At 72.1% G+C, this 227,189-nt stretch carries 205 protein-coding genes, 7 tRNA genes, 2 pseudogenes and 1 riboswitch; of the genes and pseudogenes, 153 read left to right on the forward strand and 61 right to left on the reverse strand.

Going from position 1 to position 227,189, the window contains the following annotated elements:
• Positions 1–133: 133 nt before the first annotated feature.
• The 5 genes from ACZ7LT_RS27885 to ACZ7LT_RS27905 form a co-directional block, all read right to left on the reverse strand.
• Positions 134–1,282: an LLM class flavin-dependent oxidoreductase gene (locus ACZ7LT_RS27885; protein ID WP_471238873.1), complete on the reverse strand. Its 1,149-nt coding sequence runs from the start codon at positions 1,280–1,282 to the stop codon at positions 134–136.
• 245 nt (positions 1,283–1,527) lie between these two features.
• Entirely contained in the window at positions 1,528–1,671 is a 144-nt protein-coding gene (locus ACZ7LT_RS27890; protein ID WP_471238874.1) for a hypothetical protein, read from the reverse strand.
• An 89-nt stretch (positions 1,672–1,760) separates the two neighbouring features.
• Positions 1,761–2,720, reverse strand: coding sequence for an ADP-ribosylglycohydrolase family protein (locus tag ACZ7LT_RS27895; RefSeq protein ID WP_471238875.1), 960 nt, complete (start codon positions 2,718–2,720; stop codon positions 1,761–1,763).
• A 4-nt stretch (positions 2,721–2,724) separates the two neighbouring features.
• The gene (locus tag ACZ7LT_RS27900) at positions 2,725–3,177 is read right to left on the reverse strand and encodes an ABA4-like family protein (RefSeq protein WP_471238876.1); all 453 of its coding nucleotides are present in this window, start codon (positions 3,175–3,177) and stop codon (positions 2,725–2,727) included.
• On the reverse strand, positions 3,174–4,094 hold the full coding sequence (locus ACZ7LT_RS27905; RefSeq protein ID WP_471239072.1) for a hypothetical protein: 921 nt from the start codon (positions 4,092–4,094) through the stop codon (positions 3,174–3,176). Before ACZ7LT_RS27905 ends, ACZ7LT_RS27900 begins: the two co-directional genes overlap by 4 nt.
• Before the next feature lie 165 nt (positions 4,095–4,259).
• Between ACZ7LT_RS27905 and ACZ7LT_RS27910 the strand changes: the two genes are divergently transcribed.
• On the forward strand, positions 4,260–4,964 hold the full coding sequence (locus ACZ7LT_RS27910) for a MerR family transcriptional regulator (RefSeq protein ID WP_471238877.1): 705 nt from the start codon (positions 4,260–4,262) through the stop codon (positions 4,962–4,964).
• Between the two features lie 251 nt (positions 4,965–5,215).
• On the opposite strand, the gene ACZ7LT_RS27915 is transcribed toward ACZ7LT_RS27910, so the two are convergent.
• Both ACZ7LT_RS27915 and ACZ7LT_RS27920 read right to left on the reverse strand, forming a co-directional pair.
• Positions 5,216–6,061, reverse strand: coding sequence for a siderophore-interacting protein (locus tag ACZ7LT_RS27915; protein WP_471238878.1), 846 nt, complete (start codon positions 6,059–6,061; stop codon positions 5,216–5,218).
• A 144-nt stretch (positions 6,062–6,205) separates the two neighbouring features.
• A complete protein-coding gene (locus ACZ7LT_RS27920; protein ID WP_471239073.1) occupies positions 6,206–7,111 on the reverse strand; it encodes a 5'-3' exonuclease in 906 nt (301 codons plus the stop codon).
• A 270-nt stretch (positions 7,112–7,381) separates the two neighbouring features.
• On the opposite strand from ACZ7LT_RS27920, the gene ACZ7LT_RS27925 reads away from it, so the two are divergent.
• From ACZ7LT_RS27925 to ACZ7LT_RS27940, 4 genes are all read left to right on the forward strand, one after another.
• A complete protein-coding gene (locus tag ACZ7LT_RS27925; protein WP_471238879.1) occupies positions 7,382–8,464 on the forward strand; it encodes a quaternary amine ABC transporter ATP-binding protein in 1,083 nt (360 codons plus the stop codon).
• Positions 8,457–10,253 (forward strand): ABC transporter permease/substrate binding protein, encoded by a 1,797-nt coding sequence (locus tag ACZ7LT_RS27930; RefSeq protein ID WP_471238880.1) that lies wholly within the window; start codon positions 8,457–8,459, stop codon positions 10,251–10,253. Before ACZ7LT_RS27925 ends, ACZ7LT_RS27930 begins: the two co-directional genes overlap by 8 nt.
• Before the next feature lie 212 nt (positions 10,254–10,465).
• Positions 10,466–11,023 carry a helix-turn-helix domain-containing protein gene (locus ACZ7LT_RS27935; RefSeq protein WP_471238881.1) on the forward strand — a complete coding sequence of 186 codons (558 nt, stop codon included), beginning with the start codon at positions 10,466–10,468 and terminating at the stop codon, positions 11,021–11,023.
• A complete protein-coding gene (locus ACZ7LT_RS27940) occupies positions 11,020–11,724 on the forward strand; it encodes a helical backbone metal receptor (RefSeq protein ID WP_471238882.1) in 705 nt (234 codons plus the stop codon). Before ACZ7LT_RS27935 ends, ACZ7LT_RS27940 begins: the two co-directional genes overlap by 4 nt.
• Here ACZ7LT_RS27940 and ACZ7LT_RS27945 read toward each other — a convergent pair.
• Entirely contained in the window at positions 11,663–12,808 is a 1,146-nt protein-coding gene (locus ACZ7LT_RS27945; RefSeq protein WP_471238883.1) for a TDT family transporter, read from the reverse strand. The genes ACZ7LT_RS27940 and ACZ7LT_RS27945 overlap by 62 nt on opposite strands.
• A 70-nt stretch (positions 12,809–12,878) precedes the next feature.
• Here ACZ7LT_RS27945 and ACZ7LT_RS27950 point away from each other — a divergent pair, with 70 nt between their 5' ends.
• Positions 12,879–13,790 (forward strand): LysR family transcriptional regulator, encoded by a 912-nt coding sequence (locus ACZ7LT_RS27950; protein ID WP_471238884.1) that lies wholly within the window; start codon positions 12,879–12,881, stop codon positions 13,788–13,790.
• Positions 13,791–13,869: 79 nt separating this feature from the next.
• Here ACZ7LT_RS27950 and ACZ7LT_RS27955 read toward each other — a convergent pair whose 3' ends face one another.
• From ACZ7LT_RS27955 to ACZ7LT_RS27965, 3 genes are all read right to left on the reverse strand, one after another.
• Positions 13,870–14,556: a gamma-glutamyl-gamma-aminobutyrate hydrolase family protein gene (locus tag ACZ7LT_RS27955; protein WP_471238885.1), complete on the reverse strand. Its 687-nt coding sequence runs from the start codon at positions 14,554–14,556 to the stop codon at positions 13,870–13,872.
• 36 nt (positions 14,557–14,592) lie between these two features.
• The gene (gene eat / locus ACZ7LT_RS27960) at positions 14,593–16,035 is read right to left on the reverse strand and encodes an ethanolamine permease (protein ID WP_471238886.1); all 1,443 of its coding nucleotides are present in this window, start codon (positions 16,033–16,035) and stop codon (positions 14,593–14,595) included.
• A 226-nt stretch (positions 16,036–16,261) separates the two neighbouring features.
• A complete protein-coding gene (locus ACZ7LT_RS27965) occupies positions 16,262–16,960 on the reverse strand; it encodes a FadR/GntR family transcriptional regulator (RefSeq protein ID WP_471239074.1) in 699 nt (232 codons plus the stop codon).
• Positions 16,961–17,113: 153 nt separating this feature from the next.
• Between ACZ7LT_RS27965 and ACZ7LT_RS27970 the strand changes: the two genes are divergently transcribed.
• The 4 genes from ACZ7LT_RS27970 to ACZ7LT_RS27985 all read left to right on the forward strand — a co-directional run bounded on the left by ACZ7LT_RS27970 (position 17,114) and on the right by ACZ7LT_RS27985 (position 21,711).
• Positions 17,114–18,478, forward strand: a complete 1,365-nt coding sequence (locus ACZ7LT_RS27970; protein WP_471238887.1) for a glutamine synthetase family protein — start codon at positions 17,114–17,116, stop codon at positions 18,476–18,478.
• 8 nt (positions 18,479–18,486) lie between these two features.
• Positions 18,487–19,866, forward strand: a complete 1,380-nt coding sequence (locus tag ACZ7LT_RS27975) for an aldehyde dehydrogenase family protein (protein ID WP_471238888.1) — start codon at positions 18,487–18,489, stop codon at positions 19,864–19,866.
• A 5-nt stretch (positions 19,867–19,871) separates the two neighbouring features.
• On the forward strand, positions 19,872–20,663 hold the full coding sequence (locus ACZ7LT_RS27980; protein WP_471238889.1) for a 3-oxoacyl-ACP reductase: 792 nt from the start codon (positions 19,872–19,874) through the stop codon (positions 20,661–20,663).
• Between the two features lie 142 nt (positions 20,664–20,805).
• A complete protein-coding gene (locus ACZ7LT_RS27985; RefSeq protein WP_471238890.1) occupies positions 20,806–21,711 on the forward strand; it encodes a DUF2510 domain-containing protein in 906 nt (301 codons plus the stop codon).
• A gap of 14 nt (positions 21,712–21,725) precedes the next feature.
• Here the strand turns inward: ACZ7LT_RS27985 and ACZ7LT_RS27990 are convergent, their stop codons facing one another.
• The gene (locus tag ACZ7LT_RS27990; RefSeq protein ID WP_471238891.1) at positions 21,726–22,928 is read right to left on the reverse strand and encodes an amino acid deaminase/aldolase; all 1,203 of its coding nucleotides are present in this window, start codon (positions 22,926–22,928) and stop codon (positions 21,726–21,728) included.
• 535 nt (positions 22,929–23,463) lie between these two features.
• Here ACZ7LT_RS27990 and ACZ7LT_RS27995 point away from each other — a divergent pair.
• Genes ACZ7LT_RS27995 through ACZ7LT_RS28005 form a run of 3 tightly spaced genes read left to right on the forward strand, consistent with a single transcriptional unit; the run spans position 23,464 to position 26,323 of the window.
• The gene (locus ACZ7LT_RS27995; protein WP_471238892.1) at positions 23,464–24,390 is read left to right on the forward strand and encodes a hypothetical protein; all 927 of its coding nucleotides are present in this window, start codon (positions 23,464–23,466) and stop codon (positions 24,388–24,390) included.
• Positions 24,387–25,547: a type VII secretion-associated serine protease mycosin gene (gene mycP, locus ACZ7LT_RS28000; RefSeq protein WP_471238893.1), complete on the forward strand. Its 1,161-nt coding sequence runs from the start codon at positions 24,387–24,389 to the stop codon at positions 25,545–25,547. The genes ACZ7LT_RS27995 and mycP overlap by 4 nt, the downstream gene beginning before the upstream one ends.
• A gap of 29 nt (positions 25,548–25,576) precedes the next feature.
• The gene (locus ACZ7LT_RS28005) at positions 25,577–26,323 is read left to right on the forward strand and encodes an SseB family protein (RefSeq protein WP_471238894.1); all 747 of its coding nucleotides are present in this window, start codon (positions 25,577–25,579) and stop codon (positions 26,321–26,323) included.
• A 4-nt stretch (positions 26,324–26,327) separates the two neighbouring features.
• Here the strand turns inward: ACZ7LT_RS28005 and ACZ7LT_RS28010 are convergent, their stop codons facing one another.
• Positions 26,328–26,696, reverse strand: coding sequence for a DUF1844 domain-containing protein (locus ACZ7LT_RS28010; RefSeq protein ID WP_471238895.1), 369 nt, complete (start codon positions 26,694–26,696; stop codon positions 26,328–26,330).
• A 332-nt stretch (positions 26,697–27,028) separates the two neighbouring features.
• On the opposite strand from ACZ7LT_RS28010, the gene infC reads away from it, so the two are divergent.
• From infC to ACZ7LT_RS28060, 10 genes are all read left to right on the forward strand, one after another.
• On the forward strand, positions 27,029–27,730 hold the full coding sequence (gene infC / locus ACZ7LT_RS28015; RefSeq protein ID WP_471238896.1) for a translation initiation factor IF-3: 702 nt from the start codon (positions 27,029–27,031) through the stop codon (positions 27,728–27,730).
• A gap of 124 nt (positions 27,731–27,854) precedes the next feature.
• Positions 27,855–28,049, forward strand: coding sequence for a 50S ribosomal protein L35 (gene rpmI / locus ACZ7LT_RS28020; RefSeq protein WP_019884943.1), 195 nt, complete (start codon positions 27,855–27,857; stop codon positions 28,047–28,049).
• A 105-nt stretch (positions 28,050–28,154) separates the two neighbouring features.
• A complete protein-coding gene (rplT, locus tag ACZ7LT_RS28025) occupies positions 28,155–28,541 on the forward strand; it encodes a 50S ribosomal protein L20 (protein ID WP_019884941.1) in 387 nt (128 codons plus the stop codon).
• Between the two features lie 133 nt (positions 28,542–28,674).
• Positions 28,675–29,532, forward strand: a complete 858-nt coding sequence (locus ACZ7LT_RS28030; protein ID WP_471238897.1) for a TrmH family RNA methyltransferase — start codon at positions 28,675–28,677, stop codon at positions 29,530–29,532.
• A gap of 54 nt (positions 29,533–29,586) precedes the next feature.
• Positions 29,587–30,738, forward strand: a complete 1,152-nt coding sequence (locus ACZ7LT_RS28035; RefSeq protein ID WP_471238898.1) for a sensor histidine kinase — start codon at positions 29,587–29,589, stop codon at positions 30,736–30,738.
• A gap of 127 nt (positions 30,739–30,865) precedes the next feature.
• The gene (gene pheS / locus ACZ7LT_RS28040; protein ID WP_471238899.1) at positions 30,866–32,005 is read left to right on the forward strand and encodes a phenylalanine--tRNA ligase subunit alpha; all 1,140 of its coding nucleotides are present in this window, start codon (positions 30,866–30,868) and stop codon (positions 32,003–32,005) included.
• Positions 32,005–34,518 (forward strand): phenylalanine--tRNA ligase subunit beta, encoded by a 2,514-nt coding sequence (pheT, locus tag ACZ7LT_RS28045; RefSeq protein WP_471238900.1) that lies wholly within the window; start codon positions 32,005–32,007, stop codon positions 34,516–34,518. The genes pheS and pheT overlap by 1 nt, the downstream gene beginning before the upstream one ends.
• Before the next feature lie 253 nt (positions 34,519–34,771).
• Positions 34,772–35,824 carry a PP2C family protein-serine/threonine phosphatase gene (locus tag ACZ7LT_RS28050; protein ID WP_471238901.1) on the forward strand — a complete coding sequence of 351 codons (1,053 nt, stop codon included), beginning with the start codon at positions 34,772–34,774 and terminating at the stop codon, positions 35,822–35,824.
• 311 nt (positions 35,825–36,135) lie between these two features.
• Positions 36,136–37,476, forward strand: coding sequence for a transcriptional regulator (locus ACZ7LT_RS28055; RefSeq protein ID WP_471238902.1), 1,341 nt, complete (start codon positions 36,136–36,138; stop codon positions 37,474–37,476).
• 66 nt (positions 37,477–37,542) lie between these two features.
• Positions 37,543–38,094 (forward strand): NUDIX hydrolase, encoded by a 552-nt coding sequence (locus tag ACZ7LT_RS28060; protein WP_471238903.1) that lies wholly within the window; start codon positions 37,543–37,545, stop codon positions 38,092–38,094.
• 6 nt (positions 38,095–38,100) lie between these two features.
• Here the strand turns inward: ACZ7LT_RS28060 and ACZ7LT_RS28065 are convergent, their stop codons facing one another.
• On the reverse strand, positions 38,101–38,961 hold the full coding sequence (locus tag ACZ7LT_RS28065; RefSeq protein ID WP_106959780.1) for a 3-hydroxybutyryl-CoA dehydrogenase: 861 nt from the start codon (positions 38,959–38,961) through the stop codon (positions 38,101–38,103).
• Positions 38,962–39,129: 168 nt separating this feature from the next.
• Here ACZ7LT_RS28065 and ACZ7LT_RS28070 point away from each other — a divergent pair, with 168 nt between their 5' ends.
• On the forward strand, positions 39,130–40,419 hold the full coding sequence (locus ACZ7LT_RS28070) for a glycoside hydrolase family 10-like protein (RefSeq protein ID WP_471238904.1): 1,290 nt from the start codon (positions 39,130–39,132) through the stop codon (positions 40,417–40,419).
• Between the two features lie 30 nt (positions 40,420–40,449).
• Here ACZ7LT_RS28070 and ACZ7LT_RS28075 read toward each other — a convergent pair whose 3' ends face one another.
• On the reverse strand, positions 40,450–40,653 hold the full coding sequence (locus ACZ7LT_RS28075; protein ID WP_471238905.1) for a DUF1918 domain-containing protein: 204 nt from the start codon (positions 40,651–40,653) through the stop codon (positions 40,450–40,452).
• Between the two features lie 84 nt (positions 40,654–40,737).
• A complete protein-coding gene (locus ACZ7LT_RS28080; RefSeq protein ID WP_471238906.1) occupies positions 40,738–41,634 on the reverse strand; it encodes a DMT family transporter in 897 nt (298 codons plus the stop codon).
• Here ACZ7LT_RS28080 and ACZ7LT_RS28085 point away from each other — a divergent pair.
• The 3 genes from ACZ7LT_RS28085 (at position 41,633) to ACZ7LT_RS28095 (ending at position 45,009) form a co-directional block, all read left to right on the forward strand.
• On the forward strand, positions 41,633–43,072 hold the full coding sequence (locus tag ACZ7LT_RS28085; protein ID WP_471238907.1) for an aminotransferase-like domain-containing protein: 1,440 nt from the start codon (positions 41,633–41,635) through the stop codon (positions 43,070–43,072). The two genes, ACZ7LT_RS28080 and ACZ7LT_RS28085, sit on opposite strands and share 2 nt — an antisense overlap.
• Positions 43,073–43,223: 151 nt before the next feature.
• Positions 43,224–43,808, forward strand: coding sequence for a histidine phosphatase family protein (locus ACZ7LT_RS28090; protein WP_471238908.1), 585 nt, complete (start codon positions 43,224–43,226; stop codon positions 43,806–43,808).
• A gap of 67 nt (positions 43,809–43,875) precedes the next feature.
• Positions 43,876–45,009, forward strand: coding sequence for a methyltransferase (locus ACZ7LT_RS28095; protein WP_471238909.1), 1,134 nt, complete (start codon positions 43,876–43,878; stop codon positions 45,007–45,009).
• A gap of 45 nt (positions 45,010–45,054) precedes the next feature.
• On the opposite strand, the gene ACZ7LT_RS28100 is transcribed toward ACZ7LT_RS28095, so the two are convergent.
• The gene (locus ACZ7LT_RS28100; protein WP_471238910.1) at positions 45,055–45,888 is read right to left on the reverse strand and encodes an arylamine N-acetyltransferase family protein; all 834 of its coding nucleotides are present in this window, start codon (positions 45,886–45,888) and stop codon (positions 45,055–45,057) included.
• A 158-nt stretch (positions 45,889–46,046) separates the two neighbouring features.
• Here ACZ7LT_RS28100 and ACZ7LT_RS28105 point away from each other — a divergent pair, with 158 nt between their 5' ends.
• The 10 genes from ACZ7LT_RS28105 to ACZ7LT_RS28150 all read left to right on the forward strand — a co-directional run bounded on the left by ACZ7LT_RS28105 (position 46,047) and on the right by ACZ7LT_RS28150 (position 58,379).
• Positions 46,047–48,269, forward strand: a complete 2,223-nt coding sequence (locus ACZ7LT_RS28105) for an NADP-dependent isocitrate dehydrogenase (RefSeq protein ID WP_471238911.1) — start codon at positions 46,047–46,049, stop codon at positions 48,267–48,269.
• Positions 48,270–48,408: 139 nt separating this feature from the next.
• Positions 48,409–49,437: an N-acetyl-gamma-glutamyl-phosphate reductase gene (argC, locus tag ACZ7LT_RS28110; RefSeq protein ID WP_471238912.1), complete on the forward strand. Its 1,029-nt coding sequence runs from the start codon at positions 48,409–48,411 to the stop codon at positions 49,435–49,437.
• Complete coding sequence (gene argJ, locus ACZ7LT_RS28115; protein WP_471238913.1) at positions 49,434–50,600, forward strand: bifunctional glutamate N-acetyltransferase/amino-acid acetyltransferase ArgJ; 1,167 nt, start codon at positions 49,434–49,436, stop codon at positions 50,598–50,600. Before argC ends, argJ begins: the two co-directional genes overlap by 4 nt.
• Positions 50,597–51,508: an acetylglutamate kinase gene (argB, locus tag ACZ7LT_RS28120; RefSeq protein ID WP_471238914.1), complete on the forward strand. Its 912-nt coding sequence runs from the start codon at positions 50,597–50,599 to the stop codon at positions 51,506–51,508. The genes argJ and argB overlap by 4 nt, the downstream gene beginning before the upstream one ends.
• A complete protein-coding gene (locus ACZ7LT_RS28125) occupies positions 51,505–52,704 on the forward strand; it encodes an acetylornithine transaminase (protein WP_471238915.1) in 1,200 nt (399 codons plus the stop codon). Before argB ends, ACZ7LT_RS28125 begins: the two co-directional genes overlap by 4 nt.
• A 7-nt stretch (positions 52,705–52,711) precedes the next feature.
• The gene (locus ACZ7LT_RS28130; protein WP_471238916.1) at positions 52,712–53,257 is read left to right on the forward strand and encodes an arginine repressor; all 546 of its coding nucleotides are present in this window, start codon (positions 52,712–52,714) and stop codon (positions 53,255–53,257) included.
• A gap of 146 nt (positions 53,258–53,403) precedes the next feature.
• The gene (locus tag ACZ7LT_RS28135) at positions 53,404–54,597 is read left to right on the forward strand and encodes an argininosuccinate synthase (protein WP_471238917.1); all 1,194 of its coding nucleotides are present in this window, start codon (positions 53,404–53,406) and stop codon (positions 54,595–54,597) included.
• A gap of 92 nt (positions 54,598–54,689) precedes the next feature.
• Positions 54,690–56,117, forward strand: coding sequence for an argininosuccinate lyase (gene argH / locus ACZ7LT_RS28140; RefSeq protein ID WP_471238918.1), 1,428 nt, complete (start codon positions 54,690–54,692; stop codon positions 56,115–56,117).
• A 169-nt stretch (positions 56,118–56,286) separates the two neighbouring features.
• Positions 56,287–56,838: a TetR/AcrR family transcriptional regulator gene (locus ACZ7LT_RS28145; RefSeq protein WP_471238919.1), complete on the forward strand. Its 552-nt coding sequence runs from the start codon at positions 56,287–56,289 to the stop codon at positions 56,836–56,838.
• Positions 56,835–58,379 carry an MFS transporter gene (locus ACZ7LT_RS28150; RefSeq protein ID WP_471238920.1) on the forward strand — a complete coding sequence of 515 codons (1,545 nt, stop codon included), beginning with the start codon at positions 56,835–56,837 and terminating at the stop codon, positions 58,377–58,379. Before ACZ7LT_RS28145 ends, ACZ7LT_RS28150 begins: the two co-directional genes overlap by 4 nt.
• Before the next feature lie 73 nt (positions 58,380–58,452).
• Here the strand turns inward: ACZ7LT_RS28150 and ACZ7LT_RS28155 are convergent, their stop codons facing one another.
• Entirely contained in the window at positions 58,453–59,127 is a 675-nt protein-coding gene (locus tag ACZ7LT_RS28155; RefSeq protein ID WP_019884912.1) for a lysophospholipid acyltransferase family protein, read from the reverse strand.
• Positions 59,128–59,356: 229 nt separating this feature from the next.
• Between ACZ7LT_RS28155 and ACZ7LT_RS28160 the strand changes: the two genes are divergently transcribed.
• From ACZ7LT_RS28160 to ACZ7LT_RS28170, 3 genes are all read left to right on the forward strand, one after another.
• Positions 59,357–60,514: a glycerophosphodiester phosphodiesterase gene (locus tag ACZ7LT_RS28160; protein WP_471238921.1), complete on the forward strand. Its 1,158-nt coding sequence runs from the start codon at positions 59,357–59,359 to the stop codon at positions 60,512–60,514.
• Positions 60,515–60,628: 114 nt separating this feature from the next.
• Positions 60,629–61,180, forward strand: coding sequence for a sigma-70 RNA polymerase sigma factor region 4 domain-containing protein (locus ACZ7LT_RS28165; RefSeq protein ID WP_471238922.1), 552 nt, complete (start codon positions 60,629–60,631; stop codon positions 61,178–61,180).
• A gap of 38 nt (positions 61,181–61,218) precedes the next feature.
• Complete coding sequence (locus ACZ7LT_RS28170) at positions 61,219–61,701, forward strand: GNAT family N-acetyltransferase (RefSeq protein ID WP_471238923.1); 483 nt, start codon at positions 61,219–61,221, stop codon at positions 61,699–61,701.
• Between the two features lie 7 nt (positions 61,702–61,708).
• Here ACZ7LT_RS28170 and ACZ7LT_RS28175 read toward each other — a convergent pair whose 3' ends face one another.
• Positions 61,709–62,131, reverse strand: a complete 423-nt coding sequence (locus ACZ7LT_RS28175) for a hypothetical protein (protein WP_471238924.1) — start codon at positions 62,129–62,131, stop codon at positions 61,709–61,711.
• On the reverse strand, positions 62,124–62,492 hold the full coding sequence (locus ACZ7LT_RS28180; protein ID WP_471238925.1) for a hypothetical protein: 369 nt from the start codon (positions 62,490–62,492) through the stop codon (positions 62,124–62,126). Before ACZ7LT_RS28180 ends, ACZ7LT_RS28175 begins: the two co-directional genes overlap by 8 nt.
• A gap of 589 nt (positions 62,493–63,081) precedes the next feature.
• Between ACZ7LT_RS28180 and ACZ7LT_RS28185 the strand changes: the two genes are divergently transcribed.
• The 8 genes from ACZ7LT_RS28185 to ACZ7LT_RS28220 all read left to right on the forward strand — a co-directional run bounded on the left by ACZ7LT_RS28185 (position 63,082) and on the right by ACZ7LT_RS28220 (position 74,019).
• Positions 63,082–64,146: a methionine ABC transporter ATP-binding protein gene (locus ACZ7LT_RS28185; protein WP_471238926.1), complete on the forward strand. Its 1,065-nt coding sequence runs from the start codon at positions 63,082–63,084 to the stop codon at positions 64,144–64,146.
• Positions 64,143–64,811, forward strand: coding sequence for a methionine ABC transporter permease (locus tag ACZ7LT_RS28190; protein WP_471238927.1), 669 nt, complete (start codon positions 64,143–64,145; stop codon positions 64,809–64,811). The genes ACZ7LT_RS28185 and ACZ7LT_RS28190 overlap by 4 nt, the downstream gene beginning before the upstream one ends.
• A gap of 69 nt (positions 64,812–64,880) precedes the next feature.
• Positions 64,881–65,738 (forward strand): MetQ/NlpA family ABC transporter substrate-binding protein, encoded by an 858-nt coding sequence (locus ACZ7LT_RS28195; protein WP_471238928.1) that lies wholly within the window; start codon positions 64,881–64,883, stop codon positions 65,736–65,738.
• Between the two features lie 175 nt (positions 65,739–65,913).
• Complete coding sequence (locus ACZ7LT_RS28200) at positions 65,914–66,579, forward strand: GNAT family N-acetyltransferase (protein ID WP_471238929.1); 666 nt, start codon at positions 65,914–65,916, stop codon at positions 66,577–66,579.
• 57 nt (positions 66,580–66,636) lie between these two features.
• The gene (gene cbiE / locus ACZ7LT_RS28205) at positions 66,637–67,863 is read left to right on the forward strand and encodes a precorrin-6y C5,15-methyltransferase (decarboxylating) subunit CbiE (RefSeq protein WP_471238930.1); all 1,227 of its coding nucleotides are present in this window, start codon (positions 66,637–66,639) and stop codon (positions 67,861–67,863) included.
• 335 nt (positions 67,864–68,198) lie between these two features.
• The gene (gene cobT, locus ACZ7LT_RS28210; protein WP_471238931.1) at positions 68,199–71,480 is read left to right on the forward strand and encodes a nicotinate-nucleotide--dimethylbenzimidazole phosphoribosyltransferase; all 3,282 of its coding nucleotides are present in this window, start codon (positions 68,199–68,201) and stop codon (positions 71,478–71,480) included.
• 403 nt (positions 71,481–71,883) lie between these two features.
• Positions 71,884–73,140 (forward strand): uroporphyrinogen-III C-methyltransferase, encoded by a 1,257-nt coding sequence (gene cobA / locus ACZ7LT_RS28215; protein ID WP_471238932.1) that lies wholly within the window; start codon positions 71,884–71,886, stop codon positions 73,138–73,140.
• A 60-nt stretch (positions 73,141–73,200) separates the two neighbouring features.
• The gene (locus ACZ7LT_RS28220; protein ID WP_471238933.1) at positions 73,201–74,019 is read left to right on the forward strand and encodes a TrmH family RNA methyltransferase; all 819 of its coding nucleotides are present in this window, start codon (positions 73,201–73,203) and stop codon (positions 74,017–74,019) included.
• Between the two features lie 19 nt (positions 74,020–74,038).
• Here the strand turns inward: ACZ7LT_RS28220 and ACZ7LT_RS28225 are convergent, their stop codons facing one another.
• Entirely contained in the window at positions 74,039–75,235 is a 1,197-nt protein-coding gene (locus ACZ7LT_RS28225) for a serine/threonine-protein kinase (protein ID WP_471238934.1), read from the reverse strand.
• 260 nt (positions 75,236–75,495) lie between these two features.
• On the opposite strand from ACZ7LT_RS28225, the gene ACZ7LT_RS28230 reads away from it, so the two are divergent.
• From ACZ7LT_RS28230 to ACZ7LT_RS28245, 4 genes are all read left to right on the forward strand, one after another.
• Complete coding sequence (locus ACZ7LT_RS28230) at positions 75,496–75,738, forward strand: hypothetical protein (RefSeq protein WP_471238935.1); 243 nt, start codon at positions 75,496–75,498, stop codon at positions 75,736–75,738.
• A gap of 215 nt (positions 75,739–75,953) precedes the next feature.
• A complete protein-coding gene (locus tag ACZ7LT_RS28235) occupies positions 75,954–76,121 on the forward strand; it encodes a hypothetical protein (protein ID WP_471238936.1) in 168 nt (55 codons plus the stop codon).
• 411 nt (positions 76,122–76,532) lie between these two features.
• Positions 76,533–77,519: a phosphotransferase family protein gene (locus ACZ7LT_RS28240; RefSeq protein ID WP_471238937.1), complete on the forward strand. Its 987-nt coding sequence runs from the start codon at positions 76,533–76,535 to the stop codon at positions 77,517–77,519.
• A 39-nt stretch (positions 77,520–77,558) separates the two neighbouring features.
• Complete coding sequence (locus ACZ7LT_RS28245) at positions 77,559–77,849, forward strand: TFIIB-type zinc ribbon-containing protein (protein ID WP_398682727.1); 291 nt, start codon at positions 77,559–77,561, stop codon at positions 77,847–77,849.
• Between the two features lie 127 nt (positions 77,850–77,976).
• Here ACZ7LT_RS28245 and ACZ7LT_RS28250 read toward each other — a convergent pair.
• From ACZ7LT_RS28250 to ACZ7LT_RS28270, 5 genes are all read right to left on the reverse strand, one after another.
• Positions 77,977–78,048 (reverse strand) — tRNA-Val (locus ACZ7LT_RS28250).
• A gap of 41 nt (positions 78,049–78,089) precedes the next feature.
• Positions 78,090–78,161: transfer RNA gene (locus ACZ7LT_RS28255), tRNA-Val, on the reverse strand.
• Between the two features lie 34 nt (positions 78,162–78,195).
• Positions 78,196–78,267, reverse strand: a tRNA-Val gene (locus ACZ7LT_RS28260).
• Between the two features lies 1 nt (position 78,268).
• Positions 78,269–78,342: transfer RNA gene (locus ACZ7LT_RS28265), tRNA-Cys, on the reverse strand.
• Between the two features lie 39 nt (positions 78,343–78,381).
• Positions 78,382–78,454, reverse strand: a tRNA-Gly gene (locus ACZ7LT_RS28270).
• 188 nt (positions 78,455–78,642) lie between these two features.
• Between ACZ7LT_RS28270 and ACZ7LT_RS28275 the strand changes: the two genes are divergently transcribed.
• Genes ACZ7LT_RS28275 through ACZ7LT_RS28285 form a run of 3 tightly spaced genes read left to right on the forward strand, consistent with a single transcriptional unit; the run spans position 78,643 to position 81,416 of the window.
• A complete protein-coding gene (locus tag ACZ7LT_RS28275) occupies positions 78,643–79,710 on the forward strand; it encodes a chorismate-binding protein (RefSeq protein WP_471238938.1) in 1,068 nt (355 codons plus the stop codon).
• Positions 79,707–80,537 (forward strand): aminotransferase class IV, encoded by an 831-nt coding sequence (locus ACZ7LT_RS28280; protein ID WP_471238939.1) that lies wholly within the window; start codon positions 79,707–79,709, stop codon positions 80,535–80,537. The genes ACZ7LT_RS28275 and ACZ7LT_RS28280 overlap by 4 nt, the downstream gene beginning before the upstream one ends.
• Positions 80,538–80,579: 42 nt before the next feature.
• Positions 80,580–81,416, forward strand: a complete 837-nt coding sequence (locus tag ACZ7LT_RS28285) for a GNAT family N-acetyltransferase (RefSeq protein ID WP_471238940.1) — start codon at positions 80,580–80,582, stop codon at positions 81,414–81,416.
• A gap of 116 nt (positions 81,417–81,532) precedes the next feature.
• On the opposite strand, the gene ACZ7LT_RS28290 is transcribed toward ACZ7LT_RS28285, so the two are convergent.
• A complete protein-coding gene (locus ACZ7LT_RS28290) occupies positions 81,533–82,054 on the reverse strand; it encodes a DsbA family protein (RefSeq protein ID WP_471238941.1) in 522 nt (173 codons plus the stop codon).
• Between the two features lie 157 nt (positions 82,055–82,211).
• On the opposite strand from ACZ7LT_RS28290, the gene ACZ7LT_RS28295 reads away from it, so the two are divergent.
• Both ACZ7LT_RS28295 and ACZ7LT_RS28300 read left to right on the forward strand, forming a co-directional pair.
• Complete coding sequence (locus ACZ7LT_RS28295) at positions 82,212–82,649, forward strand: hypothetical protein (RefSeq protein WP_471238942.1); 438 nt, start codon at positions 82,212–82,214, stop codon at positions 82,647–82,649.
• Between the two features lie 124 nt (positions 82,650–82,773).
• Positions 82,774–82,926: a hypothetical protein gene (locus tag ACZ7LT_RS28300; protein WP_019884882.1), complete on the forward strand. Its 153-nt coding sequence runs from the start codon at positions 82,774–82,776 to the stop codon at positions 82,924–82,926.
• A 19-nt stretch (positions 82,927–82,945) separates the two neighbouring features.
• Here ACZ7LT_RS28300 and ACZ7LT_RS28305 read toward each other — a convergent pair whose 3' ends face one another.
• Together ACZ7LT_RS28305 and ACZ7LT_RS28310 are read right to left on the reverse strand one after the other, a co-directional pair.
• Entirely contained in the window at positions 82,946–83,503 is a 558-nt protein-coding gene (locus tag ACZ7LT_RS28305; protein ID WP_471238943.1) for a CGNR zinc finger domain-containing protein, read from the reverse strand.
• Between the two features lie 306 nt (positions 83,504–83,809).
• Complete coding sequence (locus ACZ7LT_RS28310) at positions 83,810–84,223, reverse strand: SsgA family sporulation/cell division regulator (RefSeq protein WP_003959770.1); 414 nt, start codon at positions 84,221–84,223, stop codon at positions 83,810–83,812.
• A gap of 189 nt (positions 84,224–84,412) precedes the next feature.
• On the opposite strand from ACZ7LT_RS28310, the gene ACZ7LT_RS28315 reads away from it, so the two are divergent.
• Both ACZ7LT_RS28315 and ACZ7LT_RS28320 read left to right on the forward strand, forming a co-directional pair.
• Positions 84,413–84,868, forward strand: a complete 456-nt coding sequence (locus ACZ7LT_RS28315; RefSeq protein ID WP_471238944.1) for a TIGR02611 family protein — start codon at positions 84,413–84,415, stop codon at positions 84,866–84,868.
• Positions 84,869–84,922: 54 nt separating this feature from the next.
• A tRNA-Val gene (locus ACZ7LT_RS28320) sits at positions 84,923–84,994 on the forward strand.
• A 99-nt stretch (positions 84,995–85,093) separates the two neighbouring features.
• Here the strand turns inward: ACZ7LT_RS28320 and ACZ7LT_RS28325 are convergent.
• Entirely contained in the window at positions 85,094–87,496 is a 2,403-nt protein-coding gene (locus tag ACZ7LT_RS28325; RefSeq protein ID WP_471238945.1) for an SCO7613 C-terminal domain-containing membrane protein, read from the reverse strand.
• A 130-nt stretch (positions 87,497–87,626) separates the two neighbouring features.
• Between ACZ7LT_RS28325 and ACZ7LT_RS28330 the strand changes: the two genes are divergently transcribed.
• Positions 87,627–87,698, forward strand: a tRNA-Val gene (locus tag ACZ7LT_RS28330).
• Positions 87,699–87,771: 73 nt separating this feature from the next.
• Here ACZ7LT_RS28330 and ACZ7LT_RS28335 read toward each other — a convergent pair.
• On the reverse strand, positions 87,772–88,500 hold the full coding sequence (locus ACZ7LT_RS28335; protein WP_471238946.1) for an exonuclease domain-containing protein: 729 nt from the start codon (positions 88,498–88,500) through the stop codon (positions 87,772–87,774).
• Between the two features lie 173 nt (positions 88,501–88,673).
• Here ACZ7LT_RS28335 and ACZ7LT_RS28340 point away from each other — a divergent pair, with 173 nt between their 5' ends.
• From ACZ7LT_RS28340 to thrS, 3 genes are all read left to right on the forward strand, one after another.
• Positions 88,674–89,243: a DUF4365 domain-containing protein gene (locus ACZ7LT_RS28340; RefSeq protein WP_471238947.1), complete on the forward strand. Its 570-nt coding sequence runs from the start codon at positions 88,674–88,676 to the stop codon at positions 89,241–89,243.
• The gene (locus ACZ7LT_RS28345; protein WP_471238948.1) at positions 89,243–90,487 is read left to right on the forward strand and encodes a hypothetical protein; all 1,245 of its coding nucleotides are present in this window, start codon (positions 89,243–89,245) and stop codon (positions 90,485–90,487) included. Before ACZ7LT_RS28340 ends, ACZ7LT_RS28345 begins: the two co-directional genes overlap by 1 nt.
• A gap of 124 nt (positions 90,488–90,611) precedes the next feature.
• A complete protein-coding gene (thrS, locus tag ACZ7LT_RS28350) occupies positions 90,612–92,588 on the forward strand; it encodes a threonine--tRNA ligase (protein WP_471238949.1) in 1,977 nt (658 codons plus the stop codon).
• Positions 92,589–92,688: 100 nt separating this feature from the next.
• Here the strand turns inward: thrS and ACZ7LT_RS28355 are convergent, their stop codons facing one another.
• Complete coding sequence (locus tag ACZ7LT_RS28355) at positions 92,689–93,339, reverse strand: potassium channel family protein (protein WP_471238950.1); 651 nt, start codon at positions 93,337–93,339, stop codon at positions 92,689–92,691.
• A 77-nt stretch (positions 93,340–93,416) separates the two neighbouring features.
• On the opposite strand from ACZ7LT_RS28355, the gene ACZ7LT_RS28360 reads away from it, so the two are divergent.
• The gene (locus tag ACZ7LT_RS28360) at positions 93,417–93,977 is read left to right on the forward strand and encodes an HIT family protein (protein ID WP_471238951.1); all 561 of its coding nucleotides are present in this window, start codon (positions 93,417–93,419) and stop codon (positions 93,975–93,977) included.
• 57 nt (positions 93,978–94,034) lie between these two features.
• On the opposite strand, the gene ACZ7LT_RS28365 is transcribed toward ACZ7LT_RS28360, so the two are convergent.
• On the reverse strand, positions 94,035–95,693 hold the full coding sequence (locus ACZ7LT_RS28365; RefSeq protein ID WP_471238952.1) for a hypothetical protein: 1,659 nt from the start codon (positions 95,691–95,693) through the stop codon (positions 94,035–94,037).
• A 186-nt stretch (positions 95,694–95,879) separates the two neighbouring features.
• Positions 95,880–98,087 (reverse strand): elongation factor G-like protein EF-G2, encoded by a 2,208-nt coding sequence (locus ACZ7LT_RS28370; protein WP_471238953.1) that lies wholly within the window; start codon positions 98,085–98,087, stop codon positions 95,880–95,882.
• A gap of 342 nt (positions 98,088–98,429) precedes the next feature.
• On the opposite strand from ACZ7LT_RS28370, the gene pgsA reads away from it, so the two are divergent.
• The 16 genes from pgsA to ACZ7LT_RS28450 all read left to right on the forward strand — a co-directional run bounded on the left by pgsA (position 98,430) and on the right by ACZ7LT_RS28450 (position 114,185).
• Positions 98,430–99,092 (forward strand): phosphatidylinositol phosphate synthase, encoded by a 663-nt coding sequence (gene pgsA, locus ACZ7LT_RS28375; protein WP_471238954.1) that lies wholly within the window; start codon positions 98,430–98,432, stop codon positions 99,090–99,092.
• Positions 99,089–100,015 carry a phosphatidylinositol mannoside acyltransferase gene (locus ACZ7LT_RS28380; RefSeq protein ID WP_471238955.1) on the forward strand — a complete coding sequence of 309 codons (927 nt, stop codon included), beginning with the start codon at positions 99,089–99,091 and terminating at the stop codon, positions 100,013–100,015. The genes pgsA and ACZ7LT_RS28380 overlap by 4 nt, the downstream gene beginning before the upstream one ends.
• Positions 100,012–101,172, forward strand: coding sequence for a glycosyltransferase family 4 protein (locus ACZ7LT_RS28385; RefSeq protein ID WP_471238956.1), 1,161 nt, complete (start codon positions 100,012–100,014; stop codon positions 101,170–101,172). The genes ACZ7LT_RS28380 and ACZ7LT_RS28385 overlap by 4 nt, the downstream gene beginning before the upstream one ends.
• Positions 101,173–101,380: 208 nt before the next feature.
• Positions 101,381–101,920, forward strand: a complete 540-nt coding sequence (locus ACZ7LT_RS28390; protein ID WP_471238957.1) for a hypothetical protein — start codon at positions 101,381–101,383, stop codon at positions 101,918–101,920.
• A 165-nt stretch (positions 101,921–102,085) separates the two neighbouring features.
• A complete protein-coding gene (pdxS, locus tag ACZ7LT_RS28395) occupies positions 102,086–103,009 on the forward strand; it encodes a pyridoxal 5'-phosphate synthase lyase subunit PdxS (RefSeq protein WP_019884864.1) in 924 nt (307 codons plus the stop codon).
• A gap of 5 nt (positions 103,010–103,014) precedes the next feature.
• Complete coding sequence (pdxT, locus tag ACZ7LT_RS28400) at positions 103,015–103,605, forward strand: pyridoxal 5'-phosphate synthase glutaminase subunit PdxT (RefSeq protein ID WP_471238958.1); 591 nt, start codon at positions 103,015–103,017, stop codon at positions 103,603–103,605.
• A gap of 61 nt (positions 103,606–103,666) precedes the next feature.
• A complete protein-coding gene (locus ACZ7LT_RS28405; protein ID WP_471238959.1) occupies positions 103,667–104,419 on the forward strand; it encodes a YebC/PmpR family DNA-binding transcriptional regulator in 753 nt (250 codons plus the stop codon).
• A 117-nt stretch (positions 104,420–104,536) separates the two neighbouring features.
• Positions 104,537–105,103 (forward strand): crossover junction endodeoxyribonuclease RuvC, encoded by a 567-nt coding sequence (ruvC, locus tag ACZ7LT_RS28410; RefSeq protein WP_471238960.1) that lies wholly within the window; start codon positions 104,537–104,539, stop codon positions 105,101–105,103.
• Entirely contained in the window at positions 105,100–105,729 is a 630-nt protein-coding gene (ruvA, locus tag ACZ7LT_RS28415; RefSeq protein ID WP_471238961.1) for a Holliday junction branch migration protein RuvA, read from the forward strand. The genes ruvC and ruvA overlap by 4 nt, the downstream gene beginning before the upstream one ends.
• A 100-nt stretch (positions 105,730–105,829) precedes the next feature.
• A complete protein-coding gene (ruvB, locus tag ACZ7LT_RS28420) occupies positions 105,830–106,909 on the forward strand; it encodes a Holliday junction branch migration DNA helicase RuvB (RefSeq protein ID WP_471239075.1) in 1,080 nt (359 codons plus the stop codon).
• A gap of 165 nt (positions 106,910–107,074) precedes the next feature.
• Positions 107,075–107,512: a preprotein translocase subunit YajC gene (gene yajC / locus ACZ7LT_RS28425; protein ID WP_471238962.1), complete on the forward strand. Its 438-nt coding sequence runs from the start codon at positions 107,075–107,077 to the stop codon at positions 107,510–107,512.
• Positions 107,513–107,653: 141 nt separating this feature from the next.
• On the forward strand, positions 107,654–109,405 hold the full coding sequence (gene secD, locus ACZ7LT_RS28430) for a protein translocase subunit SecD (RefSeq protein ID WP_471238963.1): 1,752 nt from the start codon (positions 107,654–107,656) through the stop codon (positions 109,403–109,405).
• Position 109,406: 1 nt separating this feature from the next.
• Positions 109,407–110,507, forward strand: coding sequence for a protein translocase subunit SecF (secF, locus tag ACZ7LT_RS28435; RefSeq protein WP_471238964.1), 1,101 nt, complete (start codon positions 109,407–109,409; stop codon positions 110,505–110,507).
• Positions 110,504–111,046, forward strand: a complete 543-nt coding sequence (locus ACZ7LT_RS28440) for an adenine phosphoribosyltransferase (RefSeq protein ID WP_471238965.1) — start codon at positions 110,504–110,506, stop codon at positions 111,044–111,046. Before secF ends, ACZ7LT_RS28440 begins: the two co-directional genes overlap by 4 nt.
• 160 nt (positions 111,047–111,206) lie before the next feature.
• Complete coding sequence (locus tag ACZ7LT_RS28445; RefSeq protein ID WP_471238966.1) at positions 111,207–111,593, forward strand: hypothetical protein; 387 nt, start codon at positions 111,207–111,209, stop codon at positions 111,591–111,593.
• Between the two features lie 99 nt (positions 111,594–111,692).
• Positions 111,693–114,185 (forward strand): RelA/SpoT family protein, encoded by a 2,493-nt coding sequence (locus ACZ7LT_RS28450; RefSeq protein ID WP_471238967.1) that lies wholly within the window; start codon positions 111,693–111,695, stop codon positions 114,183–114,185.
• A gap of 64 nt (positions 114,186–114,249) precedes the next feature.
• Here ACZ7LT_RS28450 and ACZ7LT_RS28455 read toward each other — a convergent pair whose 3' ends face one another.
• The gene (locus ACZ7LT_RS28455; protein ID WP_471238968.1) at positions 114,250–115,479 is read right to left on the reverse strand and encodes a DUF349 domain-containing protein; all 1,230 of its coding nucleotides are present in this window, start codon (positions 115,477–115,479) and stop codon (positions 114,250–114,252) included.
• A 178-nt stretch (positions 115,480–115,657) separates the two neighbouring features.
• A complete protein-coding gene (locus ACZ7LT_RS28460; RefSeq protein WP_471238969.1) occupies positions 115,658–116,437 on the reverse strand; it encodes a peptidylprolyl isomerase in 780 nt (259 codons plus the stop codon).
• Positions 116,438–116,573: 136 nt separating this feature from the next.
• Between ACZ7LT_RS28460 and ACZ7LT_RS28465 the strand changes: the two genes are divergently transcribed.
• The 4 genes from ACZ7LT_RS28465 to ACZ7LT_RS28480 all read left to right on the forward strand — a co-directional run bounded on the left by ACZ7LT_RS28465 (position 116,574) and on the right by ACZ7LT_RS28480 (position 120,743).
• Complete coding sequence (locus ACZ7LT_RS28465; protein WP_471238970.1) at positions 116,574–117,281, forward strand: MBL fold metallo-hydrolase; 708 nt, start codon at positions 116,574–116,576, stop codon at positions 117,279–117,281.
• Positions 117,282–117,292: 11 nt separating this feature from the next.
• Entirely contained in the window at positions 117,293–118,555 is a 1,263-nt protein-coding gene (gene hisS / locus ACZ7LT_RS28470) for a histidine--tRNA ligase (RefSeq protein WP_471238971.1), read from the forward strand.
• Between the two features lie 160 nt (positions 118,556–118,715).
• Complete coding sequence (locus tag ACZ7LT_RS28475; RefSeq protein ID WP_471238972.1) at positions 118,716–119,336, forward strand: vitamin K epoxide reductase family protein; 621 nt, start codon at positions 118,716–118,718, stop codon at positions 119,334–119,336.
• A 51-nt stretch (positions 119,337–119,387) separates the two neighbouring features.
• Positions 119,388–120,743 carry a replication-associated recombination protein A gene (locus ACZ7LT_RS28480; protein ID WP_471238973.1) on the forward strand — a complete coding sequence of 452 codons (1,356 nt, stop codon included), beginning with the start codon at positions 119,388–119,390 and terminating at the stop codon, positions 120,741–120,743.
• Positions 120,744–120,775: 32 nt separating this feature from the next.
• Here ACZ7LT_RS28480 and ACZ7LT_RS28485 read toward each other — a convergent pair whose 3' ends face one another.
• The gene (locus ACZ7LT_RS28485) at positions 120,776–121,471 is read right to left on the reverse strand and encodes a DUF2470 domain-containing protein (RefSeq protein ID WP_471238974.1); all 696 of its coding nucleotides are present in this window, start codon (positions 121,469–121,471) and stop codon (positions 120,776–120,778) included.
• A gap of 254 nt (positions 121,472–121,725) precedes the next feature.
• On the opposite strand from ACZ7LT_RS28485, the gene rpsD reads away from it, so the two are divergent.
• A complete protein-coding gene (gene rpsD, locus ACZ7LT_RS28490) occupies positions 121,726–122,340 on the forward strand; it encodes a 30S ribosomal protein S4 (protein WP_019884843.1) in 615 nt (204 codons plus the stop codon).
• A 147-nt stretch (positions 122,341–122,487) separates the two neighbouring features.
• Here the strand turns inward: rpsD and ACZ7LT_RS28495 are convergent.
• Positions 122,488–122,996: pseudogene (locus tag ACZ7LT_RS28495) on the reverse strand (AAA family ATPase); the annotation flags it as partial.
• 158 nt (positions 122,997–123,154) lie between these two features.
• Between ACZ7LT_RS28495 and ACZ7LT_RS28500 the strand changes: the two are divergent.
• The 14 genes from ACZ7LT_RS28500 to nusB all read left to right on the forward strand — a co-directional run bounded on the left by ACZ7LT_RS28500 (position 123,155) and on the right by nusB (position 136,345).
• Positions 123,155–123,586: a DUF948 domain-containing protein gene (locus ACZ7LT_RS28500; RefSeq protein WP_471238975.1), complete on the forward strand. Its 432-nt coding sequence runs from the start codon at positions 123,155–123,157 to the stop codon at positions 123,584–123,586.
• 5 nt (positions 123,587–123,591) lie between these two features.
• A complete protein-coding gene (locus ACZ7LT_RS28505) occupies positions 123,592–123,939 on the forward strand; it encodes a DUF6167 family protein (RefSeq protein ID WP_471238976.1) in 348 nt (115 codons plus the stop codon).
• On the forward strand, positions 123,939–126,608 hold the full coding sequence (gene alaS / locus ACZ7LT_RS28510; protein WP_471238977.1) for an alanine--tRNA ligase: 2,670 nt from the start codon (positions 123,939–123,941) through the stop codon (positions 126,606–126,608). The genes ACZ7LT_RS28505 and alaS overlap by 1 nt, the downstream gene beginning before the upstream one ends.
• Before the next feature lie 2 nt (positions 126,609–126,610).
• The gene (ruvX, locus tag ACZ7LT_RS28515) at positions 126,611–127,078 is read left to right on the forward strand and encodes a Holliday junction resolvase RuvX (protein ID WP_471239076.1); all 468 of its coding nucleotides are present in this window, start codon (positions 126,611–126,613) and stop codon (positions 127,076–127,078) included.
• Between the two features lie 101 nt (positions 127,079–127,179).
• Positions 127,180–128,877, forward strand: a complete 1,698-nt coding sequence (gene mltG, locus ACZ7LT_RS28520) for an endolytic transglycosylase MltG (RefSeq protein WP_471238978.1) — start codon at positions 127,180–127,182, stop codon at positions 128,875–128,877.
• Positions 128,874–129,731 (forward strand): shikimate dehydrogenase, encoded by an 858-nt coding sequence (locus tag ACZ7LT_RS28525; protein ID WP_471238979.1) that lies wholly within the window; start codon positions 128,874–128,876, stop codon positions 129,729–129,731. Before mltG ends, ACZ7LT_RS28525 begins: the two co-directional genes overlap by 4 nt.
• Before the next feature lie 167 nt (positions 129,732–129,898).
• Positions 129,899–131,083 (forward strand): chorismate synthase, encoded by a 1,185-nt coding sequence (gene aroC / locus ACZ7LT_RS28530; protein WP_471238980.1) that lies wholly within the window; start codon positions 129,899–129,901, stop codon positions 131,081–131,083.
• Positions 131,080–131,598, forward strand: coding sequence for a shikimate kinase (locus ACZ7LT_RS28535; protein ID WP_471238981.1), 519 nt, complete (start codon positions 131,080–131,082; stop codon positions 131,596–131,598). Before aroC ends, ACZ7LT_RS28535 begins: the two co-directional genes overlap by 4 nt.
• Complete coding sequence (gene aroB, locus ACZ7LT_RS28540; protein WP_471238982.1) at positions 131,595–132,689, forward strand: 3-dehydroquinate synthase; 1,095 nt, start codon at positions 131,595–131,597, stop codon at positions 132,687–132,689. Before ACZ7LT_RS28535 ends, aroB begins: the two co-directional genes overlap by 4 nt.
• A complete protein-coding gene (gene aroQ, locus ACZ7LT_RS28545; protein WP_471238983.1) occupies positions 132,686–133,138 on the forward strand; it encodes a type II 3-dehydroquinate dehydratase in 453 nt (150 codons plus the stop codon). The genes aroB and aroQ overlap by 4 nt, the downstream gene beginning before the upstream one ends.
• Before the next feature lie 129 nt (positions 133,139–133,267).
• Positions 133,268–134,107 carry a Pro-rich N-terminal domain-containing protein gene (locus ACZ7LT_RS28550; RefSeq protein WP_471238984.1) on the forward strand — a complete coding sequence of 280 codons (840 nt, stop codon included), beginning with the start codon at positions 133,268–133,270 and terminating at the stop codon, positions 134,105–134,107.
• Between the two features lie 78 nt (positions 134,108–134,185).
• On the forward strand, positions 134,186–135,292 hold the full coding sequence (locus ACZ7LT_RS28555; protein ID WP_471238985.1) for an aminopeptidase P family protein: 1,107 nt from the start codon (positions 134,186–134,188) through the stop codon (positions 135,290–135,292).
• Between the two features lie 49 nt (positions 135,293–135,341).
• A complete protein-coding gene (efp, locus tag ACZ7LT_RS28560) occupies positions 135,342–135,908 on the forward strand; it encodes an elongation factor P (RefSeq protein WP_471238986.1) in 567 nt (188 codons plus the stop codon).
• 2 nt (positions 135,909–135,910) lie between these two features.
• Positions 135,911–136,345 (forward strand): transcription antitermination factor NusB, encoded by a 435-nt coding sequence (gene nusB / locus ACZ7LT_RS28565; RefSeq protein WP_471238987.1) that lies wholly within the window; start codon positions 135,911–135,913, stop codon positions 136,343–136,345.
• 174 nt (positions 136,346–136,519) lie between these two features.
• Here the strand turns inward: nusB and bldD are convergent, their stop codons facing one another.
• Positions 136,520–137,020: a transcriptional regulator BldD gene (gene bldD / locus ACZ7LT_RS28570; protein WP_005319862.1), complete on the reverse strand. Its 501-nt coding sequence runs from the start codon at positions 137,018–137,020 to the stop codon at positions 136,520–136,522.
• A 222-nt stretch (positions 137,021–137,242) separates the two neighbouring features.
• Between bldD and pyrR the strand changes: the two genes are divergently transcribed.
• The 14 genes from pyrR to ACZ7LT_RS28640 all read left to right on the forward strand — a co-directional run bounded on the left by pyrR (position 137,243) and on the right by ACZ7LT_RS28640 (position 153,828).
• Positions 137,243–137,809, forward strand: a complete 567-nt coding sequence (pyrR, locus tag ACZ7LT_RS28575; protein ID WP_471238988.1) for a bifunctional pyr operon transcriptional regulator/uracil phosphoribosyltransferase PyrR — start codon at positions 137,243–137,245, stop codon at positions 137,807–137,809.
• 109 nt (positions 137,810–137,918) lie between these two features.
• The gene (locus ACZ7LT_RS28580; protein ID WP_471238989.1) at positions 137,919–138,890 is read left to right on the forward strand and encodes an aspartate carbamoyltransferase catalytic subunit; all 972 of its coding nucleotides are present in this window, start codon (positions 137,919–137,921) and stop codon (positions 138,888–138,890) included.
• Positions 138,891–138,895: 5 nt separating this feature from the next.
• Positions 138,896–140,182, forward strand: coding sequence for a dihydroorotase (locus ACZ7LT_RS28585; RefSeq protein ID WP_471238990.1), 1,287 nt, complete (start codon positions 138,896–138,898; stop codon positions 140,180–140,182).
• Entirely contained in the window at positions 140,179–140,745 is a 567-nt protein-coding gene (locus ACZ7LT_RS28590; protein ID WP_471238991.1) for a PH-like domain-containing protein, read from the forward strand. Before ACZ7LT_RS28585 ends, ACZ7LT_RS28590 begins: the two co-directional genes overlap by 4 nt.
• Complete coding sequence (gene carA, locus ACZ7LT_RS28595; RefSeq protein ID WP_471238992.1) at positions 140,742–141,884, forward strand: glutamine-hydrolyzing carbamoyl-phosphate synthase small subunit; 1,143 nt, start codon at positions 140,742–140,744, stop codon at positions 141,882–141,884. The genes ACZ7LT_RS28590 and carA overlap by 4 nt, the downstream gene beginning before the upstream one ends.
• A complete protein-coding gene (gene carB, locus ACZ7LT_RS28600) occupies positions 141,877–145,185 on the forward strand; it encodes a carbamoyl-phosphate synthase large subunit (protein WP_471238993.1) in 3,309 nt (1,102 codons plus the stop codon). The genes carA and carB overlap by 8 nt, the downstream gene beginning before the upstream one ends.
• A gap of 76 nt (positions 145,186–145,261) precedes the next feature.
• Positions 145,262–146,371, forward strand: a complete 1,110-nt coding sequence (locus ACZ7LT_RS28605; protein WP_471238994.1) for a quinone-dependent dihydroorotate dehydrogenase — start codon at positions 145,262–145,264, stop codon at positions 146,369–146,371.
• Entirely contained in the window at positions 146,368–147,219 is an 852-nt protein-coding gene (gene pyrF, locus ACZ7LT_RS28610; protein WP_471238995.1) for an orotidine-5'-phosphate decarboxylase, read from the forward strand. Before ACZ7LT_RS28605 ends, pyrF begins: the two co-directional genes overlap by 4 nt.
• A 253-nt stretch (positions 147,220–147,472) precedes the next feature.
• Positions 147,473–147,796, forward strand: coding sequence for an integration host factor (locus tag ACZ7LT_RS28615; RefSeq protein WP_026246651.1), 324 nt, complete (start codon positions 147,473–147,475; stop codon positions 147,794–147,796).
• Between the two features lie 37 nt (positions 147,797–147,833).
• Positions 147,834–148,397, forward strand: a complete 564-nt coding sequence (gene gmk, locus ACZ7LT_RS28620) for a guanylate kinase (protein ID WP_471238996.1) — start codon at positions 147,834–147,836, stop codon at positions 148,395–148,397.
• 86 nt (positions 148,398–148,483) lie between these two features.
• The gene (gene rpoZ, locus ACZ7LT_RS28625) at positions 148,484–148,756 is read left to right on the forward strand and encodes a DNA-directed RNA polymerase subunit omega (RefSeq protein ID WP_005319902.1); all 273 of its coding nucleotides are present in this window, start codon (positions 148,484–148,486) and stop codon (positions 148,754–148,756) included.
• Between the two features lie 93 nt (positions 148,757–148,849).
• Positions 148,850–150,064: a bifunctional phosphopantothenoylcysteine decarboxylase/phosphopantothenate--cysteine ligase CoaBC gene (gene coaBC, locus ACZ7LT_RS28630; RefSeq protein ID WP_471238997.1), complete on the forward strand. Its 1,215-nt coding sequence runs from the start codon at positions 148,850–148,852 to the stop codon at positions 150,062–150,064.
• Positions 150,065–150,378: 314 nt separating this feature from the next.
• Positions 150,379–151,587, forward strand: a complete 1,209-nt coding sequence (gene metK, locus ACZ7LT_RS28635) for a methionine adenosyltransferase (RefSeq protein ID WP_471238998.1) — start codon at positions 150,379–150,381, stop codon at positions 151,585–151,587.
• A 96-nt stretch (positions 151,588–151,683) separates the two neighbouring features.
• Positions 151,684–153,828 carry a primosomal protein N' gene (locus ACZ7LT_RS28640; RefSeq protein ID WP_471238999.1) on the forward strand — a complete coding sequence of 715 codons (2,145 nt, stop codon included), beginning with the start codon at positions 151,684–151,686 and terminating at the stop codon, positions 153,826–153,828.
• 111 nt (positions 153,829–153,939) lie between these two features.
• Here ACZ7LT_RS28640 and ACZ7LT_RS28645 read toward each other — a convergent pair whose 3' ends face one another.
• A complete protein-coding gene (locus tag ACZ7LT_RS28645) occupies positions 153,940–154,476 on the reverse strand; it encodes a hypothetical protein (protein ID WP_471239000.1) in 537 nt (178 codons plus the stop codon).
• 253 nt (positions 154,477–154,729) lie between these two features.
• On the opposite strand from ACZ7LT_RS28645, the gene fmt reads away from it, so the two are divergent.
• The 5 genes from fmt (at position 154,730) to ACZ7LT_RS28670 (ending at position 160,696) form a co-directional block, all read left to right on the forward strand.
• Positions 154,730–155,674, forward strand: a complete 945-nt coding sequence (fmt, locus tag ACZ7LT_RS28650; protein WP_471239001.1) for a methionyl-tRNA formyltransferase — start codon at positions 154,730–154,732, stop codon at positions 155,672–155,674.
• A gap of 57 nt (positions 155,675–155,731) precedes the next feature.
• Positions 155,732–157,153 (forward strand): RsmB/NOP family class I SAM-dependent RNA methyltransferase, encoded by a 1,422-nt coding sequence (locus ACZ7LT_RS28655; protein WP_471239002.1) that lies wholly within the window; start codon positions 155,732–155,734, stop codon positions 157,151–157,153.
• Between the two features lie 121 nt (positions 157,154–157,274).
• Positions 157,275–157,958, forward strand: coding sequence for a ribulose-phosphate 3-epimerase (gene rpe, locus ACZ7LT_RS28660; RefSeq protein WP_471239003.1), 684 nt, complete (start codon positions 157,275–157,277; stop codon positions 157,956–157,958).
• A 123-nt stretch (positions 157,959–158,081) separates the two neighbouring features.
• Positions 158,082–159,095, forward strand: a complete 1,014-nt coding sequence (locus tag ACZ7LT_RS28665; RefSeq protein ID WP_040875371.1) for a sugar-binding domain-containing protein — start codon at positions 158,082–158,084, stop codon at positions 159,093–159,095.
• Positions 159,096–159,253: 158 nt separating this feature from the next.
• The gene (locus ACZ7LT_RS28670) at positions 159,254–160,696 is read left to right on the forward strand and encodes a GuaB1 family IMP dehydrogenase-related protein (RefSeq protein ID WP_471239004.1); all 1,443 of its coding nucleotides are present in this window, start codon (positions 159,254–159,256) and stop codon (positions 160,694–160,696) included.
• Between the two features lie 64 nt (positions 160,697–160,760).
• On the opposite strand, the gene ACZ7LT_RS28675 is transcribed toward ACZ7LT_RS28670, so the two are convergent.
• Positions 160,761–161,762 carry a GDSL-type esterase/lipase family protein gene (locus ACZ7LT_RS28675; RefSeq protein WP_471239005.1) on the reverse strand — a complete coding sequence of 334 codons (1,002 nt, stop codon included), beginning with the start codon at positions 161,760–161,762 and terminating at the stop codon, positions 160,761–160,763.
• 354 nt (positions 161,763–162,116) lie between these two features.
• On the opposite strand from ACZ7LT_RS28675, the gene ACZ7LT_RS28680 reads away from it, so the two are divergent.
• Positions 162,117–163,604, forward strand: coding sequence for an amino acid permease (locus ACZ7LT_RS28680; RefSeq protein ID WP_471239006.1), 1,488 nt, complete (start codon positions 162,117–162,119; stop codon positions 163,602–163,604).
• A gap of 10 nt (positions 163,605–163,614) precedes the next feature.
• Positions 163,615–164,070 carry an Lrp/AsnC family transcriptional regulator gene (locus tag ACZ7LT_RS28685; protein WP_471239007.1) on the forward strand — a complete coding sequence of 152 codons (456 nt, stop codon included), beginning with the start codon at positions 163,615–163,617 and terminating at the stop codon, positions 164,068–164,070.
• A 102-nt stretch (positions 164,071–164,172) separates the two neighbouring features.
• Here ACZ7LT_RS28685 and ACZ7LT_RS28690 read toward each other — a convergent pair whose 3' ends face one another.
• Complete coding sequence (locus ACZ7LT_RS28690) at positions 164,173–164,721, reverse strand: hypothetical protein (RefSeq protein WP_471239008.1); 549 nt, start codon at positions 164,719–164,721, stop codon at positions 164,173–164,175.
• A 275-nt stretch (positions 164,722–164,996) separates the two neighbouring features.
• On the opposite strand from ACZ7LT_RS28690, the gene ACZ7LT_RS28695 reads away from it, so the two are divergent.
• Both ACZ7LT_RS28695 and ACZ7LT_RS28700 read left to right on the forward strand, forming a co-directional pair.
• A complete protein-coding gene (locus tag ACZ7LT_RS28695) occupies positions 164,997–165,803 on the forward strand; it encodes a carbon-nitrogen hydrolase family protein (protein WP_471239009.1) in 807 nt (268 codons plus the stop codon).
• Between the two features lie 56 nt (positions 165,804–165,859).
• A complete protein-coding gene (locus ACZ7LT_RS28700) occupies positions 165,860–167,554 on the forward strand; it encodes a flavin monoamine oxidase family protein (protein ID WP_471239010.1) in 1,695 nt (564 codons plus the stop codon).
• 79 nt (positions 167,555–167,633) lie between these two features.
• Here the strand turns inward: ACZ7LT_RS28700 and ACZ7LT_RS28705 are convergent, their stop codons facing one another.
• From ACZ7LT_RS28705 to ACZ7LT_RS28725, 5 genes are all read right to left on the reverse strand, one after another.
• Complete coding sequence (locus tag ACZ7LT_RS28705) at positions 167,634–168,323, reverse strand: DUF5995 family protein (RefSeq protein ID WP_471239011.1); 690 nt, start codon at positions 168,321–168,323, stop codon at positions 167,634–167,636.
• A gap of 64 nt (positions 168,324–168,387) precedes the next feature.
• Positions 168,388–169,782, reverse strand: a complete 1,395-nt coding sequence (locus ACZ7LT_RS28710) for a uracil-xanthine permease family protein (protein WP_471239012.1) — start codon at positions 169,780–169,782, stop codon at positions 168,388–168,390.
• A 104-nt stretch (positions 169,783–169,886) separates the two neighbouring features.
• Complete coding sequence (locus tag ACZ7LT_RS28715) at positions 169,887–171,092, reverse strand: MFS transporter (protein ID WP_471239013.1); 1,206 nt, start codon at positions 171,090–171,092, stop codon at positions 169,887–169,889.
• A gap of 127 nt (positions 171,093–171,219) precedes the next feature.
• Complete coding sequence (locus ACZ7LT_RS28720) at positions 171,220–171,960, reverse strand: SDR family oxidoreductase (RefSeq protein ID WP_471239014.1); 741 nt, start codon at positions 171,958–171,960, stop codon at positions 171,220–171,222.
• 77 nt (positions 171,961–172,037) lie between these two features.
• Positions 172,038–174,383: a chitinase C-terminal domain-containing protein gene (locus ACZ7LT_RS28725; RefSeq protein WP_471239015.1), complete on the reverse strand. Its 2,346-nt coding sequence runs from the start codon at positions 174,381–174,383 to the stop codon at positions 172,038–172,040.
• Between the two features lie 249 nt (positions 174,384–174,632).
• Positions 174,633–174,762, forward strand: a riboswitch (FMN riboswitch).
• A gap of 157 nt (positions 174,763–174,919) precedes the next feature.
• Between ACZ7LT_RS28725 and ribD the strand changes: the two genes are divergently transcribed.
• The 10 genes from ribD (at position 174,920) to ACZ7LT_RS28775 (ending at position 183,356) form a co-directional block, all read left to right on the forward strand.
• Positions 174,920–176,008, forward strand: a complete 1,089-nt coding sequence (gene ribD / locus ACZ7LT_RS28730; RefSeq protein WP_471239016.1) for a bifunctional diaminohydroxyphosphoribosylaminopyrimidine deaminase/5-amino-6-(5-phosphoribosylamino)uracil reductase RibD — start codon at positions 174,920–174,922, stop codon at positions 176,006–176,008.
• Between the two features lie 2 nt (positions 176,009–176,010).
• Positions 176,011–176,619, forward strand: a complete 609-nt coding sequence (locus ACZ7LT_RS28735) for a riboflavin synthase (protein WP_471239017.1) — start codon at positions 176,011–176,013, stop codon at positions 176,617–176,619.
• A gap of 56 nt (positions 176,620–176,675) precedes the next feature.
• The gene (locus ACZ7LT_RS28740; protein WP_471239077.1) at positions 176,676–177,254 is read left to right on the forward strand and encodes a nicotinamide mononucleotide transporter family protein; all 579 of its coding nucleotides are present in this window, start codon (positions 176,676–176,678) and stop codon (positions 177,252–177,254) included.
• Positions 177,251–178,525, forward strand: a complete 1,275-nt coding sequence (locus ACZ7LT_RS28745) for a bifunctional 3,4-dihydroxy-2-butanone-4-phosphate synthase/GTP cyclohydrolase II (protein ID WP_471239018.1) — start codon at positions 177,251–177,253, stop codon at positions 178,523–178,525. The genes ACZ7LT_RS28740 and ACZ7LT_RS28745 overlap by 4 nt, the downstream gene beginning before the upstream one ends.
• A gap of 28 nt (positions 178,526–178,553) precedes the next feature.
• Positions 178,554–179,039: a 6,7-dimethyl-8-ribityllumazine synthase gene (gene ribH / locus ACZ7LT_RS28750; protein ID WP_471239019.1), complete on the forward strand. Its 486-nt coding sequence runs from the start codon at positions 178,554–178,556 to the stop codon at positions 179,037–179,039.
• 33 nt (positions 179,040–179,072) lie between these two features.
• Complete coding sequence (locus ACZ7LT_RS28755; protein WP_019884780.1) at positions 179,073–179,345, forward strand: phosphoribosyl-ATP diphosphatase; 273 nt, start codon at positions 179,073–179,075, stop codon at positions 179,343–179,345.
• 48 nt (positions 179,346–179,393) lie between these two features.
• Positions 179,394–180,242, forward strand: a complete 849-nt coding sequence (gene hisG / locus ACZ7LT_RS28760) for an ATP phosphoribosyltransferase (RefSeq protein WP_471239020.1) — start codon at positions 179,394–179,396, stop codon at positions 180,240–180,242.
• Positions 180,243–180,266: 24 nt separating this feature from the next.
• Positions 180,267–180,722 (forward strand): PH domain-containing protein, encoded by a 456-nt coding sequence (locus ACZ7LT_RS28765; RefSeq protein WP_471239021.1) that lies wholly within the window; start codon positions 180,267–180,269, stop codon positions 180,720–180,722.
• A gap of 205 nt (positions 180,723–180,927) precedes the next feature.
• Complete coding sequence (locus ACZ7LT_RS28770) at positions 180,928–182,268, forward strand: hemolysin family protein (protein ID WP_471239022.1); 1,341 nt, start codon at positions 180,928–180,930, stop codon at positions 182,266–182,268.
• Positions 182,265–183,356, forward strand: a complete 1,092-nt coding sequence (locus ACZ7LT_RS28775; RefSeq protein ID WP_471239023.1) for a hemolysin family protein — start codon at positions 182,265–182,267, stop codon at positions 183,354–183,356. The genes ACZ7LT_RS28770 and ACZ7LT_RS28775 overlap by 4 nt, the downstream gene beginning before the upstream one ends.
• Positions 183,357–183,375: 19 nt before the next feature.
• Here the strand turns inward: ACZ7LT_RS28775 and ACZ7LT_RS28780 are convergent, their stop codons facing one another.
• Both ACZ7LT_RS28780 and ACZ7LT_RS28785 read right to left on the reverse strand, forming a co-directional pair.
• Positions 183,376–185,277, reverse strand: coding sequence for an AAA family ATPase (locus ACZ7LT_RS28780; RefSeq protein ID WP_471239024.1), 1,902 nt, complete (start codon positions 185,275–185,277; stop codon positions 183,376–183,378).
• A gap of 361 nt (positions 185,278–185,638) precedes the next feature.
• The gene (locus ACZ7LT_RS28785) at positions 185,639–186,268 is read right to left on the reverse strand and encodes a uridine kinase family protein (RefSeq protein WP_471239025.1); all 630 of its coding nucleotides are present in this window, start codon (positions 186,266–186,268) and stop codon (positions 185,639–185,641) included.
• A 185-nt stretch (positions 186,269–186,453) separates the two neighbouring features.
• On the opposite strand from ACZ7LT_RS28785, the gene ACZ7LT_RS28790 reads away from it, so the two are divergent.
• The 5 genes and pseudogenes from ACZ7LT_RS28790 (at position 186,454) to ACZ7LT_RS28810 (ending at position 192,723) form a co-directional block, all read left to right on the forward strand.
• Complete coding sequence (locus tag ACZ7LT_RS28790; RefSeq protein ID WP_471239026.1) at positions 186,454–187,815, forward strand: peptidase C39 family protein; 1,362 nt, start codon at positions 186,454–186,456, stop codon at positions 187,813–187,815.
• A 137-nt stretch (positions 187,816–187,952) separates the two neighbouring features.
• A pseudogene (locus ACZ7LT_RS28795) lies at positions 187,953–188,573 on the forward strand (TetR/AcrR family transcriptional regulator); the annotation flags it as partial.
• A 363-nt stretch (positions 188,574–188,936) separates the two neighbouring features.
• Positions 188,937–190,109, forward strand: coding sequence for an acyl-CoA dehydrogenase family protein (locus tag ACZ7LT_RS28800; RefSeq protein ID WP_471239027.1), 1,173 nt, complete (start codon positions 188,937–188,939; stop codon positions 190,107–190,109).
• 403 nt (positions 190,110–190,512) lie between these two features.
• Entirely contained in the window at positions 190,513–191,631 is a 1,119-nt protein-coding gene (locus ACZ7LT_RS28805) for an Rv3169 family protein (protein WP_471239078.1), read from the forward strand.
• A gap of 21 nt (positions 191,632–191,652) precedes the next feature.
• The gene (locus tag ACZ7LT_RS28810; protein WP_471239028.1) at positions 191,653–192,723 is read left to right on the forward strand and encodes a phosphotransferase family protein; all 1,071 of its coding nucleotides are present in this window, start codon (positions 191,653–191,655) and stop codon (positions 192,721–192,723) included.
• A 3-nt stretch (positions 192,724–192,726) separates the two neighbouring features.
• On the opposite strand, the gene ACZ7LT_RS28815 is transcribed toward ACZ7LT_RS28810, so the two are convergent.
• Complete coding sequence (locus ACZ7LT_RS28815) at positions 192,727–193,140, reverse strand: hypothetical protein (RefSeq protein WP_471239029.1); 414 nt, start codon at positions 193,138–193,140, stop codon at positions 192,727–192,729.
• 199 nt (positions 193,141–193,339) lie between these two features.
• On the opposite strand from ACZ7LT_RS28815, the gene ACZ7LT_RS28820 reads away from it, so the two are divergent.
• From ACZ7LT_RS28820 to fxsA, 4 genes are all read left to right on the forward strand, one after another.
• Complete coding sequence (locus ACZ7LT_RS28820) at positions 193,340–193,780, forward strand: Lrp/AsnC family transcriptional regulator (RefSeq protein ID WP_019884764.1); 441 nt, start codon at positions 193,340–193,342, stop codon at positions 193,778–193,780.
• Positions 193,781–193,790: 10 nt separating this feature from the next.
• Complete coding sequence (locus ACZ7LT_RS28825; protein WP_471239030.1) at positions 193,791–195,419, forward strand: amidohydrolase; 1,629 nt, start codon at positions 193,791–193,793, stop codon at positions 195,417–195,419.
• A 412-nt stretch (positions 195,420–195,831) separates the two neighbouring features.
• Positions 195,832–196,608: a polyprenol monophosphomannose synthase gene (locus ACZ7LT_RS28830; RefSeq protein ID WP_471239031.1), complete on the forward strand. Its 777-nt coding sequence runs from the start codon at positions 195,832–195,834 to the stop codon at positions 196,606–196,608.
• Positions 196,609–196,666: 58 nt separating this feature from the next.
• On the forward strand, positions 196,667–197,257 hold the full coding sequence (gene fxsA / locus ACZ7LT_RS28835) for an FxsA family membrane protein (protein ID WP_471239032.1): 591 nt from the start codon (positions 196,667–196,669) through the stop codon (positions 197,255–197,257).
• A 109-nt stretch (positions 197,258–197,366) separates the two neighbouring features.
• On the opposite strand, the gene ACZ7LT_RS28840 is transcribed toward fxsA, so the two are convergent.
• The 4 genes from ACZ7LT_RS28840 to yczE all read right to left on the reverse strand — a co-directional run bounded on the left by ACZ7LT_RS28840 (position 197,367) and on the right by yczE (position 200,927).
• A complete protein-coding gene (locus tag ACZ7LT_RS28840) occupies positions 197,367–197,741 on the reverse strand; it encodes an RNA polymerase-binding protein RbpA (protein WP_026278069.1) in 375 nt (124 codons plus the stop codon).
• A 343-nt stretch (positions 197,742–198,084) separates the two neighbouring features.
• Positions 198,085–199,449 carry an MFS transporter gene (locus ACZ7LT_RS28845; protein ID WP_471239033.1) on the reverse strand — a complete coding sequence of 455 codons (1,365 nt, stop codon included), beginning with the start codon at positions 199,447–199,449 and terminating at the stop codon, positions 198,085–198,087.
• 48 nt (positions 199,450–199,497) lie between these two features.
• Positions 199,498–200,262: a glycerophosphodiester phosphodiesterase gene (locus tag ACZ7LT_RS28850; RefSeq protein WP_471239034.1), complete on the reverse strand. Its 765-nt coding sequence runs from the start codon at positions 200,260–200,262 to the stop codon at positions 199,498–199,500.
• The gene (yczE, locus tag ACZ7LT_RS28855) at positions 200,259–200,927 is read right to left on the reverse strand and encodes a membrane protein YczE (protein WP_471239035.1); all 669 of its coding nucleotides are present in this window, start codon (positions 200,925–200,927) and stop codon (positions 200,259–200,261) included. The genes ACZ7LT_RS28850 and yczE overlap by 4 nt, the downstream gene beginning before the upstream one ends.
• A gap of 100 nt (positions 200,928–201,027) precedes the next feature.
• On the opposite strand from yczE, the gene ACZ7LT_RS28860 reads away from it, so the two are divergent.
• Positions 201,028–202,545, forward strand: coding sequence for an SCO1417 family PLP biosynthesis transcription factor (locus ACZ7LT_RS28860; RefSeq protein WP_471239036.1), 1,518 nt, complete (start codon positions 201,028–201,030; stop codon positions 202,543–202,545).
• A gap of 617 nt (positions 202,546–203,162) precedes the next feature.
• Here the strand turns inward: ACZ7LT_RS28860 and ACZ7LT_RS28865 are convergent.
• Positions 203,163–204,749: a P-loop NTPase family protein gene (locus ACZ7LT_RS28865; RefSeq protein ID WP_471239037.1), complete on the reverse strand. Its 1,587-nt coding sequence runs from the start codon at positions 204,747–204,749 to the stop codon at positions 203,163–203,165.
• Between the two features lie 37 nt (positions 204,750–204,786).
• On the reverse strand, positions 204,787–204,981 hold the full coding sequence (locus tag ACZ7LT_RS28870) for a hypothetical protein (protein ID WP_128976945.1): 195 nt from the start codon (positions 204,979–204,981) through the stop codon (positions 204,787–204,789).
• 328 nt (positions 204,982–205,309) lie between these two features.
• Here ACZ7LT_RS28870 and ACZ7LT_RS28875 point away from each other — a divergent pair, with 328 nt between their 5' ends.
• The 6 genes from ACZ7LT_RS28875 to ACZ7LT_RS28900 all read left to right on the forward strand — a co-directional run bounded on the left by ACZ7LT_RS28875 (position 205,310) and on the right by ACZ7LT_RS28900 (position 214,330).
• The gene (locus ACZ7LT_RS28875) at positions 205,310–205,702 is read left to right on the forward strand and encodes an ankyrin repeat domain-containing protein (protein WP_471239038.1); all 393 of its coding nucleotides are present in this window, start codon (positions 205,310–205,312) and stop codon (positions 205,700–205,702) included.
• Between the two features lie 231 nt (positions 205,703–205,933).
• Positions 205,934–207,361 carry a HEAT repeat domain-containing protein gene (locus ACZ7LT_RS28880; RefSeq protein WP_471239039.1) on the forward strand — a complete coding sequence of 476 codons (1,428 nt, stop codon included), beginning with the start codon at positions 205,934–205,936 and terminating at the stop codon, positions 207,359–207,361.
• Positions 207,362–207,547: 186 nt separating this feature from the next.
• On the forward strand, positions 207,548–208,666 hold the full coding sequence (locus tag ACZ7LT_RS28885; RefSeq protein ID WP_471239040.1) for a glycosyltransferase family 4 protein: 1,119 nt from the start codon (positions 207,548–207,550) through the stop codon (positions 208,664–208,666).
• Positions 208,663–209,823 carry a glycosyltransferase gene (locus ACZ7LT_RS28890; RefSeq protein WP_471239041.1) on the forward strand — a complete coding sequence of 387 codons (1,161 nt, stop codon included), beginning with the start codon at positions 208,663–208,665 and terminating at the stop codon, positions 209,821–209,823. The genes ACZ7LT_RS28885 and ACZ7LT_RS28890 overlap by 4 nt, the downstream gene beginning before the upstream one ends.
• On the forward strand, positions 209,820–210,731 hold the full coding sequence (locus ACZ7LT_RS28895; RefSeq protein ID WP_471239042.1) for an SGNH/GDSL hydrolase family protein: 912 nt from the start codon (positions 209,820–209,822) through the stop codon (positions 210,729–210,731). The genes ACZ7LT_RS28890 and ACZ7LT_RS28895 overlap by 4 nt, the downstream gene beginning before the upstream one ends.
• On the forward strand, positions 210,728–214,330 hold the full coding sequence (locus ACZ7LT_RS28900) for a hydantoinase B/oxoprolinase family protein (protein ID WP_471239043.1): 3,603 nt from the start codon (positions 210,728–210,730) through the stop codon (positions 214,328–214,330). Before ACZ7LT_RS28895 ends, ACZ7LT_RS28900 begins: the two co-directional genes overlap by 4 nt.
• A gap of 81 nt (positions 214,331–214,411) precedes the next feature.
• On the opposite strand, the gene ACZ7LT_RS28905 is transcribed toward ACZ7LT_RS28900, so the two are convergent.
• The 5 genes from ACZ7LT_RS28905 to ACZ7LT_RS28925 are packed head-to-tail and all read right to left on the reverse strand — an operon-like array spanning position 214,412 to position 218,784.
• Positions 214,412–215,302 (reverse strand): 5-oxoprolinase subunit C family protein, encoded by an 891-nt coding sequence (locus ACZ7LT_RS28905; RefSeq protein WP_471239044.1) that lies wholly within the window; start codon positions 215,300–215,302, stop codon positions 214,412–214,414.
• Positions 215,299–215,925, reverse strand: a complete 627-nt coding sequence (locus tag ACZ7LT_RS28910) for a 5-oxoprolinase subunit B family protein (protein WP_471239045.1) — start codon at positions 215,923–215,925, stop codon at positions 215,299–215,301. Before ACZ7LT_RS28910 ends, ACZ7LT_RS28905 begins: the two co-directional genes overlap by 4 nt.
• Positions 215,922–216,686 carry a LamB/YcsF family protein gene (locus ACZ7LT_RS28915; RefSeq protein ID WP_471239046.1) on the reverse strand — a complete coding sequence of 255 codons (765 nt, stop codon included), beginning with the start codon at positions 216,684–216,686 and terminating at the stop codon, positions 215,922–215,924. The genes ACZ7LT_RS28910 and ACZ7LT_RS28915 overlap by 4 nt, the downstream gene beginning before the upstream one ends.
• A gap of 20 nt (positions 216,687–216,706) precedes the next feature.
• A complete protein-coding gene (locus ACZ7LT_RS28920; RefSeq protein ID WP_471239047.1) occupies positions 216,707–217,507 on the reverse strand; it encodes a putative hydro-lyase in 801 nt (266 codons plus the stop codon).
• Positions 217,504–218,784, reverse strand: a complete 1,281-nt coding sequence (locus ACZ7LT_RS28925; protein WP_471239048.1) for an MFS transporter — start codon at positions 218,782–218,784, stop codon at positions 217,504–217,506. Before ACZ7LT_RS28925 ends, ACZ7LT_RS28920 begins: the two co-directional genes overlap by 4 nt.
• Before the next feature lie 162 nt (positions 218,785–218,946).
• Between ACZ7LT_RS28925 and ACZ7LT_RS28930 the strand changes: the two genes are divergently transcribed.
• The 5 genes from ACZ7LT_RS28930 (at position 218,947) to ACZ7LT_RS28950 (ending at position 227,183) form a co-directional block, all read left to right on the forward strand.
• Positions 218,947–219,669, forward strand: a complete 723-nt coding sequence (locus ACZ7LT_RS28930) for a GntR family transcriptional regulator (protein ID WP_471239049.1) — start codon at positions 218,947–218,949, stop codon at positions 219,667–219,669.
• A gap of 81 nt (positions 219,670–219,750) precedes the next feature.
• The gene (locus ACZ7LT_RS28935) at positions 219,751–221,277 is read left to right on the forward strand and encodes a hypothetical protein (protein WP_471239050.1); all 1,527 of its coding nucleotides are present in this window, start codon (positions 219,751–219,753) and stop codon (positions 221,275–221,277) included.
• Positions 221,274–221,519 (forward strand): hypothetical protein, encoded by a 246-nt coding sequence (locus ACZ7LT_RS28940; protein ID WP_471239051.1) that lies wholly within the window; start codon positions 221,274–221,276, stop codon positions 221,517–221,519. The genes ACZ7LT_RS28935 and ACZ7LT_RS28940 overlap by 4 nt, the downstream gene beginning before the upstream one ends.
• Positions 221,516–222,415 (forward strand): hypothetical protein, encoded by a 900-nt coding sequence (locus ACZ7LT_RS28945; RefSeq protein ID WP_471239052.1) that lies wholly within the window; start codon positions 221,516–221,518, stop codon positions 222,413–222,415. Before ACZ7LT_RS28940 ends, ACZ7LT_RS28945 begins: the two co-directional genes overlap by 4 nt.
• A gap of 31 nt (positions 222,416–222,446) precedes the next feature.
• The gene (locus tag ACZ7LT_RS28950; RefSeq protein WP_471239053.1) at positions 222,447–227,183 is read left to right on the forward strand and encodes a hypothetical protein; all 4,737 of its coding nucleotides are present in this window, start codon (positions 222,447–222,449) and stop codon (positions 227,181–227,183) included.
• Positions 227,184–227,189: the final 6 nt, after the last annotated feature.

Consider the following 227,189-nt stretch of genomic DNA (forward strand, 5'->3'; position numbering starts at 1 on the left):
AACGCTCGGCTGGGAAACCCCAGCCGAGCGCCTGCATAAACTGCTCGCGGCCTGATCAACACGACCACGTGTTGCAACGACCCCTAGAAACCGCCCGTTCCGTGGGGCCCTTCCCCTTGCGCCGGCGGGCGGTTCAGGCCGAGACGCGCTCCCGGGCGGCGCCGGACACGGCCGCCCGCGCCCGCTCCTTCGCCTTGGCCGTGTCCCGCTTCGCGACCTCCTCCCGCACCAGCGGAATCACCTGGCGGCCGAAGTCGATCGCATCGTCCAGCAGGTCGTAGCCGCGGGCGGAGAGCACCTCCACCCCCAGGTCGTAGTAGTCGAGCAGCGCCTGCGCCACCGTCTCCGGCGTCCCGACCAGCGCGGTCGAGTTCCCCGCCCCGCCCGTCTCCGCCGCCGTCGGCGTCCACAGCGCCCGGTCATGGCGTTCGCCCTGGCGGGCCACGGCGAGCAGCCGCTGCGAGCCGGTGTTCTCCGGGTCCTTCACCGGGTGACGGCGGCTCGCCGCGCCACCGGACCTCCGCGCCCGGATCCGCGCCAGGGTGTCGTGCGCCTTCTCCCAGGCCAGCTCCTCCGTCGGCGCGATGATCGGGCGGAACGCCACCTGGATCCTCGGCACGTCGGAGCGCCCGGCCGCGGCCGCCGCCGCCCGTACCGAGGCGATCTGCTCCGCCGTCTGCGCGAGCGGCTCGCCCCACAGGCAGTAGATGTCCGCCTCGGCGCCCCCGGCCGCGTACGCGGCGGGCGACGAACCACCGAACGACACCAGCGGATACGGCTCCTGCACCGGGAAGGTGTCACTGACGAAATCATGGAAGCGGTAGTACGCGCCCTCGTGATCGAAGGGCTCCCGGCTCGTCCAGGCGCGCTTCACGAGACGGATGTACTCCAGGGTGCGCGCGTACCGTTCGTCCTTCGTCAGGAAGTCGCCCTCCCGCCGCTGTTCGTGATCGTTGCCGCCGGTGATGAAGTGCACCGCCAGCCGGCCGTCGCTGATCGCGTCAAGGGTGGCGAACGTCTTCGCGGCGAACGTCGGATACGACACGTTGGGGCGGTGCGCGACCAGGATCCCCAGCGTCTCCGTGCGGGACGCGACGTACGCCGCCGCGGGCGAGGGGTCCGGGGACCCGGAGCCGTACGCGAACAGCACCCGGTCCCAGCCGTACTCCTGGTGCGCCCGCGCCAGCTTGAGCGTGTACTCCTTGTCGAAGGACGCGCCCGAACGGGCGGTCACCTCGGAACCGTCGTTCGTCGCGGCGATACCGAGAAACTCCACAGGCATGATGCGGCCTCATCTCACAAGTGAGGAAGGGAAGATGGAGTCTTGGGACGGCACCGGGCCGTCGTCACCGACCGCAACACGACGCCGACCACACTCGACCGAAGTCGATGTGATCGCGCGTGACCAACCGCAGCTCAGGACGCATCACGCCAGTGGAACAAGGAGTTTGGCGGTACGTCAACGGGCGACGGTCCCCGACCGGCACTGTTCATACGGTGTTATCGACGGGCCGTCCGCCGTGGTGCCTACGACCCGCGAGCCTCGGGCTCCGGCGGCTCGTCGTCCGCCTGCTCCCCGGCCCTCTCCTCCTGCGCCTCCGCCACCCGCTTCTCGTCCTGCAGCTTCCGACGCTCTTCCTCGGCCCGCTCCTTGGCGCTCTTCTTCGCCATGACGGCTCCTCACCTTCGCCGGTCACGGGCGCGGCAGGGTGCGTACGCCCGCTCCCCAGGAATCCACAGCTCCGGCCGGAGCGAGAGGTTCAGGTGCTCCGCGCGGGTGAGCGGCGGTCGGTTCCACCCGGACGGCCCGCCGTGGCCAGGGCTCGTGCCAGCGCGCGCAGGTCGTCGGCGCGCAGGACGCGGCCGTATCCGGGGAGCGGTACGTGGAGGGCCGACAGCCAGGCGCCCGGGATCGCCTCCTCGCCGTACACCGCGCCCGCCAGCATCCCCGTCACCGCCGCCACCGTGTCCGTGTCGCCGCCGAGGTCCACCGCGGCCGCGAGGGCGTCCTCGAACGTGTCCGTCGTCCGCAGGGCCCACAGTGTGGAGCCCAGGCACGGCCAGACCGCGCCGTTGAACTCGGTGGCCTCGGACGGGTGCCAGGTGGGGGAGAGGACCACGGCCCAGCGGGCCCGGTGCGGCACGGCCACCTCCGCCAGCGCCGACGGCACCGCCGCGAGCGGGTCCCCGCCCGCGAGGGCGACCCGGACTAGATAGTGGAGGACGGCCGTGCCCTCCCACGCGGCGGCGTCCCCGTGGGTGAGCGCGGCGATCCGGCGGGCGGCCGCCGTCGTGGCCTCCTGACCCGCGGCGGCGAAGTACACCGCGGAGGTGGCGGCCCGCATCAGCGAACCGTTGCCCGCGGCCCGGCCGTTGTGCTGGAAATGCAAGTCCGCGGCCGCATCCCAAGGGGCGCCGCTGGTGAGGACCGCCTCCGTCTGGAGGCCGATGTCCTTCGGGTCCGCCGCGGCCCACCGCCGGAAGCGGTCGAACAGGTCGGGCAGGTCGAGCCCGCCCCGTTCGAGGAGCGACTCCCCGACGAGGACGGCCATCTGCGTGTCGTCCGTGGCCTCGCCCGGGTCCCAGCCGCCGCCCCCGCACATCCGCCCGGCGCCGTCCGGGAAGCGGGCGCGGAAGACGCCGGGCAGGCCGAACTCGAAGGGCGCGCCAAGGGCGTCGCCGACGGCGGACCCGAGGACGCAGCCGGATGCGCGATGCATCCGGTCAGCTTAGGCCGCTCGCCCTCGCGGAGCCCGGGCTTTTGCGCGACGCCGTGGACCGTATGGCGAGGAAGAGCAGCAGGCCGATGGGGGAGAGGAGGATGGTGAGGACCAGCAGGGGGCCCATCAGGAGCGGGGAGAGGCCGAGCCGCCGCGACTGGAGGAACATCCACTGGCCCAGCAGCAGGTCCCAGGCGATGACCTGCGCCCAGATCGCGCCCGCGCCGTCCGCGTACGCGGTCAGGGCGCGGAATCCGTCGAGGGACGGGCGGCTCACGGTCGCCCACAGCTCCGGGAACACCGGGACCGCCAGGCCGAGGTAGACGGCGAGGATCGGCAGGACGGTCAGCGGTGAGGCGGCGATGCGCAGGGTCCAGGACCAGCGCGGGGCGAAGATCATCAGCAGCCAGAGCGGCGCGGCGAGCCAGAAGGCGAGATCGAAGAGGAAGCTCGTCATGCCGACGCCCCCGCCTTGGTCCCGGCGGTGGCCGTCGCGGCGTGCGGCCGGCCCCGTACGGCCACCGCCGCCCAGCTCGCCGCCGCCGCAGCGGCCACGATCAGCGCGAGCGTCGTGAGGGTCACCGCGTCCGGGTGGATCAGGGACTGGCCGCGCAGCGCCTGCCAGGTGGCCAGCGCGAAGAGCGCCGCGTACGTCCCCGCCGCCACCAGCGTCAGCCGGGTGCGCACGCGGTCGTCGCGCAGCCGGGCGAAGCGGGGCGCCAGGACGGCCAGGAGGAGCAGGACCAGCGGCAGGGCCTGCAGGGCGTGCATGCCGAAGAAGTGGCCGATCCGCAGGTCGCCGCCGGTCGTCGACCAGCCGGTGAGGGGCATGGACGGCCCGCCGTCGGCCACGCCGACGCTGTGCGCGCCGACGAAGTCGGAGCCGTCGCGGCCGCCCGCCGCGCGCTGCCCCGGCGTCGGCTGCGTCATCAGGAACCCGACGCCCGCGCCCGCGAGGGCGATGACCGCGCCGAGGCGTACGGCCCAGGCCGAGGCCCGGTCCGCGATCCGGGCCCGGAAGAGAAGGATCGCGATGACCAGCGCGCCGCCCCACAGCACGACGACGGTGGCGCCCATGGCGTCGAAGATCGCGGCGTCGAGTGGGGTGGCGACGTTGAAGTGGCTGCGCTTGCCCCGGAAGACCTGCGTGGTGATCAGGACCATCTCGACGGCGCTCGCGACGGCCACGACCGTGCCCGCCCACCAGCCGGCGCGGCGGGCGCGGATGAGCAGCGACAGCATCCACGCGAGCGAGAGCGAGTAGGCGATGAAGGAGACCGAGAACTTGAAGGGCTTGAACCAGATCGGTGCGCCGGTCAGTACGCGGTCGTCGACGATCAGCCCGCCGATCGACACGAAGGTCATGACGACCATCGAGCCCGCGAACCAGACGAGCGGCCGGTGCCAGGACGACAGAGGTCCGGCAGTGGACATGGAACACCCCCGAATATGAATGGATAGCGGCGCTTACCGCTATCTGATAGTGAGACTATCTATGATGGGGGGCGGGTTTGCAAGGACGGGAAAGGTGAACGCAGCGTGCGTATCGGCGAGTTGAGCCGCAGGACCGGGGTCTCGGTCCCGACGATCAAGTACTACGTACGGGAAGGGCTGCTGCCGGCCGGGCAGCTGACGAGCCCGAACCAGGCCTCGTACGACGCGACGCACGAACGCCGCCTGAAGTTGATCCGGGCCCTGATCGACATCGGGGGGTTGCCGGTGGCGGGCATCCGTGAGGTGCTGGCCGCGATCGACGACCGGGAGCGTCCCGTGCACAAGATGCTGGGCGCGGCCGCCGACCGGGTCGTGCCGCGCTACACCGACGAGCCGGGGCCGGGTATCGCCGCCTCGCGCGCGGCGGTCGCGCGGCTGGTCGAGCGGCGCGGGTGGCGTGCGCCGGCGGACTGTCCGGCGGGGGAGGCGCTGGCGGTGGCGCTGGCGGCGCTCGCGGACGTCGGGCACGGGGGGTTCGCGACGGTCCTGGACACGTACGCGGACGCGGCCGAACGGGTCGCCGACGCGGACCTCGCGTACGTCGCCCACAGCGTGGCCCGGGAGGACCTCGTGGAGAGCACGGTCATCGGCACGGTCCTCGGCGACGCGGTCTTCGGCGCCCTACGCAGACTGGCCCACATCGACGCCTCAGCCCGCCACTACGGCACCCTCACGGATGCGACCCCCGCCGAGGGCGCCGGGCCGCGGACGACCCCGCACGCCGGCCGCGACGCCGACGCGATGGGCTGACGCTGGCTTCCCCCGCCCCCGCCACGGCTGACGGGCGGAGCTGAGTCATGCCCGGCTCCGACCCCGACGCGGACACGACCGGCTGAGGCGGACGGCGGGCGGGGGCCGGCGCGCGCTGACACGGCCCTGCCGGGCGCCGTCCGGGCCCCGCGGCGCTTCCCCCGCCACCGCTGAAAGCCCGCCGCCCCCGCCCGGCAGGCAGCCTTCGTCCCACGGCTCCTCGCCGAGGGGTGGGGGGCCCGGAGGGCCTCTCAGGCCCCCGCCGTCTCCTGCTCCCGTTCCACCTGGTCGTTCCATTCGCGCTTCACCGCGCGCCACGCCTCGTCCGTCTGGCCCAGTCGCCAGTAGCCCGAGATCGACAGGCGCTCGCGCGGCACCTCGCGCTCCAGGCGGAGGTGGCGGCGGAGGTCCTTCACGACGCCCGCCTCGCCGTGGACGAAGGCGTGGACGTCGCCCGACGGGAAGTCCAGGCCGCGGACCGCGGCGAGGAGGGCCTCGCCCGGTGGGCGGGCGCCGCGGTGGAGCCAGGTCGGGGTGATGCCTGAGGCCGTCGTCAGTTTCTGCTCCTCCTCTGGGCCCGCCACCTCCACGAAGGCGTGGACCAGCGAGCCCTCCGGTAGGCGCTCCAGAGCCACCGCGATCGCGGGCAGCGCGCTCTCGTCGCCCGCCAGGAGGTGCCAGTCGGCGTGCGGGTCCGGGGCGTAGCCGCCGCCGGGGCCGAGGAAGCGGATCACGTCGCCCGGCTGGGCGCTCGCGGCCCAGGGGCCGGCCAGGCCCTCGTCGCCGTGGACGACGAAGTCGATGGTCAGCTCGCAGTGCAGGGCGTCCCACGCCCGCACGGTGTACGTACGGGTGGTGGGCCACTGGTCGCGGGGGAACTCCGCGCGGATCCGCTCCATGTCGAACGGCTCCGGGTACCTCACCCCGTCCGCCGCGAAGAGCAGCTTGACGTAGTGGTCGGTGAACTCGCCGGCGCCGAAGCTCGCCAGCCCCTCCCCACCGAGGACCACCCGCACCATGTGCGGGGTGATCCGCTCCGTGCGCACCACGTGCGCCTCGCGGGCCTGCGGTGCCTTACGGGCCGGCTGATCTGCCACGGCGCTCTCCCCTGACTGTGGTCACTTAGGCTTGCCTAAGCTAACACTTCAGGCGGGGAGTTTCACGGTCGACCGCATTCGTCCGGATTCACCCGGGGGGGGCGCCCAACAGGACGCGCCCCCTTCCGCACCGCTCGCGCCCCCTCACCGCTCCAGCGTCGTCAGCAGCCGCTGCACCGCCCCGCCAAGACCCCACCGCTGCACCAGCTTCTCCAGCGCCGCCGGATCGCGCGGCGCCGTCGGCAGTGCCGGGTCGAAGTCCGGCAGCGGCACGTCCCCGGCCACCCGCACCACCTTCGGCGCCACCGCCACGTACGGCCGCGCCTCGTCGAGCCGCTTGCGCTGGGACGGTGTCAGCTTCGCCTTCGGGTCGTCCACGGCGGCCATGATCCCGGCCAGGTCGCCGAAGGTCTCAAGCAGCTTCGCGGCCGTCTTCTCGCCGATCCCGGGCACCCCCGGCAGGCCGTCGCTCGGGTCGCCGCGCAGCAGCGCCAGGTCCGCGTACCCGGGGCCGTCGACCCCGTACTTGTCCCGCAGCCACACCTCGTCCGTCGCCTGGAGCATGCCGACGCCCTTGAGCGGATACAGCACCCGCACCCCGCGCGCGTCGTCCACCAGCTGGTACAGATCCCGGTCGCCCGTGACGATGTCCACCGGGCCCGCCGCCCGCCCCGCGAGCGTGCCGATGATGTCGTCCGCCTCGTACCCCGCGACCCCCACCCGGGCGATGCCCAGCGCGTCGAGGACCTCCTCGATCACCGGCACCTGCGGCGAGAGCGTGTCCGGGATCTCCTCCACGTCGGGGCCCGTCTCGGTCTCCACCGCCACCCGGTGCGCCTTGTACGAGGGGATCAGCTCGACCCGCCAGTGCGGCCGCCAGTCGGCGTCCATGCAGGCCACCAGGTCGTCCGGGTGGTGGTCCTGAACGAGCCGGGCGATGAAGTCCAGCAGCCCGCGCACGGCGTTGACCGGCGTGCCGTCCGGTGCGCGGACCGAGTCCGGGACCCCGAAATAGGCCCGGAAGTAGAGGGAAGCGGTGTCGAGGAGCATCAGGCGTCGCGTCACACCCCAGATGATGCCGCACCCCACTGACAGTCACCGTCGGTGAGCCGGGTCACCTTTGCGTTTGTCGTGCGAACCCCCGGGCAGGCGCGGGCCCGGAGTGGACCCGGCACCGGATTTCCCGTGGGGAAGGCGGTGTGCCGGGCTGTCACGGGCAGAACCCGTCCCGCTCCACGGCCCGGCCGCGGGGGTGGAGGTAGGTCCCCCAGGACGAAGTCCTAGGGGGAGGGCCGTTTTCGTTCTACGCGTGAGGTATATGTGTCCAGGCTCCAGGCCGACCACCTGTTCAAGGTGTTCGGCAGACGACCCGACGAAGCCGTCGGCAAACTCAACGGCGGCGCAGACCGCGACGAGCTGCGCGCCGAGGGGACCACAGCCGCGGTGATCGACGCCTCGTTCACCGTCGAACCGGGCCAGATCTTCGTCGTCATGGGTCTGTCGGGGTCCGGCAAGTCCACCCTGCTGCGCATGCTCAACGGCCTGCTCGAACCGACCGCCGGACGCGTCCTCTTCGACGGTCAGGACCTCACCGCGCTCAGCCCCTGCGAGCTGCGTGCCGTCCGCGCCAACAAGATCAGCATGGTCTTCCAGCACTTCGCGCTCTTCCCCCACCGCAGCGTGCTCGAGAACGCCGCCTACGGCCTGGAGGTCCAGGGCGTGTCCCGGTCCGAGCGGGAGCGCCGCGCCGCCGAGGCGCTGGAGCTGTGCGGCCTGGCCGGCTGGGAGAAGTCCTGGCCCGACGAGCTCTCCGGCGGCATGCAGCAGCGCGTGGGCCTGGCCCGCGCGCTCGCCACCGACGCCGATCTGCTCCTGATGGACGAGTCGTTCAGCGCCCTCGACCCGCTGATCCGCCGCGACATGCAGGACCAGCTCCTGGAGCTCCAGAAGCGGCTGAAGAAGACGATCGTCTTCATCACCCACGACCTGAACGAGGCCATGCGCCTCGGCGACTCCATCGCCGTCATGCGCGACGGCCGGATCGTCCAGCTCGGCACCGCCGAGGACATCCTGATCCGCCCCGCCAACGACTACGTCGCCTCCTTCATCCAGGACGTCGACCGCACCCGTGTGCTCACCGCCGAGGCCGTCATGACCGCACCGAACCGGCCCGACGCCGGGGACTGCGGCTGCGAGAGCGTCGCCCCCGGCACCCCCGTGGCCGAGGTGTGCGCGGTCAGCGCGCGCGTGCCGCACCCCGTCGCCGTCAGGGACGACCACGGCACGCTCGTCGGAGTCGTACCGCAGTCCCGTCTGATCGGTTTCATCGGCGACGAGCAGCGACCGCCCACGGCCTGCGACCGGCCCGGTCCGCAGCCGGAGAAGGAGGTGGCCCATGCCTAGGCTCACCCTCGGCGACTGGGTCGACCACGGCGTCGACTGGCTCCAGTCCCACCTCTCCTGGCTCTTCGACGCCATCAGCGCCGTCGTCACCGGTCTGTACGACGCCATCGACGCCGCCCTCTCCGCGCCCGAGCCGCTGCTCTTCGCCGGCATCCTTGCCGTCGTCGCCTGGTGGCTGCGCGGACTGGCCGGGGGCCTGCTCGCCTTCGCCGGTTTCGCGCTCATCGACTCCGTCGAGCTGTGGGACGAGGCCATGTCGACGCTGTCGCTCGTCCTCGTCGCGACGCTCGTCACCCTCGTCATCGCGGTCCCGCTAGGCGTCTGGGCCTCCCGCTCCAAGACCGTCAGCGCCGTGGTCCGGCCGGTCCTGGACTTCATGCAGACCATGCCCGCCATGGTCTATCTGATCCCCGGCATCATCTTCTTCGGCGTCGGCGTGGTCCCCGGCATCATCGCCACCATCGTCTTCGCGCTGCCGCCCGGCGTCCGCATGACCGAACTGGGCATCCGCCAGGTCGACGGCGAACTCGTCGAGGCGGCCGAGGCCTTCGGCACCACCCCCCGCAACACCCTGCTGCGGGTGCAGCTGCCGCTCGCGCTGCCGACGATCATGGCCGGCATCAATCAGGTGATCATGCTCGGTCTCTCCATGGTGGTCATCGCCGGCATGGTCGGCGGCGGCGGCCTCGGCGGCGCCGTCTACCGCGCCATCGGCAACGTCGACATCGGCCTCGGCTTCGAGGCCGGCGTCTCCATCGTCGTCCTCGCCATGTACCTGGACCGGATCACCGGCGCGCTCGGCCGCGAGGTCTCCCCGCTGGGCCGCCGCGCCCTCGCCAAGGCACGCTCCCTGACCCGCCGGCCGCAGCTGTGGAACCATCGCCCGCAGCCCGTCGTCGCCGTCGTCGGCGTGGTCGTCCTCGCGCTCGTCGCGGGCGGCATGGGCGTCTTCGGCGGCGCGCCGGCCGCCGGGGCCAAGGGCGCCGGCGACGTCGGCCACGGCAAGAAGATCTCCCTCGGCTACATCCCCTGGGACGAGGGCATCGCCTCCACCTTCCTCTGGAAGGAGGTGCTGGAGCGGCGCGGCTACCGCGTCGACGCCCAGCAGTACGAGGCCGGAGCGCTCTACACCGGTATGGCGGGCGGCCAGATCGACGTCCAGACCGACTCCTGGCTGCCGGTCACCCACGCCACGTACTGGCAGAAGTACCAGAACAAGCTGGAGGACCTCGGCTCCTGGTACGGCCCCACCTCGCTGGAGCTGAGCGTCCCCTCGTACATGAAGGACGTCGACTCGCTCGACGACCTCAAGGGCAAGGGCGGACAGTTCAAGGGCCGCGTCGTCGGCATCGAGCCCAGCGCCGGAATGATGGGCATCCTCAAGGACAAGGTCCTCAAGGAGTACGGCCTCGAAGGCGAGTACAAGGTCGTCGACGGCTCCACCCCCGGCATGCTCGCCGAGCTGAAGCGGGCGTACGCCAAGAAGGAGCCCGTCGTCGTCACCCTCTGGTCCCCGCACTGGGCGTACTCCACGTACGACCTGAAGAAGCTCAAGGACCCCAAGGGCACCTGGGGCAAGGGCGACGGTGTGCACACCCTGGCCCGCAAGGGCTTCTCCGCCGAGCATCCGAAGGTCGGCGCCTGGCTCAAGGACTTCACCCTGAGCGAGGAACAGCTCACCGGCCTGGAGGCGAAGATCCAGACGACCGGCAAGGGCAAGGAGCAGCAGGCCGTCCGCGCCTGGCTCGAGGAGAACCCCGGCCTCGTGGACAAGATGGCCCCGCTGTAGACCCGCGGCGGGACCCTCTGCGGAAGGGGCGGGCGGCACTCGGTGCCGCCCGCCCCTTCCGCCGTTCTCGAATACCCGGGCCCGAAGCTGCGTAGGGTGAGGTGACCGACGAGTACGCGGCCGCGCACGAACACGAGAACGAAAGCGGACGGGCGCGTGGACGAGTGAGCGAGACGACGACGGGCACCACGCAGAGGGAGGGAGCCGGAGAGATGGACGACAAGGAGACGCTTCGGGTGGGCGCCGCCGTCCGGAGGAGACGCAGAGCGCTCCATATGACGCTGGCCGCGGTCGCCGCGCGCAGCGGTCTCTCCGTGCCCTTCCTCAGCCAGATCGAGAACGAGCGGGCCCGCCCCAGCATGCGCTCGCTCCGGCGGGTCGCCGACGCCCTGGACACCACCGCCGCCGAGCTGCTTGCCGCCGCGGACAGCGCCCGTACGGTCGACGTCGTACGGTCGGGCGACGACATGGGTCTCTCGCCGGGCGCCGGCGTGCGCCCCCTGGTCCGCGGCCACCACCAGCTCCAGGCCCTGGAATTCCTCGGCGAACAGGACACCGGACGGGAGTACCAGCACCGCAACGACGAGCTGATGTACGTCGCCGAGGGCTCCGTGGAGATCGAGGCCGAGGGCCGCGCCTACCGTCTTGAGCGCGGCGACACGCTTTACCTCTCGGGCGGCGTACGCCACCGCTGGCGGGCCACCGACCCTGCCACCCGCATCCTCATGGTGGCCGTCGCCGAACACATCGAGACCACCGGCAACCGATGAGGGTCGTCTCGCTCGTCCCCTCCCTGACCGAGGCGATCGCCGTCAGCGCGCCCGGCGTCCTCGTCGGCGCCACCGACTGGTGCACCCACCCCGCCTCCCTCGACGTCGTACGCGTCAAAGGCACCAAGAACCCCGACCTCGCCGCGATCACCGCCCTGCGCCCGGACCTCGTCGTGGCCAACGAGGAGGAGAACCGTGCCCCCGACCTCGCCGCCCTGCGCGCCGCCGGCATCGAGGTCCTCGTCACCGAGATCCGCACCCTCGACCAGGCCTTCCAAGAGCTCGACCGGGTCCTGCGCGCCTGCGCCGTCCCCGCCCGGCCCCGCTGGCTCGACGACGCCGAGGCCGCCTGGGCGGACCTTCCCCCGCTGCCGCCGCGGACGGCCGTCGTGCCGGTCTGGCGCCGCCCGTGGATGGTGCTCGGCCGCGACACCTTCGCCGGCGACGTGCTCGGCCGTCTCGGTGTGCGCCACCTCTACGCCGACCACACCGAGCGCTACCCGCGCATCCCCCTCGACGAACTGCGCGCGAGCGGCGCCGACCTGGTCGTCCTGCCCGACGAGCCGTACCGCTTCACGGCCGACGACGGGCCGGAGGCCTTCGCCCCCCTGCCCGCCGCGCTCGTCAGCGGCCGCCACCTCACGTGGTACGGACCGTCGCTGGCCGAGGCGTCCCGGGTGCTGCGAGCAGCTCTCCGCTGACCAGCCCACGCAGGGTGTGCGCCCCGGCCACCGCCCAGGCCGCCACCAGCGCCACGTACAGCCCGACCGCGAGCCAGCGCAGCGCGTCGAGGCCGGTGTGCAGGGCGAGCCCCTCGGCGCCGGTCGCACAGGTCCCGACCGGGAAGGTGAACGCCCACCACGTCATCGCGAACCCCATGCCCTGGCGGCGGGCCCGCAGCACCATCGCACCGGCCAGCGCCAGCCACAGCAGGGCGAACCCCATCACGGGTATCCCGTAGATCACCGCGAAGGCGGTGAACCCGTCGGCGTACGACGCGGGCAGCACACCGGGCGCCACGTCCGCGAACTTGTTCACGGCGGTCGTCGACTGCCCCAGCGGCCCGAGGACCAGGAAGAGCGTGGGGGTGAGCGCGAGCGGCAGCGGACCGGCCGTCACCAGCCGCCCGAACACCAGCGGCAGCATCACCAGCGTGGCGAGCAGGCTCAGCCCGAACATCGCGTAGCAGCCGAGCAGCATCGCCTGCTGCCACTGCCCGGCGGGCAGGTGCGGCACCAGCAGCGGGCCGAGCGCGGCGGACACCATCGGCGCGACCACGGGCAGCAGCCAGATGGGGGAGGCGCTCTCAACGCGGTGGTGGACGACCATCAGGTACGGGATCGCCACCGCGGCGGCGAGACCTATCACCGTCCCCGCGGTGAACAGCACCGCGTCCACGGCGAGGGCGGCCTGCGGCCCGATCCAGTCCTTCCCCACGATCATCGTGCCGCCGCCGACCGCGAGCAGCGCCATCGCCAGGCAGCCGTAGAAGGGGGCCACGGCCGGGTCGAGCAGATGCTCACGGGCCCGGTCGCGGTGGTGGGTCCAGTGCAGCACGCGCGCGGTGAGCAGGGTCAGGAGCATCACGAAGGAGAGCGCCCACACGACGGTGCAGGCGGTCCGCAGACCCGGCACGTCGACCGGGAGGGTCGCTCCCGCGTTGGCGATGATCGCGGTGCCCATCACCGAGGCGTACCAGTTGGGTCCGAGATGCCGTACGGCCGCCGCCTTGGCCTTGTGGGGTGCGGCGGCGCGGTACGTACGGGGTTGAGCGACGGTTGCCATGCGGCCACCGTCTCCCGGGGGCCGGGCCCCGACCAGGGACCACCGCTCTATGCCGTCATAAGCTGGGTTTATGAGCAGCGACGTACCCCTGTCCCACCGGGTCCCCGACCTCGGCGCCCTCGAACTGCTCCTCGCCGTCGCCCGGCACGGCAGCCTCGGCCGGGCGGCCAAGGAGACCGGGATCACCCAGCCCGCCGCGAGCAGCCGGATCCGCTCCATGGAACGGCAGCTGGGCGTCGCCCTCGTGGACCGCTCACCCCGCGGCTCCCGGCTGACCGACGCGGGCGCCCTGGTCACCGACTGGGCCCGGCGGATCGTCGAGGCGGCGGAGGCCTTCGACGCGGGCGCCCAGGCGCTGCGCGACCGCCGGGACTCGCGGCTGCGGGTCGCGGCCTCCATGACGATCGCCGAATACCTGCTCCCGGGGTGGCTCATCGCCCTGCGCCAGGCCCGCCCCGGCACGGCCGTCTCGCTGCTGGCCGGCAATTCCTCGGCGGTCGCGGCCCGGCTCCTCGGCGGCGAGGCGGACCTCGGGTTCGTGGAGGGCCTGGCCGTGCCGGACGGCCTCGACGGCGTCGTCGTCGCCCACGACCGGCTGACCGTCGTCACGGCCCCCGGCCACCGCTGGGCCCGCCGCCGGGGCTCGGTCGCCCCCGCCGAGGTGGCGGCCACCCCGCTGATCCTGCGCGAACGCGGCTCCGGCACCCGCCAAGTCCTCGACTCGGCGCTCGCCGCCCACGGCGGCCTCGCCGAGCCCCTGCTCGAACTGGCCTCCACGACCGCGGTCAAGGCGGCGGCGGTCAGCGGCGCGGGGCCGGCGGTCCTCAGCGAACTGGCCGTCGCCGAGGAGCTGGCCTCCCGCCGCCTGGTCGAGATCCCGGTCGAAGGCGTCCGGCTCACCCGCGACCTGCGCGCGGTCTGGCCGACGGGCCCCCGCCCGACGGGCCCGGCGCGGGACCTCCTCGCGCTGACCCGCACCTAGGGGCCCCGGGTGGCGGTGGGGCGTCAGCCGGGCCCGGTCCGCGCGCCACCGACTGGGGTCCGTCCCCCTCAGCCGCCCCTCAGCGCCCGCCCGCCGCCGCGACCAGGCCCCGCATCACCCGCTGGTCCTCGCCCATCTCCGGATGCCACTGGACGCCCAGGACCCACTGTTCACCGGGGAGTTCGACCGCCTCGACCGTGCCGTCCTCCGCGTAGGCGCCGACCGTCAGGCCCTTACCGAGGAGGTCGACCGCCTGATGGTGGTACGTGGGGACGGAGGTGGGTTCCGGGACCAGCGAGGCGTAACGGGTCTCCGGCACCGGCGTCACGGAGTGGCTGCTGAAGACGCCCACCTCGACCGCGTGGCCCTCGATGTGCTGGACGAGCGTGCCGCCGAGCGCCACGTTCAACAGCTGCATGCCGCGGCAGATCCCCAGCAGCGGGGTGCCGGCGGCGAGCGCGGCGTCGATCAGGGCCAGTTCCCAGGAGTCCCGCGCCCGGGCGGGCGGTCCCGTACGCGGCCCGGGCTCGGCTCCGTACCGTACGGGCTCCACGTCCGCGCCGCCCGCCACCACCAGACCGTCCAGCCGGGCCACGGCCTCGGCCGCGCGGGCCGGGTCGTCCGGCGGGAGCATCGCCGCGAGACCTCCAGAGGCCTGCACGAGCCGCGGGTACCCGGCCGGCAGCAGCGCCGCCGGCAGGTCCCACACGTTCCAGCGGGCGGAGTCCTCCAGGTAGGTCGTCACACCGATGAGCGGCAGGGTCACGGTCGTGCCTCCAGAACAGTCCGTACGAAGAGGGGGTCAGTCACGCATCAGTTCGGCCTCGGCCGCGGCCAGCGCCGCGAACTCCTCCTCGGGGGCGCCGGCCACCAGGCGGTGCCGACTGTAGAACGCGAAGTAGGCGAGGGCGATCGCGTAGACACCGAGCGCCATGAACGCCGCCTCCCGGTCCACCAGGAACGTCGCCACCAGCGCCGACAGGGCAAGGACGAACGCCACCGACGACGTCACCACTCCGCCGGGGGTGCGGTACGGCCGCTCCAGGTGCGGTTCGCGCCGCCGCAGCACGATGTGCGAGAGCGCCATCAGGGCGTAGCTGATCGTCGCGCCGAACACCGCGATGTTCAGCATCCGCGCCCCGTTCCCCGTCCCCGCCGCGAGCGCGAAACCGATCGCGCCCGGGATCAGCAGGCCGAGGTACGGCGACTTGCGACGGCTCGTCAGGGAGAGGAAGCGGGGCAGATAACCGGCCCGGGACAGCGCGAAGAGCTGCCGCGAACCGGCGTAGATGAGGGAGAAGAACGACGCCACGAGCCCGGCCAGGCCCGCGTAGTTGACGAAGCGGCTGAGCGCCGTCGGGTCGCCGTCCCCCTGGAGCGCCACCACCAGCGGGTTCCCCGCCTCCTGGATGGCGGCCGAGCCGCGGGCCCCGGTGGCCGCGAAGAAGGTCACCACCGCGAGCAGGACCAGGATCGACATGGACAGGGCGAGCGCCTTCGGCATGGAGCGGACCGGGTCCTTGGCCTCCTCCGCGGCGAGCGGCACCCCCTCGACCCCGAGGAAGAACCACATGCCGAACGGAAACGCCGCCCAGATCCCGAGGAGCCCGTACGGCAGCCAGGAGTTGGCGCCGAAGGCGCTCTCGTCGACCGGGATGTCGTCGAGGCCGCCGGCTTGGAAGTCGCCGAGCGCGCCGAGCGCGAAGATCAGCAGCGCGGCCACCGCGATCGCCGTCACGATCAGGCTGAAGCGCAGGGCCTCGCCGACACCCCACAGATGGATCCCGATGAAGACCGCGAAGCAGGCGAGGTAGACGGGCCAGCCGGACTCCAGACCGAACAGGCCCAGCGATTCGACGTAGTCGCCGATGAAGATGGAGATCGCGGCGGGGGCGAGGATGTACTCGATGAGGATCGCGGTGCCGGTGAGGAAGCCGCCCCAGGTGCCGAGCGCCCGGCGCGCGAAGCCGTAACCGCCGCCCGCGGTGGGCAGGATCGCCGACAGCTCGGCGAGCGCGAAGACCAGACAGGCGTACATCGCGCCCATCAGGAGGGTGGCGAGGGCGAGTCCGCCGAAGCCGCCCTTGGAGAGTCCGATGTTCCAGCCGGAGAAGTCGCCGGAGACGACGTAGGCGACGCCGAGCCCGGTGAGCAGCAGCCAGCCGGCGCTGCCGCGCCGAAGGGCCCGCCGCTTGAGGTAGTCGTCGGGTGGTGTGGCGCTCCCGGTGGTGTCTTCCAGCGTCATGGCAGAGCTCCCGCGTCGGGCCCAATGGAATGGGACCATACCTTTGCGCCGAGGTGGCCGGAACGCAAGACCCGTGCGTTACTTTCGGGTTACGTGACGGCGAGAGCCCGCGCGCCCCTCGGGTGAGGAAGACCCCGCACGCCTAGGCGCCTCTCGGGTGAGGAAGACCCGCACCCTCATGGCCGTCCCTCGGGTGAGGAAGACCGTGCATCGCGGAGGCCGCCCCTCAGGCGAGGAAGCCCCGCAGCAGCGCCGCCGTGCCCCCGCAGTGCTCCCGCATCACCTCGCGCGCCCCGTCCGCGTCGCCGTCGAGGATCGCCTCGACCAGCGCCGTGTGCTGGTGCTGGGAGTGCTCCAGGTTCCGTACGAGCAGCGGGATGCCGTCCAGGAGGTCGTTCACCGTCGCCCGCACCGCCGCGTACTGCGCCGTCAGGGTCGCCGAGCCGGACAGCTCCGCGATCGTCAGATGCAGCAGCGTGTCCTGCCGGCGGTAGTCGCCCAGCTCCGCGTCGTGGGTGGCCGCCAGCGCCGTACGCAGCCGCTCGGCACCCTCCTCGGGCAGGCCGTGCGCTGCGCACAGCCCGGCCGCGCCCACCTCCAGGACCTCCCGGAAACGCAGTGTGTCCTCGATGTCCACCGCCGCGATCCGGCGGCGCAGCTCCTCCTCGCCGGCCGTCCGCGGGCGCTGTCGTACGAACGTTCCGCCGTACCGGCCGCGGCGGCTCTCCACGAGACCCTGCTCCTGGAGCACCTTGAGCACCTCGCGCAGCGTCACCCGGCTGATCCCCATCCGCTCCGCCAGCTCCCGCTCGGCCGGCAGCCGCTCCCCGCCGGGCACCAGTCCGAGCCGTACGACCTGCAGGATCTGCTCCAGCGCCTCCTCGAAACCGTTGCCCGCCCGCACCGGCCGCAGGACCGGTGTCAGCCGGTCCGGTCCCTCGGCGGGGCGGTCGGCCGCACCGTCCGCCGCCGCGCCCGCCGTGTCATTCGTCCTCGCCACGTTGTCGATTCCCCTTCCCAAGCAATGGTCTTCGGCAATACCTTATGGCTCCCGGCTGACCCAAGGAGGCACCATCCCGTGGCAGACCGCAAACCCCCGCTCGCCGTCGAGGAGCTCCGTGCCCTTGTCGCGACCGGTGAGATCGACACAGTCGTCCTGGCCTTCCCCGACATGCAAGGGCGGCTCCAGGGCAAGCGGTTCGCCGCACCGTTCTTCCTCGACGAGGTCCTGGAGCACGGCACCGAGGGGTGCAACTACCTCCTCGCCGTGGACGTGGACCTGAACACCGTCGACGGCTACGCCATGTCCTCCTGGGAGCGCGGCTACGGCGACTTCGCCATGCGCCCCGACCTGACCACCCTGCGCCGCGTCCCCTGGAACGAAGGCACGGCGATGCTCGTCGCCGACCTTGCCTGGAATGACGGCTCACCCGTCGTCGCCGCCCCCCGCCAGATCCTCCGCCGCCAGCTGGAGCGCCTCGCCGCCCACGGCTGGACCGCCCACGTCGGCACGGAGCTCGAGTTCATCGTCTTCAAGGACACCTACGAGCAGGCCTGGGACGCGAACTACCGGAACCTGACCCCGGTCAACCAGTACAACGTCGACTACTCGGTCCTCGGCACCGGCCGCGTCGAGCCCCTGCTGCGCCGGATCCGCAACGAGATGGCCGCCGCCGGCCTGACCGTCGAATCCGCCAAGGGCGAGTGCAACCCCGGCCAGCACGAGATCGCCTTCAAGTACGACGAGGCCCTCGTCACCTGCGACCAGCACGCCGTCTACAAGACCGGGGCCAAGGAGATCGCCGCGCAGGAGGGCGTCTCACTCACCTTCATGGCCAAGTACAACGAACGCGAAGGCAACTCCTGCCACATCCACCTCTCGCTCCAGGACAGCACGGGGCGCAATGTGATGGCAGGCGACGGACCCGGTGGCATGTCACCGGTCATGCGTCACTTCCTCGCCGGACAGCTCGCCGCACTGCGCGACTTCTCCCTCCTCTACGCCCCCAACATCAACTCCTACAAGCGCTTCCAGCCCGGCTCCTTCGCGCCCACCGCCGTCGCCTGGGGCTACGACAACCGCACCTGCTCCCTGCGCATCGTCGGCCACGGCCGCTCGATGCGCTTCGAGAACCGCCTCCCCGGCGGCGACGTCAACCCCCACCTCGCCGTCGCCGGCCTCATTGCCGCCGGGCTCCACGGCATCGAGCAGCAGCTCGAACTCCCCGACGCCTGCGAGGGCAACGCCTACACCGGCGACTACGCGCACGTCCCCACCACCCTGCGCGAGGCCGCCGAACTCTGGGAGACCAGCCCCATCGCCAAGGCCGCCTTCGGCGACGAGGTGGTCGCCCACTACCGCAACATGGCCCGCGTGGAACTCGACGCCTTCGACGCCGCGGTGACCGACTGGGAGCTTCGCCGCTCCTTCGAACGCATGTGAGGAACGACGTGTCGTACGAGCACCCCCCTTCCCTCCTCCAGGTCCTCAACCCGGCCACCGAGGAGACCGTCGCCACCGTCCCGGGCGCCTCCGCCGCCGACGTGGACGTCGCCGTCGTACGGGCCACCGCGGCCCAGCGCGGCTGGGCCGCCGCCGCACCGGCCGACCGCGCCCGGCTGCTGCGCCGCTTCGCCGCGGTCGTCGACGACCACATCGAGGAACTCGCCCTCCTCGAGGTCCGCGAAGCCGGCCACACCCTCGGCAACGCCCGCTGGGAAGCCGGCAACGTCCGCGATCTGCTCGACTTCGCCGCCGGGGGAGTGGAACGCCTCAGCGGCCGCCAGATCCCGGTCGCCGGCGGCATCGACATCACCCTCCTCGAACCCCTCGGCGTCGTCGGCGTCATTGCGCCCTGGAACTTCCCCATGCCGATCGCCGCCTGGGGCACCGCCCCCGCCCTCGCGGCCGGCAACGCGGTCATCCTCAAACCCGCCGAGACCACCCCGCTCACCGCCCTGCGCCTGGCCGAACTCGCCCTGGAAGCCGGCCTGCCCGAGCACCTCTTCCAGGTCCTGCCCGGCGAGGGCGCCGTCGCGGGCAACGCCCTCGTCGAACACCCCGGCGTCGCCAAGATCGTCTTCACCGGCTCCACCCGCGTCGGCAAGCAGATCATGGCCCGGAGCGCCGACCTCGTGAAGCGCGTCACCCTGGAACTCGGCGGCAAGAGCCCCAACATCGTCTTCGCCGACGCCGACCTCGAAACCGCCGCGGCCGCCGCCCCCATGGCCTTCCTGGACAACGCCGGCCAGGACTGCTGCGCCCGCACCCGCATCCTCGTCCAGCGCAGTGTGTACGACCGCTTCCTCGACCTGCTCGCCCCCGCGATCGAAGAGATCGTCGTCGGCGACCCGGCCGACGAGAAGACCCAGATGGGCCCGCTCATCTCCCGCGTGCAACTGGACCGCGTACGGTCATATGTCACCGACGACCTCCCGGGCATCCGCGGCACCGCACCCGAAGGACCCGGCTTCTGGTTCCCGCCCACCGTCCTCACCGGCCTGCCCGAGGACGCCCCCTGCGCCACCGAGGAGATCTTCGGCCCCGTCGCTGTCGTCCTGCCCTTCGAGGACGAGGAGGACGCCGTACGGCTCGCCAACGCCACCGACTACGGACTCTCCGGCTCCCTGTGGACCCGGGACATCGGCCGCGCCCTGCGCGTCTCCCGAGCCGTCCAGGCCGGAAACCTCTCCGTCAACTCCCACTCCAGCGTCCGCTACTGGACCCCCTTCGGCGGCTACAAGCAGTCCGGCCTCGGCCGCGAGCTCGGCCCCGACGCCCTCACCGCTTTCACCGAAACCAAGAACGTCTTCATCAGCACGGAGGCCTGAACCACATGACCGCCCGCACCGAAGAGACCGTCTGCCGCCGCCTGGTCGGCCGTACCGCCGTCATCACCGGCGCCGGCAGCGGCATCGGCCTCGCCACCGCCCGCCGCCTCGCCGCCGAGGGCGCCCACGTCGTCTGCGGTGACATCGACGAGACCGCCGGCAAGGCCGCCGCCGAGGAGGTCGGCGGGACGTTCGTCCGCGTCGACGTCACCGACCCCGAGCAGGTCGAGGCGCTCTTCAAGACCGCGTACGACACCTACGGCAGCGTCGACATCGCCTTCAACAACGCCGGCATCTCGCCCCCCGACGACGACTCCATCCTGGAGACCGGTCTCGAAGCCTGGAAGCGCGTCCAGGACGTCAACCTCACCTCCGTCTACCTCTGCTGCAAGGCCGCCATCCCCTACATGCGCCGCCAGGGCAAGGGCTCCATCATCAACACCGCCTCCTTCGTCGCCATCATGGGCGCGGCCACCTCCCAGATCTCCTACACCGCCTCCAAGGGCGGCGTGCTCGCCATGTCCCGCGAACTCGGCGTGCAGTTCGCCCGCGAGGGCATCCGCGTCAACGCCCTGTGCCCCGGCCCGGTCAACACCCCGCTCCTCCAGGAGCTGTTCGCCAAGGACCCCGAGCGGGCCGCGCGTCGCCTGGTGCACATCCCCGTCGGCCGGTTCGCCGAGGCCGACGAGATCGCCGCCGCCGTCGCCTTCCTCGCCAGCGACGACTCCTCGTTCGTCAACGCCACCGACTTCCTCGTCGACGGCGGGATCTCCGGCGCGTACGTGACCCCGCTCTAACCCAGGCCCCCCACCCCCAGACCGCCGCCGCCCCTCCCCGCCCCCCACACCCCCCACCGGCGGCCGGGCGTCCTCGGACGCCCGGCCGCCGTGCTCCCCGGGTCGGTGTACGAGCCCAGAAGTCGCCCTCTAGGGTGACCGGATGAGCATGACGACTCCACCAGGCTGGTACCCGGACCAGGGCGCCCCCGGCACCGAACGCTGGTGGGACGGCGCCGCCTGGACCGCCCACACCCGCCCCCTCCCGGTGACCGTGGCCATGCCGGTGCAGCCGCAGCCGGTGGTGCCGGCGCCCAAAGCCCGGTCCGGGCGCGGCACGATCGCCGTGATCGGGGCCCTCCTCCTCGTCCCCGCCGTCTTCGGCGGCGTCCTGCTCCTGAACGACGAGCGCGACGACGCCCCGCCGCCCGTCGCCACCTCCAGCGCCCCGGCGCCCACGGTGACCTCGGCCGCCCCGACGCCGTCACCCTCGCCGACCGAGGACCCCACCCACGTCACCGACCAGCTCAACGGCATCACCCTGCCCATCCTCAAGGGCTGGAAGAAGCCGGACAACACGCTCGACGACGTCGCGACCGTCACCACCGACGAGAGCTACAAGTGCCCCGGCGACACGAGCCAGTACTGCGACCGCGGCACGGTCTCCTCCCGTACGGTCTCCGGCACCGACGCCGCCACCCCCGAGGCCCTCGCCAAGGAGGACATCGCCACGGCCGCCAAGGCCGCCTACCACGAGGACGCCCTCGGCAACCGCATCCACGGCGGCATCCGCTCCCACACCGTCCTCGCCGCCCGCCCCGCCGTGGTCGCCGGCCGCACCGGCTACCTTGTGCGCTGGCGGGTGATCACCGGCAAGGGCCCCGGCGGCTACGTCCAGTCCCTCGTCTTCCCCTCGTCCCTCGGCAGCGAGTCACCGGTCGTCGTCCGCTTCGCCTTCGACGCCGGACCGGACGGCCCGCCGCTGTCGGCGATGGACGAGATCATGCGGGGCATCAAGCCCATCGGCAGCTCGACCGGCGGCGGAGTGGGCAGCAGCATCGGCCCCTGACCGCCGAGGTACGACTACAGGAACGTACGGCCCTCGCCGCGGTACGTCGGCACGGTGCCCGTGACCCGGTCACCCTCGATCAGATGCAGCCGGTCGAACCGCTCGCACAGCTCGCCCGCCTTGGCGTGCCGGAACCACACCTTGTCCCCGATCAGCAGATCGTCGGCGGCGGCCCCGAGCAGCGGCGTCTGCACCTCACCCGGCCCCTCCTGAGGGTCGTAGCGCAGCCCTTCGGGGAGGTACGGCACCGGCAGCCGGTCCGCGCCCGCCGCCCCGGACGCCGGATAGCCGCCCCCGAGCACGGTCACCACGCCGACCCCGGGCCGGCGCACCACCGGCTGCGCGAACAGCGCGGCCGGACGGGCCGAGAAGGACGTGTAGTTGTCGAAGAGCCTCGGCGCGAACAGCCCCGAACCGGCGGCGATCTCGGTCACCGCGTCCTCCGCCGCGGTGTGCTGCACACTCCCCGTGCCGCCCCCGTTCACGAACTCCAGATCCGGCGCCAGCGCCCGCACCGCCCGGACCACCGCCGCCCGGCGGGCCGCCAGCTCCCGGCGCGCGGCCGCCTGCATCAGCCGGATCGCCCGCGACCGCACCGGCCGCCCCGCCAGCGCGTCCCCGACCCCGGCGACATGCCCTTCGTACGCCATCAGCCCCACCAGCCGGAACCCCGGCCTGCGCGCCACCGACCGGGCCAGCTCCGCCAGCTGCGCGGGCTCCCGCAGCGGCGAGCGCCGCGCCCCGACCCGTATCCGCCCGCCCAGCAGCCGCAGCGACGTGTCCAGCTCCAGACAGACCCGGATCTCCTCGGCCCCGCCGCCGCGCGCCCGGTCGATCAGCTCCAGCTGCGCCGGATCGTCCACCATCACGGTCACCGCCGCGGCGAGCTTGGCATCGGCGGCCAGCTCCGCGAACCCGCCCCGGTCCACGGACGGATACGCCAGCAGTACGTCCTCGAAGCCGGCCCGGGCCAGCCACAACGACTCGTCCAGCGTGAACGACATGATCCCGGCGAACCCGTCCCGGGCCAGCACCCGTTCCAGCAGCGCCCGGCAGCGCACCGACTTGCTCGCCACCCGCACCGGCTTCCCGCCGGCCCGCCGCACGAGATCGTCCGCGTTCGCGTCGAACGCCTCCAGGTCCACCACGGCCAGCGGCGTGTCGAGATGGGCGGTGGCCCGGTCGTAGCGGGCCCGGTCGGCGGCACGGGGAGTCATGGCCCGAGCTTGCCAGACCCCATTACCCGAGGGTAGGGGGACGTACCGGTCAGATGGCCCCGCCCCCGCGCTCGCGTTGCCGCCGGGCACCCCGCAACCCGTAGAGTGACGGGGCCGCATCGCCGAACCGGCCTGCCCCGGAAGGCGATCGGCGGGTGGGACGGAAAGGCACGACGGCGACCAGGGGGGCGTGATGAGCACCGAGGCACGACGCCCCGCCTCGCGCATCACCGAGGCCCTGCTCCCGGCCGACCCCCCACCCGGCGCTTCGGCCCCCGCGGGCCCTACGCCGCCGTCCCCCCGGCCCTCCGCCCCGGCGGTTCCCACTCCTCCGCACCCGCCCCACCCGGCTGTCCAGACCGCTCCCGTGCCGAGCGCCCCTGTACGGCCCTCCACCCCGGCCGCCCCCATGCCGAGTGCCCCGCCTCGCCCGGCGTCCCAGGCCGCCCCCGTGCCTCCGCACCCGCCCCACCCGGCGTCCCAGGCCGCTCCCGTGCCGAGCGCCCCTGTACGGCCTCCCGCCCAGGCCGCACCCATGCCGAGCGCCCCGCCCCGCGCCGCGCACCCCGGCCCGCTGCCTCCCGAGGTACCCGCCCAGGCCCCGGTCGAGACCACGACCCGGCTGCGGCCCGTACCCGCGTACGCGCCCCCGCCGCCGTCCCCGTACGACGCGGCCCCCTGGCCTCCGTCCGCGCCCGGCCGCAAGCGGCACCCAGGGCGGACCGCCGCTGCCGTGGCCTGTGTCGTTCTCGGGCTCGGGCTCCTCGGCGGGGCCGCCACCGGCAGCTGGCTCACCGGCGACTCCGCCGCCGGACCCGCCCGCCCCGCGGGCTACGGCGAAGCCCGCACCCTGTGGCACAGCGTCCCCGTCGACCAGCTCTTCCCGCCCACCCTCAAGGGCGACGGCGCAGGGCCGGGCGGCGCCGACCGGGTCTGGACCCGGATCGCCGTCGCCCCCGACGGCCCGTGCGCCGGCGCCCTCGACCCCCTGCTGGTCAAGACGCTCCAGCCGGTCGGCTGCCTGCGCGTCCTGCGCGCCACCTACACCGACGCCACCTCCAGCCACGTCACCACCGTCGGCATGGTCTTCACCGAGGCCGAGCCCGACGCCATGCGCGCCCTGCACAGCCGGTTCACCGACAGCGGCCTCCAGGAACGCGCCGACCTGATGCCCCGTACGCTCCCCGCGCCCGGCACCGTCGCCGCCGGGTTCGGAGATCGCCAGCGGGCCAGCTGGTGGGTGCGCGTCCTCACCGACGTGCCGGTCGTCGTCTACTCCGTCTCCGGCTTCGCCGACGCCCGCCCCGTCACGGATCCGCAGCCCGCCGACGAAGCCATGGCCGCCGGCCAGACCACCGCCCCCGCCCAGTCCGGACTCGGCCACGACGCCAAGGGCATCACCGACCGGATCGAACGCGGCCTGCGCAAGACCGTCGCCACGGCCACGAAGGAGCCCCAGTGAGACGCCTTCGCGCCGCCGCCGTCCTCACCGCCGCCGTCCTCGCCGTGCTGCCCGCCGCCACCCCCGCCCACGCCGACGGCATCCGCACCCAGCAGTGGGGCCTGGAGGCCCTGCACACCCAGGAGGCCTGGCGCACCACCAAGGGCCGCGGGGTCACTGTCGCCGTCCTCGACACCGGCGTCGACGCCGGCCACCCCGACCTCACCGGCAACGTCCTGCCCGGCCACGACCTCATCGGCTTCGGCGCGGGCCGCGGCGACCGCGCCTGGGCCCGCCACGGCACCGCCATGGCCGGCATCATCGCGGGCCACGGACACGGCCCCGGCCGCCAGGACGGCGTCCTCGGCATCGCCCCCGAGGCGAAGATCCTGCCGGTCCGCGTGATCCTCGAAGGCAGCGACCCGGCCCGCAAGAAGGCCCGCGCCACCCGCGGCAGCGCCCTCGCCGAAGGCATCCGCTGGGCCGTCGACCACGGCGCCGACGTCATCAACCTCTCCCTCGGCGACGACAGCGAATCCGCCCACCCCGAAGCCGGCGAGGACGCCGCCGTGCAGTACGCCCTCGCCAAGGGCGCCGTCGTCGTCGCGTCCGCCGGCAACGGCGGCGAGAAGGGCGACCACGTCTCCTACCCGGCCGCCTATCCCGGCGTCATCGCGGTCACCGCCGTCGACCGCTTCGGCACCCACGCCGCCTTCTCCACCCGCCGCTGGTACGCCACCGTCTCCGCCCCCGGCGTCGACATCGTCATCCCCGACCCGGACCGCAAGTACTACTCCGGCTGGGGCACCAGCGCCGCCGCCGCCTTCGTCTCCGGCGCCGTCGCCCTGGTCCGCTCCGCCCACCCCGGCCTCACCCCCGCCCAGGTCAAGAAGCTGCTGCGGGACACCGCCCGGGGCCGCCCCGAAGGCGGCCGCAGCGACGCCAAGGGATACGGCACCGTCGACCCGGCCGCCGCCCTCAAGGCCGCCGGATCCCTGCGCCCCGGCGACCCCAAGGCCGCCACCGCCGGCTACCGCAAGCGGTACTTCGGCCCCGGCCCGACCCCCGCCGCCCCCGACGACTCCGCCCCCGGCCTGCTCGCCCCCGCGACGGCCGCCGCCGGCACCGTGCTCCTGATCACCGCCGTGCTGCTGTGGCGCCGAGGCCGCCGCGTCTGACGCCGGGGGCCACCCGTTAGGCTCGACGGGTGGCGCTCAAGAACATCCCGGACCCCGGTTTCTCCGACGACGACGGCACCGCCGACCCGCGGCTCACCGCGGCCCTCGCGGCCTGGGCCGAGGACCGCACGGCCCACGGCCCCGTGCTGGAAGCCCTGCGCGACGCCCGGCTCCTCGTCCCCGTCGTCGCCGTGCTCGGCGAGGTGGAGACGGACGAGAACGGCCTGCGCCGCGAGAAGACCAGCGACATGGCCGTCCCCACCCTCACCGCGGGGGACCGGCGCGCCCTGCCCGCCTTCACCTCCACCGCGTCCCTGGCCCGCTGGGACCCGGCCGCCCGCCCCGTCGCCGTACCCCTGCACCAGGCTCTCCAGGCCGCCGCGCACGAGAAGGCCGACACGCTCGTCCTCGACCTCGCCGGCCCCGTGCCGTACCAGCTGACCGGCCCCGCCCTGCTCGCCCTCGCCGAGGGCCGCACGAACGCCGACCCGATCGCCGACCCGGCCGTCGTCGCCGCCGTACGGACCGCCGTCGCCGCCGAGCCCGCGGTCCTGCGCGCCCACCTCGGCCCGGGCAGCGCGGACGGCACCCTCGCCCTCGTCCTCGCCCCCGACGCGGCCCCGGCCGAGGCGGCCCAGCGGGTCGCCCGCGCCCTGGCCGCCGACGAAACACTCAGGGCCCGCCTGGTGCGCGGCCTCGACCTGGCACTGCTGCCGGCCTCGGCCACGCCTCCCGGCGAGCCCCTGTACGTACGGAAGAACGAGTCGGACGACTAGACGACTAGCCGTAGACCGGCCCGGTGTACTTCTCGCCCGGGCCCTTGCCCGGCTCGTCCGGGACGATGGACGCCTCGCGGAACGCGAGCTGGAGCGACTTCAGACCGTCCCGCAGCGGCGCCGCGTGGAACGAGCTGATCTCGGTCGTGCTCGCGTCGAGCAGACCGGCGAGCGCGTGCACCAGCTTGCGCGCCTCGTCCAGGTCCTTGTGCTCCTCGCCCTCCTCCGTCAGCCCGAGCTTCACCGCGGCGGCGCTCATCAGATTGACGGCGACCGTCACGATCACCTCGACGGCCGGGACCTCCGCGATGTCGCGGGTCATGGCGTCGAAGTCGGGGGATTCACCGGAAGGGGTGGAGGGCGTCTCACTCATGCCCCACACGATATGCCCCGCCTCGCCGGTCGCCGTCCCGCCCTTCGGTTAGCCCCAGCGGGCCGGAGATGCTAACCTTGTGTAACGACCGGCCGGACACCAGCGTGCCCGGCCCACAAGTGGAGGCTCCGATCTCCCACCTGGCCGCCCTCCGGGGCGGCGGGTCACCGGTCAGGTGGCGACCATCGTTCCGTACGGACGATGGAGCCGCCCGATGTGCGCCCCACGGTACGCCGTGGCGGTGCTCCGGTATTTCCTTGGAGCCCCGCCTGTGTCCCGTCGGGGCATTTTTTCGTGTACCGGCGCGGTTGGTCTCAAAGAACAGACGTTACGTGTCCGTCCGCCAGGCGGTCGCGTGGTGCTACCGAGGAGGATCCATCAGCGCCGAGCCCCGCATCAACGACCGGATTCGCGTTCCAGAGGTGCGACTTGTCGGTCCCAGTGGCGAGCAGGTCGGAATTGTTCCGCTTGCCAAGGCCCTGGAGCTTGCACAGGAGTACGACCTCGACCTGGTCGAGGTCGCGGCGAACGCCCGTCCGCCCGTGTGCAAGCTCATGGACTACGGGAAGTTCAAGTACGAGTCGGCCATGAAGGCCCGTGAGGCGCGCAAGAACCAGGCGCACACGGTCATCAAGGAGATGAAGCTCCGGCCGAAGATCGACCCGCACGACTATGACACCAAGAAGGGTCATGTCGTCCGGTTCCTCAAGCAGGGCGACAAGGTCAAGATCACGATCATGTTCCGTGGTCGTGAGCAGTCCCGCCCTGAACTGGGCTTCCGGCTGCTCCAGCGCCTCGCTTCGGACGTCGAGGAGCTTGGCTTCATCGAGTCCAACCCGAAGCAGGACGGCCGGAACATGATCATGGTTCTTGGCCCGCACAAGAAGAAGACCGAGGCCATGGCCGAGGCGCGTGAGGCCCAGGCCGCACGCAAGGCCGAGCGCCAGGGCGTCTCGTCCGAGGCGACCGAGGCTCCGGCCGAGGCCCAGGCGGAGGCTCCGGCCGACGCCGAGGCCGAGAACCCCGAGGCGTGATCGGAGGGGCGGCCATCCAGGCGCCCCCCGGCCCCGTCCGGACACACCACACCAAGATCTGACGCTCCCGGTTACCGGTGCCCCGCACCGGTGGGAGCGCCACTGACGAGGAGAGAACGGCGCGATGCCGAAGAACAAGACGCACAGCGGTGCCAAGAAGCGCTTCAAGATCACCGGCTCCGGCAAGGTGCTGCGTGAGCGCGCCGGCAAGCGCCACCTGCTCGAGCACAAGTCGTCCAAGCTGACGCGTCGCCTCACCGGCAACGCCGAGATGGCCCCGGGTGACGCCGCCAAGATCAAGAAGATGCTGGGCATCTGATTGAGCTTCCGCCCTCGTCGTCCGAGGGCCTCCGGCCAAGTCCGGGACCAATTCGTTTCCGGGTCGTGTGAGTCCAACCACGGCCCCGCTACAAGGAGTTAACAAGTGGCACGCGTCAAGCGGGCAGTCAACGCCCACAAGAAGCGCCGGGCGATCCTCGAGCAGGCCAGCGGCTACCGCGGCCAGCGTTCGCGCCTGTACCGCAAGGCCAAGGAGCAGGTCACCCACTCGCTGGTCTACAACTACAACGACCGCAAGAAGCGCAAGGGCGACTTCCGTCAGCTGTGGATCCAGCGCATCAACGCCGCTGCCCGCCTGAACGGCATGACGTACAACCGCCTCATCCAGGGTCTGAAGGCCGCCAACATCGAGGTGGACCGCAAGATCCTCGCCGAGCTGGCCGTCAACGACGCCAACGCGTTCGCCGCCCTCGTCGAGGTCGCGCAGAAGGCCCTCCCGGCCGACGTCAACGCTCCGAAGGCCGCCGCCTGATCTCCCAGGCCGCAGTACTTCTGCCCGGACCCGCAGGCCCAGCGCCTGCGGGTCCGGCGCGTTCCACCTCTCGTACGACTGTGCTTTCCCGGGGGAGACCCCGGACCCCGGCAGGAAGAGTGAGCCGCACACCATGGGCACCCCCGAGCTGATCTCCCCGCGTTCCCCGCGCGTCGTCGCCGCCCGGCGGCTGGCCAAGCGCAACTTCCGGGGCAAGGACCGCCGGTTCATCGCCGAGGGCCCGCAGGCCGTCCGGGAGGCCGTCGAGCACCGCGGCAGCGACGGCGAGCCCACCCTCGTCGAGCTCTTCACCACCGTCGAGGCCGCCGAGCGGTACGCCGACATCATCGACGCCGCCCGCGCCACCGGCGCCCGCGTCCACCACGCCTCCGACGCCGTCCTCGCCGAGGTCTCCCAGACCGTCACCCCCCAGGGCCTGCTCGGCGTCTGCCGCTTCCTCGACTCACCGTTCGACGAGATCCTCGCCGCCCGGCCCAAGCTCGTCGCCGTCCTCGCCCACGTACGCGACCCCGGAAACGCCGGCACCGTCCTGCGCTGCGCGGATGCCGCGGGCGCCGACGCCGTCGTGCTCACCGACGCCTCCGTCGACCTCTACAACCCCAAGTCCGTCCGCGCCTCCGTCGGCTCGCTCTTCCACCTGCCCGTCGCCGTCGGCGTCCCCGTCGAACAGGCCGTCGCCGGCCTCAAGAGCGCGGGCGTGCGCATCCTCGCCGCCGACGGAGCGGGCGACGACGACCTCGACGCCGAACTCGACGCGGGCACCATGGGCACCCCCACCGCCTGGGTCTTCGGCAACGAGGCCTGGGGGCTCCCGGAGGAGACCCGCGCACTCGCCGACGCCGTCGTGCGCGTCCCCATCCACGGCAAGGCCGAAAGCCTCAACCTCGCCACCGCCGCCGCCGTCTGCCTCTACGCCTCGGCACGCGCCCAGCGAGCCCCCGGAGGGTGCCGCTCCGTCGCGTCCAGCTAGTAGGGTGACGGGCTCGGGGGCCCACTGCGCTTCACGGAGAGGTGGGGTACGGGGATGACAGTCGGCACGGACCGGCCCACGCACACCACGCACACCCCGCGGAACCCGGCCGCGGACGACGACCCCCTCGACGTCCGCCCGGCCGGCATCGACCCCGACGACCTGCCCGACGGCCTCGTCGTCGCCGACGCCACCGGGCACGTCGTCTGCTTCAACGCCGCCGCGGCCCGGATCACCGCGCTCCGCGCCGACCAGGCCCTCGGCCGCCCCCTCGACCAGGCCCTGCCGCTGGAAGACCTCAAGGGCCGCCGCTGGTGGACCCTCACCGACCCGTACGGCGGACTGACCACCCGTACCGGCCAGCCCGAGCGGAACCTGCTCCTGCCCGGTGGCCGCGAGGTCCTCGTCTCCGCCCGCTACGTCCGCGAGCACCCCACCGGACCGGTCCGCCGGGTCGTGGTCTCCCTGCGCGGCACCGAGGCCCGCCGCCGTAACGAACGCAGCCACGCCGAGCTCATCGCCACCGTCGCCCACGAGCTGCGCTCCCCGCTCACCTCCGTCAAGGGCTTCACCGCCACCCTCCTCGCCAAGTGGGAGCGGTTCACGGACGACCAGAAGCGGCTCATGCTGGAGACCGTCGACGCCGACGCCAACCGCGTCACCCGGCTGATCGCCGAGCTCCTCGACATCTCCCGGATCGACTCCGGACGGCTGGAGGTCCGCCGCCAGCCCGTTGACATCGCCGCCGCCGTCGGCCGCCACATCCAGGCGCACACCACCGGCGGCCAGTCGCCCGACCGGTTCTTCGTCCGCGTCCGGCCCGGCCTCCCAGATCTGTGGGCCGACCCCGACAAGATCGACCAGATCCTCGGCAACCTGCTCGAAAATGCGGTGCGCCACGGCGAGGGAACCGTCACCATCGACATGGGACCGGCGCAGGTCAGCAGCGCCGGACGGACAGAGAAGGGAACGGCCGTCACCGTGAGCGACGAAGGCCCCGGCATCCCCGAGGAGTCGATGGGCCGTGTCTTCACCCGCTTCTGGCGGGGCAGCAAGCGTGGCGGGACCGGTCTCGGCCTCTATATCGTCAAGGGCATCGTCGAGGCGCACGGCGGCACGATCACCGTCGGCCGCGGACCCGGCGGTGGCGCCGAGTTCCGATTTATCCTGCCCGTCGGCGCCCCGGCCTATCTCCAGCAACCCTGAGAGAGCGTCCGAGCAGCCCACGGGCTCATTCGCATCCTCGCACCCCGTTAGACTCGACCTTTGGCACGTTTGCGCCCCAGTCGTCGAGCGGGGCCGCCCAGCCAGCCAAACGGAAGCACGGGAAGAGATGTCCGCACCCAATAAGTCGTACGACCCGGTTGAGGTCGAGGCACTGAAACCGGAAGAGATCGAGCGCATGCGGGACGAGGCGCTCGCCGCCTTCGCCGCCGCGGGCGACCTCGACGAGCTCGCGCACGCGAAGGTCGCGCACACCGGTGGCACCTCGCCGCTCGCCCTCGCCAACCGGGAGATCGGCGCGCTGCCGCCGCAGGCCAAGGCCGAGGCCGGCAAGCGCGTCGGCCAGGCCCGCGGCCAGGTCAGCAAGGCGCTCGCGGCCCGTCAGACCGAGCTGGAGGCGGAGCGTGACGCCCGCGTGCTGGTCGAGGAGGCGGTGGACGTCACCCTGCCCTACGACCGCACCCCGGCCGGCGCCCGCCACCCGCTGACCACCCTCATGGAGCGCGTCTCCGACGTCTTCGTCTCCATGGGCTACGAGGTCGCCGAGGGCCCCGAGGTCGAGGCGGAGTGGTTCAACTTCGACGCCCTCAACTTCGTCCCCGACCACCCCGCCCGGCAGACCCAGGACACCTTCTTCGTCCAGGGCACCACCGCCGACGGCAAGGTCACCACCGGCGACGAGTCCGGCATCGTGCTGCGGACACACACCTCCCCGGTCCAGGCCCGCACCCTCATCGACCGGGAACCCCCCGTCTACGTGGTGTGCCCCGGCCGCGTCTACCGCACCGACGAGCTCGACGCCACGCACACCCCGGTCTTCCACCAGATCGAGCTGCTCGCCGTCGACGAGGGCCTCACCATGGCCGACCTGAAGGGCACCCTCGACCACATGGTCCAGGCGCTCTTCGGCCCCGACATGAAGACCCGGCTGCGCCCCAACTTCTTCCCCTTCACCGAGCCGTCCGCCGAGATGGACATGCTCTGCTACGTCTGCCGCGGCGAGTCCGTCGGCAACGCGGAGCGCCCCTGCCGCACTTGCTCCAGCGAGGGCTGGATCGAGCTCGGCGGCTGCGGCATGGTCAACCCCAAGGTGCTCGTCGCCTGCGGCGTTGACCCCCAGAAGTACAGCGGATTCGCCTTCGGGTTCGGCATCGAACGGATGCTGATGTTCCGCCACAACGTCGAAGACATGCGAGACATGGTCGAGGGTGACGTCCGGTTCACCCGGCCGTTCGGGATGGAGATCTGATGCGGGTCCCGCTTTCCTGGCTGCGGGAGTACGTCGACCTGCCGGCCACCGAGACCGGCCGTGACGTACAGGCCAAGCTGGTGTCGGCCGGGCTTGAGGTCGAGACCGTCGAGCAGCTCGGCGCCGGGCTCTCCGGCCCGCTCGTCGTCGGCCAGGTCCGCACCATCGAGGAACTGACCGAGTTCAAGAAGCCGATCCGCTTCTGCACCGTCGACGTCGGCCAGGCCAACGGCACGGGCGAGCCGCAGGAGATCATCTGCGGCGCCCGGAACTTCGCCGAGGGCGACAAGGTCGTCGTGGCCCTGCCCGGCGCCGTGCTCCCCGGCGACTTCCGGATCGCCGAGCGCAAGACGTACGGCCGGGTCTCCCGCGGCATGATCTGCTCCGGCGACGAGCTGGGCATGGGCGACGACGGCAGCCACGGCATCATCGTGCTGCCGCCCGAGCACGAGGTCGGCACCGACGCCACCGAGCTCCTCGAACTCTTCGACGAGGTCCTCGACATCGCCGTCACGCCCGACCGCGGCTACTGCCTTTCCATCCGCGGCGTCGCCCGCGAGGCGGCCACCGCCTACGGGCTGCCGCTGCGCGACCCGGCTCTCCTCGACGTGCCCGCGCCGAACTCGTACGGCTACCCGGTCACGATCGGCGACCCGATCGGCTGCGACCGCTTCGTCGCCCGGACCGTCACCGGTCTGGAGCCCGAGGCCCGCTCCCCGATCTGGCTGCGCCGCCGCCTCCAGAAGGCCGGCATGCGCCCGATCTCCCTCGCCGTCGACGTCACCAACTACGTGATGCTCGAGCTCGGCCAGCCGCTGCACGCCTACGACCGCTCCCGGGTCGAGGGCACCATCGGCGTCCGCCGCGCCGAGGCCGGCGAGAAGTTCACCACCCTCGACGGCGTCAAGCGCGTCCTCGACGCCGAGGACCTCGTCATCACCGACGACCGCGGCCCCATCGGCCTCGCCGGTGTGATGGGCGGCGCCAACACGGAGATCGCCGACCACGACGACACCGCCGGTGCCACCACCGAGGTCGTCATCGAGGCCGCGCACTTCGACGCGCTCTCCATCGCCCGTACCGCCCGCCGGCACAAGCTGTCCTCCGAGGCATCCCGGCGCTTCGAGCGCGGCGTCGACCCGCAGGCCGCGGCCGCCGCCGCGCAGCGCACGGTGGACCTGCTCGTCCTCCTCGCGGGCGGCACCGCCGAGGCCGGCGTCACGGAGATCGTCGCCCCCTCCGGGCCGCACACGATCACCATGCCCGCCGACCACCCCGACCGGGTCGCCGGTGTCTCCTACGGCCGCGAGACCGTCGTCCGCCGCCTCCAGGAGGTCGGCTGCGACGTCTACGGGCAGGACGAGCTGGTCGTCACGGTGCCGTCCTGGCGCCCCGACCTCGTCGCCCCCAACGACCTCGCCGAAGAGGTCATCCGGCTGGAGGGCTACGAGAACCTGCCCTCCACGCTGCCCAAGCCGCCCGCCGGCCGGGGCCTGACCGAGCGTCAGCGCGGCCACCGCCGGGTCGGCCGCGCGCTGGCCGGTGCCGGGTATGTCGAGGCCCTGAACTACCCGTTCATCGGCGAGCAGGTCTTCGACCAGCTCGCCCTCGATGCCGACGACCCGGCCCGCCGCGTCGTCACCCTCGTCAACCCGCTCTCCGACGAGGAGCCGGCGCTGCGCACGACGCTGCTGCCCGGCCTCCTCGGCGCACTGCGGCGCAACGACGGCCGCGGCAGCCACGACCTGGCGCTCTTCGAGACCGGTCTTGTCTTCCACCCGGCCGAGGGGCCCACGGTCGCGGTCCGCATCCCCGCCGACCGCCGGCCCACCGACGAGGAGATCGCCGGTCTGACCGCCGTTCTGCCCCGGCAGCCGCGGCACGCCGCCGTCGTCCTCGCGGGCTCCCGCGAGCAGGCCGGCTGGTGGGGCAAGGGCCGCCCGGCCGACTGGGCCGACGCGATCGAGGCCGCCCGGACCGTCGCCCGCGAGGCCGGCGCCGAGCTGATCGTGCGTCAGGGCCAGTACGGCCCGTGGCACCCCGGCCGCTGCGCCGAGCTCGCCGTCGTCGTCGACGGCGCGGAGAAGGTCGTCGGCCACGCCGGAGAGCTCCACCCGCGCGTCGTCAAGGCCTTCGGCCTGCCGGCCCGCACGTGCGCGATGGAGATCGACCTCGACACCGTCGAGCAGGCCTCCGCCGGCGCCGTGAAGGCACCGCGGATCTCCACCTTCCCGGTGGCGACCCAGGACGTCGCGCTCGTCGTGCCCAAGGACGTTCCCTCCGCCGAGGTGGAGCGGACCCTGCGCGAAGGCGCCGGTGAACTCCTCGAGTCCATCCGCCTGTTCGACGTCTACACCGGCGACCAGATCGGCGAGGGCAGCAAGTCCCTGGCGTACGCGCTGCGCTTCCGCGCCACGGACCGCACGCTGACGGTAGAGGAGGCCTCGGCCGCCCGCGACGCCGCGGTCTCCCTCGCCACCGAGCGCACCGGAGCGGTCCTCCGCGGCGCCTGACGGCGGTAGGACCCGAAGGGGCCACTCCGGGACTTCCCGGGGCGGCCCCTTTCCGCGTGCCGCCGGCCTACGCCCGTACGACCCCACGTGGCCCCCGGACCATCCGGGCGGGCCTTTCCGGTCACGTCCATGCATCTCACTCATTCGGGTGAGATCTCTGGCGGGCCTTCCGCCCCATCCCGGACGATCGACAGAATCGACCCGGCCACAGGGGCGGCCCTGTGATCCCAGGGCCTGGAGGGGGGCCATCGGAATGATCCGCAGCAGCTCGGGGCGCCGACTGGCCCCGCTGGCCCTCGCCGCCCTCTGGGGCGCGGCCGCCGTCACGTGGAAACTCGCCTGTCCCCTCGCCCAGCAGGAGGGGCTCGCCACCCGTATCGCCACCAGCGCGGTCTTCTTCACCGTCGGCACGGGACTCGTCCTCGGCATCCGCCACGGTCTCGCCCGTGAACTGCGTCAGGTCCGCGAGGTCGCCCGCGCCACCCAGCGCGTGCTGCTCCGCCCGCCGCCCCCGCGCCTGGACGGGCTCACCCTCGCCGCCGCCCAGCTCTCCGCCTCCCGCGCGTCCGAGATCGGCGGGGACCTGTACGACGCGGTCGCCGGCCCGAACGGCGTCCGGGTCGTCATCGGTGACGTCCGCGGCCACGGCCTCGCCGCGATCGGCGCTGTCGCCGCCCTCCTCGGCAGCTTCCGGGAGGTCGCCCACGACGAACCCGAACTCGCCGGTGTGCTGCGGCGTCTGGACCGGGCCCACCAGCGGCACCTGCGGGACCGCGCCCGCGACGAACACCCCGCCTCCGGCGGCCGCGCACCCGAGCACCCGGCGTCCGAGGAGTTCGTCACCGTCCTGCTCCTGGAGATCCGCGCCGACGGCGACGTCCTCGCCCTCAACTGCGGGCACCCCTGGCCGTACCGGCTCCACCGCGGCGCACACCCCGTCCCGGCCGGTGACACCCTGCCCCCGCTCGGCGTCCTCCCGCTCCCCGCCGAGCTGCACCCGCACCGATTCCCCCGGCTGCTGCCCGGCGAGGCGCTGTTCCTGCACACCGACGGCGCCGAGGACGCCCGCGACACCCGCGGCCGCTTCTTCCCGCTCGCCGCGGTCCTCGGCGAAGCCGCGGCCGGTACGCCAGCGTCACCCACCGCCGTCGTCCACCGCGTCCACGCCGCCCTGCTGCGCCACACCGGCGGGCGGATCACCGACGACGTCGCCCTGCTCGCCGTACGCAACGACCGCTCGCGGGTGCCCGCACAGCTCCACGACCCCGGTCCCTGCCGCACCCGTCCCGCACCTTCACGTCGCTAGGCCGAATTCAGGCGTCGGGGCCGTCCGTCCTGCCGCGGAGTGTCGGGCAGACCAGCAGGACGGACGGCACGGAGCGGGCCGTCGCACTGTATGAGGGGGGAGCCGACGGCCCGGCCGCCTCCTTTCGAGGCAGTTCAGTCAACCGGCGCGCGGCGCCCGGCGGGAGAGCACACGGGGCACGGCCACGGGCACTGCGTTCACACCCCGTGCGAACCGCGCCCGCGCACACCGGGGGCCGGCCCGCACACACCGGGGTCCGTACGCACCCGCCTCCACTACCCTGACGGCACCGAGGCATCGAAGGGGCCACCATGCAGCCCAACACCCTGCTCGACGCCCTGCTCGACGAAGCGGGCATCTCCCACGCCGGCCTCGCCGCGCACGTCAACCAGCGGGGCCGGGTCAGAGGCCTCAGCCTGCGCTACGAACACACCGCCGTCGGCCGCTGGCTCAAAGGACAGCGCCCCCGCGGCCAGGTCCCCGACCTGATCTGCGAAGTGCTCTCCGTCCGGCTGCACCGGCCCGTCACCCTCGACGACATCGGCCTCGGCGTCCCCGGCGGCGCCGTGGAGCCGCACGGCACCCCGCTGCGGGGCTTCGTCGAACGGGCCACGGCCCTGTGGCGCTCCGACGAACAGCAGCGCCCGCACATCCTGGACGCCCCCGCCGTGACCGGCACGCCCGCCGTGATGCCCGTCTGGGAGTGGGAGAACCCTCCCGAGGACGCCGATGTCTCCCGCGACGGCCAGACCCGCGTCCAGCAGGCCGACATCACCATGCTCCGGGCCGCCCGCGCCCACTACGAGCTGATGTACCGCCGGGCCGGCGGGATCGCCACCCGCGCCCGGATCGTCGGATTCCTCAACGCCGAGGCGGCGCCGCTGCTGCGCGGCCGCTACGACGACAGCCTCGGCCGCCGGCTGCACCGCGCCACCGGCGGACTGGTGTCCGTGGCGGGCATCTGCGCGTACGACTCCGACGCGCACGGCCTGGCCCAGCGCTACTTCCACCAGGCACTGCGCCTGGCGAAGGCCAGCGGCGACCGGGGCCTTGGGGCCTACGTGATTGCGCTGCTGGTCAACCAGTCCCTGTTCATGGGGGAATTCCGGCAGGGCGTGGCGTTCGCGGAGGCCGCGCTGCGTACCGCGGGGCGGGAGATCACCCCCGCGCTCGCCACCGATCTGTACGCGATGCAGGCCAAGGCGTACGCCCACCTCGGCGACGGATGCAGCGCGCTGCGCTGCATCCGCCGGGCCGAGCGGGAGGCCGAACGGATCCGGCCAGGCCATGAACCGGACGAGACCGGCTATGTGCAGCCCGGTCTGGTGAACGTCCAGGTCGCCGAGGCGCTGCTCAGTCTGGGCGACCTCCCGGCGGCCCGCGAGCACGCGGTCGCCGCCGTCGGCACACCGGCCCACGACCGCGGCCGGGTCCACCGGCTCGCCATCCTCAGCCGGATCCAGCTGCGCCAGGGCGAACCGGACGAGGCCGCCCGTACGGCCGCCGAAATGGCGGACCGGGTACGGGGGATGGAGTCGCAGCGGCTACGGGACCGGCTGCGCGAGGTGCGGGAACATCTGGTCGCCAGCGGCTGCGCCGATGCGCGAGAAGCGGCCGAACTCATCGACGGGGCGCTGCGCGTTCCCTTGTGAGCGTTCCCCTGTCCGCCCCGACCTGTTCCGATGTTGCCACCTACACAAGCGGAAGGTGGCACAACCGTGCAGTGGACGAACCTGAGCGAACAGACTGTGTATAGGAATCGCTGGTTCCGGGTGAACCTCGCCGATGTCGAACTCCCCGACGGCCGGCACCTCGACCACTTCCTCATCCGTCTGCGGCCGGTCGCCGTGGCCACCGCCGTCAACGAGGCGGGCGAGGTCCTGCTGCTGTGGCGGCACCGCTTCATCACCGACAGCTGGGGCTGGGAGCTCCCCGCCGGGGTCGTCGAGGACGGCGAGGACATCGCCGCGGCGGCGGCGCGGGAAATGGAGGAGGAGACCGGCTGGCGCCCCGGCCCGCTGCACCATCTGCTGACGGTGGAGCCGTCCAACGGCCTCAGCGACGCCCGCCACCACCTCTACTGGTCGGACCGGGCCACCTACATCGGCCATCCGCAGGACGACTTCGAGTCCTCCCGGCGCGAGTGGGTGCCGCTCAAACTCGTTCCCGACATGATCGCGCGCGGCGAGATACCGGCCGCCGCCATGGCGGCCGGTCTCCTGCTGCTGCACCACCTGCGCCTGGGCACCGACGCGGGGCCCTACGGCTAGGTGGGCTCAGCTGTACGGGTAGAAGCCCGAGCCTGTCTTGCGGCCGAGGCGTCCGGCGTCCACCATCCGCTGGAGCAGCGGGGGAGCGGCGTACAGCGGCTCCTTGAACTCGGCGTACATGGAGTCCGCCACCGAGGCGACCGTGTCCAGGCCGATCAGGTCGGAGAGCTTCAGCGGGCCCATCGGGTGGGCGCAGCCCATCTCCATGCCGTTGTCGATGTCCTCGCGGCTCGCGATGCCGGACTCGAACATCCGGATCGCGGAGAGGAGATACGGGATCAGCAGCGCGTTCACCACGAAGCCCGAGCGGTCCTGGGCGCGGATCGCGTGCTTGCCGAGGATCTTCTCGACCATCACCTGGGCGCGGCTGATCGTGCCCTCGGAGGTGGTGAGGGCGGGGATCAGCTCGACGAGCTGCTGCACCGGCGCCGGGTTGAAGAAGTGGATGCCGATGACCTGGTCGGGCCGCGAGGTGGCGACGGCCAGCTTCACCAGCGGGATGGAGGAGGTGTTGGAGGCGAGGATCGCGTCCGGGCGGGTCACGACCTGGTCGAGGATCTGGAAGATCTCGGTCTTGACCTGCTCGTTCTCCACAACGGCCTCGATGACGAGGTCGCGGTCGGCGAACTCCCCGAGGTCGGTGGTGAAGCTGAGCCGCGCCAGGGTCGCGTCGCGCTCCTCCTCGGTGATCTTGCCGCGCTGGGCGGCCTTGGACAGGGAGTTCTGCAGCCGGGTACGGCCGATCTCCAGCGCTTCGCCGGTGGTCTCGGCGACCTTCACCTCCAGGCCGCTGCGAGCGCACACCTCCGCGATGCCCGCGCCCATCTGGCCACAGCCCACCACTCCGACGCGTGCAATGTCGGCCATTGAGTCCGTCACCTCGTGCCTTTCCTGATTCCCTGCGGCAGGTCTCCGTGTGATTCCGGCGCCCGCCTCGACCCCACGACGTTACTCCGCCGTTGCGTGTGGCGGGCCGCCCGGGGCGGGCATGCTGTCCGGACAAACGGCACACATCCGACCAGCGAAGGGTCGCAAATGCGACAGACCGGCAGAATTGATCGACGCGACTTTGTGACGGCCGCCACGGGCGCCGTCACCGCGCTGTCTCTGGGCGGTGCGGCGAGCGCCGCGCCCCGCACGGCGACGCCGGCGGCGGTGCACCGGAGCGAGGCGGGGCCGGCCGGCGGGCGGGCGGACAGGCACGACGAATTCCGCGGCATGTGGCTCGCCACGGTCTTCAACCGCGACTGGCCCTCACGGGCCGGGCTGAGCGCCGCCCAGCAGCAGGCCGAGCTCGTCGCCCACCTCGACACCGCCGTCGAACGCCGCCTCAACGCCGTCGTCCTCCAGGTCCGCCCCACCGCCGACGCCCTGTGGCCGTCCCCGTACGAGCCGTGGGCCGAGTGCCTCACCGGCGTCCAGGGCCGTGATCCCGGCTGGGATCCGCTGGGCACCGCCGTCCGGGAGGCCCATGCCCGGGACCTGGAGCTGCACGCCTGGTTCAACCCCTACCGCGTCGCCACCCACACCGACCCCGGCCGGCTGACCGCGAACCACCCCGCCCGGCTGCACCCCGAGTGGACGGTGCCGTACGGCGGGAAGCTCTACTACAACCCCGGTCTGCCCGAGGTCCGCGCCTTCGTCCAGGACGCCATGCTCGACGCGGTCCGCCGCTACGACATCGACGCCGTCCATTGGGACGACTACTTCTACCCGTATCCGGTGGCCGGGCAGGTTTTCGACGACGACGAGGCGTACGCCGCCCACGGCGGGGGGTTCCCCGACCGCGCGTCCTGGCGGCGGAACAACGTCGATCGGCTGGTCCAGGAGATGGCGGGGCGGATCCGCGAGGTCAAGCCGGGCGTCGCCTTCGGGATCAGCCCCTTCGGCGTCTGGCGCAACGCCTCCACCGACCCGCTCGGCTCCGACACCGCGAGCGCCCAGACCTATGACGACCTGTACGCCGACACCCGCAAATGGGTCCGCGAAGCGTGGCTCGACTACGTCGTACCCCAGCTGTACTGGCACATCGGCCTGCGGGAGGCCGACTACGCCAAGCTGGTGCCCTGGTGGAACGAGGTCGTCCGGGGCACGGGCGTCCGCCTCTACATCGGGGAGGCGCTCTACAAGGCGGGAGACCCCGCCCAGTCGGCGAACTGGCAGAACCCGTCCGAGCTCTCCCGCCACCTCACCTTCGCCGAGGCGTACGGCGAGGTCCGCGGCCACTGCTTCTTCGCCGCGAAAGAGGTCGCGGCGGACCGGATCGGGGCGATGGCCACGGTCGTGGCCGACCACTACCCGACCAGGGTCCGTCCTCCGCGCTGATCGCTGACCGCCGGATGCCGGGGCCGGCCGTCAGGCCGGTCCGGTGTCCGAGTGATGGCGTACGACGCTGTCGGGGCCCGGTGACATCAGGGCCTCATGGCCGTCGTCGTCGAACTTGACGCGGTACGGCGGTGTGCCGTTCTCGCCCAGTACCTGCAGGATCTCGGCCGTACGGTCGTGCTGACCGACGGTCCGGCCGTGCACCAGCAACTTGTCGCCCACGCTCGCTTGCATCGGGAGGAACCTCCTCGCGCCCGGCCTTCTACATTTCGCAGTCTATGTCCGCCATTGTGACCCGGGTCACTCCAGGGCGCACGGTCAGCCGCGTGCCCGCTGGGTGACTGCGATGCACACCAGCACGCCGGCGGCCGCCAGCGGCGCCGCCGGGGAGAGCTCCTCGCCGAGCAGGGTCACCGACCAGACCAGGGTGAGCAGCGGCTGGGCCAGCTGGAGCTGGCTCGCCTTAGGGATGCCGATCGCGGCCATGCCGCGGTACCAGACGTAGAGCCCGAAGAACGTCGACCCGGCCGCGACCCAGACCAGGCCGATCACCCCGTGCGCGGTCAGGCGCACCGGCTCATAGGCCAGGGCGATCGCGGAACCCGCCACCATCAGCGGCAGACAGCCGACCAGCGCCCAGCCGACCACCTGCCAGCCCGGCATCAGCCGGGCGAGCCGGCCGCCCTCGGTGTAGCCGGCCGCGCACACCAGCAGCGCCCCGAAGAGATAGAGGTCCCCGGTGGTCAGCGCCCCGCCGCTCTGCTGGACGGTGAACGCGATCACCACAGCGGCACCGGCCAGCGCGGCCGCCCAGAAGGTCCGGGACGGGCGCCGGCCGGTGCGTACGGCGGCGAACGCGGCGGTCGTCAGCGGCAGCAGCCCCACCACCACGGCCGCGTGCGAGGTCGTCGACGTCTGCAAGGCCAGCGTGGTCAGCAGCGGGAAGCCGATCACCACACCGCCGGCGACCACCGCGAGCCCGGCCCAGTGCCGCCGGTCGGGCAGCGGGACCCGCAGGGCCAGCAGGAAGCCGACCGCGATCAGCGCCGCCAGCGTGGACCGCACGGCGACCAGCGACCACGGCCCGAAACTCTCCAGGCCCCAGACGGTGGAGGGGAAGGTCAGCGAGAAGGAGACGACGCCCAGCGCGGCGAGAACCGTTCCGCTGCTGACCGCTATCGTCATGGTGGGAGTAGCGCTATCCTGTGCTGTCATGCAAGAGCGTAGCAGCGTGGCTGAACTGGCGAACTCCCTTAAGGCGGAGCTCAACCGCTACTCGCCAGGTGGAAAGCTCCCGTCGAGCCGCTCCCTGGTCGAGCGCTACCGGGTCTCCCCGGTCACGGTCTCCCGCGCCCTCGCCCAGCTCGCCGCCGAGGGCCTCGTCGTCACCCGCCCCGGCGCGGGCGTCTTCCGCGCCCAGCCCCGTACGGCCACCGCCGCACCCGGCGACACCTCCTGGCAGGAGGTCACCCTCAGCGCCGACGCCGCCACCGAGCTCGTCCCCCGGGCCGTCGACGGCTCCGGCGTCCTGGTCACCCTCTCCGCCCCGCCGCCGGGCGTCGTCGAGTTCAACGGCGGCTATCTGCACCCCTCCCTCCAGCCCGAACGCGCCATGGCCGCCGCCCTCGCCCGGGCCGGGCGGCGCCCAGGAGCGTGGGGGAGGCCCCCCGTCGACGGTCTGCCCGAACTGCGCGAGTGGTTCGCCCGCGAGATCGGCGGCACGGTCACCGCCGCCGATGTCCTGGTCACCGCCGGCGGCCAGTCCGCGATCACCACCGCCCTGCGCGCCCTCGCCCCGCCCGGCGCCCCCGTCCTCGTCGAATCCCCCACCTATCCCGGCATGCTGGCCGTCGCCCGCGCCGCCGGACTGCGGCCCGTGCCCGTCCCCACCGACACCGACGGCGTCCGCCCCGACCTGCTCGAAGCCGCCTTCCGGGCCACCGGCGCCCGGGTCTTCGTCTGCCAGCCCCTCTTCCAGAACCCCACCGGCGCCGCACTCGCCGGACCCCGCCGCCCCGAGGTGCTCCGAATCGCCCGGGCCGCCGGAGCCTTCGTCGTCGAGGACGACTTCGCCCGCCGGCTCGTCCACGACGACTCCGGGCCGCTGCCCGCCCCTCTCGCCGCCGACGACCCCGACGGAGTCGTCGTCCACGTCCGTTCCCTCACCAAAGCCACCTCGCCCAGCCTGCGGGTCGGCGCGCTGGCCGCCCGCGGCCCGGTCCTGGAGCGGCTGCGCGCCATCCAGGTCGTCGACAGCTTCTTCGTCCCCCGCCCCCTCCAGGAAGCCGCCCTGGAACTCGTCGGATCGCCCGCCTGGCCCCGCCACCTCCGCTCCGTCGCCGCCGAACTCAAGACGCGCCGTGACATCCTGGCCGGCGCCCTCGCCCTCCACCTGCCCGAACTCGCCCTGCCGCACATCCCCTCCGGCGGCTACCACCTCTGGCTCCGCCTCCCCGACACCCTCGACGAACCCGCCCTGCTCGCCGCCGCCCTGCGCGCCGGAGTCGCCCTTGCCCCCGGCCGCCCCTACTTCTGCGCCGAGCCCCCGGCCGGCCATCTGCGGCTGAGCTTCGCGGGCGTGGCGGGCCCGGCCGAGATCGCCGAGGGCGTACGACGCCTGCGGACCGCCGTCGACGAACTGGCCCGCCCGTAACGGAAACGGTCGCCGATCCCTCAACTTCGGTGCGTACGACACCCCGTCGGGAGAGCTCGCCGCCTACGCCCGGGTCGTCACCGGCCACGCCACCTCGACCGCGGCGCCCAACCCCTTGACCCGCACCGCCCCCGGCCTCACGATCGCGGCCATGGGTCTTCGGGTCACGCTCGTCGCCGCCGCGCGCAGCTCCTCCCTGCTGGCCGAGCGGTTCGACGACGACCGGCCGCTCGACCAGACGGGCTGGGACGACGTGCGCCTCGCCGCCCCCATGCTGATCCCGCTGGGCGCGGCGGAGCTGCGCTACTGCTCGCCGACCGCCCGCAGCCGGGACACCGGCCGGGCCCTCGGCTACGCCCCGCTCGCCCAGCCCGCCCTGCGCGACTGCGACATGGGCAGCTGGCGGGGATACACCCTCGCCGAGGTCGCCGCCCAGGACCCGGCCGCGGTCGACGCCTGGCTCGGCGATCCCTGGTCGGCCCCGCACGGCGGCGAGCCCCTGCTCTCCTTCATCACCCGGATAGGAGGGTGGCTGGAGACCCGCCCCGCCACCGACGGCGCCGTAGTCGCCGTCGCCGAACCCGCCGTCGTACGGGCCGCCCTGGTGTACGCCCTCCAGGCGCCGCCGCTGACCTACTGGAACGTGGACGTCCGCCCGCTGTCGACGGTCACCCTGACGGGCCGGCCGGGCCACTGGAGCCTGTGCCTCGAAGCGGGCGCGCTCCACGCGATCTAGGTCAATACATCTAGGGCGCGGCCCGGTCCCCCATGCCGTGGCGTAGCCTGAGGGCACGATGAACCGTTTGACCACGTCATGGGGCGAGTTCGACCTCACCCGATTCCCCGAGGACCCGCGCGACACCCTCCGGGCCTGGGACGCCGCCGACGAGTATCTGCTGCGGCATCTGGAGGAGGTCGGTCCGTCCGGGACCGTGGTCGTCCTCGGTGACCGCTGGGGCGCCCTCGTCACTGCGCTCGCCGCGCTGTCGCCCGTGCAGATCTCCGACTCGTTCCTGGGTCGCGAGGCCACCCGGGCCAATCTCGCCCGGGCCGGGACGGACCCCTCCGCCGTACGGCTGCTGACCACCCAGGACCCGCCGCCGGAGCGGATCGACGTGCTGCTCGTCCGGGTCCCCAAGAGCCTCGCGCTCCTGGAGGACCAGCTCCACCGGCTCGCGCCCGCCCTGCACGAGGGCACGATCGTCGTCGGCACGGGCATGGTCAAGGAGATCCACACCTCCACGCTCCAGCTCTTCGAGCGGATCATCGGGCCCACCCGCACCTCGCTGGCGGTGAAGAAGGCGCGCCTGATCTTCGCCACCCCCGACCCCTCGCTCACTCCGGGGCCGAGCCCCTGGCCGTACACGTACACCCTCGACGGCGACTCCTCCGCGGTCTCGGGGCGTACGGCCGTCAACCACGCCGGGGTCTTCTGCGCCGACCGGCTGGACGTGGGCACCCGCTTCTTCCTGCGCCATCTCCCCGGCCCCGGCGCGCCAAGGCGCCGGATCGTCGACCTGGGCTGCGGCAACGGCGTCGTCGGACTGGCCGCCGCGCTCACCGACCCGGACGCCGAACTCCTCTTCGTCGACGAGTCGTACCAAGCGGTCGCCTCGGCCGAGGCCACCTTCCGGGCGGGCGCCGCACCGGACACGAAGGCGGAGTTCCGGGTCGGCGACGGCCTGTCGGCGGTGGCGCCGGGCTCGGTGGACCTGGTCCTGAACAACCCGCCGTTCCACAGCCACCACGCCACGACCGACGCCACGGCCCGCCGGATGTTCACCGACGCCCGCCGGGCACTGCGCCCCGGCGGCGAGCTGTGGGTGATCGGCAACCGGCACCTCGGCTACCACGTCACACTGCGCCGCATCTTCGGCAACAGCGAAGTGATCGCGGGCGACCCCAAGTTCGTGGTCCTCAAGGCCGTCAAGCGCTGACCGGGGGTTCGTCGTCGCAAGGGCCGCCCGGGGCCCGCGGGGCGTTCAGTGCGCCAGGGCCGCCGCCTCCGCCGCGTCGATCTCGATCCCGAACTCCTCCTCCAGCAGCTCCCGCAGCTCCTCGGCGGGTACGGTCCGCTCCGTGACCCGCCCGTCCGGCCGGGCCACGGTGTAGCGGTCGCCCAGCAGCGCGCGCCGCCGCCGCTCGCCGGTCCGCTGCACGACCGGGCGGCCGCGGAAGGGGGAGCGCGGGTGGGTGGAGGTGTAGTGGTGCGCCACCTCGTAGTCGACGGGAAGGCGCTCGTCGAGCGTGAAGCCGTACAGATCGCACCAGCCGCCGGGCCGCTCCTCGCGCAGCACCCAGCCGCCGCCGTCCTCCCGGGCCAGCCCGAACCGCCAGCCCTCGCCCTGCGCCGCGACCGCTCCGTCGGTCAGGGGCAGCGGCTCCAGCGGCCCGGTCGACCCGAGGCCGAGGTCGCACAGCCACCGCCCGTCCGCCGCCTCGGCCAGCAGCACCATGTGGGTGGCGGGCAGAATCCTGGGGGAGCCGTTGCGGATCCGCGCGGCAAGGCCCGTGACCCGGAACCCGATCCGCTCCAGCACGGCGGCGAACAGCAGATTCTGCTCGTAGCAGTAGCCCCCGCGCCGCCTCCGCACCAGCTTTTCCTGGAGGGAGGCGACGTCCAGCCCCACCGGCCGGCCGAGGACGATGTCCAGGTTCTCGTAGGGGACCGTGGCGAGCTGCGCCCGGTGCAGCGCCCCGAGCAAGGCCGCCGTCGGGGCGAGCTCTCCGGCGTGGCCGACGCGGCCGTACCCGACGCGCCGCAGATACGCGTCGAGGTCCACCCCGGCGCCGCCCCAGTTCGTGCTCTCCGTCATCGCCGCTCTCCGCTCCGTGTGTGCTCGGCAGGTCCTCACCGCTCTGACGGAGGCCGGGGCGAACATGTGACGGGTGGCCCTGTCGGATCGAGGTCGATCACGAGATATCTTGATGTCGAGCAATGTTGCAGACGTGGAGACGTGGAGCGGAGCACCCGGTGACAGAGTCGACCATCATCTATACGCACACTGACGAGGCCCCCGCCCTGGCGACGTACTCGTTCCTGCCCGTGGTCCAGGCGTACGCCTCGACGGCCGGCGTCCGAGTGGAGACGCGGGACATCTCGCTGGCCGGCCGCATCATCTCCCAGTTCCCGGAGTACCTCGCCGAGGACCAGCGGATCGATGACGCCCTCGCCGAGCTCGGCGACCTGGCGAAGACCCCTGAGGCCAACATCATCAAGCTGCCGAACATCTCGGCGTCGATCCCGCAGCTCAAGGCCGCCGTCGCCGAGCTCCAGGGCCAGGGCTACGCGCTGCCGGACTACCCGGACGACCCGAAGACCGACGAGGAGCGCGAGATCCGCGCCCGCTACGACAAGGTCAAGGGCAGCGCCGTCAACCCGGTCCTGCGTGAGGGCAACTCCGACCGCCGCGCCCCCGCCTCGGTCAAGAACTACGCCAAGGCGCACCCGCACCGCATGGGTGCCTGGTCGGCCGAGTCCAAGACCAATGTCGCGACCATGGGCCAGAACGACTTCCGCTCCACCGAGAAGTCCACGGTGATCGCGGAGCAGGGCACCCTGCGCATCGAGCACGTCGCCGCCGACGGCGCCGTCACCGTGCTGCGCGAGTCCGTACCGGTCCTGGCCGGCGAGGTCGTCGACGCGTCCGTCATGCGCGTCGCCGCCCTGCGTACCTTCCTCTCCGAGCAGGTCGCCCGCGCCAAGGACGAGGGCGTGCTGTTCTCCGTGCACCTCAAGGCCACGATGATGAAGGTCTCCGACCCGATCGTCTTCGGTCACGTCGTGCGCGCCTTCTTCCCGCAGACCTTCGAGAAGTACGGCGAGGCGCTGATCGCCGCCGGTCTGTCCCCCAACGACGGCCTCGGCACGATCCTCAAGGGCCTGGACGGCGTGCCTCACCTGGGCGCCGAGATCAAGGCCTCCTTCGAGGCCGAGCTCGCCGAGGGCCCGGCCCTCGCGATGGTCGACTCCGACAAGGGCATCACCAACCTGCACGTGCCGTCCGACGTCATCGTCGACGCCTCCATGCCGGCCATGATCCGCACCTCGGGCCACATGTGGGGCGCGGACGGCCAGGAGCACGACACGCTCGCGGTCCTGCCGGACAGCTCCTACTCCGGTGTGTACCAGGCCGTCATCGAGGACTGCCGTGCCCACGGCGCCTTCGACCCGTCGACCATGGGCTCGGTCCCGAACGTCGGTCTGATGGCGCAGAAGGCCGAGGAGTACGGCTCCCACGACAAGACCTTCGAGATCGCCGCGGCCGGCACCGTCCGCCTCGTCGACGCCGCCGGCAACACCGTCCTGGAGCAGGAGGTCGCCGAGGGCGACATCTTCCGCGCCTGCCAGACCAAGGACCTGCCGATCCAGGACTGGGTCAAGCTCGCCGTCACCCGCGCCCGCGCCACCGGCGACCCGGCCGTCTTCTGGCTGGACGAGGGCCGCGCCCACGACGCCGTCCTGATCGAGAAGGTCAAGACGTACCTCGCCGAGCACGACACCGAAGGTCTGCGGATCGAGATCCTGTCCCCGGTCGAGGCGACGAAGTTCTCCCTGGAGCGCATCCGCCGCGGCGAGAACACCATCTCGGTCACCGGCAACGTCCTGCGTGACTACCTCACCGACCTGTTCCCGATCCTGGAGCTGGGCACCAGCGCCAAGATGCTGTCGGTCGTCCCGCTGATGAACGGCGGCGGTCTCTTCGAGACGGGCGCCGGCGGCTCCGCCCCGAAGCACGTCCAGCAGCTGGTCAAGGAGAACTACCTGCGCTGGGACAGCCTCGGCGAGTTCCTCGCGCTGGCCGTCTCCTTCGAGCACCTGGCGACCACCACGGGCAACGCCCGCGCCCAGGTCCTCGCCGACACCCTGGACCGCGCGACCGGCACCTTCCTCAACGAGGACAAGTCGCCGAGCCGCCGCCTCGGTGGCATCGACAACCGCGGCAGCCACTTCTACCTGGCGCTCTACTGGGCCCAGGAGCTGGCGAAGCAGACGGACGACGTCAAGCTCGCGGAGGCGTTCGCGCCGCTGGCCAAGACGCTCGCCGAGCAGGAGCAGACGATCGTCGACGAGCTGATCGCGGTCCAGGGCTCCCCGGCCGACATCGGTGGCTACTACCAGCCCGACGCCGTGAAGGCCTCGGCGGTCATGCGGCCGTCCGCGACGCTGAACCAGGCGCTGGCGTCCCTCGCCTGAATCGCCAGGTGATGGCATGATCTCCGCCCCGGACGGACTTCCCGTCCGACCGGGGCGGATTTCTTGTATTCCCTTGCATAAGACTTTTGCATAAAACTGCGGTACTGCGTATAGTCATGCCATCGACGAGGAGGGTTCGATGACGGTACGTGCAGCAGTGGCGGGAGCGAGCGGATACGCGGGCGGCGAAGTCCTGCGTCTTCTCCTGGGCCACCCCGGGGTCGAGATCGGCGCCCTGACCGGCTTCTCCAACGCGGGCCAGCGTTTCGGTTCCCTGCAACCCCACCTTCTGCCGCTGGCGGACCGTGTCCTCGAACCGACCACCGCCGAGGTCCTCGCCGGCCACGACGTGGTCTTCCTGGCACTCCCGCACGGCCAGTCCGCGGCCGTCGCCGAGCAGCTGGGCGAGGAGGTCCTCGTGGTCGACATGGGCGCCGACTTCCGGCTGAAGGACTCCGCCGACTGGGAGAAGTTCTACGGCTCCGAACACGCCGGCACCTGGCCGTACGGCCTTCCCGAACTGCCGGGCGCCCGCGCCGCGTTGGAGGGGTCCAAGCGCATCGCGGTGCCCGGTTGCTACCCCACTGCCGTCTCGCTCGCGCTGTTCCCGGCGTACGCGAACGGCCTGGTCGACACGGACGCCGTGATCGTCGCCGCCACCGGTACGTCCGGCGCCGGCAAGGCGCTCAAGCCGCATCTGCTGGGCTCGGAGGTCATGGGCTCGATGTCGCCGTACGGCGTCGGCGGCGGCCACCGCCACACCCCCGAGATGATCCAGAACCTCACCGGCGTCGCCGGCGAGCGGATCTCCGTCTCCTTCACGCCGACGCTCGCCCCGATGCCCCGCGGCATCCTCGCCACCTGCTCCGCCAAGGCGAAGCCGGGCGTGACCGCCGAGACGGTCCGGGCCGCGTACGAGAAGGCCTTCGCCGACGAACCGTTCGTGCACCTGTTGCCGGAGGGCCAGTGGCCGGCCACGGCGTCCGTCTACGGTTCGAACGCCGTCCAGATCCAGGTCGCCTACGACGAGTCGGCGCACCGCGTGATCGCGATCAGCGCGATCGACAACCTCACCAAGGGCACCGCCGGCGGCGCGGTGCAGAGCATGAACATCGCCCTCGGACTGCCCGAGGCAACGGGACTTTCCACGATTGGAGTTGCGCCGTGAGCGTGACCGCAGCGAAGGGGTTCACGGCGGCGGGTATCGCCGCCGGGATCAAGGAGAACGGCAACCCGGACCTGGCCCTCGTGGTCAACACCGGGCCCCGCCGTGCCGCCGCGGGTGTCTTCACCTCCAACCGCGTCAAGGCCGCCCCGGTCCTCTGGTCCGAGCAGGTCCTCAAGACCGGCGAGGTGTCCGCCGTCGTCCTCAACTCCGGTGGCGCCAACGCCTGCACCGGCCCGAAGGGCTTCCAGGACACCCACGCCACGGCCGAGAAGGTCGCGGAGGTCCTGAGCGGCAGCGGTCTGGAGATGGGCGCGGGTGAGGTCGCCGTCGCGTCGACCGGCCTCATCGGCGTCCTGCTGCCGATGGACAAGCTGCTGCCGGGGGTCGTGAAGGCCGCCGGTGAGCTCTCCGAGCACGGCGGCGAGAAGGCCGCCATCGCCATCAAGACCACCGACACCGTCCACAAGACCTCGGTCGTCACCAAGGACGGCTGGACGGTCGGTGGCATGGCCAAGGGCGCGGGCATGCTCGCCCCGGGTCTGGCCACCATGCTCGTCGTCCTCACCACCGACGCCGACGTCAGCGGCGCGGACCTGGACAAGGCGCTGCGTGGCGCGACCCGGGTCACCTTCGACCGGGTCGACTCCGACGGCTGCATGTCCACCAACGACACCGTCCTGCTGCTCGCCTCCGGCGCGGCCGGGGTCACGCCCGCCTACGAGGAGTTCGCCGAGGCCGTCCGCGAGGTCTGCGCCGATCTCGCCCGGCAGCTGATCGGCGACGCCGAGGGCGCCTCGAAGGACATCCGGATCGAGGTGGTCAACGCCGCCTCCGAGGACGACGCCGTCGAGGTCGGCCGCTCCATCGCCCGGAACAACCTGCTCAAGTGCGCCATCCACGGCGAGGACCCCAACTGGGGCCGGGTGCTCTCCGCCATCGGTACGACGAACGCCGCCTTCGACCCGGACCAGCTCAACGTCGCCATCAACGGCATCTGGGTCTGCAAGAACGGCTCCGTCGGTGAGGACCGCGACCTGGTCGACATGCGCTACCGGGAGGTCACGATCACCGCCGATCTCTCCGCCGGGTCCGAGACGGCCGTCATCTGGGCCAACGACCTCACCGCCGACTACGTCCACGAGAACAGCGCGTACTCCTCATGAGCCAGACCCGCAAACACACCGCCCTGCCCAAGGCGCAGACCCTGATCGAGGCGCTGCCCTGGCTCACCCGCCATCACGGCAAGACCGTCGTCATCAAGTTCGGCGGCAACGCCATGGTCGACGAAGAGCTGAAGGCCGCCTTCGCCCAGGACGTGGTCTTCCTGCGGCACGCCGGTCTCAAGCCGGTCGTCGTGCACGGCGGCGGCCCCCAGATCAGCGCCGCGCTCGACCGGCACGGCCTGGTCAGCGAGTTCAAGGCCGGCCTGCGGGTGACGACGCCCGAGGCGATGGACGTCGTACGGATGGTGCTGGCCGGGCAGGTCCAGCGCGAGCTGGTCGGGCTGCTCAACCAGCACGGCCCGTTCGCCGTCGGCCTCACCGGCGAGGACGCGCACACCATCACGGCCACCAAGCACCAGCCGGTCATCGAGGGCGAGCAGGTCGACATCGGCCGGGTCGGTGAGATCACCGCCATCGACACCGGCGCCATCGCGGCGCTCCTGGAGGACGGCCGGATCCCGGTCGTCTCCTCGATCGCCCGTTCCCAGGACGACGGACATGTCTACAACGTCAATGCTGATACGGCGGCTGCGGCACTCGCTGCGGCGCTTGGCGCGGAGACCCTGATGGTCCTCACGGACGTCGAGGGGCTCTACGAGGACTGGCCCAACAGCGACGAGGTGATCAGCCGCCTCACCGCGAGCCAGCTGGAGAAACTGCTCCCCGAGCTGTCCAGCGGCATGGTTCCGAAGATGGAGGGCTGTCTGCACGCCGTCCGCAACGGGGTCACCACCGCGCGCGTGATCGACGGACGGGTCCAGCACGCGATCCTGCTGGAGATCTTCACCGACGAGGGCATCGGCACGATGGTCGTACCGGACCAGCCCGGCCAACTGGGGGAATCATGAGCGGCAACCAGGAACTGACCCAGCGCTGGCAGGGCGCGCTGATGAACAACTACGGCACCCCGCGCCTCCCCCTGGTCCGCGGCGAGGGCTCCACGGTCTGGGACGCCGACGGGAACGCCTACCTCGACCTCGTCGGCGGCATCGCCGTCAACGCCCTCGGCCACGCCCACCCGGCCGTGGTGGAGGCCGTGTCGCGGCAGATCGCCTCACTGGGCCATGTCTCCAACCTGTTCGTCGCCGAACCTCCGGTCGCTCTCGCCGAGCGGCTGCTCCAGCTCTTCGGCCGCCCCGGCAAGGTCTTCTTCTGCAACTCCGGCGCCGAGGCCAACGAGGCCGCCTTCAAGATCGGCCGGCTCACCGGCCGCCGGCACATGGTCGCCACCGAAGGCGGCTTCCACGGCCGGACGATGGGCTCGCTCGCCCTGACCGGCCAGCCCGGAAAGCAGGAGCCCTTCCTGCCGCTGCCCGGTGACGTCACCCATGTCCCCTACGGGGACGGGGAGGCGCTGCGGGCCGCGGTCACCGAGGACACCGCGCTGGTCGTCATCGAGCCGATCCAGGGGGAGAACGGCGTCGTCGTGCCTCCGCCCGGCTATCTGACGGCCGCCCGCGAGATCACCCGCGCCACCGGCACCCTCCTCGTCCTGGACGAGGTGCAGACCGGCATCGGCCGGACCGGCCACTGGTTCGAGCACCAGGGTCACGAAGGTGTCGAACCCGACCTCGTCACCCTCGCCAAGGGCCTCGGCGGCGGTCTGCCGATCGGCGCCACCGTCGCCTTCGGCGCGGCTGCCGACCTGCTCGGGCCCGGCCACCACGGCACCACCTTCGGCGGCAACCCGGTCTCCTGCGCCGCCGGTCTTGCCGTTCTCGACACCCTCGCCGCCGACGGCGCCCTCGATGAGGTGAAGCGGCTCGGCGAGAAGCTGAGGAACGGAATCGAGGCGCTGAACCACCCTCTGGTCTCCCATGTCCGTGGCGCGGGCCTCCTGCTGGGTATCGTGCTCACCGAGCCCCGGGCGCCGCAGGTGCAGCAGGCGGCTCAGGGTGCCGGTGTCCTGGTGAACGCCCCCGCCCCCGATGTCGTACGGATCATGCCGCCGCTGATCATCGGCGACGCGGAGGTGGACGCCTTCCTCCAGGCGCTGCCCGGCATCCTCGACGAGAGCCACCGCGAAGGACGATCCGGAGAATGAGACGACGATGACCGACGCGCAGGACACCGAGCACGGCGGGCCGTCCGTTCCGCAGACCCGTACCGCGCGGCACCGCCGGATCGTGGACATCCTCAACCGGCAGCCGGTCCGCTCGCAGAGCCAGCTGGCCAAGCTGCTCGCGGACGACGGGCTGAGCGTCACCCAGGCGACGCTCTCCCGGGACCTGGACGAGCTGGGCGCGGTGAAGATCCGCAACACCGGCGGCGAGCTGATCTACGCGGTGCCGAGCGAGGGCGGATTCCGCACCCCGCAGGCCCCGCTCGGCGAGTCCGCCAAGGAGGAGCGCATGCGGCGCCTCTCAGGGGAGCTGCTGATCTCCGCCGAGGCCTCGGCCAACCTCGTGGTCCTGCGCACCCCGCCCGGGGCGGCCCAGTTCCTCGCGTCCGCCATCGACCAGGCGGAGCTCCACGACATCCTCGGCACCATCGCGGGCGACGACACCCTGCTGCTGATCTCCCGCGATCCGGTGGGCGGGCAGGCGCTCGCCGACCACCTGCTGCGCCTGGCGCAGAACGACCGCTCGACCAGCTGAGCACGTGAGCACGCAGCACCCCACGTAAGGGGCGGCCTCCTTGGAGGCCGCCCCTTACGTCGTCTCTGGGGAGGGGCCGCGTTGACAAAACATACGGAGGACTGCATAGTTATACCCATCAGTGAATGCACCGTAAGGAGAAACCCGTGACCGAGCGCGTCGTACTCGCCTACTCGGGCGGCCTGGACACCTCCGTCGCCATCGGCTGGATCGCCGAGGAGACGGGTGCCGAGGTCATCGCCGTTGCCGTGGACGTCGGCCAGGGCGGCGAGGACCTGGACGTCATCCGCAAGCGCGCGCTCGCCTGCGGTGCGGTGGAGGCCGAGGTCGCGGACGCCAAGGACGAGTTCGCCGACGAGTACTGCCTCCCGGCGATCAAGGCCAACGCCCTCTACATGGACCGCTACCCGCTGGTCTCGGCCCTCTCCCGGCCGACCATCGTCAAGCACCTCGTGGCCGCCGCCAAGAAGCACAACGCCGGCATCGTCGCCCACGGCTGCACGGGCAAGGGCAACGACCAGGTCCGCTTCGAGGCCGGCATCCAGGCCCTCGGCCCGGACCTCAAGTGCATCGCCCCGGTCCGTGACTACGCGATGACCCGGGACAAGGCGATCGCCTTCGCCGAGAAGGCGGACCTCCCGATCGCGACCACGAAGAAGTCCCCGTACTCCATCGACCAGAACGTCTTCGGCCGCGCCGTCGAGACCGGCTTCCTCGAGGACATCTGGAACGCGCCGATCGAGGACATCTACGAGTACACCCAGAACCCGGCCGCGGCCCGCGAGGCCGACGAGGTCGTCATCTCCTTCAAGGAGGGCGTCCCGGTCGCCATCGACGGCAAGCCGGTCACCGTCCTGCAGGCCATCCAGCAGCTCAACGAGCGCGCCGGAGCCCAGGGCATCGGCCGGATCGACATGGTCGAGGACCGTCTCGTCGGCATCAAGTCCCGTGAGGTCTACGAGGCCCCCGGCGCGATCGCCCTGATCACCGCCCACCAGGAGCTGGAGAACGTCACCGTCGAGCGCGAGCTGGCCCGCTACAAGCGGCAGGTCGAGCAGCGCTGGGGCGAGCTCGTCTACGACGGCCTGTGGTTCTCCCCGCTCAAGCGCGCCCTGGACGGCTTCATCAACGAGGCCAACCAGCACGTCACCGGCGACATCCGGATGACCCTGCACGGCGGCCGCGCCGTCGTCACCGGCCGGAAGTCCGACGAGTCGCTGTACGACTTCAACCTCGCCACCTACGACTCGGGCGACACCTTCGACCAGTCCAAGGCGCAGGGCTTCATCGACATCTTCGCCCTGTCGTCGAAGATCGCGGCACGGCGCGACCTCGCGTAACCCCCGGACGTTGAACCCACCGCCTCCCCGTTGTTCCCTGGCGGGGAGGCGGTCGCACATCCAAAGCCATGCAGTCTTGAGGAGCAGTAGCTGTGAGCAGCAACAACGGTGACGTCCGGCTCTGGGGCGGCCGGTTCGCCGACGGCCCGGCCGAGGCCCTCGCGAAGCTGTCCGCGTCGGTCCACTTCGACTGGCGGCTGGCGCCGTACGACATCGCCGGCTCCCGCGCCCACGCGCGCGTGCTCCACAAGGCGGGTCTGCTGACCGAGGACGAACTTACCCGCATGCTGGCCGGCCTCGACCAGCTGGAGGCCGACGTCGCCGACGGCTCGTTCACCGGCACCATCGCCGACGAGGACGTCCACACCGCCCTGGAGCGCGGTCTGCTGGAGCGGCTCGGCCCGGACCTCGGCGGCAAGCTGCGCGCCGGCCGGTCCCGCAACGACCAGGTCGCCACGCTCTTCCGGATGTACCTGCGCGACCACGCCCGGATCATCGGCGGTCTCATCGCCGACCTCCAGGACGCCCTGGTCGGCCTCGCCGAGGCGCACCCGGACGTCGCCATGCCCGGCCGTACGCACCTCCAGCACGCCCAGCCGGTCCTCTTCGCCCACCATGTGCTGGCGCATGTGCAGTCCCTGTCCCGGGACGCCGAGCGGCTGCGGCAGTGGGACACCCGCACCGCCGTCTCCCCGTACGGCTCCGGGGCGCTGGCCGGCTCCTCGCTGGGCCTCGACCCGGAGGCGGTCGCCGCCGACCTCGGTTTCGAGCGCGGCTCGGCCGGCAACTCCATCGACGGCACGGCCTCGCGGGACTTCGTCGCCGAGTTCGCCTTCATCACGGCGATGATCGGCGTGAACCTCTCGCGGATCGCGGAGGAGATCATCATCTGGAACACGAAGGAGTTCTCCTTCGTGACCCTGCACGACGCCTTCTCCACCGGCTCGTCGATCATGCCGCAGAAGAAGAACCCGGACATCGCCGAGCTGGCGCGCGGCAAGTCGGGACGGCTCATCGGCAATCTGACCGGTCTGCTCGCCACCCTGAAGGCGCTGCCGCTGGCCTACAACCGCGACCTCCAGGAGGACAAGGAGCCGGTCTTCGACTCCTGCGACCAGCTGGAGGTCCTGCTGCCCGCCTTCACCGGCATGATGGCGACGCTGACCGTCAACCGCGAGCGGATGGAGGAGCTCGCCCCGGCCGGTTTCTCCCTCGCCACCGACATCGCCGAATGGCTGGTCAAGCAGGGCGTTCCGTTCCGGGTCGCGCACGAGGTCGCCGGTGAGTGCGTCAAGGAGTGCGAGGCCCAGGGCATCGAGCTCGACGAGCTCACCGACGAGCAGTTCGCCAAGATCTCCGAGCATCTGACCCCGGAGGTCCGCACGGTCCTCAACGTTCCCGGCTCGCTCGCCTCCCGCAGCGGCCGTGGCGGCACGGCTCCCTCGGCCGTCGCCACCCAGCTGGTCGAGCTCAAGGCGGACCTGGTGATCCAGCACGCCTGGGCCGACGCCAAGAAGTAACCCCTGCTCCACCTACGGAAGGCCCCGCGAGGGGCCTTCCGTGCGTCTGGGGCCGGCTCGGTGCCGCAGCCAGTCGTATGTCATGCACTCGTCATTCCTGAGGCAGGCCTGGTGAGGCAGCTCAATATCGAATGAGACATCAGTGTCTCAATTGGTGTATGGTCGTCTCATGGCCATGGATCGTGAACAGGTGCTCCGCACCGCCGCCGCCCTCCTCGCCCGTAAGTCGACCGCGACGATGGACGAGGTCGCCCGCGCCGCCGGGATCGGGCGCGCCACCCTGCACCGGCACTTCGCCGGGCGGGACGCGCTCGTCAGGGCGCTGGAGGCGTACGGCATCCGGGAGTTCGAGGCCGCGCTCGACCGGGCGCGGCTCGACGAGGGCGGAGCGGGCGACGCGCTGCGGCGGCTGGTCGCGGAGAGTGAGTCCGTCGCGGAGCTCCTCGCCTTCCTCGTCACCGAGAACCAGCTCTTCGAGGGTGACCAGGTGAACGAAGGCTGGGCCCGGCTCGACGCCCGCGTCTCGGCCCTCTTCCGGCGCGGCCAGGAACAGGGCGAGTTCCGGATCGATCTCTCGCCGGTATGGCTCACCGAGGCCCTCTACGGGCTCCTCGGCAGCTGCGCCTGGGCCGTCATGGACGGCCGGGTCGCCAAGAACGACTTCCAATACATGATCGTCGAGCTGTTGCTCGGCGGAGCACGACGGAGTGTGGAGAAATGAGCAGCACTGTCCAGCGCACGAGCGGGACGGACGACGTGATGTACCGCCCCGGGCGCTGGCTCGCCCTCGCGGTACTCGTGCTGGCCGTCCTCCTGGTCGCGGTCGACGCCACCGTCCTCGGCCTCGCCACGCCCTTCCTGAGCGAGGACCTCAAGCCCACCGGCACCCAGCTGCTGTGGATCGGCGACGTCTACTCGTTCGTCATCGCGGGTCTGCTGGTCTCGATGGGCAGCCTCGGCGACCGTATCGGCCGTAAGAAGCTGCTGCTCACCGGCGCCGTCGCGTTCGGCGCGGTGTCCGTGCTCAACGCGTACGCCACCAGCCCCGAGATGATGATTCTCGCCCGGGCCCTGCTCGGTGTCGCCGGTGCGACGCTGATGCCGTCCACGCTGGCGCTGATCCGCAACATCTTCCACGACCCGAAGGAGCGCAGCCTCGCCATCGGCGTCTGGGGTGCGATGGCCTCGGCCGGCGCGGCCGTCGGCCCGGTCGTCGGCGGGTTCCTGCTCGAACACTTCTGGTGGGGCTCGGTCTTCCTCATCAACCTGCCCGTGATGGCGGTGCTCGTCCTCGTCGGCGTCAAGCTGCTGCCCGAGTCCAAGAACACGGTCACTGGCCCCTGGGACCTGCCCAGCGTCGGGCTCTCCCTCATCGGCATGATCGGCGTGGTCTACGCCGTCAAGGAGGCCGCGAGCCACGGCCTGGGCTGGGAGTCGGTCGCCGCCGCGGCCGTCGGCGCCGGCGCGCTGTACGGCTTCGTCCGCAGGCAGCTGACCCTGCCGACGCCCCTGCTCGACATGCGGCTCTTCCGCCACCGGGGCTTCTCCGGCGCCGTCCTGGCCGATCTGCTGACCATCCTCGGCCTGGCCGGCCTGGTCTTCTTCCTCAGCCAGTTCCTGCAATTGGTCCAGGGCAGGCCGCCGTTCGAGGCCGGTCTCGCCGAACTGCCCGCCGCGATCGGCGCGGTGGCGACCGGCCTGATCGCGGGCGTGGTCGCCCGGCGCTTCTCCGTACGGTCCGTGGTCGCCGGCGGGCTCGCCGCGGTGGGTCTCGCGCTCGCCACGATGACGCTGATCGACGCCTCCACCGGCTACCCGCTGCTCGGTGCGGCCCTGCTCGTCGTCGGCATCGGAGCGGGCTTCTCGTTCACCGTCACCGCCGACGTCATCCTCTCCAGCGTCCCCAAGGAGCAGGCCGGTTCCGCCTCCGCCGTCTCCGAGACCGCATACGAACTGGGCGCGGCGCTCGGCATCGCGCTACTGGGCTCCGTGGTGACCGGGGTCTACCGCGACTTCGTGACCCCGGACGGGGTCCCCGCCGGCGCCGCATCGGCCGCGCACGAGTCGCTGGGCGGAGCCGTGGAGGCGTCCCTCGCCCTGCCGCAGCAGCAGGGCGCGGCGCTGGTCACCGCGGCCCAGGAGGCGTTCGTCGACGGCCTGCGCCTGGCGGCCGGAGTCGGCGCGAGCGTCCTGCTCGCCGCCGCGATCGCCGCGTTCTTCCTGCTGAAGGGCCAGAAGCTGGCCGACGGCATCGAACACTGACGCCGCCACGCGCGCATGGGCCCCGGCCGGTCACTCCCGGCCGGGGCCCACGTCGTCGGTAAAGCCGCGGCGGCTACGCCGCCTCCTTCGCCTTGGTGGCGTACATGTCCACGTACTCCTGGCCGGACAGCCGCATCACCTCGGCCATCACCGAGTCCGTCACGGCCCGCAGCACATAGCGGTCCCGGTCCATCCCGTCGTACCGCGAGAACTCCATCGCCTCACCGAAGCGGACCGTCACCCGGCCCGGCCGCGGCAGGCCTGCCCCGCCCGGCTGGATCTTGTCCGTGCCGATCATCGCGAACGGCACGACCGGCGCCCCGGTCATCAGGGTCAGCCGCGCGATGCCCGTACGGCCCCGGTACAGCCGCCCGTCGGGGGAGCGGGTGCCCTCCGGGTAGATGGAGAAGATCTTGCCCTCCTCCAGCACCCGGCGGCCCGTCATCAGCGCCGCGACGCCGCCGTGGCCGCCGTCCCGGTCCACCGGGATCATGCCGACGCTGGTGAAGAACCAGGCCATCAGCCGGCCCTTGAGGCCCTTGCCGGTGACGTACTCGTCCTTGCCGATGAAGAAGACCTGACGGTCCAGGCAGATCGGCATGATCATCGAGTCGATGAAGGTGAGGTGGTTGCCCGCCAGGATGACCGGACCCGTCCCCGGAATGTTCTCCGCGCCCTCGACGCGGGGGCGGAACATCAAGCGCATGAGCGGTCCGAGCACTGCCTTGATGACGGCGAGTCGGGACAACGGTTCCTCCGGTGTCAGGGCGGCGGTATGGGTCTGTGCAGGTGAGGACGATACTCGTGGGTCGGATCCGCGCGCACATCGGGTTCACCGAGTGGATACACAGTGTTGACGTGAGTTTCCACGCCATTGGTCCAGGGTCTGCCGTCCGTAAGGCGTAGCCGCCTACGGTCGGCCACGATGGGCAGGTGCGGGACATCACACGGACGGCCCGCGGGCGTAAGGAGAGTTCATGACACAGGGTGCGCGCAGGACACCGGGACGGCGGAGCGTCCTCGGGGCGGCCGGAGCGGCGGTCCTGGGCTCGGCGGCGCTGGGCGCGGCCGGTCCCTCGGCCCAGGCCGCCGACCGGCACGGTCACCGCCCGCTCGGGCACGACCTGCCCGTGCCCACCGTCATCGCGCACCGGGGCGCCAGCGGCTACCGCCCCGAGCACACCCTCGGCTCCTACCAGCTCGCTCTCGACATGGGAGCCCATGTCATTGAGCAGGACCTCGTCCCCACCAAGGACGGCCACCTCGTCTGCCGGCACGAGAACGACATCACCGGCACCACGGACGTGGCCGACCACCCCGAGTTCGCCTCCCGCAAGACCACGAAGACCGTCGACGGCACCGCGTACACCGGCTGGTTCACCGAGGACTTCACGCTCGCCGAGCTCAAGACCCTGCGCGCCAAGGAGCGCATCCCGGGCACCCGTCAGGAGAACACCCTCTACGACGGGCGCTGGCAGATACCCACCTTCGAGGAGGTGCTGCGCTGGGCCGAGCGGGAGGGCCGCCACCGGGGCCGCCCGGTCTGGCTGCACGTCGAGACCAAGCACCCCTCGTACTTCCGCGGCCTCGGCCTCGGCCTCGAGGAGCCGCTCGCGAAGCTGCTGCGCCGCTACGGCCGCCACCGCGCGAACTCCCCGGTCTTCCTCCAGTCCTTCGAGCCCAGCAGCATCCAGCGGCTGTCCCGGCTGGTCGCCTCGCCCCGGGTCGTCCTGCTGTCGTCCGCGTCCTCGCGCCCCTGGGACTTCGTCGAGGCGGGTGACCCGCGCACGGTCGCCGATCTCGTCACCCCGGCGGGCCTGAAGTGGATCGCGTCGTACGCGCAGGGCATCGGCCCGACCCTCGACCTGATCATCCCCAAGGACAAGGACGGCCGGCTGACCACGCCGACCACCCTGGTCCGCGACGCCCACGCGCAAGGCTTGATCCTCCACCCGTACACCCTGCGCAACGAGAACAGCTTCCTGCCGGCCGACTTCCGCCGCGGCACCGACCCGGTGGCGTACGGCGATGCCTTCGGCGCGCTGAAGGCGTACTTCGCGACCGGTATCGACGGGATCTTCACCGACAACCCGGACACCGGCCTGCTGGCGGCGGCGGACTTCACCGCCCGCTGACCCCGGCACGGCCCGCCGGGGAGGCGTCACCCGGACGCCTCCCCGGCGCGCCCGTACGGGGGGTTTGACGGCGGCGCGGCAACCGCGCCGCGCGTCGCGCGTGTCGTGCCCGTCATGACGCAGAGCGAACCGCACCCCCTGCCCGATGCCCCCGAGCTGGTCGGCGCCCTCAGTCCGCTGCTCGCCGCCGAGTCCCGTGCCGAGGCCGCCGCCGCGGGTGTCGAACCCGACGACATCGAACAGGCCGTCTGGCTCCAGCTCCTGGAACGCCTCCACGGGCCCGGCGCCCCCGAACACCCCGCCGACTGGCTGCGGCGCGCCGTACGCGCCGAGGCTCGCCGGGCCCGCCGCGCGGCCGTCCGCGAACGGCCCTGCGGCGCCGAACCCCAGGACCCGCACGGCTCGCCCGAATCTCCGGAACGGGCCGCCCTGATCGCCGAACGCCGCCGCGTCCTGCGCGCGGCCGTCCGCCGTACGCCTGGCCGCTGCCCGAGCCTGCTGACTGCGATGCTGTCGCCGAACGACCCCACCTACCGGGAAATCGCAGGAGAGTTGGGTATCTCACAGGGGAGTTTGGGGCCGATGCGTTCCCGTTGCCTGGGATGCCTGCGCAGAATGCTCGCTGCAGAGGTTCCCGTTCCTGAACTCCGGGGAAAGGAGCGGTAGACCGACCGGTGGACCAGGTGAGCGGGAGGCATGCACACATGGGCATGAGCGTGACGATCTCAGCCGCGGGCGAGCAGGACGCCGAGCACATTCTCAAACTGCAGTACCTGTGTTACCAGAGCGAGGCCGAGCTGTACGGCGACTACAGCATCGAGCCCCTCACCCAGTCGCTCGACGCGCTCAGGGCCGAACTCACCCAGGGGCACGCCCTGGTGGCGCGGCTCGGCGACGAGATCGTGGCCTCCGTACGCGCGAGCGCCGACGACACCGGCACGGTCCGCATCGACAAGCTCATCGTGCACCCGCGGCTGCGCCGCCACGGCCTGGGCGGGCGGCTCCTCGACGCGATCGAGCGGCACTTCGCGGCGGACCCCGCCCCGGCGGCCAAGCGGTTCCAGCTCTTCACCGGCCACCGCAGCGAGGGCAATCTGCGGCTGTACCGCCGCAAGGGCTACGAGACCGTGGCCACCCGCGAGGTCGGCCCCCGGCTCACCCTCGTCACCCTGGAGAAGGCCGCCTGAGGCCGGCTCAGGCCTGGGCGCTCCGGCGTGAGCGGCGCAGCCAGACGATGCCGGTGACCGGCAGCAGGACCGGAATCAGCAGATAGCCCAGGCCGTAGTCGGACCAGACCGTGGCATCGGGGAAGGCGGACGGGTCCGCCATCGTCCAGGTGCCCACGGTCAGGACGCCCACCAGCTCGGCGGCGCAGCACACCAGCGCCGCCTTGCGGGCCGTCTCACCGCCACGGAAGAGCGTGTACGTGATGAACGCGTAGACCACGGCCGCGACGGCCGACAGGGTGTACGCCAGCGGGGCCCGGTCGTACTCGGTGGCGATCTGGTACACGGAGCGGGAGACCGCGCCGACCGACATCACCCCGTACAGCCACACGAGCAGCATGCCGGGGCCCTGGACCAGCCGGGTCCGCCCGACGGCGTTCGGCTCAGACATCGACGCCTCCCCAGATGTCCCACAGCCGCACCTCGAGCACCGCGAGGACCACCGCGCCCGCGGCGACCGTCGCCGAGCCCCAGCGGGACCGCTCGGTCAGCGACATGAAGCCCGCCACCGGCACCGCGAACAGCGCGCCGAGCAGATACGCGACGAAGATCGCCGTACCCTCGTCGGCCTTCTCGCCCCGCGCGAGCTGCACGATCCCGGTCACCAGCTGGGCCAGCGCCAGGACCGTCACCACGGCCATGCCGATGAAGTGCCAGTCCTTGGTGGGCTGGTCGCGGGTGAAGGCGAAGCCGCACCAGGCGGCGAGGGCGAGCGCGGCCACGGCGACCGCGACCGTCAGGGCGTCAAGCATGCGCCCGAGGGTATTACGCGCCAAAAGACCCGAAGCGCTCGGCCCCCGCGTCCGGCCGGAGCCATGCCGCCCCGGGGACCGTGGTCTTGACCACAGCCGGGCAGTGGCCGCACCCGCCGCCCCTGCCGCGACGACCGGCCGCCCCTCCCCGTACGCCCAGGCCAGGGACGGGGAGAGCGGCTCAGCACGGCGTGGCGGGCCGCCCCACGGAGCGTCCGTATGCCGGGGAAAGGGCGTCCGCTATTCGGACACGAGGCCGGGTCTCGTACCCATGTCTGCTTTACTTGCAGCCATGACCACGACGAGCAGCCGCACCCTTGCGACCGAGGCGATCACGACGCCCGGTGCTCGTTGTATGTGTCGAATGTGCGCCTTCTGAGGGCCCCCGCCTGTGCCTCGCGCCCCGAAGCGAGACCGACGGCCCGGCCGGATCCGTACGCCATGGAAACCCCCACCGCGTACGGCCGAGCCCGCCCCGCGCACACGCTGCCACCCGGCCACCGGCCGGCAGCCATTCTGCGCCTGACTGTCCACGAATGCCCCGTGCCGGCGGACACCGCGCCGCGCACTCGACAGTGACGGAAACCCTGTGATCACCACTACGGGCCTGACCAAGGTCTACGAGTCGCGAGGCCGCCAGGTCACCGCTCTGGACGGCGTCGACCTCCATGTCCGCGAAGGCGAGGTCTTCGGCGTGATCGGACAGAGCGGCGCCGGCAAGTCCTCGCTCATCCGCTGCGTCAACCTCCTGGAGCGCCCCACCTCGGGCACCGTGACCGTCGACGGCGTCGACCTCACCGCCCTCGCCGGACGAGGCCGCCGCGCCGGCAAGGAGCTGCGCCGCGCGCGCAGCAGCATCGGCATGGTCTTCCAGCACTTCAACCTGCTGTCCTCACGCACCGTCAAGGACAACATCGAACTCCCGCTGGAGATCCTCGGCGTCTCCGGCGCCGAGCGCTCCCGCCGCGCCCTGGAACTCCTCGACCTCGTCGGCCTCGCCGACAAGGCCAAGGCCTACCCCGGCCAGCTCTCCGGCGGCCAGAAGCAGCGCGTCGGCATCGCCCGCGCGCTCGCCGGCAACCCGAAGGTGCTCCTCTCCGACGAGGCCACCAGCGCCCTCGACCCGGAGACCACCCGCTCCATCCTGCAGCTGCTGCGTGACCTCAACCGCCAGCTCGGACTGACCGTCCTGCTCATCACCCACGAGATGGACGTCGTCAAGACGATCTGCGACTCGGCCGCGCTGATGCAGAAGGGCCGCATCGTCGAGTCCGGCACCGTGAGCGAACTCCTCGCCACCCCGGGCTCCGAACTGGCCGCGGAGCTCTTCCCCGTGACCGGTGACGCCACCGGCCCCGACCGCACCGTCATCGACGTGACGTTCCACGGCGAGGCCGCCACCCAGCCGGTGATCTCGCAGCTCTCCCGCACGTACAACGTCGACATCTCCATCCTCGGCGCCGCCATGGACACCGTCGGCGGGCGCCAGATCGGCCGGATGCGGATCGAACTGCCCGGCCGCTACGAGGAGAACGTCGTCCCGGTCGGCTTCCTGCGCGAGCAGGGCCTCCAGGTCGAGATCGTCGAAGCGGACGCCACCGTCCCCGCGCAGGCCGCGCAGAGCCCCGTACTGGCCAAGGAAGGTGCCAAGTGACCTGGTCGGAGATGCAGCCCCTGCTGGAGCAGGGCACCATCGACACCCTCTACATGGTGCTGTGGTCCACAGTGGTCACCGTCCTCGGCGGACTCCCGCTCGGCATCCTCCTCGTCCTCACGGACAAGGGCGGCCTCCTGCAGAACCGGCCCCTCAACAAGGCCGTCGGCGTGATCGTGAACATCGGCCGCTCGCTGCCGTTCATCATCCTGCTGATCGCCCTGATCCCCTTCACCACCCTCGTCGTCGGCACCTTCATCGGCCCCACCGCGATGATCGTGCCGCTGGCCATCGGAGCCATCCCCTTCTTCGCGCGACTCGTCGAGACGGCGGTCCGCGAGGTCGACCATGGCCTGGTCGAAGCCGTCCAGTCCATGGGCGGATCCATCCCGACGATCATCCGCAAGGTGCTGCTCCCGCAGGCCCTGCCCTCGCTCGTCTCCGGCGTCACCACCACCGTCATCGTGCTCATCGGCTACTCGGCGATGGCCGGCGCGGTCGGCGGCGAAGGCCTCGGCTCCAAGGCCATCACCTACGGGTACCAGCGGTTCGACACCCAGTTCATGCTGATCACGGTCCTCGTCCTGATCGCGATCGTCACCGTCGTCCAGCTCATCGGTGACCTCGCCGTACGGCTCCTCGCGCGCCGCGGCCGCACCGCCTGACACCTGGCACCAAAGAGCCCGCACTCCTTGTCCGGGCGCCATCCGCACCACCAGAAAGAGGCACTTTTCGTGCGTAATAACATCAAGCTCACCGCGGCTGCCGCCGCCACCGCCGCCCTCTCCCTCGGCCTCACCGCCTGCGGCACGGCCTCCGACCCCTCCTCCGCCAAGGGCGGCTCCGACCCCTCCAAGGCGCTCGTCGTCGCCGCGTCCCCGACGCCGCACGCCGACATCCTCAACTTCGTCAAGGACAACCTCGCCGAGAAGGCCGGACTGAAGCTGGAGGTGAGGGAGTTCACCGACTACGTCCTGCCGAACACCGCCACTCAGTCCGGCCAGGTCGACGCCAACTTCTTCCAGCACAAGCCCTACCTGGACGACTTCAACAAGAAGAACAAGACGACCGTCGTCCCGGTCGTCAACGTCCACCTTGAGCCCCTCGGCCTGTACTCCAAGAAGCTCAAGGACCTCAAGGAGATCAAGGCCGGCCAGACCATCGCCGTCCCCAACGACACCACCAACGGCGGCCGCGCGCTCAAGCTGCTCGCCGACAACGGTCTGATCACCCTCAAGGACGGCGTCGGCTCGAACGGCAAGCTCTCCGACATCACCGACAAGAAGGGCCTGGAGTTCAAGGAGCTGGAGGCCGCCACCGTGCCCCGCGCCCTGAACGACGTCGACGCCGCCGTCATCAACGGCAACTACGCGATCGAGGCCAAGCTCAGCCCCGCCGCCGACGCCCTCGCCCTGGAGAAGGCGGAGGGCAACCCCTACGCCAACTTCCTCGCCGTCAAGGAGGGCAACGAGAAGGACGCGCGCGTGGAGAAGCTCGCCAAGCTCCTCAACTCGCCCGAGGTGAAGAAGTACATCGAGGACACCTACAAGAACGGCGCCGTCGTGCCGGCCTTCGGCGCGGTTGCCAAGTAAGGCCGCCGCGAGCGCCAAGTAGGGCCCGCAGTACAGTCCTTGTGACGGAGGCCCCCGCATCCCGTCCGATGCGCGGGGCCTTCGTCGCACCCCACCCGCCCCCGACCCGGCCATGCGCACCAGCAGCCCCATGTTGCATGCTGTGCGTTCACGGTCTTCACGGACGGTCCTCGGTATGGAGCTGCGCATGACTACCCCCTCTCCGGTGTTCCCGGACATCTCCATCAGCACGGACCGGCTGGTTCTGCGCCCGTACGAAGAGGCCGACATCCAGGCGTACGTCGAGATGATGAACGACGAACTGGTCACCGCCTGGACCTCCGTCCCGTACCCCTACACCGAGGCCGACGCCCGCGACTGGGTCAGCAGGATCGCTCCTGCAGAGCGCACCGAGGGCCGCGGTGTGGTCCTCGCCGTCACCGAATTCCTCACCCAGCGCCTCGTCGGCACCATCCACCTCAAGAACACCAACTGGCGCACCCTCAGCACCGAAGTCGCCTATGTCACCGCCCCCTGGGCCCGCGGCGAGGGATACGCCACCGAATCCGTCCTCGCCGTCGCCCAGTGGCTCTTCCGCGACCAGAAGTTCGAACGCCTCGAACTGCGCACCGCCGCCGACAACACCGCCGCCCAGCAGGTCGCCCAGAAGATCGGCTGCATCAGCGAGGGCGTCCTGCGCAACGCCTGGATAGCCCGCACCCGCCCCGACGACGTCACGGACGGCGGCTGGAGCGACATCAGGACCGACCTGATCGTCTGGAGCCTGCTCCCCGAGGACCTCGAAGGCGTCACCGACCAGATGGCGGACGCCGGCTACTCCTCCTTCACCGACTGGAGCTGAGGCCGGGTAACCTCGGCCTGGCCCGACCAGCGACAACACCCTCAGGAGACAGCGACGATGGCCGACCGGGTCACGGTGATCGGCTGGGACGGATCGCCCCTCACCGAGGCCGCGCGGTCCGCGCTCTCCGCCGCCACCCTGGTGGCCGGCGCCGGCCACCATCTCGCCCTGCCCGAGGTGCCGCCCACCGCCGAACGGATCCGCCTCGGCAGCGTCGACCTGGCCGCCCGCCGCATCGCCGGCCACCGCGGCACCGCCGTCGTCCTCGCCGACGGCGACCCCGGCTTCTTCGGCGTCGTCCGCACCCTGCGCGCCCCCGAACACGGCCTCGAGGTCGAGGTCGTCCCCGCCGTCTCCTCCGTCGCCGCCGCCTTCGCCCGCGCCGCCATGCCCTGGGACGACGCCCGGATCGTCGTCGCCCACCAGCGCACCCTGCGCCGCGCCGTCAACGTCTGCCGTGCCCACCCCAAGGTCGCCGTCCTCACCTCGCCCGGCGCCGGCCCCGCCGAACTCGCCCTCCTCCTCGACGGCGTCCACCGCACCTTCGTCATCTGCGAGGAGCTCGGCACCGAGCGCGAACAAGTCACTGTCCTCACCTCCGACAAGGCCGCCGACCACGCCTGGCGCGACCCCAACGTCGTCCTCGTCATCGGCGGCGCCGCGGCCACCGGACCGGGCGGCGCCTGGCTGATGGGCCACGAACCGGGACCCCCCAAAACCCGCGGCTGGGCCCTGCCCGAGAGCGCGTACGGCTCCGAGCCCGCCGACGCCCAGGAGCCCGGCCGGTCCCCGGGACTGCGCGCCGCCCAGCTCGCCCGGCTCGGCCCCCGCACCGGCGACCTCGTCTGGGACATCGGCTGCGGCGGCGGCGCCTTCGCCGTCGAAGCCGCCCGTTTCGGCGCCGCCGTCATCGCCGTCGACGCGGACCCGGCCGCCTGCGCCCGCACCGAGGCCGCCGCCCGCCGCTTCGGCGTACAGCTCCAGGCCGTCCCCGGCCGGGCCCCGCACGTCCTGGAGCGGCTGCCCGAACCGGACGTCGTACGGATCGGCGGCGGGGGAGCACCCGTCGTCACCGCCTGCGCCGACCGCCGGCCGGAACGGATCGTCACCCACGCCACCAACCGCGACGAGGCCGAGGCCATCGGCACCGCCCTCGCGGACGGCGGATACACCGTCGAATGCGTGCTCCTCCAACACGTCACCCTCGACCCGGGGGCCTGGTCGGAGCGGGAGCGCTCGGTCGTCTTCCTCCTCTCCGGCCACCGCCCGGACCGCGCCCCGTGACCGTGGCGACACACAACGCCAGGTAGGCTGGCCGATTGTTGTACCGCGCCCCGGTGTTCGGTGGTTCGCCCCAGCTCAGCCGGGGTACCCCCGGTCAATATCCGGAAAGGGGGCCCTTTTTGAACTCCTGGTGTGGTACGGCGTGTAGGACGGCAGAACCGGGGGACGCGCGACGTGGCGCAGTCCACAGCGCACCGTGGCGGATCTCGCTGCCGCAGTGGCGAAAGGCCGCGACAATGCTGGAAGTCCGCGAGTCGTTCGTGCCGCGCGGCGCGCATGCTCGTTGTTGTTGACGGGCGATCTGAAGGAGCACAACCGATGGGCGAGGGGTACGCATGACCGACACCGGCCAGATCCCGGGCGAGGGGCTGCCGGAGAACGCAGGCATGGTCGAGCAGCCGGGCATCCCCGCGCCGGGCGCGTACACCTTCCTGGACCCCTCCGAGAGCGCAGCCGAAGACGACGACCTGCTCCTGATGCCGGGTGCCCAGGGCGCCTGGAGCGAGCACCAGCCCGGCATGGTGCCCCCGCAGGCGCCCGCCCCGATGGCTCCCGCGCCCGTGCCCCCCGTGGCCGCCGGGATCCCGGCCGAGCAGCCGGCCCTGCAGGCCGCCGAGGCCATGGCGCAGCCCACCCCTGTGTATGAGACGTACGAGCCGGGCGTTCACGAGACCGGCGGCCGGGACTCCGGTTCCGTCGACCTCAGCGGTGTACGCGTACCGCCGCCCGCCGCCGCGCAGGCGCCGCCCGCCCGCCGTCCGCTGCACATGGGCCCGCCGGTCGCCGAGGGCTCCGGCGGCGTGGTCCGCTCCCTGGCCGACCGTGGCCCCGCCGGCACGCCGCCCGCGCCGACGCCCGTACAGGTCGCCGGGCCCGCGACCATCGGGCCCGGGTACCTGGACGTGCCCCGCGAGGCACAGCCCGCCCAGGCCGCCGCGCCCGCCCCGGTCCAGACCGTCGCCCCGGTTCCGGCCGCCGTCCCCGCGCCCGCGCCGGAGGCGCCGGTGCTGCCCGGCCCGCAGCTGGGCGAGATCCCGCCGCAGGGCGGCATCCCGTGGGACGCCCAGCCGCCGCAGCCGGTCCAGCCGGTCGAGGCCGTGGCGCCTGTGGCAGCCGTCGAGTCACACCAGCCCCAGCAGGCACAGGAACCCCAGCAGGCGCCGGAGCCGCAGCAGCCTGCCGAGCCCCAAGAGGTGCTGGAGCCGCAGCAGACGCCCGAGCCCCACCAGCCGCTGGAGCCCCAGGGACCCCAGGTGCCTGCACCTGCCGCAGCAGAAACGGTCGTCCCGCAGGCCACACCGGCTCCCGAGGCCACGTTTGTCCAGGTGGAGGGGTCCGTCCCGACGACCCCGCACCTCGCGCCGACCCCGGTGACCGAGGCCCCCGCCCCGGAGGCCCCCGCCGCACCCGAGGCCCCGGAGGCCGCCGAGACCCCGGTGGCCCAGGCGGAGCCCGTACCGGCCCCCGAGCCCGTGGTGGCGGCCGAGACGGCGCCGGAGGCGCCCGCGCCCGCCGTCGTCCCCGCGCCGCGTGAGGCCGAGCCGCAGCCCGAGCCCGAGGCGACCGTCGCGGCCGAGGCGCCCCAGCCGGAGCAGGAGACTCCCGCCCCCGACACCACCGCAGCCCCCCAGGCCGCCGAACCCGCCGAAGCCGTCGAGGCCCCGGCGCCGCAGGCGCCCGAGGAGATCGAGGCCGAGGAGATCCCGGTCGTCCCCGACGACGCCCCGGCCGTGGCCGAGCAGCCGCCGGTGGACGCCGAGGCGCCCCAGTCGGAGCAGGCTGAGCAGCCGCCGGTGGCCGCCGAGGCGCCCCAGCCGGAGCAGGCTGAGCAGCCGGCCGACGCCCCCGAGGCGGCTGATGTGACCGAGGTGGCCGAGGCGCCCGGAGCCCCGGCGCCCGGCTACGACGACGCCGAGCGCGAGGCCGTCCTGCGGGTGATGCGCGAACGCCGCGACATCCGCAACGGCTTCCGCAGCGACCCCATCCCGCACGAGGTGCTGCTGCGCGTCCTGGAGGCCGCGCACACCGCGCCCAGCGTCGGCCACTCCCAGCCCTGGGACTTCGTCGTCATCCGCTCCGCCGAGACCCGCCGGACGATGCACGAGCTGGCCACCCGCCAGCGCGAGGCCTACGCGAAGTCGCTGCCCAAGGGCCGGGCCAAGCAGTTCAAGGAACTGAAGATCGAGGCCATCCTCGACACCCCGGTCAACATCGTCGTCACCGCCGACCCCACTCGCGGCGGCCGCCACACTCTCGGCCGGCACACCCAGCCGCAGATGGCCCCGTACTCCTCGGCGCTCGCCGTCGAGAACCTCTGGCTCGCCGCCCGCGCCGAAGGCCTCGGCGTCGGCTGGGTCAGCTTCTTCGACGAGCGCGAGATGGTCCGCGCGCTCGGCCTGCCGGAGCACCTGGAGGTCGTGGCCTACCTCTGCGTCGGCTACGTCGACGAGTTCCCCGAGGAGCCCGAGCTGATGCAGGCGGGCTGGTCCAAGCGCCGCCCGCTCTCCTGGGTCGTCCACGAGGAGACGTACGGCCGCCGCGCCCTGCCGGGCGAGGAGCCGCACGACCTCCTCCAGGAGACCGTCTCCAACATCCGCCCGCTGGACGCGAAGGCGCTCGGCGAGGCGTGGGAGCGCCAGAAGCGGATGACGAAGCCCGCCGGCGCGCTCGGCATGCTGGAGATCATCTCCGCGCAGCTGTCCGGCCTCTCCCGGATGTGCCCCCCGCCGATCCCGGAGCCCGCGGCCGTCGCGATCTTCGCCGGCGACCACGGCGTGCACGCCCAGGGCGTCACCGCCTGGCCCCAGGAGGTCACCGGCCAGATGGTGGCCAACTTCCTCGGCGGCGGCGCGGTCTGCAACGCCTTCGCCGCCCAGGTCGGCGCCGAGGTCTGCGTCATCGACGTCGGCGTCGCCTCCGACCTGCCGGCCACCCCGGGACTGCTGCCGCGCAAGGTCCGCGCCGGTACGGGCGACTTCACCACCGGGCTTTCCATGACCCGCGAAGAGGTCCTCGCCGCGATCGAGGTGGGCATCGAGACCGCCCGCGACCTCGTCGCCGCCGGCAACAAGGCGCTGCTCACCGGCGAGATGGGCATCGCCAACACCACCGCGTCCGCGGCGCTCATCTCCGTCTACACCGGCGTCGACCCGGCGGAGGTCACCGGCCGCGGCACCGGCATCAACGACGAGATGCACGCCCGCAAGGTCGATGTCGTCCGCCGCGCCCTCGACCTCCACCAGCCGGACCCGGCGGACCCGATCGGTGTCCTCTCCGCGGTCGGCGGCCTGGAGCACGCGGCCCTGGTCGGCCTCATCCTCGGCGGCGCGTCGCTGCGTACCCCGGTCGTCCTGGACGGAGTCTCCACCGGCGCGGCGGCCCTGGTCGCCCGCGCGATCGCCCCGGAGGCCCTCGCCGCGTGCATCGCGGGCCACCGCAGCGCGGAGCCGGGCCATGTCGCCGCCCTCAACAAGCTGGGCCTGCGCCCCATGGTCGACCTCGACCTGCGCCTGGGCGAGGGGACGGGCGCGCTCCTGGCGCTCCCGATCGTCCAGAGCGCGGCTCGCGCGATGCACGAGGTGGCGACGTTCGACTCGGCGGGCGTCACGGAGAAGTAGGCCCAGGCCGGTGGGGGCGACGAGCCTCCACCGGTCGGACGGAGCCGGGACCCGTCGCCCTGCCAGGACGTCCGCACCACGGACGCCCGGGTACGTACCGAGGGGCCGCGCAGGGGTCGGGGCCGGGACGTAGAGCGTGTTTTGTGGCGCGTGACGCCGGGCAACCTTGCGGCCCGGCCGCACGCGCCGTAAAACATGCAGTCCCGGCCCCGAGCCCCGGAGCGGCCCCCACGGCAACCAAGCGGCCCCGGCCCACCCCGGACGCGGCCCCAAAGGGGCCACCCGCACCCGCAGCGCTATCGTGGTCGCCGGGGCCCGCCGTCCCCGCAACCCCTCTCACCAGCCGCTTCACCGCCGCAGCGGCCCCGCACATGCCACGCCCCGTCCGAGGAGCCGCACCGCCATGGCCGAGCAGCACGTCGAGCACCCCGCCTACCCCGTCGGTCTGCGCCTCTCGGGCCGCCGCGTCGTCGTCCTCGGCGGCGGCCAGGTCGCCCAGCGCCGCCTCCCCGCCCTCGTCGCGGCCGGCGCCGACGTCACGCTCGTCTCCCCGTCCGCGACCCCGTCCGTGGAGGCCATGGCGGAGGCGGGCGAGATCACCTGGCTGAAGCGCCGCTACGAGGACGGCGACCTCGCCGACACCTGGTACGCGCTGATCTCCACCAGCGACCCCGCCGCCAACGAGGCCGCCTCCGCCGAGGCCGAGCGGACCCGGACCTGGTGCGTACGTTCCGACGACGCCGAGGCGGCCACCGCCTGGACCCCGGCAACCGGCCGCAGCGAGGGCGTCACGGTCGCGGTGCTGACCGGCCGCGACCCCCGACGCTCGGCCGCCGTGCGGGACGCCATCGTGGAGGGCCTGCGCGACGGTTCGATCGCGGCGCCGCAGCACCGTTCCCGTACGCCCTTCGTCGCCTTGGTCGGCGGCGGTCCCGGCGACCCGGACCTGATCACGGTCCGCGGCCGCCGGCTGCTCGCCGAGGCGGACGTGGTCATCGCCGACCGGCTCGGCCCCCGTGACCTGCTGAGCGAACTCCCGCCGCACGTCGAGGTCATCGACGCCGCGAAGATCCCGTACGGCCGTTTCATGGCCCAGGAGGCCATCAACCACGCGCTGATCGAGCACGCCAAGGCCGGCAAGTCGGTGGTCCGGCTCAAGGGCGGCGACCCGTTCGTCTTCGGCCGCGGTATGGAGGAGGCCCAGGCGCTCGCCGCGGCCGGTATCGCCTGCACCGTCGTGCCCGGTATCTCCAGCTCCATCAGCGTGCCGGGCGCGGCCGGGATCCCGGTCACCCACCGCGGCGTCGCCCATGAGTTCACAGTGGTCAGTGGTCATGTCGCCCCGGACGACCCGCGTTCGCTGGTCGACTGGGCGTCGCTCGCGAAGCTCACGGGCACGCTCGTGATCCTCATGGGCGTCGACAAGATCGGGAAGATCGCCGAGGCGCTGATCGCCCACGGCAAGGCCCCCGGCACGCCGCTGGCCCTGGTCCAGGAAGGTACGACGGCCACTCAGCGCCGTGTCGACGCGACGCTCGCGACGGTCGCGGAGACGGTCCGGGCGGAGGACGTACGGCCGCCGGCGGTCATCGTCATCGGCGACGTCGTCACCGAGGGCCCGGACAAGCTGGCGACCGCCGACCACGCGACCGCCGACTAGCCGGCAGTCGGCTCAGCGGCACACATTGGCACCACACCCCGGACAAGGCAGTATCACCCTGTGGCTGATCTCATCACCATCGAAGACCCCGACGACCCGCGCCTGCGCGACTACACGGGGCTGACCGACGTCGAGCTGCGCCGCAAGCGCGAGCCGGCGGAGGGCCTGTTCATCGCCGAGGGCGAGAAGGTGATCCGACGGGCCAAGCAGGCCGGCTACGAGATGCGGTCCATGCTGCTGTCCGCCAAGTGGGTCGACGTGATGCGCGACGTCATCGACGAGGTCCCGGCACCGGTCTACGCGGTCAACCCGGACCTCGCCGAGCGGGTCACCGGCTACCACGTGCACCGCGGCGCGCTCGCGTCCATGCAGCGCAAGCCGCTGCCCGCCGCCGGCGAACTGCTGACCACGGCGCGCCGGGTCGTCGTCATGGAGTCGGTCAACGACCACACCAACATCGGCGCGATCTTCCGCAGCGCCGCCGCGCTCGGCATGGACGCCGTGCTGCTCTCGCCGGACTGCGCCGACCCGCTCTACCGGCGCTCGGTGAAGGTGTCGATGGGCGCCGTCTTCTCCGTACCGTACGCCCGCCTGGAGACCTGGCCGAAGGGCCTGGAGGCGGTACGGGAGGCCGGGTTCAAGCTGCTCGCCCTGACTCCGGACGAGAAGGCCTCCTCGATCGACGAAGCCGCCCCGCACCGCCTGGAGCGGGTCGCGCTGATGCTCGGCGCGGAGGGCGACGGACTGTCCACCAAGGCGCTGATGGCGGCCGACGAGTGGGTCCGTATCCCGATGGCGCACGGCGTGGACTCGCTCAACGTGGGGGCCGCGGCGGCCGTGGCGTTCTACGCGGTGGCGACGGGCCGCCCCCAGGACTGACGCCCGGCGCGCACCCCGGTCAGCCCTGCAGGGCCTGCGCCGCCGCGATCCCGAGGGCCACGATCAGCGTCACCACGACGAAGACGAAGAGCCGCTGCCGCAGCAGACGCGGGTTGGCCGGCCTGCGGCCGGTGGAGGTGGTCCGGGCCCCCACCCTGGCGGGCGGCCGTCCGCCACCGGTGCGCGCCCCACCGGGCCGCGCGCCGGTGGTACGGGGCGCCTGCGCCCCCTGCGGACGTGAACCGCCGGTGCGCGGCCCGGACGGGCGCGAGGACGGTCCCTGCGTGCGCCCCTGAGTGGTGGTGCGCTCCGTGTACCGCTCGGTGAAGCGGTCCGTCGGCCGCTCCTGCTCGATCCGCTCCCGCTGCGCCGGCGGCCTTGCCTCCGGCAGCCCCTGCGCCTCGCGCGCCGCGATCTCCTTGAGCCGCATGGACAGTTGCAGGGTGCTGGGCCGGTCCTCGGGGTCCTTGGCGAGACAGGCGCTCAGCAGCGGCGCCAGCGCGTCCGGCACACCGTGCAGCTGCGGCTCCTCATGCACCACGCGGTAGAGCATGACCTCCGAACTGCCGTGCCCGAAGGGGGAGTCCGCCATCGCCGCGTACGCGAGGGTGGCGCCCAGCGAGAACACGTCCGTCGCCGGAGTGACCGCGGCGCCGCGCACCTGCTCGGGCGCGAGGAAGCCGGGGGACCCGACGGCGGTGCCCACATGGGTGAGCGTGCTGGCGCCGGTCGCCCAGGCGATGCCGAAGTCGATGATCCGGGGGCCCTTGGGGGACAGCAGGATGTTCGACGGCTTCAGGTCGCGGTGGACGACCCCTGCCTCGTGGACGGCCACCAGGCCCTCGGAGAGGGCCGCCCCGATCGCGGCGACGTCGGCGGCCCGCAGCGGGCCCTCGTCGGCGACCCGGTCGTGCAGGGAGGGACCGGGGACGTACTGGGTGGCGAACCAGGGGCGGTCGGCCTCCAGGTCGGCGGCGACCAGCCGGGCCGTGCAGCCGCCCCGGATCCGGCGCGCGGCGGACACCTCACGGGCGAACCGGGACCGGAACTCCTGGTCCTCGGCCAGATCCGGCCGGATCACCTTCAGCGCCACACGCTGACCGCGCCGGTCGGAGCCGAGGTACACGACGCCCATCCCGCCGGCGCCGAGGCGCCGGTGCAGCCTGAACGAGCCGACGGTCCGCGGATCCTCGCGCCGGAGCCGCATCATCGCCATGTTCGTCCCCTACCTGTCGGTGGGGAGGCCCCACCCCTGACCGTCCGTGGGGAGGCCCCACCCCGCAGCCGCGTTTATCCGTTTGACGTGGCACAGCTTACGTACCCGTGCCCCGGTGTGCTCATAGGCCGCGCCCTCCTGGACCGATCGATTGTCAGTGCTGGGTGGGAAACTTGAGGGGTGGTCAGGAAGCCGTGGATCCACGGTTCCTTGCCCTGTGCGATTTCTCAATGATCCGTCGCGGAAGGGGGATTGGCTCGATGAAGGGTGACCGCGTGGAGATAGTCGTGGACGCGGGAGACACGACTCGGACGTACGAGGTGGTGGCCAGCAGGGCGGGCCGCCGGGTGGAGACGGCGGTGCGCAGAGGGGTGGTGGAAGTGAGCGAAGTCACCCGGAACGGAACGGTGGTGCGGACGGCCCGCTTCATGGCGAACCGCGTGCTGGCGCTCGTCGAACAGCCGGTCCCCGGGGACGACGCCGCGGCGGACGGCGCGGCCTGACATCTCGGGGAAGTCCCCCACCCCTGGGGCCGCATCTCCACCCTGGGGAGTACGCCGAACAGGGGGGACTCATCCTCCGGGAGGCCCGGAAGTAGGTACGCGGGCATGACGCCCGGGCCCGCCGCTGTCCCTACTGTTGAAGTCAAGCGGCGGGTGGAGCACTCGTCCCCCGAGGTCAGACACCCGCCGCTGCCAACCACGACAGGAGAGGACCCATGGCGAACACGGCAGCCCGGACGATGCCCCGCACGCAGGGCCGCCGCCACCCCCTGGTGGCCACGGCCATGGTCCTCCCTCTCGCGGCCCTGCTCGTGGTCGCCTTCGGCGGCTGGGAAGCGGTGGTCACACAGGCGTCGTCCGTGGGCGTGATGCTGGGGCGCTGAGCGGCGCCCCGGACGGACCTGGGAGAGCGGCCCGGGTCGAGGACATCCGGCCAACAACCCCGTGGGGACGGGGGTGCGGCGGACGGCAGCGTTTGGCCGGTCAGCTGGGGAGCTGACCGGCCATCGCGCTTTTCCACCCGCGGACGGGGGGCCGCGTTGCCGGCCCGCCGGGGCGGGAGGCCGGGCAGGTACCCCGGCCAGTTGACCGGCCATCGCGTTTTCCGCCCGCGGATGAGGGGGCCGCGGCACCGGCCCCGTCGGAGGGCGGAGCCGGGGGCTGCCCCGGCCCCGCCGGCCGCCCACTGCGCTTTCCGCCCGCGGACGCGGAGCCGCGGCGCCGGACCCCCCGCTCATCCGGCCGGATGCGGCCTGATCCTGCCTGATCCACAAGACACCCTTAGGCTCTGAGCCGTGCACTGCGACCCGCCCCTGCTCCGGGCCCTCCACGACACCGCGCGCCGCGCCGCCCATCGGGCCGCGCCACCGGGGGCCTGCCCGGCCTGCGGTGGGGCGGCGGGGCTGGGTGATGTGCTGGCCGACCGGGTCGACGGGACCGTCGTACGGCATGGGGACGCCGTGGCGAAGGCGCACGCACCCGGCACGGACGAACGGGACCACCGGCTGCGGATCGCCGTCGCCGCGCATCCGCTGCTGGACGGCATCCTGCTGCCGCCCCTCCCGGCGGACGCCGCCCATGCCCCGGAGGGCCGCCCCGTCACGGCCTGGCCGTACGGCGTCCCCGTGGACCCGCGCGACCCGGACGCCGCGCCCTGGGAGGACGCCGCGCGGCTGCTCGCCCGGCTCCACCAGGTACCGCCCGCCGCACTGCCGGAGCCCCTGCCGCCCATGCGGGGCCCGGTCAAGGTCGCGCTCGCCATCGCGCGGATGCGGGCGGTGGGGGAGCGGCCCGGCATGGACGCCGTCGAGGCCGCCTGGCGGACACTGCCGCCCTGGGCCCACGGCGAGGCCCCCGCCCCCGAAGGGCGGCGCTCCGCCCTGTGCCACGGCGATCTTCACCTCGGTCAGCTCGTCCGCCACCCCGCCCCCGACGGCCCCTGGCTCCTCATCGACGTGGACGACCTCGGTCTGGGCGAGCCCGCCTGGGACCTGGCCCGGCCCGCCGCCTGGTTCGCCGCGGGACTGCTGCCGCCCGAGATCTGGTCCCGTTTCCTCGACGCGTACCGCGCCGCCGACGGCCCGGCGGTCCCGGCGGACGGCGATCCCTGGCCGCGACTCGACGTTCCGGCCCGCGCGCTCACCGTCCAGACCGCCGCGCTCGCCTTCGCCAAGTCCGCCGCCGAAGGCCGCGCCACGGACGACGTCGAACGCGTGATGATCGACACGTGCGCCCGAATCGCATCGCTCCGAACCGAGTTGGGCACCCCGGCGTCCTGGTAGACGAAGCCATCATCAAAACGGCAGGGAGTTGAGCCGAGCATGCAGTGTCCCAAGTGCCACGCAGCGATGCACACGTACAACCGCAACGGCGTCCAGATCGAGCAGTGCAGCGGCTGCCGGGGCATCTTCCTGGACTACGGCGAGCTGGAGGCCCTGACCCGCCTGGAGTCGCAGTGGGCCCAGCAGGCCCCGCCCGCGCCGCCGGCCCCGCAGGCCTACCCGGCGGCGCCCGCAGCCCCGGCCTGGGGTGCCCCGCAGCACGGCCACGGCCACCACGGCGGCGGTCACTACCGCCAGCGCGGCTTCGGCCGGATGCTCTTCTCCTCCTGAGCCCGCGCACGGGCCCGGCCGCCCAGGGCTGCCGGGCCCCTCGCCGATGTGCCGCCGCCCGCCTGTCCGCGGTCCCGGAAGACCAGAAAGCCCCCGTCCGCGAGATGCGGCCGGGGGCTTCCAGCTGTGCGCGATACTGGGATTGAACCAGTGACCTCTTCCGTGTCAGGGAAGCGCTCTCCCGCTGAGCTAATCGCGCGGGACGGTCCCACAACATACCGGGACCAGGGGGTTACTGCGTGCGCGATACTGGGATTGAACCAGTGACCTCTTCCGTGTCAGGGAAGCGCTCTCCCGCTGAGCTAATCGCGCGGGGATCCTTGCGGACCAGATCCTTACGGATCAGTGGACGATACTGGGATTGAACCAGTGACCTCTTCCGTGTCAGGGAAGCGCTCTCCCGCTGAGCTAATCGTCCTTGGAGGTGGAGACGGGATTTGAACCCGTGTAGACGGCTTTGCAGGCCGTTGCCTCGCCTCTCGGCCACTCCACCAGGAGTGAATACAGGGGTTCGGGAAGATCCCCCACATCGAGCGGACGACGAGATTCGAACTCGCGACCCTCACCTTGGCAAGGTGATGCTCTACCAACTGAGCCACGTCCGCTTGTCGTTTCCGTTTCGCTTGCGCGTCCCGGCGACGTGTTGAACTCTAGCGGATTCCTGGGCCAGTACAAAAACGCGTTTCCGCAGCGTGCTGACCTGTGTTCGTGTCGCGTTCACTCCAGGCCGCCGCCAGGAGCCCCGGCGCCCGCCCCGGGGCGTCCCTCCCGGCGCCGCCCTAGACTCACATCCGTGCAGCACCTCGCTCCTCTGGCCCGCTTCGGCGGCCTCGTCGCCACCGACCTCCGAGATGTCACCCACGACCCCGAAGCCCTCGACTCCTCCGGCTTCTGGGCCGTCGCGGCGGACTTCGAAGGCCGTCTGACCTGCGCCCGCTTCGCGGACGTCCGCAGGCAGCCGGTGCCCGCCCCGGCCCCCGGCGGCTGGCGCGGCCCCGGAGCGGGGGACTGGACCTCCTCCCTGGACCGCGCCGCGTACATCGCGGGCGTCCGCCGGATCCGCGAGCACATCGCGGCCGGCGAGGTGTACCAGGCGAACCTCTGCCGGGTGCTGTCCGCGCCGCTGCCCGACCCGGACGCCTCGGACGTCGACGCGCTGACCGCACTGCTGGCCCGGGGAAACCCCGCACCCTTTGCTGGAACGATTCGGCTGCCTGCGCACGGCGTGGAGATCGCCACCGCCTCGCCCGAGCTCTTCCTGCGCCGCACCGGCCGCGCGGTCGAGTCCGGCCCCATCAAGGGCACCGGCCGCACCGCCGCCGATCTGCTGCCCAAGGACCACGCCGAGAACGTGATGATCGTCGATCTGGTCCGCAACGACCTCGGCCGCGTCTGCGAGACCGGAACGGTCGCCGTGCCCGCCCTGTGCGAGATCGAGGAGCACCCCGGCCTCGTCCACCTCGTCTCCACCGTCAGCGGCCGGCTGCGCCCGGACGCCGGCTGGCCGGAGCTCCTCGCGGCCACCTTCCCGCCCGGCTCGGTCACCGGCGCCCCCAAGTCCAGCGCGCTGAGGATCATCGACGCCCTGGAGACCGCGCCCCGCGGCCCGTACTGCGGCGGCATCGGCTGGGTGGACGCCGACGCCGGCACCGGCGAGCTCGCCGTCGGCATACGTACCTTCTGGATCGACCGCGCCGCCGGCGCCCTGCGCTTCGGCACCGGCGCCGGCATCACCTGGGGCTCCGACCCCGAGGGGGAGTGGGCCGAGACCGAGCTGAAGGCGGCCCGACTGCTCGCGGTAGCGTCGGGAACACACGAGTCGGGGACACCCGAGGTGAGCGGAAAGGCCATTTCTCGATGAAACTCTGGGTCAACGGCGGGCTGCACGACGCGGACGCGGCCCGTGTGTCCGTACTGGACCACGGTCTGACCGTCGGCGACGGCGTCTTCGAGACGGTCAAGGCGGTACGGGGCGAGACCTTCGCCCTCACCCGCCACCTGGACCGGCTGACCCGCTCCGCCCGCGGCCTCGGCCTGCCCGACCCCGACCTGGACGAGGTCCGCCGCGCCTGCGCCGCCGTCGTCGAGGCCAACCCGATGGAGCTCGGCCGGCTGCGCATCACGTACACCGGCGGGATCTCCCCGCTCGGCTCCGAACGCGGCGACACCGGCCCCACCCTCGTGGTCGCGCTCGGGGAGACCTACCGGCGCCCGGACTCCACCGCCGTGATCACCGTCCCCTGGACCCGTAACGAGCGGGGCGCCCTCACCGGCCTGAAGACGACCTCGTACGGGGAGAACGTCGTCGCGCTCGCCCGCGCCCGCGAGCAGGGCGCCTCCGAGGCCCTGTTCGCCAACACCGTCGGGCAGCTCTGCGAAGGCACCGGATCCAATGTCTTCGTCGTCCTCGACGGACAGATCCACACCCCGCCCCTCGCCTCCGGCTGCCTCGCGGGCATCACCCGCGCCCTGGCCGTCGCATGGACGGGCGCCCAGGAGACCGACCTGCCGATGGACGTCCTCGAGCGGGCCGAGGAGATCTTCCTGACCTCGACCCTCCGGGACGTCCAGGCCGTCCACCGCGTCGACGGCCGTGAACTGCCCGGCGCCCCCGGTCCGGTCACCGCCAAGGCCATGCGGATCTTCGAGGAGCGCGCCGCGGCCGAAACGGACCCCCTGGAGCGGTAAAAGCGCGTGACGCGCGGCCGTGGGGCAGGTACAACACCCGTGATGACCACGACCCTGCGGCCGACGGCGCCGCTCCAGCAGTCCGCCGACGGCACGCGGAACCGCCCCTACGAGGTCAGGGTGAACAGCCGCCCGGTCGGCTCGCTCCACCTCGCCACCATGCCCGGCTTCGGACCGACCGTCGGCACCATCGAGGACCTGCGCATCGACGAGCCGGACCGCCGCCGGGGCCGCGGGACCGTCGCCGCGCTCGCCGCCGAGGAGGTGCTGCGCGGCTGGGGCTGTCGACAGATCCTCGTCTCCGTACCGGCCGACGCGCACGCCGCCCTGCGGATGGCGGCCGCGCTCGGCTACACCGAACGCAGCCGCAACATGGTCAAGGAGCTCGGGCAGGCCCCTGCCCTGCCGGCGGGCGTGGACGTCCGGCCCATGACGCAAGGTGAGTACGAGGTGTGGGAGGCGGCCTCCCGCGAGGGCTTCGCCCGCAGCTGGATCGAGCGGGGCGTCCCGGAGGACCAGGCCAGGGCCAAGGCCGAGGCCAGCACCCGCGAGAACCTCCCCGAGGGCCTGGCGACCCCGGGCGTCACCATCCATGTCGCCGCCCAGGACGGCGAGGTCGTCGGCACGCTCTGGACCGGACGGCGCGAGATCGAACCGGGCGTGCGGGCCGCCTTCGTCTACGACGTCGAGGTCGCCGAGGCGCGGCGCGGCCAGGGCCACGGCCGCACGCTGATGCTGCTGGCCGAACGGGTCGCCCTGGACGCCGGGGAGTGCCTGCTCGGCCTCCACGTCTTCGCGGGCAACACCCCGGCGCTGCGGCTGTACGAGTCCCTCGGCTACCGCACGACTCACATGAACAGCGCGAAGGACCTGCTTTAGGCCGAGGGAGGCGGGGTCCGGGCGTGACCCGGGCCTCCTGGCGCCCGGGGCCAGGGCGCGACCCGTCCGGCCTCAGACCTGCGTGAGCAGCCGGTCCGGGCGCGACCCGTCCAGTCTCAGCCTTCCGCGAGCAGCCGGTCCGCGATCGCCTCGACGCGCTCGCGCAGCCCCTCCTGGCTCTTGCCGCCGTCGAGGCGCTCCCCGCCGATCACATACGTGGGAGTGCCGGTCACCCCGATCGCCTTGCCCTCGGCCTGGTCCGCGTCGACGATCAGCATGTGCCGGCCGTCGATCAGCGCCGTGTCGAACTCCTCGGCATCCAGGCCCAGTTCACGCGCCACCTCGACCAGCAGCGCTTCGCCGCGCGCGGCAAGCTCCTCCGTGCGTGCCAGCACGGCCTCCGCGTACGCCCAGCCCTGGCCCTGCTCCGCCGCCTCCTCGGCCGCCTGCGCGGCGGCGAAAGCGTGCTTGTGCTTCTCCAGCGGGAAGTGCCGCAGCCGCACCTCCAGCCGGTCCCCGTACCGGGCGCGCAGGGCGTGGATGTCCGTCAGGGCGCTGTGGCAGTCGGAGCACTGGAGCTCGCACCACACGTCCAGGACGACGGGGGCGGCGGTGCTGTCGGGGGTCGAGTCACTCATGGGGCCAGTCTTCCAGCCTGGTCCCGGCCCGCCCAACCGGCACCTGGGAAGGAGCGCGTCCCGGAGATCTCCCTGAGACCCGCCCCGGGCCGTGGCCCCGGCGGCGTGCTCAGGTGCAGGATGGAAGGGACGTATCGCCCCACGCCTGGAGGACGGGATGCTTGCCGAGACCATTTGCTCCGCGGTGGCCGCGGCCGGCCTGGGCATCGCCGCGATCACGGCGTACCGCAAGCGGTTCCTGACCGCCACGCGGATCGCCGCCTACTCCCTGGTCCCCCTCGGGCTGGTGATGACCGGCGCCGTGGAGTGGCTCGCCAGGACGGCCTTCAGCCCGACCGCGTGGGCCGGCTTCGCGGTCCTCGGCGCCGCCTGGCTGCTGTTCACGTCGACCCGGGCCGTCGAGCGGCGTAGGGGCGGCACCCGCAAGGAACGCAAGGCCGCGGCCAAGGCGGCCGCCGGGCCTGAGGCCGTCGCCCCGGCCGCGTCGGCGCCGTCCCTGGGCCGTACCGCCACACCGCGGGCCACGAACACCACGGCGAACGCCGGGGACGACTTCAGCGACATCGAGGCCATCCTGAAGAAGCACGGCATCTGACCGGCCCAGCCGGTGCCCGTTCGGCAACGCGTCCGCGGGTCGAAACGAAATCCGGTGAACTGCCCGAGCCGTGAAGCGTGTTGAGCATTCACCACACGCTGTCCTGCGTCATCATCGCCCCGAGATGCTGGATACCTCGCGGGACGAGTCACCCGCCCCCACCGAAGAGCCGCGAGGCTGCCTTTTCGCGCTCTCCCAGCCGCCGCTGATGATCTTCCTCGCGGTGATCGGCTGTCTGCTGCTCATGGCGTCCGTCCACGACCTCTTCCTGCTGTGAGGGGGCCCGGACGGCCGGCTCAGCCCGCGGCTTCCTTGCGCCGCGCCCGGTACGCGGCCACATGGAGCCGGTTACCGCAGGTGCGGCTGTCGCAGTAGCGGCGCGAGCGGTTACGGGACAGGTCGACGAAGGCGCGCCCGCAGTCCGGTGCCTCACAGCGGCGCAGCCGCTCCTGCTCGCCCGCGACGACGATGAAGGCGAGGGCCATGCCGCAGTCCGCGGCCAGGTGGTCGGCCACCGACGCGCCCGGCGCGAAGTAGTGCACATGCCAGTCGTAGCCGTCGTGGTCGGTCAGCTGTGGCGTCGTGCCGGCGGCGGCCACCAGCTGATTGATCAGCGCCGCCGCGACCCGGGCGTCCGGCGCCGCGAACACCGCGGCGAAGCGTTCCCGCACCTCCCGTACGGCCTTCAGATCGCGTTCCCCCAGCTCACCCACGTCGCTGATGTCGTGCGCGCGCACGAACACGCCCAGCGCCGGTACGTCCCCGAGCTCGTCGCCCCGCTCGCCCTGCGGCGCGGTGTTCATCAGATCGACGACGGTGTCGAGGGCGATCCGGGTGTCGTGGGGGATCAGCACGCTTCGCTCCCTGGCCAGCTGCGGGCGGGCGCCCGCCGGATTGCGCTGACTCTAGCGGCTTGGGCACGAGGGACCCGGAGAGGTCCGAAACCGGGCCCCAAGAGGGCCCGAACCATCCCTGCCGGGGCCGAAAACCGCGCCGGAAGGCCCTACGGACGGCGCGGGGGGCGCCCCGGGGAGGTCAAAGCATGTCGGCGCCGTCACCGCGGTGGCTTCACGGTGACGGCGCCGACGTCCGCCGTTGGGGGTTGTCCGCGCGGCGCCGTCGCCCCGAGTCGGACGGCGCCGTGCGGCTCTCGGCCTGGCTCAGCTTTCGGCCAGGATGTGGGAGAGCTCCGTGTCAAGGTCGAAGTGGCGATGCTCGGTGCCGGGTGGCACCGCGGCGTCGGTCCGCTTCAGGAACGACTCCAGGGCGCGCGCCGGGGCCTCGAGCAGGGCTTCGCCTTCAGGGGAGCTCAGCGCGATGCAGACGACGCCTTGACCGTGGCTGCGCGACGGCCAGACGCGGACGTCGCCGGTGCCGGTGGGCCGGTGCAGACCTTCGGCGAGGAGATCGCGGGCGAAGACCCACTCGACCGTCTCTTCGGCACCGGTGTGGAAGGTGGCGTGCACGGCATAGGGATCGGCCGTGTCATACCGCAGGCCCGCGGGTACAGGCAGTGAGGACTCGCTCGACACAACGAGGCGCAGGTGCAGCTCGCAGCTGACCGTGGTGTTCATAAGCGCCAGGGCCTTTCGCTCAGTGTGCGCTCGGGGATTCGCACGTCGGCGAAATCGACATGCCACCTACGGTGCCGTTGTAAACCCCTCTGTCTGTTTTGTGATCCTTCAGGTAGCTCGTATGGCGGTGTGTGACTTCCGCTCGTACCGCCATTCGGGTACATCGGCGCGGTCCGGTAGGTTGGGCTCATGAATGCGGAGAGTGACGAGCGGGGAAAGGTCGCCGGGCCCGGGACCGAGGCCGCCGCGACGGGGGACGTAACGGAAGGGGAGTCGCCGCTCGGCTCCCGAGCGCCCGAGTTCATCAAGGCGCGCCGGACACTCCACCTGAGCTGGCAGGTCGGCGTCTTCGTGGTCGGCCTGGCCGTGGTCGGCGCGGGCGTGGCGATGCTGGTGCTGCCGGGGCCGGGCTGGGTGGTGATCTTCGGTGGCATGGCCATCTGGGCCACCGAGTTCGTCTGGGCACAGCTGGTGCTGCGCTGGACGAAGCGGAAGGTGACCGAGGCGGCACAGAAGGCGCTCGACCCCAAGGTGCGGCGCCGCAACATCATCCTGACCACGGTCGGTCTGGTGATCGTCGCGGTGCTGGTGGGTTTCTACCTCTGGAAGTACGGGCTCGCCCTGCCCTGGAACATCGACCGTTGACCGTTCTGGTGGTCAAAGGCCCCGCTGACATGGGGTAATGTTTGCGGTGCGCCCGGGCGATTAGCTCAGTGGGAGAGCGCTTCGTTCACACCGAAGAGGTCACTGGTTCGAACCCAGTATCGCCCACCCGGATCGAAGGCCCTGGAGGATCTCCTCCAGGGCCTTCGTCGTGTCCCGGCCCCCTCAGGGGTCGGGCTCAGTGCACCGACCCTCTGAGGGCCGGGCTCAGTGCAGCCGGCCGAGCCGGTCGCGCAGCCGCCGTGCGTCCCGCAGCCGCTGCTCGTAGGTGGCCCCCACGGCGAGCAGCAGCAGCCCGGCCAGCAGCGGCGGCAGCCAGCGGGGCAGCGCACCGACGGCCTGGACCACGTACGGCGCCAGCTCGTGCAGGGCGTCGAGGCCGAGGACGACCCCGCCGAGGACCAGCGGAGCCTGGAGCCGCAGCCGGGCGCCGGCCAGGGTGACCACCAGCGCGGCGGCCCCCAGGAGCAGTGGACGCAGCCAGTGGTCGTCCCCCCAGGCCGCGGCGAGGCTCGGCAGGAGCGTCGCCGCGAGGCCCGGGCCGTACGCCGTCCAGGACGAGACCTGCGGGTCCCGCCGGCGCCGCAGCACCCCGACGGCAAGGGCAGGGACGGTGACCGGGAGGGTGTACGCCTCCGGCGCCGAGACCTCCCAGGAGCCCAGCCGCACCCAGGTCGCCAGCAGGAAGAGCCCGCCCGCGATCCATCCGGCGACCGGCCGGCGCTCTTCCCGTACGGCCGTCGCCCCGGCCACGACCCCGCCCAGCGCGAGCACCAGCGCCAGGTGAGCCGGACGCTGTACGGCGAGCCCGACCGCGAGCACTCCGGCGGCCGCCCCGGTGACCTCCACGGGCAGCGCGACCGGGTGCCGCCGCAGCCTGGCGCCCAGAGCCGCGGTGGCGGCCGGCACGGCGAGCAGCGCGAGCGCCGCCTGGTGCACCGGCAGCCCGGCGGCCGCGGCGCCCGCCGCCACCAGCCCCGTGGCGGCGACGACGGCCGAGCAGGCGGCCACGGCCCGTACGGCACCGGCAGCGGCCACCGCCACCACCGCGAACAGCGCGCAGAGCACCCCCAGGGCGACGAACGTCGCCGACCGCGTCCCCAGGGCCAGCACAGCCCCGCCGACGGCCGCCACCAGAGCGCATCCGAGCGCGGTGAGGGCGAGCGCCCGCTCGGCGCTGAGGCTCGGCGCGGCGGCGTCACCGGCCACCGGACCCGACGCGGCCGGGGCACCGGAGGCCACGGGCCCCCGAGGAGCGGCCGGCGCGGCGCCCCCGCCCAGGCCCCTCGTCAGCAGCCCGGGGCGGGCCGCGACCGTCAAGGCCGCCGCTGTCGTCAGGAGGAACGACGTCACGCTCGGACCGGTCGGCAGCAGCAGGGCCGTCGCACAGGCGAGGGCCAGCGCCGTGCAGCGGGACCACGCGTACGGGAACCAGGCCAGCGCCGCCGCGGCCGTCAGCAGCACCAGCGGGGCCGTGGGCTCGGTGTGGGGAAGGGCAGGGGCGCCCTCCCAGATGCCGTTCAGCGTCCTCAGCGGGACCGCCAGCGCCACCGCCACCGCCGGCAGCGCCCACGCCACCGAGGCGGCCGCGACCGTCCCCGACGCGACCGTGAAGCCCTGCCTCACCCGGCGCGGAGCCGCCAGGAGGGCCACCCCGCACAGCAGATAGGCCAGAACCGCCCAGTCCGAGGGGACGGCAGCACGGAGCACGCCACCCACCGCGGCCACCGCCGTGAGGCCCGCCACCGCGGCGCCGGCTGTCGCAGCGGCGGGCGTCCGCCACGTCGCGTACAGCGCCACCGCCGCCGCGGCCACCAGCAGCGCCCCCGGGGTGAGGGCAGCCGCCACGGACCCGGCGCTCACCGAGAACCATGCCCCCGCCAGCAGCGCCCAGCCGCCCGTCACGCCCCCGACCGTCAGCGCGACGACCCGGACCGCGATCCGTCCCGTTGCCCGCTCCGCCACCACTGCCATCCCGGCCGCCGTCGCCAGCGCCGCCCAGCCGAGCACCAGACCGCCCGCGTCCGCCGCCAGCGCCCACAGCGGCAGGGGAAGCCCCGCCACGGCCACCGCGGCCGGCAGCGGAATCCTCAGCCGCCCCAGCATCAGCCCGTACGCCGTCCACACCCCGCACAGCACGGCCGCCGCGGCCGCCGTGTACCCGACCGCGTCGGACCCCGGCAGCGCGACCCGGTACAGCGCGTACGCGTCCAGGACCGTCAGAACCAGTCCCAGCGCCGCCACCGACTCCGCCGTCGACACCAGACCGCGACGCAGCAGCGGCGCGGGCGCGCCGAGCGCTGCGACGGTCACGGCGGCCAGCACGGCGGCGCGGCCGCCGATGCCCAGATGGCCCCAGCTGACCAGGGTGAACGCGACGGCCGCCACCGTCAGGAGGATCCCGCCGAGCGTCAGCAGAACGTTTTGCACGCTGGGCGGGGAAGCCTCGGCGCGCGGGCCCCAGGCCCTCGGTGCGGCGGAGACGGGCGGGTGCAGGACATGCAGCAGCCAGGCACGGCGGGCGAGCAACTGGGACCGGCGGGCATCGAGTTGAGCCAGCTCACGGTCGACCAGCGCCAGCTCCTCGGCGGGCGGCAGGGCAGTGGACATGCCAGGAGTGTGGCTCAGGGCACACCCGCCGGCATGGGCGGGGATACTCAGATCCTCGCTGAGTACTCACATGCCGCCAGGGTGAGTTTGAACGGAACCCGCCGGGACCTGTATGGTTCTACCCGTTCCCGGGCGATTAGCTCAGTGGGAGAGCGCTTCGTTCACACCGAAGAGGTCACTGGTTCGAACCCAGTATCGCCCACCGGGAAAGGGCCGGTCCGCATCGCGGACCGGCCCTTTTTGCACCCACCCGCGCCATGAACCCGCACCATGAATCACGCGGCGGCCGCCGGAAGTTCGGGCCGCAGCGGCCAGGCCGGGTCGACCGCCTCCGGCGTACCGTTGCGCGCGAACCACGCCTGCAGCCCCCGCGCCTGCGCCGCATGCCACACCGCCTGCAATGTGTGCAGCTCCGCCGGGGACAACCGCTCCAGGCGGGCCGCGAACCTCCGCGCCACCGCCCGTACGACCTCCATCGCCGCCGTCGCATCGGCGGCCGCGTCGTGCGCCCCCTCCAGCTCCACCCCGTACTGCGCACACAGGTCGGTCAGCGTGCGCCGGCCCTTGCGATACCGGTCCAGATGCTTGTCCAGAACCCTCGGGTCCAGGACACACAGCGGCACGTTCTCCAGATAGCGCGCCAGCGATGAAGCCCGATGGCGCCGCAGCTCCCGGTCCAGCATGGTCAGGTCGAACGGCGCGTTCATCACCACGATCGGCCGCCCCGCGGCACACTGCTCCGCCAGCGCCCGGCCTATCTCCTCCATCACCGGCGCGGGCCACCGCCCGTTGCACCGCAGATGATCCTCCGTCAGGCCGTGCACCGCAGTTGCCTCGGCCGGCACCGGGACCCCCGGATTCACCAGCCAGCGAGTCACCCGCGGCCGCGCACCCGCAGCATCCTGGACGACGAGGGCGGCCGAGACTATCCGGTCCTCCTCGATGTCAATCCCCGTGGTTTCCGTGTCGAATGAGGCCAAGGGGCCCTCGTACCACAGCGTCATCGCCGAACTCCTCGCACCTGACTGGCAGATGGCGTCGGCCCCTGCCCGAACCGGTGATACCCGGCCTGTTTGCGCTGTACGCAAGGGGGTGACAACACAGATGACGGGACGTGAGTTGACGCCCCGTCTCGGGGAAAACCGATCGGAACGGCCCGGAAGGTACGGGGAGCCCCATGGCGCTCGCGCAGCCCGAACCCCAAGGAGGGCTGTTGCCGCAGCGGACCGTACCGCTGCGCGGAGCGCTCGCCACCACCGCCTGCATGGAGACCCTCCAGGTGGGCTACCTCCACGCGGTCGCGGCCGCCGCCGGCTGCTCGCTCGCACAGCCCTTTCCGGACAACGGCATCGACTGGCACGTGAGCCACAGCGCTCCCGGCCACACCGTCGACGACGAAGTCACCATCAAGGTCCAGCTCAAATGCACGTACCAGATCGCCCCGCACCCACCCGGGCCCGCGTTCTCCTTCACCCTCGACAACGACCACCTGGTGAAGCTGGCCCGCAGCCCCGTCTCGGTGCACAAGATCCTCGTCGTGATGCTCGTGCCCCGGACCCAGGACGAATGGCTACGGGCCAGCCACGACCGGCTCGACCTGCGCCACTGCTGCTACTGGATCAACCTGGCCGGTCACGCCGTGACAGGCAGACGCCGCACCACCGTGCGCATACCGACGTCACGGATCTTCGACGACCGGGCCCTGTGCGAGATCATGGCCCGCGTCGGGGTGGGAGGGAGACCCTGATGCACCGCCCGATCGACGAGCAACCCACCGGCCCGCTCCCGCCCGCCGACGCCCGCCCCCGCCCCCCGCTGCCCGGCCCCTGGCACGGCGGCGCCCAGGAACCCGACCCCGCCCGCGTGGACCCGCTCGTACTCGGCGCCCTGCTCGCCCGGCACGGCTGGCGGCGACGCGGCGGCGCGGCCGGCCGCTACACCCGCTGGACCCCACCCGGCCCCGGCACCGGCACGAGCCTCCTCGTCCCCGAAAGCCGCGCCTTCCCCGACTGCGAAGACCTCGTCGGCGAAGCCCTCACCGCGCTCGCCCGCAGCGCCGCCCCCTCCGCGCGCGAAGTCCTCGTCTCCCTCACCGTCCCCAGCGACGAGATCCGCTGGTGGCGCGACACACCCCAGGGCCCCTCCGGCGAGGTGCCCTGGCCCGTCCAGGAACAGCTCAGGTCCGCCGCCCGCCAGCTGCTCCTGGCCGGCGCACTCGCCGTACGCGGCCGGGCCGGCTACTACGGCGCCCGCCACCGCAGGCAGGCCCAGGCCTCACTGGAAGGCGTCCTCGTCGCCGCCGGATCCGCAGGCCGCGGCCTGACCGCGTTCGTCCCCGTCGACCCCGGCCGCTCGATCGCCGTCCGGCTCTACCACGCGCTGTACGCGGCCCGGGAGGCCGCCGACTACCAGCGCGCCACCGGCGGCATGGAGGCGTTCGACGCCGCCGTCGAGGCCGGGGTGAGCCGCGAACTGACCGAGGCGCTCATCGCGCTGGTACGGGGCGCCGAAGGCGCCAGGATCGCCCTGGAGTGGGCCCCGGCCGCCGGAGTCCCCGAAGGCTGCGCCGCGCGGCCCGAGCCCGTGGAGTTCTCCCCCGGCGACCTGCCCGCCCTGCGCGAGGCGGGCAGCCGCTACCTCTCCGACGAGCCCTCCATCCCCGTCCGGATCACCGGCACGGTGGTCCGTATGCGCAGGTCAGGCCCGGGCGGCGAGGGCACCGTACGGCTCCGCGTGCTCGGCGGGGCGGAGGTCCCGCACGTGCGGGTCGCCCTCGACGAGGAGTCGTACCGCACAGCCGGCCACGCCCATCTGCTCGGACTGCCGATCCGGGTCGTGGGCCGACTGGAGAGCCGGGGCGGCTTCCGGCGGCTCACGGACGCCTCCGGGGTCGTGCCCGTACAGGTCGACGAGGCCGAGCGGGACCGGCTGCTGAAGTCGCTCCAGGAGAATCTGGACTTCTTCGAGGAGGCCTGCGGCAACGACGACTGACCCGCTGTTTCGCGGTCGGGCACGGATGCTCGGTACGATCAACGGCGACGCGGCACCTCGTCTCTGCCGCGCACCACCGGCGCCGGCACCTCGTGTCTGCCGCGCCCCTATGTATGGAGCACCCGTGTCTGATGTCCGTGTGACCGTCCAGTCCGCCTCAGGAACCGAGGAACGGGCGGTGAGCGCGGGCACCACGGCCGGCGCCCTGTTCGCCGACGACCGGACCGTCGTCGCCGCCCGCGTCGGCGGCGAGCTGAAGGACCTGGCCTACGCCCTCGCCGAGGGTGACGTCGTCGAACCCGTCGAGATCTCCTCCGAGGACGGTCTCAACATCCTGCGCCACTCCACCGCGCACGTCATGGCCCAGGCCGTGCAGGAACTCTTCCCCGAAGCCAAGCTCGGCATCGGCCCGCCGGTCCGGGACGGCTTCTACTACGACTTCGACGTCGCAAAGCCGTTCACCCCCGAGGATCTCAAGGCCATCGAGAAGAAGATGCAGGAGATCCAGAAGCGCGGCCAGCGCTTCTCGCGCCGTGTCGTCACCGACGAGGCCGCCCGCGAGGAGCTCGCCGACGAGCCGTACAAGCTGGAGCTCATCGGCATCAAGGGCGGCGCGTCGACCGACGACGGCGCGAACGTCGAGGTGGGCGGCGCCGAGCTGACCATCTACGACAACCTGGACGCGAAGACCGGCGAGCTGTGCTGGAAAGACCTCTGCCGGGGCCCGCACCTGCCGACCACCCGGAACATCCCGGCGTTCAAGCTGATGCGGAACGCGGCCGCCTACTGGCGGGGCAGCGAGAAGAATCCCATGCTCCAGCGCATCTACGGCACCGCCTGGCCGTCGAAGGAGGAGCTGAAGGCCCACCTCGACTTCCTCGCCGAGGCCGAGAAGCGCGACCACCGGCGTCTGGGTACTGAGCTGGACCTTTTCTCCATCCCGGACGAGATCGGCTCCGGCCTCGCGGTCTTCCACCCGCGCGGCGGCATCATCCGCCGGGTCATGGAGGACTACTCGCGCAAGAAGCACGAGGAGGAGGGCTACGAGTTCGTCTACTCGCCGCACGCCACCAAGGGCGCCCTCTTCGAGAAGAGCGGCCACCTGGACTGGTACGCCGAGGGCATGTACCCCCCCATGCAGCTCGACGGTGGTACGGACTACTACCTCAAGCCCATGAACTGCCCGATGCACAACCTGATCTTCGACGCGCGTGGCCGGTCCTACCGTGAGCTGCCGCTGCGACTGTTCGAGTTCGGCACGGTGTACCGGTACGAGAAGTCGGGCGTCGTGCACGGCCTGACCCGCGCCCGCGGCTTCACCCAGGACGACGCGCACATCTACTGCACCCGCGAGCAGATGGCGGAGGAGCTGGACAGGACCCTCACCTTCGTCCTGAACCTGCTGCGCGACTACGGTTTGACCGACTTCTACCTGGAGCTGTCGACCAAGGACGAGACGAAGTTCGTCGGCTCGGACGAGGCATGGGAGGAGGCCACCGCGGTCCTCCAGCAGGTCGCCGAGAAGCAGGGCCTCCCGCTGACCCCGGACCCGGGTGGCGCGGCCTTCTACGGCCCGAAGATCTCCGTGCAGGCGCGGGACGCCATCGGTCGGACCTGGCAGATGTCGACCGTGCAGCTCGACTTCAACCTCCCGGAGAGGTTCGACCTCGAGTACACCTCGGCGGACGGCTCCCGCCAGCGGCCGGTGATGATCCACCGTGCGCTCTTCGGCTCCATCGAGCGGTTCTTCGCCGTCCTGCTGGAGCACTACGCGGGCGCGATGCCGCCGTGGCTGGCCCCGGTCCAGGCGGTCGGCATCCCGATCGGTGACGCGCACGTCGAGTACCTCCAGGAATTCGCGGCGGAGGCGAAGCGGAAGGGGCTGCGGGTCGAGGTCGACGCGTCCTCGGACCGCATGCAGAAGAAGATCCGCACCCACCAGAAGCTCAAGGTGCCGTTCATGATCATCGTCGGTGACGAGGACATGTCCGCCGGCACGGTCTCCTTCCGCTACCGCGACGGCTCGCAGGAGAACGGGATTCCCCGTGACCAGGCGCTGGCGAAGCTCGTTGAGGTGGTTGAGAAGCGCGTCCAGGTGTGACGTGTTCCCCGCATGAGCGGGGGTGGTCCCGACCCTAAGAAGTACGTCGGGTCTGACGAAGTGTGCTCCCCGCACACGCGGGACTCGGCCCCCGGGAAGCTCAGCTTCCCGGGGGCCTTCGCTCGTCCTCCCGCGTGAACGTCTGGATCAGCCAGGACGAGAACGAGCCCGTCACCGCGCCCAGCAGCCCCAGTCCGCACGCCATCATTCCCACCGCCGTGATCCGCCCGACCGTGGTCACCGGCGTCACATCCCCGTACCCCACCGTCGCCAGCGTCGCGCACGCCCACCAGACCGCGTCGCCGAAGCTCTGGATCGACGCCCCCGGAGCGCCGTGCTCCACGTGGTAGACGGTCAGCGCCCCCGCGAAGCCGAGCAGGCCCACCGTGAGGCCCGCGTACACGATCACGCGCGCGTAGAGGCTGAGCCGGGGCCGTGCGCGGCGGCGCTGGATGGTCTCGTACAGGCGGACGACCCGCAGGGGCCGCAGGAGGGGGAGGATCAGTACCAGCGTGTCCAGCCAGTGGCTGCGTACGAAGCGGAGTCCCTGGCCGCTGAGGCGGAGCCGTACGGCGTAGTCGAGGGCGAAGAGGGCCCAGGTGGCGATCATGACGGCGACGCTGAGGAGCCGCCAGGCGTCGGGGAGACCGGGGGCGAGGACTCGTACCGCGTAGCCGGCGAGGAAGAGGAGCGAGGCGACGGCGAGCGGGGTCTCGGTGTGGTGCTCCCAGCGTTCTTGGCTCTCGGTCACCGGCTCAGCATCCCCTCACCGGCCACGCCCGCACATGATCGACGCCCCGGCAGCACGCTCCGAACGGGCGAAGCCATATGCTGCACAGCATGACGATTGAGCCGGAGCAGCAGATCGGAGTGGGGACGCAGGATGCGTTCCAGCGCCTGTGGACGCCTCACCGGATGGCGTACATCCAGGGCGAGAACAAGCCGACCGGCCCGGGGGCCGACGACGGCTGTCCGTTCTGCTCGATTCCGGCGAAGTCCGACGAGGACGGGCTGGTGATCGCCCGCGGCGAGAAGGTGTACGCCGTGCTGAATCTGTACCCGTACAACGGCGGCCATCTGATGGTCGTGCCGTACCGCCATGTCGCCGACTACACGGAGCTGGACGACGCGGAGACGGTGGAGCTGGCGGCGTTCACCAAGCATGCGATGACGGCGCTGCGGGCGGCTTCGGGGGCCCATGGTTTCAACATCGGCATGAACCAGGGCGGGGTCGCCGGGGCGGGTATCGCCGCCCACTTGCACCAGCACGTCGTGCCGCGCTGGGGTGGCGACACCAATTTCATGCCGGTGGTCGGTCACACCAAGGTGCTGCCGCAGCTGCTCGCGGACACCCGCAAGATGCTGGCGGACGCCTGGCCTGCGGCCTGACGTCCGCGTTCCGGCGGCTGGGCCCTGCCTCCGGCGGCTGGGCCCTGTTGCTGCGGGCTATGCGTCGTAGAGGTCGGCCTTCTTGGGCATCGGTTCCTGGACCATGCCGCTGAGGACCAGCGAGCGGTTGGTGAAGCGTTCGGTGTCCACGCCGTGCTCGTCGAGGACCTTGATGGTGGCGGCGTGGACCGCGCGCATCACGGGGGTGGCCGCGCGGATCACGTCGTCGGCCATGAAGCGGTTGCCCCAGGGCTTGGCGGCCCAGGCGTGCCGCAGGCCGAACGGCTCCGGCAGGACGAGTTTGCCGCCGAGGAAGTCGAGGATCGGCGGGAACCACGTCAGGGGCGCGCGGACGGCCTGGCGGACGACCTCGTTGGTCTCCACGAGCGGCAGGGGGATTTCCTTGGTCTCCCAGAACCGGACGGTCTTGGAGACTTCCTTGGTCTTGGGGGCCGGTTTGGTGGTGAAGAGGCCGTGGACCGGGCCCAGTGCATGTCCTGTGACCTCGATGCGCAGGGTGTGCAGCAGTGAGGTCACCGTGATCATCATGGTGAGGACCAGCTGGCCGTCCCAGAGGGTGAACTGCACGCCGAGGTAGTGGCGGTTGCCGCTGCCGAACTGCTGGTCGTTGCAGATGCGCTGTATTTCGTGGGGCTTCACCTGGAAGGTGACGATGTTCTCGCCCTCCGGGCGGGCGACCTCCTTGGCGCCCTCGCCGACGGGGGAGACGATCCAGTGCTTCACCGTCGGCTTGGGGAAGCCGGTCTTCAGTGAGCCGCGTTCCAGCATTTTCAGCTGGTCGTGGATGGGGCGTACGACGTCCCAGGCGCGGAAGTCGTGGATCTCCCTGCCTTCCTTGGGGACGAGCTCCTCGGCCAGTGTCCAGCTGCCCCAGCGGGTGCCCATGCCCAGTATTCCCTTGGCGCCCGCGTAGAAGACGATGTTGGACTGCTGCTCGGCGGTGAGCTTCTCCAGGGCTTGACGGAGCTCCTCGGCGGCGCTCTCGCTGGGGTCCTGGGGGACCGCCTCGGGGATCTTGGCGCCGATGCCGCCGCCGCTGAGCAGGGAGTCCCAGCGGGCCCGCAGGTCCTTGGCGGTGCTCTCGCAGATGCGTTTGGCGAGGAACCAGCCGAGCGCCGGGGCGATGATCATCGCGCGCAGGTAGAGCGAGAGGAAGCCGGTGAAGGGCAGGGCGACCATCATGAGCACGGCGAGGATGCCGACGCCGGCGAGCAGGGCGGTGCCCAGGGCGCCGGCCTTCTTGTCGGAGGCGCCGGCGATGGTGCGGCGCAGCTGGAAGACGCCGAGCCACAGCAGCAGCCCGGGCAGGAAGAGGACGCCGAAGAAGAAGGTGACGAGGGTGAGCCGGATGTCGCGCTGTTTGCGGATCCGGGTGGCTGCGAGGCAGTGCTCGACGACCGGCTGGGGTTCGGTGCCGAACGACTGGATCAGCGCCTTGCGGGCGCCGCCGAGGAGCCGGACTTGCACGGCCCGGGAGAACGCCTCGCCCAGGTCGGGTTCGAAGAGGCTGAACTTGCCCTTCTTGACCGCGGATTCATGCCATTCGTTGTTGGCTTCCAGGATCTTGTCCACCGGGCCGTCGCGGTACGCGGCGGAGGCGAGCGCATGTGTCGCCGCCGTCTGTCCGTCCGACCCCTGGAGGGGGATCTGTGCCCCGGGACCGAAACCTCCGTCGAAACTCAACTCCGCCCCCATCGCCGCGTGCCGCGCGTGTCTCCGCTCTGCGGCCTGTTCCCAACCCGCGTGCCCCGCACACCTTCTGAGCTGGGGCACCCCAGCGTATCCGCCACGCGGTGTGCGCGTCAGGCGACCGGACAAGGGCGGCCGAATGCCGCCCACCCGTGTGGAGTTGGGGTGGGCGGCAGGGTCGGCCGGGCTGAACTATGTTCCCTTTTCCGCCTGTTCGCGGATCTTGTCCGCGAGCTGCGGTGGCATGGCCTCGTGCCGGGCGTACGAGCGGTCGAAGCGGCCCGTGCCGTGCGAGATGGACCGCAGGTCCACCGCGTACCGGCCGATCTCGATCTCCGGTACCTCGGCCCGTACGAGCGTTCGTCCCGGGCCCGCCTGTTCGGTGCCGACGACTCGGCCGCGCCGTCCGGACAGATCGCTCATCACCGCGCCGACGTAACCGTCCGGCACGAGCACCTCGACCTCGGCGACCGGCTCCAGCAGGTCGATCCGCGCATCGGCGGCGGCCTCGCGCAGCGCCAGCGCGCCGGCCGTCTGGAAGGCGGCGTCGGAGGAGTCCACCGAGTGCGCCTTGCCGTCCAGCAGCGTCACGCGCACGTCGACCAGCGGGTATCCGGCGGCGACGCCGCGCGCCGCCTGGGCGCGTACGCCCTTCTCGACGGACGGGATGAACTGGCGGGGGACCGCGCCGCCGACGACCTTGTCGACGAACTCGATCCCGGAGCCCGCCGGCAGCGGCTCCACCTGGATCTCGCAGATCGCGAACTGGCCGTGCCCGCCGGACTGTTTCACGTGCCGCCCGCGGCCGGCCGCCGGCGTGGCGAACGTCTCCCGTAGGGAGACCTTGTGCGGGACGACGTCGACCTGGACGCCGTAGCGGCTGCGCAGCCGTTCCAGGGCCACGTCCATCTGGGCCTCGCCCAGGCACCAGAGCACGACCTGGTGGGTGTCCTGGTTCTGTTCGAGCCGCAGGGTCGGGTCCTCGGCGACGAGCCGCGCGAGGCCCTGGGAGAGCTTGTCCTCGTCGGCCTTGCTGTGTGCCTGGATGGCGAGCGGCAGGAGCGGGTCGGGCATGGACCAGGGCTCCATGAGCAGCGGATCGTCCTTGCCGGACAGGGTGTCGCCGGTCTCCGCGCGGGCGAGTTTGGACACGCAGGCGAGGTCGCCGGCGATGCACCGGTTGAGCCCGCGCTGATGCTTGCCGAAGGGGACCGACAGCCCGCCGATGCGTTCCTCGACGTCGTGGTCCTCATGGCCGCGGTCCTCCAGGCCGTGGCCGGAGACGTGGACGGTCTCGTCGGGGCGCAGGGTGCCGGAGAAGACCCGTACCAGCGAGAGCCGGCCGACGTAGGGGTCGGACGCGGTCTTGACGACCTCGGCGACCAGCGGGCCGTCCGGGTCGCACACGACCCGGGGGCGGGGTTTGCCGTCGGGGGTGGTGACGGTGGGCACCTCCCGCTCCAGTGGGGTCGGGAAGCCGCCGGTGATCAGTTCGAGCAGTTCGACCGTGCCGAGGCCCTCCTTGCCGCCGTCCGAGGCGGGCGCGGCGGCGAGCACGGGATGGAAGACGCCCCGGGCGACGGCCTTCTCCAGGTCGTCGACGAGCGTCTTGAGGTCGATCTCCTCGCCGCCGAGGTAGCGGTCCATGAGGGATTCGTCCTCGCTCTCGGCGATGATCCCCTCGATGAGCCGGTTGCGGGCCTCCTGGATGAGCTCCTCCTGCCCGGTGTCAGGCGGATTCTCCAGCCGCGAGCCGGAGGAGTAGTCGAAGATCTTGCGGGTGAGCAGTCCGACCAGGCCGGTGGCGGGCGCGTGCCCGTCGGGTGCTTCGGCGCCGTGGACCGGCAGGTAGAGCGGGAGTACGGCGTCGGGGTCGTCGCCGCCGAAGATCTGTCCGCACACCTTGGTGAGCTCGTCGAAGCTGGTGCGCGCGGTGTCCAGGTGGGTGACGACGATGGCGCGGGGCATGCCGACGGCCGCGCACTCCTCCCACACCATGCGGGTGGCGCCCGCGACGGCATCGGCCTCCTGTGCGGCGGAAACGACGAAGAGGGCCGCGTCCGCAGCCCGCAGACCGGCCCTCAGCTCCCCGACGAAGTCGGCGTACCCGGGGGTGTCGAGGAGGTTGATCTTGTACCCGCCCCATTCCACCGGGACGAGGGAGAGCTGTACGGAGCGTTGCTGGCGGTGCTCGATCTCGTCGTAGTCGGAGACCGTGCCGCCGTCCTCGACCCGCCCGGCCCGGTTGACCGCGCCGGCGGTCAGGGCCAGTGCCTCGACGAGGGTGGTCTTGCCCGATCCGCTGTGGCCGACCAGCACCACGTTGCGTACCTCCGAGGGCTGGTCGGCCGCTGTAGCCCTGCCGGCGGCCCCGGGGTGGGTGTTCGCCTTGTCGCCCATGATTCATGCCTCCCGATCGCTTGCACGGTGAGGTGGGGGCGCGGGCGGGGAGCCGCGACGGGAGGCTCCGGCGATGCCCGCGGTGGTCTTTCGAGCTTTGCACTGCCGTCACGCTGCGTCCATACGTCGTACGGCGCCGACGGCGCTCGCCGGAGACGACGGCCGGAGCGCGACGGCCCCGGCGGGTGGGCCGGGAGGGCCCGGCGACCGGCGCGCGGCGGGCTCGCGGGGGGCGCGACGCGACGGGCCGGGTGCGCGGCGTGCCCCCGGTACCGTCCTGGCTACGATGGGCCAGCCGGTGGCCATAGGGGCCGCGCGGCCCACCGACCCCTCGGGAAGGCCATGCTGAACAAGTACGCGCGTGCCTTTTTCACGCGTGTCCTCACGCCGTTCGCCGCGTTTCTGCTCCGCCGGGGAGTGAGCCCCGACGCGGTCACGCTCGTCGGCACGGCCGGGGTGATGGCGGGTGCGCTGGTCTTCTTCCCCCGGGGAGAGTTCTTCTGGGGCACGATCGTCATCACGCTGTTCGTCTTCTCGGACCTGATCGACGGCAACATGGCCCGCCAGGCGGGTATCTCCAGCCGGTGGGGCGCGTTCCTCGACTCGACCCTCGACCGGGTCGCCGACGGGGCGATCTTCGGTGGCTTCGCGCTCTGGTACGCGGGCGGCGGGAACGACAACGTCCTGTGCGCCGTGTCGATCTTCTGCCTGGCGAGCGGCCAGGTGGTCTCGTACACCAAGGCGCGCGGTGAGGCCATCGGCCTGCCGGTGGCCGTCAACGGCCTGGTGGAGCGCGCCGAGCGGCTGGTGATCTCGCTGGTCGCGGCCGGTCTGGCCGGTCTGCACGGGTTCGGTGTGCCGGGCATCGACATCCTGCTCCCGATCGCCCTGTGGATCGTGGCCGTGGGCTCGGCGGTGACCCTGGGGCAGCGGGTGGTGACGGTACGGCGCGAATCGGCCGAGGCCGACGCGGCCGCCGCGCACGGACGGGAGGCGACATCGTGAGCGGTGTGAAGGACAGGCTCACCGACAGCCTGTACGGACTGGGCTGGGCCACCGTGAAGAAGCTCCCGGAGCCGGTCGCGGCCGGGCTCGGCCGCCGCATTGCCGACCTGGCCTGGAGCCGCCGCGGCAAGAGCGTCCTGCGGCTGGAGTCCAACCTCGCGCGCGTGGTGCCCGACGCCACTTCCGAGCGCCTGGCCGAGCTCTCCAAGGCCGGCATGCGCTCGTACATGCGCTACTGGATGGAGTCCTTCCGGCTGCCGACCTGGAGCAAGGAGCGGGTCTCGGACGGCTTCGACGTGAAGGACGTCCACCACCTCACGGACGGCCTGGCCGCCGGCAAGGGCGTCATACTCGCGCTGCCGCACCTGGCCAACTGGGATCTCGCCGGGGTGTGGGTGACCCGCTGCCTGGGCGTGCCGTTCACCACCGTCGCCGAGCGGCTCAAGCCGGAGACGCTGTACGACCGCTTCGTCGCCTACCGCGAATCGCTGGGGATGGAGGTGCTACCGCACGCCGGCGGCTCCGCCTTCGGGACCCTCGCGCGGCGGCTGCGGGCCGGGGGACTGGTCTGCCTGGTGGCCGACCGGGACCTGTCCGCGTCCGGTGTGGAGGTGAAGTTCTTCGGCGAGACCGCGCGCATGCCCGCGGGGCCGGCGATACTCGCCCAGCAGACCGGCGCGCTGCTGCTGCCGGTGACTCTCTGGTACGACGACACGCCGGTGATGAAGGGGCGGATCCATCCGCCGATCGAGGTACCCGAAACAGGCGACAGGGCGGAGAAGACGTCCTCCATGACACAGGCGCTGGCCGACGCCTTCGGCACCGGCATCGCCGGACACCCGGAGGACTGGCACATGCTCCAGCGGCTGTGGCTCGCCGACCTCGAGGAGCGCCCCGCGCCGCCCGGGGAGCCGCGCCCATGAAGATCGGCATCGTCTGCCCGTACTCCTGGGACGTGCCCGGCGGCGTCCAGTTCCACATCCGGGACCTCGCCGAGCATCTGATCCGGCTCGGCCACACCGTCTCGGTTCTCGCCCCCGCCGACGACGAGACCCCGCTGCCGCCGTACGTCGTCTCGGCGGGCCGGGCCGTGCCCGTCCCGTACAACGGCTCGGTGGCCCGGCTCAACTTCGGCTTCCTGTCGGCCGCGCGGGTGCGGCGCTGGCTGCACGACGGCACCTTCGACGTCATCCACATCCACGAGCCGACCTCGCCGTCCCTGGGGCTGCTCACCTGCTGGGCGGCGCAGGGGCCGATCGTGGCGACCTTCCACACCTCCAACCCGCGCTCGCGCGCGATGATCGCCGCCTATCCGATCCTCCAGCCCGCGCTGGAGAAGATCAGCGCGCGGATCGCGGTGAGCGAGTACGCGCGCAGGACGCTGGTGGAGCATCTTGGCGGCGACGCGGTCGTCATCCCGAACGGCGTCGACGTCGACTTCTTCGCCAAGGCCGAGCCGAAGGCGGAGTGGCAGGGCGGCACGCTGGGCTTCGTCGGGCGTATCGACGAGCCGCGCAAGGGCCTGCCGGTCCTGATGAAGGCGCTGCCCAAGATCCTCGCCGAGCGGCCCGACGCGCGGCTCCTGGTCGCGGGCCGCGGCGACGAGGAGGAGGCGGTGGCCTGCCTGTCGCCGGAGATGCGCCGACAGGTCGAGTTCCTCGGCATGGTCAGCGACGAGGACAAGGCGCGGCTGCTGAGCAGCGTCGATGTGTACGTGGCGCCCAACACCGGCGGCGAGAGCTTCGGCATCATCCTCGTGGAGGCCCTCTCGGCGGGGGCCCCGGTCCTCGCCAGCGACCTCGACGCCTTCGCCCAGGTCCTGGACCAGGGTGGCGCGGGGGAGCTCTTCGCCAACGAGGACGCGGACGCGCTGGCCAAGACCGCCCTGCGGCTGCTGGCGGACGAGCCCCGCCGCGAGGAGCTCCGGGCCCGGGGCAGCGCGCATGTGCGCCGCTTCGACTGGTCGACGGTGGGCGCGGACATCCTGGCGGTGTACGAGACGGTGACGGACGGCGCGGCTTCGGTGGCGACGGACGAACGCACGGGCCTGATGGCGAGATTCGGCCTGGCCCGCGACTGATTTTTTTAGGGCTCGGTTCTCCTCCGGGCGCTTTTAGCGTGCGGAGGACGGTCGATTGTGCTCGGCCCCCTCGTTCCTCGGGGGCCTGCGCGCGTTCTCTCTTTCGGCACCCGCGCGCCCTTCGGCTCACTCGCCAGGCGGTCGGGGTGGGCGTTGGCGCCCCGGAGGCGAACCGAGCCCCCAAAAACAGCCGGTAGCCTGGGCGCCCGTGACCGCAACACTGATCTGGATCGTCGTCGGGCTTATCGCGATCGGCCTGTATTTGAGCTGGACCGCCGGGCGGCTCGACCGGCTGCATACGCGGATCGACGCGGCCCGCGCGGCCTTGGACGCGCAGCTCGTGCGGCGCGCTTCGGTCACTCAGGAGTTGGCGACTTCCGGTGTCCTGGATCCGGCTGCCTCGATCGTGCTGTACCAGGCCGCGCATGCTGCCCGGCAGGCGGAGGAGGAGCAGCGGGAGGTCGCGGAGAGTGAGCTCAGCCAGGCGTTGCGCGCGGTTTTCGGGGAGCCGGAACAGGTCGATGTGGTGCGGCAGGCTCCGGGCGGCGAGGAGGCGGCGGGGGAGCTGGCGGCGGCGGTGCGCCGTGTGCCGATGGCTCGCCGTTTCCACAACGACGCCGTCCGCGCGGCTCGTGCCCTGCGCCGCCACCGGAAGGTGCGCTGGTTCCGGCTGGCGGGGCACGCCCCGTTCCCGCTGGCTTTCGAGATGGACGACGAGCCGCCCGTGGCGCTGGCGGACCGCCCCTGACCTGGACCGCCGCACCCCCTGAGAGCCCCCTCATTCGAAGCCGGCGCACTGCCCTGACCTCGGAAAACGAGCCACCGCCTCTCTATTGGCCCTTGCTGTGGCCTTGAGGTGGCCTGTTTCCTTCCTGATGTCGTAACCCCCCGTTCTCCGAATGAGGTCCCTTCCGTGTCCAGCACGCTTCCCACCACCCCGCAGTCCGCTGAGTCCTCGGCGATCGGTACCTCTCGCGTCAAGCGCGGCATGGCCGAGCAGCTCAAGGGCGGCGTGATCATGGACGTGGTCAACGCCGAGCAGGCGAAGATCGCCGAGGACGCCGGCGCCGTGGCCGTCATGGCCCTGGAGCGGGTCCCCGCGGACATCCGCAAGGACGGCGGCGTGGCCCGCATGTCCGACCCGAACATGATCGAGGAGATCATCGGCGCCGTCTCGATCCCGGTCATGGCCAAGTCCCGCATCGGCCACTTCGTCGAGGCGCAGGTCCTGCAGTCCCTGGGTGTCGACTACATCGACGAGTCCGAGGTCCTCACCCCGGCCGACGAGGTCAACCACTCCGACAAGTGGGCCTTCACCACCCCCTTCGTCTGTGGCGCCACCAACCTGGGCGAGGCTCTGCGCCGCATCGCCGAGGGCGCGGCCATGATCCGTTCCAAGGGTGAGGCCGGCACCGGCAACGTCGTCGAGGCCGTCCGCCACCTGCGCCAGATCAAGAACGAGATCGCCAAGCTGCGCGGCTTCGACAACAACGAGCTGTACGCGGCCGCCAAGGAGCTGCGCGCCCCGTACGAGCTCGTCAAGGAGGTCGCCGAGCTCGGCAAGCTGCCCGTGGTGCTCTTCTCCGCCGGTGGTGTCGCGACCCCGGCCGACGCCGCGCTGATGCGTCAGCTCGGTGCCGAGGGTGTCTTCGTCGGCTCCGGCATCTTCAAGTCGGGCGACCCGGCCAAGCGCGCCGCCGCCATCGTGAAGGCGACCACCTTCTTCGACGACCCGAAGATCATCGCGGACGCCTCCCGCAACCTGGGCGAGGCCATGGTCGGCATCAACTGCGACACCCTCCCCGAGGCCGAGCGCTACGCCAACCGGGGCTGGTAAGCACCATGAGCAACCCCGTCATCGGCGTCCTGTCCCTCCAGGGCGATGTACGGGAGCACCTGATCTCCCTGGCTGCGGCGGATGCCACGGCCAGGGAGGTGCGGCGCCCCGAGGAGCTCGCCGAGGTCGACGGCCTGGTCATTCCGGGCGGCGAGTCCACCACCATCTCCAAGCTGGCCACGCTGTTCGGCATGATGGAGCCGCTGCGTGAGCGCATCGCGGCCGGCATGCCCGTCTACGGCACCTGCGCCGGTCTGATCATGCTCGCCGACAAGATCCTCGACCCGCGTTCGGGCCAGGAGACGTTCGGCGGCATCGACATGATCGTCCGCCGCAACGCCTTCGGCCGGCAGAACGAGTCCTTCGAGGCGTCCGTCGCCGTCGAGGGTGTCGAGGGCGGCCCCGTCGAGGGCGTCTTCATCCGCGCTCCGTGGGTCGAATCGACCGGCGCGCAGGTGGAGATCCTCGCCGAGCACGAGGGGCACATCGTGGCCGTCCGCCAGGCAAACGCCCTGGCCACGTCGTTCCATCCGGAACTGACGGGCGACCACCGGATGCACGCCCTGTTCGTCGAGATGGTGCGCGCGGCGGTCTGAGAGGTCCCGGTAGGATCTCTGGGGTTCGTTCAGAAATGGGTTACGCGAAGGAGACAGGCAGATGTCCGGCCACTCTAAATGGGCTACGACGAAGCACAAGAAGGCCGTGATCGATGCCAAGCGCGGCAAGCTCTTCGCGAAGCTGATCAAGAACATCGAGGTCGCTGCCCGGACCGGCGGCGCCGACCCGGACGGTAACCCGACCCTCTTCGACGCCATCCAGAAGGCCAAGAAGAGCTCGGTGCCGAACAAGAACATCGACTCCGCGGTCAAGCGCGGCGGCGGGCTCGAGGCCGGTGGCGTCGACTACGAGACGATCATGTACGAGGGTTACGGCCCGAACGGTGTCGCGGTGCTCATCGAGTGCCTCACCGACAACCGCAACCGCGCCGCCTCGGACGTCCGCGTCGCCATGACCCGCAACGGCGGCTCGATGGCCGACCCGGGCTCGGTCTCTTACCTCTTCAACCGCAAGGGTGTCGTGATCGTCCCCAAGGGCGAGCTGACCGAGGACGACGTCCTGGGTGCCGTCCTCGACGCGGGCGCCGAGGAGGTCAACGACCTCGGCGAGAGCTTCGAGGTCCTCAGCGAGGCCACCGACCTGGTCGCGGTCCGCACCGCCCTCCAGGAGGCCGGTATCGACTACGACTCCGCCGAGGCGAACTTCGTCCCGACCATGCAGGTCGAGCTGGACGAGGAAGCCGCCCGCAAGATCTTCAAGCTGATCGACGCCCTGGAGGACAGCGACGACGTGCAGAACGTCTTCGCCAACTTCGACGTCTCGGACGAGGTCATGGAGAAGGTCGACGCCTGATCAGCGCCTGACCCACGCCTGTGCGACGGGCCGACGGGGAACACACCCCCGTCGGCCCGTCGCGTTGTCAGTGCCTGCCGATAGCCTGCACGAACAAGAGGTCGAAGGAGGGGTGCGGTGCGTGTTCTCGGGGTGGACCCAGGGCTGACCCGGTGCGGGGTCGGCGTCGTCGAAGGGGTCGCGGGCCGCCCGCTCACCATGCGCGGCGTCGGCGTCGTCCGTACGCCCGCGGATGCCGACATCGGCCACCGCCTGGTCGCGATCGAGGCCGGCATAGAGGAGTGGCTCGACGCCCACAGCCCCGAACTGGTCGCGGTGGAGCGGGTGTTCAGCCAGCACAATGTCCGTACGGTGATGGGCACCGCCCAGGCCAGCGCCGTCGCCATGCTGTGCGCCGCCCGCCGTGGGATCCCCGTCGCCCTGCACACCCCCAGCGAGGTCAAGGCCGCCGTCACCGGCAGCGGCCGCGCCGACAAGGCGCAGGTCGGCGCGATGGTGACGCGGCTGCTGCGGCTCGACGCCCCGCCCAAGCCCGCCGACGCGGCCGACGCGCTCGCCCTCGCCATCTGCCACATCTGGCGCGCCCCCGCTCAGAACCGCCTCCAGCAGGCGGTCGCCCAGCACGCCCGCACCGCCCCGCACGCGCAGCACGCTCCGTACGCACCGAAAGGCCGTACCCGATGATCGCCTTCGTCCGCGGCCCGGTCGCCGCACTCGCCCCCACCACGGCCGTGATCGAGGTCGGTGGTGTCGGGATGGCCGTCCAGTGCACCCCCAACACCCTCGCCGCCCTGAGGATCGGTCAGGAGGCCCGGCTGGCCACCTCGTTGGTCGTACGGGAGGACTCGCTCACCCTCTACGGCTTCGCGGACGACGACGAACGCCAGGTCTTCGAGCTGCTCCAGACCGCCAGTGGCGTCGGCCCGCGCCTTGCCCAGGCGATGCTCGGTGTACACAGCCCCGACGCGCTGCGCCTGGCCGTCTCCACCGGCGACGAGAAGGCGCTGACGGCCGTGCCCGGCATCGGCAAGAAGGGCGCGCAGAAACTCCTCCTCGAACTGAAGGACAAGCTGGGGCAGCCGCTCGGCACCGGCGCGGTCGTCGGCGCGCAGCGCGTCGCGGCCGGGCCCGCCCCCTGGACCGAGCAGCTCCAGGCCGCCCTGATCGGCCTCGGCTATGCGAGCCGCGAGGCGGAGGAGGCGGTCGCCGCGGTCACCCCACAGGCCGAGGCCGCCCTCGCCGAGACCGGCTCCGCGCCCGTGCCGCAGCTGCTCCGCGCGGCCCTGCAGACGCTCAACCGCACCCGCTGACCCGGCGGCCGGGGCCGCAACGACCGGCACACCCCGGCCCTGACCTCAACCCCGACTCCGCATCCGACTCCGCACCCCTAACTCCGTGAGGCCTACCGCAGTGAACTGGGACGAGACCGACTCCGCAGCGGCTGACGCCCTGTCCGAACGACTCGTCGGCCCGGCCGCCGACGGCGAGGACACCGCGGTCGAGGCCGCCCTGCGCCCCAAGGATCTGAACGAGTTCGTGGGCCAGGAGAAGGTCCGCCAGCAGCTCGACCTCGTCCTCAGGGCGGCCCGCCAGCGCGGCGCCACCGCCGACCACGTCCTGCTCTCCGGCGCCCCCGGCCTCGGCAAGACCACCCTCTCCATGATCATCGCGGCCGAGATGGGCGCCCCGATCCGGATCACCTCCGGCCCCGCCATCCAGCACGCCGGAGACCTCGCCGCGATCCTCTCCTCCCTCCAGGAGGGAGAGGTCCTCTTCCTCGACGAGATCCACCGCATGTCCCGGCCCGCCGAGGAGATGCTCTACATGGCGATGGAGGACTTCCGGGTCGACGTCATCGTCGGCAAGGGCCCCGGCGCCACCGCCATCCCGCTGGAGCTGCCCCCCTTCACTCTCGTCGGCGCCACCACCCGAGCCGGACTGCTGCCGCCCCCGCTGCGCGACCGTTTCGGCTTCACCGCCCACATGGAGTTCTACGAGCCCGCCGAGCTCGAGCGCGTCATCCACCGCTCGGCCGGGCTGCTCGACGTCGAGATCGACACCGCGGGAGCGGCCGAGATCGCCGGCCGCTCCCGCGGCACGCCCCGTATCGCCAACCGCCTGCTGCGCCGCGTGCGGGACTACGCCCAGGTCAGGGCCGACGGCGTGATCACCCGCGAGATCGCGGCCGCCGCCCTCGGGGTGTACGAGGTCGACACCCGCGGCCTCGACCGCCTCGACCGGGCCGTCCTGGAGGCCCTCCTCAAGCTCTTCGGCGGCGGCCCGGTCGGCCTGTCGACCCTCGCGGTGGCGGTGGGGGAGGAGCGCGAGACCGTCGAGGAGGTCGCCGAGCCCTTCCTCGTACGGGAAGGACTGCTGGCGCGTACGCCCCGTGGCCGGGTCGCCACTCCCGCGGCCTGGGCGCACCTGGGACTCGTGCCGCCGGGCTCGGCAGCGCCGGGAAGCGGACAACAGGGGCTCTTCGGCCCTTGACGGCGCGGATACTGGCTGGGCCAGGAACCACGGTGCGATGCTGGGCGTTGTTCCATCGATGCGGACTCGCTTAGACTCCGCCGATGCCGCCCTTCCAGGTCGGCGTGCCCACCCCCCGAAGATCAGGCCGCAATCCCCGCGGTCGTGCGAAGGAATTTCCGTCCCGTGAATCTCCTGACTTTCCTCCCGTTCATCGTGCTCATCGGGGCCATGTTCCTGATGACCCGGTCCGCCAAGAAGAAGCAGCAGCAGGCCGCCCAGATGCGCGACCAGATGCAGCCCGGCACCGGCGTCCGCACCATCGGCGGCATGTACGCCACGGTCAAGGAGGTCAACGACGACACCGTCCTCCTCGAGCTGGCCCCCGCCGTGCACGCGGTCTTCGCCAAGAACGCCATCGGCGCGGTCCTGACCGACGACGAGTACAACCGCATCGTCCACGGCGACGACTCCGCGAAGGACGACAGCCCGGTCGTCCCGGACGACGTCTCGTCGCTGACCGAGGACGCCGACACCGAGACCGCCAAGCCGGACCTCACCAAGAAGTCCGACGACGCGGAGCCGAAGGACGGCAAGGCCGACGGCGAGACCGACGCGAAGTAGCGGGGGCCGGGGACCGCGGCGCCCACAGGTGCCCGCGGTCCCCGGAACGTGTCTACGTCTGCGGGGGCAGATCCCCACAACACTTCGTGGCCGCCCCGCGCACACCCGGCGCGGCGCGGTTGGACAGGGAGAAACGACAAGGTGGCAGCACCGAAGAAGGGCCGAGGGCCGGCGGGGGGACAGGGCAGGCCGGGGCGTGCCCTGGCTCTGATCCTGATCGCCATGGTCGCGCTCACCGGCGGGATGTTCTGGTCGGGTCACACCACGCCGCGTCTCGGCATTGACCTGGCCGGCGGTACGACGATCACGCTCAAGGCGGAGGCCGAGAAGGGCAAGGAAGACGCCGTCAACGAGACCAACATGAACACTGCGGTCGGCATCATCGAACGCCGTGTCAATGGTCTGGGTGTCTCCGAGGCCGAGGTCCAGACGCAGGGCAAAGAGCACATCATCGTCAACATCCCCAAGGGGACGAACTCCAAGCAGGCCCGTGAGCAGGTCGGTACCACCGCCCAGCTCTACTTCCGCCCCGTGTTGACGTACGCGCCCAGCGAGCCGGCGCCGACGCCGAAGCCCTCCGGCAGCACCAAGCCGTCGCCGGGCGCGTCCGCCTCCGACGGGAAGGGCACGGATGGCAAGGGCAAGTCGTCCGCCACCCCCTCGGCGAGCGCCACTACCCAGGGCCGTCCCGTCACCGACGGCCTGAAGAAGGCGCCCACGCCGAGCGCCAGCGCCTCCGGCGCGCCGAAGGCCACCGAGAGCCCCAAGCCGCCGGCCCCCGACGCCGCCACCGCCGCGCTCGAGAAGAAGTTCGCCGCGCTGAACTGCCTCGACCCCAAGCAGCGCTCCGCCGCCGGTCAGGGCGTCAAGCCCACCGACACGATCGTCGGCTGCGGCAAGAACGGCATCGGCCAGTGGGAGAAGTACATCCTCGGCCCGGCCGAGGTGGACGGCAAGGACGTCGACGACGCCAAGGCCGCCATCGACCAGCGCAACGGTCAGTGGATCGTCCAGATGGAGTTCACCGAGGCCGGCGCCAAGAAGTTCCAGAAGATCACCGGCCGGCTCTCCCAGCAGCAGCCGCCGATGAACCAGTTTGCGATCGTCCTCGACGGCGAGGTCGTCTCGGCCCCCTCGGTCCGTACGACGCTCAGCGCCAACGCCGAGATCTCCGGCAGCTTCACCCAGGAATCCGCACAGGACCTGGGCAACATCCTGTCGTACGGCGCCCTGCCGCTCTCGTTCAACGAGGAGAGCGTCACGACCGTGACCGCCGCCCTCGGCGGTGAGCAGCTGGAGGCCGGTCTGATCGCCGGTGCCATCGGTCTCGCGCTGGTCGTGATCTACCTGGTGGTCTACTACCGCGGCCTGTCGCTGATCGCCATCCTCAGCCTCATCGCCTCGGCCGTGCTGACCTACACGCTCATGGCGCTGCTCGGCCCGGCCATCGGCTTCGCACTGAACCTCCCGGCGGTCTGCGGCGCCATCGTCGCCATCGGTATCACCGCCGACTCGTTCATCGTGTACTTCGAACGCATCCGGGACGAGATCCGCGAGGGCCGCACGCTGCGCCCCGCCGTCGAGCGCGCCTGGCCGCGTGCCCGCCGCACGATCCTCGTCTCCGACTTCGTCTCCTTCCTCGCCGCGGCCGTGCTCTTCGTGGTCACCGTCGGCAAGGTGCAGGGCTTCGCGTTCACGCTCGGCCTGACGACCCTCCTCGACGTCGTCGTGGTGTTCCTCTTCACCAAGCCGGTCATGACGCTGGTCGCCCGGACGAAGTTCTTCGGCAACGGTCACGCCTGGTCCGGTCTGGACCCGAAGCGGCTCGGCGCCAAGCCGCCGCTTCGCCGCTCCCGCCGTGTCTCCGCCCCCACCGACCCGAAGGAGGCGTGAGATGTCGAAGCTCGGCAATCTCGGCGCCCGGCTCCACCGCGGCGAGGTCGGCTACGACTTCGTCGGCAACCGCAAGATCTGGTACGGCCTGTCCATCCTGATCACCATCACGGCCATCGTCGGCCTGGCGGTGCGCGGGCTGAACATGGGCATCGAGTTCCAGGGCGGCGCCGTCTTCACCACCGACCGGGTGACCGTCTCGGCCTCCCAGGCGGAGAAGTTCGCGGAAGATGCCGCCGGCCACGACGCGATCGTCCAGGAGCTCGGCACCGGCGGCCTGCGCATCCAGGTCAGCAGCCTCAACACCGAGCAGGCCGACAAGGTCGAGGCCCAGCTCGTCCAGGACCTGGGCCTGAAGGCCGGGGACATCAACTCCGAGCTGGTCGGCCCCAGCTGGGGTGAGCAGATCGCCAACAAGGCCTGGACCGGCCTCGGGATCTTCATGATCCTTGTGGTGATCTATCTGGCCATCGCCTTCGAATGGCGCATGGCGCTGGCCGCCCTGATCGCGCTGGTCCACGACATCACCATCACGGTCGGTGTCTACGCCCTCGTCGGCTTCGAGGTCACGCCGGGTACGGTCATCGGTCTGCTGACGATCCTCGGTTACTCGCTGTACGACACGGTCGTCGTCTTCGACTCCCTCAAGGAGGGGACGAAGGACATCACCAAGCAGACCCGGTGGACCTACAGCGACATCGCCAACCGCTCGATCAACGGCACCCTGGTCCGTTCGATCAACACCACCGTGGTGGCGCTGCTGCCCGTCGCCGGTCTGCTCTTCATCGGCGGCGGTGTCCTCGGCGCGGGCATGCTGAACGACATCTCGCTGTCGCTCTTCGTCGGCCTCGCCGCCGGTGCGTACTCCTCGATCTTCATCGCCACCCCGCTCGTCGCCGACTTCAAGGAGCGCGAGCCGGCGATGAAGGCGCTGCGCAAGCGCGTCATGGCCAAGCGGGCCTCAGCGGCCGCCAAGGGCGAGTCGCTGGACGAGCCCTCCGGCCCGGGCGACTTCGACCCGCTCCCCGAGGACACCGCACCGGCCGCCGCCGTCGTCGGCCAGCGTGGCCGCCGCGGCCGTCCGACGGACAAGCGCCGATGACCGAGGGCACGCGGGAGCTCCTGCTCAGCCGGATCCGGGACGTCGCCGACTACCCGAAGCCCGGCGTGCTGTTCAAGGACATCACGCCGCTGCTCGCCGACCCGTCGGCGTTCACGGCCCTCACCGACGAGCTCGCCGCGCTGTGCGCCACGCACGGCGCCACGAAGGTCGTCGGTCTGGAGGCGCGCGGCTTCATCCTGGGCGCGCCGGTCGCCGTCCGCTCCGGCCTGGGCTTCGTGCCCGTACGCAAGGCGGGCAAGCTCCCCGGGGCGACCCTGCGGCAGGCGTACGAGCTGGAGTACGGCACCGCAGAGATCGAGGTGCACGCCGAGGACCTGGCCGCGGGCGACCGGGTCATGGTCATCGACGACGTCCTCGCCACCGGCGGCACCGCCGAGGCGTCCCTGGAGCTCGTCCGCCGGGCGGGCGCCGAGGTCGCGGGCGTCGCGGTCCTGATGGAGCTCGGCTTCCTCGCGGGCCGGGCCCGCCTGGAGCCCGCGCTGCGCGGCGCCCCGCTGGAGGCACTGATCACCGTCTGACCGGCCCCCGCCCCGGAGCTCGCTCCGGCGGATGAGGGCCCGAACGGAACTGCGAAGGGCGTCCCGGAAGAACTCCGGGGCGCCCTTCCCGTTCTTCCGGGTACGCACTGTTTCGATCTTTGGACCGCCGCCCAGGCGGCATCCCGACGGAAGGACCCGGATGCCCCGCACAGCCCTGCCACTCTCCCGTACGGCCGCCGCGGCCGCGGCCGCGCTGCTCTGCCTCGCCGGCCTCACCGCGGGCGCCTCCCCGGCCGCCGCTGCGAACACCTGCACCGGCTGGAAGAACGCCGGCGGCGTCCCGCTGAAGTGGAGCACCGCCAGCGACGGCTGCGGCCACTTCGGCGCCCCCGGCATGAAGATGGGCTACTCCTGGAAGGCCTTCAAGGGCAGCGCCTGCGTGAAGGTGAAGGGCTTCGTGAACGGGAAGAAGACCTGGTTCGACGCCGGCTGCGGCAAGGGTGCCTCGATCAAGGTGCCGTGGGGGAACGTCGCCGCCGAGAAGGAGATCCAGATCAAGGGGGCCTCCCTGATCCGCTGGGCCTGACGGAGGCCGGGTCACGCGCGTGAGCACCGGGGCCCCCGTGTCGATACCATGGGATGTCCGGGCTCGACCGGGGGACCCGGATCCGCACGAGGAGCGCTCTTGCCAGACGAGGCCCAGTCACTCTCCGCCGCGAAGACCGACCAGCAGGCCGAGAAGGCCGCGGCGGCTCCCGCCGCGCCCCAGAACAAGCCGGGGGAGCACCGACCCACGCCGTCGGTGCCGGAGCGTGTCCAGGCCCCGGCACCGCCGCCGGTCACGGCGCCCAAGCCCGCCGCCCCGGCCGCCGCCCGCTCGGGCGGCTCCTCCAACCGGGTCCGCGCCCGTCTCGCCCGCCTCGGTGTGCAGCGCTCGTCGCCGTACAACCCGGTCCTGGAACCGCTGCTGCGGATCGTCCGCTCCAACGACCCCAAGATCGAGACGGCCACGCTCCGTCAGATCGAGCGGGCCTACCAGGTCGCCGAGCGCTGGCACCGCGGCCAGAAGCGCAAGAGCGGCGACCCGTACATCACCCATCCGCTCGCCGTCACCACCATCCTCGCCGAGCTTGGCATGGACCCGGCGACGCTGATGGCCGGTCTGCTGCACGACACCGTCGAGGACACCGAATACGGCCTGGACACCCTGCGCCGCGACTTCGGCGACCAGGTCGCCCTCCTCGTCGACGGCGTCACCAAGCTCGACAAGGTCAAGTTCGGCGAGGCCGCCCAGGCCGAGACCGTGCGCAAGATGGTCGTCGCCATGGCCAAGGACCCGCGTGTCCTGGTCATCAAGCTCGCCGACCGCCTGCACAACATGCGCACGATGCGCTACCTCAAGCGGGAGAAGCAGGAGAAGAAGGCCCGCGAGACCCTGGAGATCTACGCCCCGCTGGCCCACCGGCTGGGCATGAACACCATCAAGTGGGAGCTGGAGGACCTCGCCTTCGCGATCCTCTACCCCAAGATGTACGACGAGATCGTCCGGCTCGTCGCCGAGCGCGCCCCCAAGCGCGACGAGTACCTCGCCATAGTGACCGACGAGGTCCAGTCCGACCTGCGCTCCGCCCGTATCAAGGCCACCGTCACCGGCCGGCCCAAGCACTACTACAGCGTCTACCAGAAGATGATCGTCCGTGGCCGGGACTTCGCGGAGATCTACGACCTGGTCGGCATCCGCGTCCTCGTCGACACCGTCCGGGACTGCTACGCCGCCCTCGGCACCGTCCACGCGCGATGGAACCCGGTCCCCGGCCGGTTCAAGGACTACATCGCGATGCCCAAGTTCAACATGTACCAGTCGCTCCACACGACGGTCATAGGGCCCAACGGCAAGCCGGTCGAGCTGCAGATCCGCACCTTCGACATGCACCGCCGCGCCGAGTACGGCATCGCCGCGCACTGGAAGTACAAGCAGGAGGCCGTCGCCGGCGCCTCCAAGGTGCGTACCGACGTGCCCCGCAAGAGCGGCGGCAAGGACGACCACCTCAACGACATGGCGTGGCTGCGCCAGCTGCTCGACTGGCAGAAGGAGACCGAGGACCCCTCGGAGTTCCTGGAGTCGCTGCGCTTCGACCTCTCCCGCAACGAGGTCTTCGTCTTCACCCCCAAGGGCGATGTCATCGCGCTTCCGGCCGGGGCCACCCCGGTCGACTTCTCGTACGCGGTGCACACCGAGGTCGGCCACCGCACGATAGGCGCACGGGTCAACGGACGGCTCGTCCCGCTCGAATCGACCCTCGACAACGGCGACCTGGTCGAGGTCTTCACCTCCAAGGCACCCGGCGCCGGCCCGTCCCGCGACTGGCTGGGCTTCGTCAAGTCGCCCCGGGCCCGCAACAAGATCCGTGCCTGGTTCTCCAAGGAGCGCCGCGACGAGGCGATCGAGCAGGGCAAGGACGCCATCGCGCGCGCCATGCGCAAGCAGAACCTGCCGATCCAGCGGATCCTCACCGGCGACTCGCTCGTCACCCTCGCCCACGAGATGCGCTACAGCGACATCTCCTCGCTGTACGCGGCGATCGGCGAGGGACATGTCACCGCGCAGAGCATCGTGCAGAAGCTGGTGCAGGCGCTCGGCGGCGAGGAGGCCGCCACCGAGGACATCGCCGAGACCGCCCCGCCGTCCCGCGGCCGCTCCAAGCGCCGCGCCAACGCCGACCCCGGAGTCGTCGTCAAGGGCGTCGAGGACGTCTGGGTGAAGCTGGCCCGCTGCTGTACGCCCGTGCCGGGCGACCCGATCATCGGCTTCGTCACGCGCGGCAGCGGCGTATCGGTTCACCGCGCCGACTGCGTCAACGTCGACTCCCTCTCCCAGCAGCCCGAGCGGATGCTGGACGTCGAGTGGGCGCCGACCCAGTCCTCGGTCTTCCTGGTCGCCATCCAGGTCGAGGCCCTCGACCGGTCCCGGCTGCTGTCGGACGTCACCCGCGTCCTGTCCGACCAGCACGTCAACATCCTCTCGGCGGCCGTGCAGACCTCCCGCGACCGGGTGGCCACCTCGCGCTTCACCTTCGAGATGGGCGACCCGAAGCACCTCGGACACGTCCTGAAGGCCGTACGGGGCGTGGAGGGCGTCTACGACGTCTACCGCGTGACCTCGGCCCGCCGCCCGTAACACGCACACGAAAGGGCCCCCCGCACGCGAGGGGGGCCCTTCTCGTACCGGAAGCCGTACGGCGTCAGCCGCCGAACTCCTCCAGGCCCTTCAGCGCCTGGTCCAGCAGCGCCTGCCGGCCCTCGAGCTCCTTGGCGAGCTTGTCGGCCCTGGCGTCGTTGCCCGCCGAGCGGGCCGCGTCGATCTGCTTCTGGAGCTTGTCCACGGCGTCCTGGAGCTGGCCCGTCAGACCCGCGGCACGCGCGCGTGCCTCCGGGTTCGTACGGCGCCACTCGGACTCCTCGGCCTCCTGCAGCGCGCGCTCGACGGCGTGCATCCGGCCCTCGACCTTGGAGCGCGCGTCCCGCGGCACGTGCCCGATGGCCTCCCAGCGCTCGTTGACTGCCCTGAAGGCCGCCCGGGCCGCCTTCAGGGCAGTCACCGGCACCAACTTCTCGGCCTCGGTGGCGAGCTCCTCCTTGAGCTTGAGGTTCTCGATCTGCTCCGCGTCCCGCTCGGCGAAGACCTCGCTGCGCGCCGCGAAGAAGACGTCCTGGGCGCCGCGGAAGCGGTTCCACAGATCGTCCTCGTGCTCGCGCTGGGCGCGGCCCGCGGCCTTCCAGTCCGCCATCAGCTCGCGGTAGCGGGCGGCCGTCGCACCCCAGTCGGTGGAGTTCGAGAGCGACTCGGCCTCCGCGACCAGCTTCTCCTTGGTCTTACGGGCCTCCTCGCGCTGCGCGTCCAGCGAGGCGAAGTGCGCCTTGCGGCGCTTGGAGAAGGCCGAGCGGGCGTGCGAGAAGCGGTGCCACAGCTCGTCGTCGGACTTCCGGTCGAGCCGGGGCAGGCCCTTCCAGGTGTCCACGAGCGCCCGCAGCCGCTCACCGGCCGCCCGCCACTGCTCGCTCTGGGCCAGCTCCTCCGCCTCGGCGACCAACGCCTCCTTGGCGGACTTGGCCTCGTCGGCCTGCTTCGCCTTCTGGGCCTTGCGCTCCTCACGGCGCGATTCCACGGTCTCGGCCAGTGCGTCGAGACGCTTGGCGAGCGCCGCGAGGTCGCCGACCGCGTGGTGCTCGTCCACCTGCTGACGCAGGTGCTCGATCGCGGTCGTGGCGTCCTTCGCCGACAGATCGGTGGTCCTCACCCGCCGTTCGAGGAGGCCGATCTCGACCACCAGTCCCTCGTACTTGCGCTCGAAGTAGGCCAGTGCCTCCTCTGGAGTGCCGGCCTGCCACGATCCGACGACCTTCTCGCCATCGGCTGTCCGCACGTACACGGTCCCCGTCTCATCGACGCGGCCCCACGGGTCGCTGCTCACAGCGCCTCCTCCACATGATGCCGGTGAGGGGGCCCTCGCCCCCTGGGCATCGTCCACAGTTTCCGCGACGGGCCTCGCCCGCCCTCCACAGCACGAATCGGACCCCGCGCTGCACAACGCCAATCTAGGCGACCGGCCGCCCGGCTGTCCGCTCCCAGCGCGACCGAAATTCAGCGGTTCACACCTTCCGGACAGCGGCCTTCTCGATGGTGACCGGCTTCTTCGGCGCGCCGTCCTTGGCACCGCCCTCCACGCCGCCCTTCGCCACGTCCCGGACGACCTTCAACCCGGCGGCGTCGATCGTGCCGAAGGGGGTGAACTGCGGAGGCAGCTTGGTGTCCTGGTAGACGAGGAAGAACTGGCTGCCGCCGGTGTTCGGCTGCATCGTGTTGGCCATGGCCACGGTCCCGGCAGGGAACGTCACCGAGCCGTCCGCGCCGGCCTTGCCGAGCGCGTTCAGGTTCTCGTCCGGGATGGTGTAGCCCGGGCCGCCGCTGCCGTCGCCCTTCGGGTCGCCGCACTGGAGCACGAAGATCCCGGCCGTGGTCAGCCGGTGGCACTTGGTCCCGTCGAAGTACTTCTTGTCCGCCAGGTGCTTGAACGAGTTCACCGTCCGAGGGGTCTTCGCCGCGTCCATCGTGATGGTGACGGCGCCCTGGTTCGTGGTGAGCGACATCGTGTACTTCGCCTTGCGGTCGACCGACATCGCCGGCTCCGGCGACGCGCTTTCCTTGGGCGACGCGCTCGCCGACGACGCCGCGTCGTCCGACGCCTTGTCCCCGCCGGTCAGCACGATCGATCCGTACACGGCCCCGCCCGAGGCCAGCACCACGGCCAGCGCGGCGGCGATGACCGTATTGCGGCGCTTGGCCTTCTTCTGCGCCTCGGCGCGGCGCCGCTGCTGCCGCTCGAACTTCTCCCTGGCGAGCTGCCGCCGCCGCTGATCGCTGCTGACCACCGGTTCTGCTCCTTGTCGGTCGTCTGTTCCTGTCCGGGACGGATGTGCCCGTACCGTATACGGGTTGGCTGTGGGATGAGTCGCGCCGGTAGGCTCTGATCTGCATTCTTCCGCCGGACGACATCTAAGGACGATCGTGCTCATTGCCGGGTTCCCCGCCGGGGCCTGGGGGACCAACTGCTATCTGGTCGCCCCCGCCGCAGGCGAGGAGTGCGTGATCATCGACCCGGGCCACCAGGCCGCCCAGGGAGTCGAGGAGACGCTCAAGAAGCATCGGCTCAAGCCCGTCGCGGTCGTGCTCACCCATGGCCACATCGATCATGTCGCCTCGGTCGTCCCGGTCTGCGGAGCCCATGACGTACCCGCCTGGATCCACCCCGAGGACCGGTACATGATGAGCGACCCGGAGAAGGCCCTCGGCCGCGCCTTCGGTACGCAGCTCATGGGCGAGCTGACCGTGGGGGAGCCGGACGATGTCAAGGAGCTGACCGACGGCGCCCAGCTGTCGCTGGCCGGTCTCGAATTCACCGTCGCCCACGCGCCCGGCCATACCAGGGGGTCGGTGACCTTCCGGATGCCCGAGGCGGCGGACGTTCCGTCCGTCTTCTTCTCGGGCGACCTGCTCTTCGCCGGCTCCATCGGACGCACCGACCTGCCCGGAGGTGACATGGACGAGATGCTCGCGTCGCTGGCCCGCGTGTGCCTGCCGCTCGACGACTCGACCGTGGTCCTCTCCGGCCACGGTCCCCAGACGACCATCGGCCGTGAGCGCGCCACCAACCCCTATCTGCGGGACGTGGCCGCCGGCCTCGGGAGCACCGCCGCTCCCCGACGAGGAATGTGACAAGAGTTTCCGTGAGCACCTTCAAGGCCCCCAAGGGCACCTACGACCTCATCCCGCCGTACTCGGCCACGTATCTCGCCGTCCGCGACGCCATCTCCGCCCCGCTGCGCACCTCGGGTTACGGCTACATCGAGACCCCCGGCTTCGAGGACGTCGACCTCTTCGCCCGCGGCGTCGGTGAGTCCACCGACATCGTGACCAAGGAGATGTACACCCTCACCACCAAGGGCGGCGCCAACCTGGCGCTGCGCCCCGAGGGCACCGCCTCCGTGCTGCGCGCGGCGCTGGAGGCCAACATGCACAAGGCCGGCGGCCTGCCGGTCAAGCTGTGGTACTCCGGCTCGTACTACCGCTACGAGCGCCCGCAGAAGGGCCGCTACCGCCACTTCTCGCAGGTCGGCGCCGAGGCGATCGGTGCCGAGGACCCGGCGCTCGACGCCGAGCTGATCATCCTGGCCGACCAGGCGTACCGCACGCTCGGGCTGTCCAACTTCCGTATCCTGCTCAACTCGCTCGGCGACAAGCAGTGCCGCCCGGTCTACCGCGAGGCGCTCCAGGGCTTCCTGCGCGGCCTCGACCTCGACGAGGAGACCGTCCGCCGCATCGAGATCAACCCGCTGCGGGTCCTCGACGACAAGCGCGCCGAGGTGCAGAAGCAGCTGGTGGGCGCCCCGATGCTGCGTGACTACCTGTGCGACGACTGCAAGGCGTACCACGAGGAGGTACGTGAACTGATCGGCGCGGCGGGCGTCGCCTTCGAGGACGACGAGAAGCTGGTGCGCGGCCTCGACTACTACACCCGCACCACCTTCGAGTTCGTCCACGACGGTCTCGGCTCCCAGTCTGCGGTGGGCGGCGGCGGCCGCTACGACGGCCTGTCCGAGATGATCGGCGGCCCGGCGCTGCCGTCCGTCGGCTGGGCGCTGGGCGTGGACCGTACGGTCCTGGCCCTTGAGGCCGAGGGCATCGAACTCGACATCCCGGCCCCCACCAGCGTCTTCGCGGTGGCCCTTGGCGAAGAGGCCCGCAAGGTCCTGTTCGGCAAGGTCACCGAGCTGCGCAAGGAGGGCATCGCGGCGGACTTCTCGTACGGCGCGAAGGGCCTCAAGAGCCACATGAAGAACGCCAACCGCTCGGGAGCCCGCTTCACCCTCGTCGCGGGCGAGCGCGACCTCGCCGAGGGCGTCGTCCAGCTCAAGGACATGGAGTCCGGGGAGCAGGAGGCGGTCGCCCTGGAGCAGGTGACCGAGCGGCTGCGGGCGAAGCTCGGCTGACCTCGCGTACGGACGTACGGAACGAGGAGGCCCCGGACCGACCGGTCCGGGGCCTCCCCTTGTCCGTACCGCTGTCCGTCCTTATGTCCATCGAACGGCCGACGCACAAGGCTTTGCGGCAGAATGACCCTGCCCAGGCCCCGAGTGATGGAACGGCGACATGACGAAAGCAGCGGTTGACGGCGTCTCCTCCGAAAAGGACGGAGGCGTCGGAGCGAGCCGGGCGCTCGCATTGCTGCTCGTGATCACGGGCGCGGCGGGCCTGCTGGCCTCCTGGGTGATCACGCTCGACAAGTTCAAGCTGCTCGAAGACCCGACCTTCACCCCGGGATGCAGCATCAACCCGGTCGTGGCCTGCGGAAACATCATGAAGAGCGAGCAGGCGGAGGCCTTCGGCTTCCCCAACCCCATGCTCGGTCTGGTCACCTACGCGATGGTCATCGCCATCGGCATGGCTCTGGTCGCCGGTGCCCGGTTCCGCCGCTGGTACTGGCTCGGTCTCAACGCCGGCACGCTCTTCGGCGTCGGCTTCTGCGCCTGGCTGACGTACCAGTCCCTGTACGTGATCGGCTCGCTCTGCCTGTGGTGCTGCCTGGCCTGGGTCGCCACGATCGTCATGTTCTGGTACGTGACCTCGCACAACGTCCGCCACGCGCTGCTGCCCGCCCCGGCCTGGCTGCGCCGCTTCTTCGGCGAGTTCACCTGGGTGCTGCCCGTCCTGCACATCGGGATCATCGGGATGCTGATCCTGACGCGCTGGTGGGACTTCTGGACCAGCTGACCGCCCCTGGCGCTTTCGGCGTTGTCAGTGGGGTGACCTAGGCTTCAGGACGTGGAGCCCGACCTGTTTACCGCAGCCGCCGAAGAGCGCCAGGAGAAGGACCCGTCCAGCAGCCCCCTGGCCGTACGGATGCGCCCGCGCACCCTTGAGGAGGTCGTCGGCCAGCAGCATCTGCTCCGGCCGGGATCCCCGCTGCGGCGCCTGGTCGGCGACGGCGCGGGCGGTCCCGCCGGGGCCTCCTCGGTGATCCTGTGGGGCCCGCCCGGCACGGGCAAGACCACCCTCGCCTACGTCGTCTCCAAGGCGACGAACAAGCGCTTCGTCGAGCTCTCCGCGATCACCGCCGGCGTCAAGGAGGTCCGCGCGGTCATCGACGGGGCGCGGCGCGCGGCCGGCGGCTTCGGCAAGGACACCGTCCTCTTCCTGGACGAGATCCACCGCTTCAGCAAGGCGCAGCAGGACTCCCTGCTCCCGGCGGTGGAGAACCGCTGGGTGACGCTGATCGCCGCCACCACCGAGAACCCCTACTTCTCGGTGATCTCACCACTGCTTTCCCGTTCCCTGCTGCTGACCCTGGAGCCGCTCACCGAGGACGATCTGCGCGGGCTGCTGGCCCGGGCCCTCACCGAGGAGCGCGGCCTCGGCGGCGCGGTCACTCTCACCGCGGACGCCGAGGGCCATCTGCTGCGGATCGCGGGCGGCGACGCCCGGCGGGCCCTGACCGCCCTGGAGGCGGCCGCGGGCGCGGCCATCGCCAAGGGCGAGCCGGAGATCTCCCTGGAGACGGTCGAGCAGACCGTCGACCGGGCGGCGGTGAAGTACGACCGGGACGGCGACCAGCACTACGACGTGGCCAGCGCCCTCATCAAGTCGATCCGCGGCTCGGACGTGGACGCGGCGCTGCACTATCTGGCCCGGATGATCGAGGCGGGGGAGGACCCGCGGTTCATCGCCCGCCGGTTGATGATCTCGGCGAGCGAGGACATCGGCCTCGCGGATCCGACGGCCCTGCCGACCGCGGTCGCCGCGGCCCAGGCCGTCGCCATGATCGGCTTCCCGGAGGCGGCGCTGACCCTCAGCCACGCCACCATCGCCCTCGCCCTGGCCCCGAAGTCGAACGCGGCGACCACCGCGATCGGCGCGGCCCTCGCGGACGTCCGGGCCGGCCTCGCGGGCCCGGTCCCACCCCACCTGCGCGACGGCCACTACAAGGGCGCGGCCAAGCTCGGCCACGCCCAGGGCTACGTCTACCCCCACGACGTCCCCGGCGCCATCGCCCCGCAGCAGTACGCCCCGGACGCGGTCCACGGCAAGCGCTACTACGAACCGACCCGCTACGGCGCGGAGGCCCGGTACGCGGACGTGGTGGAAAAGGTGCGCGAGCGGCTGCGCGGCGAGTCCTCCTGACCTCGTCGCGTCCGGGCCGGCCAGTGCTGGGCTCAGTGCTGGGCCGCCTCGAAGAGGCGGTGCATCGCGCGGCGCAGTTCGCTCACGTTCCGGACGGGCTCCGGGAAGTCGAAGCGGGTGTCGAAGCAGTGGCCCGCGCCGTCGCTGAAGCGGATCCGCAGGCCGAAACGGTCGAGCGCCAGCGGTACCACGTCCCGTACGGCCGTGCCCTCCGCGGCGCGGTCGCCGAGGAGGGTGCTCAGCTCCCGTACCTGCCGGCCGTGCGCCGCGTGCAGGTGCTGGAGCAGTTCCGCCTCGTGGGAGACCAGCGGGTCGGGTACGGCCTGCGCGAAGGCCTCGGAGTCCACCTTCGCCGCGCCCCACAGGTCGTCGACGCTGGCCTCGCCCACCTCCAGGCGCAGCATCATCCGGCCGGGGCCCGCGTGGCCGGGCAGTGAGGTGAGCCAGCCGGAGACCCAGGCCCGGCCGCGGATACGGTGGGGAACGGAGACCGGGGCGACGTCGGTGAGCTCCAGGACGGCCGGCAGTTCGTCGTCCTGGGCGTGCGTGGCAGCCCGTACGGCCGGGGCGTCGGCCGGGAAGAGCAGGAAGACCTCGCCGTCGGGACCGACCGCCCGCGCCTCGGGCATCAGCTGGTCGACGCCGAGGGCCTCGGCCCCCGGAACGATCAGCACCGCGGAGCATGTACTCTGTACGAGAGTTCGTGTGCGCTCGGCTGCTGACGGCATCCGCGCGATTTCAAGTCCGCTGGGACGCGGCTGACCACGATCTGATCGGACCTCCGTCACGTGACCGGCGCGATGCACCATCTGGGCGCCGGCGTCGGCCCCATGGGTTTCCTGGGAGCCGGTGGTGCTGGCCCCTGCACTGGGGTCGGCCTTCTCCGTGTTGTCCGTGACGTGACTGGTGTTCCCCGGACGAGACATGCGATCTCCTTGAGTAAGGTGAGCCTAACCTAACCTACAACGGAGGTCTGGAGAACGTGCCTAACCAGTCGCGTCCCAAGGTCAAGAAGTCCCGTGCGCTCGGCATCGCGCTGACGCCGAAGGCCGTCAAGTACTTCGAGGCCCGCCCCTACCCGCCGGGCGAGCACGGCCGTGGCCGCAAGCAGAACTCGGACTACAAGGTCCGTCTGCTCGAGAAGCAGCGCCTGCGCGCCCAGTACGACATCAGCGAGCGCCAGATGGCCCGCGCCTACGACCGCGCCAAGAAGGCCGAGGGCAAGACGGGCGAGGCGCTGGTCGTCGAGCTCGAGCGTCGTCTCGACGCCCTGGTCCTGCGTTCGGGCATCGCCCGCACCATCTACCAGGCCCGCCAGATGGTCGTCCACGGCCACATCGAGGTCAACGGCGGCAAGGTCGACAAGCCGTCCTTCCGCGTCCGTCCCGACGACGTCGTGACGGTCCGCGAGCGCTCCCGCGAGAAGGCCCTGTTCCAGGTTGCCCGCGAGGGTGGCTTCGCCGCCGACGGTGAGACCCCGCGCTACCTGCAGGTCAACCTGAAGGCCCTGGCCTTCCGCCTCGACCGCGACCCGAACCGCAAGGAAATCCCGGTCATCTGCGACGAGCAGCTGGTCGTCGAGTACTACGCCCGCTGACGCAGGCGCAGTCACTTCGCGGTACTCAGCCCGCCGTCTCCCCGCCGTCTCCGGTGGGGGAGCCGGCGGGCTTCCGCGTTCCCGGCGCGGGAACACGGCCCGGCCTCACGGCGCCCGGCTCCGCGCGCGGTGTTCGCCGCGCGAGCGCCGCTCGCCGAACAGCGCCACGGCGTCCCGCTCACTCATCGGGGCAAGCGTGAAGACCACCTCCCCGGCGGTCGCGAGCGGCCGGCGTCCCGTGGCGAGCACCGTCAGACCCGGCGCGCGCCGCAGCAGCTCGCGCAACAGCGGGGCGCACTCCTCCACCAGATGCTCGAAGCCGTCGACCACCAGCAGGAGTTGGCGCTCGGTGAGATGCTCCGCCAGCATTTCGAGCGGTGCCCGCAGCGTGTGATCGGTCAGCCCGACCGCCTCGGCCAGGGCGGGCGCCACCACCGCCGGGTCCCGCAGCGCGGACAGCTCGGCCAGCCGGACCCCGTCGGCGTAGCGTTTCTGCGCCTCAGCGGCGGCCGCAACGCGAGCCGGGTCTTGCCGACCCCGCCCACCCCGACCACGGTGACCAGGCGGGCCCGCGCCAGCATCCGGCCCAGCTCGTCCAGCTCCGCCGCCCGGCCCACGAACCGGTTCAGCTCCGCCGGGAGATCGCTCCGTCGCATGGAACACGGAGCGTATTCATCCGGATCCGCTCCGTACAATCCGACCGCGTAACTCCTGCCCCACGGACCGTTAATGCGGTACGGCGGTGGACCGCGGGCGCGATAGGGTCGGAGGACGACTTTCGTAAGGCCCCAACGACAGCAGAGAGCGGTGCAGCGTGACCGGTGGAGAGGTTGCCGGGATCCTGGTGGCCGTGTTCTGGGCGATCTTGGTCTCCTTCCTCGCCGTGGTGCTGGTGAGGCTGGCGCAGACGCTCCGGGCGACCACCAAGCTGGTGGCGGACGTGACCGAACAGGCGGTTCCGCTGCTCGCCGACGCCTCGGCGGCCGTCCGCTCGGCGCAGACCCAGCTCGACAAGGTCGACGCCATCGCCTCGGACGTCCAGGAAGTCACCTCCAACGCCTCGGCGCTCTCCACCACCGTCGCCTCCACCTTCGGAGGCCCGCTGGTCAAGGTCGCCGCCTTCGGCTACGGCGTCCGCCGCGCCCTGGGCCGCGGCGGGGACGACGCGCCCGCGCGCCAGAGCCGTCGTACCGTGATCGTCGGCCGCACGGTGCCCTCCGCCCGGCGCCGCAAGCAGAAGGGCTGACCGCGATGTTCCGCCGTACGTTCTGGTTCACCGCGGGCGCCGCGGCCGGTGTCTGGGCCACCACGAAGGTCAACCGCAAGCTCAGGCAGCTGACCCCCGAGAGCCTCGCGGCGCAGGCTGCGAACAAGGCGATCGAGACGGGTCACCGGCTCAAGGACTTCGCCCTCGACGTCCGCGCGGGAATGGTCCAGCGCGAGGCCGAGTTGGGTGAGGCACTGGGCCTGGAGGCCGCCCCGGCCGACCGGGAGCTCCCCGCACAGCGCGGGCGGGCCGCCCTCGGCAACGCCCCGTACAACACCACGCATCCCTATGCGCACCCGACGCGTTCGTACAACCGGAATGAGGACCACTGATGGAGTCGGCTGAAATTCGCCGCCGCTGGCTGAGCTTCTTCGAGGAGCGCGGGCACACCGTCGTCCCTTCGGCGTCGCTCATCGCGGACGACCCGACTCTGCTCCTCGTCCCCGCCGGCATGGTGCCCTTCAAGCCCTACTTCCTGGGCGAGGTCAAGCCGCCGTTCGCGCGCGCCTCCAGCGTGCAGAAGTGCGTCCGTACGCCGGACATCGAAGAGGTCGGCAAGACCACCCGGCACGGCACGTTCTTCCAGATGTGCGGAAACTTCTCCTTCGGCGACTACTTCAAGGAAGGCGCCATCAAGCTCGCCTGGGAGCTGCTGACCACCTCGGTGGAGCACGGCGGCTACGGTCTTGAGCCTGAGAAGCTCTGGATCACCGTCTACCAGGACGACGACGAGGCCGAGGCCATCTGGCGCGACGTCGTCGGCGTCCCCGCCGAGCGCATCCAGCGCCTGGGCAAGAAGGACAACTTCTGGTCCATGGGCGTCCCCGGCCCCTGCGGCCCCTGTTCCGAGATCAACTACGACCGCGGCCCGGAGTTCGGCGTCGAAGGCGGCCCGGCCGTCAACGACGAGCGGTACGTGGAGATCTGGAACCTGGTCTTCATGCAGTACGAGCGCGGCCAGGGCACCGGCAAGGAGGACTTCGAGATCCTCGGTGACCTGCCGTCCAAGAACATCGACACCGGCCTCGGTCTCGAGCGCCTGGCGATGATCCTGCAGGGCGTACAGAACATGTACGAGACCGACACCCTCAAGGTCGTCATCGACAAGGCCACCGAGCTCACCGGCGTCTCCTACGGCAAGGCCCACGACAGCGACGTCTCCCTGCGTGTGGTCGCCGACCACATGCGTACGTCCGTGATGCTGATCGGCGACGGTGTCACCCCGGGCAACGAAGGCCGCGGCTATGTGCTGCGCCGCATCATGCGCCGCGCCATCCGCAACATGCGTCTGCTCGGCGCCACCGGTCCGGTCGTCCACGACCTCGTCGACGTCGTGATCAACACGATGGGCGAGCAGTACCCGGAGCTGGTTACCGACCGCAAGCGCATCGAGACCGTCGCCCTCGCCGAGGAGGGCGCCTTCCTCAAGGCCCTCAAGGGCGGCACCAACATCCTCGACACCGCCGTCACCGAGACCAAGGCCGCCGGCGGCACCGTCCTCTCCGGCGACAAGGCGTTCCTGCTCCACGACACCTGGGGCTTCCCGATCGACCTCACCCTGGAGATGGCCGCCGAGCAGGGCCTGTCCGTGGACGAGTCCGGCTTCCGCCGTCTGATGCAGGAGCAGCGCGAGCGCGCCAAGGCCGACGCCAAGGCCAAGAAGACCGGCCACGCCGACGTCACCGCCTACCGCGAGATCGCCGACAGCAACGGCGCCAGCGAGTTCACCGGCTACACCAACACCGAGGGCGAGACCACCGTCGTCGGTCTGCTGGTCAACGGCGTCCCCTCGCCGGCCGCCTCCGAGGGCGACGACGTCGAGGTCGTCCTCGACCGCACCCCGTTCTACGCCGAGGGCGGCGGCCAGCTCGCCGACCAGGGCCGGATCAAGCTGCACAGCGGCGCCGTGATCCAGGTCCGCGACGTCCAGCAGCCGGTCCCCGGTGTCTCCGTGCACAAGGGCTCGGTCCAGGTCGGCGAGGTGACGGTCGGTTCCACGGCCTACGCCACCATCGACGTCAAGCGCCGCCGGGCCATCGCCCGCGCCCACAGCGCCACGCACCTCACCCACCAGGCGCTGCGTGACGCGCTCGGCCCGACGGCCGCCCAGGCCGGTTCGGAGAACTCGCCCGGCCGATTCCGCTTCGACTTCGGCTCGCCGAACGCCGTGCCCGGCACGGTCCTCACGGACGTCGAGCAGAAGATCAACGAGGTCCTCGCCCGGGAGCTCGACGTCCACGCCGAGGTCATGTCGATCGACGAGGCCAAGCGTCAGGGCGCCATCGCCGAGTTCGGCGAGAAGTACGGCGAGCGGGTCCGGGTCGTCACCATCGGCGACTTCTCCAAGGAGCTGTGCGGCGGTACGCACGTCCACAACACCGCCCAGCTGGGTCTGGTGAAGCTGCTCGGCGAGTCCTCGATCGGTTCCGGCGTCCGCCGGGTCGAGGCCCTGGTCGGCGTGGACGCGTACAACTTCCTCGCCAAGGAGCACACGGTCGTCGCCCAGCTCCAGGAGCTGGTCAAGGGCCGCCCCGAGGAGCTGCCGGAGAAGATCTCCGCCATGCTCGGCAAGCTGAAGGACGCCGAGAAGGAGATCGAGAAGTTCCGCGCGGAGAAGGTCCTCCAGGCCGCCGCCGGGCTCGTCGACAGCGCCAAGGACATCCGTGGCGTGGCCCTGGTCACCGGCCAGGTCCCGGACGGCACCACCGCTGACGACCTGCGCAAGCTGGTCCTGGACGTGCGCGGCCGCATCTCTGGCGACCGCCCGGCCGTCGTCGCCCTGTTCACGACGGCCAACGGCCGTCCGCTGACGGTCATCGCCACCAACGAAGCCGCCCGCGAGCGCGGCCTCAAGGCCGGCGAGCTGGTCCGTACGGCCGCCAAGACCCTCGGCGGCGGCGGTGGCGGCAAGCCGGACGTCGCCCAGGGCGGCGGTCAGAACCCGGACGCCATCGGCGACGCCATCGACGCCGTCGAGCGTCTCGTCGTGGAAACCGCGTGACGATGATGCGCCGAGGACGTCGTCTCGCGATCGACGTCGGGGACGCCCGGATCGGGGTCGCCTCGTGCGACCCCGACGGGGTCCTCGCCACGCCGGTGGAGACCGTGCCGGGACGCGACGTCCCGGCCGCCCACCGGCGGCTCCGCCAGATCGTCCAGGAGTACGAGCCGATCGAGGTCGTCGTCGGGCTGCCCCGCTCCCTCTCCGGAGGCGAGGGCCCGGCCGCGGTGAAGGTGCGCGCCTTCGCCCAGGAGATGGCCCGGGGCATCGCCCCCGTGCCCGTCCGTCTGGTCGACGAGCGCATGACCACGGTGACGGCCAGTCAGGGCCTGCGCGCCTCGGGCGTGAAGTCGAAGAAGGGCCGGTCGGTCATCGATCAGGCGGCCGCTGTGATCATCCTTCAGAACGCTCTTGAGTCCGAACGGGTATCAGGTAATCCGCCCGGCGAGGGCGTCGAAGTGGTCATCTGATCGCGATACGGTAACGTTCCGCGCGATGCGGCGGTGTTCGAACAGCTGCCGCACTACGTAGAGGCGGTCTGTCCGGAAGCCTCGCGGCCGTTTGGGGATCGATGACTGAGTATGGCCGGAGCCCCGGCTCCGAACCGTGGCATCCCGAGGACCCGTTGTTCGGGGACCAGGGATGGGGAGGTCAGCAGGCCGGCGGCCAGCAGCAGTACTACCAGCAGCCGGCGCCGCAGCAGTCGCAGCCGCAGCAGCCGGCGCAGTACGGCACCTCCCAGGAGGCGTACGGACAGACCTACGGCGGGCAGCAGCAGTACGCCGATGCTCAGTACGCCGATCCTCAGTACGGCGGGCAGACGTACGACACGTCCGGTTACCCCGGACAGCAGTACGACACCAGCTGGGAGACCGGCCAGCAGGCCGCGATGCCCTACGCCGCGACGCCGCCCGTCGACCCGTACGCCGCCGGACAGGGTCCCGACCTCTACGGCACCCCCGAGGCGTACCCGCCGCCGCAGCCGCCGGGCCGTCGCCCGGCCGAGCCCGAACCCCAGTCCGACCAGACCGACTGGGACGCGCAGGCGCAGGAGGAGGAGAAGCACCCCTTCTTCACCGGCGACGACGGCAACGACGGCGACGGCCGTGACGACGAGCCGGGCTCCCGCTCGTCGCGCGGCGGCGGCCGGGGAGACCGGCGCGGCAAGGGCAAGAACAAGAAGAAGAGCAAGAACGGCATCGCCTGCCTGGTCGTCGCGGCGGTCCTGGTCGGCGGCGTCGGTGGTGTCGCCTACTTCGGCTACCAGTTCTGGCAGGGCCAGTTCGGTGCCGCCCCGGACTTCGTGGGCGAAGGCGCCGGGTCCGTGGAGGTCGAGATCCCCAAGGGCGCCGGCGGCTACGACATCGGCAACATCCTGAAGAAGGCGGGTGTCGTCAAGAGCGTCGACGCCTTCGTCTCCGCCCAGGCGCAGAACCCGAAGGGCTCGACCATCCAGGACGGCGTCTACACCCTGAAGAAGGGCATGTCCGCCGCGCGCGCGGTCGACCTGATGCTCAACCCGGCGAGCCGGGCGAACTTCATCATCCCCGAGGGCAAACGCAACGGCTGGGTGTACGCCGAGATCGACAAGCGGCTCGCCCTCAAGAAGGGCACCACCGCGGGCGTCGCCAAGACACAGGCGAACGAGCTCGGCCTGCCGGAGTGGGCCAAGGGCCACAAGGACGTCAAGGATCCGCTGGAAGGATTCCTCTTCCCGTCCAGCTACCCGGTCGCCAAGGGCAACAAGCCCGAGGACGTCCTGCGCAAGATGGTCGCCCGCGCCAACGAGGAGTACGGCAAGCTCGACCTGGAGACCAAGTCGAAGGAGCTCGGGCTCAAGGGACCGTGGGAACTGATCACGGTGGCGAGCCTTGTGCAGGTCGAAGGCAAGTACAAGCACGACTTCGACAAGGTCGCGCGGGTCGTCTACAACCGCCTCAAGCCGAACAACGTCGAGACGGTCGGCCGGATGGAGTTCGACTCCACGGTCAACTACATCAAGAACGAGAGCACGCTCGACGTCGGTTCTGTGGCGGATCTCCGTAAGATCAAGGACCCGTACAACACCTATGACATCAAGGGCCTGACCCCCGGCCCGATCAGCAACCCGGGTGTCGAGGCGGTCAAGTCCGCGATGAACCCCACGCCTGGCCCCTGGTACTACTTCGTCTCCATCAACGAGAACAAGACGGTGTTCTCCGTGACGAACGAAGAACACAACCAGAACGTGGCGGAATACCAGAAGGAACGAGAGAAGTCCGGACAGTGAGTACGAAGTACCGGGCGGCCGTGCTCGGCTTGCCCATCGCCCACTCGCTCTCCCCGGTGCTCCACCGGGCCGCGTACGAGGCGCTCGGCCTCGCCCACTGGTCCTACGACCGTTTCGAGGTGGACGAGGCCAGGCTCCCCGGGTTCTTCGCGGAGCTGGATGAGACCTGGGCGGGCTTCTCGCTGACCATGCCGCTCAAGCGCGCCGTCATCCCGCTGCTCGACGAGGTCAGCGCGACGGCCGCCGCGGTCGAGGCGGTCAACACGGTCGTCTTCACGGACGACGGACGCCGGGTCGGCGACAACACCGACATCCCCGGCATGATCGCCGCCCTGGCCGAGCGGGGTGTCGAGAAGGTCGAGTCCGCGGCGATCCTCGGCGCGGGCGCCACGGCCTCCTCCGCGCTCGCCGCGCTGTCCCGGATCTGCACCGGACCGGTCAGCGCCTACGTACGCAGCGAGACCCGCGCCGCCGAGATGCGCGGCTGGGGGGAGCGGCTCGGTATCGAGGTCCGTACGGCCGACTGGTCCGAGGCCGCCGAGGCCTTCACGTACCCGCTGGTCGTCGCCACCACCCCGGCCGGCACCACCGACCCGCTGGCCGCCGCCGTGCCCGCCTCGCCCGGCACGCTCTTCGACGTCCTGTACGACCCGTGGCCGACGGCGCTCGCGGCGTCCTGGTCTGCGCGGGGCGGGGCCGTGGTCGGGGGCCTGGACCTTCTGGTGCACCAGGCGGTGCTCCAGGTGGAGCAGATGACCGGGATCGTCCCGGCCCCCCTCACCGCGATGCGCGCGGCAGGCGAACGCGCCCTCGCCGACCGGGCACACGCCGAAGGCGACCCGACCGGGGAGTGAGACACCGGTCCGCGTCGGCGTCCGATAGCTGGACCGCCGATCAGGTCCACGGCCCGGACGTGGGAGGATCGGGGGTGGCGGGCCAGGGCCGCGCTCCCCCTCGCTTCGCTGGGAGGTGCCCCCAGGCCGCGCCATCGCAGTGCCAGGCGCGAGCATGAGGAGCATCGTTGAGCAGGTTGCGTTGGCTGACCGCTGGGGAATCCCACGGACCCGCGCTGGTCGCGACGCTGGAGGGTCTTCCCGCCGGTGTCCCGGTCACCACGGAGATGGTGGCGGACCACCTCGCGCGGCGGCGCCTCGGCTATGGGCGCGGCGCGCGGATGAAGTTCGAGCAGGACGAGGTCACCTTCCTGGGCGGTGTCCGGCACGGACTCTCGCTGGGCTCTCCGGTGGCCGTGATGGTGGGCAACACGGAGTGGCCGAAGTGGGAGAAGGTGATGTCGGCCGACCCGGTCGACCCCTCCGAGCTGAAGGAGACGGGGCGCAACGCACCCCTCACCCGCCCCCGCCCGGGCCACGCCGACCTCGCCGGTATGCAGAAGTACGGCTTCGACGAAGCCCGGCCCATCCTGGAGCGTGCCAGCGCCCGTGAGACGGCCGCCCGGGTCGCGCTGGGCGCTGTCGTCCGTTCCTTCCTGAAGGAGGCGGCGGGCATCGAGATCGTGTCGCATGTGGTGGAGCTGGCGGCGGCGAAGGCGCCGTACGGGGTCTACCCGACGCCGGCGGATGTGGAGAAGTTGGACGCGGATCCGGTGCGTTGTCTGGACGCGGACGCGTCGAAGGCGATGGTTGCGGAGATCGACCAGGCCCACAAGGACGGCGACACCCTCGGCGGTGTGGTGGAGGTCCTGGCCTACGGGGTGCCGGTGGGCCTTGGCTCGCATGTGCACTGGGACCGGCGACTCGACGCCCGTCTGGCCGCGGCGCTGATGGGTATCCAGGCCATCAAGGGTGTGGAGGTCGGGGACGGTTTCGACCTCGCGCGTGTGCCGGGTTCGAAGGCGCACGACGAGATCGTGCGGACGGAGGACGGCATCAGGCGCACCTCGGGCCGCTCCGGCGGCACGGAGGGCGGCCTGACGACGGGCGAGTTGCTGCGGGTCCGCGCCGCGATGAAGCCGATCGCGACGGTGCCCCGGGCGCTGGCCACGATCGACGTGGCCACGGGCGAGGCGGCCGCGGCGCACCACCAGCGCTCCGATGTGTGCGCGGTCCCGGCGGCCGGAATCGTCGCGGAGGCGATGGTGGCCCTGGTCCTGGCGGACGCGGTCCTGGAGAAGTTCGGCGGCGACTCGGTCCCCGAGACCCGCCGCAACGTCCAGTCGTACCTCGACAACCTGCAGATCCGGTGACCGGCGGGCCCTTGGTCGTCCTGGTCGGGCCCATGGGGTCCGGCAAGTCCACGGTGGGCGCGCTCCTCGCCGAACGGCTCGGCACGCCCTACCGGGACACGGACGCCGACATCGTCGCCGCCCAGGGCCGGGAGATCTCGGACATCTTCGTCGAGGACGGCGAGGACCACTTCCGCGCCCTGGAGCGGGACGCCGTGCGCGCCGCGGTCGCCGAGCACGAGGGCGTCCTCTCCCTCGGCGGCGGCGCGATCCTCGACGCCTCGACCCGGGAGCTCCTCACCGGCCTGCCGGTCGTCTACCTGTCGATGGACGTGGACGAGGCGGTCCGCCGCGTCGGCCTGAACACCGCGCGCCCCCTGCTCGCCGTCAACCCGCGCCGCCAGTGGCGCGAGCTGATGGAAGCGCGCCGCCACCTCTACACCGAAGTCGCCCGGGTCGTCGTCGCGACCGACGACCGCACCCCTGAAGAGGTCGCCCAGGCGATCCTCGACGCACTCGAATTGAAGGACGTATGACCGACCAGGAAGTGACCCGGATCGAGGTCGGCGGTACGGCGGGTACGGACCCATACGAGGTGCTGGTCGGCCGGCAGCTGCTCGGCGAGCTCCCCGGACTCATCGGCAACCGGGCCAAGCGGGTCGCCGTGATCCACCCCGAGGCGCTCGCCGAGACCGGTGAGGCCCTGCGCCAGGACCTCGCCGACCAGGGCTACGAGGCCGTCGCCATCCAGGTCCCGAACGCCGAGGAGGCCAAGACCGTCGAGGTCGCGGCGTACTGCTGGAAGGCGCTCGGCCAGACCGGCTTCACCCGCACCGACGTCATCGTCGGCGTCGGCGGCGGCGCCACCACCGACCTCGCCGGGTTCGTCGCCGCCAGCTGGCTGCGCGGGGTGCGCTGGATCGCCGTACCGACCACGGTCCTCGCCATGGTCGACGCGGCCGTCGGCGGCAAGACCGGCATCAACACCGCCGAGGGCAAGAACCTCGTCGGCGCCTTCCACCCGCCGGCCGGGGTGCTGTGCGACCTGGCGGCGCTCGACTCGCTGCCCGTGCACGACTACGTCAGCGGACTCGCCGAGATCATCAAGGCCGGTTTCATCGCCGACCCGGTCATCCTCGACCTCGTCGAGGAGGACCCGGCCGCCGCGCGGACCCCCGCCGGGCCGCACACGGCCGAGCTGATCGTCCGGTCCATCCGGGTGAAGGCCGACGTCGTCTCCAGCGACCTCAAGGAGTCGGGGCTCCGGGAGATCCTCAACTACGGCCACACCCTCGCCCACGCGATCGAGAAGAACGAGCGGTACAAGTGGCGCCACGGCGCCGCCGTCTCCGTCGGCATGGTCTTCGCCGCCGAGCTGGGCCGGCTCGCCGGCCGTCTCGACGACGCCACCGCCGACCGGCACCGCACGATCCTGGAGTCCGTCGGCCTGCCGCTCACCTACCGCGGCGACCAGTGGCCCAAGCTCCTGGAGACCATGAAGGTCGACAAGAAGTCCCGGGGCGACCTGCTGCGGTTCATCGTCCTCGACGGCCTCGCCAAGCCGACCGTCCTGGAAGGCCCGGACCCGGCGGTGCTGGTCGCCGCGTACGGCGAGGTGTCCGCGTGAGCCCCCGGCCCACCCGCCGGGTGCTCGTCCTCAACGGCCCCAACCTGGGCCGGCTCGGCTCCCGCGAACCGGACGTCTATGGCGCCACCTCCTACGCCGGCCTCGTGGAGACCTGCACCAAGCTGGGCGCCGAGCTCGGCTTCGACGTGGAGGTCCGGGAGACCAACGACGAGGGCGAGATGATCCGCTGGCTGCACGAGGCGGCCGACGGGGCGATCCCGGTCGTCATCAACCCGGGCGCCTTCACGCACTATTCGTACGCGGTACGGGACGCGGCCGCGCAGCGGACCGCGCCCCTGATCGAGGTGCACATCTCGAACCCGTACACCCGGGAGGAGTTCCGGCACACCTCGGTCGTCGCCTCGATCGCCAGCGGCACCGTCGCCGGCTTCGGCATCGGCTCCTACCGGCTGGCGCTGCGCGCGCTCGCCGAGGAACTGAACGGCTGACCGGCCGACCGGGCACTCCTGACCGTCCCCGGCCGTTGCCTTCGCGGAGGCCGGGGACGGTACCGTTCGGGTTGCGGGGGTCAACGCGCCCCCGATCAGCGTCAGTCGTACGAGACGGAGTGGCACCGGATGCAGCACGCGATGGGGGCTCCGTTGCCGCCCGGACAGGGCGCCCCGCAATGGGCGCAGGGCGCGCATCCCCCCGTTCCCCCAGCCCCGCAGGGCCACCCGCCGATGCCGCAGGGCCACCCGGCGCCGTACCCCCCGGGCCCGCCGGCCCCCAACTGGCCGCAAGGCGGCCCGCACCACGCCCCCGCCCCGCCCTCCCGGGACACCACCGGCCACATCCAGCTCCCGCCCGGCGGCCCGGTGGCCATGCCCGCGCCGCCGCCCCCGGAGCTCGGCACCGGCACCGCCACCCTCGCCGTGCTGCTCATCGGTCCCGCCGGGGCGGGCAAGACCACCGTCGCCCGGCACTGGGCCCAGCGCCGTCAGGTGCCCACCGCCCACATCAGCCTCGACGACGTCCGGGAATGGGTCTGCTCCGGCTTCGCCGACCCCCAGGCCGGCTGGAACGACCACTCCGAGGCGCAGTACCGGCTGGCCCGCCGCACCTGCGGCTTCGCTGCCCGTAACTTCCTGGCCAACGGCATCTCCTGCATCCTCGACGACGCCGTCTTCCCCGACCGCCCGGTGGTCGGCCTCGGCGGTTGGAAGCGGCACGTAGGGCCCGGACTGCTCCCCGTCGTCCTCCTGCCCGGCCTGGAGATCGTCCTGGAGCGCAACGCCGAACGCTCCGGGAACCGCCGGCTCTCCGACGAGGAGGTCGCCGGGATCCACGGACGCATGGCCGGCTGGTACGGCTCGGGCCTGCCGATCATCGACAACTCCACCTACGACGTGGAGACCACCGCCCGCGTCCTGGACGAGGTCCTGGCCCGCTCCATAGCCAGTCCGCCCAGCTGGTAGCCCCGCCGCGGCCTCCCGCAGCCCCGGTCGGACGCGCTGACCAGGCCGCGGCGCCCGGTCGCTCGTAGGCTCGGAAGCATGTCAGAGGTGTATGCGGACCGGCGGGCGAGGCTGCGTGACCGCTGCGCGGCGGCCGGAAGCCCGGCGGCGCTGGTCTCCCGCCCGGCCAACGTCCGCTATCTCGCGGGCGGCTCCCCGCCCGGCGCCGTCCTGTTGGTCGGCGCGGGCGACGACGTCCTGCTCTGCCCCCGCGCCCCGACCGGTGATCCCGCCGACGGGCGCCCCGACGAGGCCCTCAGGGTGGACGTGCTGCCCGCCAGCGGCGGCGATCCGGCCGTCGCCGCCGTCGACGTCGCGCGCAAGGCGGGCGCCGACGCGCTCGCGGTCGAGGAGCACCACCTGACCGTCGCCCGCCACCGCGCCATGGGATCCGTGGCGCCCCGGCTCCGGCTCGCCGATCTGGGCGGGGCCGTCGAGCAGCTGCGGATCGTCAAGGACGAGGACGAGATCACCTGCCTGCGGATCGCCGCCGAGATTGCCGACCAGGCGCTGGGGGAGCTGCTGGAGTCGATCCTCGTGGGCCGTACGGAGCGGCATCTGGCGCTGGAGCTGGAACGCCGGCTCGTCGACCACGGCGCGGACGGCGCCGCCTTCCCCACCTCGGTGGCCACCGGCCCCAACGCCGGGCTCGCCGCCCACCGCCCCACCGACCGAAGGGTCGAGGAAGGCGATTTCCTCTCTGTCTGCCTCGGCGCCAACTACCGCGGCTACCGCTGCGAGATCGGCCGTACGTTCGTGATCGGGACCACCCCGGCGGACTGGCAGATCGAGCTGTACGACCTTGTCTTCGCCGCTCAGCGGGCCGGCCGGGAGGCGCTCTTGCCCGGTGCGGAGTTCCGCGAGGTGGACCGCGCCGCCCGCCAGCTCCTGGACGCGGCCGGGCACGGCGGGGGCCTGGCCCCCCGCCTCGGCCACGGTGTCGGCCTTGAAATCGACGAGGACCCGCAGCTCGCACCCGCGTCCATGGGTAAACTGGACGCTTGTGTGCCGGTCACCGTCGAACCGGGGGTCCACCTCCCGGGCCGGGGCGGGGTCCGGATCGATGACACGCTCGTCGTGCGCCAGGAGGCGGACGGCGGACCCGAGCTACTCACCATTACGACCAAGGAGCTGCTCGCGCTGTAGGCGCGTATGCCTCCCTGGTCCCCACGTCAGTCCAGGAGATTCCGCAACCGTGGCTTCCACGAACGACCTCAAGAACGGCATGGTGCTCAAGCTCGAAGGCGGCCAGCTCTGGTCCGTCGTCGAGTTCCAGCACGTCAAGCCCGGCAAGGGCCCTGCCTTCGTGCGCACCAAGCTGAAGAACGTGCTCTCCGGCAAGGTCGTCGACAAGACCTTCAACGCCGGCGTGAAGGTCGAGACGGCCACCATCGACCGCCGCGACATGCAGTTCTCCTACATGGACGGCGAGTACTTCGTCTTCATGGACATGGAGACCTACGACCAGCTCATGGTCGACCGCAAGGCTGTCGGCGACGCCGCCAACTTCCTCATCGAGGGCTTCACCGCCTCCGTGGCGCAGCACGAGGGCGAGGTGCTCTACGTCGAGCTGCCGGCCGCCGTCGTGCTCACCATCCAGGAGACCGAGCCGGGCGTCCAGGGCGACCGCTCCACCGGTGGCACCAAGCCGGCCATCCTCGAGACCGGCCACCAGATCCAGGTCCCGCTCTTCATCACCACCGGTGAGAAGATCAAGGTCGACACCCGCACCAGCGACTACCTCGGCCGGGTGAACAGCTAACCGTGGCTGCCCGGAGCAAGGCCCGTAAGCGCGCCTTCCAGATCCTCTTCGAGGCCGACCAGCGCGGCACGTCCGTGCGGAACGTCCTCGCGGACTGGGTCCGGCATGCACGGTCCGACGACCGGCAGCCGCCGGTCAACGAGTTCACGATGCAGCTGGTCGAGGGGTACGCGGACCACGTGGCCCGGATCGACGAGCTCATCGACACCTACACGGTGGGCTGGGACCTCGACCGGATGCCCGTGGCCGACCGGAACATCGTGCGCCTCGGCGCGTACGAGCTGATCTGGGCGGACGAGACCCCGGACGCGGTGGCGATCGACGAGGCGGTGCAGCTCGCCAAGGAGTTCTCCACCGACGACTCCCCGGCCTTCGTCAACGGCCTGCTGGCCCGGCTGAAGGATATGAAGCCGAGCCTGCGCCGGGAGGGGGCGTAAGCCCGTCCCCGGCAGTCGAAGGGGCCCGCAGCACACCGTGCTGCGGGCCCCTTCGCCGTACCCCGCCCCGCCTGCGTCGGGGGGGCACGCAAAACCGCCGGGGTGGCAGGGAACCGTACGGCTCCCCGCCACCCCGGCGGCAACGTTTCTTCTCAAGGGCTCCCGGAGGCCGGATCAGCTCTCCTCGTGGGCCACGGCACGGCGCGCGTCCGCGTCCAGCACACCCCAGCTGATCAGCTGCTCGGTGAGCACCGAGGGCGACTGGTCGTAGATCACGGCCAGCGTGCGCAGGTCGTCCTGGCGGATCGACAGCACCTTGCCGTTGTAGTCACCGCGCTGCGACTGGATCGTCGCCGCGTAGCGCTGCAGCGGGCCGGCCTTCTCCTGCGGGACATGGGCGAGACGCTCCAGGTCGAGCACGAGCTTCGGCGGCGGCTCGGCGGCTCCGCCCGGAGTCGTACCCGGCAGCAGCTCCTGCACCGGAACGCCGTAGAAGTCCGCCAGCTCGGCGAGGCGCTGAACGGTGACGGCGCGGTCGCCGCGCTCGTACGACCCGACCACCACGGCCTTCCAGCGGCCCTGGGACTTCTCCTCCACACCATGGAGGGAAAGCCCCTGCTGGGTGCGGATGGCACGGAGCTTGGCCCCGAGCTGTTTTGCGTATTCGCTGGACATATAGCTCCCCGGACGCTGTGACAACGTGCGGCTCCGCCGCGCGGCTGGTAACTCACTGTGAGGTTACGCAGCGTTACTTGGCTGCGTCAAGCCGAATGGTCCGTACCGGCTCACCCGCGGGGGTGAGGCCGAAGGCACCCCAAGGTCCTGCTAACGTGGAGGGCGCAATTTCGACGTCCTTTAAGGTCCGTCCCGTGAGGCGGAGAAGGAGGTCCGTTTCGTATGGACGCAACGCAGCAGACCGATGCGGCACGCCCCGTTCTCGAGGGCCCCGACATCGCGCGGGTACTGACCCGCATCGCCCACGAGATCGTCGAGCGCGCCAAGGGCGCGGACGACGTGGTGCTTCTCGGCATTCCCACGCGCGGGGTGTTCCTCGCCCGCCGACTGGCCGACAAGCTCGCCGACATCACCGGACGGAAGATCCCGGTCGGCTCCCTCGACATCACCATGTACCGCGACGACCTGCGCATGCGGCCGGCGCGCGCCCTGGCCCGCACCGAGATCCCCGGTGACGGCATCGACGGCCGCCTGGTCGTTCTCGTCGACGACGTGCTCTTCTCCGGCCGCACCATCCGCGCCGCGCTCGACGCGCTCGGCGACATCGGCCGCCCGCGCGCCGTGCAGCTGGCGGTCCTGGTCGACCGTGGCCACCGCGAACTCCCGATCCGAGCCGACTACGTCGGCAAGAACCTCCCCACGTCGCTGAGGGAGACGGTCAAGGTGCAGCTCGCCGAGGAGGACGGTCGCGACACCGTGCTGCTCGGTACGCAGTCCGCCTCCGCGTAGGACCGGCTTCCCGACGGGTCCAGGGCACAGCCCTGCGCGCCCGCATGCCCGAGGGGCCTCCGGACACACCCCGGACCCCCGACCTCCCCACCACGGAGAAGAACCCCCGATGATGCGCCACCTCATCTCGGCCGCCGATCTCACCCGCGACGAAGCCGTGCTCCTCCTCGACACCGCCGAGGAGATGGCCCGGGTCGCCGACCGGCCGATCAAGAAGCTGCCGACCCTGCGCGGCCGTACGGTCTGCAACCTCTTCTTCGAGGACTCCACCCGGACCCGGATCTCCTTCGAAGCCGCCGAGAAGCGGCTCTCCGCCGACGTGATCAACTTCGCGGCGAAGGGATCCAGCGTCTCCAAGGGCGAGTCGCTCAAGGACACCGCCCAGACCCTGGAGGCGATGGGGGTCGACGCCGTCGTCATCCGCCACAGCGCCTCCGGTGCGCCCTACCGGCTGGCCAACTCCGGCTGGATCGACGCCCCCGTCATCAACGCGGGCGACGGCACCCACCAGCACCCCACCCAGGCCCTCCTGGACGCCTTCACCATGCGCCGCCGACTGGTCGGCCGGGACGCCGGCCTCGGACAGGACCTGGCCGGAAAGCGCATCACCCTCGTCGGCGACGTGCTGCACAGCCGGGTCGCCCGCTCCAACGTGGACCTGCTGCACACCCTCGGTGCCCAGGTCACCCTGGTCGCCCCGCCCACCCTGCTGCCGGTCGGCGTCGACCACTGGTCCGCCGACGTCAGCTACGACCTCGACAGCGTGCTGCCGAAGTCCGACGCGGTGATGATGCTGCGTGTGCAGCGGGAGCGCATGAACGCGGCGTTCTTCCCGACCGAGCGCGAGTACTCGCGGCGGTACGGGCTCGACGGCGAGCGCATGGCCCGCATGCCGGAGCACGCCATCGTCATGCACCCCGGCCCGATGGTCCGCGGCATGGAGATCACCGCCGAGGTCGCCGACTCCGACCGCTGCACGGTCGTCGAGCAGGTCGCCAACGGCGTCTCCATCCGGATGGCCGTTCTCTACCTGCTGCTCGGCGGCAACGAATCCGACACCACTCGTACCGAGGAGAAGTAAGACCCATGAGCAAGATCCTTATCCGCGGTGCGAAGGTGCTCGGCGGCGACGCCCAGGACGTCCTGATCGACGGCGAGACCATCGAGGCCGTAGGCACCGGCCTGTCCGCCGAGGGCGCGCGGGTCATCGACGCCGAGGGCCAGATCCTCCTGCCCGGCCTCGTCGACCTCCACACCCATCTGCGCGAGCCCGGCCGCGAGGACTCCGAGACCGTCCTCACCGGCACCCGCGCCGCCGCCAAGGGCGGCTACACCTCGGTGTTCGCCATGGCCAACACCTTCCCGGTCGCCGACACCGCCGGTGTCGTCGAGCAGGTCTACCGCCTCGGCCGCGAGAGCGGCTACTGCGACGTCCAGCCCATCGGCGCCGTCACCGTCGGCCTTGAGGGCAAGAAGCTCGCCGAGCTCGGCGCCATGCACGACTCGGCCGCGGGCGTCACCGTCTTCTCCGACGACGGCAAGTGCGTCGACGACGCCGTGATCATGCGCCGCGCCCTGGAGTACGTGAAGGCCTTCGGCGGCGTCGTCGCCCAGCACGCCCAGGAGCCCCGGCTGACCGAGGGCGCCCAGATGAACGAGGGCACCGTCTCGGCCGAGCTCGGACTCGGCGGCTGGCCCGCCGTCGCCGAGGAGTCGATCATCGCGCGCGACGTACTGCTCGCCGAGCACGTCGGCTCCCGGGTGCACATCTGCCACCTGTCGACCGCCGGCTCGGTGGAGATCGTCCGCTGGGCCAAGTCGCGCGGCATCGACGTCACCGCCGAGGTCACCCCGCACCACCTCCTCCTCACCGACGAGCTGGTCCGTTCGTACAACCCGGTCTACAAGGTCAACCCGCCGCTGCGCACCGAGCGCGACGTGATGGCGCTGCGGGAGGCCCTGGCCGACGGCACGATCGACATCGTCGCCACCGACCACGCCCCGCACCCGCACGAGGACAAGGACTGCGAGTGGGCCGCCGCCGCCATGGGCATGGTCGGCCTGGAGACCGCGCTCTCCGTGGTGCAGCAGACCATGGTCGAAACCGGCCTGATCACCTGGGCCGACGTCGCCGACCGGATGTCCTTCGCACCCGCCCGGATCGGCCGGGCCACCGGCCACGGCCGCCCCGTCTCGGCAGGTGAGCCCGCCAACCTGACCCTGGTCGATCCGGCATACCGTGGAGCCGTGGACCCCGCGGGCTTCGCCTCCCGCAGCCGAAACACCCCCTACGAGGGCCGCGAGCTGCCGGGGCGCGTCACCCACACCTTCCTGCGGGGCCGGGCAACGGTCGTCGACGGGAACCTCGCGTGACTTCACTCATCATCCTGGCCGCCGCCGAAGAGAAATCGGCGGAAGTGACCAACTGGGCCGGACGCATCGGCTGGGTGGTCGGGCTCGCCCTCTTCGTGGCCTTCGTCTACTGGCTGATGCGCCAGGGATGGAAGTGGCGCGGCAGCCTCCAGTCCGCCCTGCCGGAGCTGCCCAGCGCGCCCGAGCGCCCCGCCGAGGCGAGACTTGAGCTGAGCGGCCGCTACCACGGCTCCACGACCGCCGGGCAGTGGCTCGACCGGATCGTCGCCCATGGCCTCGGCACCCGCAGCCGCGTCGAGCTCACGCTCACCGAGGCCGGCGTCGAGGTCGTACGCCCCGGCGCGAACGACTTCTTCATCCCGGCCGCCGCCCTGCGCGAGGCCCGGCTCGACAAGGGCATCGCGGGCAAGGTCCTCGCCGAAGGCGGACTGCTGGTCGTCACCTGGGCGCACGGCGACCAGCTGATCGACTCCGGCTTCCGCTCCGACCGGGCCGCGGAACACACCACCTGGGTCGAGACCCTGAACAGCATGATCAACACGACGGAAGGCACCGCACGATGACGACCTCCACTCGGGGAGCCGCCAAAGCTCCCGCCGTACTCGTCCTGGAGGACGGCCGCACCTTCCGCGGCCGCGCCTACGGGGCCGTGGGGGCGACCTTCGGCGAGGCCGTGTTCTCCACCGGCATGACCGGCTACCAGGAGACCCTCACCGACCCGTCGTACCACCGCCAGGTCGTCGTCATGACCGCCCCGCACGTCGGCAACACCGGCGTCAACGACGAGGACCCCGAGTCGTCCCGCATCTGGGTGGCCGGCTACGTCGTCCGCGACCCCGCCCGCATCCCGTCGAACTGGCGCTCCCGGCGCTCCCTCGACGAGGAGCTGGAGCGCCAGGGCGTCGTCGGCATCTCCGGCATCGACACCCGCGCCCTCACCCGCCACCTGCGCGAGCGCGGCGCCATGCGCGTCGGCATCTTCTCCGGCAACGCGCTGCCCGACGAGGGCACCATGCTCGCCGAGGTCCGCCAGGCCCCCGAGATGAGCGGCGCCGACCTCTCCGCCGAGGTCGCCACCAAGGAGACCTACGTCGTCCCCGCGATCGGTGAGAAGAAGTTCACCGTCGCCGCGGTCGACCTCGGCATCAAGGGCATGACCCCGCACCGCATGGCCGAGCGCGGCATAGAGGTCCACGTCCTGCCCGCCACCGCCACCGCCGAGGACGTCTACGCCGTCAACCCCGACGGTGTCTTCTTCTCCAACGGCCCGGGCGACCCGTCCACCGCCGACGGCCCCGTCGCCGTCATGCAGGCGGTCCTGGAGCGCAAGACCCCGCTCTTCGGCATCTGCTTCGGCAACCAGATCCTGGGCCGCGCGCTCGGCTTCGGCACGTACAAGCTGAAGTACGGCCACCGCGGCATCAACCAGCCCGTGCAGGACCGCACGACCGGCAAGGTCGAGGTCACCGCGCACAACCACGGATTCGCCGTCGACGCTCCGCTCGACCAGGTCTCCGACACCCCCTACGGCCGCGCCGAGGTCTCCCACGTCTGCCTCAACGACAACGTGGTGGAGGGCCTCCAGCTACTCGACCGGCCGGCCTTCAGCGTCCAGTACCACCCCGAGGCGGCCGCCGGCCCGCACGACGCCGCGTACCTCTTCGACCGCTTCGTATCCCTGATGGAGGGCCAGCGTGCCTAAGCGCTCCGATATCCAGTCCGTCCTGGTCATCGGCTCCGGTCCGATCGTCATCGGCCAGGCCGCCGAGTTCGACTACTCCGGCACCCAGGCCTGCCGCGTCCTCAAGTCCGAGGGTCTGCGCGTCATCCTGGTCAACTCCAACCCGGCCACGATCATGACCGACCCGGAGATCGCCGACGCCACCTACGTCGAGCCGATCACCCCCGAGTTCGTCGAGAAGATCATCGCCAAGGAGCGCCCCGACGCCCTCCTGCCCACCCTCGGCGGCCAGACCGCGCTCAACACCGCCATCTCCATGCACGAGCAGGGTGTGCTGGAGAAGTACGGTGTCGAGCTCATCGGCGCCAACGTCGAGGCCATCAACAAGGGCGAGGACCGCGACCTCTTCAAGGGCGTCGTCGAGGCCGTCAAGGCCAAGATCGGTTACGGCGAGTCCGCCCGCTCGGTCATCTGCCACTCCATGGACGACGTGCTCAAGGGCGTCGAGACCCTCGGCGGCTACCCCGTCGTCGTCCGCCCCTCCTTCACCATGGGCGGCGCCGGCTCCGGCTTCGCCCACGACGAGGACGAGCTGCGCCGTATCGCCGGCCAGGGCCTGACGCTCTCCCCGACCACCGAGGTGCTCCTGGAGGAGTCCATCCTCGGCTGGAAGGAGTACGAGCTGGAGCTGATGCGCGACAAGGCCGACAACGTCGTGGTCGTCTGCTCCATCGAGAACTTCGACCCGATGGGCGTGCACACCGGTGACTCGATCACCGTCGCCCCGGCGATGACCCTCACCGACCGCGAGTACCAGCGCCTGCGCGACATCGGCATCGCGATCATCCGCGAGGTCGGCGTCGACACCGGCGGCTGCAACATCCAGTTCGCGGTCAACCCGGACGACGGCCGGATCATCGTCATCGAGATGAACCCGCGCGTCTCCCGCTCCTCCGCGCTCGCCTCCAAGGCCACCGGCTTCCCGATCGCCAAGATCGCCGCCCGGCTCGCCGTCGGCTACACGCTGGACGAGATCCCCAACGACATCACCGAGAAGACCCCGGCCTCCTTCGAGCCGACCCTCGACTACGTCGTCGTCAAGGCCCCGCGCTTCGCGTTCGAGAAGTTCCCCGTCGCCGACTCCACGCTGACCACGACCATGAAGTCGGTCGGCGAGGCCATGGCCATCGGCCGCAACTTCACCGAGGCCCTGCAGAAGGCGCTGCGCTCCCTGGAGAAGAAGGGCAGCCAGTTCTCCTTCACCGGCGAGACGGGCGACAAGGCCCAGCTCCTGAAGGAGTCCAAGCGCCCCACCGACGGCCGGATCAACACCGTCATGCAGGCCATCCGGGCCGGCGCCACCCAGGAAGAGGTCTTCGACGCCACGAAGATCGACCCCTGGTTCGTCGACCAGCTCTTCCTGATCAAGGAGATCGCCGACGAGCTGGCCGCCGCCGAGAAGCTCCACCCCGAGCTGCTCGCCGAGGCCAAGCGCCACGGCTTCTCCGACGCCCAGATCGCCGACATCCGCGGCCTGCGCGAGGACGTCGTCCGCGAGGTCCGGCACGCGCTGGGCGTACGCCCGGTCTACAAGACCGTCGACACCTGCGCCGCCGAGTTCGCCGCCAAGACCCCGTACTTCTACTCGTCCTACGACGAGGAGAGCGAGGTCGCGCCGCGCGAGAAGCCCGCCGTGATCATCCTCGGCTCCGGCCCGAACCGCATCGGCCAGGGCATCGAGTTCGACTACTCCTGTGTCCACGCCTCCTTCGCACTGAGCGACGCGGGCTTCGAGACCGTGATGGTCAACTGCAACCCGGAGACCGTCTCCACCGACTACGACACCTCCGACCGCCTGTACTTCGAGCCGCTGACGCTCGAGGACGTGCTGGAGATCGTCCACGCGGAGACCCTCGCCGGACCCGTCGCCGGTGTCGTCGTCCAGCTCGGCGGCCAGACCCCGCTGGGCCTGTCCCAGGCGCTCAAGGACAACGGCGTCCCCGTCGTCGGCACGTCCCCCGAGGCGATCCACGCCGCCGAGGACCGCGGCGCCTTCGGCCAGGTCCTCGCCGACGCCGGCCTGCCCGCCCCCAAGCACGGCACCGCCACCACCTTCGCCGGCGCCAAGGCCATCGCCGACGAGATCGGCTACCCCGTCCTCGTACGTCCCTCGTACGTGCTCGGCGGCCGCGGCATGGAGATCGTCTACGACGAGACCCGGCTGGAGGCGTACATCGCCGAGTCCACCGAGATCTCCCCGACCCGTCCGGTCCTCGTCGACCGCTTCCTCGACGACGCGATCGAGATCGACGTCGACGCGCTCTACGACGGCCACGAGCTCTACCTCGGCGGCGTCATGGAGCACATCGAGGAGGCCGGAATCCACTCCGGCGACTCGGCGTGCGCCCTGCCCCCGATCACCCTCGGCGGCTTCGACATCAAGCGCCTGCGCGCCTCCACCGAGGCCATCGCCAAGGGCGTCGGCGTCCGCGGCCTGATCAACATCCAGTTCGCGATGGCCGGCGACATCCTGTACGTCCTGGAGGCCAACCCGCGCGCCTCCCGTACGGTCCCCTTCACCTCGAAGGCGACCGCCGTGCCGCTGGCCAAGGCCGCCGCCCGGATCTCGCTCGGCGCCACCATCGCCGAACTGCGCGCCGAGGGCCTGCTGCCGAAGACCGGCGACGGCGGCACCCTGCCGATCGACGCGCCGATCTCCGTCAAGGAGGCCGTCATGCCGTGGAGCCGCTTCCGCGACATCCACGGCCGCGGCGTGGACACCATCCTCGGCCCGGAGATGCGCTCCACCGGCGAGGTCATGGGCATCGACGCCGTCTTCGGCACGGCGTACGCCAAGTCGCAGGCCGGCGCCTACGGCCCGCTGCCCACCAAGGGCCGCGCGTTCATCTCCGTCGCCAACCGCGACAAGCGCTCGATGATCTTCCCGGCGCGCGAGCTGGTCGCCCACGGCTTCGAGCTGATGGCGACCTCCGGCACCGCCGAGGTCCTCAGGCGCAACGGCATCCACGCCACGATCGTCCGCAAGCAGTCCGAGGGCGAGGGCCCGAACGGCGAGAAGACCATCGTCCAGCTCATCCACGACGGCCAGGTCGACCTCATCGTCAACACCCCGTACGGCACCGGCGGCCGCCTCGACGGCTACGACATCCGTACGGCGGCGGTGGCCCGCTCCGTACCGTGCTTGACCACCGTCCAGGCCCTCGCGGCGGCCGTCCAGGGCATCGACGCCCTGGGCCGCGGCGAGGTCGGCGTCCGCTCGCTCCAGGAGCACGCGGAGCACCTGACCGCGGCCCGCGACTAGCAGCCCGACACGCGCAGGGGGACACCACAGGCAGGACGGTGTCCCCCTCGCCATGAGCGCCCTGAGGAATCGGACGATGTACAAACTCTTCTTCCAGCTCGTCTTCAAGCGGATGGACCCCGAGAGCGCCCACCACCTGGCCTTCCGGTGGATCCGCCTGGCCGCCCGCGTCCCCGTGCTGCGCACCCTCGTGGCCGCTGTCCTGGCCCCCCGGTACAAGGAGCTGCGCACCGAGGCCCTCGGCCTGCGCATGCACGGCCCCTTCGGCCTCGCCGCCGGTTTCGACAAGAACGCCGTCGCCATCGACGGCATGTCGATGCTCGGCTTCGACCACGTCGAGATCGGCACGGTTACCGGCGAGCCGCAGCCCGGCAACCCAAAGAAGCGCCTTTTCCGGCTCGTGCCGGACCGCGCCCTGATCAACCGCATGGGCTTCAACAACGAGGGCTCCGCCGCCGTCGCCGCCCGCCTCCACGCGCGCGTGCCGGTCTTCCGGACCGTCGTCGGCGTCAACATCGGCAAGACCAAGGTCGTCCCGGAGGCCGAGGCCGCCGCCGACTACGTGAAGTCGACCGAGCGGCTCGCCGCCCACGCCGACTACCTCGTCGTCAACGTCTCCTCGCCCAACACCCCGGGCCTGCGCAACCTCCAGGCCACCGAGTCCCTGCGGCCCCTGCTGACGGCCGTACGGGAGGCCGCCGACCGTACGGTCACCGACCGCCGCGTCCCCCTCCTGGTCAAGATCGCCCCCGATCTGGCCGACGAGGACGTCGACGCGGTGGCCGACCTCGCCCTGGAGCTGGGCCTGGACGGCATCATCGCCACCAACACCACCATCGCCCGCGAGGGCCTCGGCCTGAAGTCCGCCCCGTCCCTCGTCAAGGAGGTCGGCGGGCTGTCCGGCGCGCCCGTCAAGGCGCGCTCCCTGGAGGTCCTGCGCCGCCTCCACGCGCGCGTGGGGGACCGCCTGGTCCTGATCGGCGTCGGCGGCATCGAGAACGCCGAGGACGCCTGGCAGCGCATCCTCGCCGGTGCCACCCTGATCCAGGGCTACAGCGCCTTCATCTACGAGGGCCCGTTCTACGCCCGCGCGATCCACAAGGGCCTCGCCGCCAGGCTCGCGGCCAGCCCGTACGCCACCCTCGCCGAGGCCGTCGGCGCCGACAACCGAAAGGCCACTCCGTGACTCTCCCCTTCGGCGCCCGGCTGCGCCACGCCATGGACACCCGCGGGCCGCTCTGTGTCGGCATCGACCCGCACGCCTCCCTGCTGTCCGCCTGGGGCCTGGGCGACGACATCCACGGCCTGGAGCGCTTCACCCGCACGGTCGTGGAGTCCCTGGCCGAGCACGTCGCCGTCTTCAAGCCGCAGTCCGCGTTCTTCGAGCGGTTCGGCTCCCGGGGCATCGCCGTCCTGGAGCAGGCCGTCGCCGACCTGCGCGAGTCGGGCGCGCTGGTCGTCATGGACGCCAAGCGCGGCGACATCGGCTCCACCATGGCCGCCTACGCCGAGACGTACCTGCACAAGGACTCGCCGCTCTTCTCCGACGCGCTGACCGTCTCGCCGTACCTCGGCTACGGATCGCTGCGCCCGGCCGTCGAGCTGGCCCGGGAGAGCGGCGCGGGGCTCTTCGTGCTCGCCCTGACCTCCAACCCGGAGGGGGCTGAGGTGCAGCGTGCGGTCAGTCCCGACGACCCGGCCGGCCGCACCATCGGCGCGATCATGCTCGGCCACCTCGCCGACGAGAACGCGGGGGAGGAGCCGATGGGCTCCTTCGGAGCCGTGGTCGGTGCCACGCTCGGCGACCTCTCCTCCTTCGACCTCGACATCAATGGGCCGCTGCTCGCCCCCGGCATCGGCGCCCAGGGCGCCACCCCGGCGGACCTGCCGGCCGTCTTCGGCCCCGCCGTGCGCAACGTGGTGCCGAACGTGAGCCGGGGCGTGCTGACGTACGGTCCGGACGCGACCGCCCTGCGTGAGGCGGCCAGGAGGTACGCGGAGGAGATCCAGGAGGCGGTCGGGGCGACCGGCTGACGGACAGCATGTGGACGCCTTGACGGAATCTTGGCTCAAAACCCGGTCGAATTGACCTAAATGTCCTGGTCGGTCGATGCTGACCAGGACTTTTAGTCTTTTCTCGCTGACTAGAGCGGTCCTGGCCGCTAGTCTCCGTCGCAGAGTCGGCGTTGCGAGGGCCCCACCTTCGCTTCGTTGCTCCCCTGGTGTGGGGCGACTAGGTTCCTCACCGGTCCGTATCCGACAGTTCGACATCCGAGGTGACGTAGGCGTGGCTCTTCCGCCCCTTACCCCTGAACAGCGCGCAGCCGCGCTCGAAAAGGCCGCCGCGGCTCGCCGGGAGCGGGCCGAGGTCAAGAATCGACTCAAGCACTCCGGCGCCTCCCTGCACGAGGTCATCAAGCAGGGCCAGGAGAACGACGTCATCGGCAAGATGAAGGTCTCCGCGCTCCTTGAGTCCCTGCCGGGCGTGGGCAAGGTCCGCGCCAAGCAGATCATGGAACGGCTCGGCATCTCCGAGAGCCGCCGCGTGCGCGGTCTCGGCTCCAACCAGATCGCCTCCTTGGAGCGCGAGTTCGGCAGCACCGGCGCCTGAGTCCCGGGCATACCCGGGAAGCTGGAATAATCGCCGCATGGCTGCACAGGTTCGTCCGCGATTGACCGTGCTCTCCGGCCCCTCAGGGGTCGGCAAGAGCACGGTCGTCGCTCATATGCGCAAGGTCCACCCCGAGGTCTGGCTTTCGGTCTCGGCCACCACGCGCAAGCCGCGCCCCGGCGAGCGCGACGGTGTCCAGTACTACTTCGTCTCGGACGAGGAGTTCGACAAGCTGATCGCCAACGGCGAGCTGCTGGAGTGGGCCGAGTTCGCGGGCAACCGCTACGGCACCCCCCGCGGGCCCGTACTGCAGCGGCTGGACCAGGGCGAGCCCGTCCTGCTGGAGATCGACCTCCAGGGAGCCCGGCTCGTCCGTGAGTCGATGCCCGAGGCGCAGCTGGTCTTCCTGGCGCCGCCGAGCTGGGAGGAGCTGGTCCGCCGGCTCACCGGCCGGGGCACCGAGTCGCCCGAGGTGATCGAGCGCCGCCTGACGGTCGCGAAGGTCGAGCTGGCAGCCGAATCGGAGTTCGACGTCACTCTGGTCAACACCTCCGTCGAGGACGTGGCACGCGAGCTGCTAGCCTTGATGGAAGTTGTTTGATCTTTTTCTGATCACTCGGATCAGAGTCACTCAGATCTGATCACCCGGATCAGATGAATCCAGAAGTTTCTTCGGAAGGCTAGAGCGTGTCCTCTTCCATCACCGCGCCCGAGGGCATCATCAACCCGCCGATCGACGAGCTGCTCGAGGCCACCGACTCGAAGTACAGCCTCGTGATCTACGCGGCCAAGCGCGCTCGTCAGATCAACGCGTACTACTCCCAGCTCGGCGAGGGCCTGCTCGAGTACGTGGGCCCGCTCGTGGACACCCACGTCCACGAGAAGCCGCTGTCGATCGCCCTGCGCGAGATCAACGCGGGCCTGCTGACCTCCGAGGCCATCGAGGGCCCGGCGCAGTAGGCACATGGTGTTTCTGGCCACAGGCCCGGCGGAGCATCCGCCGGGCCTGTGGTGTGTGATGGGGTGGTACGAAACCGAGTGCGGGGAGTCTCAGTGCAGAAGCCGAAGGTCGTCCTTGGGGTCAGCGGCGGGATCGCCGCCTACAAGGCGTGCGAGCTGCTGCGGCGGCTGACCGAGTCGGGCCACGACGTACGGGTCGTACCGACCGGATCGGCCCTCAACTTCGTCGGCGCCGCGACCTGGTCGGCGCTCTCCGGCAACCCGGTCTCCACCGAGGTCTGGTCGGACGTCCACGAGGTCCCGCACGTACGCATCGGCCAGCAGGCCGACCTCGTGATCGTCGCCCCGGCCACCGCCGACATCCTCGCCAAGGCCGCCCACGGCCTCGCCGACGACCTGCTCACCAACACCCTGCTCACCGCCCGCTGCCCGGTCGTCTTCGCGCCCGCCATGCACACCGAGATGTGGGAGCACCCCGCCACCCAGGAGAACGTGGCCACCCTGCGCCGCCGGGGCGCCGTCGTCATCGAGCCCGCCGTCGGCCGGCTCACCGGCGTCGACACCGGCAAGGGCCGGCTGCCCGAGCCCGGCGAGATCTTCGAGATCTGCCGCCGGGTCCTCGTCCGCGGAGTCTCCGAGCCGGACCTCGCCGGCCGCCATGTCGTGATCAGCGCCGGCGGGACGCGCGAGCCGCTGGACCCCGTGCGCTACCTCGGCAACCGCTCCTCCGGCAAGCAGGGGTACGCCCTGGCGCGCACCGCGGCCGCCCGGGGGGCCAGGGTCACCCTGATCGAGGCCAACACCGGCATCCCGGACCCCGCGGGCGTCGACGTCGTCCATGTGTCCACCGCCGTCCAGCTGCGCGAGGCCGTCCTGAAGGCGGCCGCCGACGCGGACGCGGTGGTGATGGCGGCGGCCGTCGCCGACTTCCGCCCGGCCTCGTACGCGCCCGGCAAGATCAAGAAGAAGGACGACGGGGGAGCCCCCACCGTCGAGCTCGTCCGCAACCCCGACATCCTCGCCGAGATCTCCGCCGACCGGGCGCGCCCCGGCCAGGTGATCGTCGGCTTCGCCGCCGAGACCGACGACGTGCTGGCCAACGGGCGCGACAAGCTCCGCCGCAAGGGCTGTGACCTGCTCGTGGTCAACGAGGTGGGGGAGCGCAAGACCTTTGGCGCGGAGGCCAGCGAGGCGGTGGTCCTCGCCGCGGACGGCGCCGAGACGCCCGTGCCGTACGGCCCCAAGGAAGACCTGGCCGACACGGTCTGGGACCTCGTGGCACCCCGGATGACCACCGTAAACCGGTAGGGAACCCGACGGGCGCTGGGTGAGTTCCTGCCAGAAACACGCGGAAAATGAAGATTCCGGAAGTTTTTCGAAGGGTTCCCGGTTAGCCTGAGGGATGCGTCAAACCGCATGAAAACGGGCTTTCCGGCCCTTCGGGAGTCGGCTTCGTCCTCCGATGAAGGTCATCTTCGGAGGTGATCCGCCTCCCACCTTGCGAGATACCTGGTCCACCCGGCGAGAGCGCCCGATAAACTGTCCACGGACGGACGCGGGGCGCAGCCCCCTGCCGGTCCGCAAATGATCAGCCAGCAGCCGCTGCAACCACAGGGAGCATTGTGTCCCGTCGTCTCTTCACCTCGGAGTCCGTGACCGAAGGTCACCCCGACAAGATCGCTGACCAGATCAGCGACACCATTCTCGACGCGTTGCTCCGCGAGGACCCGACCTCGCGTGTCGCCGTGGAGACCTTGATCACCACCGGTCTGGTGCACGTCGCCGGCGAGGTCACGACGAAGGCCTGGGCGGACATCCCCACCCTCGTCCGCAACAAGATCCTCGAGATCGGCTACGACTCCTCGAAGAAGGGCTTCGACGGCGCCTCCTGCGGCGTCTCGGTCTCCATCGGGTCGCAGTCGCCCGACATCGCTCAGGGTGTCGACACCGCGTACGAGAACCGCGTCGAGGGCGATGACGACGAGCTCGACCGCCAGGGCGCCGGCGACCAGGGCCTGATGTTCGGTTACGCGTCCGACGAGACGCCCGAGCTGATGCCGCTCCCGATCCACCTCGCCCACCGGCTCTCCCGCCGCCTGACCGAGGTCCGCAAGAACGGGACCATCCCGTACCTGCGTCCCGACGGCAAGACCCAGGTCACCATCGAGTACGACGGCGACAAGGCCGTCCGTCTCGACACGGTCGTCGTCTCCTCCCAGCACGCCTCCGACATCGACCTCGAGTCGCTGCTCGCGCCCGACATCCGCGAGTTCGTGGTCGAGCACGTCCTCAAGCAGCTCCTGGACGACGGCATCAAGCTGGACACCGACGGCTACCGCCTGCTGGTGAACCCGACCGGCCGCTTCGAGATCGGCGGCCCGATGGGCGACGCCGGCCTCACCGGCCGCAAGATCATCATCGACACCTACGGCGGCATGGCCCGCCACGGCGGCGGCGCCTTCTCCGGCAAGGACCCGTCCAAGGTCGACCGCTCGGCCGCCTACGCCATGCGCTGGGTCGCCAAGAACGTCGTGGCCGCCGGGCTCGCCGGGCGCTGCGAGGTCCAGGTCGCGTACGCGATCGGCAAGGCGGAGCCCGTGGGCCTCTTCGTCGAGACCTTCGGCACGAACACCATCGAGACCGAGAAGATCGAGCACGCCATCGCCGAGGTCTTCGACCTCCGCCCGGCCGCGATCATCCGCGACCTCGACCTCCTTCGCCCGATCTACGCCGAAACGGCGGCCTACGGCCACTTCGGCCGCGAGCTCCCCGACTTCACCTGGGAGCGCACGGACCGCGTGGACGCGCTGCGCAAGGCGGCGGGGCTGTAGTCCCGCGCTCGGCACGTCTCGTCGGCCCCGGACCGCTTCGGTCCGGGGCCGACGTGCATCCGGGGACTGTCAGTGGGGTCTGGTAGGACTGGGGCTGTGAGCAGCGAGAACGAGACTCCCGAGCGCCCCGCGGCCGAGCCGCCGGAGCAGCTCGCGCTCATTCGGGAGACCGTGCGGAAGGCGAAGGTGCCACGGGCCAAGCCGCGGACGTGGCGGGGGGCCGCGTTGGCCAAGGAGCTGCCGGTCGCGCGGGTGGTCGTGAACAAGGGGGTGCTCCATCTCGACCAGTTCTTCGACTACGCCGTGCCCGAGGAGCTGGACGCCGTCGCGCAGCCGGGGGTGCGGGTGCGGGTGCGGTTCGGGGCTGGGGCGCATCAGGTGCGGGACGGGCGGCGCGAGGGTGGGCGGCTCATCGACGGGTTTCTCGTCGAGCGGCGGGCCGACTCCGACTACTCCGGGCCGCTGGCCGCGCTCGCCGACGTGGTCTCGCCCGAGCCGGTGCTCAGCGCCGAGCTGCTGGGGCTCGCTCGGGCCGTCGCCGACCGGTACGCGGGGAGCCTCGCCGACGTGCTCCAGCTCGCCGTTCCGCCGCGCAGCGCGCGCGCCGAGGGGCGGCCGTCGCCTGAGCCACTGCCCCCGCCCCAGGCCCCCGAGGCGGGGACCTGGACGCGGTACGCCAAGGGGCCCGCGTTTCTCGACGCGCTCGCCAAGGGCGCGGCGCCCAGGGCCGTGTGGAACGCGCTGCCCGGGCCCTCCTGGGCCGAGGAGCTGGCCCGTGCCGTCGCCGCGACGCTCGCCTCCGGGCGCGGTGCGCTTCTCGTCGTACCCGACGGGCGGGCCGTCGCGCGCGTGGACGCCGCGCTCACGGCGCTGCTTGGGGAGGGGCGCCACGCCGTCCTGACCGCCGAGGCCGGGCCGGAGAAGCGCTACCGCCAGTGGCTCGCGGTCCGGCGTGGCTCCGTGCGCGCGGTCGTCGGGACCAGGGCGGCGATGTTCGCGCCCGTACGGGACCTGGGGCTCGTCGCCATCTGGGACGACGGCGACTCCAGCCACAGCGAACTGCACGCCCCCCTCCCGCACGCGCGCGAGGTGCTGCTGCTGCGCGCCGCCCACGACCGCTGCGCCTTCCTGCTGGGGGGTACGAGCTGCACGGTGGAGGCGGCGCAGCTCGTCGAGACCGGATGGGCGCTGCCGCTCACGGCCGGCCGCGACCAGGTCCGGATCGCCGCGCCGCTCGTCCGGACCGTCGGCGACGGGGAGCTGGCACGTGATGAGGCCGCCCGCGCCGCCCGGCTGCCCTCGCTCGCCTGGCAGGTCGTGCGGGACGGCCTGAAGAGCGGGCCGGTGCTGGTGCAGGTGCCCAGGCGCGGCTACGTACCGCGGCTGGCCTGCGAGCTGTGCCGTACGCCCGCCCGCTGCCGCCACTGCGCGGGGCCCCTGGAGGCGCCCGAGCAGCGGGACCTGCGCTGTGGATGGTGCGGGCGCGGCGAGCCCGACTGGCACTGCGTGGCCTGCGGGGCGGTGCGCCTGCGGGCGCAGGTGGTCGGCGCCCGGCGCACCGCCGAGGAGCTGGGACGGGCGTTTCCGGCAGTGCCGGTACGGACGTCGGGCCGCGACCACATACTCGACAGCGTTCCCGCGCGGCCCGCCCTCGTGGTGTCCACCCCCGGCGCCGAGCCGGTCGCCGAAGGCGGATACGCGGCAGCGCTCCTGCTCGACGGCTGGGCCATGCTCGGCCGCCCCGACCTGCGCGCGGGCGAGGAGGCCCTGCGCCGCTGGATCGACGCGGCCTCGCTGGTACGGGGCCAGGCGGATGGCGGCACGGTCGTGGTCGTCGCCGAACCCACCCTCAGACCGGTACAGGCGCTGGTGCGGTGGGATCCCGTCGGCCACGCCCAGCGTGAGCTGGCCGAGCGCGCCGAGCTGGGCTTCCCGCCGGTGTCCCGGATGGCCGCGGTCAGCGGCCGACCGGAGGCTTTGGAGGCCTTCCTCGCCGCGGCGGAGCTGCCGCGCGACGCGGAGGTGCTCGGGCCCGTCCCCCTCCCGGTCACCCGCCCCGGTAGCCCCCGCCGCCCCGGGGACACCCCGCCGGGGGAGACCTGGGAGCGGGCCCTGATCAGGGTCCCCCCGGGCAGCGGCGCTGCCCTGGCAGCCGCCCTGAAGTCGGCCCAGGCGGGCCGCCTGGCGCGGGGCGGAGGAGAGCCGCTCCGGATCCGGGTGGACCCGCCGGACATCGGCTGAGGCTGATGGCCCCCGGGCGGGCGCATGTCCCGGCCCCACCCCCCCACATGACCCGGCCGCCTCGCCCTACCGGTTCTACCGGTAGTGGCGAGGCGGCCGGGGTGAGCGAGGTCAGCCGTTGCGCGGGCCGGGGAAGGCGCTTGGGCGGGCCTCTTCGCGGAGGGTTTGGGTGGTGGCCGTCGGCTGTGGGGGCATCGTGCGGGCCGCCGGGACCGCCGGGACCGCCGGGGCCGGCAGGGTACGTGTGGGGGCCTCCGGCTCGACCGTGGCCGTCGCCGTGCCGACGGTGGACGGCTGGGTCGTACGGCGGGCGCCGTAGCGGCGGTGGACGGCCTGCTTGGTGACGCCGAGCGCCGAGCCCACCGCGTCCCACGAGAAGCCCAGCGAGCGGTCGAAGTCCACCGCCGCGGTCACCAGTGTCTCGACGCTGTCCCGCAGTTCCTGGGCGAGACGGACGGTCGGCGCGGGCGCCCTGCCGTACACGACGAAGCCCGTGGACGGGCCGGAGCGGCGCGGACGGTAGACGTTGCCCAGCTGGGCCGTGAGCGTGCGCAGAGCGTCCACCTGCCGGCGGACCCGCTCGATGTCCCGCACCAGCAGATGCAGGCTTGCCCGGGCTTGGGCGTCGTGGGTTGCGTGGTCGGCCATTTACAAGCCTCTCGAACCGGCGTTGAAAAGGGTCGGACCGCACCGGGCGGCCCGTTTCGGTCAATCTGTCTTGACCAACGCGCCAGCCGTCGATGTGGTCACGCCCTGGGGGCGTATCCGCATATGCGCGGGGCGCTCACATATACGTACGCCCCCTGCCCGCCCGGCCCATAGACTGGTGAGCTGCCCGTCACCGCCCGGAACCGGCCGGCGGCGGCCACCCGCCGACACCGAAGATGCGAGGTATTTCCGAGTGAAGCTTGTCTTCGCAGGCACCCCCGAGGTCGCCGTACCCGCCCTGGACGCCCTGCTCGACTCCGGCCGGCACGAGGTCGCCGCCGTCGTCACCCGTCCCGATGCGCCCGCCGGGCGCGGGCGCCGGCTGGTCGCGAGCCCGGTCGCCGAGCGGGCCGAGGAAGCCGGCATCGAGGTGCTCAAGCCCGCCCGGCCCCGTGACGAGGACTTCCTCGCCCGGCTGCGGGAGATCGCGCCGGACTGCTGCCCCGTCGTCGCATACGGCGCCCTGCTGCCCAAGTCCGCCCTGGAGATCCCCGCGCACGGCTGGGTCAACCTGCACTTCTCGCTGCTGCCCGCCTGGCGCGGCGCCGCGCCCGTGCAGCACTCCCTGATGGCCGGCGACCAGGTCACCGGCGCCTCCACCTTCCTCATCGAGGAAGGGCTCGACTCCGGGCCGGTGTACGGCGTGGTCACCGAGGACGTCCGCCCCACCGACACCAGCGGTGACCTGCTGACCCGGCTCGCGTTCGCCGGGGCCGGGCTGCTCGCCGCCACCATGGACGGCATCGAGGACGGCACGCTGAAGGCGGTCCCGCAGCCCACCGAGGGCATCACCCTCGCCCCGAAGATCACCGTCGAGGACGCCCACGTCGACTGGACCGCCCCGGCGCTCCGCGTCGACCGGGTCGTGCGCGGCTGCACGCCCGCCCCGGGCGCCTGGACCGTCTTCCGCGGTGAGCGGCTCAAGCTCATCCAGACGGCGCCCGTCACCGAGCGGGGCGAGCTCAAGCCGGGCGAGCTCTCGGCCGGCAAGAACAACGTCCACGTCGGCACCGGCTCCCACGCCGTCGAGCTGCTCTGGATCCAGCCACAGGGCAAGAAGCCGATGCGGGGCGCCGACTGGGCCCGTGGCGTGCGCATCGCCCCCGGCGAGCGCCTGGGTGGTGGCGACGTAGGCTGAGAGGGTTAGCCCCTCTTCCTTACTTTCGTCAGCTTACTTTCGTCAGCGGAGCACCTTTTGAGCGAGCAGGCCCGTCGCCGTCCCCCCAGGCCCCACCGGCGCCCCCAGAAGGATCCCGTCCGGATCCTCGCCTTCGAGGCGCTGCGGGCCGTCGACGAGCGGGACGCGTACGCGAACCTCGTGCTGCCCCCGCTGCTGAAGAAGGCCCGGGACAAGGGCGACTTCGACGGGCGGGACGCGGCGCTCGCCACCGAGCTGGTGTACGGGACGCTGCGCCGTCAGGGCACGTACGACGCGATCATCGCGGCCTGTGTCGACCGGCCGCTGCGCGAGGTCGACCCGCCGGTGCTCGACGTGCTCTCGCTCGGCGCGCACCAGCTGCTCGGGACCCGTATCCCCACGCACGCGGCGGTCTCCGCCAGCGTCGAGCTGGCGCGGGTGGTGCTCGGCGACGGGCGGGCGAAGTTCGTGAACGCGGTGCTCCGCAAGATCGCCCAGCGTGACCTGGACAGCTGGCTGGAGCAGGTCGCCCCGCCGTACGAGGAGGACGCCGAGGACCACCTCGCCGTCATGCACTCGCACCCCCGCTGGGTCGTCTCCGCGCTGTGGGACGCGCTCGGCGGCGGGCGCGCGGGCATCGAGGACCTGCTGGAGGCCGACAACGAGCGCCCCGAGGTCACCCTTGTCGCGCGCCCGGGGCGCGCGACGCCCGCCGAGCTTCTGGACCTCCTCGGTGAGGAGTCCGGGCTGCCGGGCCGCTGGTCCCCGTACGCCGTCCGCATGGCCGAGGGCGGTGAACCGGGCGCGCTCGCGCCCGTCCAGGAGGGCCGCGCGGGCGTCCAGGACGAGGGCAGCCAGCTGGTCGCCCTCGCTCTCGCCAACGCCCCCCTCGAAGGCCCCGACGCCCGCTGGCTCGACGGCTGCGCGGGGCCCGGCGGCAAGGCCGCGCTCCTCGGCGCGCTGGCCGCCGAGCGGGGCGCCGCCCTGCTCGCCTCCGAGAAGCAGCCCCACCGCGCCCGGCTCGTCGAGCGCGCCCTCGCCGGCAACCCCGGCCCGTACCAGGTCATCGCCGCCGACGGCACCCGCCCGCCGTGGCGCCCCGGCACCTTCGACCGGGTCCTGATGGACGTCCCCTGCTCCGGCCTCGGCGCCCTGCGCCGGCGCCCGGAGGCCCGCTGGCGCCGCCGCCCCGAGGACCTGGAGGGCTTCGCGCCGCTCCAACGCGGGCTGCTCACCGAGGCGTTGGCGGCCGTGCGGGTCGGCGGTGTGGTCGGGTACGCCACCTGCTCGCCGCACCTCGCCGAGACCCGGGCGGTCGTGGACGACGTGCTCAAGAGGACCGGCGGCGCGGAGCTGATCGACGCGCGCCCGATGTTCCCGGGCGTTCCGGCGCTCGGCGACGGTCCCGACGTACAGCTGTGGCCGCATCTGCACGGCACGGACGCGATGTATCTGGCGCTGCTCCGGCGCACCGCCTGACCCTCCCCGCGGCCCAGATTGTCTGGATTGGGGGTGTATCGGAGATCATTGGTACACACCGATCCGGACCCGAAACCGCTCCGCGGCAAAGAAGTGGCCAAGAGCATGGCAGGCTTGGCACATGGCCCAGATCAACCCCAGCATCCTGTCCGCGGACTTCGCCCGGCTCGCCGATGAGGCGAAGGCCGTCGAAGGCGCCGACTGGCTCCATGTCGATGTGATGGACAACCACTTCGTCCCGAACCTCACCCTGGGCGTGCCGATCGTCGAATCGCTCAGCCGGGCGACGGACACCCCGCTGGACTGCCATCTGATGATCGAGGACCCGGACCGCTGGGCCCCGCAGTACGTCGAGGCGGGGGCCGGTTCGGTCACGTTCCACGTGGAGGCCGCGGCCGCGCCCGTACGGCTGGCCCGCGAGATCCGGGCCAAGGGCGCCCGTGCCTCCATGGCGCTCAAGCCCGCCACCCCCATCGAGCCCTACGAGGACCTGCTCCCCGAGCTCGACATGCTGCTGATCATGACCGTCGAGCCGGGCTTCGGCGGGCAGGCCTTCCTCGACATCATGCTGCCGAAGATCCGCCGTACCCGGGAGCTGATCTCCAAGCACGGCCTCGAGCTCTGGCTCCAGGTCGACGGCGGGGTCTCCGAGTCCACCATCGAGCGGTGCGCGGACGCCGGCGCGGACGTGTTCGTCGCCGGTTCCGCGGTCTACGGAGCGCAGGACCCGGCCCAGGCCGTGCGCTCCCTGCGGGAGAAGGCGGAGCGCACCACCGCCGCCGCGGGCTGGGCCTGCAACCACTGAGCCACGCATGCACCACGGGCAGATGAACGCCGCCCAACAGGACTGATCAAGGCCCGTCGCATCTGACAGGATGAACGGCGAGTCCAGAGTGTGAACAGCAGTGAGGAGATCGCGGTGTCGGGTATGTCGGCGGGACGGTCAGCCCTGCGGATGGGACCCGCGGAGCTGGTGCAGGCGGCGGCCATGGCCCGCCGCTTCTACCTCGAGGGCAAGTCCAAGATCCAGATCGCCGAGGAGTTCGGCGTCAGCCGCTTCAAGGTCGCTCGGGTCCTGGAGACCGCCCTCGAGCGCGATCTCGTACGCATCGAGATCCGGGTGCCGGCCGAGCTGGACGCCGAGCGCTCCGACGCGCTCCGCGCCCGCTACGGCCTCCGCCACGCTGTCGTGGTCGAATCCCCCTCCGAGAGCGACGACGAGTCGCCCGACCCGGAGAACCTGGGCGAGGTCGCGGCGGACCTGCTGGGCGAGCTGGTGGCCGAGGGCGACGTCCTCGGACTGGCGTGGGGCCGCTCCACCATCCACATGGCGGCGGCGCTCGACCGGCTGCCGCCCTGCACCGTCGTCCAGCTCACCGGCGTGTACGACGCCGGAACGGCCGAGCGCGGCTCGGTGGAGGCCGTACGGCGGGCCGCCCAGGTCTCCGGCGGCGAGGCGCACCCCATCTACGCGCCGATGCTGCTGCCGGACCCGGCGACCGCGGCGGCCCTGCGCAACCAGACCGGGATCGCGCGGGCCTTCGAGTACTTCGACAAGGTCACCGTCGCCGCGGTCTCCATCGGCTCCTGGGAGCCGGGCATCTCCACCGTCCACGACATGCTCACCGACGAGGAGCGGGCCCACTACGCCTCGCTCGGCGTCGCCGCGGAGATGTCGGCCCACCTCTTCGACGCCGAGGGCCGCCGGGTCGGGCGCGACCTGGGGGAGCGGTGCATCACGGTCGAGGCGGACCGGCTCCGCCGGATCCCCGAGGTCGTGGCCATCGCGGGCGGCCAGCGCAAGGCGGCGGCGATCGGCGCGGTACTCCGCTCCGGTCTGGTCACCAGCCTGGTCACGGACACCGCCGCGGCGGACTTCCTGCTCACCGAGTCCGAGCCGGGCCCCCGGCCGGCCCTGGAGCGCGCCGACCCGGACGAGTAGACGGACGGCCGGCTTGGAGGTTCCTCCCAGAGGAACCTCCAAGGCCTGGACGTTCGGACCGGCCCGTAGTTTCGCCCCGGCATGGGAGAATGAACTACGTGCTTTTTCCCCTGGCTGAAATGCCTAGGGGCCGATCCGAACGACTGGGATGTCAGCACGTGCGTTTCCTCAATGACGTCAAGCCGCCGTACGACCTCACGTACGACGATGTGTTCATGGTGCCGAGCCGCTCGGCCGTGGGTTCCCGCCAGGCCGTGGACCTCGCCTCGCCCGACGGTTCGGGCACGACGATCCCGCTGGTCGTCGCCAACATGACCGCGATCGCCGGCCGCCGGATGGCCGAGACCGTCGCCCGCCGCGGTGGCCTCGTCGTCATCCCGCAGGACATCCCGATCGAGGTCGTCACCGACGTCATCTCGTGGGTCAAGAGCCGCCACCTGGTGCTCGACACCCCGATCGTCCTCGCCCCGCACCAGACCGTCGCCGACGCGCTCTCCCTGCTGCCCAAGCGGGCCCACGACGCCGGTGTCGTCGTCGACGAGGAGCACCGGCCCATCGGTGTCGTCACCGACGCCGACCTCTCCGGCGTGGACCGCTTCACGCAGCTGACCGAGGTCATGTCCAAGGACCTCCTGCTGCTCGACGCGGACATCGACCCGCGCGAGGCGTTCAACACCCTGGACCACCACAACCGCCGCTACGCCCCGGCCGTGGACAAGGACGGCAAGCTCGCCGGCATCCTGACCCGCAAGGGCGCCCTGCGCGCGACCCTCTACACCCCCGCCACCGACGCCGACGGCAAGCTGCGCATCGCCGCCGCCGTCGGGATCAACGGCGACGTGGCCGGCAAGGCCAAGGAGCTCCTGGAGGCCGGGGTCGACACCATCGTGGTCGACACCGCCCACGGCCACCAGGAGTCCATGATCTCCGCGATCAAGGCCGTCCGCGGCCTCGACCCGCACGTCCCGATCGTCGCCGGCAACATCGTCGCCGCCGAGGGTGTGCGCGACCTCATCGAGGCCGGCGCGGACATCATCAAGGTCGGTGTGGGCCCGGGCGCCATGTGCACCACCCGCATGATGACCGGCGTGGGCCGCCCGCAGTTCTCCGCCGTGCTGGAGTGCGCCGCCGAGGCGAAGAAGTACGGCAAGCACGTCTGGGCCGACGGCGGTGTCCGTCACCCCCGCGACGTCGCCATGGCGCTCGCCGCCGGTGCCTCCAACGTCATGATCGGCTCCTGGTTCGCCGGCACGTACGAGTCCCCGGGCGACCTCCAGCACGACGCCCAGGGGCGTGCGTACAAGGAGTCGTTCGGCATGGCGTCCGCGCGCGCCGTCCGCAACCGTACGAGCGAGGAGTCGGCCTACGACCGCGCCCGCAAGGCGCTGTTCGAGGAGGGCATCTCCACCTCGCGGATGTTCCTCGACCCGTCCCGCCCGGGCGTCGAGGACCTGATCGACTCGATCATCGCCGGTGTCCGCTCCTCATGCACCTACGCCGGTGCGGGCTCGCTCGCCGAGTTCGAGGAGAAGGCGGTGATCGGCATCCAGTCCGCCGCCGGTTACGCCGAGGGCAAGCCGCTGCACGCCAGCTGGAGCTAGTCAGGCCCGCACGACGGCCCCCGCGAGACACTCTCGCGGGGGCCGTCGTCGTACGTACGAGCCCTCAGGGGCCTGTGTGGGGCCCCGGGACGTACGGGCGGAGCACCCGGGCCACCGCGGCCGCCAGCCGGGCGTGTCCGGCGTCGTTCGGGTGCAGGCCGTCCGCGAGGTCGTCCGGTCCGAGCACCGGGAGCCCCGGCAGCAGCAGGAGCCGGGGATCGTCGGCCATCAGCTCCCTGGCCGCCTCCTCCATCGCCGTACGCAGCTCCGCCAGGCTCGCCCCGAGCGCGTTGCGTGCGCTCTCCGCGGCCGGCCGCAGCACCGGCGAGACCAGCAGCAGCGGGGCGTCCGGATGGCCCGCGCGGACCAGGGAGATGAAGACCCGGACCGTCTCGTGGAGCAGGGGAGCGCTGTACGGGATCCCCGACCAGCAGTTGGTGCCGAAGGCGAGGGTGAGCAGGTCGGCGGGGAGCGCCGCCAGCTGCTCGGCGGTGGGCAGCTCACCGCGGGCCGCGCCCGCGTAGCCGAGGTTGACCGTGTCGAGGCCGAGCATCCGGCCGGCGGTGGCGGGCCAGGAGCGGGCGGGCCGGGTGGACCACCAGCCCTCCGTGATGGAGTCGCCGTGCACCACCCAGCGCGGGCGCGCCGGAGCGGGCGCCAGCGCCCCGCCGACCCCGCGCAGACCGAGAATCTCGGGCGCCTGCGCCTCGGGCGGATGGACCGCGAACGGGCCTGTCCTGGGCGGGAGTTCGAGCACCGCCACGGCCTCCTCGGCCGGTGTGGTGAACGACTCCCGCAGCAGCCGCTCGCCCTCCCACAGGGCGAAGCAGTGGGCCAGCTCCCGCATCCGGTCGCCCGGTCCCGGCACCGCCGCGCGGTAGTGGATCTCCACGGCGCGGGTGCCCGGTTCGGCGGTGAACTCCAGCCGTACGCCGATCGGCAGCGCCGCCCGCTCGGCCGTGTCCCAGGGGAGCCGGGCCATGTCCGCCGGATCCGCGCGCACCGCGCGGCCGCCGTCCAGCCAGGCCGTCCCGCGCAGGAAGGACGCCGGTTCCAACCAGCTCACAGGGGCCTCCGATCCTCGGGTGCGCAAGCTCACACCTACCCCGCCGCGGGCGCCTCGCACGCGCCGCGGTGAGGGGCCGGTGGGCGTGTCCCGCCTGGGGTCCAATGTGTCGATTCGTGCGGCGGGGCGCAATGTTTCCCCGTCTGTGCACCAAGCGCGCAATGATCATTCGAGGGTGCGCAACAACGATGCATTACAAGCGCGAAGCGCGTGCCATTAGGGTGATGCCTCGTACCAAGTGTGGCGGCGACCGCCTGCTCGGCGGTTTCCTCATCCCTCGCGGCTGATGCCCCCTGCCCGCGCGCCGCCGTCGGTCGTCTCCCCCCGACAGGCAGCGATGAAGGAGCCTCCGCAGTGCTGGACCAAGGCGCAGCCCCGCCGGCCACCGAAAACATGGCCCCCAAGCCCTCCGGGCTCGCCGCGCTGATGCGCCGCAAGCCGGTGGAACGGCTGGTCGACGAGGGTGGACAGGGTGAGGGCGGTTCGCTCCGCCGCACGCTCTCCATGTGGCAGCTGACCATGATCAGCATCGGCGCCACCCTCGGCACCGGCATCTTCGTCGTCCTCGGCGAGGCCGTCCCCGAGGCCGGACCGGCGGTCACCGTCGCGTTCGTCATAGCCGGTCTCACCGCGCTCTTCTCCGCCCTCTCGTACGCCGAGCTGGCCGGTACGATCCCGGTCGCCGGCTCCTCGTACTCGTACGCGTACGCAACGATGGGCGAACTGGTCGCCTGGGTCTGCGGCTGGTGTCTGGTCCTTGAGTACGGCGTCTCCGTCGCCGCCGTGGCCGTCGGCTGGGGCGAGTACCTGAACGAGCTGCTGGACGGCACCATCGGCGTCACCATCCCCGGTGTGCTCTCCTCGGCGCCCGGCGAGGGCGGTGTCATCAACCTGCCCGGCCTGATCGTGGTCCTGCTCGCCATGGTCTTCCTGCTCGGCGGCGCCCGTGAGTCCGCCCGCGCCAACACGATCATGGTCGTGGTGAAGATCGCCGCGCTGGTCCTCTTCTGCGCCATCGGCTTCATGGGCTTCAAGTCCGGCAACTACGCCGACTTCATGCCGCTCGGCATGGCGGGCGTCAGCGCCGCCGGTGCCAGCCTCTTCTTCTCGTACATCGGTTTCGACGCCGCCTCCACCGCCGGTGAGGAGGCCAAGAACCCGCAGCGTGACCTGCCCCGCGCGATCATGCTCTCGCTGATCATCGTCACCGTGCTCTACGTCCTGGTCGCCGCCGTCGCCGTCGGCGCCTGGAACTGGAAGGACTTCGAGGGCTCGGAGGCCTCCCTCGCCGCGATCATGAACGACGTCAGCGGCCAGACCTTCTTCGGCACGCTGCTCGCCGCGGGCGCCGTCATCTCCATCGCCAGCGTCGTGCTGACCGTCCTCTACGGCCAGACCCGTGTGCTGTTCGCGATGTCCCGCGACGGTCTGGTCCCCAAGGTCTTCGGCAAGGTCAGCGGCAAGACCGGCACCCCCCGGGCCAACACGGTCATCGTCTCCCTCTTCTGTGCCGCGCTCGCCTCGGTCATCCCGCTGGGCAAGCTCGTCGACGCCACCAGCATCGGCACGCTCTTCGCCTTCGGCCTGGTCAACATCGCCGTGATCGTGCTGCGCTACACCCGCCCGGACATGCCGCGCACCTTCCGGGTGCCGCTCGGCTGGCTCTTCCCCGTCCTCGGCTTCCTCTTCTGCGCGTACAACATGTTCAGCCTCGACGCCGTGACATGGGTCGTCTTCGGTGTCTGGATGGCCGTGGGTCTCGTGTTCTACTTCCTGTACGGCATGCGCCGCTCCCGGCTGGCCACGGCCGTGACCCCGGCAGGAACCCCAGCAGAGAAGTGATCCACCCGTAGTGCGACTCAACGACCTCGACGAACGCATCGTGCACGCCCTGGCGGAGGACGCCCGGCGCTCCTACGCCGACATCGGCTCGCTGGTCGGGCTCTCCGCACCGGCGGTCAAGCGCCGGGTGGACCGGCTGCGGGCCGAGGGCGCCATCACCGGCTTCACCGTACGGGTGGACCCGGCGGCGCTCGGCTGGGAGACCGAGGGGTTCGTCGAGATCTACTGTCGCCACAACACCTCTCCCGACGACATCCGTCGCGGGCTTGAGAGGTATCCGGAGGTCGTGGCCGCGTCCACCGTCACCGGTGAGGCGGACGCGGTCGTCCAGGTCTTCGCCTCGGACATGCGCCACTTCGAGCGTGTGCTCGAGCGGATCGCGGGCGAGCCGTTCGTTGAGCGCACCAAGTCCGTACTGGTGCTCTCGCCGCTGCTGCGGCGTTTCTCCTCCGGCTCGCCCGCGTAGCAGCGCGGACGCGGCGGGGTGCGGGCCGCGATTCCGTGGTCCGCCCCGCACCCCGTCCGGCCCGCGCGCCCCTTCAGGTCGCCGGTTCCCGCCGGCACGCCGCTAGTACGGCGGCTGCCAGGGCAGCACCTTGAAGTCGCCGGTGCCCGACTTCACCTTCTCGTAGGGCGCCGAGCTCACACACTTCGGCAGGTCCCTGATCTGCTGGTCGGCCCTGCCGACGCTGGCCCAGCTGTAGCCGAGCCGGTCCTGCTTGCCCGTGTCGTGCACCGTGATGCCGAGCCGCATGCCCTTCAGCTTCGGGATGTCGGTCTCGCTGACGACACCCGTGAGCACGGCCACCTTGCCGCCCGTCAGCAGGCAGTCGACATCGGCCTTCGCCCAGCCGCTCTCCCCGTTCGGGAACCGGTGGCTGAAGCTGAAGGTACCGGTGGCCGCGAACGGGTCTTTCCGGTTCTCGGCGGCGAGATGCGCGTCGAAGGTGAACGAGATGTCGTGCGGCTCGGTCCGGTAGAGCTTCGCCGTACCCGTCACCGCCGCCGCCTCCCGGGCCCCTCCGTCGCCATCCCCCGAGGCGACGGCCGAGCCCGCGGCACCGGCGGCGATCAGTACGGCCGCGCCCAGCGCGACCAGCTTCCTACGGCGGTTCATGAGCGTCCTTTCAGCAGGTGGGGTGGACGGACACCACTCTCCCGGCCGGTCCGCCCCCGCACATCGCGCCCAGGTCCCGGCCCCTCTCCGCCGTCCGGCGGGGGAGGTCTCCACCTGCGGTACCGGTCGCGCGCAATGAATCACCGCGATGACCCACAACAGCGCAACGCTTCGACGGTCGGTCCGCAACGGTCGCGCCTTGTCCGGATCGAAGCGCAAACCGTACGGTTTTGATGTCTCCCGTACGCGTTCTTTCACCCGACAGAGGTCTGCCGATGCCGCCGCTGCGCACCGCCCTGCTCCAGAGCTCCGGACGGCCCGGTGACGTCTCCGCGAACCTCGCGGCTCTCGACGACGCGGCCGCCCGTGCCGCGCGGACCGGGGCCCGGCTGCTGGTGACCCCCGAGCTCTTCCTCACCGGCTACGCGATCGACGACGACGTGCCCCGGCTCGCCGAGACCGCCGACGGCTCCGGCTCCCGGGCCGTCGCCGCCATCGCCGTACGCCACGGCCTGGCCATCGCCTACGGCTACCCCGAGCGGGACCCGGCCGACGAGGAGACCCTCTACAACTCCGCGCAGCTCATCGGTGCCGACGGCACCCGGCTCGCGAACTACCGCAAGACCCACCTCTTCGGCTGCTTCGAGCAGCAGTGGTTCACCCCCGGTGAGCGGTCCGTCGTCCAGGCGGAGCTGGACGGGCTGAAGCTCGGCCTGATGATCTGCTACGACGTCGAGTTCCCGGAGAACGTCCGCTCGCACGCGCTCGCCGGCACCGACCTGCTGCTGGTGCCCACCGCGCAGATGCACCCCTTCCAGTTCGTCGCCGAGTCGGTCGTGCCCGTCCGGGCCTTCGAGAACCAGATGTACGTGGCGTATGTGAACCGGACCGGCCCCGAGGGCGAGTTCGAGTTCGTCGGTCTGTCCACCCTCGCCGGCCCCGACGGCACCGCCCGGGCCCGCGCCGGCCGCGGTGAGGACCTGGTCGTCGGGGACGTCGACCCCGAGTTCCTGGCCGCCTCCCGGGCGAACAACCCGTATCTGCGGGACCGCCGCCCCGGCCTCTACGGCTCCCTGATCTGAGCCGGCCCCCCGCCTTCCCCCCTCCCCTCGTAGTCCGTGCAAGGAGTCCGTACCCCATGACGTCCACGGTGCCCACCACCGCCGTCCCCCACAGCGACGGTCAGCCGCCGATCACCATGTTCGGTCCGGACTTCCCGTACGCCTACGACGACTTCCTGGCCCACCCGGCCGGGCTCGGCCAGATACCCGCGACCGAGCACGGCACCGAGGTCGCCGTCATCGGTGGCGGGCTCTCCGGCATCGTCGCCGCGTACGAGCTGATGAAGATGGGCCTCAAGCCCGTCGTCTACGAGGCCGACCAGATCGGCGGCCGGCTGCGCACGGTCGGCTTCGACGGCTGCGACCCGTCGCTCACCGCTGAGATGGGCGCGATGCGCTTCCCGCCCTCCTCCACCGCGCTCCAGCACTACATCGACCTGGTGGGCCTGGAGACCCGGCCGTTCCCGAACCCGCTGGCCGAGTCCACCCCGTCGACCGTCGTCGACCTCAAGGGCGAGTCCCACTACGCGGTCACCGTCGACGACCTGCCGCAGGTCTACCGCGACGTGATGAACGCCTGGAACGCCTGCCTGGACGAGGGCGCCGACTTCTCCGACATGAACCAGGCGATGCGCGAGCGGGACGTCCCGCGCATCCGTGAGATCTGGTCGAAGCTCGTCGAGAAGCTCGACAACCAGACCTTCTACGGCTTCCTGTGCGAGTCGGAGGCTTTCAAGTCCTTCCGTCACCGCGAGATCTTCGGCCAGGTCGGCTTCGGCACCGGCGGCTGGGACACCGACTTCCCCAACTCCATCCTGGAGATCCTGCGCGTCGTCTACACCGAGGCGGACGACCACCACCGCGGCATCGTGGGCGGCTCCCAGCAGCTGCCGCTGCGCCTGTGGGAGCGCGAGCCGCAGAAGATCGTGCACTGGGCGCAGGGCACCTCGCTCTCCTCGCTGCACGAGGGTGCGCCGAAGCCGGCCGTCACCCGCCTGGGCCGCACCGCCGGGAACGGGATCACGGTCACCGACGCGACCGGCGACATCCGCACGTACCGCGCCGCGATCTTCACCGCGCAGTCCTGGATGCTGCTGTCGAAGATCGAGTGCGACGACTCGCTCTTCCCGATCGACCACTGGACGGCGATCGAGCGCACCCACTACATGGAGTCCTCGAAGCTCTTCGTGCCCGTGGACCGGCCCTTCTGGCTGGACAAGGACGAGGAGACCGGGCGGGACGTCATGTCGATGACGCTCACCGACCGGATGACCCGCGGCACGTACCTCCTGGACGACGGCCCGGACAAGCCGGCCGTCATCTGCCTCTCGTACACCTGGTGCGACGACAGCCTCAAGTGGCTGCCGCTGTCCGCGCAGGAGCGGATGGAGGTCATGCTGAAGTCGCTCGGCGAGATCTACCCGAAGGTCGACATCCGCAAGCACATCATCGGCAACCCGGTGACCGTGTCCTGGGAGAACGAGCCCTACTTCATGGGCGCGTTCAAGGCGAACCTGCCGGGCCACTACCGCTACCAGCGGCGTCTGTTCACCCACTTCATGCAGGACCGGCTGCCCGAGGACAAGCGGGGCATCTTCCTCGCGGGCGACGACATCTCCTGGACCGCCGGCTGGGCCGAGGGTGCCATCCAGACCGCGCTGAACGCCGTGTGGGGCGTCATGCACCACCTCGGCGGCGGGACCGACGCGACCAACCCGGGCCCGGGCGACGTCTACGACGAGATCGCGCCGGTCGAGCTGCCGGAGGACTGACCCTCCCCCCGTACCCGGGCCGTCGTCGTGCCTTCCCCAGGGCGCGGCGGCGGCCCGTTGCCATACCCGCCGGGCGGCGTCAGCCGCGCGGGGCGAGGGGCGTGAGCAGCATGCGCCCCACCAGCCCCACCGACCGGTCGAGGCGTTCGGTGAACTCCTCAGCCAGGTCGGGCAGCCTGCGCAGCTGCCACAGCGAGCGGGCCGCGAGCCAGGCCCCGTCCCTGGCCCGCTCCAGGCTCCAGCAGCCCAGCAGATGCGTGAGCGGGTCGGCGACCTCAAGCAGGTCGGGGCCGGGCATCAGCTCCTCGCGGATCCGTTCCTCCAGCAGGGCGAGGATGTCGCCGACCCGGTCGAACTCGTCCTCCAGATCGGCCGGTTGGCAGCCGAGCGCCCGGCAGGTGTCGACCACGGCCAGGGCCAGGTCGTGGCCGATGTGCGCGTTGATCCCGGCGAGGGCGAACTGCAGGGGCCGTACGCCGGGATGGCGGCGGTACTGGAGCAGGGGGCGCCAGCAGGCGGGTGCCCGGCCCCCGGCGGCGGCTGCGTCGACCGCCGCCAGATAGCGCGCGGCGAAGGTGACGCCCAGGGCGGAGGCGGCGCGCCGGTCGGGGAAGACGCCGTCCGTGACGGCCCGCCCGATCTCTTCCGTGACGGTCAGATAGACCCGGTTGAAGACCGCCACCCCGTCCTCGGGGTGCCACGCGGCGCGGAAGGCACGCATCCGCACCACCACCGCGTCGACCGTCGTGAACTGCTCGCTCAGCGCCATGGGGGCAGCGTCCCAGCAGCCGGGCCCCGCGGAAAGTACGCGGCCCGGCTTCCCCCGGAACGGATTACCGCCGGGCGGTGCCGTCGCCCTCGCTCTCGTACGTGGACGTGCCCGAGTCGAGCAGGGGCTCCTGCTCCTTCATGTGCGCCGGGGCGAAGGCCCGCAGGACGTGGTAGCCGGTGATCACGACGAGGGTGCCGAGCGCGATCCCGCCGAGCTCGAAGGTGTCGGTGAAGGTGAGCTTCACCCCGCCGACGCCGATGATGATGCCGGCGGCGGCCGGCACGAGGTTGAGCGGATTGCGCAGATCGACCGAGGAGTTGATCCAGATCTGGGCGCCGAGCAGGCCGATCATGCCGTAGAGGATGACGGTGATGCCGCCGAGCACACCGCCGGGGATCGCGGCGACCACCGCGCCGAACTTGGGACACAGGCCGAAGAGCAGCGCGAAACCGGCCGCGGCCCAGTAGGCGGCGGTCGAGTAGACGCGGGTGGCGGCCATGACGCCGATGTTCTCGGAGTACGTGGTGTTCGGCGGGCCGCCCACCGCGGTCGAGAGCATCGAGGCGGCGCCGTCGGCGGCGATCGCCGTACCGAGCTTGTCGTCGAGCGGGTCGCCGGTCATCTCGCCGACGGCCTTGACGTGTCCGGCGTTCTCGGCGATCAGCGCGATGACGACGGGGAGGGCGACCAGGATCGCCGACCATTCGAAGCTGGGGCCGTGGAAGCTCGGCAGCCCGATCCAGTCGGCCTTGGCGACCCCGGAGAGGTCGAGCCGCCAGTGGTCGGTGACCTGCCCGCCGGGCCCCATCGAGTGGATCTTGCCGAAGACCAGGTCGAAGACCCAGGAGACGGCATAGCCGAAGACCAGGCCGAGAAAGATCGCGATCCGGGACCAGAAGCCGCGCAGCGCCACCACGGCGAGCCCGGTGAAGAGCATCACGAGCAGGGCGGTCCACTGGTCCTGCGGCCAGTAGGTGGCCGCGGTCACCGGCGCCAGGTTGAAGCCGATGAGCATGACCACCGCGCCGGTCACCACGGGAGGCATCGCGGCGTGGATGATCCGGGCGCCGAAGCGCCGTACGGCCAGGCCGGCCAGGAAGAGGACCAGGCCCACGACGAGGACCGCGCCGGTGACGGTGGCGCTGGTGCCGCCGGAGGCCCGGATCGCCGCGGCCACGCCGACGAACGAGAGCGAGCAGCCCAGATAGCTGGGGACCGTGCCGCGGGTGGCGAGCAGGAAGATGATCGTCGCGACACCGGAGAGCATGATCGCGAGGTTGGGGTCCAGTCCCATGAGCACCGGGGCGACGAACGACGCCCCGAACATCGCCACCACGTGCTGGGCGCCGAGGCCGACCGTACGGGGCCAGGACAGCCGCTCGTCGGGCCGTACGACGGCTCCGGGGGCGGGTGTTCGTCCGTCGCCGTGCAGGGTCCAGCGCACGCCGAGGTTCATGGGGTGGCTCCACTTCTGAGGATTCCGCCGGCCGGAGGTGGCCGAAAAAAGATCAGCCGCCATGGTAGTGCCGGGCCGGCGGCGCCTTCGGTGGTCATGTGCCCTCAGTGGCGCGCGGCGGTCTGAGCCGCGTCGGCCGGTACGCTCCCGCGCCCGCCCGGCCGCAGTACCCCGGCGCCCAGCACCAGCCCGAAGGTGAGCAGTGTCACCAGCCCGAAGGACACCACCAGCGAGGTCACGTCCGCCAGCCCGCCGATCGCCGAGGGGGCGATCAGACCCGAGGTGTACGTGATGGTGGCGACGCCCGCGATGGCCTGGCTGGGGTTCGGGCCGCTGCGGGCCGCCGCGGCGAAGGCGAGCGGCACGACCACGGCCACACCGAGACCGATCAGCCCGAAACCGGCCAACGCGAGAGCGGGATGGGCGGCGGTGACCACCAGGACCCCGCCCGCGGTCGCCGCCACGCCCCCGACCTGTACGGTCCGCACCGCGCCGAACCGGTCCACCACCCGGTCACCCACCAGCCGGGCCACCGCCATCGTCAGCGCGAACGCCGTCGTGGAGGCCGCCGCCAGCGCCGCCGACGTCCCGAGCTCGTCCTTGAGGTAGACGGCCGACCAGTCCAGGCTCGCCCCCTCCGCGAAGACCCCGCAGAAGCCGATGGCGCCGATGACCAGCGCCGACTTCGGCGGCAGCGCGAAGCGCGGCGGCGGCGCCTCGTCCGGCGCGCTGCGCAGGTCGAGCACGCCCTGGCAGAAGACCACGCCGAGCACGGTCAGCACGAGCGCCGCGAGCAGATGGTGCAGCCGGGCGTCGGCGCCCAGGTGCGCGGCGAGCGTGCCGCCCGCCGAGCCGATCAGCGCGCCCGCGCTCCACATGCCGTGCAGGCTCGACATGATCGACCGCTCCATGCGGTTCTCGAGCTCGACGCCGAGCGCGTTCATGGCCACGTCCGACATCCCGGAGGTCGCGCCGTACACGAAGAGGGCCGTGCACAGCCCGTAGACGTTCGGGGCGAGCGAGGGGAGCGTCAGCGAGAGCGTCCACAGCACGAGCAGGCCGCGCAGCGCGGCACGCGCCCCGAAGCGGTGGCTGACCGCCCCGGCCAGTGGCATCGCGAGCGAGGCGCCGATCGCCGGGAAGGCGAGGGCGAGCCCGAGCTGACCCGGGCTGACGCCCGCGTGCTCCTGGATCCACGGGATCCGGGTGGCGAAGCTGCCGGTGACCGAGCCGTGCACGCAGAAGATCGCGGCGACGGCGAACCTCGCCCGCCGCAGCCGCTCCGTACCGAACTGTGCCTCGCCCGCCATACACCCTCCCCGGGAACCGAACCATGCCGTCGTGCGGCCCGTAAAAATATCGCCCGGCGCCCGGCCGTCGGCGCGGCCCGGGACGCCCTGTTTCCGGCGGCCGGCTGAGGCCGTCAGGCCCGGGCGCTCAGCGGGACATCTGGGACCGGGCCAGGAATTCGGGGAAGGTGCGCAGGCCGACCCGCCGTTCGGGGGTCAGCAGTCCGCCCTGCCGCAGCGCCGTGAACGTGGCGCCCGGCAGGGTGAAGGGGACGCGCACCCGGCCGCGGCCGCTCGCCCACAGATACAGGCCCGCCAGGTCGTGGAAGGACAGGATCTGCGGGCCGCCCATCTCCGGCACCCGCCCGGCGGGCGGCCCCATGGCCAGCTCGGACAGCCGGGCGGCCACCTCCTCGACCTCCACCGGCTGCATCGGCACCCCGGCCGGCACCGGCATCAGCGGCGAGCGGGCCATGTCGCGCAGCAGCCGCAGCACCAGATCGTGGAACTGGGTCGTACGCAGCACGGTGAAGCCAAGGCCCGACTCCTCGACCAGCCGCTCGACGGCGCGTTTGGCCCGGTAATAGCCGAGGGGCACCCGGTCCACCCCTACGATCGAGATGTAGACCAGATGCCCCACACCGGCCCGCCGCGCCGCCGCGACCAGCCGCCGGGCCGCCCGCTCGTCGCCGCGCGGCGCGCTCGCGCAGTGCACGACCGTGTCCACCCCGTCGAGGGCGGCGTCCAGGCCCTTGCCCGTCCGCAGATCGACGGGGTACGTCTCGGCGTGCCGGCTCAGCACGCGCACCTCGTGGCCCTCGGCCCGCAGGCGTACGGTCGTCAGCCGCCCGAGGGTGCCGGTGCCGCCGGTCACCAGAATCGTGCTCACCCGAGCAGCCTGGCAGAGGGGCCCGGACCCGGCGACGGCAAGGGCCGTGAAACCGCCGCCGGGCGTTTCGTACGGGGTCAGCAGGCGCCCAGGTCCTGCCACACCCCCCATTCACCGGTGGTACCGGGCTCCTCGCCCTTCGTCCACCACTTCGCCTTCCAGGTGTGCGCCTTGTGCGAGACGGTCGCGCCGCCGCCGTACTCGGACGCCGCGCTCCACGCGGGGGCCGCGCAGGCGCCCGGGGTCGGTGTCGGAGTCGGGGTGGGCGTCGGGTTCGTCGGGTCCGGGGACGGGCCGGGGCCCGTACCGGGCTCGACCACCGTCGTGCCGCGCGCCAGGTCGCCGGTGAGGGCGTACTTCTTCCCGCCGACGGTCACGGTCCAGTTCGACGGCGTGGACACCGGCAGGTAGTAGTTGAACGCCAGGTCCACCGAGGCGCCGGGGGCCAGCGACTGCCAGGCCGGGAGCTTCAGGGACACCCGGTGGAAGTCGCCCTTCAGACCGCCCACGTTGCTGCCGGTGTGGTCGCTGCTGATCACCTTCGTGCCGAAGCCGGACTGGTCGGACGCGTTGTTCGGCGCGGCCGTGACGTAGTCGAACTGGAACTCGGTGCCGCCCGGCAGCGCGGTCTTCGTGTTGTTGGTGATCTTGATCTTGGGGGTCAGCGGGTAGTTGGAGTCACCCAGCTTGAAGTCGGTGAACTCCACGCCGACGTCCACCGCTTGGGCCGGCAGGGCCGCGTTGGACTTCTTCGCGCCGTACGGGCTCGCCGACTTGAACTTGTCGTACATCAGCGTGGTGAGCGTGTCGCCCATCTCGTACTGGCCCTTGGCGGCGTTCCAGTCGTAGTCGCCGGCCATCTCCCAGACCATCGTGCCGCCGATACCGCGGTCGATCACGTAGTCGGCCTTGGCCGCCACCGACTGCTCGTCCTCGGTGGACAGGAAGACCTTCTTGTCGGCGTTCCACAGCCACGGCGCGACCAGCGTCGCGTCGTACTTACGGGCGTAGGTGCCGGTCAGCTTGGTGTCGGCGGGGAAGCCGTACCGCGTGACGTAGTCGCCGACGACGCCCTTCTCCAGGTTCTTGGCGTGCCACATGGGGTTGGAGCCGGCCGGGGACTCCTTGCCCGCGGTGTCCTTGTCGTGCCACAGGTTGTCGATCCCGACGGCGCCGTCACCGCACTTGGTCAGGCCCGCGCCGGCCGGGCAGGTGGCCGCGGGCGCCTTGCCCCACAGTCCGTCCGTGCCGCCCTGCACGTTCTTGAAGCCGCGGGTGTAGTACGGCAGGCCGATGTTGATGCGGCCGGCCGGCATCGAGCCGCGGAAGTAGTGGTACGCCCAGTCGGTGTTGAGGTAGCCGATCCCGCCGTACTGCTGGCTGCCGTAGACGTTCGCGGCGGCGAGCTCCCCGTCCTTGCCGTCGTCGAAGAGCGAGGCGTTGGGGCCGACGTACTCGTTCCAGGCGCCGTGCAGGTCGTAGGACATGATGTTGACGTAGTCCAGGTACTTCTGGACCTGGAAGGTCTCCATGCCGCGCAGCAGATAGCCGGAGGACGGCGCGGCGACCGTGAGCAGATAGTGCTTGCCGTCGGCGGCGCCCGCCCGGTCCAGCTTCTCGCGCAGCGTCTTCATCAGCGCGGCGTAGCCCTTGACCAGGCCCGCGCGGCGGCCGTTGGCGAGCTGCCAGTCCAGGGGGTTGCCGGCGTCCTTCATCGTCGTCGGGTATTCGTAGTCGATGTCGACGCCGTTGAAGCCGTACTTCTTGATGAACGTGACGGCCGAATCCGCGAAGGTGTCGATCCCGGCCTGGTTGACCGAACCGTCGGCGTTGGTGGCCATCGAGTAGAAGCCGCCGGAGTTCACCCGGTTGCCGCTGGCGTCGAAGTAGCCGCCGGTCTCGGCCCAGCCGCCCACCGAGATCAGCGTCTTGACGTCGGGGTGCTGCTTCTTGAATTTGTTCAGCAGATTGAAGTGGCCCTTGTAGGGAAGGGCCGGGTCCATCTCGGCGCCCGCGACACCGGGCCAGGTCATCCCGGTGGCGGCGTTGTCCGCGCCGCCGGGGCCCACGGACAGCTTGTTGTCGCCGCCGACGTGCCCGAAGGCGTAATTGATGTGGGTGATCTTGTCCCACGGGATGTTGTTGGCCAGATAGGCGGGCTCGCCGTTCTTGCCGGTGCGCCAGCCCGTGAAGTAGCCGATGACACGGCGCTGGTGGTCCGCGCCCATCTTCTCGCGGCCCTCGGTGTCGTAGACCGAGCAGTACGGCACATCGACACCGGGTGTCTTGTAGAGGCCGTCGGGGCGACAGCTCTCCTGGTCGGCGGCGTGCGAGACGCCGCCGGCGAGCGAGCTGAGCAGCAGTCCGGCGACGGCCGCGCCGGAGGGGAGCAGCGAGGCTCGCGCTCTGGTGGGGGACAACACGATCGGTCCTCCTGGGGATAGGGGAGGGCAGCAAACACAACTGGTCGTGCGGTGGGTCGTGTTGGGCCCAGATGTGCGCACACCGCAGGCCCGTACCTTCGGAGGTGACGCAGAGATTAAGAGGACTAGACCAGTCGGTCAATAGGTCTGGACCAAAGTGGGGGTGATGGAGGGGCCTGTGAGCCAGCACACAGCCCCTCACCCGCATGGCCGACGGGCCGACGTGGCAGACTGGCCCTGTATCAGCAGCAGCGCACTCCGGGGTCGGTGTAATTCCGAACCGGCGGTATAGTCCGCGACCCGTCCGCAGCCAGCGGCCGGTTGACCAGGTGAAATTCCTGGACCGACGGTGAAAGTCCGGATGGGAGGCAGTGCGCGGCGGGTGACACCCCAGTGGTGTGCCGGCCGTATCGACGCTGGTCACCGTCTTCGGTGACCGGTGGCAGCGGCCTTGGCATCCCCCTGACGTGTCGTACCCGCTTCTCTGTCGTCATCGACAGCCCCGGAGTCCGTGCCCGAAGAGGCAGGAGGACCCGGTGGTCACAGCGGCCGACATCGACGCCATGCGCCGAGCCATCGCGCTCGCCGCCCGCGGACTCGGCGCCACCAGCCCCAACCCCGTCGTCGGCTGCGTCCTCGTCGACGCCGCAGGACGGATCGTGGGCGAGGGCCACCACCAGCGCGCCGGCGGCCCGCACGCCGAGATCCACGCCCTGCGCGCGGCGGGCGACCGCGCCCGCGGCGCCACCGCCTACGTCACCCTCGAACCCTGTAACCACACCGGCCGCACCGGCCCCTGCGCCCAGGCCCTGATCGAGGCCGGCGTCACCCGGGTCGTCCACGCGGTCGCCGACCCCAACCCCCAGGCCATGGGCGGCGCCGACACCCTGCGGGCGGCCGGGATCGAGGTCGAGGCCGGCGTGCTCCAGGCCGAGGCGGAGGCCGGCAACATCGCCTGGCTCACCTCCGTACGCCGCGGCCGCCCCTTCGTCCGCTGGAAGTACGCCGCCACCCTCGACGGCAGGATCGCCGCCGCGGACGGCACCAGCCGCTGGATCAGCTCGCCCGAGTCCCGCGCCGACGTCCACCGGCTGCGCGCCGAGGCCGACGCCGTGATCGTCGGCTCCGGCACCGCCCGCGCCGACGACCCGCACCTCGCGGTCCGCGGCATCGAGGGAGCCGTACAGCCCCTGCGGGTCGTCGTCGACACCGACGCCACTGCCGTGAAGCCGGGGGCGCGCGTCCTCGACGACGCGGCGCGCACCGTGATCGCCGTGGCCGAGGACCTGATCCCGGAGGAGACCGTCCACTTCCCCGAGACCTGGCGGCTGCCCCGCGCACCCGGCGGCGGCCTCGACATCCCCGAACTCCTCGCGGCGCTCCACCAGCAGGGCGTCCGCTCCGTCCTTCTCGAAGGCGGGCCGACCCTGGCCGGCGCCTTCGTCGCCGCGGGCGCCGTCGACCAGATCGTCGCCTACCTCGCCCCGGCCCTCCTCGGCGCGGGCCCCACCGCCCTCGCCGACGCCGGAATCACCACCATCTCCGATGCGCTGCGCCTCGATGTGACCGAGGCCGTCCGCATCGGCCCCGACCTGCGAATCACCGCCACCCCCAAGGGAGCCTGAGCGTGTTCACCGGAATCGTCGAAGAACTGGGCGAGGTCACCGCCGTCGAGAAGCTGGCCGATGCCTCCCGCTTCCGCCTGCGCGGCCCCCTGGTCACGGAAGGCGCCAAGCACGGCGACTCCATCGCCGTCAACGGTGTCTGTCTCACGGTCGTGGAGACGGCGGACGGCGAGTTCACCGCCGACGTGATGGCCGAGACGCTGAAGCGGTCCAGCCTCGGCGCGCTGGAGGCCGGCTCCAGGGTCAACCTGGAACGGCCCATGGCCGTCGGCGAGCGCCTCGGTGGCCACATCGTGCAGGGCCACGTCGACGGCGTCGGCACCGTTCTCGACCGGACCCCCTCCGAGAACTGGGAGATCGTCAAGATCTCGCTCCCCGCCCAGCTCTCCCGCTACGTCGTCGAGAAGGGCTCGATCACCGTCGACGGCATCAGCCTCACCGTCGTCGACGCGGCGGCCGACCACTTCACGGTCAGCCTCATCCCGACCACCCTCGCCCTGACCACGCTCGGCATCAAGCAGAGCGGCGACCCGGTGAACCTCGAGGTCGACGTCATCGCCAAGTACGTCGAGCGGCTGCTCGGCCCCAACGCCCAGGAGAACGTCAAGTGAACTGGCTGAACTCCGAGGCGTTCACCGTCCTCGGCCAGCACATCCTGTGGTCCGACATGATCGGCAACACGATCGGGCTCATCGCCCTGGCCCTTGGGTGGCGGCGCTCGGTCCTGACCTGGCCGGCTCAGCTGCTCTCCGGTCTGATCCTCGTCGGCGCCTACGCCTCCGCCCACCTCACCGGCGGCGTCGGCAAGCAGGTCCTGGTCATCGGCGTGGCCGCCTGGGGCTGGCACCAGTGGACCCGAGGCCGGCAGCAGGCCCAGGACGGCTCCATCGCCGTCCGCTTCGCCACCTGGAAGGAGCGCGGGCTGCTGCTGGGCGGCGCGGTGCTCGGCACCCTGGCCGTCGGCGGCCTGTTCACCGCGTACCCCTCGCTCTCCTGGAGCCCCTGGGCCGACGCGTACATCTTCGTCGGCACCCTCGTCGCGATGGTCGCCCAGGCCCGCGGCCTGGTCGAGTTCTGGTTCGCCTGGCTCCTGGTCGACCTGGTGGGCGTCCCGCTCGCCTTCAACAGCGGGCTCGCCTTCTCCGGCGTCGTCTACGTCATCTACTTCGCCCTCGTCGTCTGGGGTATGCGCGACTGGTGGCTCCGTTCCCGCACGGCTCCGGTTCTGGAAGGAACACCCGCATGAGTTCTCTCTCCCTCTGGGACGCCGACCTCGCCCTCGACCCCGTCGAGCAGGCCATCAGTGACATCGCCGCCGGCCGCCCCGTCGTCGTCGTCGACGACGAGGACCGCGAGAACGAGGGCGACCTCGTCATCGCCGCCGAGAAGGCCACCCCCGAGATCGTCGCCTTCATGATGAGCGAGTGCCGCGGACTGATCTGCGCCCCCATGGAGGGCGTCGAGCTCGACCGGCTCGAGCTGCCGCAGATGGTCGAGCACAACACCGAGTCGATGCGGACCGCCTTCACCGTCTCCGTCGACGCCGGCCCCGCCCACGGTGTCACCACCGGCATCTCCGCAGCCGACCGCGCCACCACCCTGCGCATGCTGGCGAGCGGCGAGCACCAGCCGTCCGACTTCGTCCGCCCCGGGCACATCTTCCCGCTGCGCGCCAAGCCCGGCGGAGTCCTGGTCCGCAACGGCCACACCGAGGCCGCCGTCGACCTCGCCCGGCTCGCCGGGCTCCGGCCGGCCGGAGCGATCGTCGAGATCGCCGGCGAGGACGGCGTGATGCTCCGCCTGCCCGAGCTGATCCCCTTCGCCCGCAAGCACGGCCTGACGATCATCTCCATCGAGGACCTGATCGCCTACCGCCGCTCCAGCGAGCCGACCGTGCGCCGCGAGGCCGAGGTCGCCCTGCCCACCGCCCACGGCGACTTCACCGCCTACGGCTACCGCTCCACCGTCGACGGCGTCGAGCACGTCGCCCTCGTCCACGGCGACCTCGGCGACGGCGAGGACATCCTGGTCCGGGTCCACTCCGAGTGCCTGACCGGCGACATCTTCCACTCGCTGCGCTGCGACTGCGGACCCCAGCTCCAGGCCTCCATGGAGCGCATCACCGAGGCCGGCCGCGGCGTCGTGGTCTATCTCCGCGGCCACGAGGGCCGGGGCATCGGGCTGCTGTCCAAGCTGCGCGCGTACGAGCTCCAGGAGCGCGGCCGTGACACCCTCGACGCCAACCTGGAGCTCGGCCTGCCCGCCGACGCCCGGGACTACGGCGCCGGCGCCCAGATCCTCGTCGATCTCGGCGTCCGCAGCCTGCGGCTGATGACCAACAACCCCGAGAAGACCGCCGCACTGGTCCGGCACGGACTGAAGGTCCAGGGGCGCGAGCCCATGCCCGTCCAGGCCGGCGAACACAACCTCCGGTACCTGCGCACCAAGCGCGACCGGATGGGGCACGACCTGCCGTGGCTCGATGCCTCCAAGGCATCGACCTGCGGCAACCAGTAAGTCAGAGCTTCAAGGAACGAGGAGAGAAATGAGCGGCAAGGGCGCACCCGTCCTCAGCGTGAAGAACTGCGGCGACCTCCGGGTCGCCGTGATCGCGGCACAGTGGCACGAGAAGATCATGGACGGTCTCGTCGACGGCGCCCTGCGCGCGCTGCATGAGCTCGGCATCGACGAGCCCACGCTCCTGCGTGTCCCCGGCAGCTTCGAACTGCCGGTGGTGGCGAAGGTCCTCGCCGGCCGCGGTTACGATGCCATCGTCGCGCTCGGCGTCGTCATCCGGGGCGGTACCCCGCACTTCGAGTATGTGTGCCAGGGCGTGACCAACGGCCTCACCCAGGTCTCCATCGACACCGGCGTACCCGTCGGCTTCGGCGTGCTGACCTGCGACACCGAGGAGCAGGCGCTGGACCGCGCCGGCCTCGAGGGCTCCACCGAGGACAAGGGGCACGAGGCGGTCACCGCCGCAGTCGCCACCGCGACCACGCTGCGCACGGTCAGCGAACCCTGGCGCTAGGTGCAGATCCGTAGCCCGTACTCTTAGGACATCATGGCGAACAAAACCTTCGAAGAGCTCTTCGCGGAGCTCCAGCTCAAGGCCGCGAACGGCGACCCTGCCACCTCCCGCACCGCGGAACTGGTGGACAAGGGCGTCCATGCCATCGGCAAGAAGGTCGTCGAAGAGGCCGCCGAGGTCTGGATGGCCGCCGAGTACGAGGGCAAGGAAGCCGCCGCCGAGGAGATCTCGCAGCTGCTGTACCACGTCCAGGTGATGATGGTCGCCCGCGGGATCTCGCTCGACGACGTCTACGCCCACCTCTGAGCACCCACCCACTTCCCAGAAGACTCCCAGGCAAAGGAAGCTCATCCCATGCTGCGCATCGCCGTCCCCAACAAGGGTTCCCTCTCCGGACCTGCGTCGGAGATGCTCCATGAGGCCGGCTACCGCCAGCGCAAGGAGTCCAAGGAACTGGTCGTCATCGACCCCGACAACGAGGTCGAGTTCTTCTACCTGCGGCCGAAGGACATCGCGATCTACGTCGCCTCCGGCAAGCTCGACATCGGCATCACCGGCCGTGACCTGCTGCTGGACTCCGGCGCCAACGCGGAGGAGATCCTCCCGCTGAACTTCGGCCGCTCCACGTTCCGCTACGCCACCCGCCCGGGCACCGCCAAGGGCCCGGCGGACTTCGGCGGGATGACCATCGCGACCTCGTACGAGGGCATCGTCGCCAAGCACCTCGCCGAGCAGGGCATCGACGCCTCCGTCGTCCACCTGGACGGCGCGGTCGAGACCGCCATCCAGCTGGGCGTCGCCGAGGTCATCGCGGACGTGGTGGAGACCGGCACCTCGCTGCGCAACGCCGGCCTTGAGGTCATCGGCGAGCCGATCCTCAAGTCCGAGGCCGTCGTCGTGCGCCGAGCCGGAGCCGTCGCCGACGACCCGCAGGTCCAGCAGTTCCTGCGCCGCCTCCAGGGCGTCCTGGTCGCCCGCAGCTACGTGATGATGGACTACGACTGCCGCGCCGAGCACCTGGAGCAGGCCGTCGCCCTCACCCCCGGACTCGAGTCGCCCACGGTCTCCCCGCTGCACAACGAGGGCTGGGTCGCCGTCCGCGCCATGGTCCCCGCCAAGGACGCGCAGCGGATCATGGACGATCTGTACGCGCTCGGCGCCCGCGCCATCCTGACGACGGCCATCCACGCCTGCCGCCTCTGAGGGCCCGAAGGAACCGCACCGCCGATGTCTGCCGAACCCCAACTGCCCTCCCTGCCGGTCACGTTCCGGCCGACCCGCACCCGGGTCGTCCTGCTGACCGTGGGGACGGCGATGTTCGTCGTCCTCACCGCCGTCGCGCTGATGCTGGAGAAGCTCGGCCCGGGGGAGCGCGTCAGCTTCGTCTTCACCGCCGCGCTCTTCCTCGGCGTCCTCGCGATGCTGAGCCGCCCCAAGGTCGTCGCCGACGACGCCGGGGTCACCGTCGTCAACATCACCCGGACGCGCCGACTGGCCTGGGCGGAAATCCTCCGGGTCAATCTGCGGCCCGGAGACCCCTGGGTCTTCCTCGATCTGAGCGACGGCACCAGCCTGCCCGCACTGGGCATCCAGCCCGGTGTGGCCAAGCAGCAGGCCATCCGCGACGCCCGCGCGCTGCGGGCCCTCGCGGACAGCCGCGGGACCGGCGCGGAAGGCGCCTGAGTCCCCCGGACGGGCGCCGCCCCCCTGCCGGGGGTGGCTCCCGCGTGATTACTCTTGGGGCGGCGGCGCCGAGTGCGCCCCGCCCCGCACCATCCGGCCACGCCACACGGCCCGCGGGGCTCCTGCGACCCGAGGAGTGACTCCCTCCGGCAATGGACGGATCGTCCGGTAGTACCTGCGCCGCCCCCTCCCTGGAGCCGGCGGCATGATCGTCTCTCTGCTGCTGCTCACCGCGGCATTCCTTCTCATCCTGGCCAACGGCTTCTTCGTGGCCGCCGAATTCGGACTCGTCACCGTCGAGAAGGCGGACGCCGAACGGGCCGCCGCGAGCGGCGACCGCCGCGCCCGCGGTGTCGTACGGGCCCTGCGCGAGCTGTCGTTCCAGCTCTCCGGCACCCAGCTCGGCATCACCCTCACCTCGCTCGTCATCGGCATGCTGGCCCAGCCCGCGCTCGCCGGTCTCCTCGACGGGCCGCTGACCGCCACCGGACTGCCCCAGGGCGCCGTCTCCGGCATCGCGGTGGTGGTGGGCATGCTGCTCGCCTCCGCCGTCCAGATGGTGATCGGCGAACTCGTCCCCAAGAACTGGGCGGTCTCCCGGCCGCTCCAGGTCGCGCGGTTCGTCGCCGGACCGCAGCACCTCTTCTCAACCGTCTTCCGGCCGGTCATCACCCTGCTCAACGCGGTCGCCAACCAGCTCGTCCGCCTCCTCGGGGTGGAGCCCGCCGAGGAGCTGGCCTCCGCCCGTACCCCCGGCGAGCTGGTCTCCCTGGCCCGCCACTCGGCCCGGGCGGGCGCCCTGGAACAGGACACCGCCGACCTCTTCGTACGTACGCTCACCCTGGGCGGGCTCACCGCCCGGGACGTCATGACCCCCCGGGTCAAGGTCAGCGCCCTCCAGTGGGACGCGACCGCCGCCGACGTCCTCAACCTCACCCGGGCCACCGGCCTGTCGCGTTTCCCGGTGTACCGGACCCGGATCGACGAGATCACCGGCATGGTCCACCTTAAGGACGCGCTCGCCGTCCCCCGGCGCGAACGCTCCCGCGTCCCCGTCGGCCGGATCGCCGTTCCGCCGCTGCTCGTCCCCGAGACGCTGCCCGCGCAGGCGCTCCTGGACCGGCTCCGCCGCGAGCAGCCGATCGCCGTCGTCGTCGACGAGTACGGCGGCACGGCCGGGGTGGTGACCCTTGAGGACATCGTCGAGGAGCTCGTCGGCGAGGTACGCGACGAGCACGACACGGACGGCGACGCCCGCCCCGAGCTGGCCCCCGTCGCCGCCGAGGACGGCCACCCCGCGTGGGAGGCCGACGGCAGCTGCCGCGTCCACACCCTGCGCCGGATAGGACTCGACGTCCCCGACGGGCCGTACGAGACCGTCGCCGGGCTCGTCGCCGACCTGCTCGGCCGGATCCCCGCCCCGGGGGACCGCGCCGAACTTCCCGGCTGGCGCCTGTCCGTCCGGCAGGTCGAGCGCTACCGCGCCGACCGCGTCCGCCTCGTGCGCACCACCCGGACCGCCGACATCGCGGAGGCCGTCCGATGAGCCTCCTCCAGCTGCTCTTCGCCGCCCTGCTGGTCCTCGGCAACGGCTTCTTCGTGGGCGCCGAGTTCGCCCTCGTCTCCGTACGCCGCAGCCAGATCGAACCGCTCGGCACCGCCCGGGCCCGCCAGGTGCTGTACGGCCTGGAGAACCTGCCGCAGATGATGGCCGCCGCGCAGTTCGGCATCACCGTCTGCTCCCTCACCCTCGGCGCGGTCGCCGAGCCGACCGTCGCCCACCTCCTGGAACCGGTCTTCCACGCCGCCCGGGTCCCCGAGGGCCTGGTCCACCCGCTGGGCTTCGTCATCGCCCTCGCGGTGGTCGTCTTCCTCCACCTCGTCATCGGCGAGATGGTCCCGAAGAACCTCGCCATGGCGGCCCCCGAGCGGACCGCGCTGCTCCTGAGCCCCGGCCTGGTGGGCTTCGCCCGGATCTGCCGGCCGGTCACCCGCGGCCTGGACGCCTGCGCCCGGCAGATCCTGAGGCTCTTCCGGGTCGAGCCGAAGGACGAGGTGGAGGCCGTCTTCACCAGCGACCAGCTCGGCAAGCTCGTCGAGGACGCCGGTCTCGCCGGCCTGCTCGACCCGGCCGAGCAGGAGCGCTTGGAGGACGCGCTGGAGCTGGGCAGCCGCCCGGTCACCGATGTCCTCATCCGCCGCTCCGCGCTGGTGACCGTGGCGCCCACGGTCACGCCCCGGCAGGTGGAGGAGCTGACCGTACGCACCGGCTTCTCCCGCTTCCCGGTGTGCGCCGAAGGCGGCGGCCGGTTCATGGGCTTCGTGCACGTCAAGGACGTGCTGGAGCTGGAGGACGGCGAGCGGGCCGTCCCGCAACACCTCTGGCGGCCCATGGCGACCGTACGGGCCGAGCTGCCGCTCGACGACGCGCTGACCGTGATGCGGCGCGCGGCGACCCATCTCGCCCAGGTCGCCGACGCGTCGGGGCGGGTGCTCGGTCTTGTCGCCCTGGAGGACGTCCTGGAGACCCTGGTCGGCGAGGTACGGGACCCCTCCCACCGGGTGGCCGCCCCGCCGGCGGCCACCGTCGCGGAGCCCCGCCCGGCACCGCAGCCGGGCGTGCTCACCCACTGAGCCGTCGGGCCCGCCCGGTTCACATACCGGGCGGGTCCTGCGGCCCTTGGTCCACCGGGCCGCGGCCCGACAGGACCTCGCCGTAGGCCTGCATCAGATCCGGCAGCCGCAACGTGGCCAGATCGTCCCGGGTCGGGGTCAGCGCGTAGCCGGACAGCCGCAGATCGCGGTACGCGCAGGACTTCTCGTACAGCGTGCGCAGAAAACGCCCGTTGCCCAGCTCGTCGATCCACCCCTGTTCCACCACATGGCCGCTGATCGAGCGCAGCTCGTCGAGCGCCTCCTCGTCCCACACGTCGCCGTTCTCGGCGGCGAGCACCTCCCCGATCGCGGTGAGTTCGAGCGGGCGGTACGAGGGGAAGTCCACGCGGGTCGTGAAACGGGAGGACAGGCCCGGATTGGTGGCCAGGAGCCGGTCCATGCCCTCGGGGTAGCCGGCGAGGATCACCACCAGATGGTCGCGGTTGTCCTCGGCGCGCTTGAGCAGCACCTGCAGCGCCTCGTCGCCGTACGCGTCACCCTTGCTGTAGCCGGAGTTGGACAGGGCGTACGCCTCGTCCACGAAGAGCACCCCGCCGAGCGCCGAGTCGATCAGCTCGTTGGCCTTCACCGCGGTCTGGCCGAGGAACTCGCCCACCAGATCGGCCCGCTGGGCCTCCACGAGATGGTCGCCGCCAAGCAGTCCGAGGGCGTAGAAGACCCGCCCGAGAATCCGGGCCACCGTGGTCTTCCCGGTGCCAGAGGGACCGGAGAAAACAAAGTGACGTTTCGGCGGCTGGACGGGCAGCCCCTGGCTCGCCCGCAGCCGCGCCATCTCCAGCTGCGCGGAGAGCGCCTTCACCTGCCGCTTCACCGGCTCAAGACCCACCATCCGCTCCAGCTCGGCGAGGGCCGCCGCCAGCAGGACGGGGTCGGTGGCGCTCGCCGGAAAGCGCGGCGGCGCCGGCTGGACGGGGATGCCGGCCTTCTCCCGTACGCCGTCCGGCGGCGCCGGCGGACCGGGGTTCTGGGCGGGCTGCTGCGGCGGGGTCTCCGGTCCGAGCCGCAGGCCCTCGCCGGGCGAGGTGTCCGGGCGGTCCTGGACGTCGGCGGTGTCCTGACCGAGTCCGCCGAGGGAGACCGCGGCGAGCCCGCCCGGGTCGTCGGTGCCGTCGAAGCCGTCGTACTCGGTGATCGCGGCGAGCCGGGCGGAGGTGTCCATGAAGGCCGGATCGACGCGGTGCACGGCCCGATAGAGCGGCAGGGCGGCGGCGCTGCGGCCGGTGCCCTCGTGGGCGCGGGCCAGCCAGTACCGCAGCTCCTTGCGCTGCGGCTGCTCGCTGCGGCAGCGCATCAGCGCCGCGGAGAGCAGCGGCTCGGCCTGCCCGTACATCTCCATACGCACACGTGCCATCCCGCCGAAGAGACCCGCCTCGATCCCCAGCAGGGGGTCGTCGACCAGCGGCTCGGTGTGCCGCACGAGCTGTTCCCAGTCCTTGACCAGATAGGCCCGGCAGGCGTGCAGGAAGCGCACATGGGGATCCGTGTCGACGGGCGGCAGGCCCGCGAGGGCCCGGTCCAGCTCGGGCACATGGCGGCCGTCCAGCCAGTGCGAGGCATGGGCGAGCAGCAGATCGCGCGGGCTCTCCAGGACGGGCTGGACCCACCAGCCCAGCCAGTACCAGGAGTTCAGGGTCCGGCGGTGGCGGCTGCGCTGTTCGCCGAAGCGCTCGCGGTTGCGGAACATCCGCAGCAGCGCGGTGGTCGTGTCGACCCGCAGCGCGTGGAGCCCGAGCCAGCCGTCGGCCATTCCGGGATCGAGCCGCACCGCGGCCCGGAACTCCTCCTCGGCCTGGGGGTACGCCCCCATCGTGTAGGCGTCGACGCCGCGCAGCCAGGCGAGGTCGGCCGGGGCCTGTGTGCCCTGCGTGCCGATGTCCATCGGGTCCCCCACAAACCGTGCCCCCGTTGCTGTCCCGCCGGGCGGGCGCCCGCCGGAGCCGTACCCAACAGCGTTCTCGTGGACGGGATTTGACCGCACCGGGGGCATCGTACCTGCGCAGGGCGGGTGTGATTAAGGGTCCGGAGGGTGAACGGCGGCAGTGACCGAGGGTGATCGAATGATGTGGTACGGCGCCGGTGAAGGGGAGGAAGGGGCAGAACGAAGCCCCCGATCACGGGGGAACAACCGGGGGCTTCGCGTCTGCGGCGGCTCCGAAAAGCCGCACATTGAGAACGTAAGACCTGTACGCCCCGTCGGTCAAGCAGAGTTGAAGGCTTGGCCGAGGGTGTATGCCGACTGGTCAGTACGGAGGCACGAACCCGTCACGGGGAGTGACGGGACGGTCGGCGGGCGCGGTCACAGAAGGCCCCGGCAGCCACTCGTACCCCTCTGGACACTCGCGTATCAGCGCATCGGCGTACGGACGCGAAGGGTCGCCCGCGAAATGGCGGGTCTCCGCCACTGTCCAGCCGTCCCAGAAAGCGGACTGCGCAGGTCCGTCCCGGTGCCGGCCCCGGGCCCAGGACTCCTCCGGGCCGCGCTCCATCCACAGCAGCCGCGCCAGATACGGCCGCAGCGCCCGCCTCCCGGCACCCACCCCCTCCACCAGAACCACCGGCTCCGCGGGCAGCGTGCGCGGCGGCCCGAAGCGCCGCAGATTCCAGTCGTACGGGTGATAAAGCACGCGCTCTCCGCGCGACAGCGGAGCGATCACCTCGGCCAGCATGCGGCCGGTCCAGGAGAACAGCTCCTCATGGGTGGCCAGGTCGTCGAGCCGGAGCACCGGGGCGCCGCCGAGCGCGGCGGACAGCCGGGTCGCGAAGGTGGACTTCCCCGAACCGGCGTGACCGTCCACGGCGATCAGCCGCACCGGCCCGCACGAGGGGGGCAGGGCGCGCAGCCGGGCGGCCGACCGGTCGAGGGTGTCCATGGCGCCACCCTACGAGGCGCGGGTCTCCCGGGGCGCGGGCGGCTCCAGTGGTCGAGACCCATATTGGTACGTCGGCACGCGGCGAATCGCTGGCACGGGCGCCGTCCCAGCCGCGATAGTGACCCCACGCCCGGCACACCCCATCCGTCCGCAGCACCGCCGTTCCCGACTGGGGGTCACCGCCCATGCCCGATTCCACTCCGCGCAGAACCGTGCTGGCCGCCGCGCTCGCCGCCGCCGCGTCCACCGCCGTCCCGGCCGTCGCTGCGACGCGCACACCGGACGCGGCGCCGCCCGCCCGGCCCCCGGCCCGCACCGGAGAGGTGGACAACCGCTTCTGGTCCTCGTACACCGACTGGCGCGGCGGCGAGGCGGCCGGCACGCGCGCGGTGGCCGGGCGCCGCCCGGGGATTGTCATCGCCTCCCCGCTGGGCCGCGCCGACCACACCGACCCGCACACCGGCACCACGGCGACCTGGGAGTACGCCACCTGGACCTCCCCGCCGCACATCACCACCGTCCCGGCCACCGAGATCATCGCCTCCTGGAACGCGGACACCCCCGCGGGCACCTGGCTCGCCGTCGAGCTGCGCGGCACCTACCCGGACGGCAGCGAGACGCCTTGGTACGCGATGGGCCGCTGGGCCGCCGGGGACGGAGACCTGCGCCGCACCTCCGTCGACGACCAGAGCGACGGCCGCAGCACCGTATGGACGGACACCCTCGCCGTCGACGATCCGGCCGACGGCCTGCGCCTGGTCGCGTACCAGCTGAGGGTCACGCTCTACCGCGCCCCCGGGACCGCGCTGACCCCGACGGTGTGGCGGGTCGGCGCGATGGCCTCCGACATCCCGGACCGGTTCACCGTCCCGGCGTCGGCCCCCTGCACCGCGCGCGAGCTGACCGTGCCGCGCTACTCGCAGAACACCCATGTCGGGCAGTACCCCGAGTACGACAACGGCGGCGAGGCGTGGTGCAGCCCCACCTCCTCGCAGATGATCGTCGAGTACTGGGGCCGGCGGCCCACGGCCGAGCAGCTGGCCTGGGTGAACCCCGCCTTCGAGGACCCGCAGGTCTGCCACGCGGCCCGGTACACCTACGATTACCAGTACCGCGGCTGCGGCAACTGGCCCTTCAACGCCGCCTACGCGGCCACGTACCCGGACATGAGCGCCGTGGTCACCCGCCTGCGGTCGCTGACCGAGCTGGAGGGCCTGATCCGCGTGGGCATCCCGGCCATCACCTCCCAGTCCTTCCGCAAGGACGAGCTGACGGGCGCGGGCTACGGCACCGCCGGGCACCTGATGACGGTGGTCGGCTTCACGGCAGACGGCGACGTGATCGCCAACGACCCGGCCTCGCCGAGCAACGACGCCGTGCGCCGGGTCTACCTACGCCGGGAGTGGGAGAACATCTGGCTGCGGACCAAGAGGTACAACGCGAGCGGCAAGGTGGTCTCCGGCACCGGCGGGGTCTGTTACCTCTACTTCCCGGCCCACCCCACGGCCGCCCAGCGCCTGGCGCTGGGGGCGCTCGGCATCCGCTGAACGTAAGGACGTCTTCCCGTAGGTCTTCGGGGTGGTCCGAACGGGCGTCAACGCCCCTGATTCCGGGCTCACTTGACACTCCCGTACGTCTGCCATACTGCGGGGACTGTCGTGGCAGTGGGAGAGTAGGGCTGAATTTGAATAATAGTCAACAGCGCGGAAACAGCGAACGATCCCAGGTACGTCGCGCCGAACTCCTCGCGATCGGGCGGAAGTTGTTCGCCGACACCTCGTACGACGCGCTGTCCATGGACGACATCGCCCGGCACGCCTCGGTCGCCAAGGGGCTGATCTACTACTACTTCAAGAGCAAACGCGGCTACTACCTCGCCATCGTCGAGGAGTCGGTCGCCGATCTGGTCGCCCGCGCGTCCGGGGACACCGAGCTGCCTCCCCGTGAGCGCGTCGAGCGGACCGTCGACGCCTATCTGCGCTACGCCCAGCACCATCAGGCCGCCTACCGCACCATCGTCACCGGTGGCGTCGGCTTCGACACGGAGGTGCAGGCGATCAGGGACGCGGTCCGCCAGGAGCTGGTCGCCACCATCGCCGAGGGCGCCTACGGCCACCGTGAGATCCCGCGCCTCGCCCACCTCGCCCTGCTCGGCTGGCTGAGCAGCGTCGAGGGCATCACCCTCGACTGGCTCGCCGACCAGGACCCGGACCGCGCGACGCTCTGCGCCTTCCTCGTGCGGCTGCTCCAGGCCGCGATGTCCGCGATCGAGGAGTACGTCCCGCAGTGCCCGGCTCCGGAAGCGGCATCCGCACCGGCACCGCGGCGTCCGGAGCACGCGGCGGAGGCAGCCTCGGGAACCGTGCGGGAACCGGCCGTCGACGCCGTCACGGCCGGGTCCACACCGGCGCCCGGGGCATGAGGCGGGGGCGGGGAGCGTCCTCCCCGCCCTTCCCGCAGACCACGCCGTGTTCGGGCCCCGCCGGAGCGGGTACTTCCACCCCGTGACGGGAGCCCGCCGATCGGGCATACTCAACCCGCCACAGCCGCTGGTCAGCCACTTCCGTGATCCGGGGAGGCAGCATCGGCGCGTAAGTGAGACCCGGCGGCGCCGCCCAACCCTTCGCGCGCGCCCGCCGTAGCGCCCGACAGGGAGGAGAGCGCCGCAATGCCCGACCGCGCCCCGCAGCCGGTGGAACGACAGCTGCCCACCGAGGAGTCCAGGGATCTCATCGCTCTGGTCCGCGACATGATCCAGCGGGAGATCGCCCCCCGCGCGGCCGAGGAGGAGGAAGCCGGCCACTTCCCCCGCGAGGTCTTCACCCTGCTCTCCGCATCAGGCCTGCTGGGGCTGCCGTACGGCTCGGAGCACGGCGGCGGGGACCAGCCGTACGAGGTCTATCTCCAGGTGCTCGAAGAGCTCGCCGCCGCCCGGCTCACCGTGGGCCTCGGCGTGAGCGTCCACTCCCTGTCCTGCCACGCGCTGGCGGGCTACGGCACCAAGCAGCAGCAGGCGGACCATCTGCCGGCCATGCTCGGCGGCGGCCTGCTCGGGGCGTACTGCCTCTCCGAGCCGTCCTCCGGCTCCGACGCGGCCTCGCTGCGCACCAAGGCCGTCCGGGACGGCGACGAATGGATCATCAACGGCACCAAGGCCTGGATCACCCACGGCGGTGTCGCGGACTTCTACACCGTCCTCGCCCGCACCGGCGTGGAGGGCCCCAAGGGCATCACCGCGTTCCTGGTCCCAGGCGACGCCGAGGGGCTGAGCGCGGCCGCGCCCGAGAAGAAGATGGGCATGAAGGGCTCGCCCACCGCTCAGCTGCACTTCGACGGGGTCCGGGTCTCCGACGCGCGGCGGATCGGCGAGGAGGGCCAGGGCTTCGCGATCGCCCTGTCAGCGCTCGACTCGGGCCGGCTGGGGATCGCCGCGTGCGCCGTCGGCGTCGCGCAGGCGGCCCTCGACGAGGCCGTCTCGTACGCCTCGGACCGGCGGCAGTTCGGCCGCCCGATCGCGGACTTCCAGGGCATGCGCTTCATGCTCGCGGACATGGCGACCAAGATCGAGGCCGGCCGTGCGCTCTACCTGGCGGCGGCGCGGCTGCGGGACGCCGGACAGCCGTTCTCCAAGCAGGCGGCGATGGCCAAGCTGTTCTGCACGGACGCGGCCATGGCGGTGACGACCGACGCGGTGCAGGTCCTCGGCGGCTACGGCTACACCCAGGACTTCCCGGCCGAGCGCTACATGCGCGAGGCGAAGGTGCTGCAGATCGTGGAAGGCACCAACCAGATCCAGCGGATGGTCATCGCCCGTCACCTCGCGGGACCAGAGTCCCGCTGACCCGAGCGGTCCGGTCCACCCAGACCGGAGCCGCCGTGAGCCTGGTCCACTCCTGGTCACGGCGGCCCGGCAGGGTTCTGCCATGGCTCGCCCACTGGCGGAGCACCGCCTTGTAGATCGGCGGGTCGGAGGGAAGAGGAACCGATTCTTCGGCGCTCGGAGCGGCCAATCGGCGCCGCCCGTAGCTCCCGGGGGAGTACAGCGAAGTCATGCCCGTCCCAACGCGCCCCGCCGGGTGCGGGTCACCGCCGGGCGGATTCGCCCGCCAGTTCGCCCCTTACCCGCGCCGGCCCCTGGCCGGACCCCGGGCCGGGCCCGGAAGCGCCGCCCGCACGGCTATGGCCTCCTGGCCGGGATCTGACGTACCGTCAACTCCCCTTTCCCGCCCAGGAGGTCAGGCGTGCTGGACGACCGACCGATCGCGCTCGACGAGTACCCCGTGCACCAGGCCCCGCTCTCCATGAAGCACCACGTCAGCGGCGACCGGAACGCCTACGACCGGTGCATCTTCCATGTCTTCGACCACGGCGGCCGCGCCCTGCTCATCGCCGGGCTCGGCGTCTACCCCAACACCGGCGTGATCGACGCCTACGCCACCGTGCGCATCGGCGAGCGCCTGCACGCCGTCCGCGCCTCCGACGCGCTCGGCGAGGACCGGCTGAACCTCTCCGTCGGCCCCCTGCGCATCACCGTCGACCAGCCGCTGCGCCGCCTCGGCCTGCACTGCGACGCCGACCCGGACGACCCCGACTCGCTCTCCTACGACCTCACCTGGACCGCGGACTTCCCCGCCCTGTGGGAACCCCACCACACCCAGCGCCGCGGCGACCGCCTCACCCTGGAGGGCCGCCGCTTCGTCCAGGCCGGCCACTGCACCGGCACGATCCGGGTGGCGGGCGAGGAGATCCCCGTGACCGCGGGGGAGTGGACCGGCACCCGCGACCGCAGCTGGGGTGTGCGTCCCATCCCCGGCGAAGAACCCGGCCGCGCCGAGGAGTTCCGCCCCGAGGGCTTCCACTGGCTCTGGGTCCCCATGCGCTTCGACGACCGCTTCGTGATGGTGATCGTCCAGGAGGACGCCGACGGCTACCGCGGCCTCGGCGAGACCGTGCTCGTCCGCGACGGGCGGCGCGACACCCAACTGGGCTGGCCCCGCACCGAGATCACCTACCGCTCCGGCACCCGCCACCCCGAGCACGCCGTCATCCACCTCACCGACCCGGCGGGCAAGCCGCTGGAGGTCGGCGTCGACATCCTCGCCTCCTCCCCGCTCGCCGTCGGCGCCGGCTACCCGCCCGCCACCGACTGGCAGCACGGCACTTGGCAGGGCCGCGGCTGGACCGACCGGCGCGTCTACGACCTCGCCGACCCCGCCGCCCACCCCATGGCCGCCTTCGGCGTCACCGACCACGCCGCCCGCTTCACCATGGACGGCCGCGTCGGCCACGGCATCTTCGAGCACGGCTCCTTCGGCCGCCACGACCCGAGCGGCTTCACCGGCTACGACTCGGTCGCCCCGTAGCGGCCGGGCAGGGAGGACGTCATGGCCACGGCACCCCGGCCCCGTACCACCACCCGCGACCCCGAGGAGCTGGCCCGCCGGCTTACCGCCTGGCTGGACGCGCGGCTGCCCGGCGCGAAGATCTCCTCACTGCGCGTGCCGCAGTCCAACGGCATGTCCAGCGAGACCCTGCTCTTCGACCTCGACCATCCCGAACCGCCTGTACGGGCCTGCGCGTTGCGGCTCGCGGCCGACCCCGCCGCGTACACGATCTTCCCCGTCTACGACCTGCGCGGCCAGTACGAGACGATGCGCGACGTCGCCCGCCACACGGACCTGCCCGTCCCGCGCGTGCTGTGGCTGGAGGAGGACCCCGGCCCGCTCGGCGCCCCCTTCTTCGTCATGGAGCGCGTCGAGGGCCGCGTACCGCCCGACGTCATGCCCTACACCTACGAGGGCAACTGGCTGCACGCCGCGACCGACGCCGAGCGCGCCGCCCTGGAAGCGTCGACGGTCTCGCTCCTCGCCCGGCTGCACGAGCAGTACCCGGCGCCCGCCGTCGAGGGCAGCGCGCTACGGCGCCATGTGACGGCCGCGCGGGAGTACTACGCCTGGGTGGTGGACGCACTGCCCCGCTCACCGCTGATCGAGTCCGGCTTCGACTGGCTCGACGCCCACTGGCCCGCCGACGAGGGCCCCACGGTCCTCAGCTGGGGCGACGCCCGCATCGGCAATGTCATCTACGACGGTTTCACACCCGCGGCCGTCCTCGACTGGGAGATGGCGGCGCCCGCCCCGCGCGAGGTCGACCTCGGATGGGCCATCTATCTGCACCGCTTCTTCCAGGACCTGACCGTCGGCTCCGGCCAGCGGGGCCTGCCCGACTTCCTGCGCCGGGACGCCGTCGAGCGGCGCTACGCCGGACTCACCGGCCACACGCCGCGCGACATGGACTTCTACACCCTCTACGCGGCCCTGCGGCATGCCGTGGTGATGCTGCGGGTGGCCTACCGCCAGGTCCACTTCGGTGAGGTGCGGGTGCCGGAGAATCCGGACTTGTTGATCCTGCACCACGCCGAGCTGGCCGCCATGGTGCAGGGAACGTACTGGTAGCCGTCAGGCCGCGCGCCGCATCTGCGGCACCTTCATCGGACGCGAGCCCGGACCGCCGACGTGCGAGAAGGGCTGCGTCCGCCAGTCGAGCCCCTGCGGGAGCGTCAACAGCAGCGCGGTGTCCTGCTCCTGGACCTCGAGCGTCTCGTCGGCGGCGTGCGCCTCGGCCGCGTCACGGCCCGTGCCGGCGCAGACCGACAGCACGAAGGGGTTCCACGGCGTGGGGCACAGCGCGTGTTCGGGCAGCCGGTCCTCGTCCGCGAGCAGCGCGATCGGCTGCGCGCAGTCCGGGCAGATCACCCGGACCATCTCGAAAGTGTCGTATGTGTCGTACTCCTCGGACTCGTCGAGCCCGCCGGAGACGACGCCTGTATCAGGTTCCGGTTCGGTGCGTCCGGTGCGCTTCACGCTCTGCATGGGAATCTCCCCCTCGGGTGGGCCGCTCTGCTGTGGCCTCGACCACAGCAAGCTTTTCCCTCCGCGGACCCTGGATAACCGTGAGGTCACGGCCGACGGCGAGTGTACGCCTGTGGCCTTCGTCACATGCCCGTCGCAGATGCCGCTTCGTGTTGCCCCCGACTGTGCCGTGGACCACCCGGGGCAATAGGTTGACCGCATGGAGGAGCTGGATCGTCAGATCGTGGAATTGCTCGTCAAGGACGGGCGGATGAGCTACACCGACCTGGGCAAGGCCACCGGCCTGTCCACCTCGGCGGTTCATCAGCGGGTACGCAGGCTGGAGCAGCGCGGAGTGATCCGCGGCTACGCCGCCGTCGTCGACCCCGAGGCGGTCGGCCTGCCCCTGACCGCCTTCATCTCGGTGAAACCGTTCGACCCCAGCGCCCCCGACGACACCCCCGACCGGCTGGCCGACATCCCCGAGATCGAGGCCTGCCACAGCGTCGCCGGCGACGAGAACTACATCCTCAAGGTGCGCGTGGCCACCCCGCTGGAGCTCGAGCACCTGCTCGGCCGCATCCGCTCCCAGGCGCATGTCTCCAGCCGCACCACGGTGGTCCTGTCGACCCCGTACGAAGCGAGGCCGCCACGAATCTAGGCTGGTCGCCATGACCGAGAGCCTGACCGAGCCGCTGCCCGACGGCGCGCACCGCACCGTGCTGCTGCGCGGCGGAGAAGTCCACAGCCCCGCCGACCCCTTCGCCACCGCCATGGTCGTGGAACGCGGCCATGTCGCCTGGGTGGGTTCGGAGGGGGCCGCGGACGCCTTCGCCTCCGGCGTCGACGAGGTCGTCGACCTCGACGGCGCCCTGGTCACCCCCGCGTTCGTGGACGCGCATGTGCACACCACCTCGACCGGCCTCGCCCTCACCGGCCTCGACCTGACCGGCGCCGCCTCCCTCGCGGAGGCCGCCGACCGGATCCGCGCGTACGCCGCCGCCCGCCCCGGCGACCGGATCCTCATCGGCCACGGCTGGGACGCCTCCCGCTGGCCCGAGCGCCGCGCGCCGCGCCGCGCCGAACTCGACGAGCTCACCGGCGGCCGCCCGCTCTACCTCACCCGCATCGACGTCCACTCGGCCGTCGCCACCACCGCCCTGCTCGACCTCGTGCCCGGCATCCGCGCGATGACCGGCTTCCACGACGGCGAGCCGCTCACCGGCGACGCCCACCACGCCGTGCGCGCCGCCGCGTACGCCGCGCTCTCGCCGCCCCAGCGCACCGAGGCGCAGCGCGCCGCCCTGCGCCACGCCGCCTCCCTCGGCATCGGCACCGTCCACGAGTGCGCCGGCCCCGAGATCTCCTCCGAGGACGACTTCACCTCCCTGCTCGCCCTGGACGAGCCCGGCCCGCGCGTCGTCGGCTACTGGGCCGACCTCGACGTCGAACGGGCCCGCGCGCTCGGCGCGCACGGCGCCGCCGGGGACCTCTTCGCCGACGGCTCCCTCGGCTCCCACACGGCCTGCCTGCACGACCCGTACGCCGACACCCCGCACACCGGCCTCGCCCACCTGGACGCGGCCACCGTCGCCGCCCATGTCGTGGCCTGCACCGAGGCGGGGATCCAGGCGGGCTTCCACGCGATTGGCGACGCGGCGATCAGCACCGTCGTCGACGGCGTCCGCGCGGCCGCCGAGAAGCTCGGCCTCGCCCGGATCCGCGCCGCCCGCCACCGCGTCGAGCACGCCGAGATGCTCACCCCCGAGACCATCGCCGCCTTCGCCGAGCTGGGCCTGACCGCCTCCGTCCAGCCCGCCTTCGACGCCGCCTGGGGCGGCGAGGACGGCATGTACGCCGAGCGCCTGGGCGCCGAGCGGGCCCGCACCCTCAACCCGTACGCCGCCCTGCTGCGCACCGGCGTCCCGCTCGCCTTCGGCTCCGACAGCCCGGTCACCCCGCTCGACCCCTGGGGAACCGTCCGCGCGGCCGCCTTCCACCGGACGCCCGAGCACCGCATCTCGGTCCGCGCCGCGTTCACCGCCCACACTCGGGGCGGCTGGCGGGCCACCGGCCGGGACGACGCCGGCGTGCTGGTCCCCGGCGCCCCGGCCGACTATGCGGTCTGGCGCACCGGCGAGCTGGTGGTCCAGGCCCCCGACGACCGGGTCGCCCGCTGGTCCACCGACCCCCGGTCCGGAACCCCCGGCCTGCCCGACCTGACCCCCGGTCATGACCTGCCGGTGTGCCTGCGCACCGTGGTCTTCGGACAAACGGTTTTCGTACGGCCGAACGAGTGACGTAGGGGTATTTCGTACCGCCGGCCGCCGGTTCCCCGGCTCGTCCTCGACCTGCGGATCTTCCTCACCGGCCCCTTCGTATAGGTCGACGCCGCAGGTCAGAGCGGTATTGACAGCAAACCGCCGACGGCCGATAGGTTCGGTCGGGTCCACCACAGGACGTCCGGCCGGTTGAAGGTTTCTCCCAGGCCGGGGGTTCCCCGTGCTCGCAGGAGCCGGGGGAGGTGCGACCCGGGTGGGGCCCGGACGTTCAGTAGACAACGGCTCTCGGTCGACCCGCAGCCAGCGGGTCCCAGGCCGGCCCGAAGGACACCCGGGCCCCCATCCACAGACCGGCGCCGCACCGGAAGCCCGTGTGACGCGTGAGGCTCGCTATGGTGGGGATCTGCGTACGGACGTCAAAGGGGCAGTAGTGAACGACGGTGGCCAGAGGCGATACGGCCCACTCGGCAGAACCTTGGTGATCATCCCCACCTACAACGAGGCCGAGAACATCCAGCCGATCGTCGCCCGGGTGCGGGAATCCGTGCCCGACGCGCACATCCTCGTCGCCGACGACAACAGCCCTGACGGCACCGGCAAGATCGCCGACGAGCTCTCCGCCGAGGACGACCACGTCCACGTCCTGCACCGCAAGGGCAAGGAAGGGCTCGGCGCCGCCTATCTCGCCGGTTTCCGCTGGGGCATGGAGAACGGCTACGGCGTACTCGTCGAGATGGACGCCGACGGCTCCCACCAGCCCGAGGAGCTTCCCCGGCTGCTCACCGCCCTCAAGGGCGCCGATCTGGTCCTCGGTTCCCGCTGGGTGCCCGGCGGCCGGATCGTGAACTGGCCCAAGTCCCGTGAGTTCATCTCCCGGGGCGGCAGCCTCTACTCCCGCGTCCTGCTCGACGTCCCGATCCGGGACGTCACCGGCGGCTACCGGGCCTTCCGCAAGGAGACCCTGGAAGGCCTCGGACTCGACGAGGTGGCCTCCGCCGGCTACTGCTTCCAGGTCGACCTGGCGCGCCGCGCCGTCGCCGCCGGCTTCCACGTCGTCGAGGTCCCCATCACCTTCGTCGAGCGCGAGCGCGGCGACTCCAAGATGAGCCGGGACATCCTCGTCGAGGCGCTGTGGCGGGTCACCGCCTGGGGCGTCGGCTCCCGGGCGAACAAGCTCCTCGGCCGGGCTTCCGCCAAGCGCCGCTGACCCCGTATCGCCGCCGGTCTTTATGCCGTACCGGCGAGGCGCCAGGCACACTGGGACCATGACGACCGGCGCCACGCCTCCCCTCGCCCGCAAGCGCTCACGCGCCCGTACGCTCGCCCCGCTCGGTATCGCCGCCTATCTGGTACTGGAGATCTGGCTGCTGATCCTGGTCGGGAGCGCCGCCGGCGGCCTCACCGTCCTCGCCCTGCTGATCGGCGCGGGCGTGCTCGGCTCGGTGGTGGTCAAGCGCGCGGGCCGGCGGGCCTTCCGGTCCCTCACCGAAACCCTTCAGCAGCAGCAGTCGGGCCAGGCGCCCACCCAGGACCCCAAGTCCACCGGCAACGGCCTGCTGATGCTCGGCGGCCTGCTCCTGATGCTGCCCGGCTTCGTCTCCGACGTGGCCGGACTGCTGCTGCTCGTAGCGCCGGTGCGTGGCGCGCTGAGCCGGTACGCGCAGAAGGCGCTGGACCGCAAGATGCGCTCGGCCACGGCCGGCAGCTTCGGCGACGCCTTCCAGCAGGCCCGCATTCACCGCCCGGACGGCAAGGTCGTGCAGGGTGAGGTCATTCGTGACGACGGCCCGCAGGGGCAGCCGCAGAGCAGCGGTCCTCACGGCTCCGAAGGCCCGCGCCCGCCGCTCGCTCCCTGAGGTCCCTGACCTCCCGGACGCCCGGGGCACACATGCGAACAGCCGCGGGGCGCGGTACACACTCGGTGTACCGCGCCCCGCGGCTGTTGTCGGACCTGAAGTGGCGCGCTTACGCGGACTTCCGGCTGTCGCGCGGATGCACGGCGATGTTCATGGCGCCGGAGCGCAGGACGGCCAGCCTCTCGGCCAGCACCTCCTCGAGCTCCTCGCGGGTGCGCCGCTCCATGAGCATGTCCCAGTGCGTACGCGCAGGCTTGCCCTTCTTCTCTTCGGGGCCGTCCCCGTCCACCAGAAGTGCCTGGCTTCCGCAGACCTTGCACTCCCACTCCGGCGGAATCTCCGCCTCGACCGAGAAGGGCATCTCGAAACGATGGCCCTTCTCGCATGCGTACTCCACCGCCTGGCGCGGGGCCAGATCGATGCCGCGGTCGGTCTCGTAGCTGGTCACCACGAGGCGCGTGCCGCGAAGAGCTCGCTCACTCATGAATCGTGCCTCCCGGGCTTGTCGCCCACAGGACAGGTGTCGCTGTCGTCGTCATCCGGTCAACGTCCGGTCGGCGGTAAAGATTCCCGTTCCGGGTCATGCGTCGCCCGTCGTGCCGCTGCTTTTTCCCAAGCTTGGGTACCCACCAGTGCCCGGTTTGTCACATCTGGCAGCAGATGTCACCCAGCGTCTTCACGAAGTCAACACGCAGTAACGGTCCGCCTGGCAGGCCAAAGGCGTACACTACCGGCCTTTCACTTCCGCGTCTAAATTCGCGCCGAATCCGGGCCGGAACCCATGCCGTGGTTCACGCCACATCCGCCGCCACAACCGGCCTGGACGGCTAGATCCGGTCCGGGACCGGATTGCCCGCCGCGGCCACCGCGCGCCGCACCGGCACCCGCGCGAGCAGCACGAAACCGAGCGCGAAGAAGATCACCAGGGAGATGATGGCATCCCGATAGCTGCCGGTCACCTGGAATGCCAGACCGAACACGAGCGGACCGAGCCAGCTCAGGCCGCGGTCGCTCATCTCGTACGCCGAGAAGTACTCGGCCTCCTTGCCGCGCGGCACCAGATGCGAGAACAGCGAACGCGACAGCGCCTGGCTGCCGCCGAGCACCAGACCGATCGCCCCGGCCATGCAGTAGAAGAGCGCCGGCGCCCGCGCGGGCAGGAAATACGCGGCGGCCAGGATCAGCGTCCAGACGGCCAGCGACCCGAGGATCGTCCGCTTCGCGCCGTACGTCCGCGCGAGCCGCCCCATACCCAGCGCACCGACCACCGCCAGGACCTGCACCAGCAGCACCGCCGTGATCAAGGTCGTCTGGTCGAGGCCGAGCTCCTCCGAGCCGTAGACCGACGCCTGCGAGATCACGGTCTGCACCCCGTCGTTGTAGACGAGATAGGCGAGCAGGAAGGAGAGCGTCAGCGGATGGCGGCGCATGTCCTTGAGGGTCGCGATCAGTTGGCGCCAGCCCGCGCCGACCGCGCCCTCACCGCTCGGCGCCACCCTCCGGTCCCGCAGCCGCCGCAGCGGCACCAGCGTCCACGCGCCCCACCACAGCCCGGCCGACGCCAGACAGATCCGCACTGCCTCGGACTCGGAGAGTCCGAAGGACTCATGGCCGGTGTACAGCACCAGATTCAGTACGAGGACCAGCGCCCCGGAGGTGTAACCGAACGCCCAGCCCCGCGAGGAGACCCCGTCCCGCTCCTCGGGCTCCGAGATCTGCGGCAGATAGGCGTTGTAGAGCACCATCGACACCGCGAGCGAGGCGTTCGCCACGATCAGCAGCGCGGCGCCGAGCAGATACCGGTCCCCGGACAGGAAGAACATTCCCGCCGTGGCCGCCGCCCCGAGGTAGGCCGCGGCCGCGAGCAGCGGCTTCTTCCGGCCCGTACGGTCCGCCGCCGCGCCCGCCAGCGGCATCACCAGCACCGCGAGCACCACCGACACCGACACCGCGTACGGGAAGACCGAACCGGCCCGCACCGGGATCCCCAGCGGATGCACGAAGCCGTCCGCGTCCGCCGCCGCCTTGGCCACCGACGTCAGATAGGGGCCGAGGAACACCGTCAGCACGCTCGTCGAATAGACGGAGCACGCGAAGTCGTAGAAATACCAGCCGCGTTGCTCGCGTCTGCGCGCCTGCTGCCCGGCCTCCCGGCCGGAGCTGTCCTCAGTACTGACGGTGTCGCCGCTCACGCCCGCGCCCCCTCGCTCGTCCCCGTGGTGAACGCCCCCGACCGCCGGTCAGACCCAGACTCCCCGGTCGGTCAGCACCGTGCGCAGCGTCTCCAGATGATCGGTCATGATGCCATCCACCCCCAGGTCGAGGAGAGAGGCCATCCGCTCCGGATCGTTCACGGTCCACACATGGACCTGGAGCCCGCGGGCGTGCGCCGCGGCGACGAACCGCCGGTCCACCACCCGTATCCCGCTCTGGCTCTCCGGCACCTGCGCGGCCACCGCGCCCCGGCGCAGCGCCGCCGGTATGCCGAGTGAACGCAGCCGGAGCCCGAGGACCCCGCGCACGCCGTACGAGGTGGCGAGCCGCGGGCCCGCCAGCTTCAGCGCCCGGGCCACCCGGCCCTCGTCGAAGGAGCCCACGCACACCCGGTCCCAGGCGTCGGCCCGGCGTATCAGGTCCACCAGCGGCGCCAGGGCCGATTCGGCCTTGACGTCCACGTTCCAGCGGGCCTCGGGGAACTCCTCCAGCAGGTCCTCGAAGAGCGGTAGCGGTTCCTGGCCGGCCACCCTGGCCTCCCGGACCGCGCTCCACGGCAGGTCCCGGATCCGGCCGCGGGCGTCGGTCACCCGGTCCAGGGTGGTGTCGTGGAAGGCGACCAGGGCGCCGTCGGCGGTGGTGTGCACATCCGTCTCGAAGTACCGGTAGCCGGTCGCGGCGGCGCGCCGGAAGGCGGCGGCGGTGTTCTCGAGACCGTCGGCCGTCCCGCCGCGGTGGGCGAACGGGATGGGGGCCGGATGGTCCAGATAGGGGTGGCGTACGCGAGTCACCGCCGCAGTATGGCCTGCTTCGGTGTCGGTGAGGCGACGGAGGCGCTGCCGTCCTGCTGAGCGGGGATGGCGAAGAAGCGCAGGAAGAACTGGGCGAGCGGGCCGATGGCCAGGGCGTACAGCACCGTGCCGACGCCGAGCGAGCCGCCGAGCAGGAAGCCGGTGACGACGACGGCGACCTCGATGGCGGTCCGTACGAGCCGGATCGAGCGGCCGGTGAGCCGGTGCAGTCCGGTCATCAGGCCGTCGCGGGGGCCCGGCCCGAAGCGGGCGGCGATGTAGAGACCCGTGGCGACGCCGTTGAGGACGATGCCGGCCGCCATCAGCGGGATCCGCAGCGCCAGGCCGTCCACCTCGGGGACGAGGGCCAGCGTGGCGTCCATGGCGACGCCGATCACGAAGACGTTCGAGACCGTGCCGAGGCCGGGCCTCTGCCGGATCGGGATCCACAGAAGCAGCACGACCGCGCCGACGATGATGGAGACGACGCCGATGGTCAGCCCGGTCAGCTCGGCCAGGCCCTGGTGCAGCACCCCCCACGGCTCCAGGCCGAGACCGCCGCGGACCAGGAGGGCCGAACTCACGCCGTACAGGGCCAGGCCGATGTACAGCTGAAGGAGTCGACGGGTCAGATACGGGCCGCGCAACGCGGACGCCATGGACAAGGAGTGCCCCCTGGGTTGGTGGTTGGACTGACTCATGACACTCTGTGGCTGGGAATTGGATGCCAACCAGGGCCAATTCGAGGAAGGTGGACTGAGTTCCATGGCGCAGTGGACTTCGGCAGTAGGACCGGCTCAGCTGGCCCGGCAGCTCAACGCACAGCAGCCCCGGCCCGCGGGGCCCGGCACCCGCAAGCCGCCCGCCTACCGCGCGCTGGCCGACGGGATCCGGCTGCTGGTCCTGGAGGGACGGGTGCCGGTGGCCGCCCGGCTGCCCGCCGAGCGGGAGCTCGCCCTCGCGCTGTCGGTAAGCCGTACGACGGTCGCCGCGGCGTACGAGGCGCTGCGCGGCGAAGGCTTCCTGGAGTCCCGGCGCGGCGCCGGAAGCTGGACCGCGGTCCCGGCCGGGAACCCGCTCCCCGCTCGCGGCCTGGAGCCGCTGCCGCCGGAGTCGCTCGGCTCCATGATCGACCTGGGGTGCGCGGCGCTGCCCGCCCCCGAGCCGTGGCTCACCCGCGCCATCCAGGGCGCCCTGGAGGAGCTGCCGCCGTACGCCCACACCCACGGCGACTATCCGGCCGGGCTGCCGACGCTGCGACAGATGCTCGCCGACCGGTACACCGAGCGCGGGATCCCCACGATGCCCGAGCAGATCATGGTGACCACGGGCGCGATGGGCGCGATCGACGCGATCTGCCATCTCTTCGCCGGGCGGGGGGAGCGGATCGCCGTCGAATCTCCCTCCTACGCCAACATCCTCCAGCTGATGCGGGAGGCCGGGGCCCGGCTGGTGCCCATCGCCATGGCCGAGGGCCTGACCGGCTGGGACCTGCCCCGCTGGCGCCAGGTGCTCCGGGACGCGGCGCCCCGGCTGGCGTACGTGGTCGCCGACTTCCACAACCCGACCGGCGCGCTGGCCGACGAGGACCAGCGGCGCCGGCTGGTCGACGCGGCCCGGTCGGCGGGGACGGTGCTGGTCGTCGACGAGACCATGTCCGAGCTGTACCTCGACGACGACGTGGTGATGCCCCGGCCGGTCTGCGCCTTCGACCCGGCGGGCAGCACGGTCCTCACGGTCGGCTCGGCGAGCAAGGCGTTCTGGGCGGGGATGCGGATCGGGTGGGTCCGGGCGGCCCCCGACGTCATCCGCTCCCTGGTCGCCGCGCGCGCCTACGCGGACCTGGGCACGCCGGTCCTTGAGCAGCTCGGCGTGAACTGGCTGATGCGGACGGGCGGCTGGGAACAGGCGGTCTCGATCCGCCGCACCCAGGCCCGCGACAACCGCGACGCCCTGGTCGCGGCGGTCCGCGCGCAGCTCCCGGACTGGGAGTTCGACGTCCCCCAAGGCGGCCTCACCCTCTGGGTCCGCACCGGCGGCCTCTCCGGCTCCCGCCTCGCCGAGGCCGGCGAACGCGTCGGCGTCCGCGTCCCCTCGGGCCCCCGCTTCGGCGTCGACGGCGCCTTCGAGGGCTACGTCCGCCTCCCCTTCACGGTCGGCGGCCCCGTAGCCGAGGAGGCCGCCTCCCGCCTCGCGGCAGCGGCCCACCTGGTCAAGTCGGGCCCGACCCCGGGTACGGCCACGGGGCCGGGGGCGGAGCCGCCACGGACGTTCGTGGCGTAGGGGCGGCCGTCTGCGGCGGGCGTGGGGTGGGCAGGCCCCGGGGTTCCGTCCGCCTCCGGCGGCGGAGGTTGCGGGGGCGCGGGCGGGTAGGGCCCGGGCGGCCGCGGGGTGGGGAGATCCCCCCACCCCGCCCCTCCCCGAAACCCTGACGGGACCGAGGCTCCGCCCCGAACCCCAGCGCGGCAGCTTCGCGCCGCGGCCCGCCCCCGCAACCTCCGCGGCCGGCTCCTGCTCCACGTGGCAGCCATCTACCGGCCGGTGCGTGCCCCGCACAGGCGCTTCGCGGCGCGAAGCCGCCGGGCGCCTGCGCCGGGGCGGATTCGGGCGCCGCAGGCTCCGCCTCCGGCAGGGCGGGCCACGCGGTGCGAAGCTGCCGCAGCGGGGTTCCTGGGGCGTGTGTGCCCCGCACTCCGGCTCTTCGCGGCGCGAAGCCGCCCGGCGGCCCGCCTGCGGCGGGGCGGATTCGGGCGCCGCTCGCTCCGCCGCCGGCAGGGTGTGTCACGCGGCACGAAGCTGCCGCGCCGGGGGTTCGGGGGCGGAGCCCCCGGTCCCGTCAGGGTTTCGGGAAGGGGTGGGGTGGGGGAGCTCCAAACGCCACCAGGCCGGCGGCAGCCCCGTCACCCCTCCGCCGGGACCGCCGGAGGCGCAACGCGGATCACCGGGAGCGACTCCGTCGGCGGGCCCGGGTCGTCCAGGGCCGGGGGGCGCGGGGGGAGGAGGGCCAGGACCGCCTGTCGGTCGGGGTCGCTCGTCGCGTCGTCGTTGGGGTCCGGGGTCGCCGGGACCTGGAGACGGAGCACCGGGCCCGTGCCGAGGCGGGCGTAGCCGCGGCCCGGCGGGACGACCGGGGTCGGGGTTGTGCGGGGCGCGGCGCCCAGGACCGCCTCGATCTGCCGTGGGGACGCGGGGCCGAGCACGACCCGGGCCCGCGTGTGGCTCCGTACCGTCTCGTCCAGCAGCTCGACCGTGTCGAACTGCTCGGCCACCACCACCGTCACCTGCGCCGCCCGCCCGTGCCGCAGCGGCACCTGAAGCAGCTCCTGCGGGTCGGTGCGGTCGTCCGCCGCGGCCAGGTGGCCGAGGACGCTGGGCCGGTCCAGCAGGATCCACAGCGGGCGCCGGGTGTCCTCCGGGGCCGGATGACCGGCCTGCCGGGCCCGGTTCGCCGCGATCAGCCGGCGCTCGGTCTCGTGCGCCGCCCACTCCAGGCTCGTCAGCGCCCCGGCGAGCCCGCATTCGACGGCGAGGACACCCTCCCGGTCGGTCAGGCACGCGTACTCGCCCGTCCCGCCGCCCTCGACGATCAGCACGTCGCCGTAGGTCAGGGCCTGGAGGGCGAGGGAGCGCAGCAGCGTCGTCGCACCGCTGCCGGGCTGCCCCACCACGAGCAGGTGCGGTTCGGTGGAGCGCGGTCCCGTGCGCCACAGGACCGGCGGGGCGTCGTCGGGGCCGTCGCTGGTGAGGACCGGGACGGTCCGCTGGACGGCGGCCGCGTCGGTGAAGCCGAGGACCGTCTCGCCGGGCGCGGTGACGAAGCGCTGCGCGGCGATGGTCGTGGGCAGCGCGGGCAGGACGCTCATCTCGAGCTGATTGGCCTCCTCGTCCCAGTCGAAGAGGTACTCCCGGCCGCGACCCGACTTGGCGTGCAGCAGCTGTTCGATTCGGGCGCGCGCGGCCGGCTCGCCGTCGGTGAAGTACGCCGGGTACTTCACCCGCAGCCGGGTGGGCCGTCCGTCGCCGTCGAACGCGAAGTCACTGAAGGCGGCCGACCAGTCGCCGCCGTGGGCGAAGAGCGGCGCCGGGTCCTCCGGTACGGAGAAGTACGGCACCAGGGCCTCGTAGAGGGCCTTGAGGCGCTCGGTCTCCGCGTCGTCGGGGCCGGTCTTCACGGCCGGCCGCTCACGCCCCTTCCACGCGGCGGCCCCCATCAGCGACACGAGCCCGAGGAGCGGCCCGTACGGCACGAGGGCGACCACCAGGACGCAGGCCGCGACCAGGAACAGCAGGGGACCGCGTTGTTCCTTCGGTGTCGCGGCCCACTTGGCTCGCGCGGTCGCGGCCAGCCTCCGCAGACCACGCGTGATCGTGATCAGCGGGTGGAGGACGTCGGTGGCGCTGTCGGCGGCCGTACGCGCGATCTCTCGGCTGCGAGCGATCTGCGTGCTGCCGCTGCTCAGAATGCGGGGGAGTGGTCGCCGGGCCACGTCGTGCTCCTGATGGGGTGGAAGGGGTCGAGGGGCGTCAGAACTTGATCCCGCCCAAGAGGCTGGCGAGACTCTGGCCGCCCGCCGTGATGCTCGGGGCGATGGCCGTGCCCGCGAGGTAGAAGCCGAAGAGCGCGCAGACGAGTGCGTGCGATGCCTTGAGCCCGTCCTTCTTGAAGAACAGGAAGCAGATGATTCCGAGCAGCACCACACCTGAGATGGACAGGATCATTTGAGGTTCTCCTGGTTGAGGGGACAGTCACCATGAGTCCTTCCAGGTTCACGGGAAGTATCTATGCGATAAAAGGCCCATCTGGGTGAAAACCCGGCGATTTCACTTGACTGGCGGACGACGGGCCGTTCCCCGGGTGGCGCGCCGGCGGAATCGGAGGTTCAGGGGCCGCCCCCAGGCCCGTCGACACCGGCCTGATCGCGGTGATCTTTGCCGTGGACAGGGCAGGTCATGTCGGTGAACGGGCAGTACCCTGTCGATTCACTCGTACGGCGGGCCCTGCCGTGCGCCCCACCAGCAGCAGTACCCGAGAAAGGCGGTCCGTCCGATGAGCGAAGCCCCGGATCAAGAGGTGATCGAGCTGGCGTCCAAGATCTTCGACCTGGCCCGCCGGGGCGAGACCGAGACGCTCGCCGCGTACATCGACGCCGGTGTCTCCGCGAACCTCACCAACGACAAGGGCGACTCCCTGGTCATGCTCGCCGCCTACCACGGGCACGCCGCGGCGGTCGAGGCGCTGCTCGTGCGCGGCGCCGACGCCGACCGCGCCAACGACCGCGGCCAGACCCCGCTCGCCGGCGCCGTCTTCAAGGGCGAGGACGCCGTCATCCGCGCACTGCTCGCCGGCGGCGCAAATCCGGAAGCGGGGACTCCGTCCGCCGTGGATACTGCTCGGATGTTTGGGAAGACGGATCTCCTGGAGCTGTTCGGCCCCCGGTGAACGGAGGCTGAACGCCGGGTGGGGACGGCGCCGGAAATGTGGTCGCGGTGGCGAAATGGCTGGGTCATCATGACGTCGGGCCCGCAGGGGGCCACCGACGAGAGGCAGAGGAAGATGGTCAACAGCAAGCGAAGGACGACGAGCGGCCGATCATGTTGCTGCGCGGCCTAGGCGAACACCTTGTCCCGGTACTTCCCGGTTGCGTCGACAGCTTGATGTGAGGCATCTTCCATGTTCGATCCAGTCATAGCGCCGAGCGGCACACTGCTCGGCCTGCTGCAGAGGGGCCGCGGCGACGGCACGCTGCACGCGCTCGCCGCGCCCCGCGCCGAAGCGCTCGCCGCCCTCAACCACTGCGTCCTCGAGGACCCCCGCCACGACTGGCAGGTCGAGAACCGCTCCCTCTACTACGCGCGCCTCTTCCTGGACCTGCACGGCGGGCTCCAGGAGATCGAGGCCCACCTCTTCTCCGCCGAGGACCACTTCGACGACGAGGAGGCCCGCACCGGGCTCGCCCTCGCCGTCCTCGGGCACCTCGCCTCCTACGGGCGCAGGGACGCCCTGGTGGTGCTCCGGCGGTACGCCGCCACGGGCGCCAACTGGGCCTGGGCCCTCGACGAGCTCGCCCTGCGCGACGACGACGCCGGCCTGCGCTCCCTCGCCGAGCCCGTCCTCGCCCGCTTCCCGGCCACCCCCGAGGGTGACGCCGAGCTCGCCGCCGCCGTGCGCGACGCGTTCGAGCCCCGGCCCTGGCGGCTGTGGGCCGAGGACCACCGCGACGCCGTCGGCGCCCGCGTCCGGGCCGCCCAGGAACAGGGCTCGTTCGACCGCTGGCAGCGGCAGATGCGCCCCAGCGGCCCCCGGCCCGGCTGGAGCGTCCAGGCGGTCTTCGACTGGGCCCAGCAGGGCCTGGAGCGCGGCAGCGTGCTGCACGTGCCCGCCGCCCGCTGCCTCAGCGCCGTCGCGGGCCCCGACGACCGGCCCGCGATCCTCGACGCCGCCCGGGGTGGCCCGGACGGCGCCCGCTGCGCCGCCCTCCACTACCTCGCCGAAGCCCGCGACCCCGCCGTCCTCGATCTCATCGAGGCCGCGGCGAGCAGCCCGTCCCGTACGGTCGCCGAAGCCGCCGTCGGCGCCTTCGAGCGCATGTGCGGCGAGGAGGCCGTCGACCGGGCCCGCGGCTGGGTCCACCGGCCCGATGCCCTCGGCGCCTCGGCGGCCGGCGTGCTCGCCTTCCGCGGCGGGGCGCAGGACGCCCCCTTGGTCCTCGGCGCGCTGCGCGAGACCGTACGAGCCGAAGGCCCCGACGCCCAGGCGCTCTACACCCTCGTCGACGGCGCAGGGCGGCTCGGCATCGCCTGCGCCGCGCCCGTACTGCGCCACGTCTACCGCGAAACCGCCTCGTCCCAACTGCGCGGGCGCACCGCCCGGGCACTGGCCGGCACCGACCCCACCTTCGCCACCGGCTTCGCCGTCGAATGCCTGTGGGACTGCGAGGAGACCACCCGCGAGGTGGCCGCGCTGCACGCCGAGACCGGTGACATACGGGTCGCCGAGCGGCTGCGCAGGCTCGCCACCGACCCGGCCGAGGAGGCCGAGGTCCAGCTCGCGGTACGCAGCCGCATCGGCGGCGTACAGCCCGACGCCCTCCAGCCGTAGGGGCGTACGGAAGCCTCAGGGGCGTACGGAGCGGACGCGTGCCCGCGGTGTGACCGGCCGCAGGGACGGGGGAACCGCACCACCGAGCCCCGGGTGCACGCCGCGCGCCCAAACGCTCATAGGACGTTCCACGGGCGGAAAGATCCACGTTGGCCGAGCCACGCCGGGCGCGACGACAACACCGGTATGCGTGTCGTCATCGTCACCGAATCCTTTCCCCCCGATGTCAACGGAGTGGCGCACTGCGCCCTGCAGACCGCCCGGCACCTCGCCGCCCGCGGCCATGAACCGCTCGTCATAGCCCCGGCCGTACCCGCCGGGGACGACACTGACGCGCCCTGCCCCGTGGTGCGGGTCCCCTCCCTGCCGCTGCCCGGCTATCCGCAGGTCCGCGTCGCCCTGCCCAGCCGGCGCGTGGCCGCCGCCCTCGCCGACCACCGCGCCGACCTCGTCCACCTCGCCAGCCCCTTCGTCCTCGGGGTGCGGGGCATGGCCGTGGCCACCCGGCTCCACCTGCCCGCCGTCGCCGTCTACCAGACCGACCTCGCCGGCTACGCCCGCACGTACATGGGCACCGGCGAGGGCACCGCCTGGCGGCGGCTGCGGGCGGTCCACGGCGCCGCCGACCGCACCCTCGCCCCCTCCACCGCCGCCCTGCGCGACCTGGAGGACCACGGCGTCGCGCGCGTGCGGCTGTGGCCCCGTGGTGTCGACACCGAGCGTTTCCGGCCCGCCCGGCGCGACGACGCCCTGCGCCGCACCCTCGCCCCCGGCGGTGAGGTGCTCGTCGGGTACGTCGGGCGGCTCGCCCCCGAGAAGCACGTCGAGCTCCTCGCCCCGGTCGCCGCCCTGCCCGGCGTCCGCCTCGTGATCGTCGGCGACGGACCGAGCGCCCCCGCCCTGCGCACCGCCCTGCCCGGCGCCCACTTCCTCGGCCGCCGCACCGGAGACGACCTCGCCCGGATCTTCGCCTCGCTCGACGTCTTCGCCCACACCGGCCCGTACGAGACCTTCTGCCAGACCGTCCAGGAAGCCATGGCCGGCGGCGTACCGGTCATCGCCCCGGCCTCCGGCGGACCCCTGGACCTCGTCGACCACGGCCGTACGGGCCTTCTCGTCCCGCCCCACGACGCGGGCGCGCTCCGGGCCGCCGTGGCCCTCCTCGCCGCCGCCCCCGCCCTGCGCAGGGAGTACGGACGCGCCGCGCGGACCGCCGTCGAAGGACGCACGTGGGCGGCCGTCGGCGACCAGCTCCTCGACCACTACGCCGAGGTCCTGCGTGAGCGGACGGCGGTGGCCGCGTGACCGGCCTGCGGATCGTCCGACTCGCCAACTTCGTCACCCCCACATCCGGCGGCCTGCGCACCGCCCTCGACCAGCTCGGCCGCGGCTATCTCGCCGCCGGACACGAACCCGTCCTCATCGTGCCGGGCGACACCGACAGCGACCGGCACACCGCACAGGGCCGCGTGATCACCCTCCCCGGCCCCGTCCTGCCCGGCACCGGCGGCTACCGCGTCCTCGCCGACCGGCGCTGGCTGCGCCGCCTCCTGGAGAGCCTCGCCCCGGACCGTATCGAGGTATCGGACCGCACCACCCTGCGCTGGACCGGCGAATGGGCCCGGCGTGCCCGTATCCCGTCCGTGATGGTCTCCCACGAGACCGCCGACGGGGTGCTGCGCACCTGGGGCCTGCCCACGGCCGCGGCCACGCGCGCGGCGGACCGGCTCAACCGCCGTACCGCATGGGCCTACTCGCGGATCGTCTGCACCACCGAGTGGGCCGAGCGCGAGTTCGTCCGGATCGGGGCACGCAACGTCGTACGGGCCCCGCTCGGCGTCGACCTGGACCGCTGCCGTCCCGGCCGGCGCAGCACCGTCCTGCGCGCCCGGCACGCCGACGGCGCCCGCGTCCTGCTCCTGCTGTGTTCGCGGCTGTCCGTCGAGAAGCGGCCCGGCACGGCCCTGGACGCGCTCGGTGAACTGCGCGCCACCGGGACCGAGGCCGCGCTCGTGGTCGCCGGGGACGGGCCGCTGCGCGGCACCCTGGAACGCCGGGCCCGCGCAGAGCGGCTCCCCGTCCGCTTCCTCGGCCACGTCGGCGACCGGGAATCGCTGGCGGACCTCCAGGCGGCCGCCGACCTCTGCCTGGCCCCCGGCCCGGCCGAGACCTTCGGCCTCTCGGCCCTGGAGGCCCTCGCCTGCGGCACCCCCGTCGTGGTGAGCGGCTCCTCCGCCCTCCCCGAGGTCGTCGGCGACGCCGGCCTGCCCGCCGCCGACACCCCGGCCGCCTTCGCCGACGCCGTCCGTACCCTCCTCGCCCGGTCCGAGACGCAGCGGCGCGCCGCCGCACGCGCGCGTGCCGCGCTCTTCACCTGGGAGCGGGCCACCGCCGCCTTCCTCACCGCCCATGACGCGCCCCCCGCCCCGCTGCGCGTCCCGCCGCAGGGAGCGCCGGCATGACGATCACCGACCCCGCCATAGGCGGCCGCCACGCGCGCGAGGACCCGCCCGCCCCGCTGCGGTTCGCCGCGCTCGGCGACTCGCTCACCGAAGGCGTCGGGGACCGCGTCGACGGCGTCTGGCGGGGCTGGGCCGCCCTGCTCGCCGCCGGACTTGGGCCCGCCCACGCCCCCGCCCTGTTCCGCAACTTCGCCGTCAGCGGCGCCCTGTGCCGGGACGTCGCCGAACAGCAGACCCCGGCCGCCCTCGCCTACCGCCCCCACCTCGTCTCCGTCGTCGTCGGCGTCAACGACACCCTCAGACGCACCTTCGACATCGAAGACCTCGCCCGCCGCCTCGACCGGGTCTGCGCCGACCTCACCGGCCACGGCGCCCACCTCCTCACCGCCTGCCTCCCCGACCCCGGCGGCATGCTCGGGCTCCCCGCCCCGCTCGCCCGGCCCCTGGCCCGCCGCCAACGGGCCGTCAACACCGTCGTCCACGCCCTGTCCGCCCGCTACGGCGCCACCCATCTGCACATCGCCGACGCCACCTGGGTCGACGACCGCACCATGTGGAGCGCCGACCGGCTCCACCCCGGCGAACGCGGCCACCGCATGATCGCCGCCCGCTTCCACACCCTCCTCACCACCCAGGGCCTCGCCCAGGGCCCCGCCCCGCGCCGCGAACCCGACCAGAGCCCGCCCAGCCGCACCGACTCCCTGCTCTGGCTCGCCACCGCCGGGACCGGCTGGGTCGCCCGCCGCTGCCACGACCTGCTGCCCCAGCTGCTGAGGCTCGCCGGCGCCGAAGTGCGCCACTGGGCCGGCGGCACCGGCGCCCACCTCGACCACCGCGCCGAACACGCCCTGCGCACCGCCCTCGCGGCGGTGTCACTGGACGTTCCCGCGGCCAGAATGGGGGAATGAGCGGGCGCTGGGAATTCTGGATCGACCGTGGCGGCACCTTCACCGACGTCGTCGGCCGACACCCCGACGGGCATCTCGTCACCCGCAAACTGCTCTCCCACGACCCGGACCGCCGCCACGACGCCGCCGTCGCCGGCATCCGGCTCCTCCTCGGACTCGGCCCCGAAGAGCCCGTACCGGCCGACCGGGTCGGCCTGGTGAAGATGGGCACCACCGTCGCCACCAACGCCCTCCTGGAGCGCCGCGGCGAACCGACCGTCCTCGTCATCACCCAGGGCTTCCGGGATGCCCTGCGCATCGCCTACCAGAACCGCCCCCGCCTCTTCGACCGGCGCATCCTGCTCCCCGAGGCCGTCTACGACCGTGTCGTCGAGGTCCCCGAACGCATCGACGCCCACGGCACCGTCGTCACCCCCCTCCGGCTCGACACCGTGACCGAAGAACTGCGCCACGCGCGCGAGGCCGGATTCACCAGCGCCGCCGTCGTCCTCATGCACGGCTACCGCCACCCCGGCCACGAGACCCGGGTCGCCGAAGCCGCCCGCGCCCTCGGCTACACCCAGATCAGCTGCTCCCACGAGGTCAGCCCGCTCATCAAACTCGTGCCCCGCGGCGACACCACCGTCGTCGACGCCTACCTCTCACCCATCCTGCGCCGCTACGTCGACGAGGTCGCCGCCGAACTCACCGGGATCCGGCTGATGTTCATGCAGTCCAACGGCGGCCTGCGCGAAGCCGCCCACTTCCGCGGCAAGGACGCCGTCCTGTCCGGGCCGGCCGGCGGAGTCGTCGGCATGGCCCGCACCTCCGAACAGGCCGGATTCGGGCGGGTCATCGGCTTCGACATGGGTGGCACCTCCACCGACGTGTCGCACTACGCCGGAGAGTTCGAGCGTGAACTCGGTACACAGGTCGCCGGGGTGAGGATGCGTGCGCCGATGATGAGCATCCACACCGTCGCCGCCGGCGGCGGCTCCGTCCTCCACTTCGACGGCAGCCGCTACCGCGTCGGCCCCGACTCGGCGGGCGCCGTCCCCGGCCCGGCCTGCTACCGCCGCGGCGGCCCCCTGACCGTCACCGACGCCAATGTGATGCTCGGCCGGATCCAACCCGCCCACTTCCCCGCCGTGTTCGGGCCCGGCGGCGACCGGCCCCTCGACGCCGACGTCGTACGGGAACGCTTCCAGGCCCTCGCCGAACGCATCGGCGGCGGCCGCACCCCCGAGGAGGTCGCCGCCGGATTCCTGGAGATCGCCGTCCTCAACATGGCCAACGCCGTCAAGAAGATCTCCGTCCAGCGCGGCCACGACATCACCCGCTACGCCCTCACCAGCTTCGGCGGCGCGGGCGGCCAGCACGCCTGCGCCGTCGCCGACGCCCTGAGCGTCGACACCGTCCTCGTACCGCCGCTCGCCGGGGTGCTCTCCGCGTACGGCATCGGCCTCGCCGACGCCACCGCCATGCGCGAGCACTCCGTCGAGCTGCCCCTCGACGACGACCGCACCGCCGACCGCGTCCAGGCCCTCTGCGACCAGCTCGCCCGGCAGACCCGCGACGAACTGCGCGCGGACCACATCCCCGACGACGCCGTCACCAGCCACGCGCGCGTACTGCTGCGCTACGCCGGAACCGACGCCAGCCTGCCCGTCGCCCTCGACACCCCGCAGGCCATGGCCGCCGCGTTCACCGCCGCACACCGCGCCCGGTACGCGTTCACCATGGACAAGCCCCTCGTCGTCGAGGCCGTCTCCGTCGAAGCCATCGGCGCGGCCGGACCCCACGCCCCCGTCACCGCCCCCGGCACCGGCCCGAGCACCCCGCTCGCACCGCGCGCGACCGTCGGCATGTTCGTCGCCGGTAAACGGACCGACACCCCGCTGTACCGGCGCGAGGACCTGCGGCCGGAACAGACCGTCACCGGCCCCGCGATCATCGCCGAGGCCGACGCCACCACCGTCGTCGACCCCGGCTGGCAGGCCGCCACCACCGGCACCGGACACCTCCTGCTGACCCGCGTACGGCCCCGGCCCGGCCGCGTCGCCGTCGGCACCGACGTCGACCCCGTCCTCCTGGAGGTCTTCAACAACCTCTTCATGGCCATCGCCGAGCAGATGGGCGTCCGCCTGGAGAACACCGCCCACTCGGTCAACATCAAGGAACGGCTCGACTTCTCCTGCGCCCTCTTCGACGCCGAGGGCAACCTCATCGCCAACGCGCCCCACATCCCCGTCCACCTCGGCTCCATGGGCGAGTCCATCAAGGAGGTGCTGCGCCGCAACGGTCCCGGCATGCGCCCCGGAGACGTGTACGCCATCAACGACCCGTACCACGGCGGCACCCACCTGCCCGACGTCACCGTCGTCACCCCCGTCTTCGACGGGGGAGGGCACGGGGGAGTGCTCCGCTTCCTCGTCGCCTCCCGGGGCCACCACGCCGAGATCGGCGGTATCACCCCCGGCTCGATGCCCGCCTTCAGCCGGACCGTCCAGGAGGAGGGCGTCCTCTTCGACAACTGGCTGCTCGTACGCGACGGGCGCCTCCGCGAGACGGAGACCCGCGCCCTGCTCACCGGCGCCCCCCACCCCTCCCGGGACCCCGACACCAACCTGGCCGACCTGCGCGCCCAGATCGCCGCCAACGAGAAGGGCATCGAGGAACTGCGCCACATGGTCGACCAGTTCGGCCTCGACGTCGTCCACGCCTACATGCGCCACGTACGCGCCAACGCCGAGGAGTCCGTCCGCCGGATCGTCGCCGGGCTGAGCGACGGCTCGTACCGCTACGAGACCGACGGCGGCGCCGTCATCCAGGTCGCCCTGCGCGTCGACCGCGAGCGGCGCTCGGCCGTGCTCGACTTCACCGGCACCTCCCCGCAGCGGGATGACAACTTCAACGCGCCCACGTCGGTGGTGAAGGCCGCCGTCCTGTACGTCTTCCGCACCCTGGTCGCCGACGACATCCCGCTCAACAGCGGCTGCCTGGAACCCCTGGAGATCCGCGTCCCGGAGGGCTCCATGCTCGCCCCCGTCCCGCCCGCCGCGACCGTCGCTGGGAACGTGGAGACCTCGCAGGCCGTCACCGGCGCCCTGTACGCGGCCCTCGGCGTCCAGGCCGAGGGCTCCGGCACGATGAACAACGTGACCTTCGGTAACGACCGGGTCCAGTACTACGAGACCGTCGCCTCCGGATCCGGCGCGGGCGACGGCTTCGACGGCGCGGACGCCGTGCAGACCCATATGACCAACTCCCGCCTCACCGACCCCGAGGTCCTCGAATGGCGCTACCCGGTACGGGTGGACGCCTTCGCCGTCCGCAACGGCAGCGGCGGCCGAGGCCGCCGGCACGGCGGCAACGGAGCCGTCCGCCGCATCCGCTTCCTGGAACCGATGACGGTCACCCTCCTCACCGGCCACCGCCGCGTCCCCCCGTACGGCATGGCGGGCGGCGAGCCGGGCGCCCTCGGCGACAACCGCGTCGAGCGCGCCGACGGGACCCTGGAACGCCTGGGCGGCATCGACACGGTCGAGGTGGGCCCGGGCGACGTGCTCGTGGTCTCCACGCCGGGCGGCGGAGGGTACGGGCGGGCGGAGGACGCGTAGCGCCTCGCGGCCCGGCGGCCGGAGCACCGCTCACTCTGCGAGCGCTGCTCTTACAAAGCAGATGTCTGAGGAAGCGTGCGGCTACGCGCGCGTGCCCCCTGCCGAGGCCCCGCCCACCGCTACGAACCGCACCGGTGTCCCCGGCGTCGCCTGGGCCGCCTGGGCGAGGTCCTGTCCCCGGACCACCGCGATCACCGGGTAGCCCCCGGTCGTCGGATGATCGGCGAGGAACACCACCGGGCGCCCGTCCGGCGGGACCTGTACCGCTCCCAGGACCATGCCCTCGCTGGGCAGTTCCCCGGGGACCGCCCGTTCCAGGGCAGGACCTTCCGTGCGCAGCCCGATCCGGTTCGCCGCCGCCGACACCCGGTACGCGCGCGTAGTGAGCGTCCGCAGCGCCGCCGGGGTGAACCAGTCGTCGCGCGGGCCGAGCCGCACCCGCAGCACCAGTTCGCGCGGCGGACCAGGCCAGGGCGTGGGGCCGGCGTGCGGCGGCCGGGCGGGGGCCGGGCCGAGCGGCAGGACGGTGCCGTCGGCCAGCGGCGCGGGTCCGAGCCCCGAGAGGAGGTCGGTGGAGCGGCTGCCGAGGACCGGCTCGGCCGCGACGCCACCGCCGAAGGCCACGTAGGACCGCAGTCCCCGCACCGCGCGGCCGATGTCGAGGACCGACCCGGCCGGGACACGTACGGCCGCCCCCCAGGCCGTCGGGCGCCCGTCGATCCGTACCGCGCACGGCGCCCCGCCCACGGCGACCGTGACCGCGCACCGGGGCCGCAGGGCGCAGCCGTCGAGCGTGGTCTCCAGGACGGCCGCGTCCTCGTCGTTGCCGACGAGCCGGTTGACCAGACGCGCGGCATACGGGTCCAGCGCCCCGGAGTGCGGCACCCCCAGATGGGCATGGCCCGGCCGTCCCAGGTCCTGCACGGTGGTCAGCGCTCCGGCCCGTACGACGGCGAACGCCCGGTCGGTCATCGGTGCTCCGCCGGTACGGGGACGAAACGGACCCGGGTGCCGGGCGCGAGCAGGGCCGCGGGCTCCCGCGCCGCGTCCCACAAGGTCACGTCAGTGGTCCCGATCAGCTGCCAGCCGCCGGGCGAGGAGCTCGGGTAGATCCCGGTGTACGGTCCGGCCAGCGCGACCGAACCGGCCGGTACGGACGTACGGGGGGTGTCCCGGCGCGGTACGGCGTACCGCTCACCGAGCCCGGTCAGATACCCGAATCCGGGGGCGAAACCGCAGAACGCGACGCGGAATTCGGCCGTCGAGTGGATCCGTACGGCCTCCTCGGCCGGCACCCTCCACAGCCGAGCCACCGCCGCCAGGTCGGGCCCGTCGTACCGCACCGGCACCTCGATCGCGGCCGCCACGCGCGCGTGGAGCGGCGGAACGTCCCACGCGGGCAGCTGCGCGGCGAGCCGCTCGGGCCGCTCAAGCCCGTCCAGGAGCACGGTCCGCGCCGCGGGCACGATCTCCCGTACGGCGGGCAGGGTGCCCGAGGCGCGCCGGCGCAGCAGCTCCGCGTGGAACGCCTCGGCCTCCTCGCCGCTGTCCAGCTCCACCAGCAGCGCCCGGTCGCCGACCTGAAGGGTCCTCATACGAAGGCCTCCACGCGGACCCCGGAGGCCTCCAGCTGCGCCCGGACCCGGCGGGCCAGCCCGACCGCGCCCGGGGTGTCCCCGTGCAGGCACAGCGAGCGGGCCCGTACCGCGACCGACTGCCCGCAGCGGGTGGTGACCACCCCGAACCGGGCCAGCGACACGGACCGTTCCACGACCGCGGCCGGGTCGGTGACGACGGCGCCCTCCTGCCCCCGTGGCACGAGGGTGCCGCCCGGTGTGTAGGCCCGGTCGCCGAACGCCTCGGTGACGACCGGCAGCGCGGCCTTCTCCGCCACGGCGTGCAGCCGCGAGCCGGGCAGCCCGAGGACCGGCAGCCGCGCACCGGCCAGCAGCACGCCGTCGACCACGGCCTGGGCCTGCTCCTCGTCGTGGACGACCCGGTTGTAGAGCGCACCGTGCGGTTTCACATACGACACCCGCGACCCGGCGGCCCTGGCGAAGACTTCCAGGGCGCCGATCTGGTAGGCGATCTCGGCCGTGAGCTCGTCCGCCGGCACGTCCATCGAACGCCGGCCGAACCCGGCCAGGTCCCGGTAGGACACCTGGGCCCCGATCCGTACCCCGCGCTCGGCCGCGAGCGCGCAGACCCGTCGCATGGTCGCGGCGTCTCCGGCGTGGAAACCGCAGGCGACGTTCGCGCTGGTGACCACCGACAGCAGTTCTTCGTCGTCGGTGAGCCGCCAGCGCCCGAAACCCTCTCCGAGGTCGGCGTTGAGGTCGATCGAGGTCCAGGTCATGGGTGGGGACTCCGCCCTGGTCAGGCGACGCGGTAGTGCGCGTCGCGGACGTCGGTGATCAGCATCCGGCCCGGCGCGTGGGTGAGCGCGAACGGCGGCCGGGAGGCCATTACCGCCGCCTGCGGGGTGACCCCGCACGCCCAGAACACCGGTACGTCACCCGGCTCGGCGGCCACGGCGTCGCCGAAGTCGGGACTGCCGAGGTCGCCGATGCCCAGCGCCGCCGGATCACCCGCGTGCACGGGCGCGCCGTGCACGGCGGGCATCCGCGCGCTGACCCGCCGGGCCGTCTCCACGAGCGGCCCCGGCACCGGCCGCATGGAGACGACCATCGGGCCGTGCAGCCGCCCGGCCGGCCGGCAGGGCCGGTCGGTGACGTACATCGGGACGTTGCGGCCCTGTTCGACATGGCGCAGCGGCACCCCGGCCGCGGCGAGCGACGCCTCGAAGGTGAAACTGCACCCGATCAGGAAGGCCACCAGATCGCGCCGCCAGTGCGCGGTCACGTCCGTGGGCTCGTCGACCAGCCGGCCGTCCTCCCAGACGCGGTAGCGCGGCAGGTCGGTCCGCAGATCGGCGCCCGGCGCGAGGACCGTGGTCCACGCCCCCTTGTCGGTGACGTCGAGCACCGGGCAGGGCTGCGGGTTGCGCGTACAGAAGAGCAGCACGTCGTACGCCCAGTCCGCGGGCACCGCGATCAGATTGACCTGGGCGTGGCCCGGTGCCCAGCCGGCCGTCGGTCCGGTCGCTCCCGCCCGGGCACGCGCGCGTGCCTCCCGCGCGGTCACCGGAACCGTCCCCCTCCCCGTCCCGGTGGTCATACGAGCTCCTTGCCGCGCGTCTCGGGCAGCCCGAGGAGCGCGACGACGGCGATGCCGTAGCCGACGGCCCCGAAGACCAGCGCGCCGCCCACGCCCCAGCTGTCCGCGAGGAAGCCCACCAGGGTCGGGAAGAGGGCGCCCACGGCGCGGCCGGTGTTGTACGTGAACCCCTGGCCGGTGCCGCGGACCGCCGTCGGATACAGCTCGGCGAGGAAGGAACCGAAGCCGCTGAAGATCGCGGACATGCAGAAGCCGAGCGGGAAGCCGAGGACGAGCAGCAGGTTGTTCGCCCCGGCAGGGATGTTGGTGTAGGCGAGGATGCACAGCGCCGACAGGACCGCGAACAGCGCGATGTTCTTCTTCCGCCCCAGCCGGTCGGTGAGGTAACCACCGGTGAGGTAGCCGATGAACGCGCCGGAGATCAGGAACGTCAGATACCCGCCGGTGCCCACGACAGTCAGCCCGCGCTCGGTCTTGAGGAAGGTGGGCACCCAGGTGGCAAGCGTGTAGTAGCCGCCCTGCACGCCCGTGGAGAGCAGCATCGCGAAGAACGTGGTGCGCAGCAGGCCCGGGCGGAAGATGGCGGTGAACGAACCGCGCTCGGCGCTCGCCCGGCGCGCCTCGGCCGCCTGGGGCGCGTCCTCGACGTTGCGCCGTACGTACACCACCAGCAGGGCGGGCAGCGCGCCCGTCCAGAACATCACGCGCCACGCGGTGTCGGCGTCGAGGAAGTGGAACACCAGCGTGTAGACGATCACGGCCAGCGCCCAGCCGGCCGCCCACGCGCTCTGGATGCCGCCGAGCGTACGGCCCCGGTGCTTCGCGGAGGCGTACTCGGCGACCAGGATCGCGCCGACCGCCCACTCGCCGCCGAAGCCGAGCCCCTGGAGGGCGCGGAACACCAGCAGCGTCTCGTAGTTGGGGGCGAAGCCGCACAGGAGGGTGAAGAGCGCGTACGTGATCACCGTGATCATCAGCGCCTTCACGCGCCCGATGCGGTCGGCGAGGATCCCCGCGAGCGCGCCGCCGACGGCGGAGACGACCAGCGTGACCGTGGTGAGCAGACCGGTCTGGCCGCTGTCGAGGCTGAAGTAGGCGGCGATCGCCACCATCGACAGCGGCAGCGTGAAGAAGTCGTAGGAATCCAGGGCGTATCCGCCGAAGGCGCCGCCGAACGCGCGTCGGCCGCGCGGCCCGAGCGCGCGCAGCCAGGCGAACGCGCCGGTGTCGTCGGGGCGTTCGCCCTGGAGGGACCGCGGAGTCTGAACCGTACTCATCTGCACCTCGCAGAGGGGGAGGAGCGTGCCTGAGAGACGTACCGAAGGGCCGTGCGGTGTCGTCAACGTAGGGGATTGTTCAACGATCCGACAAGAGGCATGTTGTCTCGTTCTGGTTTCTGCGATTGACTCGGCCGCGGACGACGGAGGAGAAGAGGCGCGGTGAGCACCAACGGAGCCGGGATCGGCGAGCTGGCGGACGACCGCCCGCTCCTCGGACGGACCAGCACGGCCGAACGGGTCGCGGACATCCTGCGCACCCGCATCGCCGAAGGCTTCTTCCCGCCTGGCACCCGCCTCTCCGAGGACAGCATCGGCGGCGCCCTCGGTGTGTCCCGCAACACACTCCGCGAGGCGTTCCGCCTGCTCACCCACGAACGCCTGCTCGTCCACGAACTCAACCGCGGCGTCTTCGTCCGGGTCCTCGCCGTCGCCGACGTAGCCGACATCTACCGCACCCGCCGCCTCGTCGAATGCGCCGTCGTCCACGGCCTCGGGCAGCCCCCGTACCTCCTCGACGGCCTCCTCGCCGCCGTCACCGACGGCGAACGCGCCGCCCGCGAGGAGGACTGGAAAGGCGTCTCCACCGCCAACATCCACTTCCACCGCGAACTGGTCGCCCTGGCCGGAAGCGCCCGCACCGACGAGCTCATGCGCGGCGTCCTCGCCGAACTCCGCCTGGCCTTCCATGTCGTGGCCGACCTCCGCGCCCTCCACGAGCCCTATCTCGTACGCAACCGGGAGATCCTGGACGCACTGCGGGCCGGCGAACGGGCCACCGCCGAACGGCTCCTCGCCCGGTACCTCGACGACTCCCGGGCCGGCCTGATCGAGGTCTACGCCCGGCTCGTCGACGAGGCAGACGGCGCCGCCGCCGACGCCTGACCACCAGGCCCCCGCGCACCGCCCCTGGCCGCATCTGCGCCGTTTCGACCGTTGTCAGTGCGAGGACCTAATCTGTGCACCGTGACTTCGCCTGCCTCGACGGACTTCGCTCCGCCCCAGCTCAGCGCGGGGCCGCGGCCCGCCCAGGGCCCGGCCGCCGACGAAGGGCTCGCGCGGCGGCTGCGCGCGCTCGCGTGCACCGCACCCCTCCACGACCTGGACGCGCGCAAGGCGAATCTGGCCGGTGAGTACTCGGTCTACGCGATGGCGGAGGTGGCCCTCGCCGCCATCGACCTCGTCACCCTCAACATGGACTTCGACACCGGCGCCGACCACGAGCAGATCGTCGCCCGGCTGCTGCCCCGCGTCGCCGCCCAGGCCCCCGACCGCCCCGCCGCCGAGCACGAGCGCGTCGCCCGCTGGGTGCTGGAGAACCTGATCAACGTCGGCAGCGTGGACCGCGGCTTCCGCGCGGTCTACGGCACGTTCGGCCCCGACGGGGTGTACGTCCGGCGGGACTACGACTTCAAGCTGATCGAGGAGGTCCCCGGCTACGGCGGCAGCGTCTACCTCCGCACCACCGACGAAGCCGTCAACGTCCTGGTCGGGGCCCTCGACACCGATGTCACCAGCGCCCAGATCGCCGCCGAGGTCAAGCTCGAGGTCCTGATCAGCCGCGGCCGGCTCGCCGACGCGCAGCTCGCCGCCGAGCAGGCGCGCTACCGCACGGTGCAGTACGCCGAGACCCTCCGCAAGACCCTGGAGGCGACCCGGCGCAACGTCCGCGCGGTGGACTGGCTGCAGGCCGTCCCCGACATGATCGCCGAGGCGCTCGACCACGTTGCCGACCGCTACCGCCACGAGAACGCGATCCTGACCAACATCCGCAAGGCCCGCGACGAGGCGGAGGACCACGAGCACAAGCGGCGCGCGGCCGAGCTCGTGGACATCGTCAAGGACTGCATCCGCCGCCACACCCAGCTCCAGTCCCGCCTCCTGGAGGCCGGTCCGCTCTTCCGCGCCGAACAGGACCGCCAGGCCTTCGCCGCGCCCGCCCCGCACACCGGCATGGACCTCTACGGCCAGCTGGTCGCCCCGCTCCTGCCGCTCCCCGTGGAACAGGCCATACGCGTCACCGACGCCTTCTTCGCCCAGGGCACCGGACTGCGCACCCCCGTGTCGGTACGGGTCACGGACCTGGTGGACATGCTGCTCACGCCTCCTGTCGAGCGGGAGCACCTGGGCGCTGAGATGCCCGAGCCCGACCTGATCGCCACCCCCGACGACAGCCGCTTCAGCGAGGAGCAGCTGGCCGCCGCCATGGACCTCCTCGACCTGGAGCACGACGCCCCGCGCCGCCTCTCCGGCCTGCTCGCCGAAGCCCGCCGCCGGGACCCGGACCTTCCCTACCTGGTGGCCCTCCTCGCCGTCCACGCGGCGAGCCCCCCGGTCGGCACGGCCTACCGCCAGGGCGAGGAGCGGCTGCTGTTCGCCGTCGACGACGGCACCGAACTGCGCGACCCCGAGTTCGGCGGCGCCGACCTGATCGTCGGCACGGCCCTCCTCGACGCGGCGGGCATGGCCGCGGACCGCCAGGAGTCCACGTGACGGCCCCAGGCCGACGGAGGACGGTCCCCGCCCACGCCGGCCCGACGCGACCCCTGGCCCCAGGCCGCCGCCCCGCCGGGGCGGCCACCCCGCGGCGCGCCCCGGGCGCCCCGGACCTCGCGCCGGAGACCCGGTCCCACCCCGCCCGCCGGCCCGTCTCCACCCGCCCCCGGATCCGTACCGCCCCGCACCCCAGCCCCACCGCACCACCGATCACCCGCACCAAGGAGCCCCAGCCGTGAGCGACCACCACGCAGAGCACGCCGACGCGTGGAGCGAGGCCGAGGCGGCGCCGGCCGCGCCCGTCGCGGCGGGCGGGGTCACCCCCGCCGACGCGGCCGACGCCGCACGGCTGGTCTCCTTCGGGCTGCAGCCCAAGCTGCTGCCCGCCCGCGACGCCGAGTACGCCGACCTGCTCCGCCGCTACCGCGAGGAGCCCGCCTTCGCGCGGCTCGCCGACGCCGTCGCCACCGGCCTCGGCCTCGTCGTCCTCGAGGTCTCCCCGCGCGCGGGGATGGCCGTCACCGCGGGAGAGGACTCCGTCTTCGCCGTCCGCATGGGCGACTACGCCCGCCGCGCCTCCACCGACTCCGCCGACCGGTTCCTGCACGGCCTCGCCCACCTCGCCGTCGCCGCCATGGCCTTCCCCCGCCCCGAGGACCTCGCCGACGACGGCTACATCGGCCGCCTCACCGTCAACGGCGTCGACGCCTTCGTACGCCAGGCCTGCCGCCGCCTCGAAGAGCGCGCCGAGGAGCAGGGCGAGAACACCGACCCCGCCACCGACGCCCCCGGACTGGAGGCCGCCTGGCGGATCTACGCCCGGCGCAGCGCCACCGGCGCCACCAAGGACGCCCGCCGCCTCGCCGGTTCCACCACCGGCATCGTGGGCAAGGCCGTCGCCTTCCTCACCGACTCCGGCTTCCTCCAGCGCACCGGCGACGACGCCGGCGGCTCGTACCGCACCACCGCCCGCTACCAGCTCCAGGTCCGCGACATGGCCGGCAGCGCCGCCATGGCCGAGCTCCTCGACCTCGGCATCGTCCCGGTCACCGACGGCTCCGCCACCCTCCTGCCGCCGCCCGAGGGCGACGACCTCGAGCTCGCCGCCGACGCCGGCCTGCCCTTCCACGCGTAACCGCCCCTCCAGACGACGAGAGTCCGCCGCCATGTACGAGCTGTCCCGGGTCCGCCTCTACTCCATCGGTCCGGCCGGTGCGCGCTACGCCGACACCGTGCTGGACCTGCGGGGAGTCGGCGAGCCCGTGCCCAACCCCGCCCCCACGCAGGCGGAGTTCTTCGAGGAGGAGCCGGTCGGCCCGCCGCGCCGCCCCGCCCCCGCGGGCGTGCTCTTCCTGGAGAACGGCGGCGGCAAGTCCGTACTGCTCAAGCTGATCTTCTCGGTGATGCTCCCCGGCCACCGCAACACCCTCGGCGGCGCCAGCTCCGGCGTGCTGCGCAAGTTCCTGCTCGCCGACGACTGCGGCCACGTCGCTCTGGAGTGGCAGCACACCCTCACCGGCGAACTCGTCGTCGTCGGCAAGGCCAGCGAATGGCGCGGCCGCCAGGTCTCCAACGACCCGCGGAAGTTCGCCGAAGCGTGGTACTCCTTCCGGCCCGGTCCCGGCCTCAGCCTCGACTCGCTCCCCGTCGCCGAAGCCACCTCCGTCCGGCCGCCCGCCGAGGGCACCTCCGGCGCCCAGGGCCGCCGCCGCACCATGAAGGGCTTCCGCGACGCCCTCACCGACGCCGGCAAGGCCTACCCGCACCTGGAGGTCTACTGGGAGGAGATCCACGACCGCTGGAACGAACACCTCGGCGACCTGGGCCTCGACCCCGAACTCTTCCGCTACCAGCGGGAGATGAACGCCGACGAGGGCGAGGCCGCCGGCCTCTTCGCGGTCAAGAAGGACTCCGACTTCACCGACCTGCTGCTGCGCGCCGTCACCGACACCCGTGACACCGACGGCCTCGCCGACCTGGTCAGCGGCTTCGGCAACAAACTGGGCCGCCGCGCCGAACTGACCGCCGAGCGCGACTTCACCGCCGGCTCCGTCGACCTCCTCGGCCGGATCGTCGACGCCGCCGAGACCCGCGCCCGCGCCCGCGAGGTCCACGCCGGCGCCGAACGCCGCACCCGTACCCTCGCCCGCCGCCTCTCCGCCCGCGCCGCCGACGAACGCGGCCGCGCCGCCGAGCTCGCCCAGCAGGTCACCGCCGCCGCCCACACGGTCACCGAAGCCGAGGCCGCGCGCAGCCGCAGCTCCCTGATCGCCGCCGAACTGGCCTACCGCCACGCCTCGCTGGCCCTCACCGCCGCCGAGAAGGGTGCCGCCTCCCAGCGCCGCGAGCTTACCGACGCCCGTACGCTCCATTCGGCCTGGCAGGCCGCCGAATCGGTCCTCCGGCACCGCGCCGCCGCCGACCGCTCCGCGCGCGTGGCCGCCGCGATCCGCGAAGCCGAGCGGGACGCCGCCCCCGCGCTCGCCGCCCGCGCCAAGGCCGCCGCCGATCTCGTACGCGCCCTGCACGCCGCCGCCGAGGAAGGCGAGCGCCATGCGAGCGAGGAGGAGGAGCGCTCCGCCGCCCTCCAGGAGGCAGGCGAGACCGCGCACCGCGACGCCACCTCCGCCGCCACCGAAGCACAGCGCGCCCGCAGCGAGGCCCAGCACCTGCGCCAGCGGCTTGCCGAGGTCGAGCAGGAGACCGCCGAAGCGGTACGGGCCGGTTGGCTCGACGACACCGCCCCGGACGCCGACCCCGCCCGCGCCGCGCTCGCCGCGAGCGACGCCGAGAAGACCGCCGTCGCCGCCTGGGACACCGCGCGCGACGCCGCCCGCACCGCCGGCGACCACGCCCGCGAGGCCGCCGCCGCCGAGACCCGGGCCGAACTGGCCGCCGCCCGCGCGGCCGACGCGGCCCGCGCAGCCGCGCACGCCTACGACGCCGAGCGCCGCGCCGCCGAGTCCATCGCCGCCGACCCCCGCCTCGCCGAACTGCTCAGCCTGCCCGCCGCCACGGCGGCCCTCCCCGGCCAGCGCGGCGCCCAGCCCGCCGCCCCGGCCGACGGCACCGGCCGCGCACCAGGCTTCCCGGGCACCGGCTACACCACCGGCACCACGGCGCACGGAGCCCGCCCCGACGGCCCCCTCACCGTCACCGAGTTCGACCGCTACGCCGACGAACTGCGCGAACTGCTCGACCAGTCCATCGCCTCCGCCGAGCGCAGCCTCTTCGAGCTGCGCACCGCCGCAGCCGACGACTCCCGGATCCTCGGCGCCCTCGGCGACGGCGGCCTGCTGCCGCCCGGCCCCGACGTCCTCGCCACCGTCGAATACCTCGGCGAGCACGGCATCCCCGCCCTGCCCGGCTGGCGTTATCTCGCCCAGGCGGTCGACCCGGCCGACCACGCCGCCGTACTCACCGCCCGGCCCGAGCTCGTCGACGGCGTCGTCATCACCGACCCCGTCTCGTACGCCCGCGCCCGTGAGGTGCTCGCCGGGGCCGCGCTGCTGCCCCGTTCCACCGTCGCCGTCGGCACGGCGGCCGCCCTCCTCGCACCCGTACCGGCCCAGGACGCCACCGGCGACACCGACGTCTTCCTCGTCCCGCCGAACCCGGCCATGCACGACGAGCACGCCGCCGACGAGGAGCGCCAGACCCTGCGCGCCCGCGCCGCCGCACGCGACGAGGAGATCCGTACGCTCGCCGCCCGGCTCACCGGCGACCGCTCCCTCGCCGCCCGGATCGGCTCCTGGCGCGCCGACTGCCCGCCCGGCATGCTCACCGAACTCGCCGCCGCCGCGGACACCGCCCGCGAGGCCGCCGAAGCCGCCGAACAGACCCTCGCCGAGGCCCGTGCCGTACGGACCGAGGCCGACGAGGCGGCCGCCGAGACCGCCCGGGTACGCGACGAGCGGCAGGAGGCCGCCCAGCGGGCCCGCCGGGCCGCCGACGCCCTCGCGGGCCTCGCCTTCCGGCTGCGGGAACGCGCCGGCTGGCAGGCCAAGCTCCGCGAACTGGCCGACGACGCCGCCGAGTCCGAGGCCCGCGCCCAGACCTTCCTGGAGCGCGCCCGCGCCGCCGACGAGGACCGCCGCGCCGCCCAGCGCGCCGCCGACGACGCCCACCGCACCGCCCGCGCCCTGCGCGCCGAACGCGCCGAGATCGCCGGCGCCCCCGAGAACCTTCCCGAGGAGGACGCCGACGCCCCGCGCGCCGCGCTCCCCACCCTCCGCGAGGCCTACCGCGCCGCGTCCCAGCTGTACGAGAAGGTCGGCGTGGGCGCCGACCTCCGCGCCGAGCAGGCCCGCGCCGAGAGCGACGAATCCGCCGCCCTCGCCGAACTGGACCGGCTCACCAACAAGGTCCGCACCCGCGCCGAGCAGCTCCTCGAATCCACCGACGGCGCCGACGGCCCGTCCCGCCAGGCCGCCGCCGCCCGCGCCGAGTCCCTGGTCCAGATGCTGGAGACCCGCGCCTCCGAGGCCAGCGAGAAGCTCGGCCGGCTGCGCGGCGAGGCCGAACGCCTCGCCCCCGCGGACGGCGAGGCGCACACCGAGCTCCCCGAGGAGCAGATCCCCGCCGACGCCGAGCAGGCCCAGGCCCTGCTGCGGACCGCCACCGGCGAACTGGCCACCCGTACCGACGCCCTGGACACCGCCCGCGCCAGCCACGCCGGACTGCTCCAGGCCCACCGCGCCGCCGAGGACGCGGCCGGCGGCTTCGAGGAGACCGCGGCCCTCCTGCGCGACCTGCTCCGCGACCACACCGAGGAGGAGCAGGACGAGCCGGACTCCTACCCGGGCACCCTGGAGGAGGCCCGGCACTCCGCCGCCGAGGCCCGCCGCTCCCTGCGCGGCTGCGCGGCCGACCTGTCCGCCGCCGACGCGGCCGTACGGGAGTCCTGCGACATCCTCGTACGCCACGCCAACTCCACCCGCTACGAACAGGTCCGCACCCCGGCCCGGCAGCAGATCCGCGAACTGCCCGCGGCCGCGCTGCCGGAGCACGCCGCCAAGTGGGCCGAGGCGTTCGCGCCGCGCCTGCGCGTCCTCACCGACGAGCTGGAGCAGCTGGAGCGCAACCGCGACTCGATCGTCGACCGACTGCGCGGCCTGGTCGAATCGGCGCTCACCACGCTCCGCTCCGCACAGCGGCTGTCCCGGCTGCCCGAGGGGCTGGGGGAGTGGTCGGGACAGGAGTTCCTGCGGATCCGCTTCGAGGAGCCGGACCAGGCCACGCTCACCGAACGCCTCGGCGAGGTCATCGACGAGGCCACCCGCGCCGCCGTCAAGAAGAACTCCGACCTGCGCCGCGACGGCATGTCGCTGCTGCTCCGCGGTGTCCAGGCGGCGCTCCAGCCCAAGGGCATCGCCGTCGAGATCCTCAAGCCGGACGCGGTGCTGCGGGCCGAGCGCGTCCCGGTCGGGCAGATGGGCGACGTCTTCTCCGGTGGCCAGCTGCTCACCGCCGCCATCGCCCTCTACTGCACGATGGCGGCCCTGCGCAGCAACGACCGCGGCCGTGACAAGCACCGCCACGCGGGCACGCTGTTCCTGGACAACCCCATCGGCCGCGCCAACGCCACCTATCTGCTGGAGCTCCAGCGGGCCGTCTCGGACGCGCTCGGCGTCCAGCTCCTCTACACCACGGGCCTTTTCGACACCACGGCGCTCGCCGAATTCCCGCTGGTCATCCGGCTGCGCAACGACGCCGACCTGCGTGCGGGGCTGAAGTACATCAGCGTCGAGGAGCATCTGCGCCCCGGTCTGCCCCAGCAGCGTCCGGACGGGGAGAGCGTCCACGGCGAGATCACCGCGACGCGGATGTTCCGCCGCGCCGCCCCGGAGCCTCAGGCCACCCCGGAGTCGACCGGCACGCCGGAGCCCACCGCGGCCCCGTAGCCGCGG

The organism is Streptomyces sp. NPDC039465, assembly GCF_055639315.1.

Coding starts and splice junctions, on each gene's coding strand:
- ACZ7LT_RS27885 (WP_471238873.1), bottom strand. CDS start 1,282: ATGCCTGTGGAGTTTCTCGGTATCGCCGCGACGAACGACGGTTCCGAG.
- ACZ7LT_RS27890 (WP_471238874.1), bottom strand. CDS start 1,671: ATGGCGAAGAAGAGCGCCAAGGAGCGGGCCGAGGAAGAGCGTCGGAAG.
- ACZ7LT_RS27895 (WP_471238875.1), bottom strand. CDS start 2,720: ATGCATCGCGCATCCGGCTGCGTCCTCGGGTCCGCCGTCGGCGACGCC.
- ACZ7LT_RS27900 (WP_471238876.1), bottom strand. CDS start 3,177: ATGACGAGCTTCCTCTTCGATCTCGCCTTCTGGCTCGCCGCGCCGCTC.
- ACZ7LT_RS27905 (WP_471239072.1), bottom strand. CDS start 4,094: ATGGTCGTCATGACCTTCGTGTCGATCGGCGGGCTGATCGTCGACGAC.
- ACZ7LT_RS27920 (WP_471239073.1), bottom strand. CDS start 7,111: ATGCTCCTCGACACCGCTTCCCTCTACTTCCGGGCCTATTTCGGGGTC.
- ACZ7LT_RS27930 (WP_471238880.1), top strand. CDS start 8,457: ATGCCTAGGCTCACCCTCGGCGACTGGGTCGACCACGGCGTCGACTGG.
- ACZ7LT_RS27935 (WP_471238881.1), top strand. CDS start 10,466: ATGGACGACAAGGAGACGCTTCGGGTGGGCGCCGCCGTCCGGAGGAGA.
- ACZ7LT_RS27940 (WP_471238882.1), top strand. CDS start 11,020: ATGAGGGTCGTCTCGCTCGTCCCCTCCCTGACCGAGGCGATCGCCGTC.
- ACZ7LT_RS27945 (WP_471238883.1), bottom strand. CDS start 12,808: ATGGCAACCGTCGCTCAACCCCGTACGTACCGCGCCGCCGCACCCCAC.
- ACZ7LT_RS27950 (WP_471238884.1), top strand. CDS start 12,879: ATGAGCAGCGACGTACCCCTGTCCCACCGGGTCCCCGACCTCGGCGCC.
- eat (WP_471238886.1), bottom strand. CDS start 16,035: ATGACGCTGGAAGACACCACCGGGAGCGCCACACCACCCGACGACTAC.
- ACZ7LT_RS27980 (WP_471238889.1), top strand. CDS start 19,872: ATGACCGCCCGCACCGAAGAGACCGTCTGCCGCCGCCTGGTCGGCCGT.
- ACZ7LT_RS27985 (WP_471238890.1), top strand. CDS start 20,806: ATGAGCATGACGACTCCACCAGGCTGGTACCCGGACCAGGGCGCCCCC.
- ACZ7LT_RS27990 (WP_471238891.1), bottom strand. CDS start 22,928: ATGACTCCCCGTGCCGCCGACCGGGCCCGCTACGACCGGGCCACCGCC.
- ACZ7LT_RS27995 (WP_471238892.1), top strand. CDS start 23,464: ATGCCGAGCGCCCCGCCCCGCGCCGCGCACCCCGGCCCGCTGCCTCCC.
- ACZ7LT_RS28010 (WP_471238895.1), bottom strand. CDS start 26,696: ATGAGTGAGACGCCCTCCACCCCTTCCGGTGAATCCCCCGACTTCGAC.
- rpmI (WP_019884943.1), top strand. CDS start 27,855: ATGCCGAAGAACAAGACGCACAGCGGTGCCAAGAAGCGCTTCAAGATC.
- ACZ7LT_RS28030 (WP_471238897.1), top strand. CDS start 28,675: ATGGGCACCCCCGAGCTGATCTCCCCGCGTTCCCCGCGCGTCGTCGCC.
- ACZ7LT_RS28035 (WP_471238898.1), top strand. CDS start 29,587: ATGACAGTCGGCACGGACCGGCCCACGCACACCACGCACACCCCGCGG.
- pheS (WP_471238899.1), top strand. CDS start 30,866: ATGTCCGCACCCAATAAGTCGTACGACCCGGTTGAGGTCGAGGCACTG.
- pheT (WP_471238900.1), top strand. CDS start 32,005: ATGCGGGTCCCGCTTTCCTGGCTGCGGGAGTACGTCGACCTGCCGGCC.
- ACZ7LT_RS28050 (WP_471238901.1), top strand. CDS start 34,772: ATGATCCGCAGCAGCTCGGGGCGCCGACTGGCCCCGCTGGCCCTCGCC.
- ACZ7LT_RS28055 (WP_471238902.1), top strand. CDS start 36,136: ATGCAGCCCAACACCCTGCTCGACGCCCTGCTCGACGAAGCGGGCATC.
- ACZ7LT_RS28065 (WP_106959780.1), bottom strand. CDS start 38,961: ATGGCCGACATTGCACGCGTCGGAGTGGTGGGCTGTGGCCAGATGGGC.
- ACZ7LT_RS28070 (WP_471238904.1), top strand. CDS start 39,130: ATGCGACAGACCGGCAGAATTGATCGACGCGACTTTGTGACGGCCGCC.
- ACZ7LT_RS28075 (WP_471238905.1), bottom strand. CDS start 40,653: ATGCAAGCGAGCGTGGGCGACAAGTTGCTGGTGCACGGCCGGACCGTC.
- ACZ7LT_RS28085 (WP_471238907.1), top strand. CDS start 41,633: ATGCAAGAGCGTAGCAGCGTGGCTGAACTGGCGAACTCCCTTAAGGCG.
- ACZ7LT_RS28080 (WP_471238906.1), bottom strand. CDS start 41,634: ATGACAGCACAGGATAGCGCTACTCCCACCATGACGATAGCGGTCAGC.
- ACZ7LT_RS28090 (WP_471238908.1), top strand. CDS start 43,224: ATGGGTCTTCGGGTCACGCTCGTCGCCGCCGCGCGCAGCTCCTCCCTG.
- ACZ7LT_RS28100 (WP_471238910.1), bottom strand. CDS start 45,888: ATGACGGAGAGCACGAACTGGGGCGGCGCCGGGGTGGACCTCGACGCG.
- argC (WP_471238912.1), top strand. CDS start 48,409: ATGACGGTACGTGCAGCAGTGGCGGGAGCGAGCGGATACGCGGGCGGC.
- argB (WP_471238914.1), top strand. CDS start 50,597: ATGAGCCAGACCCGCAAACACACCGCCCTGCCCAAGGCGCAGACCCTG.
- ACZ7LT_RS28125 (WP_471238915.1), top strand. CDS start 51,505: ATGAGCGGCAACCAGGAACTGACCCAGCGCTGGCAGGGCGCGCTGATG.
- ACZ7LT_RS28130 (WP_471238916.1), top strand. CDS start 52,712: ATGACCGACGCGCAGGACACCGAGCACGGCGGGCCGTCCGTTCCGCAG.
- ACZ7LT_RS28145 (WP_471238919.1), top strand. CDS start 56,287: ATGGCCATGGATCGTGAACAGGTGCTCCGCACCGCCGCCGCCCTCCTC.
- ACZ7LT_RS28150 (WP_471238920.1), top strand. CDS start 56,835: ATGAGCAGCACTGTCCAGCGCACGAGCGGGACGGACGACGTGATGTAC.
- ACZ7LT_RS28160 (WP_471238921.1), top strand. CDS start 59,357: ATGACACAGGGTGCGCGCAGGACACCGGGACGGCGGAGCGTCCTCGGG.
- ACZ7LT_RS28165 (WP_471238922.1), top strand. CDS start 60,629: ATGACGCAGAGCGAACCGCACCCCCTGCCCGATGCCCCCGAGCTGGTC.
- ACZ7LT_RS28170 (WP_471238923.1), top strand. CDS start 61,219: ATGGGCATGAGCGTGACGATCTCAGCCGCGGGCGAGCAGGACGCCGAG.
- ACZ7LT_RS28175 (WP_471238924.1), bottom strand. CDS start 62,131: ATGTCTGAGCCGAACGCCGTCGGGCGGACCCGGCTGGTCCAGGGCCCC.
- ACZ7LT_RS28180 (WP_471238925.1), bottom strand. CDS start 62,492: ATGCTTGACGCCCTGACGGTCGCGGTCGCCGTGGCCGCGCTCGCCCTC.
- ACZ7LT_RS28200 (WP_471238929.1), top strand. CDS start 65,914: ATGGAGCTGCGCATGACTACCCCCTCTCCGGTGTTCCCGGACATCTCC.
- cbiE (WP_471238930.1), top strand. CDS start 66,637: ATGGCCGACCGGGTCACGGTGATCGGCTGGGACGGATCGCCCCTCACC.
- cobT (WP_471238931.1), top strand. CDS start 68,199: ATGACCGACACCGGCCAGATCCCGGGCGAGGGGCTGCCGGAGAACGCA.
- cobA (WP_471238932.1), top strand. CDS start 71,884: ATGGCCGAGCAGCACGTCGAGCACCCCGCCTACCCCGTCGGTCTGCGC.
- ACZ7LT_RS28225 (WP_471238934.1), bottom strand. CDS start 75,235: ATGGCGATGATGCGGCTCCGGCGCGAGGATCCGCGGACCGTCGGCTCG.
- ACZ7LT_RS28230 (WP_471238935.1), top strand. CDS start 75,496: ATGAAGGGTGACCGCGTGGAGATAGTCGTGGACGCGGGAGACACGACT.
- ACZ7LT_RS28235 (WP_471238936.1), top strand. CDS start 75,954: ATGGCGAACACGGCAGCCCGGACGATGCCCCGCACGCAGGGCCGCCGC.
- ACZ7LT_RS28245 (WP_398682727.1), top strand. CDS start 77,559: ATGCAGTGTCCCAAGTGCCACGCAGCGATGCACACGTACAACCGCAAC.
- ACZ7LT_RS28280 (WP_471238939.1), top strand. CDS start 79,707: ATGAAACTCTGGGTCAACGGCGGGCTGCACGACGCGGACGCGGCCCGT.
- ACZ7LT_RS28285 (WP_471238940.1), top strand. CDS start 80,580: ATGACCACGACCCTGCGGCCGACGGCGCCGCTCCAGCAGTCCGCCGAC.
- ACZ7LT_RS28290 (WP_471238941.1), bottom strand. CDS start 82,054: ATGAGTGACTCGACCCCCGACAGCACCGCCGCCCCCGTCGTCCTGGAC.
- ACZ7LT_RS28295 (WP_471238942.1), top strand. CDS start 82,212: ATGCTTGCCGAGACCATTTGCTCCGCGGTGGCCGCGGCCGGCCTGGGC.
- ACZ7LT_RS28300 (WP_019884882.1), top strand. CDS start 82,774: ATGCTGGATACCTCGCGGGACGAGTCACCCGCCCCCACCGAAGAGCCG.
- ACZ7LT_RS28310 (WP_003959770.1), bottom strand. CDS start 84,223: ATGAACACCACGGTCAGCTGCGAGCTGCACCTGCGCCTCGTTGTGTCG.
- ACZ7LT_RS28315 (WP_471238944.1), top strand. CDS start 84,413: ATGAATGCGGAGAGTGACGAGCGGGGAAAGGTCGCCGGGCCCGGGACC.
- ACZ7LT_RS28325 (WP_471238945.1), bottom strand. CDS start 87,496: ATGTCCACTGCCCTGCCGCCCGCCGAGGAGCTGGCGCTGGTCGACCGT.
- ACZ7LT_RS28335 (WP_471238946.1), bottom strand. CDS start 88,500: ATGACGCTGTGGTACGAGGGCCCCTTGGCCTCATTCGACACGGAAACC.
- ACZ7LT_RS28340 (WP_471238947.1), top strand. CDS start 88,674: ATGGCGCTCGCGCAGCCCGAACCCCAAGGAGGGCTGTTGCCGCAGCGG.
- ACZ7LT_RS28345 (WP_471238948.1), top strand. CDS start 89,243: ATGCACCGCCCGATCGACGAGCAACCCACCGGCCCGCTCCCGCCCGCC.
- ACZ7LT_RS28360 (WP_471238951.1), top strand. CDS start 93,417: ATGCTGCACAGCATGACGATTGAGCCGGAGCAGCAGATCGGAGTGGGG.
- ACZ7LT_RS28365 (WP_471238952.1), bottom strand. CDS start 95,693: ATGGGGGCGGAGTTGAGTTTCGACGGAGGTTTCGGTCCCGGGGCACAG.
- ACZ7LT_RS28370 (WP_471238953.1), bottom strand. CDS start 98,087: ATGGGCGACAAGGCGAACACCCACCCCGGGGCCGCCGGCAGGGCTACA.
- pgsA (WP_471238954.1), top strand. CDS start 98,430: ATGCTGAACAAGTACGCGCGTGCCTTTTTCACGCGTGTCCTCACGCCG.
- ACZ7LT_RS28385 (WP_471238956.1), top strand. CDS start 100,012: ATGAAGATCGGCATCGTCTGCCCGTACTCCTGGGACGTGCCCGGCGGC.
- pdxT (WP_471238958.1), top strand. CDS start 103,015: ATGAGCAACCCCGTCATCGGCGTCCTGTCCCTCCAGGGCGATGTACGG.
- ACZ7LT_RS28405 (WP_471238959.1), top strand. CDS start 103,667: ATGTCCGGCCACTCTAAATGGGCTACGACGAAGCACAAGAAGGCCGTG.
- ruvA (WP_471238961.1), top strand. CDS start 105,100: ATGATCGCCTTCGTCCGCGGCCCGGTCGCCGCACTCGCCCCCACCACG.
- secF (WP_471238964.1), top strand. CDS start 109,407: ATGTCGAAGCTCGGCAATCTCGGCGCCCGGCTCCACCGCGGCGAGGTC.
- ACZ7LT_RS28440 (WP_471238965.1), top strand. CDS start 110,504: ATGACCGAGGGCACGCGGGAGCTCCTGCTCAGCCGGATCCGGGACGTC.
- ACZ7LT_RS28445 (WP_471238966.1), top strand. CDS start 111,207: ATGCCCCGCACAGCCCTGCCACTCTCCCGTACGGCCGCCGCGGCCGCG.
- ACZ7LT_RS28475 (WP_471238972.1), top strand. CDS start 118,716: ATGACGAAAGCAGCGGTTGACGGCGTCTCCTCCGAAAAGGACGGAGGC.
- ACZ7LT_RS28485 (WP_471238974.1), bottom strand. CDS start 121,471: ATGCCGTCAGCAGCCGAGCGCACACGAACTCTCGTACAGAGTACATGC.
- ACZ7LT_RS28505 (WP_471238976.1), top strand. CDS start 123,592: ATGTTCCGCCGTACGTTCTGGTTCACCGCGGGCGCCGCGGCCGGTGTC.
- alaS (WP_471238977.1), top strand. CDS start 123,939: ATGGAGTCGGCTGAAATTCGCCGCCGCTGGCTGAGCTTCTTCGAGGAG.
- ruvX (WP_471239076.1), top strand. CDS start 126,611: ATGATGCGCCGAGGACGTCGTCTCGCGATCGACGTCGGGGACGCCCGG.
- mltG (WP_471238978.1), top strand. CDS start 127,180: ATGACTGAGTATGGCCGGAGCCCCGGCTCCGAACCGTGGCATCCCGAG.
- aroB (WP_471238982.1), top strand. CDS start 131,595: ATGACCGACCAGGAAGTGACCCGGATCGAGGTCGGCGGTACGGCGGGT.
- ACZ7LT_RS28550 (WP_471238984.1), top strand. CDS start 133,268: ATGCAGCACGCGATGGGGGCTCCGTTGCCGCCCGGACAGGGCGCCCCG.
- ACZ7LT_RS28555 (WP_471238985.1), top strand. CDS start 134,186: ATGTCAGAGGTGTATGCGGACCGGCGGGCGAGGCTGCGTGACCGCTGC.
- bldD (WP_005319862.1), bottom strand. CDS start 137,020: ATGTCCAGCGAATACGCAAAACAGCTCGGGGCCAAGCTCCGTGCCATC.
- pyrR (WP_471238988.1), top strand. CDS start 137,243: ATGGACGCAACGCAGCAGACCGATGCGGCACGCCCCGTTCTCGAGGGC.
- ACZ7LT_RS28580 (WP_471238989.1), top strand. CDS start 137,919: ATGATGCGCCACCTCATCTCGGCCGCCGATCTCACCCGCGACGAAGCC.
- ACZ7LT_RS28585 (WP_471238990.1), top strand. CDS start 138,896: ATGAGCAAGATCCTTATCCGCGGTGCGAAGGTGCTCGGCGGCGACGCC.
- carA (WP_471238992.1), top strand. CDS start 140,742: ATGACGACCTCCACTCGGGGAGCCGCCAAAGCTCCCGCCGTACTCGTC.
- ACZ7LT_RS28605 (WP_471238994.1), top strand. CDS start 145,262: ATGTACAAACTCTTCTTCCAGCTCGTCTTCAAGCGGATGGACCCCGAG.
- gmk (WP_471238996.1), top strand. CDS start 147,834: ATGGCTGCACAGGTTCGTCCGCGATTGACCGTGCTCTCCGGCCCCTCA.
- ACZ7LT_RS28645 (WP_471239000.1), bottom strand. CDS start 154,476: ATGGCCGACCACGCAACCCACGACGCCCAAGCCCGGGCAAGCCTGCAT.
- rpe (WP_471239003.1), top strand. CDS start 157,275: ATGGCCCAGATCAACCCCAGCATCCTGTCCGCGGACTTCGCCCGGCTC.
- ACZ7LT_RS28665 (WP_040875371.1), top strand. CDS start 158,082: ATGTCGGCGGGACGGTCAGCCCTGCGGATGGGACCCGCGGAGCTGGTG.
- ACZ7LT_RS28690 (WP_471239008.1), bottom strand. CDS start 164,721: ATGAACCGCCGTAGGAAGCTGGTCGCGCTGGGCGCGGCCGTACTGATC.
- ACZ7LT_RS28695 (WP_471239009.1), top strand. CDS start 164,997: ATGCCGCCGCTGCGCACCGCCCTGCTCCAGAGCTCCGGACGGCCCGGT.
- ACZ7LT_RS28700 (WP_471239010.1), top strand. CDS start 165,860: ATGACGTCCACGGTGCCCACCACCGCCGTCCCCCACAGCGACGGTCAG.
- ACZ7LT_RS28705 (WP_471239011.1), bottom strand. CDS start 168,323: ATGGCGCTGAGCGAGCAGTTCACGACGGTCGACGCGGTGGTGGTGCGG.
- ACZ7LT_RS28710 (WP_471239012.1), bottom strand. CDS start 169,782: ATGAACCTCGGCGTGCGCTGGACCCTGCACGGCGACGGACGAACACCC.
- ACZ7LT_RS28715 (WP_471239013.1), bottom strand. CDS start 171,092: ATGGCGGGCGAGGCACAGTTCGGTACGGAGCGGCTGCGGCGGGCGAGG.
- ACZ7LT_RS28740 (WP_471239077.1), top strand. CDS start 176,676: ATGATCGGCAACACGATCGGGCTCATCGCCCTGGCCCTTGGGTGGCGG.
- ACZ7LT_RS28745 (WP_471239018.1), top strand. CDS start 177,251: ATGAGTTCTCTCTCCCTCTGGGACGCCGACCTCGCCCTCGACCCCGTC.
- ribH (WP_471239019.1), top strand. CDS start 178,554: ATGAGCGGCAAGGGCGCACCCGTCCTCAGCGTGAAGAACTGCGGCGAC.
- ACZ7LT_RS28755 (WP_019884780.1), top strand. CDS start 179,073: ATGGCGAACAAAACCTTCGAAGAGCTCTTCGCGGAGCTCCAGCTCAAG.
- hisG (WP_471239020.1), top strand. CDS start 179,394: ATGCTGCGCATCGCCGTCCCCAACAAGGGTTCCCTCTCCGGACCTGCG.
- ACZ7LT_RS28765 (WP_471239021.1), top strand. CDS start 180,267: ATGTCTGCCGAACCCCAACTGCCCTCCCTGCCGGTCACGTTCCGGCCG.
- ACZ7LT_RS28770 (WP_471239022.1), top strand. CDS start 180,928: ATGATCGTCTCTCTGCTGCTGCTCACCGCGGCATTCCTTCTCATCCTG.
- ACZ7LT_RS28775 (WP_471239023.1), top strand. CDS start 182,265: ATGAGCCTCCTCCAGCTGCTCTTCGCCGCCCTGCTGGTCCTCGGCAAC.
- ACZ7LT_RS28780 (WP_471239024.1), bottom strand. CDS start 185,277: ATGGACATCGGCACGCAGGGCACACAGGCCCCGGCCGACCTCGCCTGG.
- ACZ7LT_RS28785 (WP_471239025.1), bottom strand. CDS start 186,268: ATGGACACCCTCGACCGGTCGGCCGCCCGGCTGCGCGCCCTGCCCCCC.
- ACZ7LT_RS28790 (WP_471239026.1), top strand. CDS start 186,454: ATGCCCGATTCCACTCCGCGCAGAACCGTGCTGGCCGCCGCGCTCGCC.
- ACZ7LT_RS28800 (WP_471239027.1), top strand. CDS start 188,937: ATGCCCGACCGCGCCCCGCAGCCGGTGGAACGACAGCTGCCCACCGAG.
- ACZ7LT_RS28810 (WP_471239028.1), top strand. CDS start 191,653: ATGGCCACGGCACCCCGGCCCCGTACCACCACCCGCGACCCCGAGGAG.
- ACZ7LT_RS28815 (WP_471239029.1), bottom strand. CDS start 193,140: ATGCAGAGCGTGAAGCGCACCGGACGCACCGAACCGGAACCTGATACA.
- ACZ7LT_RS28820 (WP_019884764.1), top strand. CDS start 193,340: ATGGAGGAGCTGGATCGTCAGATCGTGGAATTGCTCGTCAAGGACGGG.
- ACZ7LT_RS28825 (WP_471239030.1), top strand. CDS start 193,791: ATGACCGAGAGCCTGACCGAGCCGCTGCCCGACGGCGCGCACCGCACC.
- fxsA (WP_471239032.1), top strand. CDS start 196,667: ATGACGACCGGCGCCACGCCTCCCCTCGCCCGCAAGCGCTCACGCGCC.
- ACZ7LT_RS28840 (WP_026278069.1), bottom strand. CDS start 197,741: ATGAGTGAGCGAGCTCTTCGCGGCACGCGCCTCGTGGTGACCAGCTAC.
- ACZ7LT_RS28860 (WP_471239036.1), top strand. CDS start 201,028: ATGGCGCAGTGGACTTCGGCAGTAGGACCGGCTCAGCTGGCCCGGCAG.
- ACZ7LT_RS28870 (WP_128976945.1), bottom strand. CDS start 204,981: ATGATCCTGTCCATCTCAGGTGTGGTGCTGCTCGGAATCATCTGCTTC.
- ACZ7LT_RS28875 (WP_471239038.1), top strand. CDS start 205,310: ATGAGCGAAGCCCCGGATCAAGAGGTGATCGAGCTGGCGTCCAAGATC.
- ACZ7LT_RS28880 (WP_471239039.1), top strand. CDS start 205,934: ATGTTCGATCCAGTCATAGCGCCGAGCGGCACACTGCTCGGCCTGCTG.
- ACZ7LT_RS28885 (WP_471239040.1), top strand. CDS start 207,548: ATGCGTGTCGTCATCGTCACCGAATCCTTTCCCCCCGATGTCAACGGA.
- ACZ7LT_RS28895 (WP_471239042.1), top strand. CDS start 209,820: ATGACGATCACCGACCCCGCCATAGGCGGCCGCCACGCGCGCGAGGAC.
- ACZ7LT_RS28900 (WP_471239043.1), top strand. CDS start 210,728: ATGAGCGGGCGCTGGGAATTCTGGATCGACCGTGGCGGCACCTTCACC.
- ACZ7LT_RS28905 (WP_471239044.1), bottom strand. CDS start 215,302: ATGACCGACCGGGCGTTCGCCGTCGTACGGGCCGGAGCGCTGACCACC.
- ACZ7LT_RS28910 (WP_471239045.1), bottom strand. CDS start 215,925: ATGAGGACCCTTCAGGTCGGCGACCGGGCGCTGCTGGTGGAGCTGGAC.
- ACZ7LT_RS28915 (WP_471239046.1), bottom strand. CDS start 216,686: ATGACCTGGACCTCGATCGACCTCAACGCCGACCTCGGAGAGGGTTTC.
- ACZ7LT_RS28920 (WP_471239047.1), bottom strand. CDS start 217,507: ATGACCACCGGGACGGGGAGGGGGACGGTTCCGGTGACCGCGCGGGAG.
- ACZ7LT_RS28925 (WP_471239048.1), bottom strand. CDS start 218,784: ATGAGTACGGTTCAGACTCCGCGGTCCCTCCAGGGCGAACGCCCCGAC.
- ACZ7LT_RS28950 (WP_471239053.1), top strand. CDS start 222,447: ATGTACGAGCTGTCCCGGGTCCGCCTCTACTCCATCGGTCCGGCCGGT.